Below are 210,157 nucleotides of genomic sequence, written 5' to 3'. Positions count from 1 at the left end.
GGCTACACACCTACAATCACCACCGCGGACACACCGCGCTGAAAGGCCAACCACCCGCCAGCCGCGTCCCCAACCTCACGGGTCAGTACAGCTAGCGGGGCGTACAGATCGACGCCGTTGCCGTCGGGGTCGTGCAGGGACGCGTACCGCTGGCCCCAGTCGGCGTTCCACGGCTTGAGCTCACCGTGGAAACCCTCGCCCACCAGCTGTTCGTACACCGCGTCGACCTCGGCCGGGCTGTCGCAGCGCAGCGCGAGCGCGGTGCGGCTGCCGCCGGCCGGTGCCCGCCATCCGGGGTGGAAGGAGCGGACCGTCTCCTCGGTGTCCAGCATCAGCCGCACCCCGCCCGGCAGTTCGGCCTCCGCGTGCGGCTGCGACTCGGCCCCCTCGGGGAACGGAAACCCGAGCCGCCGGTAGAAGGCGACAGAAGCGATCATGTCGGAGGCCACCAGACCGATGGCGTCGAATCGTGGAGTCATGCCCCCACCGTAGGCAGCGCCTCGACGCCCGGTCTTGAAGGAATCGGACACACCGGCCGGGGGCGATGCGGAGGGGACGGATCTGGCTGGGGTCGTCACCACCGGGCCGGGGCCGCCGCCACCGCCACGGCCGGTTCGGGCGGGCTGATCTCCCAAGTGACCGCGGGCGCCGGACAGCGTGGCGACGCCGAAGGGGCGCGGGCTCATCGGCTCCGGCTGTTCCGGGTCCGGGCCGATGATCTCCGGACAGGTGGTGTCGCCCGGAACCGGACGCCTTCGGGCGGGTGCTCCCGAGACCGGCCTACGCTCGGACCATGGCTCCCCGACTCCTCGTCCACACCCGCACCACCGCCTACCGCCACGACTCCATCCCGGCCGCCGTCGACGCCCTCCGTGCCCTGGGAGGCTTCGAGGTGGACGCGAGTGAGGACCCGGCGGCCCTGGAGCAACCTCTGGACCGGTACGCCGCCGTCGTCTTCCTCTCCACCAGCGGTGAGATCCTCACCCCGGCGGGGCGCGAGCGGCTGGCCGCTCACGTGGAGTCGGGCGGCGGATTCGTCGGGGTGCACGCGGCCGCCTGCACCGAGTACACCTGGCCCTACTACGGCGAGCTGCTGGGCGCCCGGTTCGACAGGCACCCCGCGTTCCAGCCCGGCAGGGTCCGCGTCGAGGACCGCGACCACCCGGCCACCCATCACCTCCCCGCGGTATGGGAGTTCACCGACGAGTGGTACGACTTCCGGACCAACCCCCGAGGGTCCGTACGGGTGTTGGCGTGCGCCGACGAGTCCTCGTACGAAGGCGGCGGCATGGGCGCCGACCATCCGCTGGTCTGGTGCCGGGAACAGGGCGCGGGCCGGGTCTTCTACACCGCGCTCGGGCATGCCGCCGAAGTGTACGCGGACCCGGACTTCCGGGCCCATCTGCTCGGCGGGATCACCTGGGCGGCACGCCTGGGGCGGAGCGGGGCCTGAGCCCGTCCCGTCCCGTCCCGGCAGGTCCCCGTACGGCCCGCGCTCCCGGACCGCACCGCCGTACCCGGCACGGACCGTCCCCGGCCGGTCCGGGGACGGCGGCAGCCCTCGCCGTGCGCACCCCGGCACTGTGAGGCTGTGCCGTGTTCGAGCGGAGCGAACCGCCCCAGGGGGAACCACGGGGGGAACCACGGCGGTTCGGAAAGGGAGACTTCCATGAGCATGCGCAAGCGGGCCGTCGCGACGGTGACCGCCGCGTTGCTGGGCGCCGGGACACTCGGCCTCGCCGTGGCGCCGGCGGCCGACGCGGACTCGTACCACGGCATCGACGGCAACGGCGTGGTCAGCGACGACTGGCAGGACGAGGAGGACCTGAGCGTCGACGACCACACCAACAGCAACGCCACGGCCCTGTGGCAGTCCGTCCTGTACGCGGACGGCGCCAAGTGGCAGGACGAGGACGGGGACTGGCACAACTACTCCAGGAACCAGATCGACGGTGCCTTCGGCGCGCGGACCGAGTCGGCCACCCAGTGGTGGCAGGAGCGCTATGGCCTCACGGAGAACGACGGCGTGGTCACCGACCAGAGCTGGGAGTTCGCCCAGCAGTGGCTCCACGGCCCCTTCTCGGGCGGCCAGGTCCGCTACCACGGCGACAAGCGGGACGTCGACTTCAAGCGGATCAGCGGCAAGTACCGGGTGAAGCTCAAGGGCACCGGCCCCTGGCGGAACGCGTACTACGACCAGGTCGGCTGACCCCGGCCGGCGCGGGAGCGGGCGGCCGCACGGTCACCCGCGCCCCGACGGCCACGCCCACAGCACCCCTGCCACCAGCAGCACGATGACGGCGAACGCGACCAGCGCCGCCGTACGCCACCACCGGTACTCGAGACCGGCCGGAACCGCCACCGCCACCTCCGGCACCACCGCGGTCACCAGCGTGCCGTACGGCCACACCGGGTCGGCCAGGTCCCACAGCGCCAGCAGCCGCGCCTGGTCCGCGCCCGCCACCCGGCACAGCGCCTGCACCGCACCCCGCGGCGGCTGCTTGGCCCCGCTGAGATACCGCTGCCAGGACGACTTGCTGTAAGCGGTGCGCCGGGCCAGCTCGGCGAGGCTCAGATCCGTACGGTCCTTGAGGTGCCGCAGTTGCTCGACGAGATGCCGCGCCTCCCTCGGAAGCGAGTCCGGCAGCGGCCGCCAGCGCGTCATGGTCGTCCCCCAAGTGCTCGCCGCCACCCGGCAGGGGCAGCGGCCCCCCTCCCCGCCGCATCGTTCGACGCCCGTTTGCCCCGGCCAGTTCCCCTCGCCCGCGGATGACCGAAGCTGAACGAATCCGGCGGTGGGTAGCCCCTGCGGCCGGTCGACGTTCAGTCGCGCGGCGGGGCCGTGCTGGCCCGCTCCACCAGCCGCGTCGACAGCTCGGTCCGGGTGCTCTCCGGCCGGTCGCCCTCCACCATGCGCACCAGCAGCCGCAGGGCCGTCGCCGCCATCTCCGACAGGGGCTGACGGACCGTGGTGAGGGCCGGAGTGGTCCAGCGGGCCTCGGGGAGGTCGTCGAAACCCACCACGCTGATGTCGTCGGGGACGCGCAGGCCGCGTCCGGCCAGGGCCCCGTACACGCCGAGGGCCATGTGGTCGGAGCAGACGAAGACCGCGGTGGGCGGTTCGGGCAGATCGAGGAGTTCCAGCGTGCGGCGGCGGGCCGTGCTCTCGTCGAACCCGGCGTGGCGGACGTACTCGGGACGCTGCCGTATCCCCGCCGCGGCGAGCGCGGAACGGTAGCCCGCCACGCGCGCGCTGCTGCACATCCTGCGCTGGTGACCGGCGACGACCGCGATGCGCTCATGGCCGAGCGCCAGTAGATGCTCGGTCGCGGTCACCCCGCCCTGCCAGTTCGCCGCACCCACCGAGACCACGCCCGGCGGCGGCTCCAGATCCGGGTCGATCAGAACGTACGGGATGCGCTGCTGGTCCAGCCAGCCGTACTGCGACGACGTCAGCTCGGCCAGGTTGAACAGCACCCCCGAGGAGCCGCGGGCGGTGAGCTTGTCCATCCAGCCGCGATCCGGGCGCCCCGCCCGGTTCCGGGGCAGGCCGGCCGAGACCACCACCTCCAGGCCCGCGTCGTGGGCGGCCGCCTCCACCCCGTGCAGCACCGCCCCCGACCAGGAGGTCTCCAGCGAGTGCACGACGAGGTCGACGAGGCTCGACGACTTCGCCGCGTCGAACCTCGGTCTGCGGACGTACCCGAGCCGGTCCAGTGCCTCGGTGACCCGGCGGCGGGTCTCGGGAGCCACGTCCTCGCGGCCGTTGACCACCTTGGAGGCGGTCGGCACCGAGACGCCCGCCTCTCGGGCCACGACCGCCAGCGTGGGACCGGCCGCCACGCTCGCACTCCCCGTGCGGACCATCGGGAACCACCTCTCCGGCCCGCCCGAGGGCCATGAAAGTTTCGACCAGCGCGGAAATAGTAAGCGCTTCCTACCCTAGGTTCGCCCGATGAAGTCGGGAAGTGGTCGTGCTTGGCGGTTATTCAGGTCCTCCTGACTTTCGAAACGTCGAACGCGTACACACAGATGACGGCGGCCTCGAGGCCGCCGTCATCTGTGTGCCTGCCGGTGTCTCAGTCGCGGATGAAGCTTCTCTCCCGCGAGTTGGCCCGAGATGCTCTCGGCAGCTGCACGGATGAGTTCATCCGGCGCATTCACGGCACCCCCATGTACGCCGAGTAGCGGCCGAACCATGCTCTGCCCCGGAATACGGAGCCGACATGTGGTGCTCTGTTGTTCATGGTGCAGTAGTGCGGTGAGGAGGCTGAGGATGACACGAGTCCAGTCGGACCCCGTGGTCAGCACGCCGTACGGGCACGTGCGCGGCCGGTACGAGGACGGCGTCGCGGTCTTCCGGGGCATCCCGTACGCGGCCCCGCCCTTCGGCCCCCGCCGCTTCCGGCCGCCGCAGCCGCCCGAGCCCTGGGACGGTGTCCGCGACACGGTCGACTTCGGGCCGACGGCGCCGAAACCGCCCTACTCCGACGCCTTCGCGCAGTACCTCTCCGACCCGTCCGTGCCCGGCGACGACTGCCTCAACCTCAACGTGTGGACCCCCGAGCCCGGCCCCGGCGCCCGGCTCCCGGTCCTGGTGTGGCTGCACGGCGGCGCCCTGACCAGGGGATCCTCCGCGGTGCCGGTGTACGACGGGCTTTCCTTCGCCCGGTACGGCGTCGTGTTCGTCTCGGTCAACTACCGCCTCGGCGTCGAGGGCTACGGCCTCTTCCCGGACGCTCCCGCCAACGCCGGCCTGCGCGACCAGCTCGCCGCGCTCACGTGGGTCCACGAGTCGATCCGTGCCTTCGGCGGCGACCCCGGGCGGGTGACGCTGGCCGGGCAGTCGGCCGGCGCGATCAGTACCGGCGCCCTGCTGGCCGCCCCGCAGGCCCAGGGGCTGGTGCGGCGTGCGGTCCTGCAGAGCGGGCCGCCCGAGGTGGGCGACCGCGACAAGGTACGGCGGATGGTGCGCCGGATGGCCACCCGGCTGAAGGTTTCCGCGACCGCGGCGGCCTTCGCCGACATCGACCGTGACCTGCTGCTGCGCACCCAGGCCGAGGTGGGCCGGCTCAGCAGCCCGGTCCTCGGCGGTCCCGCCTTCGGGATCGTGGTCGACGGCGACCTCGTGCCCCGTGATCCGCTGGAGGCGCTGACCGACCCGGGTGCCGGCGTCGCGAAGGACGTCGAGCTGATGCTGGGCTGGACCAGCGAGGAGTACCGCCTGTGGCTCGTCCCCGGCGGCCTCCTGGAGCGCGTCGAACGGCTCGGCCCCGTCGCCCTCGCCGGTGCCATGGCCCGCTGCCACTGCGGCTCCGAGGTGGTCCGCGGCTACCGCGCCCTGCACCCCGACGCCGGCACCGCCGAGACCGTCGGCCAGATGGTCACCGACCATCTGCTCCGGATACCGCTGCACCGCCTCGCCGAGGCCCGCCCGGGCACGTCGTACGTCTACGAGTTCGCGTGGCCCTCCCACCTGCTGCACCTCGGCGCCTGCCACGGCCTGGAACTGGGCTTCGTCTTCGACACCGGCGACACCCCCGAGTCCGCCAAGCTCGCGGGCGAGGGCACCCCGACCGAACTCGCCGACGCCATGCACGGGGCATGGGTGCGCTTCGCCGCCGACGGCGACCCCGGCTGGCAGCCCTGGGACGGCACCCACCCCGTGCAGATCTTCGGCAAGGGCGACCCCTACGTCGCGTCCGGCCCTCGGGACGGCGATTTCGCGGTGTGGACGGCGGACCCGACGACCGAGGAGACGGCGCCCGTGTCGGAACCGGCGGAGGGCTGGCCGGCACGGACGGCGGAACTGCGCTCGGTCGTACGACGGCTGCGGCGCTCGGGGCTCGCGCGGCGGCACTGAGGGCGGGCCGCCCGGGCCTCAGCTGCCGGTCGCCCCGACCGAGTCCCGGGCCATCACGTGAATGCACAGCAGGAGGTACTCGGCGGGGTCCTCCGGGACGTGCACGGTGGTCAGAAGCATCTACCGGGCGCCGCGAGCCGGTCCTGCACACCTCCCGCGAGGTCCCGGCTGCCGAAGACCGGATCGTCGACACAGCACGCCCTCTGGTGATCCCCGCCCCGCACGACGACCGGTTCGACGACGACGGCCGCCTGCGCCGCCGGCTCGACATGACGGTCAAGGCTCCGTTCCGCCGCGAGCGCGCAGCCGGACGACGGCCCTCCGGCAGGCCAGGTGGCCGACGGCCGGACCAGGCCCTGAAGCAGAGCTGACCCCGGGCGCGGCACACCGGGCCGGCCCCGGCGATCGCTCGGGGCCGCCACTCGCAGGTTGTCAGCCGGACGCGATGCTTTCGGGGTCGTCCGCCGGGGTGCCGACGCGGAGCCACCGATAGCCGTACGGGGGCAGGTCGACGTGGAACAGGCCGTCCTCACCTGCCTTGAGACCGGTGTGTCCCTCGTCGAGCAGGTCCGTCAGCCGTCCGCCGCATCCGGCCTCGGCCAGTTCCAGCCGTACGGCGTGAGGCCGGTCCGCGAAGTTGTGGACGGCCAGCACGGTGCCGTCGCCGGCGCGGCAGACGTGCGCCAGGACCGCGTCCTCTCCCGTGTTCAGCAAGCGGTAGTCGCCCCACGCCAGTTCGGGGGCCTCGCGGTAGCGCTCGATGAACAGACGCATGCGGCTCAGCAGGGAAGCAGGATCGCGGCTCTGCTCGTACACGTTGATCTTCTGGGGGCCGAACGCTCCGTCCACCAGCGGATTGGGGAAGGCGTCCGGCTCGGCGGTGGAGAACCCGGCGCCCTTCTCCGGGGTCCACTGCATCGGGGTGCGTACGGCCTGGCGTCCCTCCGCGGCCAGGTTCTCGCCCATGCCGAGTTCCTCGCCGTAGAAGAGCACGGGGGTGCCCGGCAGGGTGAACAGCAGGCTGTAGGCCAGTTCGACGCGGCGTCGGTCGCCGTCGACCATGGGCGGGAGCCTGCGCCGCAGCCCTCGGTCGTACAGCTGCATGTCCTTCTCCGGGCCGAAGGACGCGAACACCTCGGCCCGTTCGTCGTCGCCGAGTTTGTCGAGGGTGAGTTCGTCGTGGTTGCGCACGAACATGGCCCAGTGGGCGTCGCGCGGCGCCGCGGGGCGGTCGCGCAGTGCGGCGGCCAGCGGCCTGGCGTCGTGGCGTGCCATCGACAGGTACATCTGCTGCATCGCGACGAAGTCGAAACACATGGTGAGTTCGTCGCCGCGGTCCGAGGAGGGGTCGCCGAAAAAGCGCGTGGTGCCGTCGTAGGGCAGGTTGACCTCGCCGAGCAGGACCGACTCGCCGTTGCGGCGGCCGAGGAAGGCACGCAGGTCGGCGAGGTACTCGTGCGGGTCGGGCAGTTCCCCCGCGTCGCTCTGTCCGTCGGTCTCCAGCAGGAAGGGCACGGCGTCGACCCGGAAGCCGGACAGGCCGAGCTGGGTCCAGAAGCCCATGATGCGGGCTATCTCGTCACGGACCTCGGGGTGGGCGACGTTGAGGTCGGGCTGCTGCTTGTAGAAGCGGTGCAGGTAGTACTGGCCGCTGCCCTCGTCGTACTCCCACAGGCTGTCCTCCGCGTCGGGGAAGACCACGCCCTGGGGGCCGTCCTCCGGTGGCTCGTCCTTCCAGACGTACCAGTCGCGGTGGGCGGAGTCCCGGCTGGAGCGGGCGTCCTGGAACCAGGGGTGCTCCTCGGAGGTGTGGTTGACGACGAGATCGGCGATCACGCGGATGCCGCGGTCGCGCGCGGTGCGGACGAACTCGGCGAAGTCGCCGAGGGTGCCCAGGCGCGGGTCCACGCCGTAGAAGTCGGTGATGTCGTAGCCGTCGTCGCGCTCCCGCGTGGGGTAGAAGGGCATCAGCCACACGCAGGTCACGCCGAGGCGCACCAGGTGGTCGATGCGCTGGGTGAGCCCCGCGAAGTCTCCGACGCCGTCGCCGTTGCCGTCCTGGTACGTCTCGACGTCCAGGCAGTACACCACCGCGTTCTTCCACCACAGGTCGGACGTGCGGGTCAGACGCATCGGTACTCCTTCGCCGTGGCGGGGATCGGGCGGGTCACGTCGAGTCGCGGCAGTACCTCGGCGCCGAACGCGTCGATGAACGCGGTCTGTTCCCGGCCCACATGGTGCAGCATCACCGCGTCGAACCCCAGGTCGGCGTACTCCTGGAGCCGGGCGGCGTGCCGGCCGAGGTCGGAGGAGACGTCGACCGTGCGCGCCACCTGCTCGGGGGTGACGTGCTCGCTGACGACATCGAACAGTTCCGCGGAGTCGAGGTCCCAACTGACCGGTGGGGCGTGCACGTTGGTCCGCCACTGGTCGTGCGCGAGGGCGAGCGCCTCTGCCTCGTCGGGCGCCCAACTCAGGTGCACCTGGAGGTGGAGGGGTCCACGGCCGCCCGCCTCACGGTACGCGCCGATGATCTCGCGCAGGCGTTCGCGCGGGGCGTTGACCGTGATCAGTCCGTCCGCCCACTCGGCGCACCAGGCCGCGGTGGCAGTGCTGCACGCGGCTCCTATCAGCGGCGGTTCCTCGGGCGGCAGCGTCCACAGCCGGGCCCGGTCCACGGTCACCAGCCCGTCGTGGCTGACCTCCTCGCCCCGCAGCAACGCCCGGATGACGTCGACGCACTCCCGCAGGCGCGCGGAACGGATGTCCTTGCGGGGCCAGCCCGCGCCGGTGATGTGTTCGTTGGAGGCCTCTCCGGTGCCGAGCGCGGTCCAGAACCGGCCCGGGTTCATGGACGCGAGGGTGGCGATCGCCTGGGCGACGACGGCGGGATGGTAGCGCTGGCCGGGCGCGTTCACCACACCGAACGGCACCTGGTCGGTGGCCTGGAGAGCGGCTCCGAGCCATGACCAGGCGAAGCCGGACTCCCCCTGACGCACGCTCCACGGCGAGAAGTGGTCCGAGCACATGGCGGCGGTGAAGCCCGCCTGCTCCGCGCGTACCACGGCGTCGAGCAGATCCGCGGGCGGGATCTGCTCGTGCGAGGCGTGTAATCCGTAGACAGTCATGGCAAGCGACTACCCGCCGGACGGTCACTCAGCGGGTGCCGACTCCCGGGTCTCGGCGCCGCTGGAACTCCTGCGCCGCACGATGCGTGTGGTGGAGTCGAGGGGCGGGGGGAGGGGCTTCGGGAGGTGTCCTCGGAGGACGTCCACGGGGGGCGGCCCTCGACGCCGACGGCTTCGTGTCCGGCCGAGCGCCGCCGCGGGTCCGCAGGTCCGGAGGTCAGGCGCTGGCGTGGCGACGCACGGCCGGCCTCCGTGGAGCGGCGTGCTGGGCGGGCCGGTCGGCGTTCTCGGACCGGTGCTGCCGCAGCCACAGGGTTGTCGCGGACAGCAGGCCGGCGAAGACGACCAAGAGGAGTACGGGCACCCACATCTGCCGACTGCCGAAGTTCTGCCGGCCTCCCCAGGCGGCGGTCGCCGCCCAGAGGAGAGTGCCCAGCGCGTAGAAGGCTCGGATGCGGCGCATCTGCCGTACCGCGCGCTGGAGCTTGGAGTGATCGTTCTTCGGTGCCATGCGGGCCGTGTACCCCCGATCTCTCCTCTCGATCAGCCCGAGTGGACTTGTCGCAGCGGGCAGTGGACGACGACCTCGGGCCGGTTCGTCCTTGACGGCCGTCACCCCTTGCAAAGGCCCCGGAGCCGACCACATGTCTTCGGCCCCCGGCGCTGTGCGCCGGGGGCCGAAGGTCGGTCATGCGCGTCAGCGCTCCGTCGTACCGCTGTCCCGGTAGGAGCGACGGGCCGCGTCGGCGGCCTTGTCGGTCTGGGCGTCGTACTTGTTCCCGGTCCGCTCGTCGACCACGCGCTCAGCGCGCGTCACGCCCTTGTCGGCCTGGTCCGGGTGGCCCTTCGCCATTGCCTTGGCCTTGTTCGCCATGTCGCCCAGCTTGCCCATGGGATACCTCCCGCGATAGCGCGTGCTCGTACCCGGGGGCGAGTACCCGGTGGAGCCGGGGCAAATCATCCCGAACGGACCGGCGGGCAAACCACGCGGACGGACATGCTGCTCGTGGACGAGCAGCGGCCCGAGCAGCCCATCCTGCCGGCCGGCGACGGCAATCCCCTCGACGCCTGGCGGCCGGCCGCGGTACGCGGGGAACCCCGCGAGCAACCACGACGAATGCAACAGCGCCGGACAACAGCCCCCGGGGCGAAAACGCGCACCGTTCCCGCTAACGCACCGCTCCCGCAATCCCCGAGATCGCCTCAGGGCCCACCCGGCAGCATCCCCCGATCAGCCGTGCGCCCGACTCCCTCCACCCCATGACCTCGTCCGACGTGAACGAGGACCGTCCCTCCCAGCGGCGCGCCCCCGCGTTCCAGGACTCCCCGCTGTTGGGGTAGACCACGACCGGCTTGCCGGTGACCCGCGCGGCCGTCTCGATCGCGTGGTCCACGTCCTCCGGCACACAGCAGTTGACGCCGACCGCGATGACCTCGTCCGCGTCGGCGGCCAGGGCGAACGCCTCCTCCAGGGGCTGGCCCGCCCGGGTGCGGTCGCCGGCGACGGAGTAGGAGAGCCAGGCCGGGACACCGAGGCCACGGATCGCACCGAGCAGCGCCTGCGCCTCGTCGCTGTCGGGGATCGTCTCCAGGGCCAGGACGTCGGGCCCGGCCGCCGCGAGCACCTCGAGGCGGGGCCGGTGGAAGGCCTCCAGCTCGGCCACGCTCAGGCCGTAGCGCCCCCGGTACTCCGAGCCGTCCGCGAGCATCGCGCCGTACGGCCCGACCGAGGCCGCCACGTACAGCGGCCGCCGGACCCCCTTCGCCCGGGCCTGCCGCGTTGCCTCCCGCGCCAGCTCGACGCTCAGGGCGAGCAGTTCCGCCGCTCGCTCACGCTCGATCCCGCGCTTGGCGAACCCCTCGAAGGTGGCCTGGTAGCTGGACGTGATCGCCACGTCCGCACCCGCCTCGTAGTACGCGAGATGCGCCTCGGTGATCGCCTCGGGCCGCTCCGCGAGCAGCCGCGCCGACCACAGTCCGTCGCTCAGGTCGTGCCCGGCGGACTCGAGCTGGTTGGACATGCCGCCGTCGAGCACGACCGGGCCGGCCGCGAGGGCCTCGGCGAAGGGGCGGGTGAGGGCGTCGGGGACTTCCGGGGTGTCGCTGGTCATGCCTCGACGCTAACCGAAGGGCCGGAAGACGGCCGCGGCTGTCCGGTCCGCGAACACCGGGACCAGCATGCGGGACCACGCTCACCCGCATGCCGGACCTGGACACCGGCCTCGTGGCGGCCGAAGCGGCGGAGAGCTTCGGCGCCGTCCCTGTCCCCGCCCCAGGCACGGGCCGGGTTCCCGCGTGGAGCGGACAGCGGCGCTCAAGGGCCTCACCCGGACCCAGGACATCACCGGACCGTGGGCGGCTGCCCGGGGAGACCCGGCACGGGAACTACGGTCGAGGAAGCAGGGCGGCCGAGCACAGGTCGATCGACGGCCTCCAGGAGCGGCCGGCTTTTCCCGCCCCGCCCCGGCACCGATCACTGCGCCGCGTGGCGTCCGCCCCGGTGTTGCCTGCCCTGCCTTCTCACCGTCGGTGGGATCACCAGGCCGACCAGCAGCCCCACCGCCAGGAGGTAAGGCCACCAGCCCAGCCCCTCGGCCACCTCGGCCGTGGTGTGGGGTGCCACGGCCGCTGCCCTCGGCGTCGTGGCGGAGCGGACGCTCGGGGACGCGGTTGCCGAGACGGCGGTCAGTACGACGTCGTTGCCGTCGCCGCCCCGATAGGTGATCCGGTACGTCGTGTCGGCGAGCTTGAGCCGCGTGCCCTCCTTCAGCCCCTTGAAGGCACCCTTGGTCTTCGACGTGCCCTTGTTGTCCAGCACGGTGATCCTGCGCGCCGGGTCGGTCCCGGCCGCCGAGAAGTCGAGCTCACCGGCGAGCCGTACCGGGCCCGTCACCTTCAACGGACCCCCTCGCAGGACCAGTTCACCCTTCGCGCTCTGCGTGTAACCGCCGTTGACCGTGAGGCCGCCCGTCACCACACCCTCGTTGGTGACCGCGCCCTTCACCGTGCCCTTGCCGGACAGCGAGGAGACCACGCGAAGGCCGGCCGAGCCCGCGTCCAGCCGTGCGGCCGTCGAGCTGAGCCGGATTCCCTTGCTGTGAGCGAGAGTTGCTCCGGACCGCAGGGCGAGCGTCCCCTTCGCGACCGTCGTCGTCCCCGAGTACGTCACCGCCCTTCCGGTCAGTGTCGTGGTCGCCCTGCCCGCCTGGGTGAGGGAGCCGCTGCCGCTGATCCGGGGCAGGGTGAGGGACTTGGCCGCGTTGTCGAGCACGAGCGAGCCGTCGTTCACGACCTGGTAGTGGGCGCCCCCGGTGTAGAGGCCGCCGTCGCCGCCGGACCTGCCGTTCCCGAGCCGGAGCACGGCACCCTTCTCGACGGTCGTGGAGCCGTCGTAGTACTGGACGGCTGCGAAGGTGACGTCATTGCCCTTCGTTCCCTTGATGACGATGTCACCCGCGCCGGGCGCGGACAGGGTGTCGTGGAAGCGGCCGCCGCCGATGGGGGCGCCCAGGGTGACCGGCCCGTTGTAGTCGAAGGCCAGGAGTGAACGGGAGCGTGCGGCCAGCAGGTTGATGTAGACCGTCTGTGCCGTGCCCGGCATGAAGATCCTGTGGGTCGTCCCGTCGCCCCACTGCACGTTCGCACCCTTGATGTTGGTGCCGCGCTTGTTGACGTTCTTGGTGGCCGGCGTCCAGTTCAGGGCGGGGTCGCTGAGCGAGGGGTCGGTGTCGCCGCCCTGGTTCGACCAGCTGTACTGGCCCGTGAGGATCACCTTGCCGCCCGGCCGGGACTGGACGTTGATGTCGCTGCCGTACTCGCGCTGGTAGAAGTCCATCCGCTGGGTGACGGTCTGCCCCAGCGGGGTGTCCACGGTCCAGGTGCCCTGGTTGAGCACCTTGCGGAGGTTCGGCAGCTCGGTCGCGTACTCGGGCCGCCCGGCGTTGGCCTGCGTGCCGTTGTCGATGACCCCCGCGAACGGACCGGACGTCAGGTCCCAGGTGCCCCAGAGGAAGCGCGGCTGGGTGATCAGGCCGGAGCCGCTGACGGTGCCCAGGTTGTAGGCGCTCTTCAGGGACAGCCGCAGGGTGCCGTCGACCCGGATGTTGTCCTGGTTCAGCCGGAACGCCGGTGTGTTGTACGGGAAGTGGCCGATCAGGCCGGTCGTCCCCCCGTTGCCGTACTGGAGGGTCGCCCCGCGCTCGACCGTGACCGCGGGCGGATCCGGGCGGGTCGTGGTGACGTACGGGTGATTGCCGCCCAGTGTCCGTACGGACTGCCGTTGGCGGGACCCCGGCAGCGTGAAGTCGCTGTCCTTGGTGAGGACCAGCGTCCCGTTGCCGCGCACGGTGAGCGTGCCCTGGCCGCGGAAGACCCCGTCGTACGTCGTCGTCCCCGGCGGCACGGTGACGACCGTGTCGCCGGTCAGGGTGACGTCCCGGTCCGCGAGGACGTCGGCGGTGGCGTCCCGGGGGCCGGCGGCCAGAGCCGGGGGAGCCCAGGCCAGGAGGGTGACGAGGACGCCCACGGTCGCTGCTGTCTGGTGGATTTGGCTGCGCACATGATCGGAGACGCGCGGAGGTCGGGCCGATAACAGAAATCTGGAAGGCAGAAAGCGCCTTCTTCTGATCGCGTCCGACCCGTTGACCTCATGGTTCCCCAGCCGTACCTTTCGGCTGTTCGCAATAACAACAGATGTTCTCAATATCGAACATCGCTCTCAGGACACCCCCCATCCGAGAGGCAGTCCGTATGAGCCGCGCCCCCGAAGTCCCCCATCGACGACTGCTGCTGAAGGGTGCCCTGGCCGCGGGCGCCCTGGCCGTGACCCCCACAACCGCCGAAGCCGCCCCGCGCCCGAAGAAGGCCGCGCCCTTCGTGAACCCGCTCGTCCGCAACCGCGCGGACCCGTACATCCACCGTCACACCGACGGCTCCTACTACTTCACCGCCACCGTCCCCGAGTACGACCGCATCATCCTGCGCCGCTCGCGCACCATCAACGGCCTCACGAATGCCGACGAGTCCGTCATCTGGACCAAGCACCCGACCGGTGTCATGGGCGCCCACATCTGGGCGCCCGAGATCCACCGCGTGGGCGGCAAGTGGTACATCTACTTCGCCTCCGCGCCCGCCGAGAGCGTCTGGGACATCCGCATCTGGGTCCTGGAGAACTCCAACCCCAATCCCTTTCAAGGGACTTGGGTGGAGAAGGGCCAGATCAAAACCGCCTGGGAGACCTTCTCCCTGGACGCCACCACCTTCTCCCACCGGGGCACCCGCTATCTCGCCTGGGCCCAGCACGAGCCCGGACTGGACAACAACACCGGCATCTTCCTGTCGAGGATGGCGAATCCGTGGACCCTGACAGGTCCTCAGATCCGGCTCTCCACCCCGGAGTACGACTGGGAGTGCGTCGGCTACAAGGTCAACGAAGGGCCCTCGGTCATCGCCCGCCACGGCCGGCTCTTCCTGTCCTACTCGGCCAGCGCCACCGACTACCACTACTGCATGGGCCTGCTCACCGTGGACGCGGACGCCGACCTCATGAACCCGGCGAGCTGGTCCAAGTCGCCGACCCCCGTCTTCACCAGCAACGACACCACCAGGCAGTACGGCCCCGGCCACAACTGCTTCACCGTCGCCGAGGACGGCCGCAGTGACGTCCTCGTCTACCACGCCCGCCAGTACAAGGAGATCGTCGGCGACCCGCTGAACGACCCCAACCGCCACACCCGCGTCCAGAAGCTCGGCTGGCACGCGGACGGCACCCCGAACTTCGGCACACCGGTGGCGGACACCGCCACGAACACGGAGGTCGCGTCATGAGACGTGCATACGCCGTACTGCTCGCCCTGTGTCTGGCCCTGGCCGGCGCCCTCGCGACCGCCGGACCGGCCCAGGCCGCCGCGCTGACCGTCCCCAACGGCGTTCAGTTCACGGACACCTCGGGCAACGCCGTGCACGCCCACGGCGGCGGGGTCATCAAGGTCGGCTCCTACTACTACTGGTTCGGCGAGGACCGCAACGCCGACAACACCTTCCGGTACGTGGACGCCTACCGCTCCACCGACCTGAAGAACTGGGAGTTCAGGAACCACGTCCTGACCCAGTCCAGCGCCGCCGAGCTGGGGACCGCCTACATCGAGCGGCCCAAGGTCGTCTACAACGCGTCCACCGGCAAGTTCGTGATGTGGATGCACAAGGAGAACGGCACCGACTACAGCGAGGCCCGCGCGGCCGTCGCCGTCTCCTCCACGGTCGACGGGAGCTACACCTACCAGGGCAGCTTCCGCCCGCTGGGCGACAACATGTCCCGTGACATCACGACCTTCGTCGACACCGACGGCACCGGCTACATGGTCTCGGCCGCCAACGAGAACTACGACCTGCACATCTACCAGCTCACCGCCGACTACACGGGCATCGCGAGCCTGGTCGCCAACCCGTGGGTCGGTGGACACCGCGAGGCACCGGCGCTGTTCAAGCGGGGCAGCGTCTACTTCATGCTCACGTCGGGCGCCACCGGCTGGAACGCCAACCAGCAGCAGTACGCCACCGCCACCTCCCTCGCCGGCCCGTGGACCGCGATGACGAACGTCGGCGACTCCACGGCCTACAACTCGCAGACCGCGTACGTCCTCCCGGTGCAGGGGACTTCGGGCACCTCGTACCTCTACATGGGCGACCGCTGGGGCAACTCCTTCGGCGGGACCGTCAACGACTCGCGGTACGTGTGGCTGCCGTTGACCTTCCCGAGCTCCACCACGATGTCCATGTCCTGGTACCCCGAGGTCACCGTCGACACGGCGGCCGGGACGGTCGGCGGCACGAGCGCCACGTACAACACGCTGATCGCCCGGCACTCCTCCAAGTGCGCCGACGTGACGAGCCAGTCGCTGTGGCAGGGCGCCCAGATCAAGCAGTACGACTGCAACGGCGGAGGCAACCAGAAGTACTGGTTCAAGTCCGTCGGCAGCGGCTACTACCAGCTGGTGGTCAGGAACAGTTCCCTGTGCGTGCAGGAGAACGCGAGCACGATCAGCCAGGAGAACTGCAGCGCGTCCGCCACGAGTCAGCAGTGGTCGCTGACCACCACCGGCTCGTACGTGAACATCAAGTCCCGCGCGAGTGGTAAGTGCCTGGACGTGAACGGCGCCTCCACCGCCAACGGCGCCGCCATCATCACGTACACCTGCGGAACAGGCACCAACCAGCAGTGGACCAGGGGTAGTTAGCAGTCGATCCCATGACGCACCGCCGAGGAGCGGGGTGACCCGCCTCGGCGGTACCCGTCGCCCCGGAGATCAAAGACTCGGGCAACGGGACCTCACTCCCGGGCCGCTCGGGAAGAGGCACCCACTACTGCAACGGCACGCAGCAGGCCGCGGGCTCCACGGGCGACGACTCGACCGGCGCCAAGCTCACCGCCTGCAACGGCGCCGCGTCCGACTCCTACTGGGACGGCTCCCATCTCCTGGCCGCCGACACCCAGAACATCAACGCCCGACGCGTCGGCTACCGCTCGGACCAGAGCTGCCCCCGGCCCGCAGGAACGGGGCCCGGCGCGTCGAGCGTCGGGCCACCGTGCCGACCAGGACGTCAGGACAGGAGGTCGATCGCGTCGATCGACGTGCCCGCACTGAGGAAGGACGTCGACCCCGAACCGCTCGCCACATAGATCTTCAGCGTGTTGTAGGCGCTGGTGTCCGTCAGCCAGGCGGACGCCGGCACGTTGTAGGTGAACGTGTAGTTGTTGCCCCGGTACGAGCCCACGGTCAGCGACCGGGTGCTCGGCTGGGTGGGCGGCGAGGGGACGGCGGAGGTCCAGGTGTCGTTGACGACGACCTGCGGGCGGCCGTTGGCGTAGGCCGTCGTCACGCCGATGCGCAGGGTGTGCGCGGCGGCGGCCTGGGCGGCCGTCAGCTTGAAGTAGACGATGATCCCGCTGTTGACGTCCTTCCACAGATAGCAGGGGAAGGACGAGGTCTCGGTGCCGCTGCCGACGATGACGTTCCCGGTCCAGGAGGAGGCGCGGGCATCGGACGGATGGGCGTACGTCATCAGGTCGGCGTTCTTGAAGCCGCTGGGCGTGCCGTTCCAGTCGTTGATGCGCCAGATCGCGCTCGCGTTGCTCGGATCGTTCGAGGACGGGATCGCGATGGAGTTGAGGGTGGTCGTGCCGCCCGCGCTGACACTCACCGAGCTGGTGTAGACGGCGAGTTCACCCTTGAAGACGGTCAGTGTGTACGTTCCCGGCAGCACGCCCCCGATGGAGAAGTAGCCGTCCGACGACCGTGCCGTACCCCAGTACTGGGCGGCGGAGTTGGCGAGTCCGACCGTGTAGGGGTGCGCCGTATTCCGGCCGGTGATGCCGACGCCCGCGACCTTGCCCCGGCCGCTCGCGGGGACGTAGCCGGAGATGCCGAGCGAGTCCGCCCACGAAGTGGTGAGGGTCCCCGGGTACAGCGCGGAGGAGGGGGCGCCGCCGTCGGTGAAGGCGATGACGTAGGGGCCCTGGAGGCCGAAGCGCTGGGCCTCCGTCTGGTTCTCGCCGTAGTAGAGGATCTCGTACAGGCCACCGCCGTCCGCGCTCTGGTGGCGCAGGAGGGAGCGGTAGAACGGGCCGCCGGAGGCCTTCTCGTGGTTGGAGCGCACGATGTACAGGCCGACGCTGCCGGTGGTCCAGCCGACGTAGTTGTAGTCGATCACCCGCGCCTTCGCGTAGTGCTTGGAGCGGGTCTGGCCGTCGGACTTCGCGAAGACGTCCTGGGCCTCGATGGTGGTGGGCGCGTAGGTGTACGAGTCGGGCTCGTCGTTGAGGAACTTGCCCGCGTTGACGCGCAGGATGTAGCGGGTCGCCGAGACCGAATCGTCGGCCTTGTTGGTCCACAGGTAGACGTTGTTCTCACCGCTGCGGGCCGCGTAGTAGTGCTTCAGAGTGCCGTAGGCGACCGAGATCAGGATTGTCGTGCCGGACTGCTTGATGCTCACGGTGGAGGTGCCGAGCCCGGACTCGATGTGCGAGTTCTTGCCGCCGTAGCCCTGGTACTGCGTGCCCTTGTAGACCAGCGAGGTCAGGTCGCCGTTGGTCTTGCTGACCTTGAAGACGAGGCTCGCGCCGGTGTCGACGACGTAGTTCGAGCCGTCGTCGCTCCAGCCGAAGGTCGCGGCGGACGCGGACTGGGCGAGCGGCCCGGCGAGCGCGGCCGTCCCTGCAGCGGCCGCGGTGCCGAGAACGAAGGTGCGGCGTCCGACCGGTCGATGCACGGGGAATTCGGACATGGGGGTGCCTCCTTCGAGACATGTGGGGGTGGTGCGGGTGCTTTGGAGAGTGACAGTTGAATCGATTTCGCGAAAGGGCTTTCGCCTCCTGGAGGTTGGCGATTTTGTGAAATCGGTTCGAGGTCTAGAAAGCGCTTGCAGATGGCGGTACGGTCCGGCGCCAGGTGTTGTCCCCCTGACGGAGGAACCGCGAATGAGACGTTTCAACCTGGCCCTGCTGGCGGCGGTGGCGCTGGCCTCGGGCTTGACGGCCGTACCGGCGCAGGCGCACACCGGACGTCCACTGGGCCTGGAGAACTGCACGGCGGCCGGCTGCCACTTCGACGTCCCGCCGGGCACGTACGACGTGAAGGTCCTCCTGGGCGGCGATGCGGAGTCGCACACCGCGATCAGCGGCGAGACCCGGCGTTCGCTCCTCCCGGAGACGGCGGCCGCGGCCGGTGAGCGGGTCTCCCGCAGCTTCACCGTGAACGTGCGCACCCCGGAGGGCGAGCCGACCGGACCCGACGGCACCCCGGGCCTGGACCTCGTGCTGGGCGGTTCGGCCCCCGCACTCGCCGACATCAAGGTCACCCCCGCCCGGCACGCCCGCCAGATCTTCCTGGTCGGCGACTCCACGGTCTGCGACCAACCCGGCGACCCCTACTCCGGCTGGGGCCAGCAACTGCCCCAGTACCTGCGCAAGGGCGTGTCCGTGGCCAACTACGCCGACTCCGGCGAGAGCACGGTGACCTACCTGTCCGAGCCGCGCCTGTGGGCCACGGTCCAGCCGCTGATCCGCCACGGCGACCTCGTCCTCATCCAGCTCGCCCACAACGACAAGACGACCGACGAGGCGACGTACCGGGCGAACCTGGAGACTCTGGTCGCGGGTGTGAGGGAGAAAGGCGGGAACCCTGTCCTCGTGACGCCCATCGTGCGACGCTGGTTCAACTCGGACGGCACGCTGAACAACGGGACGGCCCTGCTGGTCAACGGCCTCGGGGTGGACCATCCCGCGGTGATCCGCTCGGTGGCCGCGGCAGAGGACGTCCCGCTGATCGACCTGACGGCGAAGACGAAGACGCTGGTGGAGTCCTTGGGAGTGGAGGGCTCGAAGGCGATCTACCTCTACAACGAGAAAAGGGACAACACCCACACCTCCGTACACGGAGCCACCGTGTACGCGGGCCTGGTCCGCGACGAACTGCTCGCACAGGGACTGGTGCCCAAGGGGTCTGTGAGGGTGGGATAGACGCCTGGGGCGTCCCGACCGGAACCGGGGCGCCCCAGGTCTGTGATGCGAGCCGCGAGCCTCCCGGCCCGCGAGCCTCCCGGCCTGCGAGTCTGCGAGTCGAAGAAAGAGAACCGATGCAGTTGCCCCCCGAGGACCGCACCCTCAGTCCGCACACCGGCTACACGCGCGCCCATTGGGAGGCCGTGGCCGACGCCCTGCTCGCCGCGGTGGAGCCGTACGCCACCGAGGACCGCGCCCTCTACCACCTCCCCGGTGACCGGCAGAGCTGGTCCGGCCACCTCTCCGACGGGCTGGAGGGCTACGCCCGTACGCTCCTGCTGGCGGCCTTCCGCCAGGACGGGCCCGCACTCGAGCGGTACGCGGACGGGCTCGCCGCCGGAGTCTCGGGAGTGTGGCCCCGGATCGAGGACCGCAGCCAGCCGTTGGTGGAGGCGGCGTCGATCGCGTTCGCGCTGCGGATCACGAAGCCGCTGCTCTGGGACCGACTGGACGAGGCCGTACAGCAGCGGGCCGCGGCCTGGCTCGGCGACGCGCTCACCGCCGAGGCCTGGCCCTGCAACTGGGAGCTGTTCCCGGTGACGGTCGCCGGCTTCCTGTCGTCGGTCGGCCATGAGCCGGAGGCCTCCCGCAAGGCGATCGACCGCGGGCTTGAGCGCATTGAGCAGTGGTACGTCGGCGAGGGCTGGTACACGGACGGCGACGGCCGCAAGTTCGACTACTACAACGGCTGGGCCATGCACCTCTACCCGGTGCTGCACGCCTGGCTGGCCGAGGACTCCGGGCTTCTGGACCTGTACGGCGGCCGCCTCTCCCGCCATCTGGACGACTACGCCCGCCTGTTCGGCGCAGACGGCGCCCCGATGCACCAGGGCCGCTCCCTGACGTACCGCTTCGCGAGCACCGTCCCGCTGTGGCTGGGCGCGCTGACGGGCCATACCCCGCTGTCCCCGGGCGAGACCCGGCGACTGGCCTCCGGGGCCCTCAAGTACTTCCTGGACCGGGGCGCGGTGGACTCCCGCGGCCTGCTCACCCTCGGCTGGCACGGCCCCAACACCGGTGTCCTGCAAGGCTATTCGGGCCCGGCATCGCCGTACTGGGCGAGCAAGGGCTTCCTCGGCCTGCTCCTCCCGGCGGACCACGAGGTGTGGACGGCGGTGGAGGAACCGGGTCCGGCGGAGCGCTCCGACGCGCTCACCGCGATCGCGGCCCCCAACTGGCTCCTGCAGTCAACGAGTTCCGACGGCGTCGTCCGCCTCCACAACCACGGCAGCGAGGACGTCCGCTACGACCCGTTCTACACCCGCCTCGCCTACTCCACGGTGACGGAGCCCTCGGCGACGTACGACAACAGCCTCATTCTGGACGGCGATCCGAGCCGTACGGAGATCGAGCCGTTGGGGGTGGGGGAGGGGTGGGCGGCCTCGCGGCACGCGGCGGCCGGGGGTGCGCGGGTCTCCAGTGTCGTGCTCGCGCAGGGGGCGGTGGAGGTACGCGCCTTCCTCCTGACCGGGGCCGAGCCCGGGACGCCGGTGCGGGTGACGGGGTGGGCCGCGCGGGACGGTGTCCGGGCCGAACTGCTGCCCGCCGTGGGCCTGGACGAGGAGCTGGGCGGGGTGACGGGGGAGGGGGACACGCTGTTCGTCGCCCTGGCCCGACTCACCGGCGACGCGGATGCCGTGCCGTTGGGCGAGGCGGTGACCGTAAAGGCCGTAGGACCCGGGGAGTTGACGGTGGTGTGGAGCGGGGGCGTCGCGGTGCGGGTACGGCTGGACGACCTGGGAGTGGAGGTCACCGCCGAGGACTGAGCCGTCACAGGCTTCGCGTACGTCGGCGTGACGGGGATGTGCGGTGTGGGCGGGCCGTGACCCTCGGCCTTGCCCCGCTCGGCCGGGTCCCCGGAGAATCCCGGCATGACCTCCGTGATCCGCCACGTGACGATCGACTGCGCCGACGCCTACGCGCTCGCCGACTTCTGGTCCCAGGTCCTCGGCCAACCGCTGCACGAGGAGGACCGGCCGGGCGACGAGGAGGCCCGGATCGAGGGTGCGGGCCTGCTCTTCGTCACGGTCCCGGAGGGCAGGAGCGGCAAGAACCGCCTGCACTTCGATCTCCAGCCTCAGGACCGCACCCGCGACGAGGAGGTCACCCGCCTCCTCGCCCTGGGCGCCACCCTCCTCGACGACCAGCGCACGGGCGACGGTCTGGGCTGGGTGGTCCTGGCCGACCCGGAGGACAACGAGTTCTGCGTGGAGCGGAGTGCGGCGGAGCGGGAGCGCTGAATTCCGGGCCGGCTGGGTGTGCGGGGGCTCCGACCGGCGAGGTCAGAACTGGTTCTCGCCGCCGTTGACGTGCAGGGTGGTGCCGAGCAGGAAGCTGGCGTCCGCGGAAGCGAGGAAGGCCACGGCGGCGGCCACCTCCTCCGGGCGCCCCATCCGCCCGATCGGCACTCCCGCCGCGAGTTCCGCCTTGAAGGGGGCCGTGTTCTCCTCACCGATGGCGCTGTCGACTCCGGGGGTGTCGATCGCGCCCGGCGCGACCGAGTTGACGCGGATGCCCCTGCCCTTCAACTCGTTGGCCCAGGTTCGCGCGAGGGACCGGACCGCGGCCTTCGACGCCGCGTACAGGCCGAAGTTCTCCCTGCCGTCGTCGGCGCGGATGGAGTCGTTGAAGATCACCGAGGCGCCGTCGTTGAGCAGCGGCAGCCCCTTCTGCACGGTGAGCAGCGTGCCCCGGACGTTGACGTCGAAGATCTGGTCGAACTGTTCCCCGGTGGCCTGTGCCAGCGGTGCGAGCGTGGCCATGCCCGCGTTGGCGAAGAGCACGTCCAGGCCCCGGCCGCGGTCCCGGATCGCGTCGTACAGCCGGTCCAGGTCGGCCGGCTCCGATATGTCGCCCGCCACCGCGGTCACCGCAGAGCCGATCGACTCGACGGCCCTGTCGAGCGCGTCCTTGCGCCGGCCGGTGATGAACACATGGGCGCCCTCGGACGCCAGCCGCTCGGCGGTGGCCAAGCCGATTCCCGTGCTGCCGCCGGTGACGAGGGCGGTCTTGCCTTCCAGCTGTCCCATTGCCTGAACTCCCCAACTTAGATACCGATCGGTGCAGAAAGGAACCGTAGCACTTCTGCACCGATCGGTATCGATCCGCTAGGATGGGGTCGTGGAGAGCACCGGGAAAGCGCCGATCGGCCGGCCGAGAGGCTTCGACGCCGACGAGGCCCTGGAACAGGCGATGATGGTCTTCTGGGAGCAGGGCTACGAAGGTGCCAGCCTGACCGACCTGACCGGCGCCATGGGTATCACCCGCAAAAGCATGTACGCGGCCTTCGGAAACAAGGAGGAACTGTTCCGCAAGGTCCTGGAGCGCTACACCGAAGGTCCTGCCTCCTATGGGGACCGCGCGCTGGAGAAGCCGAGCGCGCTGGAGGTGGCCACGGCGTTCCTCGCCGGCTCGGTCGACACAACCACCCGCCCCGACTGCCCTGCCGGATGCCTGGGCGTACAGGGCGCACTGGCCTCCGGCGACTCCGGACAGCCCGCCCAGGACGCCCTGATCGCCTGGCGCGACGACGCTCGCGCCCGCCTCCGCCACCGGTTCCAGCGTGCCGTCGACGAGGCCGATCTGCCCCCGGGCGCGGACCCGGAGCTGCTAGCCCGATACATCATGACCGTGGCGAACGGCATCGCCGTCCAGGCGGCCGGCGGCGCAACCCGCTCCGAACTCCAAAGGGTGGCCGACGCGGCACTGCGAAACTGGCCACCGGTCTGACCGTCGGTGTCCGCGGGAGCGGGTGTATCACCCGGCACGGCACAGGTCACAGGTCACAGGTCACTCTCGGCCAACTGTGCTGCCTTCACCGAGGATCAGCTGGACCGTTCACCCGGCGAGGGCTGGGCCTTCCGTGAACTGGCCCTGCGCCTCAAGGGATCCACGTACGCCAATGCGCTCGGCGACCTGTCATGACCGCGAGTCGGTCCCGAGGAACGTCCGCGTGAGCAGGTCGGCGTAGGCCACCGAGTGCTGAAGGATGCCGAGATGACCGCCGGGAAACTCGACGAAGTCCGCCTGCTGCGCCTTCGCGAGGAACTCGGCGGTGCGATACAGGAGGTGACCGCGCGAGTCGGTCCCCGCGGCGACGGTGAGACGGGCCTGCGACGGGCCCGCCTCCGGGACGTACAACGTGAAGGGGCCGATGACATGCGCGAGGAGGAGCGCCATCGGGCTCGCCAACTCCTCCTCGCGGCTGAGGGGTTGGCCCTCCGGAAGCTCCCCCGCCTCCCGTTCCTCCAGTACGGCGGTCATCCGGGCACCCCCCGCCGCGAGCCCCTTGGTCCGGTAGACCTCGCAGACCTCCCGGAACGCCGCCTGCTGCCGTGCTCCGTCCGGCAACACCCCCACGCACGGCGGCTCGTGTGCGACGACGTGCCGCAGCCGCTCCGCGTGCCGGGCGAGCAGATCGAGGGCGGCCACGGCGCCGGAGCTGGTGCCGAAGACGTACGCCGACTCACCCTCCGGAAGCGTCGCGTCCAGCACGCGCCGCGCGCCGTCGCTCCAGTCCTGGACCCGCTGGTCCTCGACGGGTTCGCCGAGTCGGCCGTGGGCGAGGCCGAGGGGGTCGTACGTGACGACGGTGAAGTGCGCGGAGAGCGCGTCCGTCACCGGGGCGAGGCCCATGGGGTGGCCCGCGCCGCCGGGGATGAACAGCAGCACGGGGCCGTGGCCGGTGATGTCGTAGTGCGGGTCAGTCATCGGTGCTCTCCTCTTGGGGCAAGTGGGGCCAGTTCTCGAGTGCCACATGCAGGGCGTCGACCGCCCTGTCCCAGGACTTCTGCACGTCGCGGGGGGCGCCGAAGCCGCCCGCCGACTCCAGGGCGCAGTAACCGTGGAAGGTGGCGCGCAACAGGCGTACCGCGTCGGTGAGATCGGGTTCGGCGAGGCCGTAGGCGCGGAGCATGCCATACGTGATCTCGGCGGTGCGCCGGAGCGCGGGGGTGCCGGAGATGAGCGACTGGTCCATCCGGGTCTGCGTGGCCGCGTACCGTCCCGGCCGCTCCAGCGCGTATGCCCGGTAGGCGCCGGCGAAGGCGGTCAGCGCGTCCTTGCCGGCCCGCCCCGCGACGGCGACGGCGATCCGGTCGATCATCTCGCCGCCGGCGAGCAGGGCCACCCGGGTGCGCAGGTCCTGAAGGTTCCTGACATGCGCGTACAGGCTCGCGTCCTTCACGCCGAAGCGCTTGGCGAGGGCGGCCAGGGTGACGTTCTCGAAGCCGATCTCGTCGGCGAGGTCGGCTGCGGCCTCGGTGAGGCGGTCGGGGGTGAGGCCTGCTCGGGGGCTCATGGGGGCAGATTACCTAGGACCCCTAGGTTGTCGGCCACTGGTTTTCGGCAGGCGGTAGGAAAGCCCAAGTCCCCTACGGGGGCAGTGGATTCACGCCATGAGCGACGACGAGGAGTACCTGGTCGCGGCTTCCTGCATCCTCGCCACGGCCGGTGAGCTGAACGTCTCCACTTCCCTCGTGGACGACGAAGGCGTGGACCTCGTCTTCCACCGGCGCGGCAGCACCGTGACCCTGGCCGTGCAGGTGACGGCCAGGATGTCCACCGGCGTCCTGGTCCGACAGGGCAGGCTGATGGCCTTCGTCCGGTCGCAGACGTTCCAGCCGCGGTCCGACCTCGACATGCTCTTCGTCGCCGTGGACGTGGAACGGGGGGCGATCATGACGGCATGGCTGGTACCGAGCCCCGCGTTCGCCGAGATGGTGCCCGAGCCGAACAACAAGGGTCGCTTCCGGTTCTCCGCGTCCATGAAGCCGGCCTCCATGGACCGCTGGACCCCGTTCCGGCTGGAGGCGGCCGAACTGCCCCGGCGCATCCTCACTCGACTCGCCGAGTTGGAGGAGGGACCCGCCCCCAGCCTGTAACAGCTGACGAGGTCAGCTCCGCGAGGCGAAGGCGACGAACTCCGACCAGGTGGTGGGGGAGAGGGCGAGTCGGGGACCGGTGGTGTCCTTGGAGTCGCGGACGTGGATGGTGGTGGGGGCGGCGGCCACTTCGATGCAGTCGCCGGAGTCGTCGCCGCTGTAGCTGCTCTTGAACCAGGCCAGTTGAGTCGTGCTCATCATGCTCCTCGCATCCGCTCCAACAGGCTCCGGGAGTCCTCAGGAGTCAGAGCCTGTGAGCGAAGTTTCGCATAGCGCATGTGGAGCATGCTGATCGCTTGCGGCTTGACGATGAACTGGCTGTTCTCCTGGCCCTCGCAGTAGGCAAACCACTCGTTCTCCGATGTCTCCAGCAGCCGGATGGGCCCATTCAGGCCAGGGTGGTAGCCACGCGTCAGCGGCATCACCTGGAGCTCGACGTTGCGCGGCTCGGTGGCTTCCAGCAGGTGCTCGATCTGCTCGCGCATGGCCTCCTCCCCGCCCGTCGGCCGCCGTAGGACATGCTCTTCGACGATGAAACTGAACGACGTGTTGGGCCGCTCCCCGAGCAGCGACTGGCGCGCCAGCCGAGCCGTGACCTGGGCCTCGATCTCCGAGTCGGTGAGCACGGGCACCCGCTCGCGGAACAACGTCCGCGCATACCCCTCCGTCTGCAGCAGCCCCGGAACGAACCGGTTCTCGAAGGTGTACAGGCTGATCGCCACCTCTTCCAGCTCGGCCCATTGCCGGAACCACGAGGCCAGCCCCTTCTCCCGCGTCGCGTGCTTGTAGACCCCCTTGAGCACCCCGAACGCGTCCAGGATCTCCTCCGCCCGGTCGACGAACCGGCGTTGGGGGAAACGGCGGCCCTGCTCGATCGACGCGACCGTGGACGGCTGATAGCCGACCAGTGGGGCGTACTCCTCCTGTGTGTGCCCGGCCCTCCTGCGGAACGCCTTGTGCGCCTCGCCGAACGCCTTCAGGCTGTCGGACGGTTCGGGTTCGTTCGCGATCTTCTCGAGGCCGATGGTCTCGATGGTGCTGTCGGTCATACGGGTAACTCCCGGGTGCCTTGGTGCCTACCCCGCCAGACCACCCATGGTCACGGACCGTCACGGGCACTGTCCACTCCGTGACTCGTACAACCCGTAGCGTACGAGTTTCGTGCCTGGCCGACTCCCCTCCCTCCCGGGACGGTTGGGGCATGCACGCAGAGACCGATCTCCAACCTCCCGCCGCCGTCAGCACGTTCACCCAGCTCTTCGCCTGCACCCCGCCCGGTGCCCGGCGGGCCCGGCGGCTCGTCGCCAACCGGATGGACGTCTGGGGGTACGCCCACGGCGGCGAACCGAACGAGGACGTCACGCTCGTCGTCGCCGAGTTGGCCGCGAACGCCGTACGGCACGGTCGGGTGAGCGGGCGCGGGTTCCGCGTACGACTGCTGCTGCGCGAGGAGTCGCTGCGGGTGGAGGTGAGCGACGCGAGGGTGGACCGGCTGCCGGTGCCGGCGCGGGAGGCGGACGAAGGAGGGCGGGGACTGCTGCTGGTCGAGGCGCTGGCGGAGAGGTGGGGCGTCGAACTCCGGCCGGGCGGGGCGTACAAGACCGTGTGGGCGGAGCTCCGAGTGGGGGCGTGCGGCGGCTGACTCCTGCTATGGCGCGGCCCGCTGACAGCCGGTCTCCGTGGGCTTGTCATGCAGGTAGCGGGACCGCTCCAGAGGGGTGAGGTCGGTGTCGACGGCCGCGCAGATGTCGTGGATCGCGCGGGCCGGGTCGGGCAGGTCGACGTTCCACAGGCCCACGGAGCCGTCCGTACCGATGGCCAGGGTGCGTCCGTCGGGGCTGAACGCCACCGCTTCGGGTGAGCGCGTCGGCAGGGTGAGTCTGTTCTGGCCGGTGGCGAGGTCCCACAACTGGACGCCTCTCGCCCCGCTCGCGGCCAGGGTGCGCGCATCGGGGCTGAAGGCCAGCGACGCCACTTCACCCTCGACACGGAAGTTGTCCTGGAGCCGGCCGGTGCGCGCGTCCCACATCATCACCGATCCGCGACTGCCGCTCACGGTGGCCAGGGTGCGCCCGCCCGGGCCGAACGCCAAGGACGACAGGGTCTGGGAGCTCGGCTCGATGGTGCGCCGGGTGCGTCCCGTCGCGGCGTCGAGCAGCCTGACCTGATCACCGCCGGCCTCGATGTCCACGACGGTGAGTGTCCGTCCGTCCGGGCTGAACGCCACTCGCCGGACGGGGCCGCCGTGGCCGGGCTGAGCCGCGGTGTGCAGTGCGCCGGTGGTGAGGTTCCAGAGGTGTACCGTCCCCTGCCAGTCGACGACGGCGAGCCGTGTCCCCTCGGGACTGAAAACCGCCGTGTCGACGGCGTCCAGGGCCCGGCTCAGGCGAAGTCGGCCCGTGGCGACGTCCCGGACCTCGATCACCCCCTTCTTGACGGACCTGGCAGCCAGGGCACCGCCGGTCGGGTCGAACCCCACGGCCGCGAGGAGGCGAACCGGGACGGACGGCTGCTTCCCTCCGGGGGCCGAGTCCGTGTCGAGCGGTAGTGAGGCTTTACGATCGCCGGCCCCGGCATCCCAGAGCTGTACCGCCCCAATCCCGGGCGGCCCTTGGCGGACCGTGGCCACCCCGTGTCCGTCCTGGCTGAAGACCATGTCGTCGATGGAGGTGTCGGCGGAGCCGGGCAGAGTGGTCTGCGGGAGATCGGCGGACAGGCGGTGGACACGGACGTTGGGGTCCCCGTTGCTGCTGGTGACCAGAGTTCGGCCGTCCGCACCGAGGGCCACTTTCATGACTCCTCGTCCGTGGTGACCGGCGGTCACGGTGGCCCGCGCCGCGCCGGAAGCGGTGTCGCACAGTCGCACCGTGTCGTCGCGGCTCGGGATGGCGATCGTCCGCCCGTCGGGGGCGAAGGCCACCTCGTTCCACTCGACGGGAACGTCCTTGAAGGTGTGCCGGACGATCCCGGTGGCCGCGTCCCGCAGTTGCACCGAACCGTCGACGCGGAGCGCGTAGGTCCGTCCGTCCGGGCTGAAAGTGACCGCCCTGCCGTCGATTCGGCCGCCGCCGACGATCCGGGTACGGCCGGTGGCCACGTCCCACACGCGCACGAGTCCGTCGAGGCCCACCGCGGCGACGGTCCGTCCGTCACGGCCGAAGGCGACTGCCTCCAGGTCGGAGTGCCCCGTGAAGCCGCGCCGGTTGCGGCCGGTGGCCACGTCCCACACCCGTACGGTGGTCGTCGCGGAGGCGGCGGCCACGGTACGACTGTCAGGGGTGAAGGCGATCCCGCGTACCGAACCGCCGGGGACGGTGATGGTTCTGAGTTTCCTGCCGCTGGCCGGATCCAGTAGCCCTATCATCCCGTCGGCGCCGCGGGCGAAAGCGACAGCGAGGGTGCGTCCGTCGGGGCTGAACGCCGCGACTTCGCCGCTGCCGTAGCCAGTGAACGTGTGTCGGAGTCGGCCTCCGGGCAGACTCCAGATCCGCACCTTGCCGTCTCGGCTGTTGGCGGCGACGGTGTGTCCATCCGGGCTGAGAGCGATGGAATCCACGGGATCGGTGCCGCCGACCAGGCGCTCGCGCAGCGGTAGTGCCGCTGCGGCGTACAGGGCGGCGGTGGCCTCGCGGGTCGGGCTGGTCCGATAGGCGTGGACGGCGAGCAGGGCTGCGAGGTCGGGGTCGGAGTCCAGCAACGCACCGGACTGGGCGGCGAGTTGCCGGGACTGGGCCAGCTGCTGGGCCGATACCGCACTCTGCCACTGCCCCACTGCGAGGCCGGCGGCCACGAGGGCGAGGCACAGGGCGGCGGTGACGGCGGTGAGCACCAGCCGGGACCGGCGACGGCCCTTCTGCTCGTGGTCCCGGCCGGCGTCGAGGTAGGCGCGCTCCAGGTCGGTCAGGTCCTCGCGCGGTGCGCCGCCGAAGTGCTCCTGGGCGGCGGCAAGCCGGCTTCCCCGGTACAACGCGCCCTCCTCACGGCCGAGTTCCTGCCAGGCGTGGGCCGCTTCGGTCAGGTTCCGGTGCACCCGCAGGCGTTCGCGGTCCTCCTCGATCCAGCCGCGCAGTCGGGGCCAGGCCGTGAGCAGTGCCTCGTGGGCGATCTCGACCGTGTCGCCGTCCAGGGTGAGCAGCCGCGCTCCGGCGAGCGCCTCCACCACCCGGCCGGTGTCGCCGAGTTCCGCGCGCTCGACGGGACGACGCGTGTCGGGCGTGCCGTCACCGGGGGCGACCATGCGTAACAGCACCCGGCGGGCCGCGGTCGCCTGGTCCTCGGTGAACCGGCCGTAAACCTCCTCGGCGGTCTTGGCGATTGCGCCGTCCAGGCATCCCGCCGCCTCGTACCCCGCCATGGTCAGGGTCTTGCCGCGGCGGCGGCGCCAGGTCTCCAGCAGCGCGTGGGACAGCAGGGGCAGCCCGCCCGGCGCGTCGGCGATCTCTTCGACGAGCCGGGCGGTGAGGGCGCGTTCCACCGTCAGTCCTGCGGCCGTGGCCGGCTTGACCACGGCGTCGCGCAGTTCCGTCCGGCTCATCGCTCCGGTCAGGAGGTTGGCGTCGCGCAGCGCGTCGGCCAGCTCACGGTGCTCGGCGCAGCGGCCGTAGAAGTCGCCGCGCACCGCCAGCAGCACCCGCAGACGGCTCTTGGGCCGGCGGGCCGTCAGCAGCAGATCGATGAAGCGGGCGCGCTCGGCCGTGTCGTGGCAGAGGGTGAAGACCTCCTCGAACTGGTCGACGATCACGAACGTGTCCGCCCTGGCGTCGCCGTCGCCGTCGCCGTCGCCGTCGCCGTCGCGGGGAGTCGCGGGTGTGAGGAGCGGTGCGTGGCTGCGGGCGGGGTGTTCGCCCGGTGTCAGAATCCGGATCGCGGCCGGGCGCGGGCTTGGCTCCTGAGCGCGCCGGAGGACGGGTATCAGGCCGGCCCGCAGCAGGGAGGACTTGCCGCTGCCGGACGGGCCGAAGACCGCGGCGAACCGTCGGCGGCCCAGCAAATCGACCAGGTCCGCGGTGAGCTGTTCCCGGCCGAAGAACAGGTCGCTGTCCCCGGTCTCGAACCGTGCGAGACCGCGATACGGCGGGAGTGCTCCGTCGTCGTCCCGGGAGCCGTCACCGGCGGACTCCTCCACCGCCGCCTTCCAGCGGGCCTCCCATTCCGTCAGGTCCGCACCGCACGCCCCCGCGTAGGCCAGCACCACCGGGAGCGTCGGCAACTGCTCGCCCGCCGCGGCCTGCGACAGCGTGGTCACCGAATAGCCCGCCCGCCGTGCCAGCGACCGGTAGGTGATCCCGTCCGCTTCCAGCCTCAGCTTGCGTAACTCGAACGCGAACCGCTGCACCGGACCCGCAGCCGGATCCACCGGCACCTCACGACGCCCCGCCACACCTTCACCCCGTTCAATGTTCGGCCGCCAGAACGGTACTGCCGAACAATGCGCCGACCGGTGGACTCGGTGATCAGCGCGCCCCGACCGGGGCCTGCCTGATCGAAGAGGACTCTGCTCACGCATGCAATCCCCATCCCTCGTCCCCCCTCCGGCGAAGCTGGGCCGGCTGGACGCGTTGCGCGGTATCGCCGCACTCGTCGTGGTGTTCGACCACTCCTCGTACACCTTCATGGCGGACTTCCGGCGGGAGTTGATGCCGCAGTTCAACACCAGCCGCTACGGCATCATGGTGTTCTTTCTGGTGAGCGGCTACATCATCCCCGCGTCGCTGGAGCGACGGGGCTGCGTCCGGACGTTCTGGATCGGGCGGATCTTCCGTGTGTACCCGCTCTGGGCGGTGGTCGTCGTGGTGCTCCTTGCCGCCAACCTCTTGGGTGTCGCGGAGCTGCACGACTTCGGCGGGCAGAGCACTGTCTCCGTGGTGGTCGCCCACGTCACGATGCTCCAGGAGTTACTGGGAACGCCCAACCTCCTGCTGGTCCTGTGGACGCTCTCCTACGAGATGTCCTTCTACCTGCTGGTCGTCGCCCTGTTCACGGTTCGCCTGCACCGGCAGTCCGCGGCGGTCGCGGTCACCCTGGCAGTGCTTTCCGCCGCGAGCGTGATGGCGGGCGCGGTGCTGCCCGCCTCCGCCCTGTCCGGCCTGGTCGGCACCGGCCCGCTGATCGTGTGCGCTTCGATCACCATGGCGCTCGCCATCTGCTGTGCGAGCGCCGGGTCACCCGTACTCCGGGGGTTCGGGGGCGTGTTGGGCGGGGTGCTGGCGCTCGCGCTGGTCGGGTTCAACGGCACGGTCCCGCTGTGGGAGGGCCTGGTGATCCTCGCCGTGATGTTCCTCGGCACCGCCGTTTATCGTGCCGAGAACGGTCAGAGCACGTGGGTTCGTACAGCCGCCGCCGCTGTCCTGGTGGTCGTCTGTGCCGTGGGGAGCGCGTACTGGTCCGGCACCGACGACCACTTCGCACGGCGCGGCTGGATCGTCGCGTTCCTGCTGGCTGTGCTCACCTTCGGCGTCGGACTGGCGTCGCGCGGTCGACGCATACCGTCGCTGCTGACCGGACTGGGAACGATCAGCTACTCGGTCTATCTGGTGCATCCGGTCCTGCTGGCGGTGATCGACGCCACGATCGGCCGACGGCGACAGGACAGGTTCGTGCTCGAAGTGGCCTTCTTCGCCGCGCTGTTGCCCGTGTGCCTGCTGACTCACCGTTGCGTCGAAGCGCCGAGCCAGGCTTGGGGGCGCAAGTTGGCGGCCCGTATGCACGCGGGACGGCAGCAGCCAATTTCCGTCGCACCACACCCCTGAGGCCAGGGGCGGGGCGCGGTGCCGGAAGTCGTTTCCATGCAGGCGCCGGTGATCCTAAGGTTGCCAGGTCGTCCGGCACCGGGGGAGGCACATGGCGAACGAGGCTCAGCGGGACGGTGAGGCCGTCAAGCCCCTTGCAGGAGACGTCCGTTCGGTCCCGCTGTGGCGGCAACGCTACTTCGCCGTGTTCTGGGCCGCCCAGACGCTTTCCGTCCTCGGCGACTCCTTCGCCCTGATCGCCCTGCCGCTGCTGGTCCTTGAGACGACCGGTTCCGTCGCACGGATGGGGCTGTTGACGGGGGTGGGCGGGGCGGCCGCGGTCGTCGCGGGCGTGTTCGCGGGGGTCGTGGTGGACCGGGTCGACCGGCGTCGGCTGCTCATCGGCTGCGATCTCGTGCGCATGGGGCTGTACGGCGTGATCCCGCTGGTGTGGCTGGCGGGGCCGCAGGTCTGGCTGCTGTACGCCGTCCTGCCGCTGTGCGAGGCCGTCGGCATGCTGTTCGCCGTCGGATACGTCACCGTCGTACGGAGTCTCGTCACCACTGCTCGACTCACCGAGGCCAACGGGCGGTTGAACGCCACCGCCGCCGCGGCCGGGGTACTGGGACCGGTGTGCGCCGGTGTCGTGGCCGCCTGGACCGGGCCCGCCGCCGCAGTCGGTGTGGACGCGGCCAGCTTCGGGGTGTCGGCGCTGTGCACGTGGTTCGTACGGTTCCGTTCCCGTCCCGCCGAGGGGGCCGGACGCACCGCTCTGTGGCGGGACCTGCGCACCGGAGTGGCCTTCCTGCGCGGACACTCGGTGCTGCGCGCGCTCACCGTGCTCCTGTTCGGGTTCAGCTTCCTCGCCCTCGGCCTGAACGACCTGGTGATCTACCACCTCAAGCACGACCTCGGCCACGACGACGGCACGGTCGGCACCGTCATGGCCGTCGGCGCGCTCGGCACCGTCACCGGCGCACTCCTGGTGGCCCGGGTACGCCGACGGCTCGGTTTCGGCGCGGTCTGGGCCGGCTCGGTCGCGGTCTGCGGGCTCGCCTTCGCCGAGATCGGCTGGGCCCGGGGCGTCCCGGCCGTCGCGGTGCTGTGCGCGCTCTTTCTCGCGGGCGGCGCCATGGCGGGCACCTGCTCGATGTCCCTGCGCCAGGAGGTCACCCCCGAACACCTTCTCGGCCGGGTCACCTCGGTGTTCTGGACCCTCCACTACGCCGCGGCCCCGGTCGGCGCGGCCGTTTTGACCTGGGCGGCGGAGCGACAGGGCACGGCCCCAGTCGCTCTGGCCGCGGGCGCGTGCTGCGTACTGATCGCGACGGCCGCACTGTTCACGCCCCTACGGCGGTCCGGCCGGGAATGACCGCCGCCCCGCCGCGCCTCACTGACTCCGCTGGCCCAGGATGCAGAACTCGTTGCCCTCGGGGTCCGCCAGGACCACCCACGACTGCTCGCCCTGGCCGATGTCGACGCGTCGTGCGCCGTGTGCCACCATGCGGGCCACCTCGTCGTCCTGGTCGTCGGGCCGGAAGTCGAGGTGCAGGCGGCTCTTGGACTTCTTGCTCTCCTCGATCCGCACGAAGTCCAGCCCCGGCAGGCGGTCCGGAGCCGGACGGATCTCGAACTCGTCGTCGGAGGAGTGGACGACGACCCATCCGAGCGCCTCGGCCCACCACTGCCCCAGCGCCGCCGGATCTTCCGCGTGGACGATTACCTGTTCCCATTCCAAGGCCCTCCGTCGAGCCTATATTCGACGGCCGGCGTGGACGTGTGATCTGCGCGACCGGTGCCAGGGTGGCCGGCTCACCCGTTGACTCCCGCGTAGTGCCGCAGGCTCCAGCGCCACAGCAGCCGTGAGCCCAGATAGGCCACCACGCCCAGCAGCGGTGAGGCCGCCGCCAGCCAGTACGGGACGCCGGTGTCGTGGCCGTGGCCGGTCAGGACGGCCGCCGGGAAGTAGGCGACGAACGCGAGGGGGAGGCCGTAGGTGAGGAGGCCGCCGACCGCCCTCGGGAGGACGTTCAGGGGGTAACTGCCGAAGGTGCCGAGGAGTTCCTCCAGCCAGCGGCCCCAGTAGTCGGCGGCCGGGAAGCGCAGGGCCGCGCACATGATCGCGGTGAAGAGGGCCGCCTCCAGGAGCATGCCGCCGATCAGGGCCGCGATCAGGTAGGAGATCCGGTCCGGCGTCCAGTCCAGGTGGCTTCGGCTCAGGGCACCCACCATCAGGCCCACCGCGACCGTGAGGTCGCCGATCGCGTTGGTGGGGAAGAAGGCCAGCTGGAGTTGGCGGTGCACCGGCATCGGGCGGGTCAGGTAGATGTCGATCCTGCCCTCCTGGATCTGCCGGCCGGCGCCGTGCACCCGGCCCAGCACGAGCACGAACAGTCCGTGTGCGAGCATCCTCGTCGCCGGGATCAGCAGGACCTCCGAGCTGTCCCAGCCGCCCATCCCGGTGAACCGGGTCAGCAGCACGGTGGCGAACACGATCACCGACACCTGCCAGATCGCGCCGATCGCGATCATCAGCAGGAACTCGGTGCGGTACTCCAGCTGGGCACGGAAGTTGAGCCGCGTGATGCGCCACGCGATCCGCATGCCGTTCACCGGATTCCTCCGAGGATGCCCCGGCCTTCAGGCCGGAGAGGAATTGGACTCCTGCGGAGCAGGGCAGGGAAAGCCGAATCGCCGTCAGGGCGATTCGGCGTCAGCCACGGCGGCGGCGCGCTCGCCCTCCAGGCGGTAGACGATCTCGGAGTTGAGGGACCGGCGGTTGGCCTTGGCTTGGGCGGCCAGCCACGCGTGGAGGTCGGCAGGCAGGCGGAACGTGATGCGCTTCTCTTCATCCATGACTCCAGAGTAGTGGTTTCCCGACGTTCTAAGAATGCTAAGATGACACCATGACGACACGACAGCAGGCGAGTGAGGAGTCCGGGCACGCCCGGTACACCTACCGCCTCCGCGTGTCGTCCACCGCGCTCGCTGGCCTCGATGCCGAGTGGGCGCGCTGCCGGTGGATCTGGAACGAGTGCGTGGCCATGTCCCGCAAGGTCCACGGCCTGAACAAGGACGCCACCGAGAAGGTGACGTGCGGTCCGGCGCAGCTCGACAAGATGCTGACCGAGGCCCGCACCGCGATGGAGTGGCTGCGTGAGGGCTCCTCGGTGCCGCAGCAGCAGGTCATCCGCGACTTCGGCAAATCCCGCGCCAAGGCACTGAAGGACATCAAGGCGGGGCTGCCGATGCGGCAGCGCACCGGGATGCCTCGCATCAAGCGCAAGCGTGACGCTTTGCCGTCGCTGAACTACACGCGGCGCGGCTTCCGCCTCAAGGACGGCCGCCTGCACCTCGCGGGCGGCATCGCCCTGACCGTGGTGTGGTCCCGCGCCCTGCCCGCCGACCCGACGTCGGTACGGGTGTACCGGGACAGTCTTGGCCACTGGTACGCCTCGTTCGTCGTGGAGACGGCCGCCGAGCCGCTGCCCGCAACGGGCCGGGTGATCGGCATCGACTGGGGCGTCAAGGAGACCGCGACCACTACCTCGGACGCCCACGACCTGCCACATGCCCAGCACGGGAAGACGGCCGCCGCGAAGCTGGCCCGGTACCAGAAGCAGATGGCGAGGCGGAAGCCCGCGCACGGGAAAGCCGCGTCGAAGGGCTACCGCACGGCGTCCCGCGCGGCGGCCAAGGCCCACAAGAAGGTCGCCCGGCAGCGGCAGGACACCGCCCGCAAATGGGCCAAGACGGTCGTGCGCGACTTCGACCAGCTCGCCGTGGAGGACTTCAAGCCGAAGTTCCTCGCGAAGTCGACGATGGCCCGCAAGGCCGCCGACGCCGCGATCGGCGCGACCAAGACCGCGCTGACCGAGATGGCCCGCAAACACGGCCGCATCGTGCACCTCGTGCACCCCGCCCACACCACGATGGACTGCTCCGAGTGCGGTGCGAGAACCAAGCACGCACTCCCCCTCTCCGAACGAACGTATGCGTGCACCGCGTGCGGAGCCGTGTCCCTTAGGGACAAGAACTCCGCCCGCGTGATGCTCGTCCGGGCTGGTCTCAACCCGGCTAGTGCTGATGGTGGAAGTCCTCTGGGGGCGCCGCTCCCGGAGGCAGCCTGAGCTAGGAATCCCCTCCCCTCAGGGAGGGGAGGATGTCAAAGGCCTCAGCCTCCTTGGGACATGACGCGGCGGGCGGCCCGCCGCCACAGGAAACGGGTGAACAGGGTGAGCGCCACGACCCAGAACGCCTGGATCGCCAGCTGCTCGAAGGCGTCCGACAGGGGGATGCGGCCGATGTAGATCGACAGCGGCACGCTCAACGTGGCCTGGAACGGCAGGAATCCGCTCAGCGTGATGAACCAGTCCGGGAAGAACCACAGCGGCGCGTACACCCCGGACAGCAGGTTCTGCGCGAAGATCAGGATCAGCATCGCGGCGTTGTTGCGGACCGTCCAGAAGCACAGCTGGTCCAGCAACAGCATCACGTGGTACAGGACGCACTGGCCCAGCAGCAGGCTCAGCGCGAACACCCCCGCCACCGCGGCCGACCGGGGCGGATCCACCACCCCGGCCGCCAGACAGACCAGGTAGCCGCCGAGCGCCCACGCGAAGCCGTACAGCTGCTCGCCGAGGGCGCGCAGGGCGTGGTAGCGCTGGGGTGGCAGCGGGCGCAGGTACCAGTAGACGATCGTGCCGAAGTGCATGTGCTGGAGCACGGTGTCCCGGCCCGCGTACTGGTCCAACTCCCTGAGCCGGGAGGCGAGTACGGCCAGCACGGCGTAGGTGACGGCCTGGCCCTCGGTGAGGCCCGCGGTGGTGCCGGTGTGCGCGTACAGGCCGTGCCACAGGGAGGCCACCAGGACCACCTGGACGGCCAGCCGGACCAGGACGGCCGTCATCCGGGGCGGCGCGTGCAGCTCGCCGAGCGGGGTGACCCGGGCGGCGCGCCAGGCGTGCAGGACGGCCATGTCAGACCGCCTCGGTCGCGGGTTCCACGTGGACGTAGGCCGCCCGCATCACATCTTCGAGGTCGGCCTCGTCGATGGCGACGCCCGTCACCTCGTACCGCTCGATGACCGCCTTCAGCGCCTGGTGCACGGTGGGGGAGTCCGGCCCGTCGGGGCTCTCGGGGCCGAACACGACCTGCGGGCCCTCCTTGCTCAGCACCGCGATCCCCGGCAGCGGGACGACGTCCGTGTGCGCGTCGGCGAGGGTCGCTCGGACCTGCCAGGTGGAGCCGAACTTGCGGCGGATCTCGTCGAGCGAGCCGTCGAGGACGAGCCTGCCGTGGTTGATCAGGACGACCCGCTCGGCGAGCCGCTCCACCTCGGTCATGTCGTGGGTGGTCAGCAGGACCGTACGGCCACGCTGCTCGACCTGGTGGCGAAGGAACTCCCGCACCTGCTCCTTGACCACCACGTCCATGCCGATGGTCGGCTCGTCGAGGAAGACGACCGGCGGATCGTGCAGCAGCGCGGCCGCGAGGTCGCAGCGCACGCGTTGGCCGAGGGAGAGATGGCGGACCCGGGTGTCCCAGAACGTGGACAGTTCCAGGATGTTGTCGAACTCCGCGAGACGCGCGGCGTGTTCGGCTTTGGGCACCTCGTAGATGTCCCGGAGGATCGAGAAGGACTCGCGCACCGGCAGGTCCCACCACAGCTGGGTGCGCTGCCCGAACACCGCGCCGATGTTACGGGCGTTGCGTTCGCGATCCTCGTACGGCACCACGCCCGCCACTCGGGCCTCGCCGGAGGTGGGCGTGAGGATGCCGGTGAGCATCTTGATGGTGGTGGACTTGCCGGCGCCGTTCGGGCCGAGCAGCGCGAGGAGTTCGCCGGGCGCCACGTCGAAGGTGATGTCCGAGACGGCGTGCTTGGCGACCCGCTCCGGGTTGACCAGGGAACGAAGGGTGCCGGCGAGGCCGGGGCGGCGGACGGTGGTGTGGAAGGTGCGGGACAGGCCGCGAACCTCGATGCTTCCGGGCACGCTGTGAACTCCCTTGTTGGGAACAAGAGTTGCGGCCGGTCGGCTTGGAGGGCCGACCGGCCGCGGGTACACCATGACCGTCGCAGAATCCCGATCACACTGGCAATGGATTAATCCACCGGTGAATTGGACTAATCGATCACCGGCAGGTCACTGGCAGGTTCACCGGCAGATCACCGGGAGAGCACCGAGAAGACGAACGAGAACTCCGTCGGCTCGGCCCGCAGGTGGTACTGCGGGAGCGGGCCCGGACCGCAGGACGCGGTCCCGATGCCGTGATGGCCGTGGTCGAGGTTCACCCACACCGTGTCACCGGCCCTCAGGTCCGTCAGATGCGCCGCCGCGTCCAGCTGCTCGGTCGTCCAGCGCCGGGCCGTGAAGGCGAACTCCGGGTCGCCCTCGATCCGCAGTCCGCCGAGCTCCACCCAGCGGACGTCGGCGCGGGCGCCGTTCTCCTGCGGGCGCAGATACGGCGTCTGCAGCGCGTCCACCGTCGAGTCCCAGCGGCCGATCATCGAGGCCTTCCGGGTGTCCGGGTAGGCCTCACCGGGACCGCCGCCGAACCATTTCACCTGGTCGGCCTCGGGAAGGCCGAGCCGGACGCCGAGCCGGGGCAGTGGCACCGTCCACTCGCCGTCCGGGGCCACGGACACGGTCAGCCGCAGCCGGTCGCCGTCGGACGTCCAGCGGTAGACCACGCCCAGGCCCACCTCACGGGCCGCGGGCGCCACCCGGGTGCGGACCGTCAGCGCGTCCTCGCCCAGTTCAACCGAGTCGAGCCGGTGCCGCATCCGGTGCAGGCCCAGGGTCCGCCACAGCGTGCTGTAGCGGATGCCGGTGGCCCACTCCGTGCCCTCGTCGTTGTCGGTCGTCGCCCGCCACACGTCCAGCCGCGGGCTCTCGACGGCGACCCCGCCGATCGCCTTGAGCGCGCCGGTACGGCCGTCGAAGGACGCCGGGCCCAGGGTGATCAGCTTCTCGCCGCGCACCGGCCGGTCGCCGGCCGCGACGGAGGGCCGTACCGGCGCGGTCGCCGGGAACTGGCCCCACGCGACGACGTGGTCCTTCGGCGCCCAGGCCGTGTCGGACGCCAGCAGCGCCCGCACCGTCCACTGCGCCTCCGCCCCCTCGTGGGCGGGCGGCTCCGGCAGCTTCAGGTCCGCCGACTCGCCGGGTGCCAGCTCCGGCACCGACAGCGTGCCGGCCTCGACCGTCTCGCCGTCCACCTGGTACGACCACTCGAAGGCGAGCTCGGAAAGATCGGCGAAGTCGTACGTGTTGGTGACCCGTACGGTGCCGTCGGCGCCGTCGATGCGGACCGGCTCGATGACCTTCTTGTACTCGACGAGTCCCGGGGAGGGCGTGCGGTCCGGGAAGATCAGGCCGTCGCAGACGAAGTTGCCGTCGTGCAGCTCCTCGCCGAAGTCACCGCCGTAGGCGTAACCGAGCTCGGCGTGCTTGACACCGTGGTCGATCCACTCCCAGATGAAGCCGCCCTGGAGACGGTCGTACTTCTCGAACAGCTCCTGGTAGTCGGCGAGGCCGCCGGGGCCGTTGCCCATGGCGTGGGCGTACTCGCACTGGATGAACGGCAGCTCGCGGCGCTTGTGGGTGCCACCGTCGAGCTCCTTGCCGATCTGCTCCACCTCGGCGTGGTTCGCGTACATCCGCGAGTACACGTCGGTGTCCCGGCAGTTCCAGTCGCCCTCGTAGTGCACCAGGCGGGAGGAGTCACGGCCGTGGATCCACTCGGCCATCGCGGTCAGACCGCGGCCGGTGCCGGCCTCGTTGCCCAGTGACCAGAAGACGATCGAGGGGTGGTTCTTGTCCCGCTCGACCATACGGGCCGCGCGGTCCAGGAGGGCCGGGATCCAGCGGTCGTCGTCGACGGGGTTGTCCCGCCAGTCCTGCTCGGTGAAACCGTGGGTCTCCAGGTCGCACTCGTCGATGACCCACAGGCCGTACTCGTCGCACAGGTCCAGGAACGCCGGGTGCGGCGGGTAGTGCGAGGTGCGCACGGCGTTGATGTTGTGCCGCTTCATCAGCAGCACGTCCTCGCGCATGGTCTCCAGGTCGAGGGTGCGGCCCTTCTCGGGGTGCCACTCGTGCCGGTTGACGCCCTTGAACAGGACCGCCTTGCCGTTGACCTTGATCAGACCGTCTTCCAGGACGACCGTACGGAAGCCGATGCGCAGCGGGACCCGCTCGCCCTCGGTGACCAGCTCGCCGTCGTAGAGCCGGGGGCTCTCGGCGCTCCACGGTGCCACCAGGGTGGTCGCCGTCTCGCTGGTGGCGACATCGATGTCCAGGGCGGGCACGAGCACCCGCCCGTCGACGTCGGAGTCGACACGCAGCGTGCCCTCGCCCGTGAGGTGGTCGTAGGAGGCGTGCACGAAGAAGTCGAGCACGGCGCCCGCCGGGCGGTGCAGCAGGGTCACCTCGCGGAAGATGCCCGGCAGCCACCACTGGTCCTGGTCCTCCAGGTAGGACCCGGCCGACCACTGGTGCACCCGGACCGCGAGGACGTTGCCCTTCGGCTTCAGGAGATGGCCCACGGCGAACTCGTGCGCGAGCCGGGAGCCCTTGAACTCGCCGATGTCCGTGCCGTTGAGCCAGACGCGGGCGCAGGACTCGACACCGTCGAACCGGATGACCGCGCCACCGTCCGAGGGCCAGTCCTCGGGGAGATCGAAGACCCTCAGGTGGTCGCCGGTCGGGTTCTCGGTGGGGACGTGCGGCGGGTCCACCGGGAAGGGGTAGAGGTGGTTGGTGTAGATGGGCAGCCCGAAGGCCCCGTCCCCCTGGAGGACCCAGTGCCCGGGGACCGTGACCTCGGCCCAGCCGTCGGCGTTGTATCCCTCCTCGGCGAAGGAGTCGTCCTCGGCGTCGGCGGTCGCCGAGAGCCTGAAGCGCCAGGCGCCGTCGAGGGAGAGGGCCTTCGCGTCGGAGGACGCGTACCAGGCGCGGGGCGGGAGGGCCCCGCTGCCCGGTGAGACGTCCTCGACGTAGTCGACGGCCGTGGTCGTGCGGAAAGACATCGGTCTCCAGGTCCTGAGAGAGGTGTCAGCCCTTGATGCCGGTCTGCGCGATTCCCTGGACCAGCCAGCGCTGGAGGAAGAGGAACACGAACAGCAGGGGCAGGATGGAAATGGCGGTGGCCATGAAGATCAGGTGGAAATTGACGGTCTGGTTGGTCATGAAAGAGGACAGTGCGACCTGGACGGTCCAGGAGCTCGGGTCCTGGCCGATGACCAACGGCCACAGGAAGGCGTTCCAGCCGCTGATGAACGTGATCGTGGCCATCGCCGCGAAGAAGTTCAGCGAGTTGGGTACGACAATGCGCCAGTATGCGCCCCAGTAGCCGAGCCCGTCCACGCGTGCCGCCTCCTCCAGCTCCTTCGGGAACCCGAGGAAGTACTGCCGGAACAGGAAGCAGGTGAAACCGCTGAACAGGCCCGGGATGATCAGACCGCGGTAGGTGTCGATCCAGCCGAGGGACGAGACCAGCACGAAGCTGGGCACGAAGGTGACGGCGGTGGGGACCATCAGGGTCGCGAGGACGGCGTAGAAGACCTTGTTGGCGTGCTTGTAGGGGATGCGTGCGAGGCCGTAGCCGGCCAGGGAGCAGATCAGCAGGGTGCCGACGGTCATGGAGACGGCGATCACCGTCGAGTTCCACATGGACCTGGCGAAGTCGACCGTCGGGTCGTCGAACAGCTCGCTGATGTTGCCCCACTGGAAGGAGGGGAGCAGCTTCCAGTTCTCGCCCGTGATCTCCGGGTCTGTGGAGAGGGAGTTGCGGAGGATCAGGTAGAAGGGGAGCAGGAAGAGCAGGGCGGCGACGCTGACGGCGATGTACAGGCCCGTGTTGCCGAGGACGGCGCCGCGCTTCTTGCGGCTCTCCTTGCCCACCTGAGGTGCGGTGGTGGTCACTTGGAGTCCTCCCCCCTTCCGAAGCCCATGAACTTGCCCTGGAGGAGCGTGACGGCGCAGATCAGCACCGTGAGGATGACGGCGCCCGCGCTGCCGGCGCCGTAGTCCTGGTTGTCGCCGAGGGCTGTCTTGTACAGGACCATGAGCGGCGTCTGGCCCCAGGTCGCCTTGATCGAGATGATGTTGAAGAACTCGTCGAACGCCTGGTAGGCGGCGACGAGCAGGAGCAGGATCACCGCGGTGGAGGTGGCACGCAGCTGGGGCAGCGTGATGTACCGGAAGGTCTGCCAGCCGGGCTTGGCGCCGTCGATCGCGGCCGCCTCGTACAGCTCCGCCGGGATGTTCTGCAGCGCGGCCAGGAACAGGATCATGTAGAAGCCGGCCTGCAGCCACATCCGTACGGTCACGATGACCAGCCAGTACCAGGGCGGGTTCGGGTCGGACAGATAGGCGATGTTCTCGACGCCGAACCAGCCGAGCACCGTGTTCATCAGGCCGAAGCGGACCCCGGTGAAGATGGACATCTTCCAGATCAGCGCGGCGGCGACGTAGCTGACCGCGGTGGGCAGGAAGAACACCGACCGGAAGAACGCCCGCATGAAGCGCAGCCGGTGCACCAGCAGGGCCAGGCCCAGGGACAGGGCCCAGGTGAGGGGCACGATGAGCGCGGCGAACACCGTGAACGTCACCAGGGAACCGGTGAAGTTGGAGTTCGTCAGCATGCTCTTGTAGTTGTCGAAGCCGATGAACTTGCTCGGCGTCACGGTGAAGCGTGCGTCGAAGAAGCTGAGCCAGATGCTCCAGACGATCGGCACGAAGACGAAGATCGCCAGGCCGATGAGGAACGGCCCGGTGAAGAGCCAGAAGTTGAAGGTCGGGTTGCCCCGTAGGGCCCGCCGCGGCCGGGCCGGTGAGGCCTTGGCCGGGGCGGGCTGGGCGACCCCGCGCGTGGTGGTGGTCGACATGTCGTGGTTTCTCCGTCGGCCTAACCGAAGAGCTTCTTGAGCTCGGCGTTGACCTTCTTCTCCGCGGTGGCGAGCGTGGCGTTCGGGTCGCCGTTCTTACGGACGCTGTTGGTGAACGCGTCGGTCAGGGCGGTGATCATGGACTGGGTCCAGCCGATGTTGTCGAAGTGCCCGAACTCGTTGAAGAGCTTGACGCCCTCGGCCGGCAGGCCCGACTTGAGCTTGGTGGCGGACTGCGCGATGGAGGTGCGCGGCGGGATGTGGAAGCCGTACGAGGTGGCCCAGTCCTCCTGGTACTGCTTCTGGTCGATCCACAGCCACTTGACGTACTCCTTGGCCGCGTCGACGTTCTTGCCCTTGGCGTTGACGAACATTGACCAACCACCGTTGTAGACCGACTGCTTGCCGTTGTCCCCGACCTTGGGGAAGGGGAAGACGCCGAGGTCGTCGCCGAGCGCCTTCTGCATGGCGGGCATCGCCCACATGCCGCAGAACTGGATGGCGCACAGGCCCTGGTTGATCGCGGACGGGTCCCAGTAGTCGGCCGGGGCGTCCAGGAGCAGGTTGCCGCTGGTGAAGAGCTGGCGCAGCTGCTTTATGCCGGCGACCACGGCGTCCGTGTGGAAGGCGGGCTTGTTGTCGGCGGTGAGGGTGTCGGCGCCGGCCGACCAGAGGAGCGGGTTGATGGCCGGGGTGAGGTCGTTGCCGAGGAAGACGCCCTTGACCTTGCTGGTGGTGAGCTTCTCCGCCGCCACGAGCAGCTCGTCGAGGGTGGTCGGCACGTCGACCTTGGCCTTCTCCAGCATGGACTTCCGGTAGAAGAAGAACTGCGGATCGTCGATCATACGGATGCCGTATATCTTGCCGTCCACCGTGTGCGACTTGATGTCGGCCGGGTTGAAGTCGTCCTTGACCGGGTCGATGATGTCGGTCAGGTCGGCGACCTGACCGCTCTTGACCATCTGGATCTGCGGGTGGAACTCGAAGACGTCGGGCGCCTGCTTGGTGAGCAGCGACGAGAAGAGCTTGGCCTCGAAGGTGTTGCCGGTGATCCAGTTGGTGGTCACGTTGGCCTTCTTGTACGCGGCCGCGTAACGCTTGATCGCCTGCTCCGTCCCCGCCTCGCCGTAGGCGTGGAACATCTGGGTGAGCTGGGTGCCCGAACCCCCGCTTCCGCCTCGGCCGTTGTTCCCGCCGCACGCGGCCAGACCGCCGGCGGCGGCCAGCCCCATCGCGGCCTGCAGAACGCTTCGACGGTTCCAGTTGGTGCTGCTCATTGCCGACATGCTGACGTCCTTGTCTCGAATACGGCTACGGCTCTGTGCCATGGCTCTGCGGCTCAGTGCCAGGTGGCTCAAATGGACCTGCGGTGCGGGACGTTAACCTTCGGCTAAGCCTTCGGCAAGGGGTTGGACGAAGTCTGCACGAAGCGTTGTGCGGCGTTCGGGATACCGGACGCCCCGGGGTTGCGGGCCGCCGCACCAGCGGCCCGCAACCCCCTTGTGGAGGCGAGGTGTTACTGCTTGAACCAGGCCTGGTTGGTCCCGCCGTTGCAGGTCCACAGGCCGACCTTGCTGCCCTCGGCCGTCGCCTGTCCGCCGACGTCCAGGCAGGTGCCCGACGCCTCGCTGACGACTTGGCCGTTGGAGTTCAGCAGCCATTGCCGGCTGCCGTCACGGGTCGCTTCCGGGCTCGTCGTGAGCCCCGAACTCCCCGCGGTCAGATAGCCGTTCACGCCCTTCAGACGGCCCTTCGCGTCGTACGACCACACCTGCTCGGGCCCGCCCGTGCAGCTGCTGATCGACGCGCCCGAGGCGCTCGCGGTCAGGCACTTGCCGGACTGCCTGCCCACCAGCGCGCCGGTGACCGCTGACGTGCCGTGGCCCTTCTGGTCGAGGACGTACGTCGTGATCGACCGGGCCGGCAGGGTCGCCGACGCCGTGCCGCCCTTGACCGACGGCTTGGCGACGTCCGCCCAGCTCTCGGTCGCCGAGGTCCGCACGGCCTTGCTCGCGCGCACCGGCGCCTTGCTGTTGAAGTGCAGCTTCACCGCGGTGTCGGTGGTGTTGTGGTTGTTGACCACGACGACCCACTTGCCGTGGTCGTCGTACGTCGACACCTCGACGCCGTCCGGTACTCCGGTCACGTTGTGGGCGACCGAGCCCGGCCGGACGAACTTGCTGTACTGGCCGAGCGCGTAGTACCGCTTGGTGAAGTACAGGGTCTGGTTGCCGTTGGTGGCGTAGTTCGGGTCGTAGTAGATCAGGCCGTCGTTCCAGCCCTCGCTGTTCTTCGCGAGCGGGTCGGAGCCGATCTGCTCGGAGAGGGCGACCCACCACTGGAACGCCGAGTCGTGCGCGGTCGCGAAGTCCTTGTAGATGATCCGGGACAGGTTCAGACCACCGTCGATCGTGGGGTCGTACTCCTGGGCCCAGCCCGTGCCGCCGTTGCCGAAGCAGCAGATCTCCGTGGACCAGGACTGCTTGCCGACCGACTTGGACGTCTCGTAGATCTTCGCCCGCTGGTCGTCGCCCGGGTTGTTGTACGTGTGATGGGCGAGCTTGTCGACGTACTGGGCGGTGCCCGGCTGCGAGATCCACTGCGGCACCTCGGTGTTGAAGCTCACCGTGGAGCTGGACTCGTCCGCGATGATGCCGGTCTTCTGCTTCCGGGCCTGCTGCTCGGCGCCCAACGCCCGCACGATGTCGTCGCGTTGGTCGACCGGCACCAGCATGCCCTCCTGGCCGCAGTCGCCGAAGCTGTTGGTGGGCTCGTTGAAGGGGCTGATGTAGTCGAACTTCACGCCCTGCTTGGCGAAGTGGGCGGTGACGTCGGCGACGTACTTCGCGTAGTCCTGCTCGTTCTCCGTCTTCAGATAGCCGCCGCAGCTCTTGGCGTTGGTCTTCCACTGCGCCGGTGCGCTGTTGACGAAGGCGATCAGGTCCTTCACGCCGTACTTGGCGGCCGCGTACAGGAACGTACGGCCCGCCTTGTCCTTGCTCCAGTCGTACGAGCCGTCGGCCTTCAGGAAGTCCTCGGGAGCGCGCGGCGCGTAGGTCACGCCGGTGCCGCCACCGCCGATGTTGTAGCGGTAACTGCTCAGTGCCAGGCCGTCCTTGGAGAACAGCAGCCTGGACACCCGGGCCTGGACCTTCGGGTCGAAGTTCTTCAGGTCGTTGACCCACCAGGCGCCCGAGGCACCGATGTTGTCGATGGTCTGGGCGGCGTGCGGGGACACTTCGGCCACCGTGGGGGTGGAGGCCGACGCGGGCGGGGCGGATATCAGGGGTCCCGCGACAGCGAACGCGGCTGCGGCTGTCAGCAGGGCCGATCTCTTGCGGTGGGGGTTGCCAGCTGCTCTCCGGGGAGCGCGCACGTGGTTTACCTCGATCGTGTGATGGTCGGCTTCTGGGCTTGCGGTGTGCTGGGCCGTTCGGGCTACGGTGATCGTGCGATCTGGGACGCCGGGTACGGCGCCAGCGTGCGGGGCCCCCGTCTCCACCGGAGCGATGGTTCGGGGCCTCCCCGTCGCCTCTGGCAGTACCAAACTGGCCAGGTCGTGAGGGAACTGGCCTCCCGGGATCGGACCACGGACAGGATCCGTGTCGCTGCCTCGGGGTCGAGTACGCCGGGGACTGGGGGTACCCCCTCTGGGGGAGCGCCCAAGACCGTTCGGGGCGTGCGGCAGAGCGGGCTCATTCCTGCTCCGTCCAGAGGAACGGTGAGACACGTGCATCCCTTCCGTCGTCATGAAGGTGGTGCGGTGTACGGCTCCTAGCGGAGGTCGTGCGCCTTGCTTCTCGCAGGAGTGGTGCGCTTTGTCGCCGACCTCTGCCCGACCGACTGGAGCGCGCCTTCGAGCGCGAACGTCGCCGCGCCCAGGCATGCCGGGTCCGTCGGGATCGGGGAGAGGACGATCTCGGTGGCGGCCATCGGCCGGGGCAGCGCGTGCCGGGCGACGGCCTCGCGCACCTCCTCGACCAGGGGCTCGCCGAGGGCGGACGCGACCCAGCTGCTGAGCACGACCACCTCGGGGTTGAAAAGGTTGACCAGGTGCGCGATGGAGGCGCCCAGATAGCGGGCGGTGTGCCGGACGACCTTGACCGCCTCCGGGTCCCCGGTGAGCATCCCGCGGGCCAGCGCGGCGATCGTCGCCGTCTGGTCGCCCGGGTGCAGCAGCTCGCTGTCGGGGCTCAGCTCCCGCAGGTTCAGCATGATCCCGGGGGCGCCCACGTACGTCTCCACGCAGCCGTGGTTGCCGCAGCGGCACTGGCGTCCGTCCAGGACGATCGTGTTGTGGCCCCACTCGCCCGCACTGTTGGACACACCGCGGTGCAGGGCGCCGCCCAGCACGAGTCCGGCGCCCACGCCGGTCCCGAGGGTCACCACCACGGCGTTCCCGCTGCCGCGCGCGGCCCCGAACCACAGCTCGGCCACGGCGACGGCACGCAGCGGATTGTCCAGGTAGAGCGGGTAGGCGATGTACTCGGAGAGCAGGTCGAGCAGCGGCACGTCGTGCCAGTCCCAGTTGGGGGCGTACTCCGAGATGCCGGTGGCGCGGTCCACCTGCCCCGGCACGCTCACGCCCACGCCGAGCACCCGGGCGCCCTCGATCCCGGCCTGCGCGACCACCGAGCCGACGGCGGCGGCGACATGGCCGACCACCTGCTCGGGGAGGCTCTCGCCGGGGCGGACGTCCTCCTCGGCCCGGGCCAGGACGTTCAGCGCGAGGTCGAACAGCTCGACGTGGACGTACGTCTCGGCGATGTCCACGCCGATCAGCGCGCCCCCCGACGCGTTGACGGCCACGAGCCCCCGGGGGCGCCCGCCGGCCGACTCCTCGAACCCGACCTCCGTGATCATGCGGAGGTCGAGCAGCTCGCCCACGAGCGTGGCGACGGTGGCCAGGCTCAGCCCGGTGGCCGCCGCCAGCTCCTGCCGGGACGTGGGCGACTCGGCGATGATCTGGCGCAACACCTCGTAGCGGTTCGCGGTGCGGATGTCGCGTGACGTGCGCTTCACCGGGCCTGCCCCCATCCCTTCGCTCATGCCGGGACGACAGTGGCACCGGCGCGGCGCAAGGTTATGGGCTGCCGGGGACTTTGTACAAGGGGTTAGGAAAGGGGCTTTATAAAGTCGGCGACGGTCAGTCGGCGAGTACGGCCCGGACGAAGGCGTTGGCGAATTTTCCCTCGGGATCCAGCTCGTGCGCCAGCTTCCGGAAGTCGCCGAGCCTCGGGTAGCGCTCGCGCAGCACCTCCGCCGGCGTGGTGAAGACCTTCCCCCAGTGCGGCCGGGCGTCGAAGGCGTCCAGTGCCTCCTCCAGCCGGTGCACCACCGGAAGGACGGCCGCGGTGTCCTCGATCCAGGTGAAGTGCAGGGCCACGGTGTCCCGGCCGCAGGAAGGGCTCAGCCACTGCTCGTCGGCGGCCACGGTCCGCACCTCGCAGATCTGGAGCACCCCGGAGACCGTGTCCCGGATGCCGTCCACCGCGTGCAGCGCCTCGATGGCCCGCTCGCGCGGCAGCAGGTACTCCGACTGGAGCTCCGTTCCGCTGCTCGGCGTGAACTCGGCCCGGAAGTGCGGCAGTCGGTCGTGCCAGGGCCCCGGCACCCCGAACTGCTCGGTGCAGTTGAGCGCGGGCATCCCCGGCACCGGGTGCATCTTCTCGGTGGCGGGCGCGGCCCACGGGAAGTCTGCAAGGGGCTGGTCCGTCCGCCGTTTGACCCAGACCTGCCGGAAGCCCGGGGCGCGCCAGTCGGTGAAGAGGCTGACGCTGTACGCCGTCGACATGACCGTCTCGAAGGCCGCCGAGTCCAGCCCGGTGAGCGGGAGTTCGGTGAAGACGTACTGCTCCACGTCGAAGGACGGCACCAGGTCCAGGGTGAGCGCGGTGACGACTCCGAGGGCGCCGAGTGAGGTGACCGCGCCGCCGAAGCGGGGGTCGTCCCGGCCGATGGTCAGCACGGAGCCGTCCGCCGTGACCAGCTCCACCTCGCGCACGGCCGAGGAGAGCGGACCGTTGCCGACGCCCGAGCCGTGGGTGCCGGTCGCCACCGAGCCGGCCACGGAAATGTGCGGCAGCGAAGCCATGTTGGGCAGCGCGAGGCCGTGGGTGTCCACCGCGCGGGCCAGTTCGGCGTACCGGACGCCGCCCGGGACCCGTACCGTACGGGCCGTGGTGTCCACGTCGATCATGGGCGGCAGGCCGGCGATCGACAGCAGGACGCCTTCCGGACCCGGCTCGGCGATCTCGTTGAAGGAGTGCCCGCTGCCCAGCACCCGCACCCGCGCGCTGTCCGCGACCAGGGCGGCGACCTCGTCGAGCGAGTGGGGCCGGTGCAGTTCCTTGGCGGAGTAGGTGATGTTCCCCGCCCAGTTGGTGATCGTCTCCGACATGTCCGTCGTTCCTCCCGGGAGTGCGTATGCGTTGACCCTCTCATTTGTCGGGGCCTACCGTAGAGAGCGTTTTCTACAAGGGTTTCCGTAACCTTCCGTAAGTCTGGAGGATCACCACCTTGCCCGAACGACCCCAGGCGCTGTTCGCCATGACCGCCGAGAACGTGCCGCTCGTCTTCCCGCCCGAGGTGCTGGCGCGGCTGCGGGAGTGGGTGGACATCGATCCCGGGCTGGTGGCCGAGGACCTCACCGACCCGGCGCTGGCGGACGTCCTGGCCCGCACGGAGATCCTCGTGACCGGCTGGGGCTGCCCCCGCCTGGACGCGGCCGTCCTCGACGCGGCCCCGAAACTCCGGGCCGTCCTGCACTCGGCCGGCTCGGTCAAGGGGTTCGCCACCCCGGAGGTCTGGCGGCGCGGGATCACCGTCTCCTCGGCGGCCGAGGCCAACGCGGTGCCCGTCGCCGAGTACACGCTCGCCGCGATCCTGCTCGCCGGCAAGGACGTCTTCGTGCGCCGGGAGCGCGTGCGTACCGAGGGCGCGGCTGCCGGGTGGGGGATCGTGCCCGGCATCGGCAACCACGGGCGGCGGGTCGGCGTGATCGGGGCGTCCAGGATCGGGCGGAAGGTGATCGAGCTGCTGCGGCCGTTCGACCTCTCGGTGAGCCTGACCGACCCGTACGTCGACGAGAGCGCGGCGGCGGAGCTGGGCGTCCCGCTGCTGCCGCTGGACGACCTCCTGCGCACCTGCGAGATCGTCAGCGTCCACGCTCCGGAGACCGCTGAGACCCGGCACCTGATCGGCCGCCGCGAACTGGCCCTCATGCCGGACGCCGGGGTGCTGATCAACACCGCGCGCGGATCCCTGGTCGACACGGACGCCCTGGTCGACGAGCTCCGCACCGGCCGCCTGAGCGCGATCCTGGACGTCACCGACCCCGAACCCCTGCCCACCGACTCCCCCCTCCACGACCTCCCGAACGCCTTCGTCACCCCGCACCTGGCCGGATCCCAGGGCAACGAACTGGCACGCCTGGGCCTGGCCGTCGTGGCGGAGGCGGAGCGGGTGGTGTCGGGGGGAGCGGTCGCGTACCCCGTACTGCTCGAGGCCCTGGAGCACGGCGCTTGACGGCTCGGTGGGTTGCCTGGGTGTGAGGTGTGAGCCTGGGGCGCTACGGCGTTGTCGGCTGTGTGGGTAGGGCGGCGACGAGTGGGTGTCGTGGGCGGGGTGCGGGAGTGGCGTACCCAGTGCTGTTCGAAGCACTGGAGGGGGAGGGTCGACGCTCGGTGGGCTGTGTGGGCCTGTGGGGTGTGGATCCGTGCCGGTGCGGCATTCGGCTGCGTGAGTGGGCCAGCGATGAGTGGGCGCGGCTGGTCCGGCTGTCCTGGCCGGGCCAGGCGTGGCGTACCCGGTGGTGTTCGAGGGGCTGTAGCGGGTCGCTTGACGGCTCGGTGGGCTGACTGGGCAGGGAGTGAACGCGGGCCGCTACGGCATGGGCGGCTGCGCGCATAGGGCGGCGACGAGTGGGTGTCGTGGGCGGGGCGCGGGAGTGGCGTACCCGGTGCTGTTCGAGGCGCAGGAGCGGGAGGGCTGACGCTCGGTGGGCTGTGGGGGCCTGTGGGGTGCGGATCCGTGCCGGTGCGGCATTCGGCTGCGTGAGTGGGCCAGCGATGAGTTGGCGCGGCTGGTCCGCTGTCCTGGCCGGCCCAGGCGTGGCGTACCCGGTGGTGTTCGAGGGGCTGTAGCGGGTCGCTTGACGGCTCGGTGGGCTGACTGGGCAGGGAGTGAACCCGGGCCGCTACGGCATGGGCGGCTGCGCGCATAGGGCGGCGACGAGTGGGTGTCGTGGGCGGGGCGCGGGAGTGGGGTACCCGGTGCTGTTCGAGGCGCAGGAGCGGGAGGGGCGACGCTTGGTGGGTGTCTGGGTGTGAGGTGTGGACCCGTGCCGCGACGAGATGGCGTGGTTGGTTCGGCTGTCCTGGCCGGCGCAGGCGTGGCGTACCCGGTGTGTCCGAGGCGCTGGAGTGCGGCGCCAGACCCCTCGGTAGCCTGCCTCGGCATGAGCCCTGAACCCGTCCCCGCCGCCCTCCCGCAGACCGAGCTGACCCGGCACCGACGGCTGCGTGAGCAGGGCAGCCTGGACCGGGCGGATCTGGACGCCGTCCTCGACGCCGGGTTCGTCTGTCATCTTGGAGTGGTGGTCGAGGGGCGGCCGCTGGTCGTGCCCACGGTGTACGGGCGGGACGAGCGGCAGCTCTATCTGCACGGCTCGGTGGCCAGCCGCAGTCTCGCCGGTGGTACGCCGGTCTGTGTCACGGTCACGCACGTCGACGGGCTGGTCCTCGCGCGGTCCGTCTTCGAGCACGGCGTCAACTACCGCAGCGCCATGATCCACGGCGAGGCCCGCAAGGTGACCGACCCTGAGGAGAAGCTGGCCGGCCTGCGCCGGCTGACCGAACACGCGACCCCCGGACAGTGGTCGTACGCCCGGCAGCCGAGCCGGAAGGAACTCGCGGCCACCACCCTGCTCGAGCTCAGCCTCGACGAGGCCTCCGTCAAGATCCGCACCGGCGCGCCCGACGACGGCGACGGACCCGACGCCGAACTGGGGCTGTGGGCCGGTGTGCTTCCGCTCACCTCGGTGTGGGGCGCGCCCGTTCCCGACCCGTCTCTGCCTCCCGAAACGCCCATACCGTCCCACATCGCGCGCCGTGAGGGGACCCGGCACGGGTGATGTCGGTGCGAGGGCATACCGTGAGGAGTCGGTCGTACGTCTGAGCCGGGAGGAGACACGGGATGGGCAGCCGTACCGCGCTGGTCGAGGATCTGATGGAGAGGTTCCCGCAGGTTCCACGGGAAGCCGTCTTCAAGGAGGACCTGCTGCGCGGTGGCGTGGCCTTCGATCCGTCCGCCCTCAGCGACAACGAGTCCGGTGAGGTGAAGCCGAAGTCGTACTTCATCTTCTCCTTCGACCACGGGACCCTGCCGGAGCTGGGCGAGGCCGCGCTGCGCCGGCCGCCGGAGGAGATCATCCTCACCGGCGGACCGTACGACCTCAGGCGGACGGTGGTGTCGGTGCGGGTGAACCCCGCCTCGCCCTACCGCGTGGCGGCCGACGACTCCGGCATGCTCGGGCTCTACCTTGACGGCAAGCGGATCGCCGACGTGGGCGTGCCGCCGATGCCGGAGTACTACCGGCACAAGCTCTCCAGCGGAAAGTCCGTCATGGAGGTCGCCCCGACCATCCAGTGGGGCTACCTGATCTATCTGACCGTCTTCCGGGTGTGCCAGTACTTCGGCGCGAAGGAGGAGTGCCAGTACTGCGACATCAACCACAACTGGCGCCAGCACAAGGCGGCGGGGCGGCCGTACACGGGCGTCAAGGACGTGGACGAGGTCCTGGAGGCGCTCGAGATCATCAACCGGTACGACACCGACAAGATCTCCACCGCCTACACGCTCACCGGCGGCGCGATCACCTCGAAGCTCCAGGGCCGGGACGAGGCCGACTTCTACGGCATGTACGCCAAGGCCATCGAGGAGCACTTCCCGGGCCGCTGGATCGGCAAGGTCGTCGCGCAGGCGCTGCCGAAGGACGACGTGCAGCGCTTCAAGGACTACGGCGTGCAGATCTACCACCCCAACTACGAGGTGTGGGACGAGTACCTCTTCAAGATGTACTGCCCGGGCAAGGAGCGGTACGTCGGCCGCGACGTGTGGCACAAGCGGATCCTGGACTCGGCGGAGGTGTTCGGGGCACGCAATGTCATCCCCAACTTCGTCGCGGGCGTCGAGATGGCGGAGCCCTTCGGCTTCAAGACGGTCGACGAGGCCATCGCGTCCACCACCGAGGGCCTGCGGTTCTTCATGTCGCACGGCATCACGCCCCGCTTCACCACCTGGTGCCCCGAGCCGACGACCCCGCTCGGCAAGGCCAACCCGCACGGTGCGCCGCTGGAGTACCACATCCGGCTGCTCCAGGCCTATCGCCAGACCATGGACGACTTCGGTCTCTCCTCGCCCCCCGGGTACGGCCCGCCCGGACCCGGCCGTGCCGTCTTCTCGGTGAGCTCCTTCATGGACAGCCTTCCGGCGGCCCCGGAACCGGCCGAGGTCTGATCGGCGCGACAACGGCGCCGGCCCGCTTCGGGGCCGGCGCCGCTTGGTGACCCCCATGGCCGGACTTCCCCGTTACGGCTGATTCCTGGTGGCGGGATTGATACGTTTCCGCCTCCGGTCCGTACACAAGGACGCGACTCCGCGCAGCACTGTGCCGTGGGGGAGTGGACCGAACCTTCGGTAACCGATTTGAATAGCGTGCTTGTCAGTTGTGTGGGAGGCGTGAAAGGCTCCTGTCCTGCCGCGAGGTTCCCCCCAACTCCTTTGCCAGTATGGCGAGTTGACTTCGCTTTCGATGCAGGAGACCCATGCCCGACCTGCCGACCCCCCAGGACGCCGCCGAGGCCGCGCTGTTCTCCGAGTGCTGGGATGCCGTGCTGTCGTACGCCGATCTGTGCACGGCCGGCTCCACCGCCGCCACCGAACTGGCCACGGAGGCGTTCTCCCTCGGCATGCGCGAGGCCCGCGAGGCGGAGGCCGCCGTACGTGGCGCCGGCCGCCGTCCGGCCCGGCTGCCCCGCATACCCCTGCTGCTCACCGCAGTTCGCACCACCGCCGCGGACTGGGAGACCCAGGGCCTCGGCCACCGCCTCGACCCCGATCTGCGGCTGTGGCTCAACTCCGACAAGGCCGCCCGCTACACCGGCCCGCCGCTGCAGCGCCCCATCGCCCTGCGCGGACTGCGCGATCTGCAGGCGGCGGACGCCGAACTGCTGTGGCTGGCCGAGGTGGAGGCGCTGCCGCTGCCCACGGTGGCCCGCCGGCTCGGCCTCGACCCGGCCACCGTGGGCGACGAACTCGCCCAGGTGCGCGGCCTGTTCCGGGACCGCAGCCACCGCAACCACCTCGACATGCCGATGGACGCGCAGTGCCGCAGCTACGCCCGGCTGCTGGACGCCGTCACCCGCTCCACCTCCGGGGAGACCCCGCCCGACCTCTCCCGCCATCTCGCGCGATGCCGGCAGTGCGCGGAGGCCGCCGCCTGTCTTCGCCTGCACGGCGGCGGCCTGCCCGCGGCCCTCGCGGGCGGGGTGATCGGCTGGGGCGGACTCGCCTATCTGGAGCGCCGCCGCCGGGCCGCCGAGGTACGCCTGGGCGTCGGACACCCACTGGCACTGGAGAGCGGGCCCCCGAACCCCGGCGCGCACAAGGCGAAGGCCGTACGCAACGGGCTGCTGGTCGCCGCTGTCCTCGTCTCCCTGCTCGCCCTCGCGGTGTCGATGATGCCGGGCGACGACATGAAGAACGGCGCCGCCGGGCCCGGCACCTCGGCCGAGGGCCAGCCGGTGGCCAACCCCACCTGGTCCGTCCCCACCGCCACCTCGGGGGCGCCCGGTTCGGCGGGGACCTCCAGGACGCCCGCGGGGAACCCGTCGGAGTCCACGAGTGTGAAGAACTCCGACCCCGAACCCCAGGGCACCTCCTCCGCCGGCGCCGAGGGACCCGAGCCCAGCGAGAGCGTCACGCCGGCCTGCCGGGTCGAGTACTCCCTCGTCAACCAGTGGCCCGACGGCTTCCAGGCCGCCGTCACCGTCACCACCACCGAGGCTCTCGGCGACTGGCGGGTCACCTGGTCCTTCAAGGACGGCCAGAAGGTGACGCAGATGTGGGACGCGGACTTCACCCAGAGCGGCGCGAAGGTCACCGCGAGCGCCGCCGACTACAACAAGTCGGTCCCCGCGGACGGTTCGCTCTCCTTCGGCTTCCTCGCCTCCTGGCAGAGCAGGAACGCCCCGGCGTACGCCTTCTCCCTCAACGGGCGGGAGTGCGCCAAGTCCTGACGGTGTATCAGGTCGGCAGACTGTTGGACAGCCGTTGGGTACGGCGTCGCCTACTTCGCCGCCCACAAGCCCCTGACGTGCCCGATGTGCCGGGTCATGACCTCGTGGACCGCCCTCCGGTCGCGGGCGATCAGCGCGTCGAGGAGTTCGAGGTGCTCCTCGGCGGAAGCCAGCAGACGGCCGGACTTCACCAGCGGGGTGAGGCCGTACAGACGCGACCGCTTGCGGAGGTCGCCGACCACCTCGACCAGGTGGGCGTTGCCCGCGAGGGCGAGCAGGCCGAGGTGGAAGCGGGTGTCGGCCTCGACGTACGCGATGAGGTCACCGGACACCGCCGCCTGGACGATCTCCCGGGCGGCGGGACGCAGCGCCTCCAGGGAGACCGGGTCGGCGGTCGAGGCCAGCTCCACGACGGTCGGGATCTCGACGAGCGAGCGGATGTGGGTGTACTCGTCGAGCTGCTTCTCGGAGACCGCGGTGACCCGGAACCCCTTGTTGGGGACGGTGTCGACCAGGCCCTCCTTGGCGAGGTCGAGCATGGCCTCGCGCACGGGCGTGGCCGACACGCCGAAGCGGGCGGCGAGCGCGGGCGCCGAGTACACCTGCCCCGGGAGCAGTTCGCCCGCGATCAGCGCGGCCCGCAGGGCGTCGGCGACCCGCTCCCGGTAGCTGCTCTTCTTGCCGCCGAGGACGGGCAGGGCGGGGGCAGCGGCGGCGGGGGTACTGGATCGCTGGGCGGCCATGAGAGGCATCTCCTAGTGGTGCAAGTGCAAGTGCAATGTCACGCGGCACCGGGCATTATCCTCGACGTTCCGGGACACGCTCAGGCCTCACAGGACGAATCCCGCCGGGAACGGGTCGGTCGGATCGAGCAGGTACTGGGCCGTGCCGGTGATCCAGGCGCGCCCGGTGAAACTGGGCAGGACAGCCGGACGGCCCGCCACCTCCGTCGTACCGAGGAGCCGGCCCGTGAACCGCGTCCCGATGAAGGACTCGTTCACGAACTCGGTGTGCAGCGGGAGTTCACCGCGCGCGTGCAACTGGGCCATGCGCGCACTGGTACCGGTGCCGCAGGGGGAGCGGTCGAACCAGCCCGGATGGATGGCCATCGCGTGCCGGGAGTGCCGGGCGGTGGCACCGGGCGCGATCAGATGGACGTGATGACAGCCGTGGATGGACGGATCCGCCGGGTGGACGGGCTCCTCCTCCGCGTTGATCGCCGCCATGAGGGACAGCCCCGCCTTCAGGATGTCGTCCTTGCGGTCCCGGTCGAAGGGCAGCCCGAACTCCGTCAGCGGCAGGATGGCGTAGAAGTTGCCGCCGTACGCCAGGTCATAGGTCACCGTCCGCCCGTCGGCCAGTGCGATCTTGCGGTCCAGGGCGACGGAGAAGGACGGCACGTTCCGCAGCGTGACGTTCTTCGCCCTGCCGTCCTCCACCGCGACCTCGGCGACGACGAGACCCGCCGGGGTGTCGAGCCGGATCGTGGTGACCGGTTCGACGACCTCGACCATGCCGGTCTCCACCAGCACGGTCGCCACCCCGATCGTGCCGTGTCCGCACATCGGCAGATAGCCCGAGACCTCGATGTACACGACACCCCAGTCGCAGTCCGGGCGGGTCGGCGGCTGGAGGATCGCGCCGCTCATCGCCGAGTGCCCGCGCGGCTCGTTCATCAGCAGCTGCTTGATGTCGTCGCGGTGCTCACGGAAGTACAGCCGCCGCTCGTTCATGGTCGCGCCGGGGATCGTGCCGATCCCGCCGGTGATCACGCGGGTGGGCATGCCCTCGGTGTGCGAGTCGACGGCGTGCAGGACGAGTGTGCTGCGCATGGTCCGCTCTCCTTGACGAGTTACGCGAGTCCCGCGGCGACGGCCTTCTCCGTGGCGGCCCGCACGACGGTCTCCTGCTCGGGCAGCAGGGGGACGCGCGGTGGCCGCACGGGCCCGCCGTGCCGGCCGACGATGTCCATCGACATCTTGATGGCCTGCACGAACTCGACCTTGGAGTCCCAGCGCAGCAGCGGGTGCAGTTGCTCATACAGCTTCTTCGCGGTGGCCAGGTCACCGCTCACGGCGGTCCGGTACAGCTCGACCGAGGACCTGGGCAGCGCGTTCGGGTAACCGGCCACCCAGCCCTTCGCCCCGGCCAGTGCCAGCTCCAGCAGGACGTCGTCGGCGCCGATCAACAGATCGAGTTCCGGGGCGAGTTCGGCCAGCTGGTAGGCGCGTCGGACATCACCGGAGAACTCCTTGACCGCGCGGATGAACCCCTCCCCGTGCAGCTTGGCGAGCAGCTCCGGCACCAGGTCGACCTTGGTGTCGATGGGGTTGTTGTACGCCACGACCGGCAGGCCCGCCTTCGCGACCTCGGCGTAGTGCGCGAGGACCGACCGTTCGTCGGCGCGGTAGGCGTTGGGCGGCAGCAGCATCACGGACGCACAACCGGCGTCACGCGCCTGCTCGGCCCAGCGGCGGGATTCCGCCGAGCCGTACGCGGCCACCCCAGGCATCACCCGCTCACCGCCTATCGCGGCCACGGCCGTCTCCACGACCTTGGCCCGCTCCTCGGGCGTGAGCACCTGGTACTCGCCCAGCGAGCCGTTCGGTACGACGCCGTCGCAGCCGTTCTCGACCAGCCAGGCGCAGTGCTCGGCGTACTTGTCGTAGTTCACCGACAGGTCGTCGTTCAACGGGAGGGCGGTGGCGACGAGGACTCCGCGCCACGGACGAAGGCTGGTGGTCATGTAAATCGCCTCTCCATAGGGTCCATAGACTCTGACAGTCTCAATAGGGTGTGACATTTCACTGCTCTTCGGTCTCTCCGGCCTGCGCCAGCACGCCCAGCGGTACCGGCCGTGCGAACGGTCTGCGCCCCGCCGTCTCCGCGCACCCGGCGACTCCGGCCACCCCGGGCCCGCACACCCGGCCCTGGCACCAGCCCATCCCGGCCCGCGTGAGCAGCTTCACGGTCCGCAGATCACCGGCCCCCAGCTCGCGTACCGCCTCCCGCACCGCACCGGCGGACACCTCCTCGCACCGGCACACCACCGTCTCGTCGGTGACCTGCTCGGCCCAGTGCGCGGGCGGCGCGTACACGGAGTCGACGGCGGCGAAGAAGGCCCGCAGCTTCTCCCGGGTGCGTGCGGCGGCCGCCCACTCACCCGGATCCGGCGCCCGCCCGGCCAGCCGTGCCGCGATCGACCGCCCGGCGATGTGCCCCTCGGCGAGCGACAGGGCGGAGCCGCCGATGCCGGTGGTCTCGCCCGCCGCCCACACGCCCGGCACGTCGGTGCGCTGCTCGTCGTCGGCGTAGACGTCCGTCCCGTCGATCCGGCAGCCCAGCGCGTCCGCGAGGTCGGTGTGCGGCAGCATGCCGTGGCCCACGGCGAGGGTGTCGCAGGCAAGCCGACGCCGGGTGTCCGGGCGCACCCGTCCGTCCCGGTCGAGGGCGGCGATCGTGACCGCCTCAAGCCGCTCGGTGCCGTGCGCCGCCACGACGGTGTGGTGCAGGAGCGTCCGCACCCGGTGACGGAGCAACCGGCCCGCGTATCCGGCCCCTTCGGCCAGCTTGTCCGGCCGGCCCGCCAGCGCCCGGGACCGCCGTACGAACGACGTCGGGTCGGCCGAGTCCACCAGCGCGGCGACCGTCGCGCCCGCCGCGGCGAGCCCGGTGGCGACGGGCAGCAGCAGCGGTCCGGTCCCGGCGACGACAGCGGTACGGCCGGGCAGCACGAGCCCGCCCTTGAGCATGGCCTGTGCCCCGCCCGCGGTGACGACACCGGGCAGGGTCCAGCCGGGAAAGGGCAGCACCTTCTCGTAGCCGCCAGTGGCGAGGAGGACCGCGTCGGCGCGCACCTCGACTGGTTCCTCCTGCGCGGGCCCGGTGAGAGCGTGCACGGTGAAACCGGCCGTACCCCGGCGCTCGACGAACCAGACATGATGGTCCGTCAACTGCCGTACAATCCCTGCCCGTACGTAGGCGCGCAGTCCGTCCCGCAGCCTCTCCCAGGTGCGCCACTGATGATGCAGCGCCTGGGGGCGACGGGCCCCGAGCCCCGGCGCGGGCTGCCGGTAGAACTGCCCGCCCGCCTCCGCCGCCGAGTCGATCAGCGCGACATGGATGCCGCGGGCGGCCGCCGCGAGGGTCGCGGCGAGCCCGGCCGGGCCCGCGCCGATCACCACCAGACGCGGTTCACTCATGGTGGCCCGTCCCCTCCTGCGTGCGGATCGCGTCGCCCGGCCGCAGGGGCGCCAGGCAAGCCCGTTGGTTCGGGCGGTCGTTGACGGTCACCAGGCAGTCGAAGCAGACGCCGATGCCGCAGAAGATCCCGCGTGGGCGGCCCTCGCCCCGGGTGGTGCGCCAGGAGGTGACCCCCGCGGTCCACAGCGCGGCGGCGACGGTCTGACCCGGCAGGGCCTCGATCTCCCGTCCGTCGAGCGTGACGGTGAAGGCGGGACCGGGCTCGGCGCCCACCAGCTCCAGCGGATTCACGAGGCCTCCTCGCAGCCGGACGACGCGTCGCACGAGGAGCCGGAGGCGGGGAAACGGTCCGGCCGGAAGGGTGCGAGATCCAGTTCGGGAGCGTGTCCGGCCAGCACCTGGGCGATCAACTGCCCGGTCCCGGTGGACAGTCCGATGCCCGCGCCCTCGTGACCGCATGCGTGGAACAGCCCGGGCACCCGCGGATCGGGGCCGATCGCGGGCAGATGATCGGGCATGTACGGCCGGAAGCCGAGGTACGTCCGCATCGCGCGCACCTCCTCCAGGAACGGGAACAGCCGGGTCGCGCCCGCCGCCAGCGCCCGCAGCGCGGGCAACGACAACGAGCGGTCGAAGCCCACCCGTTCACGGGTCGAGCCGATCAGGACGGGCCCCGCCGCCGTCCCCTCGACGACCGGCGAGCTCTGCAGGGCCGCCGAGTCGCTGGCCACGTCGGCCACGTAGTCGGCGGCGTACACCTTGTGGCGGACCAGGCGGGGGAGCGGCTCGGTGACGAGGACGAAACCGCGCCGGGGGAGCACGGGAAGGTCCACTCCCGCCAGCGCGGCCAGCTCACCGCCCCAGGTCCCGGCGGCGTTGACGACATAGGGCGCGTGGATCTCGCCCCGGTCCGTCCGCAGCCCGCGTACGGCGCCGCCGGCACCGCGCAGGACCTCGGTCACCGTCGCACCGGTGAACAGGCGGGCACCCGAGGCCCGTACGAGATGGGCGGCGGCCAGCGCCGGCATGACCTGCGCGTCCTGGGGATACAGCACACCGCCCGCGAGCCCGGACGCCAAGTGGGGCTCCAGTTCCCGGAGTCGGGCCGCGTCCACCCGCACCGCCTCGACGCCCGCCGCCCGTTGCCCGGTCGCGAACCTCTCCAGCGCCGCGAGGCCCTTGGGAGTGGACGCGACGACCACGCCGCCCTTGAGCTGGTACTCGATCGCGTCGCCGATCTCCCGCGCCAGCTCGGCCCACAACCGGCCGGACAGTAGGGCGAGTTCGAGCTCGGGACCCGGCTCCTTGTCGGAGACGAGGAGATTGCCCTCACCGGCGCCGGTCGTGCCGCCGGCCACCGGGCCGCGGTCGACGACGATCACGTCGAAGCCTGCTCGGGTGGCGTACAGGGCACAGGCCGCGCCCACCATCCCGGCACCGACGACCACAACATCGCAGGTCAGTCGCTTGCTCACGCCAGTACTATGTCACATGCCGCTGCGGGCGGAAACACCGTCAGTCGAGCTCGCCCGGGTCTGCGGCCGGGGTGCGGCCCGCGTGGACGTCCTTCAGACGCGCCGTGCCCAGCTTCGCCGCCTGCTCGGTGCTGTCGTGGTCGGCCCCGCCGAGGCCGCCGTTGGTGATGGTGATCGCGTCCGAACCGACCCGCAGGGCCGCCACGTCGAGGGTCAGGGTGGCAGGGGCGCCGCCCGAGGTGCCCTGGACCGTGACCCGCAGCCCCTGACGGGCATCACCCACCTTGGGCAGGGAGGTCGAGACCACCTGGACCGTGCGCTGCCCGCCCGAGCTGTCCTTCGCCGTGAACTGGTCGCACGTGACCGGCAGACTCTTCAACCAGGCGAAGGACGTGTCCAGGGCGGCCTTGTCATAGGCGGCCACCTGGTACAGCAGCCGGGACGCACCCTCCTCGAAGCCGGTGAGCGCGGACGCCCCGGACGGCTTGCCCAGAAGATCGTCGCTGTAGAGCCGGTCGAGGAGCTTCTGGCAGTCCGCGGCGTCCGCCTTGGCGGTGAGGAAGTCGGCGACGTCCACCTTGCCGACCAGCAGGCTGTCGCGCCAGGTGGCCGCGTTCTTGACCTGGTTCCAGTCGTCCTCCAGGTCTGCCTCGGTCACCAGCGCGGCCCGCGCCCCGGCCGGGGTGAGCGGGGCCGGGGACGCCTGCGCGAGGGGCGAGGAGGAGATCCGCGTGGTGTCCGCGCGGTCCGGCCCGCTGTCGTCACCGTCCCCGTCCGAGCACGCCGCAGTCGCCAACAGGACTCCGGCAGCCAGGGCCGGGGCGAGGGCGCGCAGGGGGCGGGGTGGGCGGGGCGGACGGTGGCTCATCACGAGGTCTCCTGGTGATGGGGGTCGGTTCCATGCCACAGCCGCTCCTCCCGGACGACCAGCGCACCGGGCTGTTCGAGTGAGGGCGGCGCTCGCAGCGGGGTCGGAAAACCGGTGGCGCACCCGACGCGAGCGCCTCTAAGGTGAGAACGCTTCGCACGGCGGCTCACGGCTGCCGTGCCCCACGAGCGAGGAACGAGGGAGGTGTCGACCGATGACTGTCTTTGCGACGAGCGCTGCCCGCATCCAGATCATCAAGTCCACCTCCGTGGCCGTCGGCTGACACCAACTCCTCGTGCCGGGGCCACCCTTGTGAAGGGTCTCCCTTGACTTCCAGCTCCACTTCTCACGCTTTCTCCGCTCTCGCTCCCTACGGCTGGGACGAGGCATGGGCGGACCTGTTCGCCCCCTACGAGCCCGAGGGGCTCCTGCCCGGACGTGTGGTCCGGGTCGACCGCGGGCAGTGCGACCTCGTCACCGCCGACGGGATGCTGCGGGCCGACACCGCCTTCGTCACCCCGCCCGACCCGATGCGGGTCCTGTGCACCGGCGACTGGGCCGTCGTCGAGCCCGCGGGCAACCCCCGCTACGTACGGACCTATCTGCCACGCCGTACCGCATTCGTACGCTCCACCTCCTCCAAGCGGTCCGAGGGGCAGATCCTCGCGGCCAACGTCGACCACGCGATCGTCGCCGTGTCGCTCGCCGTCGAACTCGACCTCGGCCGCATCGAACGCTTCCTGGCCCTGGCCTGGGAGTCCGGTGCCCAACCGGTGGTCGTGCTCACCAAGGCCGACCTCGTGCCGGACGTGGCGACGCTCTCGCATCTCGTACAGGACGTGGAGACGACGGCTCCGGGCGTTCCGGTGCTGACCGTCAGCGCACTGGACGGGGAGGGGCTCGACGTACTCGTCGCGGTCGTCTCCGGCGGTACGACCGTGCTGCTCGGGCAGTCCGGCGCCGGAAAGTCGACGCTGGCGAACGTCCTCATCGGCGAGGACGTGATGGCGGTGCAGGCCGCGCGGGACGCGGACGGGAAGGGGCGCCACACGACCACGACCCGTAACCTCCTCGCCCTGCCCGGCGGGGGTGTGCTGATCGACACGCCCGGCCTCAGGGGAGTCGGCCTGTGGGACGCCGAGACCGGTGTCGGACAGGTCTTCGCCGAGATCGAGGCGCTGGCCGGGCGGTGCCGCTTCCACGACTGCGCGCACGAGAGCGAGCCCGGGTGCGCGGTGCTGGCCGCGATCGACTCCGGTGAGCTGCCGGAGCGGCGGCTGGAGAGTTACCGGAAGCTGATCCGGGAGAACCAGCGGATCGTCGCGAAGACGGATGCGCGACTCCGTGCCGAGATCCGGAAGGACTGGAAGAAGCGGGGAGCGCAGGGGAAGGCGGCGATGGAGGCGAAGCGGGGGCGCTGGGCGTAAGGGTCGGTGGGGGCTGGTCGCGGCCCTGAGTGGGTGCAGTCACCGTCTGTCTGGCTGCACCCACGCGACTTCCCCGTCACCGTGTCCGATTTCCGCCAGCAGCATCCCCCTGCACGGCGGAGACTGGATGGCGTGATGGACGAAGACACCAGGTACGAAGCCGTACGCAGCCGGGACGCCCGGTTCGACGGGGAGTTCTTCTTCGCCGTCGAGACGACCGGCATCTACTGCCGGCCCAGCTGTCCCGCGGTGACCCCGAAGCGTCACAACGTCCGCTTCTACGCCACGGCCGCCGCCGCCCAGGGATCCGGCTTCCGGGCCTGCCGGCGGTGCCGCCCGGACGCGGTGCCGGGATCCGCGGACTGGAACGTCCGGGCGGACGTGGTGGGCCGGGCGATGCGCCTGATCGGCGACGGTGTCGTCGACCGGGAGGGCGTCGCCGGGCTCGCCGACCGCCTCGGCTACAGCGCACGCCAGGTCCAGCGCCAGCTCACCGCCGAACTGGGTGCGGGACCCGTCGCCCTGGCCCGCGCCCAGCGCGCCCACACGGCGCGCGTCCTGCTCCAGACCACCGGCCTGCCCGTCACGGAGATCGCGTTCGCGTCGGGCTTCGCCAGCGTGCGGCAGTTCAACGACACGGTCCGCGAGATCTACGCCTCGACCCCCAGCGCCCTGCGGGCCGCAGGCCGGACCACCCGCCGCACGGCCACGCCGACAGCGGGCATTCCGCTACGCCTGGCCCACCGCGGCCCCTACCGGTCCGGCGCCGTCTTCGACCTGCTGGAGAGCGAGGCCGTACCCGGTGTCGAGGAGGTGAGCGGGGCACCCGGACGGCGCACCTACCGCCGTACCCTCCGCCTCCCGCACGGCACCGGCATCGTCGCCGTCCACGAACGCCCCGGCACCACCAGGACCACCTCCGGCGCCCACCCCGGCGGCTGGCTCGACGCCCAGCTGCACCTCACCGACCCCCGCGACCTGACCACCGCCGTCGGACGGCTGCGGCGGCTCTTCGACCTCGACGCCGATCCCTACGCCGTCGACGAGCGGCTCGGCGCGGACCCCCGGCTCGCTCCCCTGGTCGCCGCCCGCCCCGGACTCCGGTCGCCCGGCGCCGCCGACCCCGAGGAGTCCGCCGTACGGGCACTGGTGGGCCGGAGGGAAGCCGAACGGCTCGTCCAGCGGTACGGCAAGACCCTGGACGCGCCCTGCGGCGGCCTCACCCACCTCTTCCCCGAACCCGCGGCCCTCTCCGAGGCGGCCGGCCCCCTGGGCATGCTCGCCACCGCCCTCGCCGACGGCGCCGTACGACTCGATCCGGGCGCCGACCGCGACGAGGCGCAGCACGCGCTGCTCGCCCTGCCCGGCCTGGACGCCCGTACCGTCGCCGTCATCCGCAGCCGTGCCCTCGGCGATCCCGACGTCGCCCCACCCGGCCCCGAAGCCCCCGACACCTGGCGCCCCTGGCGCTCCTACGCCTGGCAACACCTGCGCACCGCAGGAGAGTTGGAGTAATCATGGCCATCCTCTGGACCCGTCTCGACAGCCCCGTCGGCACCCTGCTCCTCACCGCCGACGAGACCGGCGCGCTGACCTCGCTGTCGGTCCCCGGGCAGAAGAAGGGCCGTACCGTCCAGGAGGGCTGGGTCCACGACCCCGGTCCCTTCCGGGTCGCCGAGGAACAGCTCGCCGCCTACTTCGCCGGTGAACTCAAGGAGTTCCAGCTGGAGTTGCGGCCCGAAGGCACCGAGTTCCGGACCCGCGTCTGGGACGCCCTCGACGACGTTCCGTACGGCGCGACCACGACGTACGGCGAGATCGCCGCCCGCGTCGGTGTCTCCCGTGTCGCCGTCCGGGCCGTGGGCGGCGCGATCGGTGCGAACCCCCTGCTGATCCTCCGCCCGTGCCACCGGGTGATCGGCGCGAACGGCCTGCTCACCGGGTACGCGGGCGGCCTGGAGCGCAAGACGGCCCTGCTCACTCTCGAAGGCGCCCTCTAGGACTCCTCCAGCCCCCAGCTGTGGATGCGTCGCGGATGGATGCGGATCAGCTCCTCGCTGAAGTGCGGGCCCAAGTCATGGGGTCCCGTGAGGAGTTCCGCCTCCCCGCGGATGTCGATGCCACGCACCGTCCACGGCTTCAGACTGACGATGTCGTCGACGACCAGCGCGACCTTCGGGTTCTTCTGGAGGTTGCGCCACTTCTTGGTGCGGCCCATCGCGTAGCCGCCGATCAGGATGGTGCCGTCGTCCTGCGGGAAGAAGCCGACCGGGTTCGCCTGCGGCTGTCCCTGCGGGTCGACGGTGGCGAGCCGCCCCAGCCGCTGGGACCTCAGGTACGCGCGCTCGGCCTCGCTGAATTCGGTCATGGCAGCCAGCCAAACATGCCCGCGCCGCCCGCACATCGGAATCCCGTCCTGGGGCTGCCTAGGGCTGCCTGGGGCTGTCCGGGGCTGAGGTCCTAGGTCAACTGCCCCACAACACCGTCCCCAGCCACGCGCCCATGATCAGCAGACAGGTGAACAGTTCCGCCAGCACGCTGGAACCGCCCGAGCGCATCGCCGTGCGCAGGGCGGCCCTCGCCTCCCCGTGGCGGCCGAGGCGCAGGCGTTCCGAGACGTAGATGCCGCCCATGAATCCTGGGATCGCGCCGAGCACGGGGATCAGGAAGAAGCCGAGGAACGCACCCGCCCCCGCGTACACCCCCATCCGCGGCGTGGCCCCGCTCTCCCGCAGTCGGCGCGGCGGCAGCGACCAGCGCACCACCTGGGAGAGGAACAGGGCGACCGTGGCCCCCACCAGCACGCTCCAGGCGACCGGCTGGGGATCCTTCAGCGCCCACCACAGGACCGCGGCCCACACGAGCCAGGACCCCGGCACCCCGGGCACCAGAACCCCGACCAGGCCGAACAGCATGACCAGGCCCACCAGCAGGAGGTCCCACACTCCCATTAGTCCAGGGTGCAGGAGCGGAGCCGAAAGCGCAGGTCAGCGATGTTCGCCCGGGCCGCGCATCGGGGCCGGGTCGCTCCGGCGACCTCTTTGGCAACAGGAGTTCGACACCTCACTCGACACGCCGTTCGCCGGGCGCGGGGACGCTTGATTTTGCGGATGCCCCGTTTTCATACGGCCCACGCGGTGGACAATTGGGGGCATGAGCCAGCAGGGGGGAATGCCCACCGGTCACGAGGACGACTGGTGGAGGCAGCTGTACGACTCCACCGACGACACGGGCCCCACACCGGCCCCCGACACCCTGGACGACCGCTTCGCCTCGGCGTCGGGGACGGTACGGGACGGGGCCGGGGGCGAGGCCGACGAGGTAGGGGCCGGGGTCGGTGGGGAGGCTGCCGGGTCCGGTACCAGGGTCCCCGCGCCGCGCACAGGCCTCTCCGACGCGACGGCTCCCTCACCAGGCCGGCACCGACCCCCATGGGAACCGCCGCCACCCGACCCACCCGCGTCCTTCCCACCGGGTCTCAGGCCACCGGGCTTCGAGTCCACGGAGACACCTCCGCCCACCATGGTTCCGCCCTCACGCACCCCGACCGAGCCCCCGAGCCCCCCGACCACCCCACCGCGCCCTGCGGGCCGTGTCACGGACCCAGCCGACGGTGGTGCACCGCGCGGCGAAGGAGACTGGTGGGCTGCTCCCCCCGCCCCCGATCGCGACTCCGGCGCCGCCCGGGAGACCTCCGCAGTCACGCCACCTCGCAGCGGCCCCGGCTCCACCCAGGCCAACCCCACGCCCGAGCCCTCCGTTCACGGCCAGGACGTACCCGCCGCCGAGCCGCAGGCATCCCGCAGTGGCCCCGGCTCCACCCAGGCAAATCCCACGACCCCCACGCCCGAGCCCCCCGGTCACGGCCAGGACGTACCCGCCCCCGAGCCGCAGGCACCCCGCACCGCCACCCGCCTCGACCTCCCCACCCTCCCTCCCGCCCCCGTCGGCTTCGTCGGGTCCGGGCCGCCCACCTACGACGCCGAACCCACCGCCCTCCCGCCCGCGGACCCCGACGAACTCGACGACCTGGTGGCGGACACCGTGCTCGACGGGGCCAGGTACGGGGCCTGCACGCTGCGGGCGGTGTCCGTGCGAGGGGACTCGGCCAGGTTCCGGGGCGAGCCGCGCAGGGACTCCCTGCTCACCGCCCGCTTCGGCACCGGCGACCAGGCGCTGATCCTCGTCGCCATGGCGACCGGCGCCCGCGCCACCCCCGGTGCCCACCGCGCCGCCGCCGAGGCATGTCACTGGATCGGACGGGCCATAGGGCGCAGTCACGCCCGGCTCGCGCAGGACATCGGCGCCGCTCGCCGAGGGGACCTGAAGTCAGGGCTGCACCGGCTCACTGACCGCAGTCTCGGCAAGCTCCGCGCCAGCGCCGTGGAGCAGGGCATCGACCCGGAGGAGTACGCCGCCACCCTGCGCTGTCTGCTCCTGCCCGCCGACCCCGACTGCCGCATCCGGGTCTTCTTCGGCGTCGGCGCGGGCGGCCTCTTCCGCCTCCGTGACGGCGAGTGGCACGACATCGAACCCCGTATCACCGACGTCACCGGCGAACCGGTCGTCGGCTTCGGCTCGCCGCCCCCCGAGACCCCCGACGGCGACCGCCTCACCATGGACCTCGGCATCCCCACACCCCCGAGCCCCTACGAACCCGCCCCCGAGCCGCCCCGCGAAGCCTTCCGCTTCCGCGCTTCCGTCGCCCGCCCGGGTGACACCCTCCTGATGTGCACCGGCGGCCTCGCCGACCCCCTGCGCGGCGAGCCCGAACTGGGCGAGTACCTCACGGGACGGTGGTCAGGCCCCCCGCCCGGCCTCGCCGAGTTCCTCGCCGACTCCCAAGTCCGGGTCAAGGGATATGCCGACGACCGTACAGCCGCCGCTGTTTGGGAGGCGTGATCGCGGCCATTGTGGATTGATGGACCCAAGGAAACCGAAGGGGTGCGTGGATCCATGGCCAAGCAGAACGTCGCCGAACAGTTCGTGGACATCCTCGTCAAGGCCGGGGTGAAACGCCTCTACGGCGTCGTCGGCGACAGCCTCAACCCCGTCGTGGACGCGGTCCGCCGCAACTCCGCCATCGACTGGGTCCACGTACGGCACGAGGAGACCGCCGCCTTCGCCGCGGGCGCCGAGGCACAGATCACCGGGAACCTGGCCGCGTGTGCCGGCTCCTGCGGACCCGGCAACCTGCACCTCATCAACGGCCTCTACGACGCCCACCGCTCCATGGCCCCGGTCCTCGCCCTCGCCTCGCACATCCCCTCCAGCGAGATCGGCCTCGGCTACTTCCAGGAGACCCATCCCGACCGCCTCTTCCAGGAGTGCAGTCACTACAGCGAGATGATCTCCAGCCCCCAGCAGATGCCGAGGCTGCTGCAGACCGCCATCCAGAACGCCGTCGGCCGCTCCGGCGTCAGCGTCGTCACCCTCCCCGGCGACATCGCCGACCAGCCCGCCCCCGACAAGGCCGCCGAGACCGCCCTCGTCACCTCCCGGCCCGGCGTCCGCCCCGGCGACACCGAGATCGACAAGCTCGTCGAGATGATCGACCAGGCCGACAGGATCACCCTGTTCTGCGGCAGCGGCACGGCGGGCGCGCACGCCGAGGTCATGGAGTTCGCGGAGAAGGTCAAGTCCCCCGTGGGCCACGCCCTCAGGGGCAAGGAGTGGATCCAGTACGACAACCCCTTCGACGTCGGCATGAGCGGACTGCTCGGTTACGGCGCCGCCTACGAGGCCACCCACGAGTGCGACCTGCTGATCCTGCTCGGCACCGACTTCCCGTACAACGCCTTTCTCCCCGACGACGTCAAGATCGCCCAAGTCGACGTGCGCCCCGAGCACTTGGGCCGCCGCTCCAAGCTCGACCTCGCCGTCTGGGGCGATGTGAAGGAGACCCTGCGGTGCCTCACGCCGCGGGTGAAGGAGAAGACGAACCGGCGCTTCCTCGACAAGATGCTCAAGAAGCACGCCGACGCGCTCGAAGGGGTCGTCAAGGCGTACACCCGCAAGGTCGACAAGCACGTCCCGATCCACCCCGAGTACGTGGCCTCCGTCCTGGACGAACTCGCCGACGACGACGCGGTGTTCACCGTCGACACCGGCATGTGCAATGTGTGGGCCGCCCGCTACATCTCGCCCAACGGCCGCCGCCGCGTGATCGGTTCGTTCTCGCACGGGTCCATGGCGAACGCGTTGCCCATGGCGATCGGGGCGCAGTTCACCGACCGGAAGCGACAGGTCGTGTCGATGTCCGGGGACGGCGGGTTCTCCATGCTGATGGGCGACTTCCTGACCCTCGTGCAGTACGACCTCCCCGTGAAGGTCGTCCTCTTCAACAACTCCTCGCTCGGCATGGTCGAGTTGGAGATGCTGGTCGCCGGGCTCCCCTCCCACGGCACCACCAACAAGAACCCCGACTTCGCGGCCGTGGCCCGGGCCTGCGGTGCCCACGGAGTGCGCGTCGAGAATCCCAAGGACCTCGCGGGGGCACTGAAGTCGGCGTTCAAGCACAAGGGGCCGGCCCTCGTCGACATCGTCACCGACCCCAACGCCCTCTCCATCCCGCCGAAGATCAGCAAGGAGATGGTCACCGGCTTCGCGCTGTCCGCCTCCAAGATCGTCCTCGACGGCGGAGTCGGCCGCATGCTCCAGATGGCCCGCTCCAACCTCCGCAACGTGCCCCGGCCCTGAGGGGCCCCATGGGTGCGAGACTGGCGCATGCCAGACATCGCCTTCACCGAGGTCGCGCCCGTCGTCCCGGTCCGCAACCTCGACGCGGCCCTGGAGCGATACCGCCGACTGGGCTTTGCCGCGCGTGCCTACGACGGTCCGGAGCGGTACGGGTACGTCGAGCGGGGTGCGGTCTCGATGCACGTGACCGAGTGGTCCGAGCACGACCCGCTGCGCACCGGAGCCGTCGTCTACCTGTACGTGAGTGACGCCGACGCCGTCCATGCCGAGTGGACGGCGTCCGGCGTCGAGGGCCGCTTCGTCGAGCCGGCCGACACGCCTTACGGGCTACGGGAGTTCGCCTATGTGGACCCCGACGGCACGGCTCACCGGGTGGGGTCGGCGCTCGGCTCCTAGCTGCCGGAGGGCACCCAGGCCCGCTCGCCCGCGGCGTTCGTGCCGTACCAGAGACGGGTCAGGCCCTTGATGCTGGTCGTGCGGAACGGGCGGCCGTGGTCGTCGATGCGGACCGTGCCGGTGCGGCCCTGCGAGGACCAGTCGAGTTCGAGGTACCAGTTGCAGTCGTACGTCTGCGTCGTCGCGGAGACCAGCAGCACCTCCGGGTCCGTGGCGGAGACCCGGTAGGGGAACTGCACCGCGGGGACGGTCTGCCCGGTGTCGTTGCCGGCGACCGCGTGGGCGACGGGACGGTCGATGTCCAGGTTCACGTCGAAGCCGCGCGGGGTGATCCCGCCGCCGCAGCCCTGGTCCATGGCGTACGCGGTACCGGGTGCCGGGGAGCTGCGGCCGGTGATCCGGACGCGGAGTGCCTCCAGGACGACGGCCGTGGACGAGCGTCCCTGCACGGAGATCTGCACCTTCGTCTCCCGCCCGTGGATCGCGCCCTGCGTCGCCGCCCAGATCCCGGCGTCCTGCACCAGCGGGGGCGGGGGAACCTGGGAGGGCGGCTTGTCGATGACGTAGTCGTGACCGCAGCTTCCCTCCCAGATCTGGGAGTTCGCGCTCCAGGTCAGGGGAGTGCCGGTGGCGGCCCCCTGCTGCTCGGACTTGCCGGTGCCCTTCGAGACGGTGCCGCCGCCCGCCGCCGACGGGGAGGGGCTGTTCCGGGTGCCCACGGGCGACGGGGATCCGGAGGTCGCGGAGGGGCTCGGCGACTTGGACGGGGAGCGGCCGGGCATGCCCGACGCCGTCGTGCGGGACGACGGGTCCGGGGCCTGGGCCACCTCGTCCGACGGGGAACGCTTCGAGGGCAGCGCCGACAGGCTGCCCAGCGTGGCGAGCAGCACCACCGAGGCGGCCACGGCCACGGCGACTCGCCGACGCCGGTACCAGGGGCGACGCGGAGCGGCCCCGCGCCCCGCGACCAGGGCACCTGTCTCACCCGCCGCGCCTACGTCCGCCACGTGGCCGTCTGCCACGCCCGCCGCGTCGCCGTCGCTCACTGCCGCCGCCGCTGCGGTCGCCGTGCTCGCCTGGCCGACCGTTTCTGTGGCGCCGCCATCTGCCGCGGGCGCCACATCGGCCGTCGCTGTCGCACCGCCCGTCCCCCTTGCCCCGTCTTCCGCCCCGTCTTCCGCCCCGGCCTCCGCCTCCGGCTGATCCGGCGCCTCCGCGGTCTCGCCCGCCCGCGGCCGCTGTCGCGCCGCCACCGCCGACAGCCACAGCCGGTGCAGATCCATCCGCTCCTCGGCCGACGCCCCGCACAGCGCGGCGAACCGCTCCGCCGGTGCGAAGTCGACCGGTACGGCGTCACCCGCGCAGTACCGGTGCAGCGTCGAGGTGTTCATGTTCAGCCGCCGGGCCAGCGAACCGTAGCTGCGGTCCGTGCGCTCCTTCAGCCGCCGCAGCAGGGCCGCGAACTCCTGGACATCGTCCTGTGGTTCCGGTGCCGACAACGATTCCCCCTTGATCCCGCATCCCAGGCACTCCATATACCTGCACGTCAGACGGCATGGGATGGTTCCATGCCGACCGATCCCGTGTCCCGTGTTGCATCCGCCCCCTGGGACCGCTGATGCTCTTGGTGTCACCCCGACCGGGCCGGACCGACCATCCGGCGTCGTGGTGGCATCCCACATCCATGTACGTATCTCACGGGGGACACTCATGCCCAAGCGCAGTCGAGCAGGCGCGCTCACCGTACTCTCTCTCACCGGCCTCACGCTCGGCGTCACCTTCGCCGTGCAGGCCGCAGCCGCGCCGGCCGCGCCCGGGTTCCTCTCGGCCGCCGACCTCCCGCCGCACCCCTCGTCCGCCTGGACGGCGGGCAAGGTGACCGACGGTGTACCGGACGAACTGCTGCTCTGCCTGAAGGACGCGCTGCCGGGCTACGACTCCCGGTACCGCGACTTCCGCACCGACCTGGACACCAGCGCCCGCCAGCTGACGATCGAGGTCGGCACCAAGGCCAAGGCCGCGGCCCTCGCCGCCCGTATGAACAAGGAGATCCGCACCTGCGCGGACCGACTCGAACAGGGCGACCCGGACCTCGAGGCGACGTACAAGGACTACGGCAAGGTCGCGGTCGAGGAGGGCGCCCGGGTGCACGGTCTGCACACGGAGCACTCGTACGGCGCCACCGACATCCACCTGCTGTCGGTCGGCCGGGACGACCGGACCGTCACCGTCGTGGAGTGGTCCCAGATGGGCGACTTCGCCGACGCCCCGGTGAAGGCCTTCAAGAAGACGACCGCCACCGCGGTGAACAAGCTCCACTGAGCAGCGGGGCCGCCCTCCCGCACGGGGGTCGGGCGGGCGGCCCCGCACCCACCACATCACCGGCACACAGGAACCAGAAAGAAAACGGGGAACACACATGAACACGACCAAGGCGACCCGCCGCACCACCCTGGCCCTCGGCCTCGCCCTGGCCCTCGGCCTCGGCGTCACCGCCCAGGCCTCCGCCGGAGCACCGCGCAGCGTCAGCGGGAAGCCCTCCGACAACATCACCCGCATCGCCGACTTCTACGGTGCCTACATCGACGCGGTGACCGACGAGGGCAGCGGCGACCTCCGGGACGCCCTCCGCGCCCACTACCTCACGCCCGCCTTCCAGAAGGAGCTGAACGCCTGGGAGGAGAAGGAGCACGCCGACGGCGTCCTGCGCGCCCAGAACGTGCCCCTCGCGTGGAAGGTCACCGACAACGGCACCAACGCGACCCGCACCGAGGCCGTGGTCACCCTCACCTGGAGCGCGGGCCAGACCAGCACCCTCGTGGTCGACATGACCCGCGGCAGCCACAAGATCCTCCACATCGGCGCCAAGGGACTCGGCAGCAAGTAGCGGCGGATTCAGGCCAGTTTCCCGGCTGCCCCAGCTCTTCGCCGGGTACGTCGAGGTCGGCAGCGCCGGGTCGGCAGATCGGCCCATGCCGGGCGGCCTCGGAGACCGCCCGAGGGCACACGAACACCGGCTCACCCCCGCTCGCCGGCCCCGCTCGTCGGGTGCCGGTGGCGGGGGCGCACGCCGTTCGAGGGGCGCGCGGGCCGTCGTACGGCAGGCTCTTCACCGGGAGGCCGGATCGGGTGCGTGGGCGTCCGGGGCCGGTCCCCGACCAGCAGCCAAGGCCCGCCCATCTGCTCAGACCCCCGGCACCATCCCGCGACCAGGTACTTTCCCGCACCTCCCGCTCGTGAAGGGCTCGCGCGCCGCCCGGGGCGTCCGGCGGGCGGCCCGTACGGCCCGCCGCGGGGCGCGCACGCACATCGCAACCGCGCCGTCGTGCGCGGCGGCTCGCGGAACGCGGTCAGGGATTCTTCCGCCCGTGCGGCACGGCCGTGGTCGCCACCGCAAACGTGGCCGAACACCTGGTCGTTGACGATTCGACATGACTGGCGCCTGAACTATGGGGCATGGATCCCCGTGAACGTGTTCGAGCAGGAGGGAAACCGACATCGGCACGCGGGCGGGGGTCATGAAGAGGCAGGCACGAGGAGGCGGTCCCACGGCAGCAGGGGCCTTCTCGGTACAGACAGTGGAGGAGAAGGCCGGCAGCGCCCGGGAGCAGGCGCAGTCGCCGCAGCTCCGGCGCAGACTGGAGCGGGCGGACCTGGGGGCCGTACCAGAGACACGAAGGGCCTTGCGCGAGTTGTTACGACACTGGGGGAGGCCCGGGCGATCCGAGATAGCCGAACTGCTCACCAGCGAACTCGTCACCAACGCACTCGTGCACACGGACCGCGACGCGGTCGTCACCGCCACGGTCGGACCGCGGGCCCTGAGGGTGGAGGTGCGGGACTTCGTGGCCCGCATACCCCGGGTGCGCGTACCGAACACCGACGACGGTACGCACGGCAGGGGCCTGGCCCTGGTGCAGTCCCTCGCGGACGCCTGGGGCGTACGGGCACACGGCGTGGGCAAGTCCGTCTGGTTCGAACTCGACGCCGGAGCGGCGTGAACGACGGGGAGGGGGCGTGACCGACACGGTCACGCCCCCTCCCCATGTGCTGCTTCGGCCTCCTGGCCGCCTAGCCGAACTGCTGCTCAAGGTCCTTGAGTTTGCGCTCCAGCGAGTCGAGACGCGGGAGGGCCATTGTGTCGTCCTCCGCGGTGAGGTCGACGGAGTGCGACTCGGACGCGCCGCGGACGGGCTGGAGTGAGGGACGCTGCCGTACGGGCAGCGGCTCCGGGTTGGGTATCGCGGGCTCCGCGGAGGCACGCTCCAGGGCGGCCTGCGGCTGCTGCTCCAACTGGCGCCCGCCGCCCCGGCCGACGAAGCCGCGGTGACCCCGGCTGATCGCCTTGAGCTGGGCTCGCTCCACGCGCTGCTCGCCGCGTCGACGCAGTCGGGCCGCTTCCTTCTCACGCTGGTCCTCGCGGACCTCGTCGACCGCCTCGTCGAGGCTGCGCACGTTCTCCAGCAGCATCAGCGACCAGGCCTTGTACGTCTCGCGCGGCGCCCTCACCCAGCGGACGATACGGATCTGGGGCAGCGGACGCGGCACCAGACCCTGCTCGCGCAGCGCGGCCTTGCGGGTCTGCTTCAGCGCGCGGTCGAAGAGGACGGCGGCCGACAGGGACATGCCGGAGAAGAACTGCGGCGCGCCGTCGTGGCCGAACCCCCTGGGCGCGTGGACCCAGTTGAACCAGGCCGCGGCGCCCGCGAACGTCCACACCAGTATCCGGGAGCCGAGGGCCGCGTCACCGTGGCTGGCCTCGCGCACCGCGAGCACGGAGCAGAACATCGCCGCGCCGTCCAGGCCGAACGGCACGAGGTATTCCCAGCCGCCGGTGAGGCCGAGGTTCTGCTGGCCGAAGCCCACCAGACCGTGGAAGGAGAGGGCGGCGGCAACCGCCGCACAGCAGAACAGGAGGACATAGGAGGCGGTGCCGTATATGGCTTCCTTGCGCCTGCGGCGCTCCTCGCTTCGCTCCCACGAGTCGTCTTTCGCGTGCTCCCCGCCGGACCGCTTGCTCCGCGCGAGCACCGCCACCGCAGCCAGCATGCCCAGGAGCAGTACGGCGCCCGGAAGCAACCAGTTCAGCGATATGTCGGTCAGTCTCATCTGGGGTCCCTTGCATTGGGATAGGGCGTAACGCCCGCCATAGTGGCCCAATCCCAACGGCCCTCAGGCGTTTTCGGGGCAAGAGGCCGCCAAGGAAGTGCAAGGGGTTGCCCAGGGCGACGTTCTGCTCGAACTGCCGCGTGAGGGGCGGGAGTTGAGTTCGAATAAGACTACCCGTACGGGTGGTTCCTCGGAAAGTTCCTGCGCCTAGTGAGGAAATTGTGAATTGCCTGTAACCGAACGGGCGTCCCAGTCGGCGTTGATCTTACGGGACGGGAGGAGGGGGGTCTCGGGCGGGGTCCCCTGAGGGTGCCTCAACTTGCTGCGACCGCCGTCAGCTTGGCGATCCGGGCCGTGTCGCAGGTGCGCGGACACGTGGCGCAGGTGTCGTCCGGGTCGAGGGTGTAGTACATACAGCAGGTCACCCGGTCCCGGGTGCGCAGGGGGCCGCCGTCCGGGCCGACCAGGGCGCGGAAGGCCGGGGAGCCGGCGTACGGCTTCGTCGTCCCGGGCAGCAGGAGCTCCAGGGCGTGCTCGGCCCGGCGCTTCTCGTGCTCGCCGAGGAGCGCGGCGACGTACCAGATCCCCTCGACGATCTCGTCGGTCACCAGGCCCCACAGGGCCCTGCCGCGGCGGCGCATGCGCGGGCCGAAGGCGCTGAGGAGCGGCTCCATGTGCTCGGCGATCGCGTCCCGCAGCTCGGCGCGCAGGGACTCCTCGTCGGGGACCGGGTACGCGCCGGGGAGCGTTGCCGCCGGGTCGTCGGGGAGGCAGGCGAAGGGGCCCGGATGGACCGCGAGGGACATGGGACCGCGGGTGCGGTCGTAGGAGACGTGGGTCAGGGGGTAGCGGGGGACCCGGCGGTGCAGGAACCACGGTGCGGTGAAGAGGAGGCAGGCCGGCCAGGCGTAGCGGTGCAGACCGAAGCCGGCGATCACGTCCGGGCGGCCCCTCTTGGCGTTGTCCCTGAGGATCTGCTCGTCGTCCTAGGCGAGGAAGGCGTCCAGGGCGGCCGCGTTCCCTGCCAGGGCGGCGGCGGTGACCCAGCCGTCGGTGGCCGGGAGGGGGGTGTCCTGGGGCAGCTCCGTGACCGTCAGCGCCGGGAGGGCCTCGGTCAGGCGGGCGTAGGCGGCTGTCACGGCGGTGGCGGAACGGGGGGTGGGCAGCGGTGTGGACATGGGGGGCCACCGATTCGCAGTCGTCCGTCCAGGTAAGTGAGGCTTACCTTACCAATGACTTCGGGATGTGAACCGGAGCGATCTGCGCTTAAGGTGCTTGACGCATGAGTAACAACCTGCCGTTAATGACCCCAAGTACCGACACGTCCGGAGGAGTGCCCGTGAAGCAGGCTGCGCAGAGCTCCTTCCGCGTGCCGTCGCAGATGCGGGCCTCCGACGCGGGCCGGGCTCGGGCCGAGGCGGGCACGGGTTCCGGTTCCGGGGCCCGGGGTGAGCACACCCACAGCGAGGTGCCGATTCCTCGGCCTGTCGTGCAACGGGCCTCTGTGCGGGGGCAGATCCTCGACGCCTTGCGTACGGCGCTGGTCGCGGGGGAGCTGCGGCCCGGTGCCGTGTACTCGGCGCCGGCGCTGGGCGAACGGTTCGGGGTGTCGGCGACGCCCGTGCGGGAGGCCATGCAGCAGCTCGCGCTGGAAGGGGCCGTCGAGGTCGTTCCCAACCGGGGGTTCCGGGTGGTCGAGCGGGGGGCCCGTGAACTGGCGGAGCTGGCCGAGGTGCGGGCGCTGATCGAGGTGCCGGTGGTGTTGCGGCTGGCGCGGACTGTGCCGGTGGAGCGGTGGGCGGAGTTGCGGCCGGTGGCGGAGGCGACCGTGCGGGCCGCGTCGTCGGGGTGCCCGGCGACGTATGCGGAGGCCGACCGGGGGTTTCACCGTGCGGTGCTTCTGCTGTCGGGCAACGAGCAACTGGTGCAGATCTCGGAGGACTTGCACCGGCGGTCGCAGTGGCCGCTGGTGGGCGGGGCCGCTGCGCGGGGCCGGGCGGATCTGATCGCGGACGCGGCGGAGCATACGGCGCTGCTGGATGCGTTGATCGCGCGGGATCTGGATGTGGTGCGGGGGTTGGTGGGCGGGCATTTCGCCGGGGGTGCGTGAGGGCGGCTGCGGGTGCGGGTTCGGGTTCGGTGGGGGCGGGCGTTTCTGCGCAGTTCCCCGCGCCCCTGGGGTGTCCGTCCTGGCGCAGATGCCTGCAACCCCTAGGGGCGCGGGGAACTGCGCGACCAGCCCCCACCGACCCGTACCCGCCCCGTCACCTCACGCCGTAGCCGCCGGTGGTGTCAGCTGTCGGGAGAGCCACGTGGGTACGCCGCCCAGCAAGCGGTACAACCGCCGGGCCTCCTCGCGCAGTCGGGAGGCCTCGGGTTCTGTTTCCGCGTCCGCCAGGGACGCGAGGGCCGGGGCCGTGCCCACGAGGTAGCCCAACTCCTCGCGGATGCGCAGCGATTCGGCGAAACCGTGCCGCGCCTCCGCCAACTCGCCCTCGCGCAGGGCAAGTCCGGCGAGGTGGCGCCAGGTGAAGGACAGGAGCAGGGAGTCGGACTGGGCCGTGGCGCCCGCGTGGGCGCGGCGGTAGGCGGCTCGGGCCGACTGGGGGGAGTGGGTCAGGTTCTCCGCCAGCAGACCCCGGCGGAAGTCCAGCAGCGCCCGCCCAGGAGCCCCCGGAGGGATCAGCGCCGCCGCGCGGCCCAGCGCCGCCCTCGCCTCGTCCGCGCGGTCGCGGACCCCGTGGAGCGTCGAGGCGTACGCAAGTTGCCCTCGTTCACAAGCGGCCGCGCCCCGTTCCTCGTCGCTGTGGGCCAGTGCCTCGGCGGTGCGCAGCGCGTCCTCCGCCTCGGGCCAGCCCTGCTCCGTGTACAGGCAGCGTTCCACCAGAAGTGCGGCTCTCTGCAGGGCCGCCGGTGCGGTGACCGGTTGAAGCAGGGCGGCCGCGTCGGCCCAGCAGGCCCGTGAGCGCAGCCGCCATACCGCGGTCTGGAGTGGATCGTCACCGGCGGTCGTTCCGTTACCAGACATGGCGGTATGCGCCACGTTGCCCTCCCCGAGCGCGCCGTCGAGCTTTGAGTGGTGGCGGCATCTCAGCACGAAACGACGGGCCCGGCCAAGGGGGTGGGTGAAGGAATTCACAAAGTCGTGGGAGTCGGGGGGCTCACAGGTTTCAGCTCATCCGCAGTGCCAGGAAGAAATCCAGCTTGTCCTCCAGGCGCGAGAGGTCGCGGCTCGTCAACTGCTCGATCCGTCCGACGCGGTAGCGCAGCGTGTTGACGTGCAGGTGGAGGCGGGTCGCGCAGCGGGTCCAGGAGCCGTCGCAGTCCAGGAAGGCCTCCAGGGTGGGGATCAACTCGGCCCGGTGGCGGCGGTCGTAGTCGCGGAGCGGGTCGAGGAGGCGGGCCGTGAAGGCGCGGCGTACGTCGTCGGGGACGAAGGGGAGCAGCAGGACGTGCGAGGCGAGTTCCTGGTGGCCTGCCGCGCAGACTCGGCCGGCGCGGGCCGCGGCCACCCGGCGGGCGTGGCGGGCCTCCTCCAGGGCGCCGCGCAGGCCCTCCGCCGAGTGGACCGACGCGCTGACGCCCAGGGTGACCCTGCCGTCGTCGTCCAGGCCGGCCGAGAGGGGGTCCCGGACCGACTCCAGGAGGGCGTCGGCCAGGATGCCCGTCTCCGAGCCGTCGTGTTCGGTCGAGACCGCGGGGAGGGGGACCAGCGCGATCGCCTCGTCGCCGGTGTGGGCCACCGCTATGCGGTCGGAGGGCTCGGGGCCGGTCGCCTGCGGGTCCACCAGGATCTCCTCCAGGAGGGACTGGGCCATGGCGCCGCCCTCAAGGTCGCCGTCCTGCCATTCGACCTTCGCCACCACGACCTGCCAGTGGGGGGCCGCTCCCAGGCCGGGGAGGAGTACCGGGGCGGCGACTCGCAGGCGTGCGGCGATCTCGGCCGGTGCCGCTCCCGTCTGGACCAGTTCCAGGACCTCCTGGGCCAGGCGGCGGCGGACCGTGCGGGCCGCGTCCCGGCGGTCCCGCTCGACGGAGATCAGCTGGGTGACGCCCTGGAGCAGGTCCAGGCGCTCCTCCGGCCAGTCGCCGGCGTCCGCCTCCACTGCCAGCAGCCAGTCGGACAGGACCGTCTCTCGTACGTCCCTGGAGGCATGGGAGGAGCGGCCGCTGCTGCGGACCGGGAAGAGGGAGTACGTCGACGAGCCGAGCGTGACTCTGTGGGGGCCCCGGCGGCCTGTGCGGGCAGCGGCCAGGTGTTCCGCCGCGAGCTTCGCGCAGGTGTCCGCGGGGAGGCCGGGGCCCGCCACCTTCGGGCCCGCGATCAGGCGGCCGGTGGGTGACAGGACCCAGGCGCGCAGGTCCAGGTCGGAGCCCAGGAGGTCGAGGACCACGTCGGGGCCGCCGCCCGCCGGGCCCGAGGTCATCATGCGGCGGTGGCGGTCCACCACGGCCGCCAGGTCGCCCGCGCGCTCGCCGGAGACCTGCCGTACGACATGCTCGGTGATCGTGGCGAAGGCCACCGACTCGTGCACCGCGAACAGCGGGAGGCGGTGCCGGGCGCAGGCGACGGCCAGGTCCTCCGGGACGGTGCCCAGTTCGGCCTCGCCGGCCGCCAGCGCGACCACGCCGGCCTGCACCAGGAGTCGTACGAAAGGCTCCGAGTCCGCGGCGTCCCGGCGCCAGGCGAGGCCCGTCAGGACCAGTTCCCCGCCCGAGAGGTAGCGGCTGGGGTCGCGCAGGTCCGTGGTCATCACACCGCGCACGGTGCGGTCCAGTTCGTCCTCGCCGCCGAGCAGCCGCAGGCCCAGCGCGTCGGTGTCCAGCAGTGCGCGCAGCCGCATTCTCGTCGCCGCCGTTCTTTGTCTCGAAATCTACGATGGAGGGAAGGGGCCGGTGGAGGGGGAGCGGCTTCTCGCCGTCTCCGAGGCTGTGTCCCAGGTCACGTGGGCTGTGTCGCACGTTTCCGCAGGAAAACCTAGAGGTTACCGAGGACCTCCGTTCATACGAATCTACAAGATGAGGGCCGCGACCAGCCAACTCCTTCATGGTTTCCGTGACTGACCCCGTCGGAGTACACGGCTGTGTACTGGCTCCACTCCGCGTAAACAGCACATGAACGAGCCGGGCCCGCCGCACACGATCTGGCTCGATCCGTACGATCACGAGACGAAGAAGAGAGCCGGTCATGGACTTCCTTCGCCCCGCCAGCTGGGAGGAGGCGCTCGCCGCAAAGGCCGAGCACCCCACCGCTGTGCCCATCGCGGGCGGCACCGACGTGATGGTCGAGATCAACTTCGACCATCGGCGGCCCGAGTACCTGCTCGACCTGAACCGCATCTCCGACCTCACCGAGTGGGAGGTCGGCGAGGACACCGTGCGGCTCGGTGCCTCCGTGCCGTACACCCGCATCATGGAGCACCTGCGAGGCGAGCTCCCGGGCCTGGCCCTCGCCTCGCACACCGTGGCCTCCCCGCAGATCCGCAACCGCGGCGGTGTCGGCGGCAACCTCGGCACCGCCTCCCCGGCCGGTGACGCCCACCCCGCCCTCCTCGCGGCCGGCGCCGAGGTCGAGGTCGAGTCGGTCCGGGGGTCCCGGCTCATCCCGATCGACGACTTCTACACCGGCGTGAAGCGCAACGCTCTGGCGGCCGACGAGCTCATTCGCGCCGTGCACATCAAGAAGGCCGACGGGCCCCAGCAGTTCAGCAAGGTGGGGACGAGGAACGCCATGGTCATCGCCGTGTGCGCGTTCGGGCTCGCCCTGCATCCCGCGACGCGGACCGTGCGGACGGGGATCGGTTCGGCCGCTCCCACACCCGTTCGGGCCAAGGCCGCCGAGGAGTTCTTGAACGCGGCTCTCGAGGACGGCGGGTTCTGGGACAACGGCAAGATCATCACCCCTTCGGTCGCCAAGCAGTTCGCGGACCTGTGCGCCGCCTCCTGCAGCCCGATCGACGACGTCCGGGGCACGGCGAGCTACCGCCGCCACGCGGTCGGCATCATGGCCCGCCGCACGCTGACCTGGACCTGGGAGTCGTACCGCGGCCCCGCCGCCACCACGGAGGGAGCTGCGTAATGCGCGTCAACTTCACTGTCAACGGACGTCCCCAGGAAGCCGACGACGTGTGGGAGGGCGAGTCCCTGCTGTACGTGCTGCGCGAGCGGCTCGGGCTTCCCGGTTCCAAGAACGCCTGCGAGCAGGGTGAGTGCGGGTCCTGCACGGTCCGGCTGGACGGCGTCCCGGTGTGCTCCTGTCTCGTCGCCGCCGGGCAGGTCGAGGGGCGCGAGGTCGTGACCGTCGAGGGGCTCGCGGACTACGCCAAGCAGCGTTCGTGCGGGCACCGGGCGCCGGCGGGGCAGGACTCCCACACCGGCGAGGGCACCGAACTCTCGCCCGTCCAGCAGGCGTTCATCGACGCCGGTGCCGTCCAGTGCGGGTTCTGCACGCCGGGGCTGCTGGTCGCCGCCGACGAGATGCTGGAGCGCAACCCGAACCCGAGCGACGCGGACATCCGCGAGGCGCTCTCGGGCAACCTCTGCCGCTGCACCGGCTACGAGAAGATCATGGACGCGGTCCGCCTCGCGGCCGCCCGGCAGGGAGAGGCGGTCTGACGTGTCCACTCCTAACGGCACCCCCACCAAGATCACCCAGGGTTCCCAGACCAAGGGCGGTATCGGCGAGTCCACGCTCCGCCCGGACGGGACCCTCAAGGTCACCGGCGAGTTCGCGTACTCGTCCGACATGTGGCACGAGGACATGCTCTGGGGGCAGATCCTGCGCTCGACCGTCGCGCACGCCGAGATCGTGTCCATCGACACGAGCGAGGCCCTGGCCCTGCCGGGCGTGTACGCCGTCATGACGTACGACGACCTGCCGACCGAGGTGAGGAACTACGGTCTGGAGATCCAGGACACCCCGGTCCTCGCCCACGGCAAGGTCCGCCACCACGGTGAGCCGGTCGCCATCGTCGCCGCCGACCACCCCGAGACGGCCCGCCGTGCCGCCGCGAAGATCAAGGTCGAGTACCGCGAGCTGCCCGTCATCACCGACGAGGCCTCCGCGACCGCCCCCGACGCGATCGTCGTCCACGAGAACCGCGACGACCACCACATCGGGCACGTCCCGCACCCCAACATCGTGCACCGGCAGCCGATCATCCGCGGTGATGTGCAAGAGGCCGCGAAGAAGGCCGACTTCGTCGTCAAGGGCGAGTACACCTTCGGCATGCAGGACCAGGCCTTCCTCGGCCCCGAGTCGGGTCTCGCCGTGCCGGACGAGGACGGTGGCGTCCACCTCTATGTCGCCACCCAGTGGCTCCACTCCGACCTGCGGCAGATCGCCCCCGTCCTCGGCCTGCCCGAGCGCAAGGTCCGCATGACGCTGTCCGGCGTCGGCGGGGCCTTCGGCGGCCGCGAGGACCTGTCGATGCAGATCCACGCCTGTCTGCTCGCGCTGCGCACCGGCAAGCCCGTCAAGATCGTCTACAACCGGTTCGAGTCCTTCTTCGGGCACGTCCACCGCCACCCGGCCAAGCTGTACTACGAGCACGGGGCCACGCGCGAGGGCAGGTTGACCCACGTCAAATGCCGGATCGTCCTCGACGGCGGCGCGTACGCCTCCGCCTCGCCGGCCGTCGTCGGCAACGCCTCCTCGCTCGGCATCGGTCCGTACGTCGTCGACGACGTCGACATCGAGGCCATCGCCCTCTACACCAACAACCCGCCCTGCGGCGCGATGCGCGGCTTCGGCGCCGTCCAGGCGTGCTTCGCCTACGAGGCGCAGATGGACAAGCTGGCCGACGAAGTGGGCATGGACCGGGTGGAGTTCCGGCAGCTGAACGCCATGGAGCAGGGCACGCTCATGCCGACCGGCCAGCCCGTCGACTCCCCGGCTCCCGTCGCCGAACTCCTGCGCCGCGTCAAGGCGATGCCGCTTCCTCCGGAGCAGCAGTGGCTCGCGGCCGGCGAGGAGGCCGACGTACGGCAGCTGCCGGGCGGTCTGTCCAACACCACCCACGGCGAAGGGGTCGTCCGCGGTATCGGCTACGCGGTCGGCATCAAGAACGTCGGCTTCTCCGAGGGCTTCGACGACTACTCCACGGCGAAGGTCCGCATGGAGGTCGTCGGCGGTGAGCCCGTCGCCACCGTGCACACCGCCATGGCGGAGGTCGGCCAGGGCGGGGTCACCGTCCACGCGCAGATCGCCCGCACCGAGCTCGGTGTCGCGCAGGTGACCATCCAGCCCGCGGACACACAGGTGGGCAGCGCCGGTTCGACGTCCGCGTCGCGCCAGACGTACGTCACCGGTGGCGCCGTCAAGAACTCCTGCGAGCTCGTCCGGGAGAAGGTCCTGGAACTCGGGCGCCGCAAGTTCGGTTCCTACCACCCCGCCTGGGCCACCGCCGAACTGCTCCTGGAGGGCGGCAAAGTCGTCACCGACGGCGGCGAGGTCCTCGCCGACCTGGCCGACGTGCTCGAAAGCGAGAGCGTCGAGGTCGAGGCGGAGTGGCGGCACCGGCCCACCGAGGCCTTCGACCTGCGCACCGGGCAGGGCTTCGGACACGTCCAGTACTCCTTCGCCGCCCACCGCGCGGTCGTCGAGGTCGACACCGAACTCGGGCTGGTCAAGGTGATCGAGCTGGCCTGCGCCCAGGACGTCGGCAAGGCGCTGAACCCGCTGTCGGTGATCGGCCAGATCCAGGGCGGTACGACCCAGGGCCTGGGCGTCGCGGTGATGGAGGAGATCATCGTCGACCCGAAGACGGCGAAGGTCAGGAACCCCTCCTTCACCGACTACCTGATCCCCACGATCCTCGACACGCCGACCATCCCCGTCGACGTGCTCGAACTCGCCGACGACCACGCGCCGTACGGGCTGCGCGGCATCGGCGAGGCACCCACCCTGTCCTCGACCCCGGCCGTGCTCGCGGCGATCCGCAACGCGACCGGGCTGGAGCTCAACAGGACACCGGTACGGCCGGAGCACCTGACCGGCACGTGATGAACCGGTGATTCCCCGGGGGCCTGGTCCCCCGGGGTCCCAACTGTCCGTCCTGGGCCGTCCCCCGGGTCGTGCACATCCCAAATCCCGTGCCCGACAAGGCGGTTGCACGGGTGTCCCTGTGAACCTTGGGAGACGGCACCATGACCCAGCAGTCCCTGGAACCCAGGACCACGGCCGACGACGCGGGAGAAGGCACCCGCGTCCCGGCCGGCAGGTCCTGGCTCGACCGGTACTTCCACATATCCCGGCGAGGATCCACGGTCGCGCGTGAACTGCGCGGCGGCGTCACCACCTTCATGGCGATGGCGTACATCCTCCTGCTCAATCCCCTGATCCTGTCCGGCAAGGACGCGGCCGGGGACACGCTCGGCCAGAAGGCACTCATCACCGCGACCGCGTTCGCGGCGGCCCTCACCACGCTGCTGATGGGCTTCTTCGGCAAGGTGCCCCTCGCCCTCGCCGCCGGCCTCTCCGTCTCCGGCGTGCTGTCCTCGCAGGTCGTGCCCGTGATGACCTGGCCGCAGGCCATGGGCATGTGCGTGATGTACGGCGTGGTCATCATGCTGCTGGTCGTCACCGGCCTGCGCGAGATGATCATGAACGCGATCCCGCTGGCCCTCAAGCACGCGATCACCATGGGCATCGGCCTGTTCGTCGCCCTCATCGGCTTCTACAAGGCCGGCTTCGTCCACCAGGGCAAAGCGACCCCGGTGACGCTCGGCCCCACGGGCGAACTCGCGGGCTGGCCAGTCCTGTTGTTCGCCCTCACCCTCCTCGCGATCTTCATGCTCCAGGCGCGAGGCGTGCCCGGCGCCATCCTGATCGGCATCCTCGGCGGGACCGTACTCGCCGTGATTCTCAACGCCACCGGTGCCGTCGCCCCGAAGCAGTGGGCGAGCGGCGCCCCCGAACTGCACGGCAGCGCGGTCTCCATGCCCGACTTCTCGATCTTCGGGAAGGTCGAGTTCGGCGGCTGGGGCGAGGTCGGCGCGATGACGGTCGGAATGATCGTGTTCACGCTGGTGCTCGCCGGGTTCTTCGACGCGATGGCCACCATCATCGGCGTCGGCACCGAGGCGAAACTGGCCGACGCGCAGGGCCGGATGCCGGGCCTGTCCAAGGCCCTGTTCATCGACGGCGCGGGCGGTGCGATCGGCGGTGTGGCCGGTGCCTCCGGCCAGACCGTGTTCGTCGAGTCGGCGACGGGAGTGGGCGAGGGCGCGCGTACCGGCCTGTCCTCCGTCGTCACCGGACTGTTCTTCGCGGCCTGCCTCTTCTTCACCCCGCTCACGGCGATCGTGCCCGGCGAGGTCGCGGCCGCCGCCCTCGTGGTGATCGGCGCCATGATGATGATGAACGCCCGCCATGTCGACTGGGCCGACCGCGCCACCGCGATCCCGGTCTTCCTGACCGTCGTGGTCATGCCGTTCACCTACTCGATCACGGCGGGCGTGGCCGCGGGCGTCATCTCCTACGTCGCGATCAAGGTCGCGCAGAGCAAGGCGCGGGAGATCGGCGCCTTCATGTGGGGACTGACGGTGATCTTCCTGGTGTACTACGCCCTCAACCCGATCGAGAGCTGGATGGGCGTGCACTAGCCGCTCGAACACCCCTGTAAGCAACCGCTGTGAAGGAGACCGAGACATGCTGGACATCGCCGACGAGCTGCACCGGTGGGTCGAGCAGGGACGCGACTTCGCCGTGGCCACCGTGGTGGCCGTCGGCGGCAGCGCGCCCCGCCGGCCGGGAGCCGCCCTCGCGGTGGACGCCGACGGCACGGCGATCGGCTCGGTCTCCGGCGGCTGTGTGGAGGGCGCGGTCTACGACCTGTGCCAACAGGCCCTGGAGGACGGGGAGTCGGTCCTCGAACGCTTCGGGTACAGCGACGAGGACGCCTTCGCCGTCGGCCTGACCTGCGGCGGCGTCATCGACATCCTCGTCACCCCGGTCCGGGCGGGCGACCCCGTCCGTACGGTCGTCGCTGCAGCGCTCGAAGCCGCGGCGAAGGGCCGGTCGGCGGCGCTGGCGCGGATCGTCTCCGGCCCACGCGAACTCCTCGGCCGCGCGCTCGTCGTAGGACCCCAGGACGTCTCCGGTCAGGGCGGTTTCGGCGCCCATCCTGAGCTGGACCGCACGATCGCCGCCGAGGCCGGCGCCTTCCTGGACGCGGGCCGCACCGGCACCCTGGAGATCGGCGAACAGGGCTCGCGCTGCGGTGCACCGCTCACCGTGCTCGTCGAGTCCTCCGTGCCACCGCCCCGGATGATCGTGTTCGGCGCGATCGACTTCTCGTCGGCGCTCGTGCGCGTCGGGAAGTTCCTCGGCTACCAGGTCACCGTGTGCGACGCGCGCCCCGTCTTCGCGACCGAGGCGCGCTTCCCGGAGGCCGACGAGATAGTCGTCGAGTGGCCGCACAGGTACCTGGAGCGCACGGAGGTCGACGCCCGGACGGTCCTGTGCGTCCTCACCCACGACGCCAAGTTCGACGTACCCCTGCTGCGGCTGGCCCTCAGGCTCCCGGTCGCCTACGTCGGCGCCATGGGCTCCCGCCGCACCCACCTCGACCGCAACGAACGCCTGCGCGAAGTCGGCGTGACAGAGCTGGAGTTGGCGCGGCTGCGGTCACCCATCGGCCTCGACCTCGGTGCGCGTACGCCCGAGGAGACGGCCCTGTCCATCGCCGCGGAGATCGTCGCGAGCCGGCGGGGCGGCAGCGGGGTCTCCCTCACCGGCGCGCACACGCCGATCCATCACGACGCGACGTCGGTACCGGCCCGCCGGATCGGGTCGGTGGCCTGAGCGGACACCTCGGGCTGGTCCGGCCATGTGAACGCGTACCGCGGATCACCGCCCCGGCTCAGCCGGACGAACCGCAGCAGTTCACGCACGATGCCGGCACTGCCCTGTGCCCAGTCGGTGCGGGGTTCGAGGTCGCTCGGGGTGGCCCGGTGCTCGACGTTGGACCACCGGGCGCCGTCGGTGTCCCGGACCGCGCGGGCGGCGAGGTCGGTGACGAGGATCCGCGCGAAGTCGTACGCCTCCTGCCCTTCGGCTCCTTCGGCTCCTTCGGCGATACGGTCGCCGGCCAGGGCGAGGACACCCGCCGTGCCGCAGCAGCGGCCGTTGTTGTCCCAGAACCCCGGCCGCAGGCGCTCGGGGAGGCCGGAGCGGACGACCGTGTGCCAGCAGCGGTCGGCGAGCGCGGCCCAGGCCGGGTCGCCGTCGGTGTCGCGCAGGAGCCGGAACATCTGGGCGTCGCCGGTGGGGCCGTGGCACCAGCCGTAGGTGATGGGTTCGATCAGGTCCGGGAGGTACTGGGGGGTGGAGTGCGGGACCAGGAAGCCGTCCGGGCCGCCCTCGTCGCGGGCCACGACGTCCGCGACCCCCGCGAGTGCCAGGTCGATCAGGTCGGCACGGCCGGTCGCGTGGCCGATCCGGGCGAGCGCGTAGGAGATGCCCAGCGTGCCGTGCGACATGTGGTGCATCCGGGCCTCCGGGCCCGGGCGGTGTTGCCAGGTGACGCCCCACGGGGTCTTCTCCGCGGCCCGCAGATAGGGCTCCACCGCGAGGACGGCGAACTCGGGGTCGCCCATCGCCAGGGCCGCCAGGCCCGTCCCGCCGTTGCCGCCCATCAGCTCGAACAGCTCGCCCCAGCGCTCCCCGTCGAAGTGGGACCGCACGAGAGCCATCGCACGGTCGGCCGCCGTCCCGGAGGCGGTGTCGCCGAGTTGGTCGCCCAGGGTGTGCAGGACCAGCGCCATGCCGGACCGGCCGAAGTACAGCGAGTCGTCCTCGTGGCCGTCGACGGCGGCGGCCAGACCGCGTCCCGCGCGGAGTGCGAGGTCGGCGTAGGAGTCGTCGGCGAAGTGCCGCCAGGCCTCCAGAAGCACGGAGACGATCCCGGCCGTGCCGTTGTAGAGGCTGGGGTCGGTCTCCTCCTTCGAGGGTGCGGCCGGCCAGGCGAGTCCGCCGTCCGCGGTCTCCCGCGCGGTGGACACCAGCCACCGCAGCCCGTCCTCCGCGACTTCCTCGACTTCGTCCACCTGCACGGTCGTACCGTCAACTGCCGTCATGACGCCCACTGTTGCACGATCTTCAGGCGCCCCGCAGGAGCCGGTTCAGCGCACGTCCGAAGACCGACCTGGCCGCCACGCCCAGCAAGGGTTCGGGGAGCAGGGGAACCCGCAGTTCTTCACGCCAGATCACGCGCGCCCGGCCTCCAGGACCCGGGTGCACCTCCAGTTCGGCCCAGCCCTTCACCACCCGGCCGCGCTTCTCCAGCCGGCACAGGCCGGAGACGCCCTCCGCAGGCGGCCGCCAGACCATGACCTCCATGGGGTCGTCGAAGCCGAGCGGGCCGATCCCCGAACGGGCGACGACGAGCGTGCCCTCGGCCGTCGGCCCCGGCGGCACGACGGTGACGCGCGTCAGGGGGACGCCCTCGCCGTGGCGGGGCCACTGAGTGAGGCGGCGCCAGGCCTCGTCCTGGGAGAGCGGGGCCGTACGTTCGAGCAGGAAGGTGACCACGAGCTGATCTTAGGGAGTCGGTCCTGCTCAGCGCGGATTTCGTACGGGTCTCACAGACTTGGTGCCCGGGTGCATCCGACCCGATGATCGCGCCCGGCCGCATGGACCCGTCCCAGGCGGTTACTCGCGGAGAGGAAGCCGAGAGGAAGAAGTGGACGCGAGAGCCGGGAGGTGGCCGTATGACGCGCGTGCGTACGGTGCTGTTCGACCGTGACAGCATCCTCGCCGAAGACCCGCTCGACCCCGAACGGGTGTGCCCGGCGCCCGGTGCCCGCGAGGCGCTCGACCTGCTGCGACTGCACGACGTCCGCACCGGCTTCGTGGCGTTGCGACCGGGCGTCGGGCACGACCGGCTCAGCGACGCCGAGGTACGGGCCGTCAACCACCGCGTCGACGAACTCCTCGGCCCCTTCGACATCTGGGGAGTGTGCCCGCACGGCCCCGACGACGGCTGTCACTGCCGCCCGCCCGAACCGGGCCTGATCCTCTGGGCGGCGGGCCGGGTGTGCACCGCGCCGGCCGACTGCGCGGTCGTCGGCACCGCCGCGGACGCCGAGGCCGCGGCCCGGGTGGGCGCGCACGGGATCCTCGTACCGGACGAGCGGACCGGGCCGGAGGAGACGGCACGGGCCGATCATGTGGCGCCGGACGTCCTGACCGCCGTACGCGCGCTGCTCACCGGGCCGCCGCAGGGGCGGGTCCTGGTCGACGAGCGGCCGATCGAGTCCGCCTTCGAGCCCACCGTCGAGAACGGCGAGGCGTGAGGGTCAGGGTTCCGTCCAGCGGCACAGCAGGCGGAACGCCGCGAACAGGGCCAGGGGCCAGACGGCCGCGAAGGCCCAGATCACCGCGGGCCGAGCGGTGACGATGCCCGTCACCATGAGCGTGATCGACACCGCGAGCAGCAGACCCACGGTCAGGACGTGCGGCCGGTAGTGCGTCACCCGGGACAGGTCCGGTCGGCGGCGCAGCCGCCCTGTGCGCATTCGGCGGTCCAGGCGGCGGTCGCGGCGCAGGGCGCGTTCCACCTCGTCCAGAATGCGCTGTTCGTGATCGGGGAGTCGCTCTGTCGCCACTGTCGCTCCTCGTGGATCCGGCGAGTCCTTCTCCGGGTGCCCGGAGAAGGACTCTGCGAACCGTGCGGTCAGCCTCCGGAGTTCTCGCCGAGGAGCTTCTTCATCTCACCGATCTCGGCGGTCTGCGTGGTGACGATGTCACCGGACATGGCCTTGGCGGCCTGGTAATCGCCCTTGGCCTGCTCGGTCCCGGCCATCTCGACGGCGCCCTCGTGGTGCTCGACCATCATGGTCAGGAACATGGCGTCGAAGTCCTTGCCGGACGCCTTCTCCAGCTTCTCCATGTCGGCGCCGTCCATCATCCCGGCCATGCCGGAGTCCGCCGAGTGGTCCATGCCGGGCATGTTCCCGGCCATGTCCTCGGGGACCTTCTCGCCCCAGGTCTTCAGCCAGCCCGTCATGGTCTCGATCTCCGGGCCCTGTGCCTTCTCGATCCGGGCGGCGAGAGCCTTGACCTCGGCGGACGAGGCCCGGTCGGCTGCCAGGCGGGCCATCTCCACGGCCTGCCGGTGGTGCGGGATCATGCCCTGGGCGAAGGAGACGTCCTGCGCGTTGTGGGCGTCGGCCGAGGTCTCGGCGGACACCGAGGGCGACGAGGCGGCCGAGCCGCTGCCGTCGCTGTCGCCGCCACACGCCGTGAGGGTGAGGGCGGCGCTCACGGCGACCGCCGCGAGACAGACACGGCGGATCAGGGTACGGGTGCTGCGCATGCTGGAACTCCTGTGCTGTGAAAGGGATCTGGACGCGACGGAGCACGCCGTTTCTAGATCCGCAGGAGCTGGAGTTCCGCGAGGGAGGGCGGCGCGCGGGCGCCTTCCTGTGCCGTGACGGTCTGAGCGCACAGATCGGCCGTGCCCAGGGCGCTTGTCGACGGGTCGGGGACGAGTGCGGGCAACGCCGGCCCACCGCTCACGGCCCCCGACGCACAGGTCGCGTCCGCGTGGTGGAGATGGCCCGACCCGCAGCCGTCGTGACAGACCGTGTCGACGACGGCGGTGACCGTCGTCCGGTGCGCGGCCCTGCCCTCGTGCCCGGCCGTACCGCCACCGGGGGCCAGGGCGTGCATGCCCAGGACTCCGACGAGCAGCCCGAGCAGGAGCAGCGCCCGCCACAGGGGCGGACGCGCGGTGGGCTGCTCGGAGCTGATCATCGGGCTCATTCTATAGAGGGCTGTACCAGGGCTGTGCGTCGACGCCGTCCGACCTACGTACGGCCCGGCACCGCCCTCCGTTCAGAGCGCCTCCGGCGTACGTTGTCGGGGAGTCCGTCGAGGGGCGGCGGGCCGGGAAGGACCGTGTGGACACCGAGAGCCGAGCCAGGGCACAGCGCTTCGCCGAACTGCACCGGGAGGGCTGCTTCCTGCTCCCCAACGCATGGGACGTGGGCAGTGCCCGGATCCTGGAGGCGGCCGGTTTCCCGGCCGTGGCGACCACGAGTGCGGGCGTCGCGTTCTCCCTCGGCCGGCCCGACCACGACTTCTTCGCCGAACAGCCGCCCGAGGACCGCGTCGACCGCGAGACCATGCTGGGCCGGGTCCGTGAGATCGCGCGCGGGATCGCCGTACCGCTGAGCGCGGACCTGGAGGACGGATACGGCGAGTCGCCCGAGACCGTCGCCACCACCGTCGCGAGGACCGTCGCCGCCGGAGCCGCGGGCGGCAACATCGAGGACTTCACCGGCGACCGCACCCGTCCGCTCCACGACCTGAAGCTCTCCGCCGACCGTGTCCGTGCCGCCCGCGAGACCCTGGCGGTCGACGGCGGGCCCTTCGTCCTGGTCGGCCGCACCGACGCGCTCCTGGTCGGCGGCACCCTCGACGAGGCCGTCCGGCGGGCCAACGCCTATCTGGAGGCCGGAGCCGACTGCGCGTTCGTCCCCGGCGCCGCCGACGCCGAGACCATCGGCACACTGGTCCGTGCGATCGACGGCCCCCTCAACGTGGTCATGGGCCTGACCGGCAACGCGCTCTCCCTGGACGACCTGCGCGAACTCGGCGTCCGACGGGTCACGGTCGGCGGCAGTATCGCCCGGGCCATGTACCGCCATCTGCTCGACGCCGCACGGGAGTTGGCCGACCTGGGCACCTTCTCGTACGCCGCCGACCAGCTCTCCCAGACGGAGCTCAACGACCTGTTCCGCCAGGGCTGAAGGCAGGACTGGAGGCAGGGTCGGCGGCAGGGCTGGAGGACTGCAGCGCACAGCTCGGCGCCTCGGGCGCGTCCACGGCGTGCCGCGTCAGCGAGCAGACCGTACGCAGGGCGACCTTCCAGCCGCCGTCCTGGAGTACGGCCGCCCCCGGGCCCCCGGTGTCCAGCCGGCGGCCCTCGCGCGTGAGGTCGTAGGCCACTTCGGCGAGCGCGTCCGAGGTGTACGACACGGAGGTCACCTCGGCGCGCAGCTTGCTGCCGCTCGGGTCGCGGAAGAGGTTGTCGATCATCAGGGCGTTCTCGTCGCCGTCCTCGGCCGCGTCACTGCGCTGGTCCAGGGAGGACTTCGGGTCGAAGAGGACCGTCCACACCTCCCGGATGTCCCGCTCCGCCTGCTCCGGGTCCGAGGGCGCGGTCGCGGTCGGTGTCGGGGAGACGGAGCGGGTGGGGGAGCCCGCCGCCGTGGTCGGACCGGGCGAGCCGGTGACGGAAGGGCTGCCCGTGCGGGAGGCGCCGTCGTCACCGCCGTCGCCGTCGCCGCAGGCTCCGGTGAGGACGAGGGCGGCGACAGCCAGGGCCACCGCCCAGCTCCCGTGCCGTGCGGGGGAGGTCGCGCAGGTCATGGCACTCCATCTCCGGGTACGCCGTGTGGCTGGCCTACCCGGAGCCGGGGGATTCATCCGGGGTCCGGGAGAAAACCCCCGGACCGGGTGGCCCCTACTGCTCGGTGCCGCCCCGCCGCCGTACCACGAGGACCACCGCGGCCACCGCGACGAGGATGCCCGCGCCGATCCCGGTCCAGGCGCCCGCCGACAGCCCGCTCTCGTCGTCCTGCTCCGTGCCGGCGGCCTGCGGCGAGGCCGCGGGCGTGGTTTCCACGGTTGTCGGGGCCGGGCTCGCGGAGACACTCGGGGCCGGGCTCACCGGCTTCGCGCCCGGTGCCGCCGCCTTCAGCTTCAGGGTGGGCGCCGGGTTGTCGCCGTTCTCGCCCAGCTCGATCCAGCGGTCGACGTGCCCGTCGCCGTAGGTCTGCAGGGTCTTGAAGGGCACCTCGTTCGCGTCGGGCAACTGCCGTACGACGACGGAGTACTCGGCGCTCTCGCCGGTCTTCAGTTCGGCGCCCTTGACGCTGTAGCCGTCGTCGGTCGCGCTGAACTTCCAGCCCTCGGGGCCCTTGCCGTACGTCACGTCGGCCGGCGCGATGCCCTCGGGCAGGACCACCCGGACCTCCTTGATCCCGGAGGTGTCGGACTCGGCCTCGGCGTGGAAGGAGACGGTGACGTTCTCGGCGAGCGCCTGCGCCTTGTCGGCCTCGACCTCGGTGTGAGCGGCGGCCGGAACGGCGGTCAGGAGGACAGCCGTTGCGGCTCCGACGGCGGCAACGGACAGACGGGACAGGGGGATACGGGACATGCAGGTCTCCAGGCAGGGGGTGCGGCGGGGCGGCCGTCCGACGCGGGCCGGAACGGTGTCCCCGTGGGGTCAGTGGGCGAGAGCTGCGCTCGTCGCCGGAGGACCCCGCCGTACCACCGCGTGTGCCAGCAACGGCCGTGCCGTGAGCGGCCGTTCGTCGTACGTCGGCACGACCGTCACCGCGGCCGTCGGCGCGGGTGACATGGGCCGGGTGAACAGCCGCCGGGCGGCGGCCAGTCGATCCCCCACCGCGTCGAGCGCCGCCGTCACCCCGCGGGCCACCGTCCAGCAGGCCGCGTCCGCGCGGTGCAGCAGGACGGCGACGAGCGCGGCGGCCAGCGAGTGGGCCGCCGTCATGGCCAGGGAGTCATGGAGCCGCTCGTGCCACGCCGAGTGGGCGTCGTGCACATGGCCGCCGGGGTGCCGCGCGGCCGCGGTGAGCGTCAGCCACAGATGCAGCCCGGACTGTCCCGCGACACTGCACGCGACGACCGTCGCCAGGCTTCTGGGCCGCTGCACACCGACGAGACCCACCGCGAAGAGCACCGCCGTCGCCGCGGCACCCTGCCTCCAGGGCACCTGGCCCTCGGCGAGCAGATGATGGGCACTGATCCCGAGCACGGTGCCGACGACGGCGAACATCGCGGCCCGCAGAACGGGCAGCGGCGCGCGAGTGGACGTGACCGGCAGGTGCATGGCCCGCTCATCATGGATCATGGCGGGGCCGGCCGGCAGAGGAAACCGTGGACGCGTACCGACGCTGGGAGTCTCAGTGGGTGCCGGACCCCGGCCCGGTGCCCCCGCCGGTCCCGGGCCGCAGGACCTGGCCCTGGATGACCTGGGGCTCCGGCCCGCCCTCCTGCGCGGCGCGGGCCTCCGCCTTGAGGATGCGCGCCGACCTGCCCGCCGTACGGGCCAGTTCCGGGCCCTTCTTAGCGGCGATGACCGCGATGACGACCAGCAGGATGATCGCGAGCTCGCTCAGTCCGAACATGGGGAAGGCCTCCGTCACAGTGACACCGACATCGGACGAGACGCCCGCCGGACCGGCAGCGTACCCGCACTCCCGGCCGGGTGTCCCTACAGGTTGCTTTGCCTGTCCTTTACTATTGGTGCGACCTGCCCCGACAAGAAGGAGCCACAGTTCCGCGATGGGTGAGCCTCCCAGTACCGGCCGCGCCACGTCCCCCACGTCCCCACGGACGAACGGGCGGAGGTGACCCGGTGACCGAGACCGTGCTGCTTGCTTCGGCCCTCCTCCTCACCCTGGCCTGTGCCGTGTTCGTCGCCGCCGAGTTCTCCCTGACCACCGTCGAGCGCGGTGACCTGGAGCGGGCCGCCGAGGCAGGTGAGCGCGGCGCCGAGGGCGCCCTGAAGGCCGTACGCCGGCTCACCTTCCAGCTCTCCGGTGCCCAGCTCGGCATCACGGTCACCTCGCTGGTGATCGGCATGCTCGCCGAACCCTCCCTCGCGGCGCTCCTCAAGGGCCCGCTGAAGGACGCAGGGCTCGGCGCGGCCGCCGCTCCGGACGAGGTCGAGTCGGTGTTCACCGACGACCAGCTCGCCCGCATGGTCGTCGACGCCAGCGAGGCGGGGCTGCTCTCGCCCGCCGACGGCGAACGGCTGCGGGACGCGCTGGAGCTCGGCACCCGGCCGGTCGGCGAGATCCTGGTTCCGGTACCGAGGATGCGGACCGTCGACACCTCGGTCACCCCGGCCCGCCTGGAGCGGATCGCCGCCGAAGCGGGCTACTCACGCTTCCCCGTCACCGGCCCGGACAGCACCCTGCTGGGCTATCTGCACATCAAGGACACCCTCGGCGTCACCGACCGCGAACGGCCCTTCCCGCGCGCCACCCTGCACCCGGTCACCCGGGTCCGCATCGACACCCCGCTCGACGACACCCTCACCGCGCTGCGCGCCGACGGGAGTCATCTGGCGGCGGTGACGGGTCGGACGGGGACCGTCCTCGGGTTCGTGACCATGGAGGACGTCCTCACCGAGCTCGTCGGGCCGACTCCGGCCACCGCGTGAGCGCCGGTCGGGCCCGCCGCCCTGCCGGCGGATCCGGGGAACGCCGCGCTCGCCCCGGTCGTTCACACAGCGCACATCCCTACAGGAGGAGCAAGCCCGTGTCCGCCACCCCGACGGACTCCCGCCCGACGCGATCGCCGCGCCGTTGAGTACCACGAGCGCCGTCCTCGGCCTGCTGGCCGTGTTCCTGCTGACCGCCGGCACCGGCTACTTCGTCGCCCAGGAGTTCGCGTACGTCTCCGCGGACCGGCTCGCCCTGTCCCGTGAGGCGGAGGCCGGGGACCGGAGGGCCGCCCGCGCGCTGACGGTCCTGGAACGGCTGTCCTTCATGCTCTCCGGTGCCCAGCTGGGCATCACCGTCACCGGTCTGGTCGTCGGCTTCATCGCCGAACCGTCCGTCTCCGCGCTGCTCCGCCCCGCCCTGACCGGCCTCGGCGTCCCCGAGGGGGCAGTCGGCGGGATCTCCGTCGTGCTGGCCTTCGTCCTGGCCACCGTCGTCCAGATGGTCCTCGGTGAACTCGCCCCGAAGAACCTCGCGATCGCCGTCCCCGAGCGGCTCGCGAAGGCCCTCGCCCCCTCCACGCTCGGCTACCTCAAGGTCGTCGGCCCGCTGGTGCACGTCTTCGACGGGGCGGCCAACCGCCTGCTCCGCAGGGTCGGCATCGAACCCGTCGAGGAACTCCACCACGGCGCCACCCTGGAGGAGCTCGGCCACCTCATCGGCGAGTCCCACGAACAGGGCGAACTGCCCCGGGACACCGCCGAACTCCTCGACCACGCCCTGGAGTTCTCCGAGCGCACCCTCGACGAGGTGATGGTGCCGCGCGTCGACACCGTCTTCGTGCGGGGAGACGCCACCGCCGCCGAGGCGATCGACCTGATCGCCCGACACGGCCACTCCACCTACCCCGTCCTCGGCGACCACCCGGACGACGTCCCCGGGGTCCTGGGCGTACGGGAGTTGACGCGACTGCCGGCCCAGGAGCTGACCCGGGCCACCGCGCGCGTCCTCGCCCGCACCCCGCTCCTGCTGCCCGACACCCTCCCGCTGCCGCAGGCAGTCGAGCAGATGCGGGAGCGGGGCGACGAGTTCGCGGTCGTCCTGGACGAGCACGGCGGAGTCGCCGGCATCGTCACCTACGAGGACATCGCCGAAGAGCTCGTCGGCGACATCGCCGACGAGAGCGACACCGTCACCGAAGTCGCGGTGCCCGACGGGGACGGCTGGCTGGTCGACGCGGGCCGGCGTCTCGACGAGATCGCCGACGCCACCGGCGTCGAACTGCCCGGGGCAGAGGACTACGACACCGTCGCCGGGCTGGTCGTGGACCGCCTCGGCCGCTTCCCGGCCATCGGGGACCGGGTCACCGTCGAGCTGATCGGCACCGGCCGCGCGCTGATCGACGTACGGACGCTGGACCGCCACGTACCGGAGCGGGTCCGCGTCGAGAGGCTTTCCGAGCCGGCGCAGGAGCAGACATGAGTTTCCCGATGGCGCTCTTCGTCACCGTCCTGCTGCTGATCGGCAGCGGCTTCTTCGTGGCCGCCGAATTCGCTCTGGTCGCCGCCAAGCGGCACCGCATGGAGAAGGCCGCGGCCGAGGAGCGGCGCGGGGCGAAGGCGGCTCTGGCCGGGATGCGTGAGCTGTCGCTGATGCTGGCCGGCGCCCAACTGGGCATCACTGTCTGCACGCTGGGCCTCGGCTCGGTCTCCAAGCCCGCGATCTCCCACGAACTCGGCCCGCTGCTGCATGACCTGGGCCTGCCCGGCGGACTCAGCTACGGCGTGGCCTTCGTGGTCGCCATGATCGTCGTGGTGTTCCTGCACATGGTGCTCGGCGAGATGGCCCCCAAGTCCTGGGCCATCGCCCACCCCGAGCGCTCCGCCATGCTGCTCGCGCCGCCCTTCTGGGCTGTCGTCAAGGTGGTCCGGCCGCTGATCTCGGTGCTGAACAGGATGAGCAACGCGTTGGTACGGCTGTGCCGGGTCACCCCGCGCGACGAGCTGGCCGCGGTGCACAACCGTGAGCAACTCACCCATCTCGTCGAGGAGTCGGAGCGCCTCGGACTGATCAGCGAGGCCGACTCCAAGCTGCTCACCCGTTCGCTCACCGAGCCCGAGACCCCGGTCGGCGAGCTCCGCATCCCGGCCGCGGAGATCACCTCGGTGCCCGGCACCGCCGACCTGGACGCCGTCCTGCGCACGGCCGCCGACCACGACCGCACCCGCATGCTGGTCCGCGAGGGCGACTTCGTGCTCGGCTCGCTCCACGCCCGCGACGCCCTGGTCGCCCGCGCCCAGGGCCGCGCCGGTACCGCCCGCACCCTGGCCCGCCCGGTCCCGGAGCTGACGGAGGACACCACGGTCGCCGACGCGATCGACCTCCTGCGCCGCAACCGGGCCTCCCTGGCGGTCGTACGGGACACGGCGGGCACGCTCACGGGGATGGTGACGCTGGACGACCTGCTGGCGCGGTACCTGCAGCCGTCCCGGACGTGACGCCCATGAGCAAGGGCAAGGAGATCACCGCTCTCCTTGCCCTCTTCAACGTATAGCTCACAGGGGGCCTTGCGGCAAGATCCCCGTCGTGCCGCACAATCTCCGTCCGAGACACGGAGGGGGATCCGATGATCGACGTGATCGTCGTCGGCGGCGGCCCGACCGGCCTTATGCTGGCCGCCGAACTGCGACTGCACGGCGTGCGGGTGGTCGTGCTGGAGAAGGACCCGGAGCCGACCGAGATCGTCCGCTCGCTCGGCCTGCACGTGCGCAGCATCGAGGTGCTGGACCAGCGGGGGCTGCTGGAGCGGTTCCTCGCGCACGGAAAGCAGTTCACGGCAGGTGGTTACTTCGCCGCCATCGACAAGCCCTGGCCGGACGGTCTGGACACCGCCCACGCCTACGTCCTCGGCATCCCGCAGACCGTCACCGACCGCCTGCTGGCGGAGCACGCCGTCGGACTCGGCACCGAGATCCGGCGCGGCTGCGAGCTGGTCGGACTGAGCCAGGACGAGCACGGGGTGAGCGCCGAACTCGCCGACGGCACCCGGCTGCGCTCGCGCTATCTGATCGGCTGCGACGGCGGCCGCAGTACCGTGCGCAAGCTGCTCGGGGTCGGTTTCCCCGGCGCACCCGCCAAGGCCGAGACGTTGCTCGGCGCGATGGAGGTGGGCGTGGAGCCGGAGACGGTCACCGCCGTGGTGACCGAGATCCGCCGCACCCAGAAGCTGTTCGGCCTCGGAGCTGTCGGGAACGGGTTGTACCGCGTCGTCGTGCCCGCCGAGGGTGTGAGCGGGGACCGCACGGTGGCGCCGACCCTCGAGGAGTTCAAACGACGGCTCCGGGCGGTCGCCGGGACCGACTTCGGCGTGCACTCACCGCGCTGGCTGTCCCGCTTCGGCGATGCCACCCGGCAGGCCGACCGCTACCGGGTCGGCCGGGTGCTGCTGGCCGGCGACGCGGCCCACGTCCACCCGCCGGTGGGCGGACAGGGCCTCAACCTCGGTATCCAGGACGCATTCAACCTGGGCTGGAAGCTGGCCGCCGAGGTGGCCGGCTGGGCACCCGAGGACCTGCTGGACAGCTACCACAGCGAACGGCACCCGGTGGCCGCCGACGTACTGAACAACACCCGCGCGCAGATGGAGCTGCTGTCCACCGAGCCCGGGCCGCAGGCGGTGCGGCGGCTGCTGGGCCGGCTGATGGACTTCGACGAGGTGAACCGGTACCTCATCGAGAAGATCACCGCGATCGGTGTCCGCTACGACTTCGGCGAGGGCCATGAGCTGCTCGGCCGACGCCTGCGGGACCTCACACTCGGACGCGGCCGCCTCTACGAGCTGATGCGCGGCGGCCGCGGACTGCTGCTCGACCGGACCGGCCGCCTCTCGGTGGCGGGCTGGGCGGACCGGGTCGACCACGTCGTCGACACCGCCGAGGAACTGGACGTCCCCGCGGTACTGCTGCGGCCGGACGGCCATGTGGCGTGGGTCGGCGAGGACCAGAACGAGCTGCTGGACCGGCTGCCCAGGTGGTTCGGCGCGGCGGCCTGAGCGGGCGGTCGAGCGGAACGGTGAGCGTGACTCGGGTCGGTCGGCTCGCCCACTGGTTCCGCCGCACCGCCGTGAGCGTGTCGAGGGTCGGGTCAGACGGTGGCGGGCAGGACGTGGTCGCCGGCCTTGTCCGTGCTCAGGCACAGGGAGCAGACCACCGCGTCGTGCGTGGCGCAGGCGGCCAGGTCGGGGCGCTCGTAGGGCTGCCGGCAGACGTGGCAGTCGTAGGTGACCGCGCTCGGGTTGCCGTCCGCGTCCAGCATCGGCTCGTCGATGCCGTCGCCGGTGCGGCGCAGGTAGTACTTGCCCTTGGTGACGACCGCCATCAGCGGGGTGAGGACGAACGCGATCACCGCGGCCGCGACCGGGGAGTACGGCTGGAGGGTGTCGCCGAGGGCGTGGAAGTACATGGCGATGGACAGGCCGGACGCGGCGACGAAGGCCACCACGCCCACCGGGTTGACGGCGTAGAGCATGCCGCGGCGGAACTCCGGCTGGAGCGGGGAGAGCTTGAGCAGGTACTTGTTGACACCGATGTCGGTGGCCACGGTGACGACCCAGGCGATCGCACAGTTCGAGTAGAAGCCCAGGATGTCGTTGAGGAAGCTGAACATGTCGGCCTCCATCAGGGCCAGCGCGGAGCCCAGGTTGACCAGGACGAAGACCATGCGGCCGGGGTAGTGCCTGGTGAGCCGGGTGAAGGAGTTGGTCCAGGCGAGCGAGCCGGAGTAGGCGTTCGTCACGTTGATCTTGATCTGGCTGATCACGACGAGGGCCACGGCCAGCGGGAGCACCAGCCAGGACGGCATCATCGCGTCGAAGGCGCCCTTGAACTGCTGGATCGGCTCGGGGGCCACGTCCGGTCCGACCTTGGCGAGGATGTACACCGCGAGGAAGACGCCGATGGCCTGCTTGAGCGCGCCGAGCACCACCCAGCCGGGGCCTGCCATGACCACCGCGGTCCACCAGGTGCGCTTGTTCGCCTCGGTCTTGGGCGGCATGAAGCGCAGGTAGTCGATCTGCTCACCGATCTGCGCGATGAGCGAGAGACACACGCCCGCGCCGAGCAGCACGGACGCGGTGTTGACCCCGCCGTCGCCGTCGGTGCCCGCGTAGGCGAGGAAGCGGTCGACGGTGCCCGGATCGGTGGAGACGAGGTAGACCAGCGGGCCCACCATCAGCAGCAGCCAGATCGGGGTGGTCCACACCTGGAGCTTGCTCAGCGCTCTCATGCCGTAGATCACCAGCGGGATGACCATGAGCGTGGAGACCAGGTAGCCCAGCCACAGGGGCAGTCCGAGGCCGAGCTTGAGGCCCTGGGCCATGATCGAGCCTTCGAGGGCGAAGAAGATGAAGGTGAAGCTGGCGAAGATGACGCTGGTGAGGACCGAACCGTAGTAGCCGAAGCCGGAGCCGCGGGTGATCAGGTCGAGGTCGATGTTGTAGCGGGCGCCGTAGTAGGCGAGGGGGAAGCCGGTGACGAAGATGACGACGGCGGCGACCGCGATCGCCACGAGCGCGTTGCCGGTGCCGTGGGCGAGGCCGATACCGGCGCCGATGGAGAAGTCGGCCATGTAGGCGATGCCGCCGAGTGCCGTGGTGGCCACGACCATGGGGGTCCAGCGGCGGTAACTGCGGGGCGCGAAGCGGAGGGTGTAGTCCTCCAGGGTCTCCTTGACCGCCTGGTCGGCGGATTTCGACGGGTCTGCCGTTGCCGGCTGTGACGCTGTGGTGCTCATGTCACGCCTCCCAGTGCTGCTCTTGCGGGCGGTGGGGAGATGCGTGGGAGACCCGCGTGGCGTCGTCGGCAGGCCGGGGAGTCGAGAGCCGGGTGGAGCGGTTCTCGGCCCTGTATACGACTCGGGTTCCCACGAGCCGCCACGCTAGAAAGCGGTTGTTACCGATGGGCTGGGGGTGTCATGACCCTGACGTTTCCGGAATCTCACCGCTGCTGATCGGTGTCGCGCTCGCACCGACGAACCTGCCGGGCCGGGGCAGGTCGGGTTCGCCGCGGGGCTCAGGCCGGGGTGTGCGGTCGGCTCTCGGAGAGCGGGCTGCGGCCCGCCTCGTCCTGGACGAGCAGGGAGAGCAGTGCCGCCACCGTCAGGCCGGCCTCGGCAGGATGGCGCAGCACCTTGCCCGGGTCGATGCGGTAGGTGTTGGACCGCCCCTCCCGCACGTGCGAGAGGTATCCGTCCTGCTCCAGATCGGAAATGATCTTCTGGACGGCGCGTTCGGTGAGCCGGCAGTGTGCGGCGATGTCGCGGATCCGGGTGCTGGGATTGTCGGCGATCGCGGCCAGCACCCGCGCATGGTTGGTGACGAACGTCCATCCGGTGTGAGACTCGGGCACTCCATCCATGGCAGCAGTCTAGCGACCGGTCATTCACGCATTCAAAAACCTGAAGTTTGTTTCATGTATTGGTTGACGTATGTTGTCGGTGAAGGGGATTCTGAGGGACAGAGGCAGCCGAGACATGAGGGAGAGGGCCATGCCGGAACCTGCGCACTCGGCGCAGCGCCTCACCACGCTGGACGCGCGCCCGTCGTGTCTGGCCACGATCGAGGCCGCGGCGGCCGGGGAACGGACGGTCGTCACCTGCCGGGGTGAGTTCGACGTCGGAGCCCAGGAGCTCCGGTCCGAGCTCTACGCCGTCCTCGACCGCTCCGCCACCGGGGTGGACCTGGATCTCGACGAGGTCCGCTTCTGCGACTGCGCCGGCCTCAACGTCCTGCTGGACCTGCGCCGGGAGGCCCTCGACCAGGGCAAGACCGTCACCGTCAGGGCGTACAGCCCGTCCGTGGGACGCCTGCTCGACCTGACCGGAGCGCGTGAGCTGTTCGCGACCGAGAACCCCGGGAGCGCCGGGAGTCGGCCTGTGGACGTGGACCAGGAACTGCGCCTGGAGGTCGACCAGTTGCGCCGGGCGATGAGGACCCGGCCGACCATCGACGTGGCCCGTGGGATCGTCATGGCCTCCTTCGGGCTGAGCGCCGAGGACGCCTGGACGGTGCTCGTCGCCGCCTCCCAGAACACCAACATCAAAATGCGCGATCTCGCCGAGGAGCTGACGGGCGCCGTCCATGGAGCCCCGGTGCCGGAGCAGGTGCAGCAGCAGATGGCGGCGGCCGTCGCCAAGGTACGGGAGACCGTGCCGACACCGTCCGACGTCGGGGCGGCTGCGGGAGGCGAGGCCGGGTCGGCAGGTCCGCCGCCGGCGGCTGCGTGAACGCTGGCCTGACGCGCGTGAACTCCGGCCGCCTGAACGCGGCTACGTGCCGACACCGTCCGACGTCGGGGCGGCTGCGGGAGGCGGGGCCGGGTCGGCAGGTCCGCCGCCGGCGGCTGCGTGAACTGGCGGCCTCACCGTGCCGACGCCGTCCGAGGGTGGGTCGGCTGCGGGAGGCGGGCCAGTCTGTCAGGTCCGCGGTCGGCGCCTATGCGAACTCTGGGAGCCTGACCGTGCCGACACAGCCCGACGTCGGGGCGGGGCCGGGTCGGCAGGCCCGCCGCCGGCGGCTGCGTGAACGCTGGCCTGACGCGGCGGCTACGTGAACTCCGGCAGCCTGAACGCGGCTACGTGCCGACGCCGTCCGACGTCGGGGCGGCTGCGGGGGGCGGGGCCGGGTCGGCAGGTCCGCCGCCGGCGGCTGCGTGAACGCTGGCCTGACGCGGCGGCTACGTGAACTCCGGCAGCCTGAACCGTGCCGACACCGTCCGACGTCGGGGCGGCAGCGGGAAGCGGGGGCGGTCTGTCAGGTCCGCGGTCGGCGGCTGCGTGAACCCCGCCAGCCCCCGCCTTCAGCGGCCTACGTGAGCTCCAGCAGCCCCCGCCGGACCGCCTCGGAGACCGCCGCCGCCCTGTTGTCCACGCCGAGCTTGCGGTAGACGCGCACCAGGTGTGTCTTGACCGTGGCCTCGCTGAGGTACAGGGAGTCGGCGATGGCACGGTTGCTGTGGCCGTCGGCCATCAGCTGCACGACCTCCCGCTCCCGACGCGTCAACTCCGGTGCGGGGCTGACCACTTGGCCGACCAGGTCGCCGACGACCTCGGGGGCGAGGCCCATCCCGCCCACCGCGGCGCTGCGCACGGCCCGGAAGAGCTCCTCGGGCGGCCCGGCCTTCAGGACGTAACCGCGCGCACCCGCCTCCAGCGCACGCACCACGTCGGCGCGTCCGGAGTAGCTGGTCAGCATCACCACGGGCACGGCCGGAGCCCGGGCGGCGAGCGCGCGGACCGCTTCGACGCCGTCCGGGATGCCGCTGCCGCGGGCCGTGCCCTCGAACCGCAGGTCCATCAGGACGACGTCGGGGGCCAGTTCCACGGCGAGGCGCACGGCCTCCTCGGGGTCCGGGGCCTCCGCGATCACGTCGATGTCCGGCTCGCCCTCCAGCAGGGCGCGCAGCCCGGCCCGTACGACGGTGTGGTCGTCGGCGATCAGCAGGCGCAGCGGGGACGCGGTCACCGGACGGCCGCCGCGGGACTCTCGGCCAGGAGCGTGCCGGACGACGTCCGGGCGGGCACGGTGGCCCGGATCCGGGTGCCCCGGCCCGGCGCGCCGTCGACGGCGAGATCACCGCCGTACTCCCGAAGCCTCGCCCGGGCGGCCGGCAGGCCGAACCCGCGGTCCGACGGGGGCCGGCCGGCGACGCGGGCGAGGTCGAACCCGACACCGTCGTCGCAGACGTCCAGGTCGACACGGTCCGCACTGTGGTGGAGCGTCACCAGCAGGTTGGTCGCCCGCGCATGTTCCCGCACGTTGGCCAGCAGGCCCTGCGCCACCCGGAACAGGGTGGTGGCGGCCTGTTCGTCCAGCTTGGGCCGGTGCTCGCCCGTCGAACGGAACCGTACGCGCGCCGCCGTGCCGTCCTGCTGGGCGCGCAGGCACAGCAGCCGCAGGGAGCCCTCGATGCCTTCCTCGACGACCACGGAGGGGGTGAGGTCACGGATCATCCGCCGGGTCTCGGCGAGGCTCACGTCCAGACCGTCGGCGACCGCGCGCACCCGGGTGCGGGCCGCGTCCGGGCGGTGCTCCCACTCCCGTTCGGCGGCCTGCAGCAGCATCAGGCTGCCGGACAGTTCCTGCGCGAGCGTGTCGTGCAGGTCCCGGGCGATGCGCTCGCGTTCCCCGAGCATCCCGGCCCGCCGCTGCTCCCGCGCCAGTACCTCGCGCGTGCCCCGCAGCTCGTCCACCAGGCGCTGCCGTTCGGCGGCGTCCCGCTGCTGCGCCCGGTACAGGGCCACCGTGCCCCACACGGCCGCCACCGGGATCAGCACCACCTCCGGGTCGAAGCCGCCCGCGCTCCGGGTGAGCTGACCGACCAGTACGAGCGTGATGACACCGACCAGGGCCGCGGCCGCCCGGCGTCCGAGCGCCCGCAGGGCCGCGCAGGCCAGGGGTACGGCACACCAGACATAGGCGTTGGTCAGGAGGGGCGGGGTGAGGGCCACGAGCACCGCCCACCACGCGACCAAGGCCGCCGCCCACACGTGCCGGGCGAGCGGCCCCAGTCTGTGCCACAGCGCCAGCCCGGCCGCGTACGTCGTGGCGAGGAGTGCGCTGACGGTCACGATGTCCCAGCACAGCGCGATGTCCAGGGCCACGAGCCGGACCAGTGCGGTGCCGACCACGAGGAAGAACACGAGGTGCGGGACGTGCCTCAGGGCGCGGTGGTCGTACACGGCGAACCCCCTGAACTAAAGATCCTGGGACAGGGGGTCCGAGTCTATCCACCGGCTGTAGGAACGGGGTCAAGGGCCGCCGCGGGGTCAGGCGCCGGGGTGCAGTCCCAGGACGCCGGGCGTGGGCTCGCCCTTCACCTCGCCGAAGTACAGGGCGAAGGTCTGCTTCAGGCGCTCCACCTCGGCGCGGTCGGCCATGAACTTCGGGAAGCCGTCCACGTGGGCGTTCGGGTACTCCCAGATGGGCTTCAGGCCGGCCGGGGGCGTGATGTCGGTGCGCACCGACCAGCCGTTGAAGGAGTTCTGCTGCACCGCTGTGGACAGCTGCCAGTTGAGGTACAGCTTCGCCGCCGTCGAGTTCTTCGCCTGCTTGAGGACGGCCGCGCGCTGGCCCCAGCCCATGAAGGGATGCCCGTCGGCGATCACGAACTTCGCGGGGGACGTCGAGGAGGGGACCGCCGAGCCCGCGGTGCCGATGCCGATCGCCTTGGTCCCGCCGAAGACGGCGTCGCCCGGCGAGTTGCTGCCCCGCGCGAACCGCACGTCCTGCGCGGCGAGTTTGGCCACCCACTCCCAGCCGTACTTCTGGACGTACAGCGAGTAGAGGTAGAGGACGGCGTCGTCGTCGTGCGGGAACGACGAGGCGATCTTTCCCTTCCACTTCGGGTCGACCAGGTCGAGCGGGCTGCGCGGGGCGTCCGAGCCCACGGCCGCGGTGCCGTAGAGGAAGCTGAACGCGATCGCCGAGACGGCGACCCAGGCGCCCTGCGGGTCCCTGAACGACTTGTGCAGCTTCGAGAACCCGGCGGGTTTGTAGTGCAGCAGCCGCCCCTGCTGGTTCCAGCGGACGAAGTCCTGCAGCGTCTGCAGCTGTACGACGTCGGGGACGAGGGTGTTCGTCGCGAACTGGTTGTCGACGCGGACGTCGTGGTACTTGCTGTAGTCGACGATCAGCGTCAGGTCGATGTCCGGGAAGCGGGCCTTGAAGGCCGCCTTGGTGCCGTCCTGCTGGGTCGGGGTGTCGCCGCCTGAGTAGACGACGAGCTTCCCGCCCTCCTTTAGGGCGTCCCGGTAGAGCTCGTCGAGTGTGCGGGTCTCCTCGGGTCCGGTCGCGTGCCGTGCGGCCGCGGCGGGGGAGGCCGAGGCGGAGGTCGCGGTGGCACCGATCGCTCCGAGACCGAGGGCGGCACCGGCCCCCGTGGTGAGGACACGTCGTCTGCTGAGAAAGCTGGACATGCTGCGGAGACCTCTCTGAGGGGGGTGACGTTCAGAGCCCGGCGCCATGGGCGACAGCCATTCTGGTGCGGCCTCGTGCGTCCGCGCGTCGTCCGTACGGATCGACGGTCCGGCCGACGGTGGAATTCCCGTTCAACCGAAAGGATGAACGAGGAAAGGATCAGTCGCTCCCGGTGCCGCCGAACGCCCCGAGGATCCGCTCGGCGGCCAGCGTGGCCGTCAACCGGCCCTCCCTGACCTGCTGTTCGAGTTCCGGGGCGAGGGACTGGACGGCCGGGCTGGCGTGCAGCCGGCCGAGCAGCTCGTCCCGGACCATCGCCCACGCCCAACCGACCTGCTGGTCCCGCCGTTTGGCGGTGAGCCGCCCGGTGGAGTCGAGAAGTGTCCGGTGTTGTTCCAGGCGCTCCCAGACCACATCCAGTCCTGTCCCCTCACGGGCACTGCAACTGAGCACCGGGGGAGTCCAGAAGGCGTCCTTGCCGTGCATGAGCCGCAGGGCGCCCGCCAGTTCACGTGCGGCCGCGCGGGCGTCGCGCTCGTGCGGGCCGTCCGCCTTGTTGACCGTGATCACATCGGCCAGCTCCAGAACACCCTTCTTGATGCCCTGGAGCTGGTCGCCGGTGCGGGCCAGGCTCAGCAGCAGGAAGGAGTCGACCATGTCGGCGACGGCCGTCTCCGACTGCCCGACGCCGACGGTCTCGACCAGGATCACGTCGTAGCCGGCGGCCTCCATCACGACCATCGACTCCCGGGTCGCCTTCGCCACCCCGCCCAGCGTGCCGGCGCTGGGGGAGGGCCGTACGAAGGCGTCCGGGTCGACCGCCAGCCGTTCCATCCGGGTCTTGTCACCCAGGATCGAACCGCCGGTACGGGTGGAGGACGGGTCCACGGCGAGCACGGCCACCCGGTGCCCGAGCGAGGTGAGCATGGTGCCGAACGCGTCGATGAACGTCGACTTCCCCACGCCCGGCACCCCGCTGACCCCGATCCGCCGCGCCCGGCCGCTGTGCGGGAGCAGCTCGGTGAGCAACTCCTGAGCCAGGGAGCGGTGCCGGGGGTGGGTGGACTCGACGAGCGTGATGGCACGGGCCACGATCGCCCGCTTGCCGTCGAGGACACCCTTCACATACGCGTCGAGATCGATCACTGCCCGTGCCCGAGGTCGGCCGACAGACGCTCCACCAGGTCGTGGGCAGCGTCCGGAATCACCGTCCCCGGCGGGAAGACGGCCGCCGCGCCCATCTCCAGCAGGGTCGGCACGTCCTGCGGCGGGATCACCCCGCCCACCACGATCATGATGTCCTCCCGGCCCTCCTCGGCGAGCTGCTCGCGCAGCGCCGGTACGAGGGTGAGGTGACCGGCCGCCAGTGACGAGACGCCGACGATGTGCACGTCGGCCTCGACGGCCTGGCGGGCCACCTCGCCCGGGGTCTGGAACAGGGGGCCGACGTCCACGTCGAAGCCGAGGTCGGCGAAGGCGGTCGCGATCACCTTCTGGCCGCGGTCGTGGCCGTCCTGGCCCATCTTCGCGACCAGGATGCGCGGCCGGCGGCCCTCGGCCTCCTCGAAGGCGTCCACCAGGGCACGGGTGCGGTCCACGGACGGCGACTCCCCTGCTTCGTTGCGGTACACGCCGGAGATCGTACGGATCTGGCTGGCGTGCCGGCCGTACACCTTCTCCAGGGCGTCGGAGATCTCGCCGACGGTGGCCTTCGCGCGGGCCGCGTGCACGGCCAGCTCCAGCAGGTTGCCCTCGCCGTCGGCCGCCCGGGTCAGCGCGTCCAGTGCGTCCCGGCAGGCGGTCTCGTCGCGCTCGGCGCGCAGCCGCCGCAGCTTCTCGATCTGCTGGGTCCGTACGGAGGAGTTGTCGACCTTCAGGACATCGATCGCCTCGTCCGTCTCGACCCGGTACTTGTTGACGCCGATGACAGGCTGGCGGCCGGAGTCGATACGGGCCTGGGTGCGGGCCGCGGCCTCCTCGATACGCAGCTTCGGAATACCGGCGTCGATCGCCTTGGCCATGCCACCGGCCGCCTCGACCTCCTGAATGTGCTGCCACGCCTTGCGGGCCAGGTCGTACGTCAGCCTCTCGACGTACGCGCTGCCGCCCCACGGGTCGATGACCCGGGTGGTGCCGGACTCCTGCTGGATCAGCAGCTGGGTGTTGCGGGCGATGCGCGCCGAGAAGTCGGTGGGCAACGCCAGTGCCTCGTCGAGGGCGTTGGTGTGCAGCGACTGCGTGTGGCCCTGCGTCGCCGCCATCGCCTCCACACACGTACGCGTGACGTTGTTGAAGACGTCCTGCGCCGTCAGCGACCAACCCGAGGTCTGCGAATGGGTGCGCAGGGAAAGGGACTTGGGGTTCTGCGGGTCGAACTGCCGCACCAGCTTGGCCCACAGCAGGCGGGCCGCCCGCAGCTTGGCGATCTCCATGAAGAAGTTCATGCCGATCGCCCAGAAGAAGGACAGCCGGGGCGCGAACGCGTCCACGTCCAGGCCGACTTCGCGACCTGCCCGGAGGTACTCCACACCGTCCGCGAGGGTGTACGCGAGCTCCAGGTCGGCCGTGGCACCGGCCTCCTGGATGTGATAGCCGGAGATGGAGATCGAGTTGTAGCGGGGCATCCGCTGCGAGGTGAAGGCGAAGATGTCGGAGATGATCCGCATCGACGGCTTCGGCGGATAGATGTAGGTGTTGCGGACCATGAACTCCTTGAGGATGTCGTTCTGAATGGTCCCGGCCAGCTTCTCGGGCGGTACGCCCTGTTCCTCCGCCGCCACGATGTACAGCGCCAGCACCGGCAGCACGGCACCGTTCATCGTCATCGACACGGACATCTTGTCCAGCGGGATGCCGTCGAACAGCTGCCGCATGTCGTAGATCGAGTCGATGGCCACGCCCGCCATGCCGACGTCACCGGTCACGCGCGGGTGGTCGCTGTCGTAACCGCGGTGCGTGGGCAGGTCGAAGGCGACCGACAGGCCCTTCTGGCCGGCCGCGAGGTTGCGCCGGTAGAAGGCGTTGGACTCCTCGGCGGTGGAGAAGCCCGCGTACTGGCGGATCGTCCAGGGCTGGTTGACGTACATCGTCGGGTACGGGCCGCGCAGGTACGGCGCCACACCCGGGTACGTCTCCAGGAAGTCCAGGCCCTCCAGGTCGGCGCCGGTGTAGAGCGGCTTGACCTCAATGCCCTCCGGTGTCTCCCAGAGGGGCTCGGCGCCCTGCGTGGCGCCCTTCACGGCCGTACGCCACTCGTCGGCACCGCCGCCCGGGGCCGGAGCCCCCAGCTCGATCCCGGTGAAGTCGGGGATGGAAGGGCCGGCGGGGGCGGTCATCAGGACACTCCCATGCGGTCGAGGGTGGCGGTGAGCACGGCGACGGCGTCGCAGCCCGCGAAGACGTAGGAGTCCACGCCGGAGTACTGCCCGGGCCGTCCGGCGAGGAACACGTGCCGGGCGCCTTCAGCCTTCAGGGTCCCTGCGACGTCCTCGGCCCGCTCCTCGTACAGCGCGTCGCTGGAGCACAGGCAGACCTCGGTGGCGCCGCTCTCCTCGAAGGTGCCCTCGGTGATGGGCTCGACGCCGCCGGCCTGGAAGAGGTTGGCGGCGAAGGTCAGACGCGCGGTGTGGGCGGCGGCGGGGCCGATCGCGGCCAGGAAGACCCGGGGCCGGGACCCGGTCGCCGCGAGGTGCGCGTCGGAACGGGCGCGCAGTTCCTCGTACGCCTCGTCGCGCCGCACCCGGGGCAGGCCGCCGGCCCGCGGCTCGGGCGCGGGGGCACGCTCCACGGGCTTCTCGCCGAGGTGCGGGAACTCGCTGACGCCGGTGATGGGTTCGCGGCGGGTGGCGAGCTTCTTGGAGCGCTGCGCCCACGTCGTGGCCAGGTCGGTGCGGATCCGGCCGGAGCGCAGGACGGCCGCCTGGCCGCCGTCGCGTTCGATCGTCCGGAAGAACCGCCAGGCCGCCTCGGCGAGTTCGTCGGTGAGCCGCTCCACGTACCAGGAGCCGCCCGCCGGGTCGATCACCCGGGACAGGTGCGACTCCTCGACCAGGATCGTCGAGGTGTTGCGCGCGACGCGGCGGGCGAACGCGTCCGGCAGGCCGAGCGCGTGGTCGAAGGGCAGCACGGTGACGGCCTCCGCGCCGCCGACCCCGGCGGCCAGGGTGGCGATCGTCGCGCGCAGCATGTTCACCCACGGGTCGCGGCGGGTCATCATCACCGGCGACACCACGGCGTGCTGCGCCTGCGCACCGGCGCCGGGCACCCCGCACACCTCGGCGACCCGCGCCCATAGCCGGCGCGCGGCCCGCAGCTTGGCGATCGTCAGGAACTGGTCGGCCGTCGCCGCGTACCGGAACTCCAGCTGCCCGCAGGCCTGTTCGACACTCAGCCCGGCCTCGGTCAGCCCCCGCAGATAGGCGACACCGGTGGCGATCGAGGCACCCAGCTCCTGCGCCGCCGAACCGCCGGCCTCGTGGTACGGCAGCGCGTCCACGGTCAGCGACCGCAGCCCCGGGTACTCCTCGGCACACCGCCGCGCGAGCGGGACGACCTGGGCGAAGCCCAACTCCTCGCCGGTACGGGCCTCGTGGCCCAGCGGGTCGGCACCGAGGTTGCCGCGCACGGCCTTGTGGTCGATGCCGCGCTCGTCGTGGAGCCGCAGCAACTCCTCTGCGGCGGCCTGGAACTGTCCGCCCGCATCGAGGACGACGGGGGCCAGGTCGAGGTGGACGCCGTCGAGGACCGCACCGAGCGACGCGACCGGGATACCGCCCTCGCCCGCGACCAGCCACAGCGAGGTGACACCGTTCTCCAGGTCCGTGAGGACCGCGCTGTTGTCGGCGACCGCGTGCCGCTGCCGTACGTCCCAGCCGCCGGTGGTGTTCCCCTCGGGGCGGGCGCCGCGCACGAAGGGCGCGAAGCCGGGAAAGCCGGGGTCGGGCGCGGTGTCGTGCGCCGTGTAGAGGGGGCGGGTGCGCAGCCCGTCCTCGAGCGCGGTGGACAGGGCGTCCTCCGCTGCCGCGCCGGAGACTTCCTTGCCCGACTTGCGCAGGACACCCGCCACCAGGCTGTGCCACTGATCAAGGTTCGCGTCAGGGAACTCGGCGGCCAGCGAGAGCCCGTCGTCAGGCAGGACCGTCATGCTCGGATGCTAGGCCAGACCCCCAAAGGAGCAGCAGGGGGCACGGCTGTGACCTTGCCCGCAACGAGACTGTGACCCCGGTCTCCCGGGCCTGCGGAGCGGTCGCCACCGGACCGGCGGGACCTGCGTAGGCGCCGGGCACGGTGGCTGCGAGAGCAGAGCTGGATCACGGGAGCGTGATGAGGGCGATGCTCTCTGTCTGCGCGACGGCCAGCCGGGTGCCGTCGGGGTGGAGGGCGGCCACGGGAGTGGGGATGTGGGTGATGCCGAAGCATGTGGTCTTGACGGATACGCCGACCTCGGGCCATTCCGCGACGAGGCGCCCGGTGGCCGTGTCGAGCAGGCGTGGGTGGCCGAGAAGGGAGATCACGTGATCGCCACGGGGCAGGAGCAGGACACCCGGCTCGGCATCGGCGACCGGGTTGCGGTGGAGCCACCGTCCCTCGGACACCGACCACACACCGAGGTGGCGAGCCGGAAGTGCGGTCCCCTCTGCGTCGCTCCCCCCTTCGGCCCCCGTCGCCAGCACCAGCCGATCGGCGTCGAGCCAGCAGCCCGCCGTCACCTCGCCCTTCATGACCGCCGCTGCCGGCAGCAGACCCTCGCCGTCCAGAGTGCCGGGGTCGGTGAGCGCGAGCGCCGTGTCGTAGACCATGGCGGTTCCGAAGGGATGCCAGACCCATCCGACCGAGAGCAGGTACCGGCCGTCCGGGCTCAGGCTCAACCGGGAGTGGAAGACGTCCCTCGGCTCACGCCCGCCGGCGGTCAGCCGCTCGCCGCTCGCCGCGTCCTCGATCTCGAGCACGTTGTACTCGTCGGGGCAGTGCACCACGGCCTCGCGGCCGTCACCCAGTGCGCCGAGGGCGAGCGGATAGTCGTAGTTCTCGGCCTGGTAGTCGCTGCGGATCAGCTCCCGCACGAACTGTTCTCGTTCGAGCAGCACTCCCTCGGTGCCGCGTTCCTGGAACACCGCGGAGTACGGCCCTGAGACCGAGGTGATCCCGGCATCGAACGGAAAGCTCCATTCGAAGGCCACCTTCCGCTTGCGCTCCACCCCGTCGCGGCTCCAGCGCCGACCGCATCCGGAGACCAGCTCGTCGCCTTGCCATGCCAGCGCTTCCGGCGCGGCCGCTACCGCTATCGACTCCACGGTCATTGATGACCCCCTTCTGAGAACCTGTGGTCGAAGTTCATGCCGTAGATCGTCCCGACCAGCGTCGGTGCGAACAGGATCGCCGCATTCTCGGGCCGTACCGGTCGGCGAGACCATAAGGAGACTGGTCCGTTGTCCCAAATTCGGTGCCGGGCCGCGACCATGCAGACATGGATCATCCAATGGAGGGACGCGGCCGGGCGGGGCCGCGGGCACGCGGCTGCGTGATCGCCGTGCTGGTCGCGGTGGGCGTGGTGTGCTTACTGGCGCTCTGCATGCTGTGGCAGATCCACCGTACTTTGGATCGCACGCCGCCCGATGTCGGCGCCTTCACACACTCCGCTGCCACCCGGACCGCCGGCGTGGACGCGGCGCGGAGGAGTTCCGCGAGCCTGACGAACCTGACGTCGGCGTTGTCGTGGGCCATTCCGCTCGGCACATCGGTGGCGGACTCCTGCCAGACCGAGGACCAGAACCCGTTCATGGGGGCCGCGCGCTGGGCACCGATCAACTGCGTGCGCAGTAGCGTCCGCTACCTCGCGTTTGACGGGGACATCAGCACGCGCCTCCACCAACTCGACGCCGTGCTGGCCGAGCAGAAGTGGGTGGGCTCGGGTCAGTTGCCGCACACGCTGACCGGGATGGCGACATGGATGAGCCAGGCTGGCGGTGACCCGTCCCCGGCCGTGTCGCAGCGGGGAAGCACCGAGCCCCCGGGTTCGCAGCCGATTTGCCTGTCCACGACGTACGGCCCAGCCACGCAGCAGGAGCTTGCGCACGGCGGGCTCGGCGTCCGGCTGCGCGTGTCCGTGGCGGAGCTTCCGTGCACGCCCAGAGCGGACACCGGCGACATCCAAATGAACGGCACCCTGGACAAGTCCGCGGCTGACGGAACCATCTACCTCGCATGGCACCCTCTGTCGACCTTCGCGGTGAGCCGGTCCGCCTACACGGCGCACCGCTACGTGGCGGCCTTCTCCCTCGTCGACAGCTACGCCGTCCAGTCCACCCCGACGACCTCCCCGCCGAGCAGGTAAGACGACGACGTTCCATCGCGCCTCCCCGGCAGCCACCTGCGAGGGTGACCACCGCTGCAAACTCCCGCCGCACCAGCGTGCCCAGGTTGGCCTGGTAAGAGGATCTCGGCGTGGCGGATTCCGGTGCCGGTCTGTCGCGGGATCACGGTTTTCGCTGTGCTTGCTGCACGGAGTCCAAGCTGAGACCGCTCCACATCCATCACGTCGCCAGCAGACACATTCGAATTCGAAACGTTTATCCTGCTTGTGTCTCATGGCAAGCAAGTGGCCGTTGCTGATGGTGAGTTGACGGGGGAGTCACAGGCATGGGAGTAGTGCTGCCTGGATGGGCGGATGAGCTGCTGGACCTGATCGGCGTGTCCTGGCCGAATGTGGACGAGGACGACTACCGGCAGATGGCAGATGCCATGCGGGAGTTCGCTGACGACATCAAGGACGGCACAGCGACCGCCCATCAGGGCATCCAGGCGCTGGTCGCCTCTTCCGGCGGCTCGTTGGCCGCGGAGGCGCTCGATGCCCATTGGGGGAAGATCCGCGGCAAGCATCTGGAGAACCTGGCCGAGTGCGGCCGGCTGGCGGCGACCGCGCTGGACGGGGTGGCGGTGGTCATCGAGGGCGCCAAGGCCGCGGCCGTGGTCCAACTGGGCATTCTCGCGGCGGAGGTCGCCGCGGCCCAAGCAGCGGCGCCCCTGACGTTGGGGCTGTCGGAGTTGGGCGCACTCGGGGCTACCCAGGCAACCCGGCTGATACTGAAGCGCCTGTTCAAGGAGGCCGCCGAGCAGGCCGCCGAACAGGTGGTCGGCTTGGCGCTGGCCCCGGTGGAACAGGCGCTGGGTGCCATGGTCGGGGACCTGGTGGTCCAACTGGGCGGCAACGCCCTGGGAGTGCAGAACGGTGTCGACCTGAGCCAGACCGCGCGGGCGGGCAAGACCGGTCTCGGCGACGGGGCCGACGCCACCAAGGGGCAGCTGAAACTGGCCAGCGCCGGCGGAGGCAGTGGCGGTGGCGGAGGGGCGGGTAGTGGTTCGTTCACCTTCGACCCCGATGAGTACGAGCGGGCTTCCACCAGCCTGACCAGCGCGGGGGGCGTCTTCCGTAACCGTGCCGGGGGCAGGATCAGCAGGGCCAAGGGCCACTACGGGCGTACGAAGGGCAAGGACGCGATCGCCGATACGGCGAACGCCGTGCTGGACAAGGTGATCGACGGCATCGAGGAGGCCGTCAAGAAGTCCGCCAAGCACCTCGACGACAGCATGACGCGCGGCCTGAAGCAGATGGCCCGCAACCATCAGGACAACGACCGCGGTCTCGCCGACCACTTCGACGGCCTGCGCAAGGGCGGCGACGGCAGCGCGGGGTCCCCCAAGTCCGGCCCGGGCACGTCACTGGCCTCCACCGGGACGGGACCGGGCCGGCGCAGCGGCGACTCGTCGAGCCCGCTGCGGGACGGGGCGGGCGGTGACGGGCTGGGGACCGCACAGCCGGCCAACGGTCGCTGCAAGGGCGGCGACCCGATCGACTTGATATCCGGTGAGATGATCCTCACCGAGACCGACGTGAGTCTGCCCGGTCTGCTGCCCCTGGTCGTCGAGCGCACGCACGTGTCGTCGTACCGGTGCGGTCAGTGGTTCGGCCGTTCCTGGGCCTCCACGCTCGATCAGCGGCTGGAGGCCGATGGCGACGGGCTCGTCCTGGCCGCCGCCGACGGCATGCTGCTGGTCTACCCGGTTCCGCGCCCCGACGAGCCGGTCCTGCCGGCCCACGGCCCCCGGTGGCCGTTGACCTGGGACGGCACACCGGGTGGAGAGATCCACATCACGGACCCGGCCACCGGTCACACCTTCCACTTCGCTCCCATCCCGGCGCCCGCCCCCGGCACCCCGGCCGCCCACCGGATGACCCTGCCGCTGTCAGGGGTCTCCGACCGCAACGGCCACCGCCTGGAGATAGACCGCACCGAGTCCGGCACCCCCGTCGAGGTCTGGCACAGCGGCGGCTACCGGATCGCCGTCGACACCGACGACAACCGGATCACCGCGCTGCGGCTGCTCGACACCGAGGACGGCGGCCCCGAGGGCACGGCACTGCGCCGGTACGGGTACGACGTGCACGGCGACCTCGTCGAAGTCGTCGACGCCCTGGGCCACGCCGCCCGCTTCACCTACGACGGCAACGGCCGCATCGTCGAGCGCACCGACCGCAATGGCGGCTGGTACCGCTGGGAGTACGACAGTTCGGACCGCTGCATCCGCGGCACCGGCGCCGACGGCTTCCTCTCCTGCACCCTGGACTACGACCTGCTCGGCCGCACCACCCGGTACACCGATTCCCTCGGCCACACCACCGTCTACCGCTACGACGAGCACCGGCAGCTGACCGGCTGGACCGACGCCGAGGGCAACACCGTCCACCGCCTGTGGGACGGCCCCGAGCGCCTTGCCGCCGTCACTGATGCCCTGGGCCGTACCACTCGCTACGAGTACGACCACGCCGGGAACACCACCGCCGTCGTCCGCCCCGACGGACACGTCATGCGCGCGCTCCACAACGACCTCGGCCTGCCGGTCGAGATCACCGAGGAGGACGGCGCCACCTGGCGGTACACCTACGACGAGCGGGGCAACCGGCTCTCGGCCACCGACCCGGCCGGTGCCGTCACCCACTACAGCTACGACGAGCAGGGCAGGCCGACCGCGATCACGGACGCCCTGGGCCACACCCGCCGGATCGAGGCCGACGCGGCCGGCCTGCCCGTGGTGCTCACCGATTCCCTCGGCCACACCACCACCGTCGAGCGGGACGCCTTCGGCCGCGTGCGCACCTTCACCGACGCCGACGGCCGCACCGAGAGGTTCGGCTGGACGACGGAGGGCCGGCCCGCCTGGCGCGAACTGGCCGACGGTGCCCTGGAGATGTGGGAATGGGACGGTGAGGGCAACCTCGTCGCCGCCACCGACCGGGCCGGGAACACCTCCCGCTTCACCTTCACCCACTTCCACCTCCCCGCCTCCCGCACCACCCCCGACGGCGTCCGTCACACCTTCCACCACGACAGCGAACTGCGCCTCATCGGTGTCGCGGCCCCGGACGGCCGCGTCTGGGAGTACACGTACGACGCAGCCGGACGCCTGGTCCGCGAGCGTGACTTCGCGGGCCGTACCCTCACCTACCGCCCCGACCCGACCGGCGCGCTCGCCGCCCGCACCAACGGCGCCGGCGAGACGACGACCTACGTGCGGGACGTCCTGGGCCGCCCGGTTGAGGAGCACCGCGCCGACGGCGTCAGCACCTTCGCCTACGACCTCTCCGGCACCCTGCTGCGCTCGACCAACGCCACCACCACCGTGGAGCACACCTACGACCTGCTGGGCCGCAAGCTGTCCGAGACCATCAACGGCCGCACCACCACCTGGGCGTACGACCTCCTGGGCCGCCGCATCGAGCGCCGCACCCCGTCGGGCACCGTCTCCACCTGGAGCTATGACGCCACGGGCCGACCCACCGCCCTGGACACCGAGGGCCACCGGATCGACTTCACCTTCGACGCCACCGGCCGCGAGATCCTGCGGGGCCTGGGGCCAGGCCTCAGCCTCACCCACGACTGGGACACCAACGGCCGCCTCGGCGCCCAGCAGCTGTCCCACGGCGAGCAGCTGCTGGAGCACCGGCGCTACAGCTACCGCCCGGACGGATTCCTGACCGAGATCCGGGACCTGACCGGCGGCAGCCGCCGCTTCGACCTCACCCCCGCCGGGCGGGTCACCGCCGTCCACGGCACCGGCTGGAGCGAGTCGTACGCCTACGACCCCGCCGGCAACCTCACCCGCGCCGCCCGACCCGGCACCGACCCGGACGCCACCACCCGTGAGTACGACGGCAATCGGCTGCGCCGCTTCGGCCGTACAACCTGCGAGTACGACGGCAACGGGCGCCTGGTCCGCCGCCACACCCGCCTCCTCAACGGCCAGACCAAGACCCACACCTACACCTGGAACAGCGAAGACCGGCTGACCGGCACCACGACCGCCGACGGCGCCCGCTGGGTCTACGAGTACGACGCAGCAGGCCGACGTACCGCCAAGCGGCGGCTCGACACGGACGGGCGGGTGGCAGAGGAGACCCTTTTCGCCTGGGACGGCACCCGGCTGTCCGAACAGACCACCCTGGCCGGAAGTACGACCACCTGGGACTACCACTCCGGCACCCACCGCCCGCTCACCCAGCTCGACCGACACCCCGCAGCCGAGCCCCGCTTCCACGCCGTCGTCACCGACCTGTCCGGCGCGCCCACCGAACTCGTCACCCCGGACGGCACCATCGCCTGGCGCGGCCGCACGACCGTGTGGGGGCTGCCCCTGCCCGCTGCCACGGACAGCCCGGCCACCGGCGCCACCGACTGCCCGCTGCGCTTTCCCGGCCAGTACGCCGACGAGGAGACCGGCTGGCACTACAACTACTTCCGGCACTACGACCCGGAAACCGCCCGCTACCTCAGCCACGACCCCCTCGGTCTGGCCGCGGCCCCCAACGACTACGCCTACGTCGACAACCCGTTCACGATCGCCGACCCGCTCGGCCTCATGCCCGCCATCCACGGCCCGAACGGCCAGTGGATGCGTGATCCCAACGCGCCGATCATCCAGCACAATCGCGACACCGAGTACCCCAGCAGTTACCGGCAGTCCACCCACGACGCCATGGCCTCGCAGTGGACCGTGGAGGGCCAGATGCAGGGCGGCGTCCCCGTCTACCCGACCGGGCACCCCAGCGCGGGTCAGCGCATCCCCCGGGACCAGCTGAACTGGTTCGACTCCAACGGCAACCCGGTCCCCAGCGACCAGCTGACCTACGAGCACGTGCACCCGGTCGTCCAGCACTGGAACCAGACCGGATACAACACCGACCGCGGCACCCGCAACGACTACTACAACGACACGAATAACCTGGTGCCCATGACCCGCAGCCAGAACTCTGCGGGAGGCGGACGGATGACGGCGACGTACCGGCAGGACACCGGACCCAACTACTCCTGCTCCTGACCCGCTCCGGCAGCAGACACACTCAGAAGCACAACAGTGAGCGACAGGAAGAGAGCCAGACGATGGACATGACGTCGAAGGTGGCCGCCCAGCCCGGAGCCGCCCCCATCGAGGGCCTGCCCGACGCCTGGCACTGGTCCCGCATGATCTTCAACTTCGACGCCGTCCTCACCCCGGACCACGAGCACCTGCTGGAGATGCGGGTCATGGGCCGCTACGACGCGAACCTGGCACAGGCCGTGCTGGCCTTCGCACGCAAGCACAGCACGGACATCACCGACAGTGGCCGGCCGCTGGTGGCTCTGGGCGGATTCACCTGCCCCGGCTGGGAGTTCGACACCATCGCGGCCGTCGGCCCCGGCGTCCACGACAACCATGCCCAGGACGACGCCGACCTCCACAAGGCCACCTGGACCCTGTTCCCCGGCTACCGCTGCGAGTTCTCCGGGACGGAGACGGAGGAAGAGGCCATCCACCTGTTCCGCCTGGCACTCCAGCCGACCAAGCTCGACCGCGAGTGCGTCCCCTTCCTGCGGATGCGCTACGCCAACACCCGCACCCAGAGCCACAGCACCGGCCCCGACCGCGGCATCGCCCCCCTGCCCGTCCTGCTGAACGAACTGTCCCTGCTGGAGGGTGCCCCCGGCAGCTGGGTCGAGTGGGAGAACCGCCTCGGCGAGATCCTCAAGGCCGAAGCCGACCCCGGGGCCGGCCTCACCCTGCACACCGCGGCCGGTGACCGCGGTATCACCGGCGAGGAGCTGCTCGGCCTCGCCGAACAGTCCGTCGTTCACGCCGGCGAGGCTGCGTGACCAGGATTCGGGCGAAGGCGTGGAACGGTGACACCTGGGACGACCCCGCCGAGGACACGCTGTACGACCTCCTCAGCGAGCTCAACCTCGTCCACCGCTTCCTGATCGTCGAGCGGGCCGACTCACCTGATCCCGGGCAGCACTACATCCAGGTGTACCTGGAGGACGACCACAGCTGCCTCGTCGAGTACCGCGACGGCGGTCCACACGCCCATTACCAGGCCCGCATCCCCGCCCCCTATGCCATGCACGGGCATGACCTGGCCGCCGATGTCGTGAAGAGTTGGGCACGCGCCGACGACCAGTGGCGTACTGCCCTGTCATGGTCTCCACTGACTGTGTGAGCTGTCGCTCAGAGCCAGTCCCGCCGCTTGAAGATCACGTACAGACTCACGCAGACCACCCCCGTCAAGCCGATCGCGAAGGGGTATCCGAAGCTCCAGCCCAGCTCCGGCACGTGCTCGAAGGTCATGCCGTAGATCGTCTCGACCAGCGTCGGAGCGAACAGGATCGCCGCCCACGACGAGATCTTCTTGAAGTTGTCTACCGGGTGGTTCTGACCTGCGGCGATACGGTTGTTTGTGTCTTTGACCTGCAAGGATGAGGCTTTCAGGGTCTTTCAGGATCATGCCGTATTACGCAGCCGATTCTCCCCACGCGCTCCCCAGAGCGGCTCGTACTCCCCAGATTCTCCCCAGAGAGCGCCGCCGGACGGAAGGCGTTGGCCGTGGTTTCGCCAGCTCGTCGGAGGGGCGCACCGGTCACGCCGAGTGGTCGGTGACAGAGTGAAGGCGGGCGTCCTCGTGGTCCGTTGTCCCGGAGGGACCGGCGAAGGCCGTGACCTGCCACGATGGGCGGTCCGGGGCCGCTCGAAGTACAGCCACTCCCTGCCCGAGCAGGAACCGCTGAGCCGCTTCCTCCTGCAGTTCTCCCTGCGGGAAGCCACGCTCGCCGCCGTCTACCAGGCCAGTTGGGACGACCTTCCCGGGCGCCTCCTTCCGGCGCTCGAGAGCTGCCTACAGCGCGTGCCTCTGGCCTCCAGACTGGGCGGTCGCTGGAGTTTGCAGCCCATGCCCCTGCCGTGGAGAGTTCTCGCCCATGCGGACCAGGGCAAGTCGTGACGTCGAGAGGACTCGCGGAGCCAAGTGAGCGGGCGATGTCCGGGCGAGGTCGTGAGCGGTCCACCGCCACGCGTCCTCGTCGTCCTCGCTCTCCTTCGCAGGGTCCCAGTCGGGGTGCAGACCCAGTTCCGTACGGCGTGTTCGTTCGTACGGCAACGGCTCGCCGAGGGTCAGCAGTTCGTCCTCCGCCTCGCCTGTTTCGCCGTAACGCCTGATCACCGTGCCGTGCTCGGCGACGAGCCATGCGGAGCCGTCGCCCTGGCCGCCGTAGTAGTACGCCTGGGCTCGCCCGTAGCGGGCACTGAGTTCGGTGCACAGGCGCAGCACGTCCTCGCGGCGCTCCTGGCCGTGCGGGTCGCACCAGGCGCCCAGGACGAGGGTCCGGCCATCGAGTTCGGGGGTGACGAAGACCCGTTCGTAGCCGGTGTGTTCGTCCGTGTCGCAGACGTGGCCGGCGTCGACGATGTCGTTGCCGAGCGCGAAGGTCACGGGTCGTGGATCGGTCAGGCCGAGGACATGCATGATCCCGGTCTGGTCTCCGCCGGGGATGGCCATCCAGTAGTTCCAGCAGGCCCACAGCGGTTCGGGCCGATCGTCCGGGAGCTTGATGCGGATGAGTCGTTCGATCGCGGCCGTGTCTGCGCGCGACAGCGCCGGTTCGCCGCCGAGTTCGACGAGTACGGTCAACGCCCGCGCCCGCTGTCGGCCCGGCCCCCTTTCGCGTATGCGCCGGAGCAGCGGAATCACGTGCTCGTCGGTGCGGATCAGGGCGTCCTGGGCTTGTCGGGCGACCTCCTGGTCCGGGTCGCCGAGCAGCGGCAGCAGGACGGCGGCGGACCGGCCGGCTTCCCCGCAGTGCTCGATCCCACGGACGGCCTGACGGCGCACGAGCGGCACGTGGTGGGTCAGGGCCGCGGTGTAGCGGTCGAGGACGGCCACGCCGAGTTGGGAGAACGCGAAGCCGGCGCGTTTGGGGGACTCCTCGGTGGACGCGGAGAGGAGCCCCTGGAGCAGACCGTCGAACCCTGCCCCCTATCCGCCTGAGTACGGCGGTGATCGGTCGCCAGTCAACCGGGGACTCCGCGTCCATCACCTCCCGCACCAACTGCTCCACCCCGCCGGCGCCGAACATCACCAACGCGGCTGCTGCTGCCTCGTGCCGGTCCGGCCTGCCGAGGTCTCGTATCAGGTCGGCGTTCACCACGTGCCCCCCAGCAGGGTCGACCAGAGCTTCCGAGCGTCATGATTCCGCAAGGGTCTGACATCGACCGAGCGGTCCCGCTACTCGTACGCCCCCCCCCGGGCGGGTCGTTCGTCCAAGATGGCCGTCCCATGATGCGGCCGTGGAGTGCCACCTACTGGAGTGGACAGCAACCAAGGCCCAGGTCTCGGACCTGGGCCTTGGTCATGGAGCGGGTGACGAGAATCGAACACTCTCAGCTTGGGAGGCGGCGGCGCTTAGAAGCACCGCTGCTGACCGCAGTTGTCCGCCCTGATGGGCACGCTGTGGGCACGACCTTCGGGGCTGAGCACAAGTCCGACTTTTTGGCGGGAGCGTCCCTCCCGGGGACGCTGATCAAGATCGAATCGCGGCATATCGGCACGGCAGTGGTGCCGTGCCGGGACCCGTCCCGAAGGCCCGCTCCTGCTGACCGGAGTCGCTTCGTGACGGGGCTCGCCCGTCACTGCGTGGGCACGGCCCGCCAAAGGAGGGCACCAGGCGCCACTCGGGAGAGGCCGCGGTCCCCGGGCATCGGTCGTGTTCCTGCTCGGATACGGCCGGACAGACAGCGAGGCCATGGCGCAGCAACTGGGGCCACTGGAGCGGATCAGGGACCGGTCCCGGACGCTCCTCCTAGCATCGGGCATCAGCTGCGGGCAGCACCCACGACCGGCCTCCACCGGAGTCAAGTGCCTCGCGTACAACCAACGATTCGGGTCCGGTACGCGCAAGCCCGGTCGTCATTACAGATGCAGTGTGTGCCGGAGATACCTGTGAAGGGGTATGACCATGGGGCAGGTACGCGAGGGTGCACGGTTGGCGGCCTGGGCCGTCAGCGGGGTCATCGGCCTGGCGGTGTTGTACGTGATCGGGGTGTTCGCCTTCGGCGGTGCGGAGTGGATCACCGCCCCGTTCCGCGGTGAGGCGGACAAACGCGAGAACACCGTCGGCTCGGGCGAGTTCCGTCAGACCACGTACGAGGAGTTCTTCGATCTGTGCGAGGCCGTGCAGAACGCCGAAGGGACGATCCAGGCGCTCCAGGAGGAGCGGGAGGTCGCTTCGGAAACACGCACGACGCAGATCGACCAGTCGATCACCGCGCTGAGGGCCACGCGGATCGAGTCGGTCAATACCTACAACTCGAAGGCCGCCCAGGAGCACCGCGCACCCTTCCGCGACAAGGATCTGCCGTACCGGCTGGATGCCACCGCCAAGCGCACGACATGCACCAACTGATCCCCGTCTCATCCAGGGAAGAGGGCAGCACCGCATGAAGAAGTTCGCACGCATGGCCCCGGCCACGGTTGCCGCGCTCGTTGTGGGCCTTGCCCTGACGTCCTGCACCGAGTCCAGCCAGGACAAGGAGAACAAGGCCAAGCAGGACACCTACGACCACCTCGTGGCCGAGCAGCCGGCGGGCCGCATGGAGTACTCACCGACCCGCGAAGCGATCAACCAGTGGATCAAAACGTGGGGGAAGCGGGGCAAACTCTCGTACGTCTACATCCAGAACGCCAATGGCGAGTACGGGTACTTCATCATGAAGGGCCTGCCGGTGCCGCGCTGCAAGATGCTCACTCCGACGGAGAGGGTGGAGTCCTCCTCCAACGGCGTCGCGGTCCTCGCACAGCCCGGCATGGACGGCACGTACACGTCGGGTTCCACCTGCAACGCCTACTACGGTTTCGACGCCACGACGGGCGCGTACATGGAGTTCACGGTCGGCACGAACCAGTCGTTCTTCCTGTTCGACAAGCCCATGACGATGCCGGAGTACGCCGGCGCCAAGCAGTTGGGGCCGACCTCGGTGAAGGACGTCGGGTAGCAACCGGAGCGGTCGAACCGGAGCGGTCGGGGGCGGGTTGGAAGAGTTCCGGCCCCCGTCTCCCGTCAAGCGGCGTCGATGGCGCCGGTGTTCTTGCGGGCACGTCAGTACGCCGACTTCAGCGTTCCTCCGGGGAGGCTCTTCCCGTCCTCCCGGCCCACGCCGCACAGCACCCACCGGAACCCGGCGTCCCACTCCTCGTCCGAGGAGTACCAGCCCCACATCTCGTGTCCCTGGCCACGGGCCCAGTTGACGCCGTACTTCTCGTCGCAGAGGTCTCCCGCGTCGACACTGTCCGCCGAGCCGTCGCCCGAGGCCCGGGTCCAGCCCACCATCTGCTGGTCGTGCGGTCCGCCGCAGTTCACCAGGGTCTTGGTGTACGTGTCGTCCTCGTCCTTCCGCGTGTCGATGCAGTCACCCGGGCCCAGTTGCGTGACGTACACCTCGTTGCCGAACTTGCGGAAGTCGCCGAGCGGGCCGCCTGCGGTGGCGTTCTTCAGGAAGAGCAGGCAGGCCGAGGGCGGCGGCTCGCTCTGCCCGGTCCCGGGCGTGAGGACGTACAGCACCGGGTCGGCCATGGTCGCCCGCAGCTTGGCGGTGCGCCGGGTGCACTCGTCCCGCACCGCCCGCGGGCCGTCGGCTGCGACGGCCGTGATGACCTGGCCGTCGGGATTGTCGTCGTAGCAGTCGACGAGCTTCACCTTGGGTAGCTCCTTGAACTTCCCGTCCTTCCCTTCGGCGTCGACGCACTGTCCCGGTGCGAGCTCCTCGCGCAGCCCCGCCCGCCGGCCGTACGGGTACGCGTTCCGCGTCACGGTCGGGGAAGGGCTCGCGGCCACCTTCGTGCCGGCCTCCGGCCCTTTCACCCCGGCCTTCTCCGTCGGGTACGTGGCGGCACCCAGCGCGAATCCGCCGCCCCCCACCAGCACGGCAACGAGCGTCAGCAGTACGGCCGTTCGCAGGCCGGGCGCTCGGCGAGCAGCGCCCGAGACGCTTCCCGACGCGCTCCTGGAGCCGGTCGCGGCGGTGGCACCGGCGCTGGAACCGGTCCTCTCCCGGGCGGTTCCGGGAAGCGGGGGCAGCGGCGTCCGAGGGGTCCTGGTTCCCCCGGCCTCCGCGAGCAGCTCACGCGCTTGCTCCACCCGCATACGCTCCGCCGGATCCTTGGCCAGCAGCCCCATGATCACGCGGCTCAGCGGGTCGCTCGCCCGCTGCGGTACGGCGGGTTCCGCGGTCAGCGCCGCCATGAGGGAGGCGTCGAGCGTGTCCCGCTCGAAGGGGGAGGCGCCCTCGACAGCGAAGTAGAGAGTGGCACCGATCGAGAACAGGTCGGTTGCTTCCGTCGCGTCGCCGCCGGACAGTCGTTCCGGCGCCAGGTAGCCCGGGGTGCCCACCACCATGCCGCTCCGGGTGACCCGGGTCTCCCGGGGCCACAGCGAGATGCCGTAGTCCGTGAGCAGGACCCGTCGATCGGCGGCGCCGGACGGGTCCGGCGCCAACAGGACGTTGGAGGGCTTCACGTCCCGGTGGATGATGCCGAGCCGGTGCCCGGCGGACAGCGCGTCGAGGGTGGCCGCCCCGATCCCGGCCACCTCCTCGCTCGGCAGCGGCCCGCGGTCCTCCACCACGGCCCGCAGATCCCGGGTGCCGGGCAGGTACTCCATCACGATCCACGGGCGGTCGTCGTCCTCCACCACGTCGTACACGGTGATCACGTTCGGGTGCTCGCGCAGCTGCGCCGCCTTCAGCGCCTCCCTGCGCCCGCGGTGGACGGGGTCGTCGCCGGGTCCGTGCGACTCGTACGGAACGTTCTCGTACGGAACGGCGATCTCCTTGACCGCGACCCGGACCTGGAGGTCCTCGTCCTCGGCCAGCCACACGTGTCCGCCACCGCCGGAGCCCAGCCGCTCCTGGAGCCGGTACCGTCCGGCGATGACCCCGCCGAAGCCACGGTCCGCGCCGCCGCTCACCGGACGACCAGCGGGCGGAAGGCGGACCGCACATCGGACTTGGACGGGTCGACGTACATCGAGACCGTGCTCTCCGCGGTGAAGATGGTCGAGGGGCAGCTCGTACCGCTGATCTGGATCTTGCGGTCGGCGACCAGCCTGCCGGTGCGCAGCTCGTAGACCTTCACCGGGATCTCGATCTTGTGGAAGCTCACGTACCCGACGGCACCGGAGGACTCGCTCCGGTACGGGCAGGTCTCGACGGAATCCCCGAAGGTGTCCTCGCCCATGCAGACCACCAGCACCGCGTCGGCGGCATCGTCCGCCTTCCAGGAGCCGGGGAACTGCTTCGGGTAGCCGGAGGTGGTGCCGTCCTCGTCGGAGGCGTAGAACAGCGCGGGGTTGGTGCCCTTGCCCATGGGCTTGGCGCCGCTGTACTTCGCCGGGTCGGCGCAGTACTCGGGTTGTGTGCCGGCCTCTCCGGAGAGCAGGTTGCTGACGTTCGCCAACTCGACGCTCAGGGTGGCCTTCCTGGCTCCCTTCCGGGCCCGGTCCGCGAGGCCGCTGCCGGGATACCGGTCGAGCAGCCGCTCGTAGTACGTGCGCGCCTCCTCCCAACTGTCGTCCGCCAGGAGGTCGTCACCGCATCCGACGAGTGCCGCGGGCGCGGTCAGCGCGGCCGTGTCGGCGGCCCGGTCCAGTACGTCGTGGCTCCGCCCCCGGTCGCGGAGCCAGTCGGTGACGGCGGCGGTGTCGCAGGGGTCCTTGGCGGGCAGCCTGCCGAGGAATCCGTTCAAGGTCGCTTCGACCGTCTTCTCGTTGCCGCCCTTTGCCAGCACCGAGGCGAGTGTGCCGAAGCCGTCCGCCAGGGCCTCGGTGTCCCCGGTCAGCGCCGTGCTCAGCTCGGCCCGTGCCGTCCGCAGCCGGTCGCACGCCGCTACGGCCTCGTCACCGCGGGCGGTGAGCGGGGCGTCGGCGACGCGGTGCCCGAACCACACCCTGCCCTGGGCGGTCGACACCCGTGCGCAATCGCCGCTTTCGCGTGCCTCGGTGACGCTCCGACCGATCCTGAACGCGTCGAAGCGCAACAGCCCCACCACCAGCAGCACCGGCAGCGTAATGCCGAGCGGGACCAGGCGCTGTCTGTGCCTCGTGCCCCGGCCGCCGCATCCGCGCGCCAGGAACCACCCGTGGACGACCACGGTCGCCCACCACACGAGCACGGCCACCTCGTACGACGGCGAGGCGGTCGTGACGAGCCCGAGGACGAGTACGGCGCTGCCGACCACGGCGGCGAGGGCGAGCCGGCGTCGCCGCAGCATCAGATAGCCGACGCCGAGCAGCGAGGCATTGCCCAGGGCGACGGCCACCGGGTCGGGTGCCCTGGGCTCGTCGGGCGCGGTACTCGGCATGGTGGGCAGGGCGTACGTCGGGTCGCTCATCCTGATCTCCCCCGGTCTCGGTCACGAACAGGTCCGGCGCCCGCATGGTGCGGCGCCGTTCCCGGGAGGGGTCCCGGGGCGGACCGTGAACCGGCCGTGCTGTGGGGGTTCTGGGCGGGTCCGCGCGAAGTCCGGTGAAAGAGATCACCGCCAGGTGCGGGCTGAGTACACTCCGTCGTCTGGCAGGACCATTGGCGGTGGGGCGAGGGGCGGGTCGGTGCTGGTGACGCCGGAGGCCGGGGACAAGATCGCCGGCCGGTACCTCTTGCAGGAGCCCATCGGCAGAGGCGGGATGGGCGTCGTCTGGCTGGCCTGGGACGAGCGGCTCGAACGGCGGGTCGCGGTCAAGTGCGCACGCCTGGACGACGATCGGGCCACGCGACGGCTCATGGGCGAGGCGCGCAACGCCGGGCGGCTGCACCACCCGAACATGGTGGGCGTCTTCGACTTCGTCGACGAGGGCGCCACCTGCTGGATCATCATGGAGTACGTCCCCTCGCGCAGCCTCGCGCAGATCCTGACGGAGAGCGGTCCGCTCACGCCCGAGGCGGCCGGGTCGATCGGCTGCCAGATCGCGGCCGCGCTGGCGAAGTCCCACCACGAGGGCGTGGTGCACGGCGATGTGACACCGGAGAACATCCTCGTCACCGACGAAGGCTTCGCGAGACTGACCGACTTCGGGATCTCGCGGGCCCTGTGGAGCGACGTCACACACAGCGGGACGAGCGGTGTGCGCGGCAAACCCCGCTATCTGGCCCCGGAGTTGGCCAAGGGGCTGCCCGCGGGCGAGAAGTCCGACGTGTTCTCCCTGGGCGCCTCCCTGTTCATGGCGGTCGAGGGCCGGTCGCCGTACGGCGAGGTCGAACACCCCATGGCCTACCTGGCCCGGGCCGTCGAGGGACACATCGAGCCCGCGCACCGGGCCGGCCCGCTGGAGGGGCCGCTCACCGCCCTGCTGGAGGTGGAGCCCCGGCGCCGGCCCGACGCCGCCAAGGCGCAGAGGCTGCTGACGCGCGCCGCGCCACCGCCCCCGCACATAGCGGAGCAGTTGAACGACAGCCGTATGCGGGACTTCACGTCCCCAACCCTCCGGCTTCGGCGACTCGTCCGCCGAGCGCAGGAGTCCACACCCTTCGCGCCGCAGCCGCAACAGCCGCCACGTCGACGCCGGTTGGCCATCACGGCGGTGGCGCTGGCCGCGGCGGCCGCGATCACGGCCGGGCTGGTTCTCTTCGGCCCGTGGGCCTCGAAGGACGAAGGAGACGAGGGCGGCCGTAAGGGCGCGACCGACGCGAAACCCTCGGCCACGGCGCCGGTCGGTGCCATCGGCGACGAGCGTACGGCGGACCCTTGCGGGCTGCTCGACGCCGCCTCGCTGAGCCGCTTCGGCGGCACCGTACTCGCCCCGGACTACGGGGAGTTCGACCGCTGCGACGTCCTGGTGCGCAACAACAGCGGTGACGACAACGCGGACGTCCAGGTCAACCTCGACGCGGACCGGGACGACTTCGACGACATCGAATCCACCCACCTCGCCGCCGGTCTTACGGTCGTGACCCTCAAACGGAACGGGAGGGCCTGCGAGCGGGCCGTCCTGACCGCCGACGGCAAGCAGATCCGTGTCATCGGGAAGCAGCTCGGCGCCGTGGCGCCGGACCCGTGCCAGATGGCCGACGCCGCCACCGACCGCGTGGTCGGCGTGCTGGCCGACGGCCCGGTGCCCCGGCGTTCGTCGTCGCCGGCCGCGAACTCCCTGGCCCGGCTGGACACCTGCACCCTGCTCGACTCCACCGCCCTCAAGCGGCTGCCCGGCGTCGACGCGGACAACCGGGACCGCGGCTTCGGTTCCTGGAGTTGCGACTGGTCCAGCGACGACGGCAAACGCGAGGTCGAGATCCAGTTCAGCCGGGACAACTCGCTGGACGCCGACGACGGAACGGCGGTGGACGTCGCCGGGACGCGGAGCTACTACGTGGCGGACGAGGCCGAGGACGACAGCTGCACCGTACGGACACCGCACCGTACGTACACGGACTCCGTCGGCGACCGCACGACCGAACTGGTCCAGCTGACCGTGTACGCCCCGCAGCCGGACCGGCAACTGTGTGACAGCGCGGCGGAGTTCGCGGCCGTCGTCGTGCGGAACATCGCGAAGCGACTGCCGGAGGCGTGACATGACGGAGCTGGGAACTCCCCGCGGCACAGGCGCCAGGCGGTTGCCCGCCACCCATGGGAGCCTCGCCCGTGGCGCGTCCGCACCGCTGCCCGGCACCGTCTTCGCGCTCGCGCTGACCGGCGGTATGACGTTGGGGCCGGGGGAGGGCCGCGAGGTGCTGTTCGGCCGCAACCGCCCCGAGGTGCATGTCTGCCTCGGCGAGGACGACCCGCAGGTCAGTCGCCACCAGGGCACGCTCACGCACCGGGACGGCCGCTGGTGGGTGAGCAACTCCGGGCGGCTGCCGATCCGTTGTCCGGGGGCCCGGCTGCTGTTCCGGGACGAGGAGCCACTGCCGCTCGACACCGGCTACACCCCGCTGTTCGTCGGCGGGTCACACGGGCGCGAGCACCTGCTGGAGGTCTTCGTCACCGGCCCCGAGGGAGACCGGCCGCCGCCCCGGCACGAGGACGTCACCCGCCCGCCCCGGGTATGGGCGCTCACCGAACAGGAGAAGCTCGCCCTCGTCGTCCTCGGCCGGCGCTACCTGCTGCACGAACCCCGGCCACAGCCGCTGACCTGGCGGCAGACCGCCGCCGAACTCGCCGAGGTGCAGCCCGGTGCCGGCTGGACGGACAAGCGCGTCGAGCACCTGGTCAACGGCGTGCGCACCCGGCTGTCCCGCGACGGAGTGCCCTGGCTGACCCGCGAGGAGATCGGCGAGCCGGTGGGCAACGCGCTCAACGACCACCTGATCCGGGCCCTGCTGGCATCGACCACGCTCGTACCGATGGACCTGGCACTGATCGACGCCGCCTGACGCCGTCACCATGGCCGCCGGCAGAAGTACGTGGTGCCTCGACGGCCGTAGAGAAGGGCCACACCGATGCCGGTCAGGACCATCGCCATGATGTCCAACACGGCGTACTCCCGCCCGTACGGGTACGCCGGGTCCATGAAGCCCTGCGCCCGGGACCCAGGACGACGAGGAGCCGGACGGCAGCGGCCGTGCCGACGATCCTGGCTGTCCACCGGCCGCGACGGACGCGTACGGCGGACCAGATGTAGACGCAGAGGATCGCAGCGGTCCCCTGCTGTTCGGCGGGGTCGTCGCTCCCGCTGACCAACACCCAGAGCACCGCGGACGTGATCAACAGCCAGAACGCCACGGTGATCACCCCGGGCCTGCGGGCGTCCGCCTCCACCTACTCCTCCTCGGGCTCCTCGGGCAGGAGTTCCGCCGCACCCGGTTCGTTCGGCGAGCCGGTCATCGGCATACCTCCGCTGTACGCCGACGGGCCACCCGCGCGCCGATCGCGGCTCCGAGCACCAGCACCAACACCACGACGGTCGTGCCGATGAGCCACGGCTGCCGGTCCGCGGCCGTGTGCCCGGAGACCGCGACGACCTTTCCGCCACCCGATACGGAGGTGATGGCGGCCGGCGTGAGGATCATGTCGTCGGAGCTGAGCAGGTCGTTGTGATGGCGGAAGCCGTCCAGGCCACCCGTGTAGGTCCTGCCGCGGGAGGTTGTCGGCGTTTGCGGGCCGTTTACTCAGAGCCAGTCCCGCCGCTTGAAGATGACGTACAAACTGGTGCATACACCTGCCATTAGTAGCATCGCGAAGGGGTATCCGAACAGCCAGTGCAACTCCGGCATGTGGTCGAAGTTCATCCCGTAGATCGTCCCGACCAGCGTCGGAGCGAACAGGATCGCCGCCCACGACGAGATCTTCTTGATCTCCTCGTTCTGTTCGAACCCCGCCTCCGCCAACGCCCGCATCTCCGCGTTCTGTTGCTGGGTGACGAGGGTGGCGTTGACCGTGAGGATGTCGGCGAGGGCCTGGCGGAAGCCGTCGACTCGTTCGCTGGTGTGGGTGACGTGGTCGGCGACGTCCCGGAGGTAACGTTGCAGTTCCTCGTCCGTGCCGTACTTCGTGAAGCCGGCCATCAGGGCGTGCAGCATGCCGACGAGGGGGCGGGTGGCGCGCTGGAACTCGACCATCTCGCGGGAGAGTTCGTAGATGCGGCGAGAGACCTCCGGGTCGCCGCGGAAGACCTCCGTCTCGATCTCGTCGATGTCGTTCTGGACGCCCGCCACGACCGGGGCGTAGCCGTCGACCACCGCGTCCAGGATGGCGTAGAGCACGGCCTCGGGCCCCAGCTTCAGCAGCTCGGGTGTCTTCTCCATGCGGGCGCGCACCGCCGACAGGTCGGGCGCCGCCCCGTGCCGGACCGTGATCACGAAGTCCGGGCCAACGAACACGTGCAGTTCGCCGAAGTCGACCTCCTCGGGGGCGTCCAGATAGCGGGCCGCCCGCAGGACGACGAAGAGCGTGTCGCCGTAGCGCTCCAGCTTGGGGCGCTGGTGGGCCTCCATCGCGTCCTCGACGGACAGCGGGTGCAGGTCGAACTCCTCGGCCAGGGAGAGGAGTTCGTGCTCTGTGGGGCGGGCCAGGCCGATCCAGGCCATGCCGGAGGGCTGTTCGCGCAGTTCGCGGAAGGTCTCCGCGAGCGTCGCGGGGGAGGACACGCGCACTCCGTCCCGGTAGAGGGCCGCCTGGACGATGCTCGGCGGCTCCACCGTCTCGGAGGCGGGTCGTTCGCCCCCGGGTGGCTGAGTCTCCGGAGGTGCGGAAGGCGGGGTCAGGGCGCGGCGCCAGGCGGACTTCCTGGAGCCCTTTGCGGCGGAGCCGGCGGACGCCTTGGCGGTGGAGCTCTTCGGGGCGGGGCGAGCGCGTCGCTCGGACATCGTGGCTGCCTCTCGCTCTCGGGCCGAGCCGATGTCGGCGTGATCACAGAGCAGGGTATACGGGGCAAATTACATCCTGGGGAGGACTGTGCGGGGACACGGCGAGAGTTGCGGACAGGGGCTGTCCGCAAGCACCCCTAGCGTGTTTCCCATGACGAAGACGACCGCGTCGGCCCCCGTGCTCGGCACCCGCGCCCTCAACCGCGCGACCCTCGACCGGCAGCTGCTCCTGCACCGGTCTAGCCTGTCCGCGAAGGCCGCCGTCGGGCACCTCCTCGGCCTCCAGGCCCAGAACGTCAAGCCGCCGTACTACGCGCTCGCCGCCCGCCTCGACGGGTTCACCCCCGAGGCGCTCTCGGAGCTGTTGGCCGACCGCGAGGTGGTCCGGATCGTCACCATGCGCTCGACCATCCACACCCACACCGCGGACGACTGCCTCACCCTGCGGCCGCTCGTGCAGCCCGCCCGGGACCGCGAACTCACCCACTTCCGCAAGGGACTCGAAGGTGTCGACCTCGACCGCCTCACCGTCCTCGCCCGCGAGCTCGTCGAGACCGAGCCGCGCACCATGAAGCAGCTGCGCGAGGCCCTGGTAGCCGAGTGGCCGGACGCCGATCCGCAGGCCCTCGCCATCGCCGCCCGCTGCAAGCTCCCCCTCGTCCAGGTCACCCCTCGCGGGCTGTGGGGCAAGAGCGGCCAGGTCGCGCTCACCACGGCCGAGCACTGGCTGGGCCGCCCCGCCGAACCCGCCCCCGCGCCGGAGGATGTCGTCCTGCGTTACCTCGCCGCCTTCGGCCCCGCCTCCGTCAAGGACATGCAGACCTGGGCCGGCCTGACCCGCCTGCGCGAGACCTTCGAACGGCTGCGCCCCCGGCTGCTCACCTTCCGCGACGAGAACGGAGTCGAACTCTTCGACCTCCCCGACGCCCCGCGCTCCGACGCCGACACCCCTGCCCCGCCCCGCTTCCTGCCCGAGTTCGACAACCTGCTCCTCTCCCACGCCGACCGCAGCCGTGTGGTGCCGCCCGAGTACTGGGGCCGCAGCTGGGTGGGGAACCTGGTGTACCGCACGTTCCTGGTCGACGGCTTCCTGGCCGGGGTGTGGAAGCTGGAGCGCGACGCCCTCGTCATCGAGCCCTTCGGCAGCCTCACCAAGGCCCAGCGGGCGGACCTCACGGCGGAGGGGGAGCGGATGCTCGCCACGCTGCACCCGGGGACGCCGTACGACATCCGGTTCGGGACCGTGATCGCGTGACCACCGGGTCGCGCACATGGATAGGGGGCGCTGCGGGCCGCTCGTGGTGGCCCGCAACGCCCCCGGTCTCTCACCTGAGCCGATGCTCAGGAGAACCTCTGGGGACCTACGAATTGACCTGCGCGGTCACGAGGCTGGAGAAGGTGGTCAGCCGGGTGTAGACACCCGGGTACCCCGCCTGCGCGCAGCCCTCTCCCCATGAAGTGATCCCTGCCAGGACGCCCCCGATGAGCAGGGGACCGCCGCTGTCGCCCTGGCAGGTGTCTGTGCCGCCGGATGTGTATCCGGCGCAAACCATGTCGCTCGCCACGTAGGACGAACCGTAGGAGCTCTTGCAGCTGGAGTCGGACACGATCGGGACGGTCGCGGTCCGCAGCTGGTTGGAGGAGCTGCCGTTCTCCGAGGTGGTGCCCCAGCCGACGATGCGGGCCGTGGTGCCGGCCGCGTACACGCTCGTCTGGGAGGCGGAGACGTACGACGCCTTCGTGTACGGCATCGACGTCGACAGGGTCAGCACGGCCACGTCGTCGCCGTTGGTGGCGTCCGTGTAGTCCGGGTTGATCCAGATCTTGCTGACCCGGCTGACCGTGCCGTTGGTGCCGTTCAGGTAGGTGCGACCGCCGACGACTCTCACGCTGCTGGTGGTCTCGCCGACCATGCAGTGGGCCGCGGTGACCACCTTGGTCGCGGAGACCAGGGTGCCGCCGCAGAACTGGTTCTGCGAGGCGTCCGTGATCTGCATCATGAACGGGTACGAGGTCGTGGTCGTCGTCGTACCGCCGACGATGGGCTGGGGAGCGGCCACGGCGTTGGGGGCGCCGAGCAACGCAGTGGCGGCGGCAGCGGCGGTCGCCAGGGCCACGGCGCCGGCCTTCTTCGCACGGGTGAGACCGAACATCGGTGAGTCTCCTCAGGGTTGCCGGTGGGGGGTCGCGCGGGTGTGGGGGTGCACGGGGGTCGCGGGACCGACCCCCGTATGCCCGGGCGAGCGGCACGTTCATAAGCTAGAACGCGGAAGTTCCCCTTCCCAATGAGGGAACCCCCTAAGGGAGTTGGGCAGGGAAAACCCTCGGTCGGCCCCGGAGACAGCCGTTCTGACGACCCCTCGGCTACGGTCGGCGGCCCGCAGCCAGCCGGACGATGTCCACCCGGGAGCGGATCCCGAGCTTGCGGTAGACCCGCGTGAGCGTGGCCTCGACCGTCTTCACACTGATGAACAGCCGCGCGGCTATCTCCCGGTTGGTGGCGCCCTCCATCACGAGCGCCGCCACCTGACGCTCCATCGAGGCGAGCCCTTCGAGGCTGTCCAGCCCGTCCGGCGCGACGGAGTGCGCGGGCTCCGGCTCGGCCGGCCGGGCCAACGCGGCAGCCTCCACCTGCCGCAGCCACGGCAGCGCCCGGCAGCGCCTGAAGAGCCGGGCCGCCTCGTCGTACGACGTCGGACCGGGCCTTCGGGTGCGCAACTGGGCCAGCGCGAAGGCGGCGCGGGCCTCCTCCAGGCCGTACCCCAGCTTGGCGAGACGATCCTGCACCGACGTCAACTGCACCAGCGCCGCGTCGACTTCACCCCGCGCCGCCCGCACCAGGGCCTCGGCTCGGTCCAGGACGGCGAGCACGCTCTCCCGGCCCAGCCGGAGCGCGTTCACCCGCGTCTCGTCGATGACGTCCTGTGCCTCGCCGCTCTCCCCGATGCGTACGAGGGCCTCGGCGAGGTCGCCCTGCCAGCGGCCGCGCGCCGGGTCCGTGATGCCGAGCCCGTGCTCCAGCTCGCGCACCCGGCGCAGTGAACGGACCGCGCCCTGCGGGTCCCCGGCGACGAGCTGCGCGTACCCGAGGACGGCGAGGCCCCGGGACTCGTACATCTGGTCGCCGTTCTCCTCGGCGTGATCGACCGCCTCCCGGGCCAGTTCGAGCGCCCGCTCGACACTGCCGCCCGAGGCCTCCGCGATGGAGGCGAGCACGGCCGAGGCCACCTCGCCGATCCCGGTGTCCCGGGCCATCATCAGGCTCTCCCGGGCCAGGTCGAGGGCCCGGCCGCAGTGTCCTGAGCGCAGTTCGGTCTCGGCCACCCCCCGCAGGAAGTGCACCTCGCTCTCGACCGAACCGCGCCGCCGCACCTCGCGCAGCAGCGCGGTGACCGTCGCGCGGGCCTCGGGCAGCTGGTCGCTCATGATCAGCCAGCGGAAACGGGAGTACCCGGCCCCGTTGTGGTGGCAGGCCACCCGCGGGTCCTGGGGCTCCTTCAAGGCGCGCTTGATGGTCGCGGGGGCGTCCGGATGGCCCATGAGGGTCTCCAGCTGGGCCTGGAAGGACAGCGCCATCAGTTCGTTGTAGCGGTCGCCGGCCCGCGCGGCCAGCGCCGCCGAGCGCGCGGCCTCCCCGCGGGCCTCGTCGAAGTCGCCCTCGACGAGCAGCGCCCGCCAGGCCAGCTGGTAGCGGATCAGGGCGAGCAGCTCCGGGTCGTCGCCCGCGTCGGCCAGCGCCTGCGGGAAGACCGCGTCGACCTCCGTCATGGCGTGGCCCGCGGTGTCGATCACGATGATCCAGGCCCGTACCCGGTCCGCGGGCACGGTGGCCCGGGTGAGCACGTCCCGGGCGATGTCCCGGGCGAGGTCCAGCTCGCCGGCGGTGATCGCGTCCTCGGCCGCCGCGAGCCGCCGTACGTCGGGAGCGGGCACGCTGTCGGCCGGGGTGTGCCGGGCCGACAGCAGCCCGAGGGAGGCGGCCATCGAGGGCGCGCCCCGGTCCCGGGCCAGCGCCGCGGCCTCGGCGAGCCGGGCGGCCACCTCCGGGTCGGTGCCGATGGTCGCGAGGGCCAGGTGGCGGGCACGTTCGATCGGGTCGGAGGCGGCCGTGGACAGCGCCCGGTGCGCGTCCCGCCGTTCCTGCGCGGGTGCCTCCGCGTACAGCGCGGCCGAGATCAGCGGATGTGCGAAGCGTACGGCGGGCCCCTCGGCCTCCGTCGCGAGCAGGCCCAGTGCGGCCGCCTGGGCCATCTCCGCCTCGGCGTCCCCGCGGCCGGCCGCGTGCAGCAGGGCCGGGGTGGGACGGGCGCCCGCGCTCGCCACCAGGAGGGTGCGCCGGGCCTCCTCGGACAGCATCTGCAGACGGCTGAGCACCAGGGCCCTGAGGGAGGTGGGCACGGGAAGGGGCTCGCCGGGGCGGGGCGGGGTCGGGTTCTCGCTGAGGGCGCGGCCGAGTTCCAGGGCGTAGAACGGGTTGCCGCCGCTCGTGCGGTGAATGTCCCGGACGGTGGAGCGCTGGAGGCCGGTGTAGCCGCGGTGGTCGAGCAGCGCGGCCACCTGGGCGCGGGTGAGCGGGTTGAAGCGGACGGCGAGACTGTCCGGGGGCAACGCGCGTAGATGGCGGTCGTACTCAGGGCCGTCGGTCCGGACCGCGCACAGCATCCGTACCGGGATGTCGCCGAGCCTGCGGGCGGCGAAGCCGAGCAGTTCCAGACTGGCCGGATCCAGCCACTGCATGTCGTCGGCGACGACCAGGACCGGCCCCTCGGCGGCCAGCGCGCGCAGCGCCGACAGCACGGCCAGGCGCAGGGCGAGGCCGTCGCGCTGCAGGGTGGACTCGCCGCGGCCGGTCAGCGCCGATTCGAGCGCGGTGCGCTGCGCGGCGGGCAGCTTGTCGGAGATGTCGTCGAGGACCAGGCCGAAGAGGTCGGCCAGGGCCAGGAAGGGGAGGTGGGATTCCGACTCGGTGGCCGAGCAGCGCAACACGGTGTGGGCCGTTTCGCCGTATTCCGTGGCCAGGGCCCGCAGCACGGTCGACTTGCCTATTCCGGCCGGGCCGTGCAGCAGCACGCTGCCACCGCGGGCCAGCTGCTCACGGGCCTGGACGAACAGCTCGTCCCGGCCGATGACCAGGTCGGGGCGACATCTCGCAGGCTCCTGGAAGTCGCGTGGCACGGTCACCGCTTCCCTCCCTGTGTCGTGTCCTGGCCAATATTAGGCAAGCTGCTCTGAAATTCGGCGGGAAGATGTGGTGAGGGAGATAACAACCCGTTCCGTATGCAGAAATTCAAACCGCCCGCGAATGAATGAGATGTCTACGAATGTTACGGGAGCGGCCGGGTTGTCACGGGAGCAGTCCTGACCGGCGTGCGGCGACCACCGCCTCGCCACGCGTCCTGGCCCCGAGCTTGCGCATGGCCGACCGGAGGTACGCCTTGACCGTCTCGGCACTCACGCCCAGCCTCTCCGCCGCCACCGCGTTCGTCGCCCCGGCCGCCACACAGGCCACGACATCCAGCTCACGCGGGGCCAGAGAGACCCCCTTCGAGGGCCCGGAACCGGTGGTCAGCAGGGCGCAGGCGTCGAGCAGCTCGGCGCGCAGCGCGGGATCGGTGATCCGCGGGGCCAGCGCCCGCAGCGCCAGGTGAGCCTCCCGGACCTGCTCCCACCCGGAGGCGTCACCGTGGCCGGGCTCGGCCCGCGCCGCCACCAGCACGTCCCGTGCCTCGTCGCCGACGACCAGCGCCTGCTCCACGTCCCGGGCCGCGTCCACCGCGGCGGTCAGCGTGCGGTCACCCAGCGGCCGGGCGTCCCGCAGGGCGCCGTAGAGCACGCCCCGCACCCGGCGCCGTACGACCACCGGCACGGCCAGCACCGAGCGCAGTCCCTCCGCGGCGACGGCGGCGTCGTACTCGTGGCTGATCTGCCGGGACAGGGAGTAGTCCGCCACGGCGCACGGCCGGGCCAGTGCGACGGTCCTGCCGCCGAGGCCGTTGCCCGAGGTCACCGCGAGGGCGAGGAGCGAGGTGGTGGCCGTACCGCTCAGCTCGCTGATCCGTATCCGCGGGCGCCCCGACTCGACCAGACCGCCGAAGGCGACGGGGAGGCCCGTGGTGCGCCGCAGCCGAACGAGCGCACGCCGGATCTCCACCGCCCCGACCGGGTCCACTGTCACCTGTTCGTCCCTTCACCGCGGCACACACCCCCGTTCGGGGGTAGTGAGACCTGCATCACGGATTACACGATGGCAGAGAGCCGCCCGGCAATGGTCCGGTACGAGGAGGACACCAAGATGACGGCCACGGAGGATTTCCGCGGGGCGCGGGACTTCCTGCTGCAGCACCGCGAGGACTACGCCACGGCGTACGAGGGCTTCGCCTGGCCCCGCCCGCGACACTTCAACTGGGCGCTCGACTGGTTCGACGTCATCGCGCAGGGCAACGACCGCACTGCCCTGCACATCGTCGAGGAGGACGGCAGCGAGGTCCGCCTGTCCTTCGCCGAGCTGGCCGAACGGTCCGACCGGGTCGCGGGCCTGCTGCGCGAGCGCGGGGTGGAGGCCGAGGACCGGATCCTCGTCATGCTGGGCAACCAGGCCGAGCTGTGGGAGACGGCCCTGGCCGCCATGAAGCTGCGTGCCGTCGTCATCCCGGCGACCCCGCTGCTCGGCCCCGCCGACCTGCGCGACCGCGTCGAGCGCGGCCGGGTGCGGCACGTCCTGGTGCGGGCCGAGGACGCCGCCAAGTTCGACGAGGTGCCCGGCGACTACACGCGCACCTCGGTCGGCGGCGTACCGGAGGGCTGGCAGCCCTACGAGGACGCGTACGCCGCCTCCGAGGAGTTCCTGCCCGACGGCCCGACCCTGGCCGACGATCCGCTGATGCTGTACTTCACCTCCGGCACGACGGCCCGCCCCAAGCTGGTCGAGCACACGCACACGTCGTATCCCATCGGGCACCTGGCGACCATGTACTGGATCGGTCTCCAGCCCGGTGACGTGCACCTCAACATCTCCTCGCCCGGCTGGGCCAAGCACGCCTGGTCCAACCTGTTCGCGCCGTGGAACGCGGAGGCGACCGTCTTCATCCACAACTACACGCGCTTCGACGCGGCCCGGCTGATGTCGGAGATGGACCGGGCCGGCGTCACGACCTTCTGCGCCCCGCCGACCGTGTGGCGCATGCTCATCCAGGCCGACCTCACCCAGCTGCGCACACCGCCGCGGGAGGTGGTCGCGGCCGGTGAACCCCTTAACCCCGAGGTCATCGAGCAGGTCCGGCGAGCCTGGGGCATCACCATCCGGGACGGCTTCGGCCAGACCGAGACGGCCGTGCAGGTCTCCAACAGTCCCGGGCAGGTGCTGAAGACCGGCTCCATGGGCCGCCCGAGCCCCGGCTACACGGTGGAGCTCCTCGACCCGGTGTCCGGCGCGCCCGGCGCTGCCGAGGGCGAGATCGCACTGGACCTGTCGGCCCGGCCGGTCGGCCTGATGACCGGCTACCACGGCGACCCGGACCGTACGGCGGAGGCGATGGCCGGCGGTTACTACCGGACCGGCGATGTGGCGTCGAGGGACGAGGAGGGCTACCTGACCTACATCGGGCGCAGCGACGACGTCTTCAAGGCCTCCGACTACAAGATCAGCCCCTTCGAGCTGGAGAGCGCGCTCCTGGAACACGAGGCGGTGGCCGAGGCGGCCGTCGTGCCCGCGCCGGACGAACTGCGGCTCGCGGTCCCGAAGGCGTACGTCGTGCTGGCGGAGGGCTGGGAGCCCGGTCCCGACACGGCCAAGGTGCTCTTCGAACACTCCCGGCAGACGCTGGCGCCGTACAAGCGGATCCGGCGCCTGGAGTTCGGGGAGCTGCCCAAGACGGTGTCGGGCAAGATCCGGCGGATCGAGCTGCGTGAGGCCACGGCGGCGGGCTCGGACGCGGAGTACCGCGAGGAGGACTTCCGGTGAACTCGTACACGCACGGCACCAGCGACACCGCACTTCTCGGCGACACGATCGGGGCCAGCCTGGACCGGGCGGTGGCGACCTGGCCCGACCGGGAGGCACTCGTCGACGTGCCGTCCGGACGGCGTTGGACGTACGCGCAATTCGGCGCCGAAGTCGAGGAGTTGGCGTCCGCGCTGCTCGCGTCCGGGATCGCCAAGGGGGACCGGGTCGGCATCTGGGCGGTCAACTGCCCCGAGTGGGTGCTCGTCCAGTACGCCACCGCCCGCATCGGCGCGATCATGGTGAACATCAACCCGGCGTACCGCACCCACGAGGTCGAGTACGTCCTCAACCAGGCGGGGATCTCTCTGCTCTTCGCCTCGCTCAGTCACAAGAGCAGTGACTACCGGGCGATGGTCGACGAAGTGCGCGGCAGGTGCCGGGAGTTGCGGGAGGTCGTGTACATCGGCGACCCGAGCTGGGGCGAGTTGGTGGGGCGCGGCGGCCGTGCGGCGGCGTACCCGGAACTGTCCTGCGACGACCCGATCAACATCCAGTACACCTCGGGCACCACGGGCTTCCCCAAGGGAGCCACCCTCTCCCACCACAACATCCTCAACAACGGCTACTTCGTGGGGGAGTTGATCTCCTACAGCGAGCAGGACCGCATCTGCATCCCGGTGCCCTTCTACCACTGCTTCGGCATGGTGATGGGCAACCTGGCGGCGACCTCGCACGGCGCCTGCATGGTGATCCCGGCCCCGTCCTTCGACCCGGCGGCGACGCTGCGGGCGGTCCAGCAGGAGCGCTGCACCTCGCTCTACGGGGTGCCGACCATGTTCATCGCGGAGTTGAACCTCCCCGACTTCGCGACGTACGACCTCTCCTCCCTGCGCACCGGCATCATGGCGGGCTCGCCGTGTCCGGTGGAGGTGATGAAGCGGGTGGTCGCGGAGATGCACATGGCGGAGGTGTCCATCTGCTACGGCATGACGGAGACGTCCCCGGTGTCCTTGCAGACCCGCAGGGACGACGACCTGGAGCACCGCACCGGCACGGTCGGCCGCGTCCTGCCCCACCTCGAGGTCAAGGTCGTCGACCCGGCTACCGGGGTGACCCAACCCCGGGGCACGTCGGGGGAGTTGTGTACCCGTGGTTACAGCGTGATGCTCGGCTACTGGCAGGAGCCGGAGAAGACGGCGGAGGCCGTGGACGCCGGACGCTGGATGCACACCGGGGACCTGGCGATGATGCGCGAGGACGGGTACGTCGAGATCGTCGGCCGCATCAAGGACATGATCATCCGGGGCGGGGAGAACATCTACCCGCGCGAGATCGAGGAGTTCCTCTACGGCCACCCGAAGATCGCGGACGTCCAGGTGGTCGGCGTCCCCCACGAGCGCTACGGCGAGGAGGTGCTCGCCTGTGTCATCCCGAGGGACCCTGCGGACCCGCCGACCATCGAGGAACTGCGCGGCTTCTGCGAGGGACGGCTGGCGCACTACAAGATCCCGAGCCGGCTGAAGATCCTCGACACCTTCCCGATGACGGTGTCCGGGAAGGTGCGCAAGGTGGAACTGCGGGAGACGTACGGACGGTAGACCGCTGCACAGCCTCTCGGCGGACGGTTCGCCGGGGAGTAGCCCCCGGCGCTGCCCTGCCCTGCCCTCCCCGGCCGGCCGGTGTGCGGGCCGCACCCTGGGCCCGGACCAGCCCGGCCGCGTCGCCGGTCGCGTCGGCGACGACGGCCCGCGCGTCATCGCGGATCGTGACCGGGCCGCGTCCCCCCGTCTGCTGTACCTGGTCGCCGTGTGCGTGGGGCGGAAGCGCACCGACTGTGGGGGCCCTGTGCCTTGAACGCCGCCCGCCAGGCGGTGGTCCTGGCCGGGCCGCAGCCGGTGCGGCCGTCACCGGTCGCGTCAGCGCGGAGCGGGATCGGGTCGCGTCCACCCTGGCCGTCCCGCCGCCCCTGTTCAGGCTTCGCGCTGCCCAGTCGGTCGAATCGCCGACGGCCTACGGCCCGTCCAGTTCCTCCGCCAGGGTGTTCACCGGCTGGGGCGTGCCCGTCAGGTCCAGGACGAACAGGGGGACGCCGAGGGTGTCGGCGCTGGTGCGGGCCTCGGTGCTGTAGCCGGCCAGGGAGAAGTACACGCACCGCGCGGACTCCGTCATGGCCGTCAGCCACAGGCACTCCACGTCCCGCGGTGAGGCCGGCCGCACGGTCGGGTCCACCTGGGCCACCAGCCCGCGGGCCGCGAGGCCGATGCCGGACGGCGGCCGCTGGTCCGCGCGCCGGATGTCCTGGTAGCCGAGCCAGCGCAGATACAGCGCGGCGACGGTGACCGCGTCGCGCGCGGTGCGGATCGTGATCGGCTGAAAGGCGGGGCGCGGGGGAGCGGCGGCGCCCGCGTCCGGCTCCGCCCGCGGACAGGCGTCCCCGGCCACCGCGATCCGCAGGACCGTCCCGCAGCCACAGCCCAGCTCCGGCTGCGGCCACTCGGCCCTGCGGCCGCAGACCGCGCACTCCACGGCGACCCACGCCTCGTCCCACACCTGGTGGGTGACGGCCGTGGGCACGCCGTGCCGGTCCAACGGGGGACAGACGGGGGCGCCGCACTCGCACGGATAAGACGGCGCCGCGTAGAGGTGCTCGCGCCGGCAGACCGGACAGCGCACCGACACGCTCTCGGGCATGGGCTCATCGTCCTCCAGGGCATGCCCGGTTGTCCGCCTCTTGACGGTCTTCACCCGCCCACCTACATTACTTCCAGATAGTAGAAAACTTATTCCACTATACGGAAGTGCTCGCCGCGGGGCGCGACGGGAGTACGCATCCGACAGCCGAAGCAGGAGTACTCAATGGCTCGAATGACCGCTGCCCGCGCGGCAGTTGAGATCCTCAAGCGCGAAGGTGTCACGGACGCGTTCGGTGTCCCCGGCGCGGCGATCAACCCCTTCTATGCCGCGCTCAAGGCCTCCGGGGGTATCCACCACACCCTCGCCCGCCATGTCGAGGGCGCCTCGCACATGGCCGAGGGCTACACCCGCACCCGCCCGGGCAACATCGGAGTCTGCATCGGCACGTCGGGTCCGGCCGGCACCGACATGATCACCGGCCTGTACTCCGCGACCGGCGACTCGATCCCGATCCTGTGCATCACGGGCCAGGCCCCTACCGCCGTGATCCACAAGGAGGACTTCCAGGCCGTCGACATCGCCTCCATCGCGGGACCGGTGACGAAGATGGCGATCACCGTCCTGGAGGCGGCCCAGGTCCCCGGCGTCTTCCAGCAGGCCTTCCACCTCATGCGTTCCGGCCGCCCCGGCCCGGTCCTCATCGACCTGCCGATCGACGTCCAGTTGACCGAGATCGAGTTCGACCCGGAGACCTACCAGCCGCTCCCGGTCTACAAGCCCGCCGCCGGCCGCGCCCAGATCGAGAAGGCGCTCGGTCTCCTCAACGCCTCCGCGCGCCCGCTGATCGTCGCCGGCGGCGGTGTCATCAACGCCGACGCAGCCGAACTCCTCGTCGAGTTCGCCGAGTTGACCGGCACCCCGGTCGTCCCGACCCTCATGGGCTGGGGCGTCCTGCCCGACGACCACGAGCTGAACGCCGGCATGGTGGGCCTGCAGACCTCCCACCGCTACGGCAACGCCACCTTCCTGGAGTGCGACTTCGTCCTCGGCATCGGCAACCGCTGGGCCAACCGTCACACCGGCAAGCTGGACGTCTACACGGCCGGCCGGAAGTTCGTCCACGTCGACGTGGAGCCCACCCAGATCGGCAGGATCTTCGCGCCGGACTACGGCATCGCCTCCGACGCCAAGGCGGCCCTGGAGCTCTTCGTCGAGGTGGCAAGGGAGTTGAAGGCGGCGGGCCGGCTCCCCGACCGCTCTGCCTGGGCGGCCTCCGCGCAGGAGAAGAAGGCGACCCTCCAGCGCCGTACGCACTTCGACGACATCCCCATCAAGCCGCAGCGTGTGTACGAGGAGATGAACAAGGCCTTCGGCCCGGAGACCCGGTACGTCTCCACGATCGGCCTCTCCCAGATCGCCGGCGCCCAGATGCTGCACGTCTTCAGGCCCCGCCACTGGATCAACTGCGGTCAGGCGGGCCCGCTCGGCTGGACGATCCCGGCCGCGCTGGGCGTCGCCAAGGCCGACCCGGAGGCACAGGTCGTGGCCCTGTCCGGGGACTACGACTTCCAGTTCATGATCGAGGAGCTGGCCGTCGGGGCCCAGCACCGGATCCCGTACATCCACGTGCTCGTGAACAACTCCTACCTGGGCCTGATCCGCCAGGCCCAGCGCGCCTTCGACATCGACTTCCAGGTCAATCTGGAGTTCGAGAACATCAACTCCCCGGAGCTGGGCGTCTACGGCGTCGACCACGTCAAGGTCGCCGAGGGCCTCGGCTGCAAGGCGATCCGGGTGACCGACCCGGCGGAACTGGGCGCCGCCCTGGAGCAGGCGAAGAAGCTCGCCGCCGAGTTCCAGGTCCCCGTCGTCGTCGAGGCCATCCTGGAGCGGGTCACCAACATCTCGATGTCGACGACGAACGACATCTCCCACGTGGTCGAGTTCGAGGAGATCGCGACGGAGCCGGCCCACGCGCCGACATCGATCAAGCCGCTCAAGCCGCTCGAGGTCTGACAGCGCACACAGCCGAAGGGCGGTCCCACCGCAAGGGTGGGACCGCCCTTTCCCGTGCCCGGCTCCCCCGAAGCCGTCCCCCGGTCGCGGGACCCGCCGCCCCCGTGCCGGCGGGCCTCACACAGAGAGAATGTGCCCGGGGCAGGGGCGGGGTGAAGCCCCTTGAATCATGTTCAGAGGTTGATTTGAGGATTCCGTAGCCGGCCTACGACCGCTGCCGTAGTCCCGCTCACTGCCCTTCGTGCTCGGACAGCCCCGGCCAGTCGTCGGGACCGCCGCCCTGCCACTCCACGATGTCGTCGTCCTCGACCTCGATCCGGTCCAGGTCGGCGAGCCGGAGCAGCTCCACGACGTCGTCCAGGTGCGAGGCGACGCCGAGATTCTCGTCGTCCGCGGTCACCCGTCGCGAGCCGTCCAGTGCCGGAGAGTGCACCACCACATGCGGATGCCGTATCGGATGTGCTGTCATGCCTACAGCGTCCTGCGGCCGGACGGAATCCGCACCCCGGTGACCGTGCCCGCCGCACGGCGGAGCGCCGGATACGGGATCGTCCGTATCCGGCGCTCTGTGTTCCTGCCGGCCTTGCCGGGACCGCGGCGACGGCGACGGAACCGGGGCGCGCTCCTTCCCTCAGGTCGAAGAAGGAGGGTCCGGGACCTTCACCACCGCACTGGCTCGCACGCCGCCGCGGTCCTCCCCCGACCGCACCCGGTACCGGGCGACCACCCCACATCCGGGTCGCCGGGCGCGTCGGGTGCGGTCAGGGAGTCTCAGGTGTCCACGCGGTCGGAACCGGTGGAGTGGTTTCCGGGCGGCGCCGTCGCCTGGGCGCGACAGGACAGATGTCAGCGGCGGCGCCGCCCGGAGTCTTGGGGAGCGGAGGTCAGACCTGGGCGCCGGACAGCCGCTCGACCGCACGCAGCAGCGCCGAGTGGTCCAGCGCCCCGTCGCCCTGCGCGCGCAGGCTGGCGACCAGCTGGGCGACCACGGCGCCGACCGGCAGGGCCGCCCCGACGTTGCGGGCGGCGTCGGTGACGATGCCCATGTCCTTGTGGTGCAGGTCGATCCGGAAACCCGGCTTGAAGTCGCGCTGGAGGAAGTTGTCCTTCTTGCGCGTCAGTACCGTCGAGCCGGCGAGACCGCCGCCCAGCACGTCGAGGGCGGCCTTGAGGTCCACGCCCGACTTCTCCAGGAAGACCACGGCCTCGGCGCACGCCTGGATGTTCACGGCGACGATCAGCTGGTTCGCGGCCTTCACCGTCTGGCCCGAGCCGTGCGGACCGCACAGCACGATGGTCTTGCCGAGTGCCTCGAAGACCGGCTCGGCCTCGTCGAAGTCGGCCTGCTCACCGCCGACCATGATGGACAGCACGGCCTCGATCGCACCGGCCTCACCACCGGACACGGGCGCGTCCAGAACGCGGACGCCCTTGGCCCCGGCCGCCTTCGCCAGGTCGACCGAGGTCTGCGGGGTGATCGAGGACATGTCGATCAGCAGGGCGCCGGAGCGGGCGTTCTCCAGGATGCCCTCGGGGCCGTACGCGATGGCCTCGACCTGCGGGGAGGCGGGCACCATCGTGATGATCACGGCGGCGTCCCGGACGGCCTCGGCGATCGAACCGGCGGCGGTGCCACCGGCGGCGGCCAGCCGGTCCAGCTTGTCCCGTTCGAGGGTGAAGCCGGTGACGTCGTAACCCGCCTTGACCAGGTTCTCGGACATGGGGGAGCCCATGATGCCGAGGCCTATCCAGGCGATCTTGGGGAGGTTGCTCATGGTCGGGGTTGCCTTTCCGGGAAGGGGGTCAGCGGGGCAGCCAGTCGAAGGTCTCGGCGCTCGGGCGGTCGCCCGGCTTGTACTCGAGGCCGACCCAGCCGTCGTAGCCCGCCTTCTGCAGCTGGTCGAGGAGGTCTTCGAGGGGGAGTGAGCCGGTACCGGGCGCGCCGCGACCGGGGTTGTCGGCGATCTGCACGTGGCCGGTCTTCGGAGTGAACTCCTCGATCACCGCCGGCAGGTCCTCACCGTTCATCGACAGGTGGTAGAGGTCCATCAGGAACCTCGCGTTGCCGAGGCCGGTCGCGGCGTTGACCTTGTCGACGATCCCCACCGCCGCAGGCGCGCTCACCAGCGGATACAGCGGCGACTCGGGCTTGTTGAGGGCCTCGATCAGGAGGATCGCGCCGATCCGGTCGGCCGCGCGGGCCGCGAGGACCAGGTTCTCCAGCGCGAGCGCGTCCTGCTCGGCCGGGTCCACGCCGTCGACGCGGTTGCCGTACAGGGCGTTGAGCGCGGTGGCGCCGAGCGATCCGGCGAAGTCGGCGGCCACGTCGATGTTGGCGCGGAACCGCTGCGACTCCTCGCCCGGCAGGGACAGGGCGCCGCGGTCGGGGCCCGGCAGCCGGCCGGCGTAGAGGTTCAGGCCCGTGAGCTGGACGCCCGCGTCCTCGATCGCCTTCTTCAGGGCATCGAGCTCGGACCGCCCGGGGGTGGGTGTGTCGATCCAGGGCCACCACAGCTCGACCGCGGTGAATCCGGCCGCGGCGGCTGCCGCGGGGCGCTCCAGGAGCGGGAGTTCCGTGAAGAGGATCGACAGGTTGACGTTGAAGCGCTGGTCTGCGGCTGTGCTCGATTCAAACCCGGGCATGGGATGCCGCCCCTCCCTTCCGTGGCAAGTGTTTCCGTAATGTGGAAGTTAGTTTCTGCTTATTGGAAGATTGCCGTCGGGTCGAAGGCGTTGTCAAGAGGGCCCGACGGAAAACGGCACCGCGGGTTAGGTTGTGCGCGTGCGATTGAGAGTGGAGTTCACGACCGAACCCTTCGACCTCGACGAGGCCCCGGCGCACGCGCTGGTGGCCCGCGAGGTCATCGAGGCCGCCGAGCTGGACGCGGTGGATGTCGGCCCGTTCGGCAACACGGCCGAAGGCGGCGCCGACGAGGTGCTCGGTGCCGTGGACGCCCTGCTGCGCCGGACCCTGGCCTCCGGCGCCACCCGGATCTCCCTCCAGGTGAACGTGGTCGGGGAGGCTGGCGCGTGAGCACCGACGAGCCGTTCATCGCGGCGGTCAAGCCGCTGATCGACGCCATGGGCGGCGAGATGGTCCCGCCCGACGAGGCCGGCCCCGACGACGTCGTGCTCTCCTGGGAGGGCGCCGACGTGCTCGCCGTACGGCTGCCGCAACTCGCGGACTCCCTCGATCACATCCTGGCCGCCATGGAGCGCAAGCAGGGCAAGCCGCTCGCCGACCTCGACCGCAAGGCCAAGCAGGAGGTCGTACGCATACTGGAGGCGCGCGGCGCCTTCTCCGTACGGCACGGCGTGGAGACCGTGGCGAGCGCCCTCGGGGTGAGTCGCTTCACGGTCTACAACTACCTGAACCGGGACAAAGCGTAGGCTGCGAACCCCGGCGGGTTTCGTAACCGCGAATTTTCAACAAAGTGTTGACGTGATGTCGCGTCGGGGCGTTAGCTGACTCCCGTGACTTCGACTTCCACGTCCCCCGGCCTCGCCCGGTTCAACGTCCTCAAGGAGCACGCGGCCCACGCGGTCCTCCTCGAGGCGTGCGCCTCGACGGCGTGGGCTCGTAGGCTGCTCGCCGCCCGCCCCTACGCGACCGCGGAAGACCTCTACGCCACCAGCGACGCCGCCATGGCCGAGCTGACCGCCGACGACCTCGCCGAGGCGATGGCCGGGCACCCCCCGATCGGCCGCCCCAAGCCCGGCGACCCGACCTCCGCCCGCGAGCAGCGCGGCATGGCCGGCGCCTCCGAGGAGCTCAGGGCGCAGATGCTGGAACTGAACCTGGCGTACCAGGAGAGGTTCGGCCATGTCTTCCTGATCTGCGCGACCGGCCGCACCGCCGAGCAGATGCGCGACGCGGTCGAGGAACGGATCGGCAACTCGCCGGAGCGGGAGCGCGAGATCGTCCGCACCGAGCTGGGCAAGATCAACCGTATCCGGCTCGCCCGCATCGTCGAAGAGGACGCCTGACCATGAGCTCGAGCACCACCCCGTCCGTGTCCACGCACATCCTGGACACCAGCGTCGGCCGTCCCGCCGAGGGCGTCCCCGTCCAACTCGCGGCCCGCGCCGGCCGGGAGGCCGACTGGCAGGCCCTCGGCGGTTCCGCGACCGACGCGGACGGGCGGTGCAAGGACCTGCCGGCGCTGCCGGAGGGGACCACCCACGTACGGCTCGACTTCGCCGTGGAGCCGTATTTCCTGAAGAAGCAAGCCGATGCGCAGCAGGACGCCCCCGCGAATCGGGACAGCGGTGCCGGTGTGTTCTTCCCGGAGGTGGCGATCACGTTCGCCGTCGAGCCGGGCGAGCACTACCACGTACCGCTGCTGCTCAACCCGTTCGGCTACTCCGTATATCGAGGGAGCTAGCTAGAGATGCCCACCATTCTGGGACAGAACCAGTACGGCAAGGCCGAGAACCGAGTCGTCAAGATCACGCGGGACGGCGCCACCCATCACATCAAGGACCTCAACGTCTCGGTGTCGCTGAGCGGCGACATGGACGAGGTCCACTACTCCGGCTCCAACGCCAACGTGCTGCCGACCGACACCACCAAGAACACGGTGTACGCCTTCGCCAAGGAGCACGGCATCGAGTCCGCCGAGCAGTTCGGCATCCACCTCGCCCGGCACTTCGTGACGAGTCAGGAGCCGATCAGAACCGCGCGGATCCGCATCGAGGAGTACGCCTGGGAGCGGATCGAGACGCCCGGCGAGGACGCACACTCGTTCGTCCGCCAGGGCCAGGAGACCCGCCTGACCCAGATCACCTACGACGGCTCCGCGTGGGAGGTCGTCTCCGGCCTCAAGGACCTCACGGTGATGAACTCGACCAACTCCGAGTTCTGGGGCTACGTCAAGGACGAGTACACGACCCTGCCCGAGGCGTACGACCGCATCCTGGCCACGCAGGTCGCCGCCCGCTGGCGCTTCAACTGGTCCGACGACGCGCAGGAGATGCCCAACTGGGAGGAGTCCTACGAGCAGGTGAAGAAGCACATGCTCCAGGCCTTCGCCGGGACGTACTCGCTCTCGCTCCAGCAGACCCTTTACCAGATGGGTTCGCGGATCATCGAGAACCGCGGTGAGATCGACGAGGTCCGCTTCTCCCTGCCCAACAAGCACCACTTCCTGGTCGACCTGGAGCCGTTCGGCCTCAAGAACGACAACGAGGTGTACTTCGCCGCCGACCGGCCCTACGGCCTGATCGAGGCGACCGTCCTGCGGGACGGCGTCGAGCCGAGGATCCCGGTGGACCTCACCAACCTCTGACCAACTCCCACTGCGGCACCCGCGGCCCGCCTGTACGGGCCGCGGCACTCAAATCCCAGGGTCCTGCCGTGCCCACTCCGCACAGTGAAGGAGACGCATCATGGCAGCAGCCCAGCGCATCGTCATCGAGAACTGTTCGATCGCGACGGTCGACGCCGACGACACGGAGTACGCCTCCGGGCACCTGGTCATCGCCGGCAACCGCATCGAGTCGCTCGGCGCGGGCAGGGCCCCCGAGGGCCTGGAGAACGTCGACCGCCGTATCGACGCCACCGGCCACCTGGTGACCCCCGGCCTGGTCAACACCCACCACCACTACTACCAGTGGATCACCCGCGGCCTCGCCACCGACCACAACCTCTTCAACTGGCTCGTCGCCCTGTACCCGACCTGGGCGCGCATCGACGAGCAGATGGTCTACGCGGCGGCGCAGGGCTCGCTCGCGATGATGGCCCGCGGCGGCGTCACCACCGCCATGGACCACCACTACGTCTTCCCCGCAGGCTCCGGCGACCTGTCCGGCGCGATCATCCGCGCCGCCCGCGAGACGGGCGTCCGCTTCACCCTCGCCCGCGGCTCCATGGACCGCAGCGAGAAGGACGGCGGCCTGCCCCCCGACTTCGCGGTCGAGACCCTGGAGGGCGCCCTCGCCGCGACCGAGGCGACCGTCAAGGAGCACCACGACTCCTCCTTCGACGCGATGACCCAGGTCGCCGTCGCCCCCTGCTCGCCCTTCTCCGTCTCCACCGAACTCCTCCGTGAAGGCGCCGAGTTGGCCCGCCGCCTCGGCGTACGGCTGCACACCCACGGCTCGGAGACCGTCGAGGAGGAGCAGTTCTGCAAGGAACTGTTCGGCATGGGCCCCACCGACTACTTCGAGTCCACCGGCTGGCTCGGCGAGGACGTGTGGATGGCGCACTGCGTCCACATGAACGACTCCGACATCGCCGCCTTCGCCCGGACGAAGACGGGTGTGGCCCACTGCCCCTCGTCCAACGCCCGTCTGGCGGCGGGGATCGCACGGGTCCCGGACATGCTCGCGGCCGGTGTGCCGGTCGGCCTCGGCGTCGACGGCACGGCGTCCAACGAGTCCGGCGAACTCCACACCGAACTGCGCAACGCCCTGCTCATCAACCGCCTCGGCGCCCACCGGGAAGCGGCTCTCAACGCCCGCCAGGCGCTGCGCCTGGGCACCTACGGCGGCGCCCAGGTCCTGGGCCGCGCGGCGGAGACCGGCTCCCTGGAGGCGGGCAAGCTCGCCGACCTGGTGCTGTGGAAGCTCGACACCCTCGCGCACGCCTCGATCGCCGACCCGGTGACCGCGCTGGTCTTCGGCGCGGCGGCCCCCGTCACGGCCTCCTTCGTGAACGGCCGTCAGATCGTCGAGAACAGCCGCCTGTTGCACGTCGACGAGGACGCCATCGCACGCTCCACGCGGGAACAGGCCCAGCGCCTCACGCGGATCGCCGCGCAGGGCTGACCACGTCACCAGAACTCCGGTCGGGAGGGACGGCTCCCGGCCGGCAGCCGTGGACCCCGCATGCCGGGTTCCATGGCGGCCGTGCCCGGGGCGCGTGTTGGACGCACGCGCCCCGGAACGGTCTCCGTTCCGGTCCCGCACGACCACTCGCACCACCTCCCATCCGGCACCGCCACTCACTCGCACTCGCCACAAATCCACCTCGGCCGGGGCGGGGACGCACGCGAGGTCACCCACCCCATGGAGGCCGTCCCCGCTCAGCCGATCTCGTAACTGTCCCCGTACACCTTCCACTTGAGCGGCGGGTCCAGGTCGAGATTGCCCTGTTCCAGGAAGACCCGCTGGGCCGTCTCGACCCGGCTGACGTCACTGTGCGCCGCCTCCTGCTTCATCGCCCACACCCGGGCGTTTAGGAAGGCGTGCAGGTAAGCCGTCTCGTCGCCGCCGTCCGTGGGGGTGTCCGCGGCCCTGCGTGCCCGGTCGCGGATGCCGCCGAAGCTCAGGGGGTCGGTGCCGGGGCCGTGCATGACCATCGCGTCGTAGTAGACGAACTGGCCGAGTGTGCCGAGACCGTCCTTCTTGGCACGCGCGACCGCCGGGTCGAAGTAGCCGCGGTCCCGCTCGTCCCGCTGTGCCTGGCGGAACGCGGACGTCTGCGCCGCTTCCCGCCAGGCCGCGGGAAACCCCGGGTCCAGCCCGTCGTGGGAGTCGGTGCCGTCCACCGTGCGCAGGGCGGCCAGATACGGGGCCAGCGGGTTGTCGGGGACTCGCTGCGTGTACAGCTCGACCAGCGCCAGCATGTCGCTCGTACCGGAGCAGAAACCGATGATGCCGGCGGTGTAGCCGCGGCCGTCCCCGATGTCCTCGAGGTAGGCGTACTGCGCCTGCCAGTCCAGCGAGGAGTTCTCCGCGCTGGACACCAGCCGCATCGCGAGGTCCTTCTTGACCGGGTCGTCGAGCCCGGTCGGGCCCGCGGCCCCGGCGGACGGCCACCGGGAGCTCAGCACTCCGGCTCCGAGGGCGGCGAGCAGGGTGCGACGGGCGGCGGTTCTGCGGAATCGCATCACAGTCTGTCGATCGTCTGGCAGGAGCGGGGAGCGGGAAGCCGTCCGGTGAGGTACGAGCGCGGCGGGACGCCCATCAGGGTGCGGAAGTCGGACGTCATATGGGACTGGTCGTAGTAGCCGGTGACGGCGGCCAGTTCGGCGGAGGCCAGCTCGGAGGCGTGGGCCAGCACCGCGCGGACGCGGTCGATGCGGGCGTAGTGCTTGGGCGAGAGCCCGACACCGTCGCTGAACAGGTTGCGCAACTGTCGCTCGCTGACGGCGAGTTCACGAGCCACCTCGCTGACCTGACCGGGTGTATGACCGGAGCGGACGGACAGCGCGGCGACCGCGTCCCGCAGCAGTTCGGCGCGTGCCCGGTCGGCCGCGGTGGGCAGCCGGTCCGGAAGGACGTCCGCGAGCCGGGCGACCACGCCCTCGGGCTCCAGCCGCCCGAGCTCGTACGCCAGTCGCCGCGCGGTGGGGCCCGGCAGTGCGCCCAGCGGCACGATCCGCCCGACGAGGTCGACCGCGGGGACGCCCAGCAGCGCGCGGGTCGTGCCGGGGGCGAGGCGCACCTCCACGCAGGACACGTCTGGCTTGCCCCGGTGGTACGTGGCCCGGACGCGTGGTCCCGACACCAGCAGGGTCGGCCGGCCCCGCGCCTCGCTGCGGACGATCACCTTGGTCGAGGGGTCCGGCAACTGGACGAACGGCTCCCGCGGATCCGCCTCCACGTCCAGGGCCCCGATCCCGGCGATCCACGGACCCAGCGCGTCGGGGGTGCGCGGGGCATGCTCGGAGACGGAGTTGGTCACGCCTCCACCGTAAGCGCGCGGCAGGGGGGTCCGGGTGCGCGAAACGTGCCGGAATTTCCTATCGGCCGGACCGGTGCGGCACCCATCGTGGTGGCCATGATCCTGGTCACGGGTGCCACGGGCACCATCGGAAGCGACGTCGTACGACGGCTCGTGGCGCGCGGCGAGAAGGTGCGCGCGCTCACGCGGGACCCGGGCGGGGACCGGCTGCCGCCCGGGGTGGAGGCGGTCCGGGGTCACCCTCGCGACCTCGACTCCGTGGCAGCGGCCATGGCGGGCGCCGACGCCGCCCTCCTCGTGGGCGTGTTCGGCCCGGAGGACGCCGACACCGACGGGGGGATGGTGCGGGCGGCCCGGGCGGCGGGCGTACGGCGAGTGGTGAAGCTCTCCGCGATCAGCGCGGGGGATCCCAGGACGGGCCTGGGCGGCATCGCGCACGGACACGGCGAGGAGGCGGTCCGGGGCAGCGGCCTGGAGTGGGTGATCCTGCGGCCGTCGTCCTTCGCGTCGAACACCTTGAGCTGGGCGGCGGCGCTCCGCTCGGGTGAGCTGGTCCCGAACATGCTGGGAACGGGCCGGCAGGGGGTGGTGGACCCGCGGGATGTCGCCGAGATCGCGGTCTCGGCGCTGGTCGGTCCGGGGCACGTGGAGCGGACGTACACCCTGACCGGCCCCGAGACGCTCAGCCCCCACGACCAGGCGGCCGCGCTGGGGGAGGTGCTCGGCAGCCGGGTGGAACTCCGTGACCTGACCCCGTCCCAGACGCGTGAACTGCTGGTCGCGTCGGGCTGGAGCGAGGAGTCCGCGGAGGGGATGCTGCGCAGCGTCCGCTTCGTGGCCGAGGGCGGCAACGCGGTGGTCACCGGGGACGTGGAGGAGGTGCTGGGGCGTCCCGCGCGGACGTATCGGGAGTGGGCCCAGGACCACAAGGGGTCGTTCGGTGGGGGTGGAGGCTGACCGTTGTGTGTCGGCTGCGGGGCGGTGGGGGCTGGTCGCGCAGTTCCCCGCGCCCCTGGCGGGTGCAGTCACGGCGCCTGCGGCTGCGCCCCGAAGGGGCTGTGGGAACTGCGCGATCAGCCACGATGTACCCGCAGTCGCGAGACGGCGCAGCGAGGCACATGCGAAGGCGGCTCAGACCTCCCCTCGCGGCCGGAGCACCACCGCAGCCAAGCCCAACGCCCCCACCGCGATCCCCGCTCCCACCCGGAACGCCAGCTGATATCCCTCCGCCGTCGCCGAGACCACCTCGCCCCCGTCGGCCAGCAGCCCCTCCGTCCGACCCGCCGCCAGCACCGACAGCACCGCCAGCCCCAGCGAACCCCCCACCACCTGCGTGGTGTTGAACAGCCCGGACGCCAGCCCCGCGTCCTCCTCCCGCGCTCCCGACATGGCGAGCCCGGTCAGCGCGGGCATCGCCGCGGCGAACCCGACGGACAGCAACAGCAGCGGCGGAAGAACGTCCGCGAGGTACGAGCCGCCGGCCGGCGCACGGCTCAGCAGGGCCATCCCGGCGACGATGAGGCCGAGCCCCGCAAGCAGGACCCGGTACGGGCCGAACCGCCCGATGGTCCGCGCCGACAGCCCCAGCATCAGCAGTCCGATCACGACCGGCGCCGGCAGGAACGCCGTGCCGGTGAGCAACTCGCGGAAGCCGAGGACGCGTTGGACATACAACGCACCCAGGAACTGGAAGCCGTACATGGTGGCGATCATCAGGATCTGCACGGCGTTCGCGCCGGACAGCAGTCGGGAACCGAACAGCCGGAGCCGCAGCAGGGGACGGGCGGCACGGGCCTGGCGCAGGGTGAACGCCGTGAACAGGGCGACGGCGGCCAGGGCCAGCACCAGCGTGGTGGCCGGCTCGCGGTCGCCGGACCCGACGATCACGTACACCGTCAGCATCAGCGCCCCCGTCACCAGCGCGGCCCCCGGATAGTCCGCGCCCCGGCCGAGCCCTTCGCCGGCCTCCGGGGCGAGCACCCGAATCGCCGCCACCAGGGCGACGATCCCGATCGGCAGGTTGATCAGGAAGATCCAGTGCCAGTTCAGTGCCTGCGTCAGCGCCCCGCCGAGGAACGTGCCCAGCGCCCCGCCTCCCGCGCCCACCGCGCTGAACACCGCGATCGCACGGGCCTGTTCACGAGGCTCGGGGAACAGCGCGACCAGCATGCCGAGCACCACCGCCGCGGTCATCGCCCCGCCGACGCCCTGCAGGGCACGCGCCGCGATCAGCGTGCCCTGGCCGGTGGCCACCCCGCACAGCACGGACGCCGCCGTGAACACGGCGAGCCCCGTCGCGAACATCCGCTTGCGCCCGACCAGGTCGCCCAGTCGGCCCGCCAGCAACAGCAGCCCCCCGAACGGGATCAGATAGGCGTTGACCACCCAGGCGAGGCCCGGCCCGGAGAAGCCGAGGTCGCTCTGGACGGCCGGCATGGCGACCGTGACGATGTTGCCGTCCAGGATCGTCATGAGTGTCCCCGCGCACAGGACGACCAGGGCCGTCCAGCGGGAGTAGGTTCTTTGCGGCGTTCGTGTCGGGGTTTCGACGACGGTTGTCATGGCGGGCGTGGCCTCCGCTTTCTCCATGGATTCCGGCAACGGGCTTCGGTGCACGACTTGTAACGGGCAACATCGTCAGTGACCATGGAGAGCGGTGTAAGGAGGCAGCTCGATGTCCCAGAGGAACACCGGTGTAACCGTGCAGGTCGTGAACGCGCACGCGTGTCCGGTGCGGGAAGTTCTTGACAGGGTCTCCGGCAAATGGAGCGTGCAGATCCTCGTCGCGGCGGCCCACGGACCCATCCGGTTCACCGAGTTGGAGCGCAGCATCGAGGGCATCAGCCGCCGCATGCTGACCCTGACCCTGCGCAACCTGGAGCGCGACGGCCTTGTCACCCGCACCGTCCATCCCACGGTGCCGCCCCGGGTGGAGTACGAACTCACCCCCGTTGCCCGCGATTTGCACGAGACCCTGCAACGCCTCACCGACTGGGCGGAGCGCAACAGGGTCTACATCGCCGAGGCGCGGGCGCTCTACGACGCCGAGCGGGAACCGGAGCCGGCCTGAGCTACAGCCCGAACAGGCCCGGGTCGGCGGCCAGTTCCTTGAAGACCTCGACGGGCTGCGCGACCAGTCGCCGCTCCTTGAGATCCATGATCCCGCCGACCGCCGTGATCTCGGCCGCCACCGTGCCGTCCTTCTTGAGGATCGTCTGCTGTATGCGGAACGTCTTGCCCTCGCCCCACTCGAAGGCGCAGGTCACCTCCACCTCGTCGCCCGCCAGCAGTTCCCGCCGGTAGCGGATGGTGGTCTCCAGGGCCACCGGGCCCACTCCGCTGCCGATGAGCCCGGCCTGGGTGATCCCGGCGGCCTTGAGCAGCGACCAGCGGGCGTGCTCCGCGTAGTTGATGTACACGCTCTGGTTGAGGTGTCCCTGCACGTCCGTCTCGTACCCGCGGACGGTCACCGGCACGGAATACGGTTCGCTCATGCGTCAATCCCCTCTCAGGCAACGGCAGTTGCTGGACCCGATCCTGGCATGTGCCCGCTACACCCGGCGCGGCGAGGCCAGCAGGTACCGGGCCCTGGTCCGCGGTTCGGTGTACTCGCCGACCTGCCAGCCGGCCCCCTCCAGGGTGATCGCGCAGGCCCGCAGCGCCTCGCCGTCCGGCGCGTGCACGGCCACGGCCTCGGGCTGCGGAGTCGCGCGCACCCGGTAGCCGGACGAGCCCCCCGCTTCCGGCGCGTGCCCGGCCGCCTCCAGCGCGAGGGCGGCCGCCTGTACGAGATGTGCGCGTTCCCAGCCGCAGGGCCGGTCCGTGGCCCCGTCCGGGTTGGTCATCCGGCGCAGCTCCAGCAGCCCCTGCCAGGCGCTGTGCACCTCACGCGCCCGGGCCGGACCGCTCTCCGCGGCCTCCTCGGTGCCGCCGATGTGCGCGGCGAACACGCCGGTGGCCTGGTCGGCGGGCCGCTCGGGCTCCTCCTCGACCGTCTCCCGGATGCGGTGCCCGGCCGGGGTCAGGAAATGGTCGTGCGGCGGCCGGGGGTGCCGGAAGGCCAGCCCGCGCTTCACCAGCGCGTCCAGCTGGGCCTCGGTGCCCTTCAACCGCCCGGTGACGGGATCGGCGGCGTCGATGACACGCCGCTGCGCGGCGGTGGGCGGTCGCGTCACGGCGTGCTCCTTCCGGCGGAGGGGCCGCACGACGGACCGTACGGATCACTGCCCCCTCCGCTTCGAAGGCTACGACGGGGGTCTGACATCCCGCCCGGCGATCACCGGCCGCCCGGGTTCCGCTCCCGGCCGGAAACCCGGCCGGAAACCCGGCCGGAAACCCGGCCGGAAACCCGGCCGGAAACCCGGCCGGAAAGGGGGCGGGCCGAGCCGACGGCGGTGAGCATGCGCAGGAAAGGGCCGACGCCACCAGCCCGACGCACCCCTCGGTCTTCGCGTGCGCCGCGTCCACCTCGGCCGGCACCCGATCCCACCGACCAGGCAGGCCGACCGCCCCCCGACACCCCCGCCTCACACCCCCGGCAACCCCTGCACCGACTGCGCGAGTTGTCCCACCGCGACGACCAGCGGTGTCACCGGCTGTACGAAATCGTTGAGGCGGTCGAGGGCCCGTCGCAGGACCGTCGGCTGGGGTTCGGGTTCGTCGAGTTCCTCGCGCAGGCGGCGCAGTTCCCTGCCGGTCGCGTCGGGGTCGGCGAGCGCCGCCCGGTGTTCCGCCAGCAACTGCTCGACGTGCGCGAGGAGTTCGGCCGTACGCTCGGCGTCCTGCGGCTGGAAGGAGACCGCGCCGGAGAACGCCTGGGCGCCGTGCCCCACGGCCTGGTTGCCGACGTAGTGGGTACCGCCGCTGATCATGACGCCGTTGTTGACCGGAGGGTCCTGGCGCCGGTCGTCGTTGCCCATGATGAGGACCTCCTCGGACTATGTGCCGGAGCCGCCGACGGCACCCGGCGCCGCCGCCGCACCGGACTGCTGCTGGGGGACGTTCTGCGTGGCGGTCGCGCCGGTACCGATCGCCTGGTTGCCGATGATGCTCGTCCCGCCCTGCTGGATGAGGCCCTGGTTGAGGATGGTCTGCTGCTGGGCGCGGAAGTCGGCGATGTCGTAGCCGCGCGCGGCGAGGAACTCACGGATCGCGGCGAAGGTGTGGCGTTCCACCAGGGACGTGATCCGGGTGGCGTCCACGACCTGGAAGTAGTTGTGGTAGTCCGGACTCAGCGCCAGCTCCCGGATGCTCGTCCGGGCGCCGAAGTCGTAGACCGGGTCCTCCTCCAGGGCCTTGAGCTCGTCCGTCATCCGTCTGCTGTGCCGCTCGTCGAAGTAGCTCTGCCGCAGCGCCCTGAAAGGCGCCGCGTAGAACGCCTTGCCGGTGCGGGGGACGGCCTCCAACAGCAGTCCGCGCCGCGCCGCGGGGGAGAGGGGACCGTGCAGCCGGTCCACGACGTGGTACTCGGCGCGCACCGGAGCGAGTACGTGGTTGCTGCAGTGCAGGTGGAGCGTGCGTCCCGTGGTCGAGAAGTGCAGGAAGACGCTCGGCACCACGTCCCCACCCCACAGCGGGACATGCACGGCCAGATAGTGGCGGACGGCCCCGGTGGGACGTTCCGTGATCCGCTCGACCTCGTCGGCCGACAGTCGCGCGGCCGGGGCGAGGCTCCAGGTCCTGATGAACCGCTCGTCGTCGCCGATACTCGTGCCGCTCGCGAAGACCCGGTCCTCGACGACGAGGGAGGCGAGGGACTCGGCGACATCCGCCGGCGTCCCGTCGGCCGTGCCGTGGGTGGCGGTCGCCCGCAGTCGCACGCGTACGTGGTCGACGAGTTCGGTGACGGTGAACGGCTCAGGGTCGGCAGGGCGGCGCGGCACCCCTGCCACGGGGTTGCCGGCGGGCAGCAGCGGCACGCTGAGCGACCACTGCGAGGCGGCCTCCGCATAGCCGATGAAGGGTGTGAACCCGCTGTACACCGTGACGTTCCCGTCCTGCGCCTCCCTGATGGCCGTCAGCCGCTCGGCCATCCACTTCCGCCGCGGCACGGTCGGCCGCGGCTGCCGGGCGAAGGCCTCGCGGGTCATGGTCGTGCGCAGCAGCCGGTCGACGGCGAGATCATGGCGTACGACCGTGACGTACGCGCACGCCACCACCGCGACGGACAGCAGCACGGCCGGTACCCCGGCCAGATAGGCGCCCAGCAGCCAGCTCACGAAGCCGGGGGCGGGCAGCGCCGAGACGAGGACACCGAAGGCGAAGGCCACGAGCACCGTGATGCCGGCCGTGATCACCGTGCCCACCAGCACCCTGCCCTCGGGCTGGTGCCGGCCCCGGGTGGCCCGGCTCGGCCGGCCGCCGGCCCGCCGGCCGGCCGACAGGAACACCGTGACGAACACCAGCCACAGGGGCGCGAACACCGCCAGTACGGCGAAGGCCGCGGTCAGCCGCAGGTCGCGGGAGCGGCGCAACTCCTGGGCCGTCAGACAGTGACGTACCACCGTCACCAGGTCGACGTCGGGCGAGGCCGCCACGGCGCCGGCCTCGTCGGCCAGGAGGTCCTCCACCACTCGCTCGGCGAAGCTCTCGTCGATGTAGGCCGCGGCGCACAGATACCGGGTGACATCACCCGGCGCGCTCCCGACCGGCATGCGGACCGGCGCCGTCGTCATGCCGAGCCCTCCCTCTCTCCAGCGGCGGAGCGGCGCCGTGACGGCGCCGACGGAGCTCCTGGCCCGGATCCCCGGCGGGCCGCCGGTCAGGAGCACGAGCAGCACGCCCGCCGCCAGGCCGAACAGCAGGCCACCGGGCAGCAGGTAGTCCAGCATCATGTCGGTCGGCGCCAGCGGCACCTCGGGCACGAAGGTCCTGTGCAGGCCCCACCACAGGAGGTTGGAGGCCACCGAGACCGACACACCCACGACGAGACAGCGGAGCAGGCCCGGCTTCCCGCGGACCGACGTCCGCCACAGGAAGAAGGCGAGGCCCGCCAGCAGGAACAGGACGGAGAGGTCGTTCACGACCAGTGCGGACGTGGTGCCGTATCGCGCGTCCGACGTGTCCCAGGCGGGGACGAACGCCGCTTCGAGCAGCCGGCGCAGGTTCTTGCTGTCGGACCCCTCGATGTGGAACTTCCGCTCGTACAGGTCCCGGACGGGCCCCTGCACCCACGGGCTGCCGAAGAGGCCGACGCTCAGGACGAGCAGTACGACACGGACGCGTAAGGCCGACGGTGTGTCCGAGGCACGGCGACGAGACGAGAACACCCGGGATCCCCCCATCCCCCGACCCTGCGGATCAGTGGCCGCACTCTATGGCATCCCCGCTCTCCCCGACCATGAATCCCCGCAACACCACCAGCTACTGCCGGTATCCGCTCAGGAACCGCCCGATCCGCCCGATCGCCGCCTCCAGGTCCTGCGCGTGAGGCAGCGTCAGGATGCGGAAGTGGTCCGGGGCAGGCCAGTTGAAGCCGGTGCCCTGGACGACCTGGATCTTCTCCCGCAGCAGCAGGTCCAGGACGAACTTCTCGTCGTCGTGGATCTTGTGGACCTTGGGGTCGAGACGCGGGAAGGCGTACAGCGAGCCCTTCGGCTTCACACAGGTCACACCGGGGATCTCGTTGAGCTTCTCCCAGGCCACCGTGCGCTGTTCGTACAGCCGGCCCCCGGGCGCGGTCAGCTCGTGGATGGACTGGCGGCCGCCGAGCGCGGCCTGGATGGCGTACTGGGCGGGGGCGTTGGCGCACAGCCGCATGGAGGCCAGCATGGTCAGGCCCTCCAGGTAGCTCTTCGCGTGCTGCTTGGGGCCGGTGACCACCAGCCAGCCCGAGCGGAAGCCCGCCACCCGGTACGTCTTCGACAGGCCGCAGAAGGTCAGCACGACCAGATCGGGGGCGAGGGCGGCGACGGAGTGGTGCACGGCGTCGTCGTACAGGATCTGGTCGTAGATCTCGTCGGCGAAGACCATCAGGCCGTGCCGGCGGGCGAGATCGAGGATGCCCTCGATGATCTCCTTCGGGTAGACCGCGCCGGTGGGGTTGTTGGGGTTGATGATGACGACGGCCTTGGTGCGGTCCGTGATCTTCGAGGCCATGTCGTCCAGGTCCGGGTACCAGTCGGCCTGTTCGTCGCAGAGGTAGTGGACCGCCTTGCCGCCGGCGAGGGTGGTGACCGCGGTCCAGAGGGGGAAGTCGGGGGCGGGGATGAGGATTTCGTCGCCGTCCTCGACGAGTGCCTGTACGGCCATCGAGATCAGCTCGGAGATGCCGTTGCCGAGGTAGACGTCGTCGACGTCGACCTCCAGGCCCAGCGTCTGGTAGCGCCCCGCCACGGCTCGGCGGGCGGAGAGGACGCCCCGGGAGTCCGTGTAGCCGTGCGCCTTGGGGAGCATCCGGATCATGTCCTGGAGGATCTCCTCCGGCGCCTCGAAGCCGAACAGCGCGGGGTTGCCGGTGTTGAGGCGCAGCACGCTGTGGCCCGCCTCCTCCAGTGCGTCGGCGTGCTCGATCACCGGGCCGCGGATCTCGTAACAGACCTCGCTGAGCTTGCTCGACTGCCGGAACTCCATGCGCTGCTGCCTCTCCGGTTACCTGTGTTGCTTGGTTTTACCAAGTAGGAGCTTGGAAAGTCCAACAACTTGTCTAGACTGCGTCGCATGTCACCTCGCCGAAGCTACGACCAGTACTGTTCCGCGGCCCGCGCCCTGGACGTCGTGGGCGACCGCTGGACCCTGCTGATCGTCCGGGAACTGCTGGCCGGCCCGCGCCGCTACACGGACCTGCACGCCGACCTGCCGGGCGTGAGCACGGACGTACTCGCCTCACGGCTGAAGGACATGGAACGCGACGGCCTGACCACTCGGCGCCGGCTGCCCCCGCCCGGGGCGGCCTACGTCTACGAACTCACCGGTCGCGGAAGCGAGTTGCTGCCCGTGCTGCAGGCCCTAGGCGCCTGGGGCGGACCCGAGCTCGGCGACCGACGGCCCACCGACGCTGTGCGCGCGCACTGGTTCGCGCTGCCGCTGCTGCGCTCGCTGGAGGGCGAGGGACTCGTCGAAGTGCGGCTGGAGGAGGGGGAGTTCCATCTGCACGTCGGCGCACAGGACGCACCCGCGTACGGCGAGGGGCCGGCACCCCGGGAGCCCGACGCCCGCCTGGTCCTGGACGCCGAAACCTGCGAGGCGCTCAGCCGCGGCGAGTTGAGCCTGCCGGACGCGGTGCGGACCGGCCGGGTCGAGGTGGCCGGAGACGGCGCGATCGCGAAGCTGCTGCGGGCGGGGTGACGGGAGAAGGCCGTCGGCGGGGGCTTTCTTGACGAGTCGTCAGTTTCACAGGCGTACCCGCTCGATCAGGCTCCCGACGGCACCCGCGTCGGTCGGGTCGAGGTGGCCGGGGGCGGCGCGATCGCGAAGCCGCTGTGTGTGGCGTGACGGAAGAAGGCCCGCCGAAGCGGGCCTTCTTGTCGAGCCATCAGGCTTTTTCGCGCAGTCGTGCCGTCAGGCTCCCGGCGGTACCCGGGTGGGTCGTCCCGAGCCGCGGGTCAGCGCATAGCCGCCGACCCCGGCCAGCGCGGCGAGCGCGCCACCGATCGCGGTCCACACCCAACGGTCGGACCACCAGCCGGAGGACCAGCCGTCCTCGGGCTCGATGGCGGACAGCACGGCGGAGGAATCCTCGGAACCGTCCTTCTCCGCTTCGGACTTCACCGCGATGCCCGGCACCAGCGGCTCCGCCAGCGAACCGTCCACCGCGGCCGAACCGCCGATGTCCTTGGAGCCGACCCGGATCTCGGCGCTCACCGGGAGCCCCAGGTCGGCCGTGGTGAGACCGACGGCCGTCAGCCGGACGTAGTACGTGCCCGGCAGCGGGTCGTTGGCCCAGGTCTCCGACCAGGCGCGGACCGTGCGCAGCGTGCAGTCCGCCTCCACCGAGGGAGCGTCCGCTGCGGCGGTTCGCGTCTGGGCGCCGTACTGGCAGGACTGGCGGCGGCGCAGACCGTCGTACACGTCGATCTGCCAGGTCTGCGAGGCGTGCGTCTCGGGCAGCTTCACCGTCGCCTTCACGGTGGGGCGCTGTCCGGCGTCCGCGGGGAACGACCAGTACAGATAGTCGCCCGTGGAGCCGCTCGCCGTCGCGGTCTGGCCCTGCTCGACCTCGGTCGCCGTACGGAACGACGTGCCCGCCTGGGTGGGCGCGTCACCGTCCGCAGAGGCCGAATCCGTCGGCGTCGGCGAGGAGTCGGCCGCGGCCGGTGCGACGGCCAGCCCCAGGATCAGCAGGGAAGCGCTCAACGCGCGTGTGATCCGCATCAGTTGGTCCTCCAGACCGCGAGCCGCCAACGTGACAGCCAGCCCCACAGCAGACCGGCGACGAAACCCGCGAGAATCAGCGCGCCGAGCAGCCACCAGCCGCGCCCGAGGCCGAAGGAGGCCACGTCGCTCGCGTTCGACGGCCCGTCCACCACGTCGACGGTCAGCTCGAGGGGCAGGCCCGGGGTGGTCTTCACCCCGGAGGCCGCCGAGAAGGAGTTGGTGACCTGGAGACACACGGTCTCGGCGGAGGCGTCTTCACGGTCGGCCTTGGGGTATCTGAGCCCCGTCGAGATCACGTCCGTACGGCCGTTGCCCGCACCCTCGCCGCGCACGATCTCCCGGCCGTGCACGGTGACCGCCCGCAGCAGCACCCCGTAGGAGGGGTTCACGGACCGGTCGGCCCCCACGCTCACCGAGGCGCGCAGCTCCTTGCCCGGGTCGACGTCCACCCGGTACCAGCGCTGCTGGGTGAACTCCTCGCGGTCGGTGTAGAGCCCGGACTTCAGCGTCGGGGCGGTGGCGCAGGAGCCGGCGCCCTCCGTGGCCACCGGCGTCACCACCGGGTCGGCCGCGCGGTCCACCAACTGGTTGACCTTGTCGGTGAGTTCGTCGGCGTGCTCCACCGAGGTGTAGGTACCGCCGGTCGCCTCCGCGATGCAGCTCAGCTGCCGCCGCATCTTGGTGTTCGGGACCAGACCGAGGGTGTCGATGGTCAGCCCGACGCCCTTGGCGGCGATCTCGCGGGCCACCTCGCACGGGTCGAGCGGGGCGCAGGTGTCCTCGCCGTCGCTGATCAGCACGATCCGCTTGGAGGAGGCGCTGTCGGTGAAGTCACCGGCGGCCTTCAGCAGTGCGGGGCCGATCGGTGTCCAGCCGGTGGGGGAGAGGGTCGCCACCTGCGTCTTGGCCTCGGTACGGTCCAGCGTGCTGACCGGGTAGAGCTGCGCGGTGTCCTTGCAGCCCGTCTTCTGGTTGTCGCCCGGGTAGTTGGCGCCGAGGGTCCGGATGCCGAGCTGGACCTCTTCGGGCGTCGCGTCCAGCACCTCGTTGAAGGCCCGCTTTGCCGCCGCCATCCGGGTGCCGCCGTCGATGTCCGCCGTCCGCATCGAGCCGCTCACGTCGAGGACGAGATCGACCTGCGGCGCGGTGCCGCCCGTTGGTTCACCGGCGACCGCCGCGACCGGGAAGGCGACCCCGGCCGTCAGGGCGGCGAGCAGGGCGCACACTCCCGCCGCCAGCCGTTTTCTTGTGATCATCGCCGGATCCTATTGATCAGGTGCGCCCGGCTCCAAAACGGCCGCTCACCACAGGGGGTTGGGCAGCTCCGCCCATTGGTCGCCCGGCGTCTCCGGCGACAGCCGCATCAGCGTCAACGCCTTCGCGGGCAGCGGCTGTTCGAGCAGCGCGGCCAGATCGGGCGTGCGCGGCAGCTCTCGTACGGCCGTCTCCAGCGCCCCCCGCAACGCTGTCGCCGAACCCGCCGTACCCGCGAGGGCGCCCGCCACCAGGGAGCCGAACAGCTTGCGCCGCAGGGTCGTCACATCGTCCGTGACGATCCGCCCGGACAGCGCGGGAACCGCGATGCCGTGCCGCGCGAGTCTGGCCGGGCTGACCCGGATGTCGGCGAGGTCCCGGTAGACAAGCCCGAGCGGCGCGCCCGACTCGGACAGGACGACGAGGAGGTTCTGGCCGTGTGCCTCCAGGGCGACGCCGAGTTCCAGGAGCCGCAGCCCCGTCGTGAGGGCCAGCCGGGCGAACGCGGCCAGCCATGCCGGGGATCGGGGCAGCTCGGTGGTGGCGAGGGCCGCCACGGGCAGGACCCGGTCGCCGTACACCTGGGGGGACTCGCGCACCACGGCCGCGAGATCGGGCGAGTCGGCCGTCACCGCCCCCAGCGTGCGGGTGAAGTGCAGGAGGCCGTCCATCCGTTCCGCCAGGGTCTCCGCGAACTCCGAGAGGATCGCCGACATGCCGATCGAGTAGACGGAGATGTCCCGCACCGAGGACGTGAGCCGGGCGCTGAGCGCGGTCTTCACATGCGGTCCGCCGCCGGCCAGGGCGAGGGTGCGCAGCGACATCAGCGGATGCGCGGCCAGGCCGTTGGAGACGGTCCGCTTCAGCACATGTTCCGCCTGCCACGGGTGCACCGGCAGCAACAGCCGCTCCCCGTCCCGCATCCCGGCCGGCCACGCCCCCGTCACCAGGCACTCACCGGCCGGTACGGGCACGAGCCCCAGCCGTACCAGCGGCCGGTGCTCCGGCCCGTAGGCCAGCTGCTCGGCCACCGAGAAGCCGGGCCGGGAACGGCAGTTGGGGTGGTAGGGATGCCCGTCGACGACCCGCTGCTCCCACTCCCAGTCGCGCACCGGCCACTCCTCGGGGCCCGGCGGCTGCCCTGCCCTCGACAGCGCCAACGACGCCACGCTGTCGGCGAGTTCGATCGCGAAGTCCGCGCCGTGCGGTACGCCGAGGGCGGTCATCAGGCACGCCGGATCGTCGTGCACGACCTCGTCGAGCCGTACGACGGTGACCTGGGCGGCGGTCGCGAACGGGTCAGGGTGCGGGCCGCGCAGCCGGCGTCCGTCCGAGAGACGCAGCGTGAGCCCCTCCCGGCCCGCGTCCCGCGCGGCGACCCAGGGCAGCGGCTCGTGCGTGAGCCCCCGCCACAGCCGGGACAGCACGGCCGCGCGGGCGCCGGGCAGCTCGGCCGCGTACCGCGCCACGAGGTCGGGGCGCAGGACGGCCAGCTCTTCGGCGAACCGGGCCTCGGCGGCGCGGGGACGGTGCACGGGCGGACTCCTCGGGTACGACTGGTGTCACAGCGGGACGGAGACGGCAGACATACTGATCGTCATCGCCCCGGATGAACCGTAGAGAACGAGTGAAACGCGTGGATCTCCTGCCCCCGCCGGCCGGCACCTCCGTAGCCCGCCGCGCCGACGCGTACGCGGCAGCGCCCCTGCTGAACTGCCTGCTGCGCGAGGTGGCCGTGCCACTCCCGGAACCCGGCGAGCGCCCGGTGTACCGGCTGCCCGGCGGGCGGCTGCTCAGGGTGCGGGGCGACCGGCGGCCCGCCGAGCCCGAGGTGTACACGGCGGGCGGCTGGCGGCGGATCGGTCACCCCGACCTCGTGAAGCTCGTTGCCGAGGAACTCACCCGGCACACGGGTGTGTCCAACCACGAGCTGCCCGCCGAGATGATCGACAGCCGGGACGCGGTGGCCGCGCTGCTCACGGCCCGGGACCGGACGACGGCGCCCGCCGACCCGTATCTGCGCTCCGAACAGTGCCTGGTCACCGGCCATCCGTACCACCCCGCGCCCAAGGCCCGCGGCGGCGGTCCCGCAGCCGCCTGGCTGCCGTACGCCCCCGAGGCCCATGCCCGTTTCCCGCTGGTCCTGCTCGGGGTGCGCGAGGACGCCGTCGTCGAGGAGGGCGACACCGCGGCCCTCGACGCGCTCGGCGAGGCCCCGTCCGGCTACCGGCTGCTGCCCGCCCACCCCTGGCAGCTCGACCTGGTGTCCTGCGCGGAGGCCTTCGAGGACGGCCGTCTGATCCGGCTCGGCACGACCGCCTTCGAGACCTGGCCGACGGCAGCGATCCGCACGGTGTACGCCCCCTCCCGGGATCTCTTCCTCAAGTTCAGTCTCGACGTCCGCATCACGAACGACGTCCGCCGGCTCTGGCGCCACGACCTGCTCGGACTCCGCCGTACGGATGAAGCGGTCGCGAGCGCCTTCGCCGCGAGCCCCGGCTGCGCCGCCTGGCTCAGCGACCGCGGCTACCGCACCGCCGACTTCGCCTTCGAGGAACTCGCCGTCCTGGTCCGCGACGGACTGCGCGGCCATGTCCTGCCCGGGGCGACCCCGCTGCTCGCCGCCGCCCTGGTGGAGGGCTTCGAGGGCAGCCCGCTCGACGGCACCCGGGATCCGGCGGGCTGGTGGGAGGCGTACCTGGGCGCGGTCGTCCCGCCCGCCCTCGCGGCCTTCGCCGACCACGGCGTCGTCCTCGAGGCGCATTTGCAGAACACCCTGGTCGCCGTGGACGCGGACGGTACGCCCGTGCAGGCGCTGTTCCGGGACGCCGAGGGCGTGAAGCTGCTGCCGGACGTGTCGCGCGAGGCCGGATGGGAGCGGCTGGTGTACTGCCTGGTCGTCAACCACCTGTGTGAGATCGCCGCGGCCCTCGCCGAACGCCACCCGGGCTTCGACCCCTGGCCGGCCGCCCGCCGCGAACTGTCCCGCCACGACATCTCCCGCCACGACCTCCCCGAAGCCACCGCCCTCCTCACCGCGCCCACCCTCCCCGGCAAGACGAACCTGCTGCTGAGGTGGACAGGGGCGGACGGGGCGGACGCCCGCTACCTGCCGCTGCCGAACCCACTGGCCGGCACCTGACCCGAAGCCGGTCCGCTCCTGCGTCGTCTCAGCTCCTTCTGCGGCCGACGGCCTGAGCGGTCGCCACCGCGCCTGCCAGCACTGCGGCGGCGACGGCGAGCAGGACACCCGTGGACCCGAGGAGGTCCGCGGAGTCCGAGGCGTTCTGCAGATCCCCGAGCAGGATGTTGACGGGCGAGACGCCTCTGCCCAGCAGGGTCGCGAGCAGCAGGACCAGGGCGGCCACGAGTGCGTAGCCCTGGTGCCGGAAGAGCGGACGCGAGCAGAGCACGCCGATGGCGACGCCGGTCACGGCACAGGTGAGCTGGGCCTCCACACCCAGCACGGCGTCGGCCGCCGTGAAGGTGTGGGACCCGAACAGCAGCGGCAGGAGCAGACCCGCCACCGTCAGCGGCAGGCACCACAGCAGGGCCGTGGCCACCGACCCGAGCAGCACCCGCAGATGACTGCCCGCGCTGACGACCACGACCGAGCGGTGCGCCGGGTCCTCGAGGCCGATCAGTGCCATGGTCGACCAGCTCGCACACACCAGCATGGCGCCGGCCGCCGAGCCGTAGGTGGCCGCGAGCGGGCCCGAGTCGCTGCTGGTCAGCACCGCCAGCAGTCCGACGAACAGCAGCAGGGGCGCGAGGAAACGCTGGGACAGCAGCAGCACCGTGACCATGTAGCGGATCAGGGCGATCACTCCGCTGTCCGGTGTACCGCCGGACCACATTGTCCTCCAGCGACACGACCGGTGGGCCGTCACGGCTGTCACGCCCGGTCGGCGGCCCCGGGCGTCACAGGAGCACTCGATCGGAGCCGGTGTCCGCGAGGAGTCGCGCGGTCTGCGGGGACGGGTGGTGCAGCCGCAGGGACGTGTGGCTCTCGGCGGCGTGCCGCGACGCGTCGAGGAAGACGCGCAGGCCGCTGGTGTCGCAGCGGCCGACGGTGCTCAGGTCGATGTCGATGGTGGTGATGCCGTCGTGCAGGCACCGGTCCAGGGCGGTCCGCACCTGGGGCGCGGTGGCCGGGTCGATCTCACCGGCCAGGGTGATCAGTGCCCGCGTGCCCCGGTCGTGCCGGTAGATGTTCAGCCGCGGAAGAGTCATGGTGCCTCCGTTCGTCGACTTCGGCCGCCACTGCCGCTTCACATACCGACGATCGGACGGCTGTCCGGACCGGACCGGTCGGGCGGACTGGGCTGATGCGGGACGGCTGTGGGCGCCGCGGCGGCGCCGCCCTCGGACTCCCATGCCTCGTCAGGTTCCAGCGGTTCGTCGGTGGCGGTGGCGGTGGCGGTGCCGTTGTGCCGGGTGTCCGCGGTGATGAGCGCGCTCGCGGTCAGGGGCGGGCCGTCGTGGTCGGACGCGGCAGCCATCAGCCGGGCCGCCGACTCCGCTCCGGTTTCGGGCGGGATGATCAGCAGATCCCAGCGGCCGGTGCCGTAGGAGAGCAGGAGCAGCTTGTGCGGGTCGATCTCCGGGGTGAACCAACCGACCTTGACGACGTGGCCGTTCGCGGAGATCTTGCGCGGGATGACGGGCCAGTACTCGGGGTTGACGGCGATGCGCGTGATGCGGCCCCACAAGGGGTGCAACGCGTCGGTCAGCGCGGGCAGTTCGCTCAGCAGATCCCGGGAGCGGGGCCACCAGGCGCCGTCCAGGAGCCCACGGGACGCGCCGTTCGCCTTCAGGGCGAGACGCGCTGCCGGGGCTGCGACGGGCTCGGGGTGCGGCAGGGTTGGGTTCAAGGTCGCCGACATGGCGCGGACCCGTCTCGGGCCGCCTCCGCGGCGGCCCGGGTTTCATCTCTCACCGAGAACGACCCGGCGAGGAAGCCGGTGTGCGAAATGCCCTCGGTACTGTCGAGAGTACTCCGCACCCGGCCGGGACGCGGGGTGCGAGTGTGTGTCGGCGAAGAGGCTGAGAACGTGCCGGAGAGACTGGACGATCTTGCCGGCCGTACCTCATCGGGGTCCCGTTCCCTTGCGCCTGAAGGCGTCCTTGGCCTTCTCGACGGCCTGTTTCAGGCTTCCGGAGACGCGGTCGTTCCTGCCCTGTCGTTGCAGGCGCCTGTTGCGGGTGACCCGGCCGAGGCGGAACGGCGGCGTGCCTCGCCGTGTGTTCGGGAGTCGCACAACCCGGCACCGTACGGCCACGCCATGTCAGGCGACGGTCCCTGTCAACGCGGTGGCCACGCGTTCGTCAGGCCCGGTGCCGGAGTCGTAGGACCCAGCGGGGGCGTCATGGGCTCCGGCAGGGGTGTCGACCAGTTCCGTGGTCATGAGAGCGGTCGCGGTCGACAGCGGGGCGGTGCCCGCGCTCGCGGCGGCCATCAGCCGGGCGGCCGAGGGGGCGTTGGTCTCCGGGGGAACCACCAGGAGATCCCAGCGGCCCGACGTTCCGGACAGCAGCAGGATCTTGTGCGGGTCCAGCTCCGAGGTGAACCAACCGACCTTCACCACATGGCCGTTGACGAGAATCCGGGGCGGGAGGATCGGCCAGTGGCGGGGGTTGACGGCGATACGGGTGATCCGCCCCCACAGCGGGTCCAGTACGTCGGCCAGCCCGGGGAGTTCCCGGCTCAGGTCACGGGAGCGGGGCCACCAGGCGCCGTCCAGCTCGACCTGTCCGGGGGAGAGGGGTACGGGTTTGAGGGCGAGCCGTGCGGTCGAGGCCCTGAAGGGCACCGCGCGCGGGGAAGGCTGGTCGGTGATCGCGGACATCGTGCGAACCCGTCTCCGAACCCCTGCGCGTCAACAGTTGCCCGGTACCGTTGCTCACCAGGAACGGCACCGGCATCGAGGCCGGTGCGCGAAGTGCTCCCGATGAGGCCACGCTACTCCCCGAAGAGGCGGAACGGTCGGCTCCGGGAGATCCCCTCATGTCCGACGGCCGTTCTGACCCGTGGAGCGACTGGTCTCCAGCCAGGACCGCGCCGGTTCGGCCGCGCTGGTGGTGTCCACGGTGAGCTGGAGGCAGGTCCCTCCTTCGCTGTCCGCCGGGAAGCTGCGCTGTTCTGTGGCGGCGAAGCAGTGACGGAGAATTTCCGCGACCTGACGGGCGACTTCGGGGGAGGCGGCGACGATACGCACGTCGGCGTGTCCGTCCGGGGGTGTCTCGGTGGGCTGCATGACGACCTCGTCGTTCCCCTGGGGCCCGGGGCCCGGGGCCTGGATCCGTGGACCGGATCTTTCACCCTACTCCGGCGAGCACGGTCAGAGATTCGGCGAGCCGAGGTGGCCGCCCCGTGAGCCCGGCGGTGCCGGTGCCGGAATGGCCGTGCTGTCGACGTCGCCGGAGATGATCTGTGCCGCGAGCTCGGACAGGCGCAGGTGACGGGCACGGGCGTACGAGCGGAACGCCTCGAAGGCGTCGTCGACGGAGGTGTTCCAGCGCTCCGCCAGCACACCCTTGACCTGCTCGATCAGGACCCGGCTGGTCAACGCGGTCTCCAGCTGGCTGTTCTCGAGATGCGACCGTTCCAGGGTGCGCTGCTGGAGAATCGCGATCGTGGCCACGTCGGCGAGGGCCTGGGCGAGCGCGGTGTCGGCGTCGCCGAGGCGGTGCGCGGTGGTCTGGAAGAGATTGAGCGCGCCGACGACCCGGCGGCGCAGACGCAGCGGGATGGCGTGTGTGCTCACATACCCCGTCTCGCGGGCTCGTGCCGCGAAGCGTGTCCAGCCCATGGTCGGCTCCGGGCACGTCAGGTCGATGTCGGTCCGGGCGGTGCCGGTGCGGTAGCACTCCACGCAGGGGCCCTGGTCGTGCTGGAGGGCGAAGAGCTCCAGCAGCCGGGTGCGTTCGTCGGAGGCGGCGATGATCTGCAGTTCGCCCTGTGCGTCCGCGAGCAGGATCCCGGCCGCCGACACGTCGAGCAGTTCGACGCACCGCGCCGACAGGCGCTGGAGCAGGTCGATGACGTCGAAGTCCTCGACGAGGGAGTCCGCCACCTCGACGAAGATCTCGGCCAGACGTCGTTCGCGGGCCATGCCGATCATCCCTTTCCACCGTCGGGCGAATGGGGCCCGCTTCCGTCGTCGGATTCGTCGGATTCGTCGCTGAAGCGGAGCCTGCGGGCGACCATGTCCTCCGCCACCTCCTCGAGGGGATGCGCGTTGCCGTAGACGTGGGCCCGCAGACGCAGCAGAGCCTCCTCCATGGAGACGCCCAGCTGGACGCTGACCATCCCGGTGGCCTGGTGCACGACCGCTCGGCGCAACCCCGACGGCTGCCGCACGCCCATGCCGAAGCCCTGTACGCCCGCCTCCTGGCCGCGAGGTTCCCCGTGCAGGGACGCGCTGGTCAGCATGGCCGAAAGGGCGACGGCGTCCGCGTATTGCTGCTGGCTCAGCTGCCGGTCCCCGTCGCACAGCACGGCCAGCACCCCGATGCGGATGGCGCCGATACCCGGCGGAAAGCAGCACACCCCGTGCACGCCCAGCTCGCGCACGGCCGGCAGCAGCTCGGGCCACCGCGCGCGGCGCACCCGGTCCAAGTCTGGCTCCAGGACGGGGAACCAGTGCGGACCGCCTCGGGTCCCGGCCCCTCGCCGAGCGTGAACGGGAGCTCCTCGAACCGCCCGCTCAGTCCGGGGAGAGACCACAGGGGCTCGGTCGACCGCTCGGGGCCGACCAGCAGCGACAGCGTGACACCCGCGGCGCCCAGCGCTCGCGCGCACGACCTCGGCCATGCCCTCGCTGATCACCGTTCCGCGTTCCACGCCCGCTGCGGCGGCCGCGGCACCACGGTGTGGGACGCCGCCCGGCCCGCGCCGTGCATTACGTCGCCCGGTATGCCGTCGCGCGGCTCGCGGGTATGTCCTGCCAGGCGTCCTGGGCACTGGCGTACCGGGGGAAACGCTCCAGCAGACCCGCGGCCCTGAACACGAGACCTGTGCCTGGCCGGTGGTGCACGATGCGCGCCCATCCGAGCCGCTCATGACAGTCCTTCCACGTCGCGCACAGCGGGGCCAGGACGCTGCCGTCCATGAACGTGACATCGCCCAGATCGACGATGAGGAACAGCCGTCCGCTGCCGTGCCGGGCGTCTTCCAGATCACGTGCGAAGGCCGACACGGTCGTCAGATCCAACTCGCCGCCCGCCGTGACCAAACGCAACTCGTCGAACAGGTCGGGATGCGGGCCCATGCGCCCCATCTCCTCCGTCGCTGGAGTGGCTTTCGCCTTGCGCAGAGCCTCAGTTGCGCGGAACGGAACTACACGGAGAGGGCCGGGGTCCCGGGCGCCGTACGACGAGCCTACCGTCGTGGGGAGACCGGACCCGCCCCTTTTCCGGGAATCCATAAGGGCGGTCGAAATTGTCGTCCCGGGTCGGTTCTTGATGAGGTCGAGACTGAAAGGGCGGGGTGGATCTCGGCCGGTGTTTCACTGACCGGTTGGAGAAATGTGAACGCGAACGAGCATCAATCTCCCCGGCGGTTACCTTCTGCGACGCCGGCGGACTCAATGCCTACCGCGCGACATCGGCGCCGCGGAACGGCGGGCGGTGCGCCACGACGGCCCGGACGGTATCCCCTCCCGAAGCCGCTGCCCGTCACCGAGCGGCACGCCCGGATGTTCCGCCACCAAGGCGGCGCAACCAAGGCCGCGCCGCTCCGGCCGAGCCCCTGTCGCCGTGCCGCTACGGCCGTGACACCGCCCCGGTCTCCTCGCGGGCGTGCGGGTACTCCGCCGTGCGGTGCTGGAAGGCGAGCACCTTGGGGTTCTGGACGACACCGCGGCGGATCTCGATGGCGTGCCGGATCGTGTCGTCGGCGTCCCAGCTGTCGGGGCCCCGGAGCACGACGTCCAGATACGGCAGCAGGGCCTCGCTGTTCTCCCAGGTCGCGGAGTTCCACAGGTAGGAGGGGCTGTGGTCCACCGCGTAGTAGCTGACGTGGTCGCCGACGGTGAACATCGGGTCGGCGAAGGTGGTGGGCCGGGCCCAGCCGAAGCCCATGCCCTCGTCGCAGGAGACGTCGATGACCAGCGTGCCGGGGGCCAGCTTGGGGAGGTCCTCGTCGAGCAGGAACATCAACGGCGCGTCGGTGTCCTGCAGCACGCAGTTGACGATGATGTCGTGCCCGGCGAGGAAATCGGCCAGCGGCAGCGGGCCGTCCTCGGTCAGAGCGACACTGCGTCGCGGGTCGAGGGAGTCGTCGGCCTCGTCGTGGTCGAAGTGGACGATCCGCGCGGAGTGGATCGGGGAGCTGACGGCCGTGACGCCACGCGCGGTGAGCACGTCGACGTCGTGCACGCCCAGGGCGTTGAGCGCGGTCACCGCGCCGCGGGCGGTCGCGCCGAAGCCGATGACGACGGCGCGCTGGCGCCGCCCGTAGTCACCGGTCACGCCGGTCAGCTGCATGGCGTGCAGGACCGAGGAGTACCCGGCCAGCTCATTGTTCTTGTGGAAGACGTGCAGGTTGAAGGCGCCGCTGCGGGTCCAGTGGTTCATCGCTTCGAAGGCGATCAGGGTGAGCCGCCGGTCGATGGCGGTCTGGGTGAGTTTCTCGTCCTGGACGCAGTGCGGCCAGCCCCACAGGACCTGCCCCTCACGCAGTTCCGCCAGGTCTTCGCGCAGTGGTTTGGCCAGCAGGATCACATCGCATTCGGCGATGAGTTCCTCGCGGGTACGGAAACCCGCGACAAGCGGGGCGAGCAGGCTGTCGGGGACGCCGAAATGCTCTCCGTAGTTTTCCTGGAGGTAGATCCGCTTGCGGAGACCGGAGTCGACACGGTCGAAATGAGCGGGGTGAAGGGGCAGACGATGCTCGTTTTCCTTGCGGGTCTGCGACATGATTCCGAGCGTGAGCTGCTGCAAAATTCCCCTTTGGTTACTTCCTGTCTAGCACACCGGGGCAATCCGGCAACCCGCTCGTGACGGGCCGGACCAGGGAGACGGCAGGCTCGGGCCGCCGGCGATCACCCGGCTACCATGGTCAGTCACAAGGTTGAAGGGTGGGTGACCTGAGGGACATGCTGAGAGAGGTCACCGCGACCCGCTACGTCGAACCCCTGCGCTCCGGCGGCTCCGTCCCCGGTGTCGTCGAGGCCGACGACCTGGGGACGTACGTCGTGAAGTTCACCGGCTCCGCCCAGGGCCGCAAGGCGCTGGTCGCCGAGGTGATCGTCGGTGAGCTGGCGCGGGCGCTGGGGCTGCGCTTCCCCGAGCTGGTCCTCGTGCGCTTCAACCCGGCGATCGCCGACAGCGAGCCGCACCAGGAGGTGCGGGACCTCCACGCGGCGAGCGCGGGGCTGAACCTCGGCATGGACTATCTGCCGGGCGCGCGCGACTTCACCCCCGAGATCGCGAAGGCCTTCCCCGTGGACCCGCTGGAGGCCGGCCGGATCGTCTGGCTCGACGCGCTCACCGTCAACGTCGACCGTACGGTCCACAGCTCGAACCTGATGGTCTGGCCGACCCTCGGCATCACGCCCCCGCGGCTGTGGCTGATCGACCACGGTGCCGCTCTCGTCTTCCACCACCGCTGGGACGGCACGGACCCGTCGAAGTCCTACGACTTCCGCCATCACGCCCTCGGCCACTACGGCCCCGACGTGCGCGCCGCCGACGCGGAACTCGCGCCCAAGGTGACTCTCGACGTCCTGCACGAGGTCACCGCGGCCGTGCCCGACGCCTGGCTCACCGACTTCGAGACCCCGGCCGAGGCACGCGAGGCCTATGTGACGTATCTCCACGCGCGCGTGGGCGCCTCCGCGTCGTGGCTGCCCACCGACTTCCCCTCCCGGGACGAACTCGCCGCCGAGGAGGCGCGCCGGACGGCGAGAAATCAGCAAGGACGTCCCGCGTGGCTCAAGCAGGTGCCCGACCTGCACGGCAAGCCCGCGGCCGAACAGGATTGGTCGGTGCATCTCGGATGAGTGGCCGCGTCGAGATCGAGTACTGCACCCAGTGCCGCTGGCTGCCCCGCGCGGCCTGGCTGGCGCAGGAACTGCTGACGACCTTCGAGGACGAGCTGACGGAACTGGCGCTGAAGCCCGGCAAGGGCGGGATCTTCGTCGTGCGCGTCGACGACGAGCTCGTCTGGGACCGGCGGGAGCAGGGCTTCCCGGAGCCCACGGCGGTGAAGCAGGCCGTACGCGACCGAGTGGCCCCGGGGAAGTCCCTGGGCCACTCGGACAAGGTCTCTCAGGGGGACGTGAGCCCCTGAGGCGCGTCAGCCCCTGAGCTGCTCGTACGCAGGCAGTGTCAGGAAGTCCGCGTAGTCGTCGTCGAGGGAGACCTGGAGCAGCAGGTCGTGGGCCTGCTGCCAGTGGCCGGCCGCGAAGGCCTCCTCGCCGATCTCCTGGCGGATGTTCGAGAGCTCCTCGGCGGCGACCTTGCGGGCCAGTTCGGGAGTCGCGCGTTCGCCGTTCTCGAACTCGACACCCGCGTTGATCCACTGCCAGATCTGCGAACGGGAGATCTCGGCGGTGGCCGCGTCCTCCATGAGGTTGAAGATGGCCACCGCGCCGAGCCCGCGCAGCCATGCCTCGATGTAACGGATGCCCACCTGGACGGCGTTGACCAGGCCGTTGTACGTCGGCCTGGCCTTCAGCGAGTCGATCGCGATGAGGTCGGCCGCCTCGACGTGGACGTCCTCGCGCAGGCGGTCCTTCTGGTTGGGCCGGTCACCGAGGACCTTGTCGAAGGACTCCATGGCGATCGGCACCAGGTCGGGGTGGGCGACCCAGGAACCGTCGAAACCGTCGGCCGCCTCGCGGTCCTTGTCGGCGCGGACCTTCTCGAAGGCCACCTTGTTCACCTCGGCGTCCCGGCGGGAGGGGATGAACGCCGCCATGCCGCCGATCGCGTGCGCACCGCGCTTGTGGCAGGTGCGGACGAGGAGTTCGGTGTACGCGCGCATGAACGGGGCCGTCATCGTGACGGCGTTGCGGTCCGGCAGGACGAACTTGGCGCCGCCGTCACGGAAGTTCTTGACGATGGAGAACAGGTAGTCCCAGCGGCCCGCGTTCAACCCGGAGGCGTGGTCGCGGAGTTCGTAGAGGATCTCCTCCATCTCGTACGCGGCCGTGATCGTCTCGATCAGGACGGTCGCGCGGATGGTGCCCTGCGGGATGCCGGTGTACTCCTGCGCGAAGACGAACACGTCGTTCCACAGGCGCGCTTCGAGGTGCGACTCGGTCTTGGGGAGGTAGAAGTACGGGCCCTTGCCGAGGTCGAGCAGGCGCTGGGCGTTGTGGAAGAAGTACAGGCCGAAGTCGACGAGGGCGCCCGGGACTTGCACGCCCTCGGCGTCGACCAGGTGTCGTTCGTTCAGGTGCCAGCCGCGCGGGCGCATGACGACCGTGGCGAGCTCTTCGTCGGCCTTGAGCGCGTAGGACTTGCCGGACCTCTCGTCCGTGAAGTCGATGTTCCGGGTGTACGCGTCGGCCAGGTTGACCTGCCCGAGCACGACGTTCTCCCACGTCGGCGCCGAGGCGTCCTCGAAGTCCGCGAGCCACACCCTGGCCCCTGAGTTGAGGGCGTTGATGGTCATCTTGCGGTCGGTGGGACCGGTGATCTCGACCCGACGGTCGTCCAGGGCCGCGGGGGAGGGGGCCACCTTCCACGAGTCGTCCGCGCGGATCGCGGCGGTCTCGGGGAGGAAGTCGAGCGTGGAGGTGCGGGCGATCTCGGCGCGGCGCTCGGCACGGCGGGCGAGGAGCTCGTCACGCCGGGGCGTGAAGCGGCGGTGCAGCTCGGCCACGAAGGCGAGGGCCGCCTCGGTGAGGACCTCGTCCTGCCGCGGCAGGGGCTCGGCGTCGACGATGGCCAGCGGGGACGGCGCTGGTGCGGACATGAGCGGTCACTTCCTTCAGCGGTGGCACCGGGTGCCAGTCGAACCGGGTACGCGAGCGGCGCCCCTCGCAAGGGTAGGGCGCTTCTGAACAGTGGATACTAGTTTCCTCATTGTGGAAGTTCAATGTTTTGTTGATGTCGAGATTCTCCGGGTCGAGCAAGGGTGGCTCTGCGTGCCACCACGTTCACTCAAGGTGCGCCAGATCCCCGGGCGTGTCGATGTCGTACGGCTCGGCCACGTCCCCGCACTCGACGAGCGTGATGATGTCCTGGTGCTCCTTCAGGTAGGCGCGTGCCCCCCGGTCGCCGGTCGCAGTCGCCGCGATCCCGGCCCAGTGCGCGGCGCCGAAGAGCACCGGATGGCCCCGTACACCGTCGTAGGCGGCCGAGACGAGCGAGGTCTCGTCCTCGTACGCGGCGAGCACCCGGCGCACGGCCCGCACCCCGATGCCGGGCTGGTCGACGAGCGAGACCAGCGCCGCCCGCGCCGTCGTTCCGGCGAGCGAGTCGAGCCCGGCCCGCAGCGAGGACCCCATGCCGTCGGCCCACTCCGGGTTCTCCACGAGCACGCAGTCACCGAGCTCGGCCCGCTCCCGTACGACCGCCGCGGCCGCCCCCAGCACCACGTGCACGCGGGTGCAGCCGGCCGCCCGCAGGACACCGACCGCGTGTTCGACGAGCGGGCGGCCCCGGTGTTCCAGCAGTGCCTTGGGCCGCCCGCCCAGTCGCCGCCCGCCGCCCGCGGCCAGCAGTACCGCGGCGACCTGCTGTTCGTTCTCCGTCATGCGTCCTGCATACCTGACGCGCCGGCGTGCGCCGGGTTTCCACGGGCTGAATTTCGGTCCGTACGGTGGCGCGCGGCGTCCCGCGTGGCGTTTACTGACCCGCGTCCCCCGGGGCCCGACCACCGCCGAGGGTCTTCACGACGCCGGGGCGCACGAAGGAGCGCGGGGGAGAGCTGTGTTGCGGAGCTTGGGGCAGAGGCCAGTGACCGGCAGCGACAACGATCCGAGAGTGGCGGAACTGCGGACCGCGGTGTCCCGGCTGCGCCGCGAACTCGCCGCGCACCCGGCCGAGTTCCCCGACCGGGGCATCGCCGAGGACGAACTCTCCGCGCTGGCCGCCATGACGATCGACGGCACGCCCGAAGTCCCGCGACTGCGGCGGTCGTTGCTGCTGATCGCGGGGGCGATCGGGTCGATGAGCGCGCTGTCGCGGGGGCTGACCGATGTGCGCAGGGCGGTGGAGTCGTTCGGGGAGCCGAGGCGCTAGCCCGGGAACGGACCCCGGTGCTCGAACTCCGGGCAGAGCCAGGTCTCCTGGACGAACTCGGTGAGGTCCTGCCAGAGCGCGAAGACGCCGGTAGGGCCATGCTTGCCGTCCACCTGCCGGTAGCGGTCCTCGGTGTCACGGAAGCGCGCCGGCCCCGGCATGAACCCGTTGCCGACCGGGTTGTAGTCGGACCACGCGCACGAGATGCATGCCTTCATCCGAGCCGCCCGCGGCAGCTTGCGCGGGACATCGGTGGTCTGCTCGTCCCGGCCGCGGCGCGGGCCCGCCGGGTCCCCGAGCCGCAGCGCACAGCGCAACACCCCTGGCCGCACGCCGCTTCCCCGCTGCTCGGGCGGCTCGCCGGCCAGGGCGCCGAGGTCGTCCATGGAGTCACTCTCGAAGCGCACGCCCTTGATCGTCGTACGGATCAGCTCCCGCCCGTCCGACTCGAAGACGATCTCCTCCGTGCCGTGCCGGTCGGTGTACCGCCCCGGCCGCACGGCAAGGGCGTCACGCCGGGTTCTGGGTGGCCAGCGCCTCCGACAGTTCCGCGGCCACCTGCTGCAGCATGGGCACGATCTTCGTGGTGGCCGCCTCGGTGACCCGTCCGGCCGGCCCGGAGATGGAAATGGCGGCGGCGGTGGGGGAGTTGGGCACCGAGACCGCGAGGCAGCGGACGCCGATCTCCTGCTCGTTGTCGTCGACCGCGTAGCCCTGGCCGCGCACGTCCTTCAGGGCCGCGAGAAAGCCGTCCGGTGTGGTGATCGTCTTCTCCGTCGCGGCCGGCATACCGGTCCGGGCGAGCAGGGCGCGCACCTCGTCGTCGGGGGTGTTGGCGAGCAGGGCCTTGCCGACGCCCGTTGAGTGAGGCAGGACGCGCCGGCCGACCTCGGTGAACATCCGCATCGAGTGCTTCGACGGCACCTGGGCGACGTAGACGATCTCGTCGCCGTCGAGCAGCGCCATGTTGGCCGTCTCGCCGGTCTCCTCGACCAGGCGGGCGAGGTAGGGGCGGGCCCAGGTGCCGAGCAGCCGGGCGGCCGACTCGCCGAGGCGGATCAGGCGCGGGCCGAGGGCGTAGCGCCGGTTGGGCTGCTGACGGACGTATCCGCAGGACACGAGTGTCCGCATCAGACGGTGGATGGTGGGCAGCGGCAACCCGCTGCTCGCGGCCAGTTCGCTCAGGCCGACCTCTCCGCCCGCGTCCGCCATCCGCTCCAGCAGATCGAAGGCGCGCTCGAGGGACTGGACCCCGCCACCGGCGGACTTGGCGGAGTCGGTGGTGCTGGCGCTGGACGTCGGCACGGCGCGTTCCTTTCGGGGCTGCCTGTCGGGTCTGGGCAGGAGGGCAGAAGCCTACCCGGCAGTCGGTTGACTCCCCGCTGGTGCATGGCTACGTTCTGTCTGTCGGAATACTAATTCCGCTTTGCGGAAACGTCCAGAGTGTCGGCGCAGGGTGCACTGTGAGGAAGTGTGCCCTTGACGGCGCTCGACCGGGAGTGAAGACTCCTTCAACAGAAAGTTGAATTCCGTTACGCGGAAGTTAACGGCGGCAGAGAGGGGTCCGGGTGTCCAACGCCGAACTGGTGCTGCGCTCGACGCGCGTCATCACACCCGAGGGGACGCGGCCCGCGTCGGTCGCGGTCGCCAACGGGAAGATCGTCGCCGTACTGCCGTACGAGGCTCCGGTCCCCGGGACCGCCCGCCTGGAGGACCTCGGCGACGACGTCCTGCTGCCCGGCCTCGTCGACACGCATGTGCACGTCAATGACCCCGGCCGCACCGAGTGGGAGGGCTTCTGGACCGCCACGCGCGCGGCGGCGGCCGGCGGCATCACCACCCTCGTGGACATGCCACTCAACTCCCTCCCGCCCACCACGACGGTCGACCACCTCCGTGCCAAGCAGGAGGTCGCCGCCGACAAGGCCCACATCGACGTCGGCTTCTGGGGCGGCGCGCTGCCCGACAACGTCAAGGACCTGCGCCCGCTGCACGAGTCGGGCGTCTTCGGCTTCAAGGCTTTCCTGTCCCCGTCCGGCGTGGAGGAGTTCCCGCATCTCGACCAGGACGGGCTCGCCCGGTCGCTGGCCGAGATCGCCTCCTTCGGGGGGCTGCTGATCGTGCACGCCGAGGACCCGCACCACCTGGAGGCCGCCCCGCAGCAGCCCGGTCCCCGGTACGCGGACTTCCTGGCGTCCCGTCCGCGCGACGCCGAGGACACGGCGATCGCCCAACTCATCGCCCAGGCGAAGCGGCTGGACGCGCGCGTGCACGTGCTTCACCTGTCGTCGAGCGACGCGCTCCCGCTGATCGCCCGGGCGAAGGCGGAGGGCGTCCGCATCACCGTCGAGACCTGCCCCCACTACCTCACCCTGACCGCCGAGGAAGTCCCGGACGGCGCCAGCGAGTTCAAGTGCTGCCCGCCCATCCGTGAGTCCGCCAACCAGGACCTGCTCTGGCAGGCGCTGGCCGACGGCACCATCGACTGCGTGGTCACCGACCACTCCCCGTCCACGGCCGACCTCAAGACGGACGACTTCGCCACCGCGTGGGGCGGCATCTCGGGCCTCCAGCTGAGCCTGGCGGCGGTCTGGACGGAGGCGCGCAGGCGCGGTCACTCGCTGGACGACGTGGTCCGCTGGATGTCCGCGCGGACCTCCCAACTGGTCGGCCTGGACCGCAAGGGCACCATCGAGGCCGGCCGCGACGCCGACTTCGCGGTCCTCGCACCCGACGAGACCTTCACCGTCGACCCGGCGGCCCTCCAGCACCGCAACCGTGTCACGGCGTACGCGGGCAGGACCCTGTACGGCGTCGTGAAGTCGACCTGGCTGCGCGGCGAACGCATCGTGGCGAACGGGGAGTTCACGGCTCCCCGGGGTCAACTTCTCATCCGTACGCCCTGATCCACCCGCACCGGCAACTCCAGAAAGGCACATGGACGTGACGGCGATTCCCAGCTTCACCGGCGACGCGAACCCGTACGGGGGCGGTGACCCGTACGCGGACTACCGCACCGCGGACTTCCCCTTCACCCAGTACGCCAACCTCGCCGCACGGAGCCTCGGCGCCGGAGTCATCGCCGCCAACGACGAGTTCTTCGCCCAGCGCGAGAACCTGCTGATGCCCGAGCGGGCCGAGTTCGACCCCGAGCACTTCGGGCACAAGGGCAAGATCATGGACGGCTGGGAGACGCGGCGCCGCCGGGGCGCCTCGGCCGACCACCCCTGGCCCACGGCGGAGGACCACGACTGGGCGCTGGTACGTCTGGGCGCGCCCGGGGTCGTCCGGGGAATCGTCGTCGATACGGCACACTTCCGCGGCAACTATCCGCAGGCGGTGTCGGTCGAAGGCACGTCCGTGGCAGGTTCCCCGTCCCCGGCGGAACTGCTGGGCGACGGCGTGAAGTGGACGACGCTCGTTCCGCGGACGCCGGTCGGCGGCCACGCCGCGAACGGCTTCTCCGTGTCGCTGGAACAGCGCTTCACGCACCTGCGGGTCAACCAGCACCCCGACGGCGGCATCGCCCGCCTGCGCGTGTACGGCGAGGTCGTCCCCGACCCCGCGTGGCTGGAGATCCTCGGCACCTTCGACGTGGTCGCGCTGGAGAACGGCGGCCAGGCGGAGGACGCGTCCAACCTCTTCTACTCGCCGGCGTCGAACACCATCCAGCCGGGCCGCTCCCGCAAGATGGACGACGGTTGGGAGACCCGCCGCCGTCGTGACCAGGGCAACGACTGGATCCGCTACCGGCTGGTGGCCCAGTCCCAGATCCGCGCGATCGAGATCGACACGGCGTATCTGAAGGGGAACAGCGCGGGCTGGGCGTCGGTGTCGGTCCGCGACGGCGAGGGGGGCGACTGGCGGGAGATCCTCCCGCGCACCCGTCTCCAGCCCGACACGAACCACCGCTTCGTGCTGCCGGCCCCCGCGGTGGGCACGCACGCGCGCGTGGACATCTTCCCGGACGGGGGGATCTCGCGGCTGCGACTGTTCGGCTCGCTGACCGAGAGCGGCGCGACGGCGCTGTCGGCGAGGCACCAGGAGCTGGGCGGCTGAGGCGGTCCCCCGGGGGACAACTCCTCCGGGGGTAGAAGCGGCGGGGGCGAGAAGTGGGCGGCTCCCTCATGCCGCCGGGCTACCTCACGCCGTGGCCTACCTCACGCCGCGTGCCCCCCGTCCACGGAGAACTCCGCCCCGGTGACGTACTCCGCGTCCGCCAGATACGCCACCATCGAGGCCACTTCCTCCGCCGTCCCGAACCGTCCCGCCGCGGTCAGGGCGGCCTGCCCCGCCGCGAACGGCCCGTCCCCCGGATTCATGTCCGTGTCGATGGGCCCGGGATGCACGATGTTCGCCGTGATGCCCCGCGGGCCGAGCTCACGCGCGAGGGCCTTCGTCAGCCCGATCAGCGCCGACTTGCTCGTCGCGTACAGTGTTCCGCCGGGGCCGGGCACCCGCTGGGTCATACAGCTCCCGATGGTGATGATCCGTCCCCCGTCCCGCATCCGGGCGGCCGCCGCCTGAGAGGCCAGGAACACCCCGCGCACGTTCACGGCCAGGACCCGGTCGACGTCCGCCAGAGACAGCTCGCCCAACGGACCGAGCACTCCCACGCCCGCGTTGTTCACCAGGACGTCCAGCCCACCGAGCACCTCCGCCGTACGCAGAACCGCCCCCGCCGCCTCCTCGGAGTCCGCGGAGTCCGCCCGCAGGGCGACGGCCCGCCGCCCCAGCGCCTCGACCCGCCGTACGACGTCCGAGGCCGCCTCCTTGCCCTCCACATACGTCACGGCCACGTCGGCGCCCTCCCGCGCCAGCCGCACCGCCGTGGCCGCACCGATCCCCCGGCTGCCCCCGGTGACGAGCGCGACCTTGCCCTTGAGAGTTCCACAAGTCGTTGTCATGACCCCCATCGAAGTGGCCCGGCCCCCGAACCGCTGGCGGCCGACGGACACGGTCCTCGGCCGGCCCACCGATGAGTTGCGGGCGCGGGCGCCGTCTGAGCTGATGACAACAGCTGATGACAGCAGATCCCAGCGCAGAGAGAAGGCACCCGCCATAGGCAAGCTCGTCTCCCAGATCTTCGTCACCCTCGACGGCGTCTACCAGGCCCCCGGCGGTCAGGAGGAGGACCGCAGCGACGGCTTCGAACAGGGCGGCTGGGTCGTCCCGTACGACGACGAGGACTTCGGCCGGTTCGTCGACGAGGTCTTCGGCAACGGCGGCGCATTCCTCGGGCCGCCGTACGTACGACATCTTCGCCGAGTTCTGGCCCAAGGTGACCGATCCGGCCAGCCCCGTCGCCGCCCATCTCAACGCCCCGCCCAAGTACGTCGTCTCCACCACCCTCACCGACCCCAGCTGGCACGGCACCACCGTGATCGGCGGCGACCTCGCCAAGGAGGTCACCGCCCTCAAGGAGGTCACCGACGGCGAGCTCCAGGTGCACGCAGCGGCGCACTCCTCCAGTCCCTGCTGGACCTCGGCCTCGTCGACACGCTCCACCTGATCACGTTCCCGGTGGTTCTCGGCGCGGGCCGCCGGCTCTTCCTGGAGGGCGCCACCCCGACCGCCCTCCGGCACACGGGCGTACGGATCACCTCCACGGGCGTCTCCATCCAGTCGTACGACCTCGCGGGCCGCCCGGAACACGGCTCCTTCGCCCCCCCCGAGAGCCCTGACCACCCGGCCGCCGCCCGGAGTTCGTGAAGACGCCGGGCGGCAGGTTAACTCCCTGAAAACTCCTCGGACTTGCCGGGAAAATCCACAGAGTTGTCATTGACATGCCACTGTCTACGCGCGTCATCATGGAGGGCATGAGATTCCCCCCACGGATCACTCGCATCGGCGCCACGGTCGCCGTCCTGTCCGCCCTCCTCGTCGGCGGCACCGTCACCACCGCGACCCCGGCCGCCGCCGCGGTCGGCACCATCTGTTACACCAGGCTGCCCTCCCAGGCGCACGACACCCTGGACCTGATCGAGCAGGGTGGCCCCTACCCCTACTCCCAGGACGGCGTCGTCTTCCAGAACCGGGAAGGCGTCCTGCCAAGCCAGTCGACCGGCTACTACCACGAGTACACGGTGATCACCCCGGGCTCCTCCACGCGCGGAGCGCGCCGGATCGTCACCGGGGAGAAGAGCCAGGAGGACTACTACACGGCCGACCACTACGCCACGTTCAACCTGGTCGACTTCGGCTGCTGACAGCGCCCTGTCAGCCGGATCTCCGGCTCTCCGCGGCGGCGAACAGCGCGAACGCCAGCACGATCAGGGCGATGCTCGCGTAGACCTCGTAGCCGTCCAGGAAACCGATCCGCTGGACGAGGCCGACGTGCCAGTCGGTGAGTTCGTGCAGCAGACCCATACCGCCCTGCACCAGGGCGAGGAAACCGAGCAGTTCCAGCAGTTGCTTCATGCGTAGACCCTCGCCCCGCGGACCCCCCACGTACATCGGCCGCGGGGCGAGCCCCGTACCCCGGAAGCATCGGAGCTACGAGGCCGTCCGCGCCGAAAGTCGTCGGTGCCGCGACTTTGGTCGCCGATCCCCGTCGCGGGGAGGCGTCCTGGGCTTCTCACTGCGTAGATTTGTCGACCGTGAGCGGCGACGAGACGGTACCCGGAACCCCGGCCTTCCCCGGCCGGCGCTGGCTGATGCCGTCCGCGGTGATCCACGAGTTCGACTCCGCCGACGCGCGGCCCGGACGGCGGCCCCGGCGCACCGCGCGCGACTGGATCGTCGACTTCTCCTGCTTCCTCCTGGCCGTCCTCATCGGCATGATCGCCGCGGACGCGGTGGGCGACAACCCGCATGTGTCACACACCGCGGCCACCCTCGACCAGCTGCTCGGCGCCGTCGCCTGCGCCGCCGTGTGGCTGCGCCGCCGTTGGCCGCTGGGCCTCGCCCTGGGCACCATCCCGCTCGGCGTCCTCTCGGACACCGCCGGCGGCGCCTGCATGATCGCCGTCTTCACCCTCGCCGTACACCGCCCCTTCCGGTACGTCGCCTGGGTGGGCGGCATCAACATCGCCATGGTCCCGCTCACCCTCCGGCTGCGGCCCGACGCGGACCTGCCCTACCTCGTCTCCGTCGTCCTCACCGGGGTGCTGGTCGCCGCGATCGTCGGCTGGGGCCTTCTGGTGCGGGCCAAACGGCAGCTCATGTTCAGCCTGCGCGACCGCGCCCGGCGCGCCGAGACCGAGGCGCGACTGCGGGCCGAGCAGGCGCAACGGCTCGCCCGTGAGGCCATCGCGCGCGAGATGCACGACGTCCTCGCGCACCGGCTGACCCTGCTCAGCGTCCACGCGGGCGCCCTGGAGTTCCGGCCGGACGCGCCCCAGGAGGAGGTCGCCCGGGCGGCCGGCGTCATCCGCGAGAGCGCGCACGAGGCACTCCAGGACCTCAGGGAGATCATCGGCGTGCTGCGGGCCGCGGACCACGACGACACGGGCCGCCCCCAGCCGACCCTCGCCGCGCTCGACACCCTGGTCGCCGAGTCCCGTGAGGCCGGCATGAAGGTCGTCCTCGACAGCCGGGTCACCGACCCCGACGCCGTGCCCGCCTCGGTGGGCCGCACCGCCTACCGCATCGCCCAGGAGAGCCTCACCAACGCCCGCAAGCACGCCCCCGGCACGGAGGTCACGGTCACCGTCACCGGCGGCCCTGGCGAAGGCCTCGTCGTGACCGTCCGGAACCCTCCGCCCGACGGTGAGGTGCCGCGGGTCCCCGGCTCCGGCCAGGGCCTGATCGGCCTCACCGAGCGCGCGACGCTCGCCGGGGGACGGCTGGAGCACGGGGTGGAGAGGGACGGGGCGTTCGGGGTGCGGGCGTGGCTGCCGTGGGGGTGACGGTCCAAGGTGTCGTCCGTGGTGTCCTCAGTGGTGCAACTCGCCCGCCCGCAAGGGTGATTGCGCCCCGCCTCCGCGTGATTACGTAAGGCCCATGACTGTGATCAGAGTGCTCCTCGTCGACGACGACCCCCTGGTGCGGGCCGGCCTGTCCCTGATGATGGGCGGCGCCGAGGACATCGAGATCGTCGGAGAGGCGGCGGACGGCACCGAGGTCGAGGGCGCCGTCGACCGGACCCGCCCGGACGTCGTCCTCATGGACATCCGGATGCCGGCGGTGGACGGCCTCACGGCCACGGAGCAGCTGCGCGCCCGGCCCGACGCCCCGCAGGTCGTCGTCCTGACCACCTTCCACGCCGACGAGCAGGTCCTGCGCGCCCTGCGCGCGGGCGCGGCCGGATTCGTCCTCAAGGACACCCCGCCCGCCGAGATCCTCGCCGCAGTCCGCCGCGTCGCGGCCGGCGATCCCGTCCTGTCACCCGCCGTCACCCGCCAGCTGATGCAGCACGCGGCCGGCACCGCAGCCGACACCCGACGGGCACGCGCGCGTGAGCGCGTCGCCGCACTCAACGACCGCGAACGCGAGGTGGCCGTCGCCGTCGGCCAGGGACTGTCCAACGCCGAGATCGCCGCCGCCCTCTACATGAGCGTCGCCACCGTCAAGACCCACGTCTCCCGGGTCCTCGCCAAGCTCGACCTCAACAACCGGGTGCAGATCGCATTGCTGGCGTACGACGCGGGACTGCTGGAGCAGTCCGCAGAATCCGAGCGGGACGGACACTAGGCGCGGGCCTTGGGCGTTGACGGTGTGAAGGGGGAGCTCATGACCGAAGCAGTGATCGATCTGGGGGAGTACGGCGACGCGTTCCGTGTCGATCCGCACCCCGTGTACGCCGAGTTGCGCGGACTCGGCCCCGTCCACCGGGTGCGACCGCCCGGCTCCGAAGCCGACTACTCGACCTGGCTCGTCGTCGGGCACGAGGAGGCGCGCGCGGCCCTCGCCGACCCGAGGCTGTCCAAGGACGGCCGCAGGATCGGCATGGTGTTCGACGACGAGGCGCTGATCGGCCGCCATCTGCTCGGCAGCGACCCGCCCGAGCACACCCGGCTGCGCGGCTTGGTCTCCCGCGCCTTCACCATGCGCCGCATCGAGCAACTGCGGCCCAGGATCCAGCAGATCACCGACGACCTCCTCGACGCGATGCTGCCGCACGGCCGCGCAGACCTGGTGCAGTACCTCGCCTATCCGCTGCCGATCACCGTGATCTGCGAGCTCCTCGGCGTACCCGAGATGGACCGCACCGAGTTCCGGAAGCTGTCCACGGAGGTCGTGGCACCCACCAGCGCGGAGAGTTCGTACGACGCCGTCGCGCGCCTCGGCGAGTACCTGACGGAGCTCATCGAGGACAAGCGGTGCGCCGGCCCCAGTGACGACCTGCTCGGCGACCTCATCCGCACCACCGCCGAGGACGGCGACCGGCTCTCCCCCTCGGAACTGCGCGGCATGGCCTTCCTGCTGCTGATCGCGGGCCACGAGACCACGGTCAACCTCATCACCAACGGCGTGCACGCCCTGCTCTCCCACCCGGACCAACTCGCCGCACTGCGCGCCGACACGAGCCTCGTCGACGGCGCGGTCGAGGAGACGCTGCGCTATGAGGGCCCGGTGGAGAACGCGACGTTCCGGTACGCCGCCGAGCCCCAGGAGATAGCGGGACGGGCCATAGCCAAGGGCGACCCGGTGATGATCTGCCTGAGCGCGGCCGACCGCGACGACTCCCGCTACCCGGCCCCGGACCGCTTCGACATCCGCCGGGACCCCCGCGGCCACCTCGCGTTCGGCCACGGCATCCACTACTGCCTGGGCGCCCCGCTGGCCCGCCTGGAGGCCCGCACGGCGATCCGGACCCTGCTGGACCGCGCCCCCGCCCTCGCCCTCGACGGACCCGCGGGGGAGTGGCTGCCGGGGATGCTGATCAGGGGGGTACGGAGCCTGCCGGTGCGGTGGTAGTCGGCCCGGCCGGGGTGAGGTCGGCAGGGCGTCGTGGGATGCGCTCGGGTGGGTGTCACGGGGCGTGGTCCGGGGCGTGTCGGGTTGCGGTGGTGCGCGGCTCGGCCGGGATGCGGTCAGCAGGGCGTCGCGGAATGCGGTCCCCTGGGCCTGGCAGGGTGCGATCCGGTGGGCGTGAAGGACGGGCCCAGTGGGCGCGACAGGCTCACAACCCGGCCCCGGTGGGCGTCAAGGGGCGCCGCCCGGGGTTCCACAGGTTCAGAACGCGGACGCGCTCGCGCCTCCCAGGATCTCCGCCAGCCGCACGGCCCTGCGCTCGCGTCGGGACACCTCGCAGGCCTCGGCGACCCTTAGCGCCTGCAACGCCTCGCGCCCGTCGCAGGGGTTCGCTCTCTCACCCCGCACCACCTCGATGAACGCATCCAGTTCCGCCTCGTAGGCCGGTCCGAACCGCTCCATGAACCCCGTCCACGGCTTGTCCGCCGCGGGCGGCCCGGTGGGTTCCGTGGACGCGATCGGCGTGCGGTCGTCCAGGCCCACCACGACCTGGTCCAGCTCCCCGGCGAGCTCCATGCGCACGTCGTACCCGGCCCCGTTCAGCCGCGTGGCCGTGGCCGTGGCGAGCGTCCCGTCGTCGAGGGTGAGCACCGCCGCCGCGGTGTCGACGTCCCCCGCGGCCCGGAACATCGGGGGACCGGCGTCGGAGCCCGCCGCGTACACGTCGACGATCTCGTGCCCGGTCACCCAGCGCAGGATGTCGAAGTCGTGGATCAGGGTGTCCCGGTACAGCCCCCCGGACAGCGGCAGCCACTCCGCCGGCGGCGGCGCCTGGTCGGAGGTGAGCGCCCGCACGGTGTGCAGCCGCCCGAGCCGCCCCGAGCGCACCGCCTCCCGCGCACCGGTGTAACCCGCGTCGAAGCGGCGCTGGAAGCCCATCTGGAGAATCGTCCCGGCGGTCTCCACCTCGGCGATGGCCTGCAGCGTGCCAGGCAGGTCGAGCGCGATGGGCTTCTCGCAGAACACGGGCAGCCCCGAGCGCGCCGCCCGGCCGATCAGTTCGGCGTGGGCGGAGGTCGCCGTGGTGATGACCACCGCGTCCACGCCCCATTTGAAGATCTCGTCGACGCCGGGGGCAGCGGTCTCCCCCAGGCGGTGCGCGAGCTCCTGGGCCCGCGCGCCGTCCGCGTCCGTGAGGATTAAGGAACCGACCTCCCGATGGCGGCTGAGCGTGTTCGCATGAATGGTGCCGATGCGGCCCGTCCCTATGACCCCGATGCGCATGTGAACAAAGTGTGGTCGCGAACCCCGTGCTGTCAATGCGTATGTCCGGACAATCTGACTACACGACTTCCCGTCAACAGCGCACGGAGCTACGCTCGGGCCCGTGCCGAAACCAGGAGTGGACCCGACCGTGACGCTCGAGCTCAGTGTGGACCGCAGCAGCCCGGTGCCGTTGTACTTCCAGCTGTCCCAGCAGCTGGAGGCCGCGATCGAGCACGGCACGCTCACCCCCGGCAGCCTGCTGGGCAACGAGATCGAGCTCGCCGCCCGGCTCGGCCTGTCCCGGCCCACCGTCCGCCAGGCCATCCAGTCTCTCGTCGACAAGGGCCTGCTCGTGCGCCGCCGCGGAGTCGGCACCCAGGTCGTGCACAGCCAGGTCAAGCGCCCCCTGGAGCTCAGCAGCCTCTACGACGACCTGGAGGCGGCCGGCCAGCGCCCCGCGACCAGGGTCCTCGTCAACACCCTCGTCTCCGCCACCGCCGAGATCGCCGCCGCGCTCGGCGTCACCGAGGGCAGCGACGTGCACCAGGTGGAACGCCTGCGCCTGTCCCACGGCGAGCCGATGGCGTACCTCTGCAACTACCTCCCCCCGGCCCTCCTCGACCTGGACACCGCCCAGCTGGAGGCCACCGGCCTGTACCGCATGATGCGCGCGGCGGGCATCACCCTGCACAGCGCCCGCCAGTCCATCGGCGCGAGAGCGGCCACCGCGGCGGAGGCGGAACGCCTGGCCGAGGAGGCGGGCGCCCCTCTGCTCACCATGCAGCGCGTCACCTTCGACGACACGGGCCGAGCGGTGGAGTACGGCACGCATACGTACAGGCCGACGCGCTATTCGTTCGAGTTCCAGCTCCTGGTACGCCCCTGAGGGACGCGGGGCCGTATCGAAGTCCCGCGCGCGCTCCCTTGCCGCCCTGTACGGCACCCGGCCCGGCGGTGAGGCAGAATCAGGGCCGATGAGCACCTACGGCAACTTCACCGCCCCCATAGGCTCCCGCCGCGCCCCCGCCCTGCGGACGGTCGGCACGAGGGAACGCCGCTCACACCTGACCGCACCGCGCGTGCCGACGGTGGGCATCGACATCGGCGGCACCAAGGTCATGGCGGGTGTCGTCGACGCCGACGGCAACATCCTGGAGAAGGTCCGCACCGAGACACCGGACAAGTCCAAGAGCCCCAAGGTCGTCGAGGACACCATCGTCGAACTGGTCCTGGACCTGTCCGACCGCCACGACGTGCACGCGGTGGGCATCGGCGCGGCCGGCTGGGTCGACGCCGACCGCAACCGCGTCCTGTTCGCCCCCCACCTGTCCTGGCGCAACGAACCGCTGCGGGACCGCATCGCCGGCCGCCTCGCGGTCCCCGTCCTGGTGGACAACGACGCCAACACCGCCGCCTGGGCCGAGTGGCGCTTCGGCGCGGGCCGTGGCGAGGACCACCTCGTCATGATCACGCTCGGCACCGGCATCGGCGGCGCGATCCTGGAGGACGGCCAGGTCAAGCGCGGCAAGTACGGCGTCGCCGGAGAGTTCGGCCACATGCAGGTCGTCCCCGGCGGGCACCGCTGCCCCTGCGGCAACCGCGGCTGCTGGGAGCAGTACAGCTCCGGCAACGCGCTGGTCAGGGAGGCCAGGGAGCTGGCCGCGGCCGACTCCCCGGTGGCGTACGGGATCATCGAGCACGTCAAGGGCAACATCGGCGACATCACCGGCCCGATGATCACCGAGCTGGCCCGCGAGGGCGACGCGATGTGCATCGAGCTGCTCCAGGACATCGGCCAGTGGCTCGGCGTCGGCATCGCCAACCTCGCGGCCGCCCTCGACCCGTCCTGCTTCGTCATCGGCGGCGGCGTCAGCGCGGCCGACGACCTGCTGATCGGCCCCGCGCGGGACGCGTTCAAGCGCCAGCTCACCGGCCGTGGCTACCGCCCCGAGGCCCGCATCGCCCGCGCCCAGCTGGGCCCCGAGGCCGGCATGGTCGGCGCCGCGGACCTCGCCCGCCTGGTCGCCCGTCGCTTCCGGCGCGCCAACCGGCGCCGGGTGGAGCGGCACGAGCGCTACGAACGGTACGTGGAGGCCCGCCGTACGTCCCGGGACACCGCATGACGGCATCCCTGCCGCACCAGGCCTCGGCGCCCCCCGACGAACCGGAGCGTCCCCGCGAGGACCGCCGCCACATGATCCGCCGCAGGGCGATCACGCTGCTCATCATCGGTCTGCTCATCGGCGTCCCGGCCGGCTATCTGGTGATCTCCGCCAACCAGAGCCGCGACAGCGGCAAGGACAAGGAGGCGAAGTACTCCGCGACGGGCCTCACGCCCGACTGGCCGTCCAAGGTCCAGCGCCGCCTCTACCAGGTGCCGGTCCCGCACCCCGCCGACCTGGTCGCCTCCTACGAGACCAACAACTGGAAGACCAGCCGCCTCTACGTCCAGTTCCGGACGACCGACGCCGGCCTGGACGCCTTCCTCACCGCCATGGGCGTCAGCCGCGCCGAGCTGAAGAAGGGCGACGTCTCCATCAGCGAGCGCGACCAGAAGGTCAGCGGCTGGAAGTTCGACGGCCCGCGCTCCTGGTGGGGCCTGACCCACCCGCAGAAGGACCCGGCGCCCACCCAGGACGTCATGGTCAACCTCACCGTGCCGAACGCCCCGAAGGTGTACGTCGTCTCGCGCACGGTTCCCTGACGCGGCCGCCGGAGCCGATTGTCAGACCCCGCCCGTAGAGTCGAAGACGACTGATCCGACGTGCGGGCGGGAGGTGACAGGACGTATGAGCGACAGGGCCGCGGTGGCCGAGCGCAGGGGTGAGCGACAGGACGCGGCCGTCCCCGTCCGGCTCGCCGCCGTCTTCCTGCCCGCGCCCCTCCCCCGAGAGGGCCGGATCGCGTTCTGGGACCCCGCGGGCGAGCCCCTGCCGGCAGAGAGCCCCGACGCCGACGCCACGTCCCCCGAGCGCACCGAACTCACCGTCGTACGACCCCACGGAGCCGCGGTCCGGCGCCGGACCGCTCCCGCCCTCTCGCTCCCGGTCGGTGCGGCCCTGCCGCTGCTCGTCCGGGCCCGGCGTGACCCCGCCGCCCACCCCGCCACCGCCTGCTGGGGCGCGGTCGCCCTGCACGCGCTGCGGCTCACCGCCCGCGGCCGTCTCCTGCCCGGACTCACCCCCACCGGCCACGACGCCTGGCGGGCCGGCCCCCTGGACCCGGACGACATCGCCCACCTCCGCGCGGTCGCGGCCGCCCTGCCCCCCGAGGGTCACGCGGTCCCGCTGCCCGGCCCCGGCCCGCTCCGGCTGCCGGAACCCGAAGCCCTGATGCGGTCCTTCCTGGACGCGGTCGCCGACGCCCTGCCCCGCACCCCCGCCGCCCCCTACGCCTCTGGCAAGCCCTTCGCGGCCCGCGCCCCGCAGCGGCTGCCGCACGCCCAGGACTGGGCCGCCGAAGTCGCCGCCGGCATGGACGCGGGCGTGCGGATCTCCCTGCGCCTGGACCTGTCGGCGGACAATCTGTTCGACGCCGACGCCGGGGGTGTGCGCAGCGCGGGCGCCGCGATCGTCCAGGTGCACAGCCTCGCCGACCCGACCCTGGTGACCGACGCGGCGGCCCTGTGGGCGGGGGACGCCGACGCCGTCTTCGGGCCACGCGCACGCGTGGACGCGGCCCTCGCCGTGCGCCGCGCCGCACGGGTCTGGCCGCCCCTGGACCGGCTCTCCGAGCAGGACGTACCCGACGTACTGGCCCTGTCCGACGAGGAGTTGGGCGACCTGCTCGGCGTGGCCGCGACCCGGCTCGCCGCGGCCGGAGTCGCGGTGCACTGGCCGCGGGACCTGGCGCAGGACCTCACCGCGGCGGCGGTCGTACGACCCGCCCCGGGCTCGGCGACCGACGGCACCGGCTTCTTCGACAGCGAGGAACTCCTCCAGTTCCGCTGGCAGTTGGCGCTAGGCGGCGACCCGCTCAGCGAGGCCGAGATGGACACGCTGGCCGAGGCCCACCGCCCCGTCGTACGCCTCAGGGACCAGTGGGTGCTGGTGGACCCCGCCCTTGTCCGCAAGGCCCGCAAGCGCGAACTGGGCCTGCTCGACCCGGTCGACGCGCTCTCCGTGGCCCTGACCGGCAGCGCGGAGGTCGACGGCGAGACGGTGGAGGCGGTCCCGGTCGGCGCGCTCGCCGCCCTGCGCGACCGCCTGACGACCGGAGTGCAGCCCGCCGAACCGCCCGCGGGCCTGCACGCCACCCTCCGCGACTACCAACTCCGCGGTCTGGCCTGGCTGGACCTCATGACCTCCCTCGGCCTCGGCGGCTGCCTCGCCGACGACATGGGACTCGGCAAGACGATCACCGTCATCGCCCTGCACCTGCGTCGCGCGCGCCGGGAGCCGACCCTGGTTGTCTGCCCCGCCTCGCTCCTGGGCAACTGGCAGCGGGAGATCACCCGGTTCGCGCCCGGTGTCCCCGTCCGCCGCTTCCACGGCACCGAGCGCAGCCTGGACTGCCTCGGCGGCGGCTTCGTCCTCACCACGTACGGCACCATGCGGGCGGCGGCGACGAGACTGGCCGAACAGCGCTGGGGCATGGTCGTCGCGGACGAGGCCCAGCATGTGAAGAACCCGTACTCGGCGACCGCGAAGGCCCTGCGCACGATCCCGTCGCCCGCGCGCGTGGCCCTGACCGGCACACCGGTCGAGAACAACCTCTCGGAACTCTGGGCCCTGCTGGACTGGACCACCCCCGGCCTCCTCGGCCCCCTGAAGTCCTTCCGCGCCCGGCACGCGCGCGCGGTGGAGAACGGCGAGGACCAGGAGGCGGTGACCAGGCTGGCGAGGCTCGTGCGGCCCTTCCTCCTGCGCCGCAAGAAGTCCGACCCGGGCATCGTCCCCGAACTGCCGCCCAAGACGGAGACGGACCATCCCGTCCCGCTCACCCGCGAGCAGGCCTCGCTGTACGAGGCGGTGGTGCGCGAGTCGCTGCTGGCGATCGAGACGGCACAGGGCATCGCGCGCAGGGGCCTGGTGCTGAAGTTGCTGGGCGCGCTGAAGCAGATCTGCGACCATCCCGCGCTGTACCTGAAGGAGGAGGTCCCGCCGACGGCCGGCGAGCGCCTGGTCGCCCGCTCCGGCAAACTGGCCCTGCTGGACGAGCTGTTGGACACCCTGCTGGCGGAGGACGGCTCGGCCATCGTCTTCACCCAGTACGTGGGCATGGCCCGCCTCATCACCGCCCATCTCGCCGCCCGCGCGGTCCCGGTCGACCTGCTGCACGGGGGCACGCCGGTACCGGAGCGGGAACGCATGGTGGACCGTTTCCAGAGCGGCGCGATCCCGGTCCTGGTGCTGTCGCTGAAGGCGGCGGGCACCGGCCTCAACCTCACCCGCGCGGGCCATGTAGTCCACTTCGACCGCTGGTGGAACCCGGCCGTCGAGGAACAGGCCACCGACCGCGCCTACCGCATCGGCCAGACCCAGCCCGTCCAGGTCCACCGCCTCATCACCGAGGGCACCGTCGAGGACCGCATCGCCGAGATGCTCGCATCCAAGCGCGCCCTCGCCGACGCGATCCTCGGCTCCGGAGAGTCCGCCCTCACCGAACTGACCGACCGCGAACTGACCGACCTGGTCTCCCTCAGGAGGTCGTCATGACCCCGGGCCCCGCCGACGAGGCCCGCCGTGCCCTGCGGGCGGCACGGGAGCGGGCGGCGAGGGAAACGACGGGAGACGCGGACGGGGAGACGGTCACGGGGGCGAGCGGCGAGGACGCGCGGGTGGACGCCTCGGCGGAGGCGGGTGCGGGGGTCCGCACGGCTGAGGCCGATGGTGGCCCGGCGGTGCGGGAGGCTGATGATTCGGCAGCGTGGGGTGCGGGGGGTTTTGCGGTGGAGGGGGGTGGCCCGGCAGTGGGGGAGGCCGGGGATCCCGCGGCGGTGGGTGCGGGGGGTTTTGCGGTGGAGGGGGGTGGCGTTCCGGCAGTGGGGGAGGCCGGGGATCCCGCGGCGGTGGGTGCCGGGAGCTTCGTGGTGGCGGGGGATGACACCTCGGCGGTGTCGGAGGCCGGCGACTCTGTGGCGTCCGACGCCTGGAGTTGTGCGGTTGGGGAGATCGGGAGTTCTGCGGTGCAGAGCTCGGGGAGGCGCGCGGCCGAGGAGAGCGGCAGCCCGGTGGCGAAGGGAACGGGGCACGACGGGGCGCACGGTGCGGAGAGCCGCGCGGCCGGGGCGACCGGGAGCTCTGCGGTGCCGGGAAGGGGGAGCCTTCCCGGCGGCAGCCTCGCGGAGCATGAAGAGGGCAACTCTGCGGCCCGGGCCGCGGCCACGGCAGCGGACCGCGCTGCCGCTGAAGGTGCGGCTCGCCGGGTGAGCGCGGACGCCGCCGGGCCGGATACCGCCGACGGGCAGGACACGGTGTCCGAGAACGCCGAGGCCGAGCCCGACCCGGCCGAGCCCGACCCGGCCGAGCCCCGGCCAGGTGACGCCGCCCGTGCGGCCCTGCGGGAAGCTGTCGCGGCGCGGCGGGGTGTCACGGGGCGGTCCGAGACGGGCGCCGGTGCTGCTGCCTCCGGCTCCGTCGCCCCCACGCAGCCCCGCGCACCCCTACCGGAAGCCGTCGCGGCCCGGTGTGAGCCAATTGTGGACGCGACCGGCGCCACAGGCCGGTCCGACGCGGACGCCGCAGCCCCCACCACCGCGCCCACCGCCTCCGCCTCCATCGAGCCCACTGACCGAGACACGGAACGCGTCGCTGAGGCGGCTCGTCCCGGCGCACGCCCCGCGGATGCGGTCCGCGAAGCGCTGCGCGCGGCACGCAAAAGGCGGGCGGACGCCGAGGCCGCGGAAGCGGACGCCGCCCACGCGCGCCGGTCGCGCAGCACCTCAGCGACCCCAACCCCCACCCGGAACCGAACGCCGAGTCCCACCGCCGGCGTCCGGGCGCGTGACGTACGAGCGTTGCTGGCCGACGTCTTCCGGATGCCCGACGACGCGACCCCGCCGGGGGAGGAGCGTGAGGACAACGGCCGGACGCAGCAAGGCAGTTCCCTCCCGGGGAGCCACGTTCCTGACGGCAGCCCCCTGAACACCCCGTCCGCACCCCGTCACCCCCACTCCATGGCCGCCCCCAACCGGGACAACGAGCTCCGGCGCACCTTCCCGGCCTTCCCTCCCCACGCTTCCGAGGACGCCCGGTTCGCCGCGACCTGGTGGGGCAACGCCTGGGTCACCGCGCTGGAGGAGGCCGCGCTGGACGCCAAGCGACTCGCGCGGGGCCGCGGTTACGCCGAGCAGGGGAACGTGGACGCGATCACCGTGACGCCCGGTCTCGTGCTCGCCTATGTGCAGGGGAGCCGCGCCCGGCCGTACCGCGTGCAGGTGCGGTTGCGGACGCTCGGCGACGCCGACTGGGACCGCTTCCTGGACCTCGCCGCCGACCGGACGGGGCACATCGCGGCACTGCTCGACAAGGAGATGCCCGAGGCGCTGGCCGAGTGCGGAGTGCCGTTGCTTCCCGGCCCCGGCGATCTCGAACCGCAGTGCAGCTGCCCCGACCGCGGTCACCCCTGCAAACATGCCGCCGCCCTCTGCTACCAGACCGCACGTCTCCTCGACGCCGACCCCTTCGTCCTGCTCCTGCTGCGCGGCCGTGGCGAACGCGAGCTGCTCGACGCCCTGTCCCGCCTCAGCGCCGCCCGCGCGGCCCGTGCCGCCCAGAAACAGGAGCCGGCGCCGCTGCCCGGCGTACGGGCCGGTGAGGCGCTCGCGCCCCGCCGACTCCCGCCACTCCCGGCCCCGCTGCCCATCCCTCCGCATCCCGAGCAGCCCCCGGCCTATCCCGCGTCCCCGGGCGGCCCCGACCCCTTCGCCCTGGACCAGCTGGCCACCGACGCCGCCGCCCGCGCACACGCCCTGCTCGGCACCGGCCGCGACCCGGTCGGCGAACTCACCCTCTGGCAGGACGCGGTCCGCCTCGCCGCCGCCCGCCCCGGTTCCGGCCTCACCGCCGGCACCCGCGCCCTCTATGCCTCCCTCGCCGCGGCCACCGACCGCACTCCGGCCGACCTGGCCCGCGCGGTCGCCGCCTGGCGGCAGGGCGGGCTCGAAGGACTCACTGTCCTCGAAGAGCCCTGGGACCCACCGGCCGGCCGCTTCGACCGCGCCCGCCCCCTCCTCCTCGCCGCCGACCTCCCGGCCTTCCGCCCCTGGCGCAACCACCTCACCCACCCCCGCGGCCACATCCAGCTCCGCCTCGGCCACGACGGCCTGTGGTACGCCTACGAGTCCGAACCGGGCCGCGACGACTGGTGGCCCCGCGGCACCCCAGACCTGGACCCGGTCGGCGCCCTCACGGGCCTGGGCACACCGACCGACCTCTAGGTCAGACCGACGGGGGAAAACGGACGCCGAGCAGGGCCCGGTCGTCGGGGAAGGCCGCCTCGGGCTGGTGATGCAGGAAGCGGTCGCACAGCTCGGTGATGTCCAGGCGGCTGGTGGTGCGGGCGAACTCGGTGAGCCGTTGCAGGCCGAGGGCGAGGTCCTCGCGGCGGCGCTCGATCAGTCCGTCGGTGTACAGCAGCAGCGTGTCCTTCTCGGCCACGGCGGTGTCGGCCTGCCGGTAGCGGACGTTCCTGATGGGACCGAGCGGCGGAGAGGTGGCCTTGTTGAGGTAGTCGCTGGTGCCGTCGGCGTGGATGAGCAGCGGTGGCGGGTGGCCGGCGGTGGCGTAGGTCAGGGTGCGGGTCCGGCGATCGAAGACCAGGTAGCAGGCGGTGGCCATCCGCCCCGGGTGGTAGCGGCCCAGAAAGGTGTTGACCTCGTCGAGGACGGCGGCGGGGTCGGTGCCGCAGCGCGGCACGATGTTGCGCAGGGCCGCGGTGACCTGGGCCATGACGGTCGCTTCGTGCAGTCCGTGGCCGGCGACGTCGCCGATGCTCAGGCCGATGTGATCGGCGTCCACCTCGTAGACGTCGTACCAGTCGCCGCCGACCGAGAGCAGGTCACTGCCCGGGGCGTAGCAGGTGGCCGTCTCCAGGCCGGACAGCTGCGGCAGCTGGGGCAGCAGGCTGAGCTGGAGACGTTCGGCGACCCGGTGTTCGTGCTCGTGGAGCCCTGCCCGGCGCAGGGCCTGGGCGATCTGCTGCGCCACGGCCGTCACGTGCGCGGAGACGGTGGAGTGCTGTGAGCCGTGCACGACGAGCATGCCCAGCTGGACGCCGTCCGCCTCCAGGGACAGAGCGAGCGGCACCGCGTCCCCGGCCTCGCGGGGAAGCGAGCCGTCCGCGTGGTACGGCCGGTCCAGGTCGGTCCAGCCGCCCGCGTCGGCCCGAAGGCCGTTGTCCTCGGGCTGCAGGAGCGGAACCAGCCGCGCCGAGTGCAGGAAGAGCTCCGCCGCGGTGGCCCCCAGGGCGGCCGGCGCCACCTCGCTGACGACGCGGGAAACCTCCGCGAGGGTGATGGCGGCGGCCAAGGCGGCGGTCAGGTCGTACATGTGCTGCAACTGAGCGCGAGCGGCCTGTTCGGCGGCCAGCAGCCGTGCCCGGTCGACTTCGGTGGCACGGCGGAATGCCACCTCCCGGTTCAGCGCCTCCACCTGCTGGCTGAGCGCGACGAACCGGTCGGAGGCGCCGGCCTCGACGAGGTGCAGCTGCACGGCCGGCTGTGGGCCGTCCCACCAGGTGGCCCGCGCCCCGTGACAGCGAAACCGTCGTTTGCGGCCGTCGGCGTCCTTGAGAACCAGCGCGCCGGGCACGGGGCTGCCGCTGCGCAGCCATACACCCAGCTGCTGACGCAGCCGTGGCGTGTCGTCGGGCCGTAGATCGAACACGCTGGCACCCGGGCACAGCCTGTCGTCGGAGCGGATCGCCGCCGGGTTGGCAGCCAGCACGCGGCCGTCTGCCCCGCAGAGCAGCACCGCGTGGGGCAGCGGTTTGGTGATGGCCCGGAAGAGGCCAAGGGTCATGGAGCCACAGCCCGGTCGTCGAAGTACTCACGGCCGTTCACCGTCTCGATGTCCACGTCGGGGATCAGATGCACCACCACGCGGCAGCCCGCGTCGCCGCGCGCGATGGTCTCCTCCAGCTCCACGCGCGCATAGCCCAGATTGCGGGCGGCGATGGTGCCGAAGACGTTGGACGTCATCATGCACATCGACTCGCGGCCCACCACCTTCTCCGCGAACGGGCACACCCGGTTGCCCAGCACGATCTTCGTCTCGTCGTGCTCGATGACGTAGAAGTCACCGTTGATACGGCGCTTGAGGTCTACGAGTGCCTCGGCGACCTGCTCGCCTGTGAGCCGGTCGGCTCCCAGCGCCTTGAGGTACATCTCGTCGATCTGGGTGCCGACGGCCTGTCCCACGAGGCTGACGTAGCCGGACGCCTCCTCCAGACCGATCACCGACTCCAGCGATGTCGCCAGCTCACGCACCAAGGTCCGCAGGAACACATCACGGTCCAGTGGAAGCTCCACATCCGAAACCTGTTCCATGTCGGCTCCCTCGGTTCTCGGACCACGGCGGCAGCGCGACCGGCGTGGCCCCGTTCGGTGTGACGGGATGATTCTGCCAGCGCCCTCCAGGCCGCCACCACCAGTCCCGTCGACAGCGGTGTACAAGCCTTCACAGGATCTGCCGGTCATCCGGCAGCGACAGATGGTTCACCGGGCGGGCAGCGGTAACCCGGAGGACGGATGCCACTGGCTGTGCACTGCGCCAGTCGGCGACGGCGCAGGGCTACCCCGCTGGAGGACCGCGTGGACAGCGAACTGGACAGCGAACCGACCATCCCATCCCGCGAGTCACGCTTCCCCGCGGTCACAGCGAGCATCGGGGCCGCCCGGCACTGGGTCCGCGAGTGCGTGGAGGGTTTCGGCGGCCCGCTGCGCCGGCACCGGATGATGCAGACCGCCGAACTGCTCGTCTCGGAACTGATCACCAACGCCATCCGCCACGGCGCCGGTTCACCGGTGATCCGGCTCACCTGGAACGGTCGGCTGCTGCGCATCGCGGTCAGCGATCACGGCGACCGTCGGCCGCGCGTATGCGCCACCACGAACACCGAGCCCGGCGGCTTCGGCATGCAGCTCCTCGAACGACTCTCCCACCGCTGGGGCGTCACTCCGCGCCACCCCGGCAAGACGGTCTGGGCCGAGCTCACCCTCGCCTGAGCGGGCCTCTTCCGCGGTGCGGACAGGCCCTGCCGAGTGCGGGCAGGCGGGCGGCCGGGGCGGCCTGATGCTGGTCCACTACGTGTCCGATCCGGTGCACATGCACACCGGCGACGCCGGCACGACGGTGCGCTTCCACCTCAGCCTGTAACCGCGCGCGGGCGGCCACTCTCCGGCCGATGGGGGCCACTTCTACGCCGCGGCTCCCGTCGGGGCACTCCCGCCGCACGGTCCTGCCGGGGGCACGCTGGGTGGCGTGACCGCACCGGGCGGTGGCCGCTTCACGACAGCGAAGGCGTCGTGTGTGATGCGGCGGGTCAGTGGGTGGTGAGCATGCCCTCGCGCAGCTGGGCCAGGGTGCGTGACAGGAGTCGGGAGACGTGCATCTGGGAGACGCCGAGTCGTTCGCCGATCTGGGCCTGGGTCAGTTCGTCCACGAACCTCCAGTGCAGGATCTTGCGCGAGCGCTCGTCGAGGGCGGCGATCATCGGAGCCAGGGCGTGGAAGTCCTCGACCAGTTCCAGTGCGCCGTCCTCGTTGCCGATGAAGTCGGCCAGGGCCGTCTCGCCGTCCTCGCTGTTGTTGATGGCGGCGTCCAGGGAGGAGGAGCGGTAGCCGTTGGAGGCCAGACGTGCCTCGATGACCTCCTCCTCGTCCAGGTTCATCAGCTGGGCCAGTTCGGCCACGGTGGGTGTGCGGCCCAGGCGGCTGCTCAGCTCCTCGGTGGCTCGGGCCAGCTGGACGCGGGCCTCCTGCAGCCGTCGCGGAACGTGCACGGCCCACGTGGTGTCACGGAAGAAGCGCTTGATCTCTCCCACGATGTAGGGGATCGAGAAGGAGGTGAACTCCACCTCCCGGGAGATCTCGAACCGGTCGATGGCCTTGATCAGACCGATCACGCCGACCTGGACGATGTCCTCCATCTCCTCCGCGTCCCGGCTGCGGAACCGGGAAGCCGCGAAGCGGACCAGAGAAATGTTCATCTCGATCAGCGTGTTGCGCGCGTACTGGTACTCCGGCGTGCCCTCCTCCAGGAGGGCCAACTGCTGGAAGAACAGGCGGGTCAGTTCACGCGCGTCCTTCGGAGCGACCTTCGACGGGTCGGCCACCTCCGGCAAGGCAGAGCAGTGCGCTTCCGTCGCCGTCGCGGTCGCTGCCGTATCCGAAATCATGTGACCCTCCCCTGTCGGCCCTGCTGACCGGCCAATTCGGCTTGCCGCAGCCGCGTCTACCCCTTCCTTCCGCCTTCATGCCCACTCCTTCCACTCACCTCAAGGTGGTTCTGCTCGCCGTTCGACGATCAGGTCGTCGTGATGAACGAGGCGGGACGGGGTAGGGGAAATTCCGGCAGATTTCCCCCGCACGAAGGTGATGCCTCAACCCATGGCAGAGACACGAGACGTCGTTGAACTCATTCTCCAGGACCACCGGAAGATGGAGGACCTCTTTCGTCTGATGCGCAGCGTCGAAGCCGACCGGGGCGCCGCTCTTCGGGAGTTCTCCGATCTGCTGATCGCACACGCGCTGGCGGAGGAGGCCAAGGTCTATCCCGCCCTCAAGCGCTACAAGAAGATCGACGACGACGAGGTGGAACACGGCGAGGAGGAGCACGAGGAGGGCAACAAGGCACTTCTGGAGCTGCTGGAGGTCGACCAGGTCGGCTCCCAGGAGTGGGACGAGAAGCTGGAAGAACTCGTGCAGGCCGTCACCCACCACGCCGACGAGGAGGAGCGCACCATCCTCAACGGAGCACGCGAGAACGTGGCCATGGAGCGCCGCGAGGAACTGGGCGAGGCGTTCGCGGAAGAGCGCGAGCGTCAGCTCAAGGCCGGCTGCGGTGCCGTGGACAACGTGCGCCGCATCGTCGGCTCCTGACCGCAACCCATTCGGGTGACGAGACCGTTCTACCGGCAGGATGCTCTGATCCCGGACATGCCTGGGGCCCCCGGAACGTATTCCGGGGGCCCCAGGCATGTCCGGGATCGGCGGGTTACCAGCGATACCAGCGTCCCTTGCGGCCGCCTGTGTCAGCGGAGCGCATCACGAAGCCCAGCAGCCAGACGACCAGGACGATGACGGCGATCCACCACAGTGCCTTCAGCGCGAAGCCCGCGCCGAAGAGGATCAGTGCCAGAAGAAGAACGAGAAGCAGGGGAACCATAGTTATCAACCTCCGTCGCTCCTCGTGCCCGGCGAATCCAAGAACATACGGTCGATTTCCTTGGTTTCTTCACCGTTCTCACGGGCACTGAAACCGGTTGCTCCGCGCCGTGTCGACCCGCCGCGGGAAGGCGTTCCCCGGTGCGAAATACTGTCCCGATGAGTTCACGCAGTTCCCCGATCAGCCGGCCGATCACCATCCGGAGGGCCGTCGCACGGGATGCCAAACGGCTCACACGGCTCGTGCGCGGCTCAGGGGCGTACGAGGGCAAGTACGCAGCCGCAGTGGCGGGCTACCGGGTCGGTCCTGACTACATCGACGCCCACCGCGCCTTCGTAGCCGTCGGCGCCGACGAGTATGAAGGCCGGGTCCTCGGGTTCTACTCGCTCGTCCTCGCTCCACCGGAGCTCGACCTGCTGTTCGTCGCCGACGAGGCGCAGGGTCGGGGTATTGGACGGCTGCTCGTCGCGCACATGCAGTCCGAGGCCCGTGCCGCCGGGCTCGACCGAGTCGAGGTCGTGTCGCATCGCCCCGCCGAGGGCTTCTACCACAGCGTCGGTGCAGTGCGGATCGGGACCGCACTCGCGAACCCGCCCGCCGTGCCGTGGGACCGGCCCACATTCGAGTTTCGCATTCCGCCGGAATGACGCACGCGCAGGCCCGCCGCGCGGTGCCGCGGAGGAGCTTGGCTGCAGTCGGCCCGGCTCCGGCGGGGTCTGTGTTCGGGTGTGCGACGCGGTCTTGCTGTGCTCGTCGTGTACGTCCACAGCGGACGGTCGTCCAGGTGAAAGAAGACCGGCACGCCGACGGGTCGGCGAGGGCGGGTGCGGGATCGATGCGGTCGTTGTGGGGGTGTACGCAGGGGCGATCAGGGCCCGGCGGTCACCGGCCCGGCGCCACCGAGCGGGCCCCGGTCACCACTGGATCGTCCCTGGGACCGACGGCGGCGCCTCCCGTGCCGTGACCGTCTCGCGTGCCGACGCGCGGACGTCGGGGTGTGCGTGCCGGCGCAGGGTGCGGAGCCGGCCGCGCCACGGCTCCGTCCACCGAGAGCGGTTGCCGCCGGAGACGGTGAGCCTGATGGCGAACAGGCCCTGGGCCAGGCCAGGTTCCGCACCCAGCGTGCGGGCGGTCTCCCACCACGCGTCCGGCGCGGGGCCGCTGATCGCGCCGAGCCGCGAGCTGAGCCCTTCGGCGATGTCCCGGGCGAGCAGCGGACGTCCTTCGCAGTCGGCAGCCAATCGGCGCAGGCCCGCCGACAGCGCGGTGGCGTCCTTGTCCAGTTCGAGGGCGTACAGCCGGAGTTCGGCGACGGAGCGCGCGAGATCCTCGTGCCCGGCGGCGGTGTCGGCGGCGCGCAGCAGCACGTCCGCCGCCGGCCGGCCCCCGCCCCGGTAGCGATGGTGGAGCAGGAGGTGGTGCAGCAGGCTCGCGGCCCGCTGCCGGGCCGGCTGGTCGCGTTCGGGCTCGGCGTCGGGCTGGTCCGGTTCTCCTGTGGCTTCCAGCATCGCCCGCAGGGCCCGAAGGTACGGGCCGTCGTCGTCCGCCGCCAGCTCCACCAACTCCTGCCCGGCCATCGCCCACACCGCCCGATCGGCAAGGTCCGTGGTGGCGGCCACCAGCATCTCGGCGATCTCCGGCTGCCACGGTGCCCATTCCGCCAGAGCTGGGAACAGCGCCGCAGCCGTTTCCGGTTCGAGCGGCTCGCAGGCGCGCTGCAGCAGCCCTGCGTACCTGGTCCGATGCTCCTCGTCCACCTCGGCCACGGCCGCCCGTGCCAGCTCCCGGCGGAGCTCCGTGCGTCCCTGCGCGGCCGACTCCAGCATGGGCCAGCCGGCCGGCTCCGCCAGCATCCCCTGGGCAAACGCGACGCACACCGACTGCACGTCGTGGTGCTGCCCGGGCAGCTCGAATGCTTCCCGCAGCAGCGGAGCCGCCTGCGCCGGGGGCAGCATCGTCGCCGCGAGGCGCACCGCCTCCTTGCGGCTGGTGACCTTCACCGTCCGCGGGTCCTTCGGCGTGAGCAGCCTGCGGAGCTCCGTGGCGAGCCGCGACGGCGCGACGTACTGCGCGGCCCGCGTCGCCGCGTAGACCGCGACCCGGGCGCGGTCGCCGCCCGCGTGCTCCAGCAGCAGCGGCAGCACCTCGTCGGGGCGGTCGGTCCACGGCAGTGCGCCGAGGGCCGCCTCCGCCAGCGGGACGTCCGACGATCCCGTGTAGCGGCGGACGACTTCCAGGCCCGCCTCCGGGATCACTGCCGCCGCCGAGAGGGCCTGGACGCGCACATGCACCGGCTGTCCCGCGTCGCCCGCTGTGCGCGCGAGCAGCTCCGCCGTCGCCCGCTGCTGGCGCGGTACCCAGCGGTGGGCCCGGTGGGTGGGTGGCGTCCAGTGGCTGCGGGCGGTCAGGAAGCGGCCGTACGGTGGGGTGTCCGCCAGCACCGGGTCGAGCAGGTCCGTACGCCGCTCCGTCAGGACTCTGAGAACGGACGGCAGCACGGCGGCGGACGGCTCCAGCCGCACGATCCGCTCCACCCGCTCGTCGCGCCCCTTCGGCCGCTCCATCCAGAGGTCGACGGCGGTGCGGACGGACGCGTCGTTTCCGAACTGGACGGCCTGCCACAGGTACTCCTGGAGTTCGGCCATCCCCCACGCGCGCCGCCCGAGTGCCCGTACGAGTGCGAAGACGAGCGAGTAGTCGGCCTTGTCGGTCGCGGCCTCCAGCCACGGCCGTAGCGCCGCCAGCACCTCGTACTCCTGGCCGCGCCGCAGCACGGTGTCGAGGCGGCCGACGTTCACGCCGCCGGTGTGGCCGGACAGCCGGGTGAGGGTGTCGAGGGCCCAGCCGATGAGCCGCGTGCCGCCCGTGACGGCATGCTCGCGCAGCACGGACAGGGCGAGCGTGCTGAGCGCGTGACGGGTGCTCCAGGAGGAGTCGCGGGCTTCGACGGCGTCGATGGCGATTCGTCCGAGGTCCTCGGCGGCGTCCTCCGCGAACAGCGAAGGGCGCACCTCCGCCAGTGCGGAGAGGGCCGCGCTGCGGACCGGGTCCTGTTCATTGCGCAGCCGCAGCAGCGCACGCAGCAACCGGCTCACTTCCTGTGGGTCGCGGGAGCGTGCTGCGTTGCGGACGAGCAGTGGGTACGCCGTGGCGCGGTCGTCCGCGGCGGAGCGGCGGACGGCGGTGAGAAGGTCGTCACGGACCTCGTCCGGCGGCAGATAGGAGGCTGCCGTCAGTATCTGCGTCCAGTGCGCGCCCCTGCCGCGGGCCAGCGTCGCCATCCGCCGAGCCTCGGCAGTGCGCCGCTCGTACGGCAGTACGTCGAGCAGGGCGGGGCTGAGGTCCGCGTGGGCGAGGTCCTTGCCCTCCATCGCCGCGTCGAACAGGGCGCAGCGGCGGGAGGGCGGCAGGCAGGCCAGCAGCCGGGCGAGAGCGGCTGCGTTGTCGTTCCAGGCGCGGGCGAGTTCGGTGAGTTCCGCCGGGGCGTGGCGGACGAGGCGGCGCAGCACGGCGGGTTCGAGGTGGCCGCTGTTCAGCCGGGACCGCAGCTTCGGGCGTAGCAGCAGTCGCACCGTGCGGCCGGGATCCGCCTCGACCAGGAGGTGCAGCTTGCGGTCCACAGGCATCGGCAGCGTCTCGTAACGCTCGAGCACAGCCAGCACGCCGAGCGGATCCCGTTCGGCGAGGAGCGCGAGCGCGTCCGCGTGTGACGCCAGCCAGCCGTCCCGTACGACGGCGGGGAGGGTGTCGAGCTGCCGCTCCATCTCGGCGAGCAGCAGAGCGGGATGGCGGGCGGCGAGCAGCCGGTAGGAGCTCAGTCCGCGGAACAGGCGGGGCAGCAGCCGGGCGGCGGTCTCCGCCGTGCAGGCGGTGAGCAGTTCCGCGGCGGCCGCGGCGCCCCACCGCCGGTACGTCGGCTCGACCAGCGCCTCGGCGAGACCCGTACGCCCCGCCACGGCGATGGCGTGCACGAGCTGCTGCCGCACGGCGGCGGGTGCGTCCTCGATGGCCTCGATCACGGTGGAGTCCGTGAGCCGCCCCTGCCGCAGCGCCCTGATCGCGTGGGCGCGGACGAGGCGGTCGGGGTCGGCGAGGCAGCCCTCCAGATACGCGTCGTGGCGCCCCATGTCCGCCACGGTGGCGGCGAGCCGCCGCCCGTGGACGCCGTGGGCGGCCAGCCCGGTCACAAGCTCGTCGACCGCCCCCATCGCCGCGGCGCGCCGGGCAGCGGAGGCCAGCTCACGCATGCGGTGCGGGTAGGAGAGCCGGTCGACGGCCATGAGCAGGTGTTCGACACGCTGGGACATGAGGGCGATTCTGCCTGGCGGGCGCGGGTGACGCCTGCAGATTTCGGCGGGGCGGTGGTCGTCGTGCCGCAGGCTGTGCGGCTGTCTGCGCGGGCTCGGTCAGCAACTCCGCCGGCCGGTCGTGTGCCAACGTGCGGCTCTCCGCGGACGGATGTCGTCGTGGTGGGCGCCGGACAGTCTGCGCAGGAGAGCGTGGCGCTGCTGTGCGAAGCCGGCGTCGAGGTCCGACTGCACACCTGTGCAAGAGAGTTGGTGTTGAGAGGCGGTCCCGCCCCGCCGCACTGGCAGCCGGACGCACCGCTGGGCCGCTCCTGGGCGCTGTACGGGGTCGTGTACCAGGCCGCGCTCTTCTGGTAGCCCGCCTGGCACGGGCGAGCCTCAATGAACGCAGCCCGGTGACGACGGGAGTCATCGCCGGCATCCGTGAGCGAGTCAACATGGTCGGGCAGCTGCAGTCAGGACCCCGCTCATAGGGGCCGTCGTGACAGATGAGAGGCTCAGACGAATGAGCGAGACACCACCGAACACCCTGCAATACCGCTTTGACGGGCCAGAAGAGGCTCCCGTCCTGATCCTCGGTCCCTCACTGGGTACCACATGGCACAGGTAGGCGGAACCGTCTTCTGGGGTCCACCTGGTCCAGATCAGGAGCGTTTGACCGAGTTGGGATCTTCCCGTCCAGGCGCGTCAACGGTGTTGGTGACACGGACGTGACAGATGCTGACCCCCGTTCGTGTGTTTGGGCGGGGGTCAGCCCATTGTGCCAGGGGGGTGTGGATCAGGCCCTGTCCTCCGATCCCTTCCCCGGCACCCGAGGAAGCCCCGTCGTCTGATTGCCGAGGCGCGCGTATCTGTGGATGCTCCGGCACAGCCACAGCGTGAGGGGCAGCGGTCGTTCATGTTGCGAGATCCTCACGCTGTACCCGCAGCCGGCCGGTACCGGTAGCTCACAACGGCCGCACCGAAGGTGTCAACACTCGCACCAAGGGGATCACGAGGCTTATGCACGGACGCGCCAGATTCGACTTCCTCCGCTACCGCATCCTCCTGCCCTAACAGACACCCAGCGTCACCACCGACTACGGGCCAGACCGAACGTCTTACACTCCCGCCCCTCGTCATCGATGACCAGCGCCGAGACACCAGGCAGCCGGTTCTGCGCGGAGCAGGGCTTGGGTTCGCCCGACGACATGAAAGAGCGGCTCAACGTCGGGGTGGACATGTCGATAGGTGTCGGCAACACACGGTATTTCTGGACGATCTTGCGGCACGTGATTTTCTCCCAGCCCCTGAAGGAGGCGTTGGCGGCGGTCGCGGTCAGGGGCGGCCGAGGGCACGGAGGGTCCATCCGGCTTCGCGCCAGCAGCGGGGGTCGAGAGTGCCGCGGCCGTCAACGGCCTTCGTGCTCGCCACCCGGCTGGCGAGCCGGAGCGGGTCGATGCGGGAGAACTCCGGCCATTCGGTCAGGTGCAGAAGCAGGTCGGCGTCCTGGGCGGCGGCGATCGGGTCCTCGACGTAACCGAGTTCGGGGTGTGCCTTGCGGGCGTTGTCCAGGGCCTTGGGATCGGTGACGGTGACGGTCGCACCCAGCTCGTGGAGTCTCTGTGCCACGGCCAGGGCGGGCGAGTCGCGGATGTCGTCGGTCTCGGGCTTGAAGGCGGCGCCCCAGACGGTGATGCGCCGGCCGGCGAGGTCGCCGTCGAGTTGTTCGCGGGCGAGGGTGACCACGCGTTCGCGGCGCCGGTTGTTGATCGCGTCTACCTCGCGGAGGATCGTCAGAGCCTGGTCGGCGCCGAGTTCTCCGGCACTAGCCATGAAGCCGCGGATGTCCTTGGGCAGGCAGCCGCCGCCGAAGCCGAGGCCGGGCCGCATGCCGGCGCGGCCGATGCGGACATCGTGGCCGAGGATCTCGGCGAGCTGGGTGACATCGGCGCCGGAGGCTTCGCAGACCTCGGCGATGGCGTTTATGAAGGAGATCTTTGTGGCGAGGAAGGCGTTCGCGGAGGTCTTGGCGAGTTCAGCGGTGGCCCAGTCGGTGGCGATCGTCGGTGTTC

186 protein-coding genes and 5 pseudogenes (1 of these 191 only partly in view) are annotated in these 210,157 nt (G+C 71.1%); 84 read left to right on the top strand and 107 right to left on the bottom strand.

The window, feature by feature from the left end:
- Positions 1-92 precede the first annotated feature (92 nt).
- A pseudogene (locus ACIRP7_RS29900) lies at positions 93-479 on the bottom strand (VOC family protein); the annotation flags it as partial.
- 314 nt (positions 480-793) lie between these two features.
- On the opposite strand from ACIRP7_RS29900, the gene ACIRP7_RS29895 reads away from it, so the two are divergent.
- On the top strand, positions 794-1,453 hold the full coding sequence (locus ACIRP7_RS29895; RefSeq protein WP_403665494.1) for a ThuA domain-containing protein: 660 nt from the start codon (positions 794-796) through the stop codon (positions 1,451-1,453).
- Positions 1,454-1,669: 216 nt separating this feature from the next.
- The gene (locus tag ACIRP7_RS29890) at positions 1,670-2,209 is read left to right on the top strand and encodes a peptidoglycan-binding protein (protein WP_403665492.1); all 540 of its coding nucleotides are present in this window, start codon (positions 1,670-1,672) and stop codon (positions 2,207-2,209) included.
- Positions 2,210-2,242: 33 nt separating this feature from the next.
- On the opposite strand, the gene ACIRP7_RS29885 is transcribed toward ACIRP7_RS29890, so the two are convergent.
- Entirely contained in the window at positions 2,243-2,665 is a 423-nt protein-coding gene (locus ACIRP7_RS29885; protein WP_403665490.1) for a helix-turn-helix domain-containing protein, read from the bottom strand.
- A gap of 158 nt (positions 2,666-2,823) precedes the next feature.
- Positions 2,824-3,867: a LacI family DNA-binding transcriptional regulator gene (locus ACIRP7_RS29880; protein ID WP_403665488.1), complete on the bottom strand. Its 1,044-nt coding sequence runs from the start codon at positions 3,865-3,867 to the stop codon at positions 2,824-2,826.
- Positions 3,868-4,276: 409 nt separating this feature from the next.
- On the opposite strand from ACIRP7_RS29880, the gene ACIRP7_RS29875 reads away from it, so the two are divergent.
- Both ACIRP7_RS29875 and ACIRP7_RS29870 read left to right on the top strand, forming a co-directional pair.
- Positions 4,277-5,863 carry a carboxylesterase/lipase family protein gene (locus ACIRP7_RS29875; protein ID WP_403665486.1) on the top strand — a complete coding sequence of 529 codons (1,587 nt, stop codon included), beginning with the start codon at positions 4,277-4,279 and terminating at the stop codon, positions 5,861-5,863.
- 206 nt (positions 5,864-6,069) lie between these two features.
- Positions 6,070-6,234, top strand: a complete 165-nt coding sequence (locus ACIRP7_RS29870; protein WP_403665484.1) for a hypothetical protein — start codon at positions 6,070-6,072, stop codon at positions 6,232-6,234.
- A 61-nt stretch (positions 6,235-6,295) separates the two neighbouring features.
- Here the strand turns inward: ACIRP7_RS29870 and ACIRP7_RS29865 are convergent, their stop codons facing one another.
- The 6 genes from ACIRP7_RS29865 to ACIRP7_RS29840 all read right to left on the bottom strand — a co-directional run bounded on the left by ACIRP7_RS29865 (position 6,296) and on the right by ACIRP7_RS29840 (position 13,549).
- The gene (locus tag ACIRP7_RS29865; RefSeq protein ID WP_403665482.1) at positions 6,296-7,996 is read right to left on the bottom strand and encodes an alpha-amylase family protein; all 1,701 of its coding nucleotides are present in this window, start codon (positions 7,994-7,996) and stop codon (positions 6,296-6,298) included.
- Positions 7,987-8,991 (bottom strand): TIGR03885 family FMN-dependent LLM class oxidoreductase, encoded by a 1,005-nt coding sequence (locus tag ACIRP7_RS29860; protein WP_403665480.1) that lies wholly within the window; start codon positions 8,989-8,991, stop codon positions 7,987-7,989. The genes ACIRP7_RS29865 and ACIRP7_RS29860 overlap by 10 nt, the downstream gene beginning before the upstream one ends.
- A 217-nt stretch (positions 8,992-9,208) precedes the next feature.
- The gene (locus ACIRP7_RS29855; protein WP_403665478.1) at positions 9,209-9,502 is read right to left on the bottom strand and encodes a hypothetical protein; all 294 of its coding nucleotides are present in this window, start codon (positions 9,500-9,502) and stop codon (positions 9,209-9,211) included.
- 186 nt (positions 9,503-9,688) lie between these two features.
- Entirely contained in the window at positions 9,689-9,883 is a 195-nt protein-coding gene (locus ACIRP7_RS29850) for an antitoxin (protein WP_403665476.1), read from the bottom strand.
- 277 nt (positions 9,884-10,160) lie between these two features.
- The gene (mmuM, locus tag ACIRP7_RS29845) at positions 10,161-11,102 is read right to left on the bottom strand and encodes a homocysteine S-methyltransferase (RefSeq protein WP_403665474.1); all 942 of its coding nucleotides are present in this window, start codon (positions 11,100-11,102) and stop codon (positions 10,161-10,163) included.
- Between the two features lie 362 nt (positions 11,103-11,464).
- Complete coding sequence (locus ACIRP7_RS29840) at positions 11,465-13,549, bottom strand: autotransporter (protein WP_403665472.1); 2,085 nt, start codon at positions 13,547-13,549, stop codon at positions 11,465-11,467.
- Positions 13,550-13,740: 191 nt separating this feature from the next.
- Between ACIRP7_RS29840 and ACIRP7_RS29835 the strand changes: the two genes are divergently transcribed.
- Both ACIRP7_RS29835 and ACIRP7_RS29830 read left to right on the top strand, forming a co-directional pair.
- Positions 13,741-14,817, top strand: coding sequence for a family 43 glycosylhydrolase (locus ACIRP7_RS29835; RefSeq protein ID WP_403665470.1), 1,077 nt, complete (start codon positions 13,741-13,743; stop codon positions 14,815-14,817).
- Complete coding sequence (locus ACIRP7_RS29830; protein WP_403665468.1) at positions 14,814-16,226, top strand: RICIN domain-containing protein; 1,413 nt, start codon at positions 14,814-14,816, stop codon at positions 16,224-16,226. Before ACIRP7_RS29835 ends, ACIRP7_RS29830 begins: the two co-directional genes overlap by 4 nt.
- A 364-nt stretch (positions 16,227-16,590) precedes the next feature.
- Here the strand turns inward: ACIRP7_RS29830 and ACIRP7_RS29825 are convergent, their stop codons facing one another.
- Positions 16,591-18,273 (bottom strand): rhamnogalacturonan lyase B N-terminal domain-containing protein, encoded by a 1,683-nt coding sequence (locus tag ACIRP7_RS29825; protein WP_403665466.1) that lies wholly within the window; start codon positions 18,271-18,273, stop codon positions 16,591-16,593.
- Between the two features lie 193 nt (positions 18,274-18,466).
- Here ACIRP7_RS29825 and ACIRP7_RS29820 point away from each other — a divergent pair, with 193 nt between their 5' ends.
- The 3 genes from ACIRP7_RS29820 (at position 18,467) to ACIRP7_RS29810 (ending at position 21,789) form a co-directional block, all read left to right on the top strand.
- Positions 18,467-19,507, top strand: a complete 1,041-nt coding sequence (locus ACIRP7_RS29820) for a rhamnogalacturonan acetylesterase (protein ID WP_403665464.1) — start codon at positions 18,467-18,469, stop codon at positions 19,505-19,507.
- A 116-nt stretch (positions 19,508-19,623) separates the two neighbouring features.
- Complete coding sequence (locus ACIRP7_RS29815; protein ID WP_403665462.1) at positions 19,624-21,315, top strand: DUF2264 domain-containing protein; 1,692 nt, start codon at positions 19,624-19,626, stop codon at positions 21,313-21,315.
- Positions 21,316-21,420: 105 nt separating this feature from the next.
- Positions 21,421-21,789 carry a VOC family protein gene (locus ACIRP7_RS29810; protein ID WP_403665460.1) on the top strand — a complete coding sequence of 123 codons (369 nt, stop codon included), beginning with the start codon at positions 21,421-21,423 and terminating at the stop codon, positions 21,787-21,789.
- 42 nt (positions 21,790-21,831) lie between these two features.
- Here the strand turns inward: ACIRP7_RS29810 and ACIRP7_RS29805 are convergent, their stop codons facing one another.
- A complete protein-coding gene (locus ACIRP7_RS29805; RefSeq protein ID WP_403665458.1) occupies positions 21,832-22,578 on the bottom strand; it encodes an SDR family NAD(P)-dependent oxidoreductase in 747 nt (248 codons plus the stop codon).
- Between the two features lie 91 nt (positions 22,579-22,669).
- On the opposite strand from ACIRP7_RS29805, the gene ACIRP7_RS29800 reads away from it, so the two are divergent.
- Complete coding sequence (locus ACIRP7_RS29800) at positions 22,670-23,278, top strand: TetR/AcrR family transcriptional regulator (RefSeq protein ID WP_403665456.1); 609 nt, start codon at positions 22,670-22,672, stop codon at positions 23,276-23,278.
- 189 nt (positions 23,279-23,467) lie between these two features.
- On the opposite strand, the gene ACIRP7_RS29795 is transcribed toward ACIRP7_RS29800, so the two are convergent.
- Both ACIRP7_RS29795 and ACIRP7_RS29790 read right to left on the bottom strand, forming a co-directional pair.
- On the bottom strand, positions 23,468-24,259 hold the full coding sequence (locus ACIRP7_RS29795; RefSeq protein WP_403665454.1) for an alpha/beta hydrolase: 792 nt from the start codon (positions 24,257-24,259) through the stop codon (positions 23,468-23,470).
- Positions 24,252-24,848, bottom strand: coding sequence for a TetR/AcrR family transcriptional regulator (locus ACIRP7_RS29790; protein WP_403665452.1), 597 nt, complete (start codon positions 24,846-24,848; stop codon positions 24,252-24,254). The genes ACIRP7_RS29795 and ACIRP7_RS29790 overlap by 8 nt, the downstream gene beginning before the upstream one ends.
- Positions 24,849-24,945: 97 nt before the next feature.
- Here ACIRP7_RS29790 and ACIRP7_RS29785 point away from each other — a divergent pair, with 97 nt between their 5' ends.
- Positions 24,946-25,431 (top strand): hypothetical protein, encoded by a 486-nt coding sequence (locus ACIRP7_RS29785; RefSeq protein ID WP_403665450.1) that lies wholly within the window; start codon positions 24,946-24,948, stop codon positions 25,429-25,431.
- 12 nt (positions 25,432-25,443) lie between these two features.
- On the opposite strand, the gene ACIRP7_RS29780 is transcribed toward ACIRP7_RS29785, so the two are convergent.
- A complete protein-coding gene (locus tag ACIRP7_RS29780) occupies positions 25,444-25,632 on the bottom strand; it encodes a DUF397 domain-containing protein (RefSeq protein ID WP_403665448.1) in 189 nt (62 codons plus the stop codon).
- On the bottom strand, positions 25,629-26,480 hold the full coding sequence (locus tag ACIRP7_RS29775) for a Scr1 family TA system antitoxin-like transcriptional regulator (protein WP_403665446.1): 852 nt from the start codon (positions 26,478-26,480) through the stop codon (positions 25,629-25,631). The genes ACIRP7_RS29780 and ACIRP7_RS29775 overlap by 4 nt, the downstream gene beginning before the upstream one ends.
- Before the next feature lie 152 nt (positions 26,481-26,632).
- Here ACIRP7_RS29775 and ACIRP7_RS29770 point away from each other — a divergent pair, with 152 nt between their 5' ends.
- Complete coding sequence (locus ACIRP7_RS29770; protein WP_403665444.1) at positions 26,633-27,073, top strand: ATP-binding protein; 441 nt, start codon at positions 26,633-26,635, stop codon at positions 27,071-27,073.
- Between the two features lie 6 nt (positions 27,074-27,079).
- Here the strand turns inward: ACIRP7_RS29770 and ACIRP7_RS29765 are convergent, their stop codons facing one another.
- Positions 27,080-30,787, bottom strand: a complete 3,708-nt coding sequence (locus ACIRP7_RS29765; protein ID WP_403665442.1) for a helix-turn-helix domain-containing protein — start codon at positions 30,785-30,787, stop codon at positions 27,080-27,082.
- Positions 30,788-30,935: 148 nt separating this feature from the next.
- Here ACIRP7_RS29765 and ACIRP7_RS29760 point away from each other — a divergent pair, with 148 nt between their 5' ends.
- Together ACIRP7_RS29760 and ACIRP7_RS29755 are read left to right on the top strand one after the other, a co-directional pair.
- Positions 30,936-32,180 (top strand): acyltransferase family protein, encoded by a 1,245-nt coding sequence (locus tag ACIRP7_RS29760; RefSeq protein ID WP_403665440.1) that lies wholly within the window; start codon positions 30,936-30,938, stop codon positions 32,178-32,180.
- 91 nt (positions 32,181-32,271) lie between these two features.
- Positions 32,272-33,531, top strand: coding sequence for an MFS transporter (locus ACIRP7_RS29755; RefSeq protein WP_403665438.1), 1,260 nt, complete (start codon positions 32,272-32,274; stop codon positions 33,529-33,531).
- A gap of 18 nt (positions 33,532-33,549) precedes the next feature.
- On the opposite strand, the gene ACIRP7_RS29750 is transcribed toward ACIRP7_RS29755, so the two are convergent.
- The 3 genes from ACIRP7_RS29750 to ACIRP7_RS29740 form a co-directional block, all read right to left on the bottom strand.
- Entirely contained in the window at positions 33,550-33,897 is a 348-nt protein-coding gene (locus tag ACIRP7_RS29750) for a VOC family protein (RefSeq protein ID WP_403665436.1), read from the bottom strand.
- A gap of 74 nt (positions 33,898-33,971) precedes the next feature.
- Positions 33,972-34,772 carry an ABC transporter permease gene (locus ACIRP7_RS29745; RefSeq protein ID WP_403665434.1) on the bottom strand — a complete coding sequence of 267 codons (801 nt, stop codon included), beginning with the start codon at positions 34,770-34,772 and terminating at the stop codon, positions 33,972-33,974.
- A gap of 84 nt (positions 34,773-34,856) precedes the next feature.
- Positions 34,857-35,015, bottom strand: a complete 159-nt coding sequence (locus ACIRP7_RS29740; RefSeq protein WP_403665432.1) for an Arc family DNA-binding protein — start codon at positions 35,013-35,015, stop codon at positions 34,857-34,859.
- Between the two features lie 50 nt (positions 35,016-35,065).
- Between ACIRP7_RS29740 and ACIRP7_RS29735 the strand changes: the two genes are divergently transcribed.
- Positions 35,066-36,289, top strand: a complete 1,224-nt coding sequence (locus ACIRP7_RS29735; RefSeq protein ID WP_403665430.1) for an RNA-guided endonuclease InsQ/TnpB family protein — start codon at positions 35,066-35,068, stop codon at positions 36,287-36,289.
- 44 nt (positions 36,290-36,333) lie between these two features.
- On the opposite strand, the gene ACIRP7_RS29730 is transcribed toward ACIRP7_RS29735, so the two are convergent.
- The 9 genes from ACIRP7_RS29730 to ACIRP7_RS29690 all read right to left on the bottom strand — a co-directional run bounded on the left by ACIRP7_RS29730 (position 36,334) and on the right by ACIRP7_RS29690 (position 49,453).
- A complete protein-coding gene (locus tag ACIRP7_RS29730) occupies positions 36,334-37,137 on the bottom strand; it encodes an ABC transporter permease (RefSeq protein ID WP_403665428.1) in 804 nt (267 codons plus the stop codon).
- Position 37,138: 1 nt separating this feature from the next.
- On the bottom strand, positions 37,139-38,155 hold the full coding sequence (locus tag ACIRP7_RS29725; protein WP_403665426.1) for an ATP-binding cassette domain-containing protein: 1,017 nt from the start codon (positions 38,153-38,155) through the stop codon (positions 37,139-37,141).
- A 173-nt stretch (positions 38,156-38,328) separates the two neighbouring features.
- Positions 38,329-41,193 carry a glycoside hydrolase family 2 TIM barrel-domain containing protein gene (locus ACIRP7_RS29720; protein ID WP_403665424.1) on the bottom strand — a complete coding sequence of 955 codons (2,865 nt, stop codon included), beginning with the start codon at positions 41,191-41,193 and terminating at the stop codon, positions 38,329-38,331.
- A gap of 25 nt (positions 41,194-41,218) precedes the next feature.
- Entirely contained in the window at positions 41,219-42,088 is an 870-nt protein-coding gene (locus ACIRP7_RS29715; protein WP_037721972.1) for a carbohydrate ABC transporter permease, read from the bottom strand.
- A complete protein-coding gene (locus ACIRP7_RS29710; protein ID WP_403665421.1) occupies positions 42,085-43,053 on the bottom strand; it encodes a carbohydrate ABC transporter permease in 969 nt (322 codons plus the stop codon). The genes ACIRP7_RS29715 and ACIRP7_RS29710 overlap by 4 nt, the downstream gene beginning before the upstream one ends.
- 20 nt (positions 43,054-43,073) lie before the next feature.
- On the bottom strand, positions 43,074-44,339 hold the full coding sequence (locus ACIRP7_RS29705; protein ID WP_403665419.1) for an ABC transporter substrate-binding protein: 1,266 nt from the start codon (positions 44,337-44,339) through the stop codon (positions 43,074-43,076).
- A gap of 230 nt (positions 44,340-44,569) precedes the next feature.
- Positions 44,570-46,429 (bottom strand): glycoside hydrolase, encoded by a 1,860-nt coding sequence (locus ACIRP7_RS29700; protein ID WP_403665417.1) that lies wholly within the window; start codon positions 46,427-46,429, stop codon positions 44,570-44,572.
- Positions 46,430-46,827: 398 nt separating this feature from the next.
- On the bottom strand, positions 46,828-48,075 hold the full coding sequence (locus ACIRP7_RS29695; protein WP_403665516.1) for an ROK family transcriptional regulator: 1,248 nt from the start codon (positions 48,073-48,075) through the stop codon (positions 46,828-46,830).
- Between the two features lie 124 nt (positions 48,076-48,199).
- Entirely contained in the window at positions 48,200-49,453 is a 1,254-nt protein-coding gene (locus ACIRP7_RS29690; RefSeq protein ID WP_403665415.1) for an FAD-binding protein, read from the bottom strand.
- A 119-nt stretch (positions 49,454-49,572) separates the two neighbouring features.
- Here ACIRP7_RS29690 and ACIRP7_RS29685 point away from each other — a divergent pair, with 119 nt between their 5' ends.
- The 4 genes from ACIRP7_RS29685 (at position 49,573) to ACIRP7_RS29670 (ending at position 55,352) form a co-directional block, all read left to right on the top strand.
- Positions 49,573-50,580 (top strand): hydroxyacid dehydrogenase, encoded by a 1,008-nt coding sequence (locus ACIRP7_RS29685; protein ID WP_403665413.1) that lies wholly within the window; start codon positions 49,573-49,575, stop codon positions 50,578-50,580.
- Between the two features lie 931 nt (positions 50,581-51,511).
- Positions 51,512-52,186: a pyridoxamine 5'-phosphate oxidase family protein gene (locus tag ACIRP7_RS29680; RefSeq protein WP_403665411.1), complete on the top strand. Its 675-nt coding sequence runs from the start codon at positions 51,512-51,514 to the stop codon at positions 52,184-52,186.
- Between the two features lie 62 nt (positions 52,187-52,248).
- Positions 52,249-53,571 carry a radical SAM protein gene (locus ACIRP7_RS29675; RefSeq protein WP_352381743.1) on the top strand — a complete coding sequence of 441 codons (1,323 nt, stop codon included), beginning with the start codon at positions 52,249-52,251 and terminating at the stop codon, positions 53,569-53,571.
- Between the two features lie 308 nt (positions 53,572-53,879).
- Positions 53,880-55,352, top strand: a complete 1,473-nt coding sequence (locus ACIRP7_RS29670) for a cellulose binding domain-containing protein (RefSeq protein ID WP_403665409.1) — start codon at positions 53,880-53,882, stop codon at positions 55,350-55,352.
- A 50-nt stretch (positions 55,353-55,402) separates the two neighbouring features.
- Here the strand turns inward: ACIRP7_RS29670 and ACIRP7_RS29665 are convergent, their stop codons facing one another.
- The 7 genes from ACIRP7_RS29665 to ACIRP7_RS29635 all read right to left on the bottom strand — a co-directional run bounded on the left by ACIRP7_RS29665 (position 55,403) and on the right by ACIRP7_RS29635 (position 61,898).
- A complete protein-coding gene (locus ACIRP7_RS29665) occupies positions 55,403-56,095 on the bottom strand; it encodes a GntR family transcriptional regulator (RefSeq protein WP_403665407.1) in 693 nt (230 codons plus the stop codon).
- An 87-nt stretch (positions 56,096-56,182) separates the two neighbouring features.
- Complete coding sequence (locus ACIRP7_RS29660) at positions 56,183-57,184, bottom strand: proline racemase family protein (protein ID WP_403665405.1); 1,002 nt, start codon at positions 57,182-57,184, stop codon at positions 56,183-56,185.
- A 20-nt stretch (positions 57,185-57,204) separates the two neighbouring features.
- Positions 57,205-58,098 carry a dihydrodipicolinate synthase family protein gene (locus tag ACIRP7_RS29655; RefSeq protein WP_403665403.1) on the bottom strand — a complete coding sequence of 298 codons (894 nt, stop codon included), beginning with the start codon at positions 58,096-58,098 and terminating at the stop codon, positions 57,205-57,207.
- Positions 58,099-58,156: 58 nt separating this feature from the next.
- Positions 58,157-59,554 carry an FAD-dependent oxidoreductase gene (locus tag ACIRP7_RS29650; RefSeq protein ID WP_403665401.1) on the bottom strand — a complete coding sequence of 466 codons (1,398 nt, stop codon included), beginning with the start codon at positions 59,552-59,554 and terminating at the stop codon, positions 58,157-58,159.
- Positions 59,547-59,846, bottom strand: a complete 300-nt coding sequence (locus ACIRP7_RS29645) for a (2Fe-2S)-binding protein (RefSeq protein WP_403665399.1) — start codon at positions 59,844-59,846, stop codon at positions 59,547-59,549. Before ACIRP7_RS29645 ends, ACIRP7_RS29650 begins: the two co-directional genes overlap by 8 nt.
- The gene (locus tag ACIRP7_RS29640) at positions 59,843-61,030 is read right to left on the bottom strand and encodes an NAD(P)/FAD-dependent oxidoreductase (RefSeq protein ID WP_403665397.1); all 1,188 of its coding nucleotides are present in this window, start codon (positions 61,028-61,030) and stop codon (positions 59,843-59,845) included. The genes ACIRP7_RS29645 and ACIRP7_RS29640 overlap by 4 nt, the downstream gene beginning before the upstream one ends.
- A gap of 40 nt (positions 61,031-61,070) precedes the next feature.
- Positions 61,071-61,898, bottom strand: coding sequence for a hypothetical protein (locus ACIRP7_RS29635; protein ID WP_403665395.1), 828 nt, complete (start codon positions 61,896-61,898; stop codon positions 61,071-61,073).
- 326 nt (positions 61,899-62,224) lie between these two features.
- Here ACIRP7_RS29635 and rsgA point away from each other — a divergent pair, with 326 nt between their 5' ends.
- The 3 genes from rsgA to ACIRP7_RS29620 all read left to right on the top strand — a co-directional run bounded on the left by rsgA (position 62,225) and on the right by ACIRP7_RS29620 (position 65,325).
- Positions 62,225-63,325: a ribosome small subunit-dependent GTPase A gene (gene rsgA, locus ACIRP7_RS29630; protein ID WP_403665393.1), complete on the top strand. Its 1,101-nt coding sequence runs from the start codon at positions 62,225-62,227 to the stop codon at positions 63,323-63,325.
- Positions 63,326-63,460: 135 nt separating this feature from the next.
- Positions 63,461-64,840 (top strand): DNA-3-methyladenine glycosylase 2 family protein, encoded by a 1,380-nt coding sequence (locus ACIRP7_RS29625; RefSeq protein WP_403665514.1) that lies wholly within the window; start codon positions 63,461-63,463, stop codon positions 64,838-64,840.
- A 2-nt stretch (positions 64,841-64,842) separates the two neighbouring features.
- A complete protein-coding gene (locus tag ACIRP7_RS29620; protein ID WP_403665391.1) occupies positions 64,843-65,325 on the top strand; it encodes a methylated-DNA--[protein]-cysteine S-methyltransferase in 483 nt (160 codons plus the stop codon).
- Here the strand turns inward: ACIRP7_RS29620 and ACIRP7_RS29615 are convergent.
- Together ACIRP7_RS29615 and ACIRP7_RS29610 are read right to left on the bottom strand one after the other, a co-directional pair.
- Positions 65,322-65,693 carry a PPOX class F420-dependent oxidoreductase gene (locus tag ACIRP7_RS29615; protein WP_352381721.1) on the bottom strand — a complete coding sequence of 124 codons (372 nt, stop codon included), beginning with the start codon at positions 65,691-65,693 and terminating at the stop codon, positions 65,322-65,324. The genes ACIRP7_RS29620 and ACIRP7_RS29615 overlap by 4 nt on opposite strands.
- A 97-nt stretch (positions 65,694-65,790) precedes the next feature.
- Complete coding sequence (locus tag ACIRP7_RS29610) at positions 65,791-66,276, bottom strand: DUF456 domain-containing protein (protein ID WP_403665389.1); 486 nt, start codon at positions 66,274-66,276, stop codon at positions 65,791-65,793.
- Positions 66,277-66,478: 202 nt separating this feature from the next.
- Here ACIRP7_RS29610 and ACIRP7_RS29605 point away from each other — a divergent pair, with 202 nt between their 5' ends.
- The 3 genes from ACIRP7_RS29605 to ACIRP7_RS29595 are packed head-to-tail and all read left to right on the top strand — an operon-like array spanning position 66,479 to position 70,420.
- Positions 66,479-68,227, top strand: coding sequence for a protein phosphatase 2C domain-containing protein (locus ACIRP7_RS29605; RefSeq protein WP_403665387.1), 1,749 nt, complete (start codon positions 66,479-66,481; stop codon positions 68,225-68,227).
- Between the two features lie 54 nt (positions 68,228-68,281).
- Positions 68,282-70,024 carry a pyruvate dehydrogenase gene (locus tag ACIRP7_RS29600; RefSeq protein ID WP_403665385.1) on the top strand — a complete coding sequence of 581 codons (1,743 nt, stop codon included), beginning with the start codon at positions 68,282-68,284 and terminating at the stop codon, positions 70,022-70,024.
- 27 nt (positions 70,025-70,051) lie between these two features.
- Positions 70,052-70,420 (top strand): bleomycin resistance protein, encoded by a 369-nt coding sequence (locus ACIRP7_RS29595; protein ID WP_403665383.1) that lies wholly within the window; start codon positions 70,052-70,054, stop codon positions 70,418-70,420.
- On the opposite strand, the gene ACIRP7_RS29590 is transcribed toward ACIRP7_RS29595, so the two are convergent.
- Complete coding sequence (locus ACIRP7_RS29590) at positions 70,417-71,919, bottom strand: helix-turn-helix domain-containing protein (protein WP_403665381.1); 1,503 nt, start codon at positions 71,917-71,919, stop codon at positions 70,417-70,419. The two genes, ACIRP7_RS29595 and ACIRP7_RS29590, sit on opposite strands and share 4 nt — an antisense overlap.
- Before the next feature lie 211 nt (positions 71,920-72,130).
- On the opposite strand from ACIRP7_RS29590, the gene ACIRP7_RS29585 reads away from it, so the two are divergent.
- From ACIRP7_RS29585 to ACIRP7_RS29575, 3 genes are all read left to right on the top strand, one after another.
- Entirely contained in the window at positions 72,131-72,742 is a 612-nt protein-coding gene (locus ACIRP7_RS29585) for a hypothetical protein (RefSeq protein ID WP_403665380.1), read from the top strand.
- Between the two features lie 97 nt (positions 72,743-72,839).
- Positions 72,840-73,307, top strand: coding sequence for a hypothetical protein (locus ACIRP7_RS29580; RefSeq protein ID WP_352381707.1), 468 nt, complete (start codon positions 72,840-72,842; stop codon positions 73,305-73,307).
- Between the two features lie 691 nt (positions 73,308-73,998).
- Positions 73,999-74,421, top strand: coding sequence for an ATP-binding protein (locus ACIRP7_RS29575; protein ID WP_403665379.1), 423 nt, complete (start codon positions 73,999-74,001; stop codon positions 74,419-74,421).
- Positions 74,422-74,491: 70 nt separating this feature from the next.
- Here the strand turns inward: ACIRP7_RS29575 and ACIRP7_RS29570 are convergent, their stop codons facing one another.
- Positions 74,492-75,529, bottom strand: a complete 1,038-nt coding sequence (locus ACIRP7_RS29570) for a DUF2637 domain-containing protein (protein ID WP_403665377.1) — start codon at positions 75,527-75,529, stop codon at positions 74,492-74,494.
- 314 nt (positions 75,530-75,843) lie between these two features.
- Positions 75,844-76,707, bottom strand: a pseudogene (locus ACIRP7_RS29565) ((2Fe-2S)-binding protein).
- A gap of 125 nt (positions 76,708-76,832) precedes the next feature.
- Here ACIRP7_RS29565 and ACIRP7_RS29560 point away from each other — a divergent pair.
- Positions 76,833-77,639 carry a GntR family transcriptional regulator gene (locus ACIRP7_RS29560; RefSeq protein WP_403665512.1) on the top strand — a complete coding sequence of 269 codons (807 nt, stop codon included), beginning with the start codon at positions 76,833-76,835 and terminating at the stop codon, positions 77,637-77,639.
- Between the two features lie 159 nt (positions 77,640-77,798).
- On the opposite strand, the gene ACIRP7_RS29555 is transcribed toward ACIRP7_RS29560, so the two are convergent.
- A complete protein-coding gene (locus tag ACIRP7_RS29555) occupies positions 77,799-78,572 on the bottom strand; it encodes a hypothetical protein (protein WP_352381697.1) in 774 nt (257 codons plus the stop codon).
- Positions 78,573-78,699: 127 nt separating this feature from the next.
- Positions 78,700-80,373, bottom strand: a complete 1,674-nt coding sequence (locus ACIRP7_RS29550; protein WP_403665375.1) for a PucR family transcriptional regulator — start codon at positions 80,371-80,373, stop codon at positions 78,700-78,702.
- A gap of 344 nt (positions 80,374-80,717) precedes the next feature.
- On the opposite strand from ACIRP7_RS29550, the gene ACIRP7_RS29545 reads away from it, so the two are divergent.
- The 5 genes from ACIRP7_RS29545 to ACIRP7_RS29525 all read left to right on the top strand — a co-directional run bounded on the left by ACIRP7_RS29545 (position 80,718) and on the right by ACIRP7_RS29525 (position 87,335).
- A complete protein-coding gene (locus ACIRP7_RS29545) occupies positions 80,718-81,608 on the top strand; it encodes an FAD binding domain-containing protein (RefSeq protein WP_403665373.1) in 891 nt (296 codons plus the stop codon).
- Positions 81,608-82,144, top strand: coding sequence for a (2Fe-2S)-binding protein (locus ACIRP7_RS29540; protein ID WP_355936559.1), 537 nt, complete (start codon positions 81,608-81,610; stop codon positions 82,142-82,144). The genes ACIRP7_RS29545 and ACIRP7_RS29540 overlap by 1 nt, the downstream gene beginning before the upstream one ends.
- A gap of 1 nt (position 82,145) precedes the next feature.
- The gene (locus ACIRP7_RS29535) at positions 82,146-84,533 is read left to right on the top strand and encodes a xanthine dehydrogenase family protein molybdopterin-binding subunit (protein ID WP_403665371.1); all 2,388 of its coding nucleotides are present in this window, start codon (positions 82,146-82,148) and stop codon (positions 84,531-84,533) included.
- Positions 84,534-84,676: 143 nt separating this feature from the next.
- Positions 84,677-86,134 carry an NCS2 family permease gene (locus ACIRP7_RS29530; RefSeq protein WP_403665369.1) on the top strand — a complete coding sequence of 486 codons (1,458 nt, stop codon included), beginning with the start codon at positions 84,677-84,679 and terminating at the stop codon, positions 86,132-86,134.
- 46 nt (positions 86,135-86,180) lie between these two features.
- Positions 86,181-87,335: an XdhC family protein gene (locus ACIRP7_RS29525; protein ID WP_403665367.1), complete on the top strand. Its 1,155-nt coding sequence runs from the start codon at positions 86,181-86,183 to the stop codon at positions 87,333-87,335.
- Here ACIRP7_RS29525 and ACIRP7_RS29520 read toward each other — a convergent pair.
- Complete coding sequence (locus ACIRP7_RS29520) at positions 87,287-88,609, bottom strand: lanthionine synthetase LanC family protein (RefSeq protein WP_403665365.1); 1,323 nt, start codon at positions 88,607-88,609, stop codon at positions 87,287-87,289. The two genes, ACIRP7_RS29525 and ACIRP7_RS29520, sit on opposite strands and share 49 nt — an antisense overlap.
- A 22-nt stretch (positions 88,610-88,631) precedes the next feature.
- Complete coding sequence (locus ACIRP7_RS29515) at positions 88,632-89,063, bottom strand: SRPBCC family protein (RefSeq protein WP_352381682.1); 432 nt, start codon at positions 89,061-89,063, stop codon at positions 88,632-88,634.
- A gap of 179 nt (positions 89,064-89,242) precedes the next feature.
- Here ACIRP7_RS29515 and ACIRP7_RS29510 point away from each other — a divergent pair, with 179 nt between their 5' ends.
- Complete coding sequence (locus ACIRP7_RS29510; RefSeq protein ID WP_403665363.1) at positions 89,243-89,827, top strand: HAD-IIIA family hydrolase; 585 nt, start codon at positions 89,243-89,245, stop codon at positions 89,825-89,827.
- Positions 89,828-89,830: 3 nt separating this feature from the next.
- Here the strand turns inward: ACIRP7_RS29510 and ACIRP7_RS29505 are convergent, their stop codons facing one another.
- The 3 genes from ACIRP7_RS29505 to ACIRP7_RS29495 form a co-directional block, all read right to left on the bottom strand.
- Positions 89,831-90,139, bottom strand: coding sequence for a DUF3040 domain-containing protein (locus tag ACIRP7_RS29505; RefSeq protein WP_403665361.1), 309 nt, complete (start codon positions 90,137-90,139; stop codon positions 89,831-89,833).
- Positions 90,140-90,207: 68 nt separating this feature from the next.
- Complete coding sequence (locus ACIRP7_RS29500) at positions 90,208-90,849, bottom strand: DUF305 domain-containing protein (RefSeq protein WP_403665359.1); 642 nt, start codon at positions 90,847-90,849, stop codon at positions 90,208-90,210.
- Between the two features lie 53 nt (positions 90,850-90,902).
- Positions 90,903-91,289: a DUF6153 family protein gene (locus ACIRP7_RS29495; RefSeq protein ID WP_403665357.1), complete on the bottom strand. Its 387-nt coding sequence runs from the start codon at positions 91,287-91,289 to the stop codon at positions 90,903-90,905.
- Positions 91,290-91,435: 146 nt separating this feature from the next.
- Between ACIRP7_RS29495 and ACIRP7_RS29490 the strand changes: the two genes are divergently transcribed.
- The gene (locus ACIRP7_RS29490) at positions 91,436-92,287 is read left to right on the top strand and encodes an isocitrate lyase/phosphoenolpyruvate mutase family protein (RefSeq protein WP_403665355.1); all 852 of its coding nucleotides are present in this window, start codon (positions 91,436-91,438) and stop codon (positions 92,285-92,287) included.
- Here the strand turns inward: ACIRP7_RS29490 and ACIRP7_RS29485 are convergent.
- From ACIRP7_RS29485 to ACIRP7_RS29470, 4 genes are all read right to left on the bottom strand, one after another.
- Positions 92,262-92,909, bottom strand: a complete 648-nt coding sequence (locus tag ACIRP7_RS29485) for a hypothetical protein (RefSeq protein ID WP_403665353.1) — start codon at positions 92,907-92,909, stop codon at positions 92,262-92,264. The two genes, ACIRP7_RS29490 and ACIRP7_RS29485, sit on opposite strands and share 26 nt — an antisense overlap.
- Positions 92,910-93,003: 94 nt before the next feature.
- Complete coding sequence (locus ACIRP7_RS29480) at positions 93,004-93,699, bottom strand: DUF1775 domain-containing protein (protein WP_403665351.1); 696 nt, start codon at positions 93,697-93,699, stop codon at positions 93,004-93,006.
- Between the two features lie 69 nt (positions 93,700-93,768).
- The gene (locus ACIRP7_RS29475) at positions 93,769-94,395 is read right to left on the bottom strand and encodes a hypothetical protein (protein ID WP_403665349.1); all 627 of its coding nucleotides are present in this window, start codon (positions 94,393-94,395) and stop codon (positions 93,769-93,771) included.
- A 73-nt stretch (positions 94,396-94,468) separates the two neighbouring features.
- Complete coding sequence (locus ACIRP7_RS29470) at positions 94,469-94,693, bottom strand: twin-arginine translocase TatA/TatE family subunit (RefSeq protein WP_403665347.1); 225 nt, start codon at positions 94,691-94,693, stop codon at positions 94,469-94,471.
- Between the two features lie 230 nt (positions 94,694-94,923).
- On the opposite strand from ACIRP7_RS29470, the gene ACIRP7_RS29465 reads away from it, so the two are divergent.
- The 4 genes from ACIRP7_RS29465 (at position 94,924) to rox (ending at position 99,785) form a co-directional block, all read left to right on the top strand.
- Positions 94,924-95,733 carry a CNNM domain-containing protein gene (locus ACIRP7_RS29465; protein WP_403665345.1) on the top strand — a complete coding sequence of 270 codons (810 nt, stop codon included), beginning with the start codon at positions 94,924-94,926 and terminating at the stop codon, positions 95,731-95,733.
- Between the two features lie 145 nt (positions 95,734-95,878).
- Entirely contained in the window at positions 95,879-97,216 is a 1,338-nt protein-coding gene (locus ACIRP7_RS29460) for a hemolysin family protein (RefSeq protein ID WP_403665343.1), read from the top strand.
- The gene (locus ACIRP7_RS29455; protein WP_403665342.1) at positions 97,213-98,232 is read left to right on the top strand and encodes a hemolysin family protein; all 1,020 of its coding nucleotides are present in this window, start codon (positions 97,213-97,215) and stop codon (positions 98,230-98,232) included. Before ACIRP7_RS29460 ends, ACIRP7_RS29455 begins: the two co-directional genes overlap by 4 nt.
- A 128-nt stretch (positions 98,233-98,360) precedes the next feature.
- Complete coding sequence (gene rox, locus ACIRP7_RS29450) at positions 98,361-99,785, top strand: rifampin monooxygenase (protein WP_403665340.1); 1,425 nt, start codon at positions 98,361-98,363, stop codon at positions 99,783-99,785.
- Between the two features lie 92 nt (positions 99,786-99,877).
- On the opposite strand, the gene ACIRP7_RS29445 is transcribed toward rox, so the two are convergent.
- Positions 99,878-101,524, bottom strand: a complete 1,647-nt coding sequence (locus ACIRP7_RS29445; protein WP_403665338.1) for a purine-cytosine permease family protein — start codon at positions 101,522-101,524, stop codon at positions 99,878-99,880.
- A gap of 278 nt (positions 101,525-101,802) precedes the next feature.
- On the bottom strand, positions 101,803-102,147 hold the full coding sequence (locus tag ACIRP7_RS29440; protein ID WP_352381656.1) for a helix-turn-helix domain-containing protein: 345 nt from the start codon (positions 102,145-102,147) through the stop codon (positions 101,803-101,805).
- Positions 102,148-102,277: 130 nt separating this feature from the next.
- Here ACIRP7_RS29440 and ACIRP7_RS29435 point away from each other — a divergent pair, with 130 nt between their 5' ends.
- Positions 102,278-103,015 carry an ANTAR domain-containing protein gene (locus ACIRP7_RS29435; protein ID WP_403665336.1) on the top strand — a complete coding sequence of 246 codons (738 nt, stop codon included), beginning with the start codon at positions 102,278-102,280 and terminating at the stop codon, positions 103,013-103,015.
- 580 nt (positions 103,016-103,595) lie between these two features.
- On the opposite strand, the gene ACIRP7_RS29430 is transcribed toward ACIRP7_RS29435, so the two are convergent.
- The 7 genes from ACIRP7_RS29430 to ACIRP7_RS29400 form a co-directional block, all read right to left on the bottom strand.
- A complete protein-coding gene (locus ACIRP7_RS29430; protein ID WP_403665334.1) occupies positions 103,596-104,252 on the bottom strand; it encodes a response regulator in 657 nt (218 codons plus the stop codon).
- Positions 104,249-105,469, bottom strand: a complete 1,221-nt coding sequence (locus tag ACIRP7_RS29425) for a sensor histidine kinase (RefSeq protein WP_403665332.1) — start codon at positions 105,467-105,469, stop codon at positions 104,249-104,251. The genes ACIRP7_RS29430 and ACIRP7_RS29425 overlap by 4 nt, the downstream gene beginning before the upstream one ends.
- Before the next feature lie 87 nt (positions 105,470-105,556).
- The gene (locus ACIRP7_RS29420) at positions 105,557-106,705 is read right to left on the bottom strand and encodes an ABC transporter substrate-binding protein (RefSeq protein ID WP_403665330.1); all 1,149 of its coding nucleotides are present in this window, start codon (positions 106,703-106,705) and stop codon (positions 105,557-105,559) included.
- Between the two features lie 160 nt (positions 106,706-106,865).
- Positions 106,866-107,852, bottom strand: a complete 987-nt coding sequence (gene meaB, locus ACIRP7_RS29415; RefSeq protein WP_403665328.1) for a methylmalonyl Co-A mutase-associated GTPase MeaB — start codon at positions 107,850-107,852, stop codon at positions 106,866-106,868.
- The gene (gene scpA / locus ACIRP7_RS29410; protein WP_403665326.1) at positions 107,849-110,041 is read right to left on the bottom strand and encodes a methylmalonyl-CoA mutase; all 2,193 of its coding nucleotides are present in this window, start codon (positions 110,039-110,041) and stop codon (positions 107,849-107,851) included. Before scpA ends, meaB begins: the two co-directional genes overlap by 4 nt.
- Positions 110,041-111,849 (bottom strand): methylmalonyl-CoA mutase family protein, encoded by a 1,809-nt coding sequence (locus ACIRP7_RS29405; protein ID WP_403665324.1) that lies wholly within the window; start codon positions 111,847-111,849, stop codon positions 110,041-110,043. The genes scpA and ACIRP7_RS29405 overlap by 1 nt, the downstream gene beginning before the upstream one ends.
- 166 nt (positions 111,850-112,015) lie before the next feature.
- Complete coding sequence (locus ACIRP7_RS29400) at positions 112,016-113,005, bottom strand: hypothetical protein (RefSeq protein WP_403665322.1); 990 nt, start codon at positions 113,003-113,005, stop codon at positions 112,016-112,018.
- Positions 113,006-113,172: 167 nt separating this feature from the next.
- On the opposite strand from ACIRP7_RS29400, the gene ACIRP7_RS29395 reads away from it, so the two are divergent.
- The 4 genes from ACIRP7_RS29395 to ACIRP7_RS29380 all read left to right on the top strand — a co-directional run bounded on the left by ACIRP7_RS29395 (position 113,173) and on the right by ACIRP7_RS29380 (position 120,234).
- Positions 113,173-114,039, top strand: a complete 867-nt coding sequence (locus tag ACIRP7_RS29395) for a hypothetical protein (protein WP_403665320.1) — start codon at positions 113,173-113,175, stop codon at positions 114,037-114,039.
- A gap of 305 nt (positions 114,040-114,344) precedes the next feature.
- Positions 114,345-119,078, top strand: a complete 4,734-nt coding sequence (locus ACIRP7_RS29390; protein ID WP_403665318.1) for a DUF6531 domain-containing protein — start codon at positions 114,345-114,347, stop codon at positions 119,076-119,078.
- Between the two features lie 68 nt (positions 119,079-119,146).
- Positions 119,147-119,890, top strand: a complete 744-nt coding sequence (locus ACIRP7_RS29385; protein WP_403665316.1) for a hypothetical protein — start codon at positions 119,147-119,149, stop codon at positions 119,888-119,890.
- The gene (locus ACIRP7_RS29380; protein ID WP_403665314.1) at positions 119,887-120,234 is read left to right on the top strand and encodes a hypothetical protein; all 348 of its coding nucleotides are present in this window, start codon (positions 119,887-119,889) and stop codon (positions 120,232-120,234) included. Before ACIRP7_RS29385 ends, ACIRP7_RS29380 begins: the two co-directional genes overlap by 4 nt.
- 8 nt (positions 120,235-120,242) lie before the next feature.
- Here ACIRP7_RS29380 and ACIRP7_RS29375 read toward each other — a convergent pair.
- Positions 120,243-120,434: pseudogene (locus ACIRP7_RS29375) on the bottom strand (CorA family divalent cation transporter); the annotation flags it as partial.
- 472 nt (positions 120,435-120,906) lie between these two features.
- Positions 120,907-121,950, bottom strand: coding sequence for a HEAT repeat domain-containing protein (locus ACIRP7_RS29370; protein ID WP_403665312.1), 1,044 nt, complete (start codon positions 121,948-121,950; stop codon positions 120,907-120,909).
- A 1,066-nt stretch (positions 121,951-123,016) separates the two neighbouring features.
- Between ACIRP7_RS29370 and ACIRP7_RS29365 the strand changes: the two genes are divergently transcribed.
- Both ACIRP7_RS29365 and ACIRP7_RS29360 read left to right on the top strand, forming a co-directional pair.
- Positions 123,017-123,469, top strand: a complete 453-nt coding sequence (locus ACIRP7_RS29365; protein WP_403665310.1) for a hypothetical protein — start codon at positions 123,017-123,019, stop codon at positions 123,467-123,469.
- A 34-nt stretch (positions 123,470-123,503) separates the two neighbouring features.
- Entirely contained in the window at positions 123,504-124,058 is a 555-nt protein-coding gene (locus ACIRP7_RS29360) for a hypothetical protein (RefSeq protein ID WP_403665308.1), read from the top strand.
- A gap of 104 nt (positions 124,059-124,162) precedes the next feature.
- On the opposite strand, the gene ACIRP7_RS29355 is transcribed toward ACIRP7_RS29360, so the two are convergent.
- Together ACIRP7_RS29355 and ACIRP7_RS29350 are read right to left on the bottom strand one after the other, a co-directional pair.
- The gene (locus ACIRP7_RS29355) at positions 124,163-126,028 is read right to left on the bottom strand and encodes a serine/threonine-protein kinase (protein ID WP_403665306.1); all 1,866 of its coding nucleotides are present in this window, start codon (positions 126,026-126,028) and stop codon (positions 124,163-124,165) included.
- A complete protein-coding gene (locus tag ACIRP7_RS29350; protein ID WP_403665304.1) occupies positions 126,025-127,449 on the bottom strand; it encodes a tol-pal system YbgF family protein in 1,425 nt (474 codons plus the stop codon). The genes ACIRP7_RS29355 and ACIRP7_RS29350 overlap by 4 nt, the downstream gene beginning before the upstream one ends.
- Before the next feature lie 217 nt (positions 127,450-127,666).
- Between ACIRP7_RS29350 and ACIRP7_RS29345 the strand changes: the two genes are divergently transcribed.
- Both ACIRP7_RS29345 and ACIRP7_RS29340 read left to right on the top strand, forming a co-directional pair.
- Positions 127,667-129,622 (top strand): protein kinase, encoded by a 1,956-nt coding sequence (locus ACIRP7_RS29345; protein WP_403665302.1) that lies wholly within the window; start codon positions 127,667-127,669, stop codon positions 129,620-129,622.
- 1 nt (position 129,623) lies between these two features.
- A complete protein-coding gene (locus tag ACIRP7_RS29340) occupies positions 129,624-130,424 on the top strand; it encodes an FHA domain-containing protein (RefSeq protein ID WP_403665300.1) in 801 nt (266 codons plus the stop codon).
- A 5-nt stretch (positions 130,425-130,429) separates the two neighbouring features.
- On the opposite strand, the gene ACIRP7_RS29335 is transcribed toward ACIRP7_RS29340, so the two are convergent.
- From ACIRP7_RS29335 to ACIRP7_RS29325, 3 genes are all read right to left on the bottom strand, one after another.
- Complete coding sequence (locus ACIRP7_RS29335; RefSeq protein WP_403665298.1) at positions 130,430-130,561, bottom strand: hypothetical protein; 132 nt, start codon at positions 130,559-130,561, stop codon at positions 130,430-130,432.
- Between the two features lie 310 nt (positions 130,562-130,871).
- Positions 130,872-131,060 (bottom strand): hypothetical protein, encoded by a 189-nt coding sequence (locus tag ACIRP7_RS29330; protein WP_403665296.1) that lies wholly within the window; start codon positions 131,058-131,060, stop codon positions 130,872-130,874.
- Between the two features lie 99 nt (positions 131,061-131,159).
- A complete protein-coding gene (locus ACIRP7_RS29325) occupies positions 131,160-132,356 on the bottom strand; it encodes a magnesium and cobalt transport protein CorA (RefSeq protein WP_403665294.1) in 1,197 nt (398 codons plus the stop codon).
- A gap of 151 nt (positions 132,357-132,507) precedes the next feature.
- On the opposite strand from ACIRP7_RS29325, the gene ACIRP7_RS29320 reads away from it, so the two are divergent.
- Positions 132,508-133,611, top strand: a complete 1,104-nt coding sequence (locus ACIRP7_RS29320) for a winged helix DNA-binding domain-containing protein (protein WP_403665292.1) — start codon at positions 132,508-132,510, stop codon at positions 133,609-133,611.
- Between the two features lie 106 nt (positions 133,612-133,717).
- On the opposite strand, the gene ACIRP7_RS29315 is transcribed toward ACIRP7_RS29320, so the two are convergent.
- The 3 genes from ACIRP7_RS29315 to ACIRP7_RS29305 form a co-directional block, all read right to left on the bottom strand.
- Positions 133,718-134,509 (bottom strand): S1 family peptidase, encoded by a 792-nt coding sequence (locus ACIRP7_RS29315; RefSeq protein ID WP_403665290.1) that lies wholly within the window; start codon positions 134,507-134,509, stop codon positions 133,718-133,720.
- Between the two features lie 211 nt (positions 134,510-134,720).
- On the bottom strand, positions 134,721-137,537 hold the full coding sequence (locus ACIRP7_RS29310; RefSeq protein ID WP_403665288.1) for an AAA family ATPase: 2,817 nt from the start codon (positions 137,535-137,537) through the stop codon (positions 134,721-134,723).
- A gap of 163 nt (positions 137,538-137,700) precedes the next feature.
- Positions 137,701-138,531 (bottom strand): response regulator transcription factor, encoded by an 831-nt coding sequence (locus ACIRP7_RS29305; RefSeq protein ID WP_403665286.1) that lies wholly within the window; start codon positions 138,529-138,531, stop codon positions 137,701-137,703.
- Positions 138,532-138,648: 117 nt separating this feature from the next.
- Here ACIRP7_RS29305 and ACIRP7_RS29300 point away from each other — a divergent pair, with 117 nt between their 5' ends.
- Both ACIRP7_RS29300 and ACIRP7_RS29295 read left to right on the top strand, forming a co-directional pair.
- On the top strand, positions 138,649-140,316 hold the full coding sequence (locus tag ACIRP7_RS29300; protein WP_403665510.1) for an AMP-binding protein: 1,668 nt from the start codon (positions 138,649-138,651) through the stop codon (positions 140,314-140,316).
- The gene (locus ACIRP7_RS29295; protein WP_403665284.1) at positions 140,313-141,896 is read left to right on the top strand and encodes an AMP-binding protein; all 1,584 of its coding nucleotides are present in this window, start codon (positions 140,313-140,315) and stop codon (positions 141,894-141,896) included. Before ACIRP7_RS29300 ends, ACIRP7_RS29295 begins: the two co-directional genes overlap by 4 nt.
- A gap of 412 nt (positions 141,897-142,308) precedes the next feature.
- On the opposite strand, the gene ACIRP7_RS29290 is transcribed toward ACIRP7_RS29295, so the two are convergent.
- Positions 142,309-142,989 carry a hypothetical protein gene (locus ACIRP7_RS29290; protein ID WP_403665282.1) on the bottom strand — a complete coding sequence of 227 codons (681 nt, stop codon included), beginning with the start codon at positions 142,987-142,989 and terminating at the stop codon, positions 142,309-142,311.
- 165 nt (positions 142,990-143,154) lie between these two features.
- On the opposite strand from ACIRP7_RS29290, the gene gcl reads away from it, so the two are divergent.
- Entirely contained in the window at positions 143,155-144,948 is a 1,794-nt protein-coding gene (gene gcl, locus ACIRP7_RS29285) for a glyoxylate carboligase (protein ID WP_403665280.1), read from the top strand.
- A 229-nt stretch (positions 144,949-145,177) separates the two neighbouring features.
- On the opposite strand, the gene ACIRP7_RS29280 is transcribed toward gcl, so the two are convergent.
- The 3 genes from ACIRP7_RS29280 to ACIRP7_RS29270 all read right to left on the bottom strand — a co-directional run bounded on the left by ACIRP7_RS29280 (position 145,178) and on the right by ACIRP7_RS29270 (position 147,591).
- The gene (locus ACIRP7_RS29280; RefSeq protein WP_403665278.1) at positions 145,178-145,417 is read right to left on the bottom strand and encodes a hypothetical protein; all 240 of its coding nucleotides are present in this window, start codon (positions 145,415-145,417) and stop codon (positions 145,178-145,180) included.
- Positions 145,418-145,832: 415 nt separating this feature from the next.
- A complete protein-coding gene (locus ACIRP7_RS29275; RefSeq protein WP_403665276.1) occupies positions 145,833-146,723 on the bottom strand; it encodes a 2-hydroxy-3-oxopropionate reductase in 891 nt (296 codons plus the stop codon).
- 28 nt (positions 146,724-146,751) lie between these two features.
- Positions 146,752-147,591: a TIM barrel protein gene (locus ACIRP7_RS29270; protein WP_403665274.1), complete on the bottom strand. Its 840-nt coding sequence runs from the start codon at positions 147,589-147,591 to the stop codon at positions 146,752-146,754.
- Between the two features lie 139 nt (positions 147,592-147,730).
- Here ACIRP7_RS29270 and ACIRP7_RS29265 point away from each other — a divergent pair, with 139 nt between their 5' ends.
- The 6 genes from ACIRP7_RS29265 to ACIRP7_RS29240 all read left to right on the top strand — a co-directional run bounded on the left by ACIRP7_RS29265 (position 147,731) and on the right by ACIRP7_RS29240 (position 151,716).
- Entirely contained in the window at positions 147,731-147,982 is a 252-nt protein-coding gene (locus ACIRP7_RS29265; protein WP_403665272.1) for a hypothetical protein, read from the top strand.
- A gap of 47 nt (positions 147,983-148,029) precedes the next feature.
- Positions 148,030-148,338, top strand: a complete 309-nt coding sequence (locus ACIRP7_RS29260) for a helix-turn-helix domain-containing protein (protein ID WP_403665508.1) — start codon at positions 148,030-148,032, stop codon at positions 148,336-148,338.
- Positions 148,339-148,422: 84 nt separating this feature from the next.
- Entirely contained in the window at positions 148,423-148,935 is a 513-nt protein-coding gene (gene uraD, locus ACIRP7_RS29255) for a 2-oxo-4-hydroxy-4-carboxy-5-ureidoimidazoline decarboxylase (protein ID WP_403665270.1), read from the top strand.
- A gap of 2 nt (positions 148,936-148,937) precedes the next feature.
- Positions 148,938-149,333, top strand: a complete 396-nt coding sequence (gene uraH, locus ACIRP7_RS29250; RefSeq protein ID WP_403665268.1) for a hydroxyisourate hydrolase — start codon at positions 148,938-148,940, stop codon at positions 149,331-149,333.
- Positions 149,334-149,339: 6 nt separating this feature from the next.
- Entirely contained in the window at positions 149,340-150,236 is an 897-nt protein-coding gene (gene pucL / locus ACIRP7_RS29245) for a factor-independent urate hydroxylase (protein WP_403665266.1), read from the top strand.
- A 100-nt stretch (positions 150,237-150,336) separates the two neighbouring features.
- Positions 150,337-151,716: an 8-oxoguanine deaminase gene (locus tag ACIRP7_RS29240; protein WP_403665264.1), complete on the top strand. Its 1,380-nt coding sequence runs from the start codon at positions 150,337-150,339 to the stop codon at positions 151,714-151,716.
- A 257-nt stretch (positions 151,717-151,973) separates the two neighbouring features.
- On the opposite strand, the gene ACIRP7_RS29235 is transcribed toward ACIRP7_RS29240, so the two are convergent.
- Together ACIRP7_RS29235 and ACIRP7_RS29230 are read right to left on the bottom strand one after the other, a co-directional pair.
- Positions 151,974-152,780 (bottom strand): chitosanase, encoded by an 807-nt coding sequence (locus tag ACIRP7_RS29235; RefSeq protein WP_403665262.1) that lies wholly within the window; start codon positions 152,778-152,780, stop codon positions 151,974-151,976.
- A complete protein-coding gene (locus tag ACIRP7_RS29230) occupies positions 152,780-153,577 on the bottom strand; it encodes a helix-turn-helix domain-containing protein (protein ID WP_403665260.1) in 798 nt (265 codons plus the stop codon). The genes ACIRP7_RS29235 and ACIRP7_RS29230 overlap by 1 nt, the downstream gene beginning before the upstream one ends.
- Before the next feature lie 87 nt (positions 153,578-153,664).
- Between ACIRP7_RS29230 and ACIRP7_RS29225 the strand changes: the two genes are divergently transcribed.
- Positions 153,665-154,534: an NAD(P)H-binding protein gene (locus tag ACIRP7_RS29225; protein WP_403665506.1), complete on the top strand. Its 870-nt coding sequence runs from the start codon at positions 153,665-153,667 to the stop codon at positions 154,532-154,534.
- Positions 154,535-154,708: 174 nt separating this feature from the next.
- Here ACIRP7_RS29225 and ACIRP7_RS29220 read toward each other — a convergent pair whose 3' ends face one another.
- Positions 154,709-156,139 carry an MFS transporter gene (locus ACIRP7_RS29220; protein ID WP_403665258.1) on the bottom strand — a complete coding sequence of 477 codons (1,431 nt, stop codon included), beginning with the start codon at positions 156,137-156,139 and terminating at the stop codon, positions 154,709-154,711.
- Positions 156,140-156,251: 112 nt separating this feature from the next.
- Here ACIRP7_RS29220 and ACIRP7_RS29215 point away from each other — a divergent pair, with 112 nt between their 5' ends.
- Positions 156,252-156,647: a winged helix-turn-helix transcriptional regulator gene (locus ACIRP7_RS29215; RefSeq protein ID WP_403665256.1), complete on the top strand. Its 396-nt coding sequence runs from the start codon at positions 156,252-156,254 to the stop codon at positions 156,645-156,647.
- Position 156,648: 1 nt separating this feature from the next.
- Here ACIRP7_RS29215 and ACIRP7_RS29210 read toward each other — a convergent pair whose 3' ends face one another.
- The 5 genes from ACIRP7_RS29210 to ACIRP7_RS29190 form a co-directional block, all read right to left on the bottom strand.
- Positions 156,649-157,071, bottom strand: a complete 423-nt coding sequence (locus ACIRP7_RS29210) for an acyl-CoA thioesterase (RefSeq protein ID WP_403665254.1) — start codon at positions 157,069-157,071, stop codon at positions 156,649-156,651.
- A gap of 57 nt (positions 157,072-157,128) precedes the next feature.
- Positions 157,129-157,752, bottom strand: a complete 624-nt coding sequence (locus ACIRP7_RS29205; RefSeq protein WP_403665252.1) for a hypothetical protein — start codon at positions 157,750-157,752, stop codon at positions 157,129-157,131.
- Between the two features lie 351 nt (positions 157,753-158,103).
- Entirely contained in the window at positions 158,104-158,496 is a 393-nt protein-coding gene (locus ACIRP7_RS29200; protein ID WP_403665250.1) for a hypothetical protein, read from the bottom strand.
- 18 nt (positions 158,497-158,514) lie between these two features.
- Positions 158,515-160,845 (bottom strand): hypothetical protein, encoded by a 2,331-nt coding sequence (locus ACIRP7_RS29195; protein WP_403665248.1) that lies wholly within the window; start codon positions 160,843-160,845, stop codon positions 158,515-158,517.
- Positions 160,846-160,939: 94 nt separating this feature from the next.
- Entirely contained in the window at positions 160,940-162,148 is a 1,209-nt protein-coding gene (locus ACIRP7_RS29190; RefSeq protein WP_403665246.1) for a pyridoxal phosphate-dependent aminotransferase, read from the bottom strand.
- 87 nt (positions 162,149-162,235) lie between these two features.
- Between ACIRP7_RS29190 and ACIRP7_RS29185 the strand changes: the two genes are divergently transcribed.
- Positions 162,236-162,862: a winged helix-turn-helix transcriptional regulator gene (locus ACIRP7_RS29185; protein WP_403665244.1), complete on the top strand. Its 627-nt coding sequence runs from the start codon at positions 162,236-162,238 to the stop codon at positions 162,860-162,862.
- Positions 162,863-163,075: 213 nt separating this feature from the next.
- Here ACIRP7_RS29185 and ACIRP7_RS29180 read toward each other — a convergent pair whose 3' ends face one another.
- The 3 genes from ACIRP7_RS29180 to ACIRP7_RS29170 are packed head-to-tail and all read right to left on the bottom strand — an operon-like array spanning position 163,076 to position 166,680.
- Positions 163,076-163,888: a hypothetical protein gene (locus ACIRP7_RS29180; RefSeq protein ID WP_403665242.1), complete on the bottom strand. Its 813-nt coding sequence runs from the start codon at positions 163,886-163,888 to the stop codon at positions 163,076-163,078.
- Entirely contained in the window at positions 163,888-165,147 is a 1,260-nt protein-coding gene (locus ACIRP7_RS29175; protein ID WP_403665240.1) for a VWA domain-containing protein, read from the bottom strand. The genes ACIRP7_RS29180 and ACIRP7_RS29175 overlap by 1 nt, the downstream gene beginning before the upstream one ends.
- 45 nt (positions 165,148-165,192) lie before the next feature.
- Complete coding sequence (locus ACIRP7_RS29170; RefSeq protein WP_403665238.1) at positions 165,193-166,680, bottom strand: IucA/IucC family protein; 1,488 nt, start codon at positions 166,678-166,680, stop codon at positions 165,193-165,195.
- Positions 166,681-166,772: 92 nt separating this feature from the next.
- Here ACIRP7_RS29170 and ACIRP7_RS29165 point away from each other — a divergent pair, with 92 nt between their 5' ends.
- The gene (locus tag ACIRP7_RS29165) at positions 166,773-168,287 is read left to right on the top strand and encodes an IucA/IucC family protein (RefSeq protein ID WP_403665236.1); all 1,515 of its coding nucleotides are present in this window, start codon (positions 166,773-166,775) and stop codon (positions 168,285-168,287) included.
- A 28-nt stretch (positions 168,288-168,315) separates the two neighbouring features.
- Here ACIRP7_RS29165 and ACIRP7_RS29160 read toward each other — a convergent pair whose 3' ends face one another.
- The 9 genes from ACIRP7_RS29160 to ACIRP7_RS29120 all read right to left on the bottom strand — a co-directional run bounded on the left by ACIRP7_RS29160 (position 168,316) and on the right by ACIRP7_RS29120 (position 175,090).
- Complete coding sequence (locus tag ACIRP7_RS29160) at positions 168,316-168,972, bottom strand: hypothetical protein (protein WP_403665504.1); 657 nt, start codon at positions 168,970-168,972, stop codon at positions 168,316-168,318.
- A gap of 94 nt (positions 168,973-169,066) precedes the next feature.
- Complete coding sequence (locus ACIRP7_RS29155; RefSeq protein WP_403665234.1) at positions 169,067-169,378, bottom strand: STAS domain-containing protein; 312 nt, start codon at positions 169,376-169,378, stop codon at positions 169,067-169,069.
- Positions 169,379-169,416: 38 nt separating this feature from the next.
- Positions 169,417-170,019 carry a DUF5994 family protein gene (locus tag ACIRP7_RS29150; RefSeq protein WP_403665232.1) on the bottom strand — a complete coding sequence of 201 codons (603 nt, stop codon included), beginning with the start codon at positions 170,017-170,019 and terminating at the stop codon, positions 169,417-169,419.
- A gap of 414 nt (positions 170,020-170,433) precedes the next feature.
- Positions 170,434-170,994: a DUF5994 family protein gene (locus tag ACIRP7_RS29145; protein WP_403665230.1), complete on the bottom strand. Its 561-nt coding sequence runs from the start codon at positions 170,992-170,994 to the stop codon at positions 170,434-170,436.
- A 156-nt stretch (positions 170,995-171,150) separates the two neighbouring features.
- A complete protein-coding gene (locus ACIRP7_RS29140; RefSeq protein ID WP_352381533.1) occupies positions 171,151-171,402 on the bottom strand; it encodes a hypothetical protein in 252 nt (83 codons plus the stop codon).
- 84 nt (positions 171,403-171,486) lie between these two features.
- Positions 171,487-172,269 carry an ANTAR domain-containing protein gene (locus tag ACIRP7_RS29135; RefSeq protein WP_403665228.1) on the bottom strand — a complete coding sequence of 261 codons (783 nt, stop codon included), beginning with the start codon at positions 172,267-172,269 and terminating at the stop codon, positions 171,487-171,489.
- Positions 172,266-172,766, bottom strand: coding sequence for an ANTAR domain-containing protein (locus tag ACIRP7_RS29130; RefSeq protein ID WP_403665226.1), 501 nt, complete (start codon positions 172,764-172,766; stop codon positions 172,266-172,268). The genes ACIRP7_RS29135 and ACIRP7_RS29130 overlap by 4 nt, the downstream gene beginning before the upstream one ends.
- Before the next feature lie 283 nt (positions 172,767-173,049).
- A complete protein-coding gene (locus tag ACIRP7_RS29125; RefSeq protein WP_403665224.1) occupies positions 173,050-173,418 on the bottom strand; it encodes an STAS domain-containing protein in 369 nt (122 codons plus the stop codon).
- Between the two features lie 493 nt (positions 173,419-173,911).
- Positions 173,912-175,090 (bottom strand): N(5)-(carboxyethyl)ornithine synthase, encoded by a 1,179-nt coding sequence (locus ACIRP7_RS29120; protein ID WP_403665222.1) that lies wholly within the window; start codon positions 175,088-175,090, stop codon positions 173,912-173,914.
- Positions 175,091-175,245: 155 nt separating this feature from the next.
- Between ACIRP7_RS29120 and ACIRP7_RS29115 the strand changes: the two genes are divergently transcribed.
- Both ACIRP7_RS29115 and ACIRP7_RS29110 read left to right on the top strand, forming a co-directional pair.
- On the top strand, positions 175,246-176,151 hold the full coding sequence (locus ACIRP7_RS29115) for a HipA family kinase (protein WP_403665502.1): 906 nt from the start codon (positions 175,246-175,248) through the stop codon (positions 176,149-176,151).
- On the top strand, positions 176,148-176,441 hold the full coding sequence (locus tag ACIRP7_RS29110) for a SelT/SelW/SelH family protein (RefSeq protein ID WP_403665220.1): 294 nt from the start codon (positions 176,148-176,150) through the stop codon (positions 176,439-176,441). The genes ACIRP7_RS29115 and ACIRP7_RS29110 overlap by 4 nt, the downstream gene beginning before the upstream one ends.
- 6 nt (positions 176,442-176,447) lie before the next feature.
- Here the strand turns inward: ACIRP7_RS29110 and aceB are convergent, their stop codons facing one another.
- Positions 176,448-178,073, bottom strand: a complete 1,626-nt coding sequence (gene aceB, locus ACIRP7_RS29105) for a malate synthase A (protein WP_403665218.1) — start codon at positions 178,071-178,073, stop codon at positions 176,448-176,450.
- Between the two features lie 184 nt (positions 178,074-178,257).
- Positions 178,258-178,857, bottom strand: a complete 600-nt coding sequence (locus ACIRP7_RS29100) for an NTP transferase domain-containing protein (protein WP_403665216.1) — start codon at positions 178,855-178,857, stop codon at positions 178,258-178,260.
- A gap of 202 nt (positions 178,858-179,059) precedes the next feature.
- Between ACIRP7_RS29100 and ACIRP7_RS29095 the strand changes: the two genes are divergently transcribed.
- Positions 179,060-179,344 carry a DUF5955 family protein gene (locus ACIRP7_RS29095; RefSeq protein ID WP_403665214.1) on the top strand — a complete coding sequence of 95 codons (285 nt, stop codon included), beginning with the start codon at positions 179,060-179,062 and terminating at the stop codon, positions 179,342-179,344.
- Here the strand turns inward: ACIRP7_RS29095 and ACIRP7_RS29090 are convergent.
- On the bottom strand, positions 179,341-179,844 hold the full coding sequence (locus ACIRP7_RS29090; protein ID WP_403665212.1) for a DUF6304 family protein: 504 nt from the start codon (positions 179,842-179,844) through the stop codon (positions 179,341-179,343). The genes ACIRP7_RS29095 and ACIRP7_RS29090 overlap by 4 nt on opposite strands.
- A 10-nt stretch (positions 179,845-179,854) precedes the next feature.
- Positions 179,855-180,649 carry an IclR family transcriptional regulator gene (locus ACIRP7_RS29085; protein ID WP_403665210.1) on the bottom strand — a complete coding sequence of 265 codons (795 nt, stop codon included), beginning with the start codon at positions 180,647-180,649 and terminating at the stop codon, positions 179,855-179,857.
- A gap of 263 nt (positions 180,650-180,912) precedes the next feature.
- Between ACIRP7_RS29085 and allB the strand changes: the two genes are divergently transcribed.
- Positions 180,913-182,250, top strand: a complete 1,338-nt coding sequence (gene allB, locus ACIRP7_RS29080) for an allantoinase AllB (protein WP_403665208.1) — start codon at positions 180,913-180,915, stop codon at positions 182,248-182,250.
- Positions 182,251-182,287: 37 nt separating this feature from the next.
- Positions 182,288-183,403, top strand: coding sequence for an allantoicase (alc, locus tag ACIRP7_RS29075; protein WP_403665206.1), 1,116 nt, complete (start codon positions 182,288-182,290; stop codon positions 183,401-183,403).
- A 101-nt stretch (positions 183,404-183,504) separates the two neighbouring features.
- Here the strand turns inward: alc and ACIRP7_RS29070 are convergent, their stop codons facing one another.
- Complete coding sequence (locus tag ACIRP7_RS29070; protein ID WP_403665204.1) at positions 183,505-184,260, bottom strand: 3-oxoacyl-ACP reductase family protein; 756 nt, start codon at positions 184,258-184,260, stop codon at positions 183,505-183,507.
- Between the two features lie 145 nt (positions 184,261-184,405).
- On the opposite strand from ACIRP7_RS29070, the pseudogene ACIRP7_RS29065 reads away from it, so the two are divergent.
- Positions 184,406-185,056: pseudogene (locus ACIRP7_RS29065) on the top strand (dihydrofolate reductase family protein).
- Positions 185,057-185,163: 107 nt separating this feature from the next.
- Positions 185,164-185,553, top strand: coding sequence for a ribonuclease domain-containing protein (locus tag ACIRP7_RS29060; RefSeq protein WP_403665202.1), 390 nt, complete (start codon positions 185,164-185,166; stop codon positions 185,551-185,553).
- A 10-nt stretch (positions 185,554-185,563) separates the two neighbouring features.
- Here the strand turns inward: ACIRP7_RS29060 and ACIRP7_RS29055 are convergent, their stop codons facing one another.
- Complete coding sequence (locus ACIRP7_RS29055) at positions 185,564-185,764, bottom strand: hypothetical protein (protein ID WP_403665200.1); 201 nt, start codon at positions 185,762-185,764, stop codon at positions 185,564-185,566.
- Positions 185,765-185,934: 170 nt separating this feature from the next.
- Here ACIRP7_RS29055 and ACIRP7_RS29050 point away from each other — a divergent pair, with 170 nt between their 5' ends.
- The 3 genes from ACIRP7_RS29050 to ACIRP7_RS29040 all read left to right on the top strand — a co-directional run bounded on the left by ACIRP7_RS29050 (position 185,935) and on the right by ACIRP7_RS29040 (position 189,205).
- The gene (locus ACIRP7_RS29050; RefSeq protein WP_403665198.1) at positions 185,935-187,194 is read left to right on the top strand and encodes a sensor histidine kinase; all 1,260 of its coding nucleotides are present in this window, start codon (positions 185,935-185,937) and stop codon (positions 187,192-187,194) included.
- Between the two features lie 94 nt (positions 187,195-187,288).
- Positions 187,289-187,978 carry a response regulator gene (locus tag ACIRP7_RS29045; RefSeq protein ID WP_403665196.1) on the top strand — a complete coding sequence of 230 codons (690 nt, stop codon included), beginning with the start codon at positions 187,289-187,291 and terminating at the stop codon, positions 187,976-187,978.
- Between the two features lie 39 nt (positions 187,979-188,017).
- Positions 188,018-189,205, top strand: a complete 1,188-nt coding sequence (locus ACIRP7_RS29040; protein WP_403665194.1) for a cytochrome P450 — start codon at positions 188,018-188,020, stop codon at positions 189,203-189,205.
- 258 nt (positions 189,206-189,463) lie between these two features.
- On the opposite strand, the gene ACIRP7_RS29035 is transcribed toward ACIRP7_RS29040, so the two are convergent.
- The gene (locus tag ACIRP7_RS29035) at positions 189,464-190,486 is read right to left on the bottom strand and encodes a Gfo/Idh/MocA family oxidoreductase (RefSeq protein WP_403665192.1); all 1,023 of its coding nucleotides are present in this window, start codon (positions 190,484-190,486) and stop codon (positions 189,464-189,466) included.
- Positions 190,487-190,616: 130 nt separating this feature from the next.
- On the opposite strand from ACIRP7_RS29035, the gene ACIRP7_RS29030 reads away from it, so the two are divergent.
- The 5 genes from ACIRP7_RS29030 to ACIRP7_RS29010 all read left to right on the top strand — a co-directional run bounded on the left by ACIRP7_RS29030 (position 190,617) and on the right by ACIRP7_RS29010 (position 198,848).
- Complete coding sequence (locus ACIRP7_RS29030; RefSeq protein ID WP_403665190.1) at positions 190,617-191,354, top strand: GntR family transcriptional regulator; 738 nt, start codon at positions 190,617-190,619, stop codon at positions 191,352-191,354.
- 88 nt (positions 191,355-191,442) lie between these two features.
- Positions 191,443-192,591 carry an ROK family glucokinase gene (locus ACIRP7_RS29025; RefSeq protein WP_390007587.1) on the top strand — a complete coding sequence of 383 codons (1,149 nt, stop codon included), beginning with the start codon at positions 191,443-191,445 and terminating at the stop codon, positions 192,589-192,591.
- Positions 192,588-193,172 carry a sugar kinase gene (locus ACIRP7_RS29020; RefSeq protein WP_403665187.1) on the top strand — a complete coding sequence of 195 codons (585 nt, stop codon included), beginning with the start codon at positions 192,588-192,590 and terminating at the stop codon, positions 193,170-193,172. Before ACIRP7_RS29025 ends, ACIRP7_RS29020 begins: the two co-directional genes overlap by 4 nt.
- A gap of 85 nt (positions 193,173-193,257) precedes the next feature.
- Positions 193,258-196,125 carry an SNF2-related protein gene (locus ACIRP7_RS29015; RefSeq protein ID WP_403665185.1) on the top strand — a complete coding sequence of 956 codons (2,868 nt, stop codon included), beginning with the start codon at positions 193,258-193,260 and terminating at the stop codon, positions 196,123-196,125.
- A 710-nt stretch (positions 196,126-196,835) separates the two neighbouring features.
- A complete protein-coding gene (locus tag ACIRP7_RS29010) occupies positions 196,836-198,848 on the top strand; it encodes an SWIM zinc finger family protein (RefSeq protein ID WP_403665183.1) in 2,013 nt (670 codons plus the stop codon).
- Between the two features lies 1 nt (position 198,849).
- Here the strand turns inward: ACIRP7_RS29010 and ACIRP7_RS29005 are convergent, their stop codons facing one another.
- Positions 198,850-200,430, bottom strand: coding sequence for a SpoIIE family protein phosphatase (locus ACIRP7_RS29005; RefSeq protein ID WP_403665181.1), 1,581 nt, complete (start codon positions 200,428-200,430; stop codon positions 198,850-198,852).
- Positions 200,427-200,957 carry a methanogen output domain 1-containing protein gene (locus tag ACIRP7_RS29000; RefSeq protein ID WP_403665180.1) on the bottom strand — a complete coding sequence of 177 codons (531 nt, stop codon included), beginning with the start codon at positions 200,955-200,957 and terminating at the stop codon, positions 200,427-200,429. The genes ACIRP7_RS29005 and ACIRP7_RS29000 overlap by 4 nt, the downstream gene beginning before the upstream one ends.
- 264 nt (positions 200,958-201,221) lie before the next feature.
- On the opposite strand from ACIRP7_RS29000, the gene ACIRP7_RS28995 reads away from it, so the two are divergent.
- Both ACIRP7_RS28995 and ACIRP7_RS28990 read left to right on the top strand, forming a co-directional pair.
- Complete coding sequence (locus ACIRP7_RS28995; RefSeq protein ID WP_403665178.1) at positions 201,222-201,635, top strand: ATP-binding protein; 414 nt, start codon at positions 201,222-201,224, stop codon at positions 201,633-201,635.
- Between the two features lie 16 nt (positions 201,636-201,651).
- Positions 201,652-201,786, top strand: coding sequence for a hypothetical protein (locus tag ACIRP7_RS28990; RefSeq protein WP_403665176.1), 135 nt, complete (start codon positions 201,652-201,654; stop codon positions 201,784-201,786).
- Positions 201,787-201,952: 166 nt separating this feature from the next.
- On the opposite strand, the gene ACIRP7_RS28985 is transcribed toward ACIRP7_RS28990, so the two are convergent.
- Entirely contained in the window at positions 201,953-202,807 is an 855-nt protein-coding gene (locus ACIRP7_RS28985; protein WP_403665174.1) for an RNA polymerase sigma factor SigF, read from the bottom strand.
- 211 nt (positions 202,808-203,018) lie between these two features.
- Between ACIRP7_RS28985 and ACIRP7_RS28980 the strand changes: the two genes are divergently transcribed.
- Positions 203,019-203,510, top strand: coding sequence for a hemerythrin domain-containing protein (locus ACIRP7_RS28980; RefSeq protein WP_403665172.1), 492 nt, complete (start codon positions 203,019-203,021; stop codon positions 203,508-203,510).
- Between the two features lie 115 nt (positions 203,511-203,625).
- Here the strand turns inward: ACIRP7_RS28980 and ACIRP7_RS28975 are convergent, their stop codons facing one another.
- Positions 203,626-203,796, bottom strand: a complete 171-nt coding sequence (locus ACIRP7_RS28975; protein ID WP_030933194.1) for a DUF5670 family protein — start codon at positions 203,794-203,796, stop codon at positions 203,626-203,628.
- Positions 203,797-203,954: 158 nt separating this feature from the next.
- On the opposite strand from ACIRP7_RS28975, the gene ACIRP7_RS28970 reads away from it, so the two are divergent.
- Complete coding sequence (locus tag ACIRP7_RS28970; protein WP_403665170.1) at positions 203,955-204,443, top strand: GNAT family N-acetyltransferase; 489 nt, start codon at positions 203,955-203,957, stop codon at positions 204,441-204,443.
- A gap of 267 nt (positions 204,444-204,710) precedes the next feature.
- Here ACIRP7_RS28970 and ACIRP7_RS28965 read toward each other — a convergent pair whose 3' ends face one another.
- The gene (locus tag ACIRP7_RS28965) at positions 204,711-208,103 is read right to left on the bottom strand and encodes a hypothetical protein (protein WP_403665168.1); all 3,393 of its coding nucleotides are present in this window, start codon (positions 208,101-208,103) and stop codon (positions 204,711-204,713) included.
- A 159-nt stretch (positions 208,104-208,262) separates the two neighbouring features.
- Between ACIRP7_RS28965 and ACIRP7_RS28960 the strand changes: the two genes are divergently transcribed.
- Both ACIRP7_RS28960 and ACIRP7_RS28955 read left to right on the top strand, forming a co-directional pair.
- Positions 208,263-208,460 carry a hypothetical protein gene (locus ACIRP7_RS28960; RefSeq protein ID WP_403665166.1) on the top strand — a complete coding sequence of 66 codons (198 nt, stop codon included), beginning with the start codon at positions 208,263-208,265 and terminating at the stop codon, positions 208,458-208,460.
- A 148-nt stretch (positions 208,461-208,608) separates the two neighbouring features.
- Positions 208,609-208,707 (top strand): annotated as a pseudogene (locus tag ACIRP7_RS28955) (3-oxoadipate enol-lactone hydrolase); the annotation flags it as partial.
- A 713-nt stretch (positions 208,708-209,420) separates the two neighbouring features.
- Here the strand turns inward: ACIRP7_RS28955 and ACIRP7_RS28950 are convergent.
- A protein-coding gene (locus tag ACIRP7_RS28950; protein ID WP_403665164.1) for a UDP-glucose dehydrogenase family protein crosses the window boundary here: on the bottom strand, positions 209,421-210,157 show its 3' portion. The gene runs 583 nt beyond the window's last position; only the last 737 of its 1,320 coding nucleotides appear in the window; its start codon lies off the right edge, out of view — the gene reads right to left on this strand; its stop codon occupies positions 209,421-209,423.

This window comes from Streptomyces sp. NPDC102270 (assembly GCF_044766405.1).
Taxonomy (GTDB): domain Bacteria; phylum Actinomycetota; class Actinomycetes; order Streptomycetales; family Streptomycetaceae; genus Streptomyces.
Note: the sequence above shows the minus strand (reverse complement) of the source record. Positions and strands in the feature narration are given on the sequence as shown.

Bases quoted from the DNA above. Each gene is read 5' to 3' on its own strand.
- ACIRP7_RS29895 (WP_403665494.1), top strand. From the start codon at position 794: ATGGCTCCCCGACTCCTCGTCCACACCCGCACCACCGCCTACCGCCAC.
- ACIRP7_RS29890 (WP_403665492.1), top strand. From the start codon at position 1,670: ATGAGCATGCGCAAGCGGGCCGTCGCGACGGTGACCGCCGCGTTGCTG.
- ACIRP7_RS29885 (WP_403665490.1), bottom strand. From the start codon at position 2,665: ATGACGCGCTGGCGGCCGCTGCCGGACTCGCTTCCGAGGGAGGCGCGG.
- ACIRP7_RS29880 (WP_403665488.1), bottom strand. From the start codon at position 3,867: ATGGTCCGCACGGGGAGTGCGAGCGTGGCGGCCGGTCCCACGCTGGCG.
- ACIRP7_RS29875 (WP_403665486.1), top strand. From the start codon at position 4,277: ATGACACGAGTCCAGTCGGACCCCGTGGTCAGCACGCCGTACGGGCAC.
- ACIRP7_RS29865 (WP_403665482.1), bottom strand. From the start codon at position 7,996: ATGCGTCTGACCCGCACGTCCGACCTGTGGTGGAAGAACGCGGTGGTG.
- ACIRP7_RS29860 (WP_403665480.1), bottom strand. From the start codon at position 8,991: ATGACTGTCTACGGATTACACGCCTCGCACGAGCAGATCCCGCCCGCG.
- ACIRP7_RS29855 (WP_403665478.1), bottom strand. From the start codon at position 9,502: ATGGCACCGAAGAACGATCACTCCAAGCTCCAGCGCGCGGTACGGCAG.
- ACIRP7_RS29850 (WP_403665476.1), bottom strand. From the start codon at position 9,883: ATGGGCAAGCTGGGCGACATGGCGAACAAGGCCAAGGCAATGGCGAAG.
- mmuM (WP_403665474.1), bottom strand. From the start codon at position 11,102: ATGACCAGCGACACCCCGGAAGTCCCCGACGCCCTCACCCGCCCCTTC.
- ACIRP7_RS29835 (WP_403665470.1), top strand. From the start codon at position 13,741: ATGAGCCGCGCCCCCGAAGTCCCCCATCGACGACTGCTGCTGAAGGGT.
- ACIRP7_RS29830 (WP_403665468.1), top strand. From the start codon at position 14,814: ATGAGACGTGCATACGCCGTACTGCTCGCCCTGTGTCTGGCCCTGGCC.
- ACIRP7_RS29825 (WP_403665466.1), bottom strand. From the start codon at position 18,273: ATGTCCGAATTCCCCGTGCATCGACCGGTCGGACGCCGCACCTTCGTT.
- ACIRP7_RS29820 (WP_403665464.1), top strand. From the start codon at position 18,467: ATGAGACGTTTCAACCTGGCCCTGCTGGCGGCGGTGGCGCTGGCCTCG.
- ACIRP7_RS29815 (WP_403665462.1), top strand. From the start codon at position 19,624: ATGCAGTTGCCCCCCGAGGACCGCACCCTCAGTCCGCACACCGGCTAC.
- ACIRP7_RS29810 (WP_403665460.1), top strand. From the start codon at position 21,421: ATGACCTCCGTGATCCGCCACGTGACGATCGACTGCGCCGACGCCTAC.
- ACIRP7_RS29805 (WP_403665458.1), bottom strand. From the start codon at position 22,578: ATGGGACAGCTGGAAGGCAAGACCGCCCTCGTCACCGGCGGCAGCACG.
- ACIRP7_RS29795 (WP_403665454.1), bottom strand. From the start codon at position 24,259: ATGACTGACCCGCACTACGACATCACCGGCCACGGCCCCGTGCTGCTG.
- ACIRP7_RS29790 (WP_403665452.1), bottom strand. From the start codon at position 24,848: ATGAGCCCCCGAGCAGGCCTCACCCCCGACCGCCTCACCGAGGCCGCA.
- ACIRP7_RS29785 (WP_403665450.1), top strand. From the start codon at position 24,946: ATGAGCGACGACGAGGAGTACCTGGTCGCGGCTTCCTGCATCCTCGCC.
- ACIRP7_RS29780 (WP_403665448.1), bottom strand. From the start codon at position 25,632: ATGATGAGCACGACTCAACTGGCCTGGTTCAAGAGCAGCTACAGCGGC.
- ACIRP7_RS29775 (WP_403665446.1), bottom strand. From the start codon at position 26,480: ATGACCGACAGCACCATCGAGACCATCGGCCTCGAGAAGATCGCGAAC.
- ACIRP7_RS29770 (WP_403665444.1), top strand. From the start codon at position 26,633: ATGCACGCAGAGACCGATCTCCAACCTCCCGCCGCCGTCAGCACGTTC.
- ACIRP7_RS29760 (WP_403665440.1), top strand. From the start codon at position 30,936: ATGCAATCCCCATCCCTCGTCCCCCCTCCGGCGAAGCTGGGCCGGCTG.
- ACIRP7_RS29755 (WP_403665438.1), top strand. From the start codon at position 32,272: ATGGCGAACGAGGCTCAGCGGGACGGTGAGGCCGTCAAGCCCCTTGCA.
- ACIRP7_RS29740 (WP_403665432.1), bottom strand. From the start codon at position 35,015: ATGGATGAAGAGAAGCGCATCACGTTCCGCCTGCCTGCCGACCTCCAC.
- ACIRP7_RS29735 (WP_403665430.1), top strand. From the start codon at position 35,066: ATGACGACACGACAGCAGGCGAGTGAGGAGTCCGGGCACGCCCGGTAC.
- ACIRP7_RS29730 (WP_403665428.1), bottom strand. From the start codon at position 37,137: ATGGCCGTCCTGCACGCCTGGCGCGCCGCCCGGGTCACCCCGCTCGGC.
- ACIRP7_RS29720 (WP_403665424.1), bottom strand. From the start codon at position 41,193: ATGTCTTTCCGCACGACCACGGCCGTCGACTACGTCGAGGACGTCTCA.
- ACIRP7_RS29710 (WP_403665421.1), bottom strand. From the start codon at position 43,053: ATGTCGACCACCACCACGCGCGGGGTCGCCCAGCCCGCCCCGGCCAAG.
- ACIRP7_RS29705 (WP_403665419.1), bottom strand. From the start codon at position 44,339: ATGTCGGCAATGAGCAGCACCAACTGGAACCGTCGAAGCGTTCTGCAG.
- ACIRP7_RS29690 (WP_403665415.1), bottom strand. From the start codon at position 49,453: ATGTCGGAGACGATCACCAACTGGGCGGGGAACATCACCTACTCCGCC.
- ACIRP7_RS29680 (WP_403665411.1), top strand. From the start codon at position 51,512: ATGAGCCCTGAACCCGTCCCCGCCGCCCTCCCGCAGACCGAGCTGACC.
- ACIRP7_RS29675 (WP_352381743.1), top strand. From the start codon at position 52,249: ATGGGCAGCCGTACCGCGCTGGTCGAGGATCTGATGGAGAGGTTCCCG.
- ACIRP7_RS29670 (WP_403665409.1), top strand. From the start codon at position 53,880: ATGCCCGACCTGCCGACCCCCCAGGACGCCGCCGAGGCCGCGCTGTTC.
- ACIRP7_RS29665 (WP_403665407.1), bottom strand. From the start codon at position 56,095: ATGGCCGCCCAGCGATCCAGTACCCCCGCCGCCGCTGCCCCCGCCCTG.
- ACIRP7_RS29660 (WP_403665405.1), bottom strand. From the start codon at position 57,184: ATGCGCAGCACACTCGTCCTGCACGCCGTCGACTCGCACACCGAGGGC.
- ACIRP7_RS29655 (WP_403665403.1), bottom strand. From the start codon at position 58,098: ATGACCACCAGCCTTCGTCCGTGGCGCGGAGTCCTCGTCGCCACCGCC.
- ACIRP7_RS29650 (WP_403665401.1), bottom strand. From the start codon at position 59,554: ATGAGTGAACCGCGTCTGGTGGTGATCGGCGCGGGCCCGGCCGGGCTC.
- ACIRP7_RS29635 (WP_403665395.1), bottom strand. From the start codon at position 61,898: ATGAGCCACCGTCCGCCCCGCCCACCCCGCCCCCTGCGCGCCCTCGCC.
- ACIRP7_RS29625 (WP_403665514.1), top strand. From the start codon at position 63,461: ATGGACGAAGACACCAGGTACGAAGCCGTACGCAGCCGGGACGCCCGG.
- ACIRP7_RS29620 (WP_403665391.1), top strand. From the start codon at position 64,843: ATGGCCATCCTCTGGACCCGTCTCGACAGCCCCGTCGGCACCCTGCTC.
- ACIRP7_RS29615 (WP_352381721.1), bottom strand. From the start codon at position 65,693: ATGACCGAATTCAGCGAGGCCGAGCGCGCGTACCTGAGGTCCCAGCGG.
- ACIRP7_RS29610 (WP_403665389.1), bottom strand. From the start codon at position 66,276: ATGGGAGTGTGGGACCTCCTGCTGGTGGGCCTGGTCATGCTGTTCGGC.
- ACIRP7_RS29605 (WP_403665387.1), top strand. From the start codon at position 66,479: ATGAGCCAGCAGGGGGGAATGCCCACCGGTCACGAGGACGACTGGTGG.
- ACIRP7_RS29600 (WP_403665385.1), top strand. From the start codon at position 68,282: ATGGCCAAGCAGAACGTCGCCGAACAGTTCGTGGACATCCTCGTCAAG.
- ACIRP7_RS29595 (WP_403665383.1), top strand. From the start codon at position 70,052: ATGCCAGACATCGCCTTCACCGAGGTCGCGCCCGTCGTCCCGGTCCGC.
- ACIRP7_RS29585 (WP_403665380.1), top strand. From the start codon at position 72,131: ATGCCCAAGCGCAGTCGAGCAGGCGCGCTCACCGTACTCTCTCTCACC.
- ACIRP7_RS29580 (WP_352381707.1), top strand. From the start codon at position 72,840: ATGAACACGACCAAGGCGACCCGCCGCACCACCCTGGCCCTCGGCCTC.
- ACIRP7_RS29570 (WP_403665377.1), bottom strand. From the start codon at position 75,529: ATGAGACTGACCGACATATCGCTGAACTGGTTGCTTCCGGGCGCCGTA.
- ACIRP7_RS29560 (WP_403665512.1), top strand. From the start codon at position 76,833: ATGACCCCAAGTACCGACACGTCCGGAGGAGTGCCCGTGAAGCAGGCT.
- ACIRP7_RS29550 (WP_403665375.1), bottom strand. From the start codon at position 80,373: ATGCGGCTGCGCGCACTGCTGGACACCGACGCGCTGGGCCTGCGGCTG.
- ACIRP7_RS29545 (WP_403665373.1), top strand. From the start codon at position 80,718: ATGGACTTCCTTCGCCCCGCCAGCTGGGAGGAGGCGCTCGCCGCAAAG.
- ACIRP7_RS29540 (WP_355936559.1), top strand. From the start codon at position 81,608: ATGCGCGTCAACTTCACTGTCAACGGACGTCCCCAGGAAGCCGACGAC.
- ACIRP7_RS29530 (WP_403665369.1), top strand. From the start codon at position 84,677: ATGACCCAGCAGTCCCTGGAACCCAGGACCACGGCCGACGACGCGGGA.
- ACIRP7_RS29525 (WP_403665367.1), top strand. From the start codon at position 86,181: ATGCTGGACATCGCCGACGAGCTGCACCGGTGGGTCGAGCAGGGACGC.
- ACIRP7_RS29520 (WP_403665365.1), bottom strand. From the start codon at position 88,609: ATGACGGCAGTTGACGGTACGACCGTGCAGGTGGACGAAGTCGAGGAA.
- ACIRP7_RS29510 (WP_403665363.1), top strand. From the start codon at position 89,243: ATGACGCGCGTGCGTACGGTGCTGTTCGACCGTGACAGCATCCTCGCC.
- ACIRP7_RS29500 (WP_403665359.1), bottom strand. From the start codon at position 90,849: ATGCGCAGCACCCGTACCCTGATCCGCCGTGTCTGTCTCGCGGCGGTC.
- ACIRP7_RS29495 (WP_403665357.1), bottom strand. From the start codon at position 91,289: ATGATCAGCTCCGAGCAGCCCACCGCGCGTCCGCCCCTGTGGCGGGCG.
- ACIRP7_RS29485 (WP_403665353.1), bottom strand. From the start codon at position 92,909: ATGACCTGCGCGACCTCCCCCGCACGGCACGGGAGCTGGGCGGTGGCC.
- ACIRP7_RS29480 (WP_403665351.1), bottom strand. From the start codon at position 93,699: ATGTCCCGTATCCCCCTGTCCCGTCTGTCCGTTGCCGCCGTCGGAGCC.
- ACIRP7_RS29475 (WP_403665349.1), bottom strand. From the start codon at position 94,395: ATGCACCTGCCGGTCACGTCCACTCGCGCGCCGCTGCCCGTTCTGCGG.
- ACIRP7_RS29470 (WP_403665347.1), bottom strand. From the start codon at position 94,693: ATGTTCGGACTGAGCGAGCTCGCGATCATCCTGCTGGTCGTCATCGCG.
- ACIRP7_RS29455 (WP_403665342.1), top strand. From the start codon at position 97,213: ATGAGTTTCCCGATGGCGCTCTTCGTCACCGTCCTGCTGCTGATCGGC.
- rox (WP_403665340.1), top strand. From the start codon at position 98,361: ATGATCGACGTGATCGTCGTCGGCGGCGGCCCGACCGGCCTTATGCTG.
- ACIRP7_RS29445 (WP_403665338.1), bottom strand. From the start codon at position 101,524: ATGAGCACCACAGCGTCACAGCCGGCAACGGCAGACCCGTCGAAATCC.
- ACIRP7_RS29440 (WP_352381656.1), bottom strand. From the start codon at position 102,147: ATGGATGGAGTGCCCGAGTCTCACACCGGATGGACGTTCGTCACCAAC.
- ACIRP7_RS29435 (WP_403665336.1), top strand. From the start codon at position 102,278: ATGCCGGAACCTGCGCACTCGGCGCAGCGCCTCACCACGCTGGACGCG.
- ACIRP7_RS29420 (WP_403665330.1), bottom strand. From the start codon at position 106,705: ATGTCCAGCTTTCTCAGCAGACGACGTGTCCTCACCACGGGGGCCGGT.
- scpA (WP_403665326.1), bottom strand. From the start codon at position 110,041: ATGACCGCCCCCGCCGGCCCTTCCATCCCCGACTTCACCGGGATCGAG.
- ACIRP7_RS29405 (WP_403665324.1), bottom strand. From the start codon at position 111,849: ATGACGGTCCTGCCTGACGACGGGCTCTCGCTGGCCGCCGAGTTCCCT.
- ACIRP7_RS29400 (WP_403665322.1), bottom strand. From the start codon at position 113,005: ATGACCGTGGAGTCGATAGCGGTAGCGGCCGCGCCGGAAGCGCTGGCA.
- ACIRP7_RS29395 (WP_403665320.1), top strand. From the start codon at position 113,173: ATGGATCATCCAATGGAGGGACGCGGCCGGGCGGGGCCGCGGGCACGC.
- ACIRP7_RS29390 (WP_403665318.1), top strand. From the start codon at position 114,345: ATGGGAGTAGTGCTGCCTGGATGGGCGGATGAGCTGCTGGACCTGATC.
- ACIRP7_RS29385 (WP_403665316.1), top strand. From the start codon at position 119,147: ATGACGTCGAAGGTGGCCGCCCAGCCCGGAGCCGCCCCCATCGAGGGC.
- ACIRP7_RS29365 (WP_403665310.1), top strand. From the start codon at position 123,017: ATGACCATGGGGCAGGTACGCGAGGGTGCACGGTTGGCGGCCTGGGCC.
- ACIRP7_RS29360 (WP_403665308.1), top strand. From the start codon at position 123,504: ATGAAGAAGTTCGCACGCATGGCCCCGGCCACGGTTGCCGCGCTCGTT.
- ACIRP7_RS29350 (WP_403665304.1), bottom strand. From the start codon at position 127,449: ATGAGCGACCCGACGTACGCCCTGCCCACCATGCCGAGTACCGCGCCC.
- ACIRP7_RS29340 (WP_403665300.1), top strand. From the start codon at position 129,624: ATGACGGAGCTGGGAACTCCCCGCGGCACAGGCGCCAGGCGGTTGCCC.
- ACIRP7_RS29335 (WP_403665298.1), bottom strand. From the start codon at position 130,561: ATGGACCCGGCGTACCCGTACGGGCGGGAGTACGCCGTGTTGGACATC.
- ACIRP7_RS29330 (WP_403665296.1), bottom strand. From the start codon at position 131,060: ATGATCCTCACGCCGGCCGCCATCACCTCCGTATCGGGTGGCGGAAAG.
- ACIRP7_RS29325 (WP_403665294.1), bottom strand. From the start codon at position 132,356: ATGTCCGAGCGACGCGCTCGCCCCGCCCCGAAGAGCTCCACCGCCAAG.
- ACIRP7_RS29320 (WP_403665292.1), top strand. From the start codon at position 132,508: ATGACGAAGACGACCGCGTCGGCCCCCGTGCTCGGCACCCGCGCCCTC.
- ACIRP7_RS29315 (WP_403665290.1), bottom strand. From the start codon at position 134,509: ATGTTCGGTCTCACCCGTGCGAAGAAGGCCGGCGCCGTGGCCCTGGCG.
- ACIRP7_RS29300 (WP_403665510.1), top strand. From the start codon at position 138,649: ATGACGGCCACGGAGGATTTCCGCGGGGCGCGGGACTTCCTGCTGCAG.
- ACIRP7_RS29290 (WP_403665282.1), bottom strand. From the start codon at position 142,989: ATGCCCGAGAGCGTGTCGGTGCGCTGTCCGGTCTGCCGGCGCGAGCAC.
- gcl (WP_403665280.1), top strand. From the start codon at position 143,155: ATGGCTCGAATGACCGCTGCCCGCGCGGCAGTTGAGATCCTCAAGCGC.
- ACIRP7_RS29280 (WP_403665278.1), bottom strand. From the start codon at position 145,417: ATGACAGCACATCCGATACGGCATCCGCATGTGGTGGTGCACTCTCCG.
- ACIRP7_RS29275 (WP_403665276.1), bottom strand. From the start codon at position 146,723: ATGAGCAACCTCCCCAAGATCGCCTGGATAGGCCTCGGCATCATGGGC.
- ACIRP7_RS29270 (WP_403665274.1), bottom strand. From the start codon at position 147,591: ATGCCCGGGTTTGAATCGAGCACAGCCGCAGACCAGCGCTTCAACGTC.
- ACIRP7_RS29260 (WP_403665508.1), top strand. From the start codon at position 148,030: ATGGGCGGCGAGATGGTCCCGCCCGACGAGGCCGGCCCCGACGACGTC.
- uraH (WP_403665268.1), top strand. From the start codon at position 148,938: ATGAGCTCGAGCACCACCCCGTCCGTGTCCACGCACATCCTGGACACC.
- pucL (WP_403665266.1), top strand. From the start codon at position 149,340: ATGCCCACCATTCTGGGACAGAACCAGTACGGCAAGGCCGAGAACCGA.
- ACIRP7_RS29240 (WP_403665264.1), top strand. From the start codon at position 150,337: ATGGCAGCAGCCCAGCGCATCGTCATCGAGAACTGTTCGATCGCGACG.
- ACIRP7_RS29235 (WP_403665262.1), bottom strand. From the start codon at position 152,780: ATGCGATTCCGCAGAACCGCCGCCCGTCGCACCCTGCTCGCCGCCCTC.
- ACIRP7_RS29220 (WP_403665258.1), bottom strand. From the start codon at position 156,139: ATGACAACCGTCGTCGAAACCCCGACACGAACGCCGCAAAGAACCTAC.
- ACIRP7_RS29215 (WP_403665256.1), top strand. From the start codon at position 156,252: ATGTCCCAGAGGAACACCGGTGTAACCGTGCAGGTCGTGAACGCGCAC.
- ACIRP7_RS29210 (WP_403665254.1), bottom strand. From the start codon at position 157,071: ATGAGCGAACCGTATTCCGTGCCGGTGACCGTCCGCGGGTACGAGACG.
- ACIRP7_RS29200 (WP_403665250.1), bottom strand. From the start codon at position 158,496: ATGGGCAACGACGACCGGCGCCAGGACCCTCCGGTCAACAACGGCGTC.
- ACIRP7_RS29190 (WP_403665246.1), bottom strand. From the start codon at position 162,148: ATGGAGTTCCGGCAGTCGAGCAAGCTCAGCGAGGTCTGTTACGAGATC.
- ACIRP7_RS29185 (WP_403665244.1), top strand. From the start codon at position 162,236: ATGTCACCTCGCCGAAGCTACGACCAGTACTGTTCCGCGGCCCGCGCC.
- ACIRP7_RS29180 (WP_403665242.1), bottom strand. From the start codon at position 163,888: ATGCGGATCACACGCGCGTTGAGCGCTTCCCTGCTGATCCTGGGGCTG.
- ACIRP7_RS29175 (WP_403665240.1), bottom strand. From the start codon at position 165,147: ATGATCACAAGAAAACGGCTGGCGGCGGGAGTGTGCGCCCTGCTCGCC.
- ACIRP7_RS29155 (WP_403665234.1), bottom strand. From the start codon at position 169,378: ATGACTCTTCCGCGGCTGAACATCTACCGGCACGACCGGGGCACGCGG.
- ACIRP7_RS29145 (WP_403665230.1), bottom strand. From the start codon at position 170,994: ATGTCCGCGATCACCGACCAGCCTTCCCCGCGCGCGGTGCCCTTCAGG.
- ACIRP7_RS29140 (WP_352381533.1), bottom strand. From the start codon at position 171,402: ATGCAGCCCACCGAGACACCCCCGGACGGACACGCCGACGTGCGTATC.
- ACIRP7_RS29135 (WP_403665228.1), bottom strand. From the start codon at position 172,269: ATGATCGGCATGGCCCGCGAACGACGTCTGGCCGAGATCTTCGTCGAG.
- ACIRP7_RS29125 (WP_403665224.1), bottom strand. From the start codon at position 173,418: ATGGGCCCGCATCCCGACCTGTTCGACGAGTTGCGTTTGGTCACGGCG.
- ACIRP7_RS29115 (WP_403665502.1), top strand. From the start codon at position 175,246: ATGCTGAGAGAGGTCACCGCGACCCGCTACGTCGAACCCCTGCGCTCC.
- ACIRP7_RS29110 (WP_403665220.1), top strand. From the start codon at position 176,148: ATGAGTGGCCGCGTCGAGATCGAGTACTGCACCCAGTGCCGCTGGCTG.
- aceB (WP_403665218.1), bottom strand. From the start codon at position 178,073: ATGTCCGCACCAGCGCCGTCCCCGCTGGCCATCGTCGACGCCGAGCCC.
- ACIRP7_RS29100 (WP_403665216.1), bottom strand. From the start codon at position 178,857: ATGACGGAGAACGAACAGCAGGTCGCCGCGGTACTGCTGGCCGCGGGC.
- ACIRP7_RS29070 (WP_403665204.1), bottom strand. From the start codon at position 184,260: ATGGGGGTCATGACAACGACTTGTGGAACTCTCAAGGGCAAGGTCGCG.
- ACIRP7_RS29060 (WP_403665202.1), top strand. From the start codon at position 185,164: ATGAGATTCCCCCCACGGATCACTCGCATCGGCGCCACGGTCGCCGTC.
- ACIRP7_RS29055 (WP_403665200.1), bottom strand. From the start codon at position 185,764: ATGAAGCAACTGCTGGAACTGCTCGGTTTCCTCGCCCTGGTGCAGGGC.
- ACIRP7_RS29045 (WP_403665196.1), top strand. From the start codon at position 187,289: ATGACTGTGATCAGAGTGCTCCTCGTCGACGACGACCCCCTGGTGCGG.
- ACIRP7_RS29040 (WP_403665194.1), top strand. From the start codon at position 188,018: ATGACCGAAGCAGTGATCGATCTGGGGGAGTACGGCGACGCGTTCCGT.
- ACIRP7_RS29035 (WP_403665192.1), bottom strand. From the start codon at position 190,486: ATGCGCATCGGGGTCATAGGGACGGGCCGCATCGGCACCATTCATGCG.
- ACIRP7_RS29025 (WP_390007587.1), top strand. From the start codon at position 191,443: ATGAGCACCTACGGCAACTTCACCGCCCCCATAGGCTCCCGCCGCGCC.
- ACIRP7_RS29020 (WP_403665187.1), top strand. From the start codon at position 192,588: ATGACGGCATCCCTGCCGCACCAGGCCTCGGCGCCCCCCGACGAACCG.
- ACIRP7_RS29015 (WP_403665185.1), top strand. From the start codon at position 193,258: ATGAGCGACAGGGCCGCGGTGGCCGAGCGCAGGGGTGAGCGACAGGAC.
- ACIRP7_RS29005 (WP_403665181.1), bottom strand. From the start codon at position 200,430: ATGACCCTTGGCCTCTTCCGGGCCATCACCAAACCGCTGCCCCACGCG.
- ACIRP7_RS29000 (WP_403665180.1), bottom strand. From the start codon at position 200,957: ATGGAACAGGTTTCGGATGTGGAGCTTCCACTGGACCGTGATGTGTTC.
- ACIRP7_RS28985 (WP_403665174.1), bottom strand. From the start codon at position 202,807: ATGATTTCGGATACGGCAGCGACCGCGACGGCGACGGAAGCGCACTGC.
- ACIRP7_RS28980 (WP_403665172.1), top strand. From the start codon at position 203,019: ATGGCAGAGACACGAGACGTCGTTGAACTCATTCTCCAGGACCACCGG.
- ACIRP7_RS28975 (WP_030933194.1), bottom strand. From the start codon at position 203,796: ATGGTTCCCCTGCTTCTCGTTCTTCTTCTGGCACTGATCCTCTTCGGC.
- ACIRP7_RS28970 (WP_403665170.1), top strand. From the start codon at position 203,955: ATGAGTTCACGCAGTTCCCCGATCAGCCGGCCGATCACCATCCGGAGG.
- ACIRP7_RS28965 (WP_403665168.1), bottom strand. From the start codon at position 208,103: ATGTCCCAGCGTGTCGAACACCTGCTCATGGCCGTCGACCGGCTCTCC.